This window comes from Planktothrix paucivesiculata PCC 9631, from assembly GCF_900009265.2.
In the GTDB taxonomy this organism is placed as follows: domain Bacteria; phylum Cyanobacteriota; class Cyanobacteriia; order Cyanobacteriales; family Microcoleaceae; genus Planktothrix; species Planktothrix paucivesiculata.
In genome coordinates, this window is the sequence record NZ_LR735015.1 from 57,672 (window position 1) to 244,297 (window position 186,626).

154 protein-coding genes, 1 tRNA gene and 10 pseudogenes are annotated in these 186,626 nt (G+C 40.6%); 86 read left to right on the plus strand and 79 right to left on the minus strand.

Translation table 11 applies throughout. The annotated features are described in order from the left end of the window. Positions 1-11 precede the first annotated feature (11 nt). From PL9631_RS11970 to PL9631_RS12005, 8 genes are all read left to right on the plus strand, one after another. Positions 12-920, plus strand: a complete 909-nt coding sequence (locus PL9631_RS11970) for a J domain-containing protein (RefSeq protein ID WP_083620606.1) — start codon at positions 12-14, stop codon at positions 918-920. 57 nt (positions 921-977) lie between these two features. Then, positions 978-1,700 (plus strand): M50 family metallopeptidase, encoded by a 723-nt coding sequence (locus PL9631_RS11975; protein WP_083620607.1) that lies wholly within the window; start codon positions 978-980, stop codon positions 1,698-1,700. Positions 1,701-1,809: 109 nt separating this feature from the next. Beyond that, positions 1,810-3,042, plus strand: a complete 1,233-nt coding sequence (locus PL9631_RS11980; protein ID WP_083620609.1) for an ATP phosphoribosyltransferase regulatory subunit — start codon at positions 1,810-1,812, stop codon at positions 3,040-3,042. A gap of 108 nt (positions 3,043-3,150) precedes the next feature. Continuing rightward, positions 3,151-3,378, plus strand: a complete 228-nt coding sequence (locus PL9631_RS11985) for an indolepyruvate ferredoxin oxidoreductase subunit alpha (protein WP_083620611.1) — start codon at positions 3,151-3,153, stop codon at positions 3,376-3,378. A gap of 241 nt (positions 3,379-3,619) precedes the next feature. After that, positions 3,620-4,564, plus strand: a complete 945-nt coding sequence (locus tag PL9631_RS11990; protein ID WP_083620612.1) for an AAA family ATPase — start codon at positions 3,620-3,622, stop codon at positions 4,562-4,564. A 236-nt stretch (positions 4,565-4,800) separates the two neighbouring features. Then, entirely contained in the window at positions 4,801-5,448 is a 648-nt protein-coding gene (locus PL9631_RS11995) for a PAP/fibrillin family protein (RefSeq protein ID WP_197046351.1), read from the plus strand. A gap of 61 nt (positions 5,449-5,509) precedes the next feature. Further along, the gene (locus tag PL9631_RS12000) at positions 5,510-6,862 is read left to right on the plus strand and encodes a DUF58 domain-containing protein (protein WP_083620614.1); all 1,353 of its coding nucleotides are present in this window, start codon (positions 5,510-5,512) and stop codon (positions 6,860-6,862) included. Then, positions 6,859-8,850 (plus strand): transglutaminase-like domain-containing protein, encoded by a 1,992-nt coding sequence (locus tag PL9631_RS12005; protein ID WP_083620615.1) that lies wholly within the window; start codon positions 6,859-6,861, stop codon positions 8,848-8,850. Before PL9631_RS12000 ends, PL9631_RS12005 begins: the two co-directional genes overlap by 4 nt. A 180-nt stretch (positions 8,851-9,030) precedes the next feature. Here PL9631_RS12005 and PL9631_RS12010 read toward each other — a convergent pair whose 3' ends face one another. Both PL9631_RS12010 and PL9631_RS12015 read right to left on the minus strand, forming a co-directional pair. Beyond that, positions 9,031-9,423 carry a transposase family protein gene (locus tag PL9631_RS12010; RefSeq protein ID WP_083620617.1) on the minus strand — a complete coding sequence of 131 codons (393 nt, stop codon included), beginning with the start codon at positions 9,421-9,423 and terminating at the stop codon, positions 9,031-9,033. Positions 9,424-9,452: 29 nt separating this feature from the next. Then, entirely contained in the window at positions 9,453-10,535 is a 1,083-nt protein-coding gene (locus PL9631_RS12015; RefSeq protein WP_083616166.1) for an IS630 family transposase, read from the minus strand. 157 nt (positions 10,536-10,692) lie between these two features. Between PL9631_RS12015 and ribBA the strand changes: the two genes are divergently transcribed. The 4 genes from ribBA (at position 10,693) to PL9631_RS12035 (ending at position 17,414) form a co-directional block, all read left to right on the plus strand. Continuing rightward, a complete protein-coding gene (gene ribBA / locus PL9631_RS12020; RefSeq protein ID WP_231516713.1) occupies positions 10,693-12,408 on the plus strand; it encodes a bifunctional 3,4-dihydroxy-2-butanone-4-phosphate synthase/GTP cyclohydrolase II in 1,716 nt (571 codons plus the stop codon). Between the two features lie 238 nt (positions 12,409-12,646). Continuing rightward, positions 12,647-14,395 carry a helicase HerA domain-containing protein gene (locus PL9631_RS12025; RefSeq protein ID WP_083620620.1) on the plus strand — a complete coding sequence of 583 codons (1,749 nt, stop codon included), beginning with the start codon at positions 12,647-12,649 and terminating at the stop codon, positions 14,393-14,395. A gap of 126 nt (positions 14,396-14,521) precedes the next feature. Continuing rightward, positions 14,522-15,973 carry a Vgb family protein gene (locus tag PL9631_RS12030; RefSeq protein WP_083620621.1) on the plus strand — a complete coding sequence of 484 codons (1,452 nt, stop codon included), beginning with the start codon at positions 14,522-14,524 and terminating at the stop codon, positions 15,971-15,973. A gap of 442 nt (positions 15,974-16,415) precedes the next feature. Next, entirely contained in the window at positions 16,416-17,414 is a 999-nt protein-coding gene (locus PL9631_RS12035) for an RNA polymerase sigma factor, RpoD/SigA family (RefSeq protein WP_083620623.1), read from the plus strand. Positions 17,415-17,609: 195 nt separating this feature from the next. On the opposite strand, the gene PL9631_RS12040 is transcribed toward PL9631_RS12035, so the two are convergent. Next, positions 17,610-17,843, minus strand: coding sequence for a 2Fe-2S iron-sulfur cluster-binding protein (locus PL9631_RS12040; RefSeq protein ID WP_083620624.1), 234 nt, complete (start codon positions 17,841-17,843; stop codon positions 17,610-17,612). Between the two features lie 39 nt (positions 17,844-17,882). Then, on the minus strand, positions 17,883-19,349 hold the full coding sequence (gene cobQ / locus PL9631_RS12045) for a cobyric acid synthase CobQ (protein ID WP_083620626.1): 1,467 nt from the start codon (positions 19,347-19,349) through the stop codon (positions 17,883-17,885). Positions 19,350-19,472: 123 nt separating this feature from the next. On the opposite strand from cobQ, the gene upp reads away from it, so the two are divergent. Together upp and PL9631_RS12055 are read left to right on the plus strand one after the other, a co-directional pair. Continuing rightward, positions 19,473-20,129, plus strand: a complete 657-nt coding sequence (gene upp, locus PL9631_RS12050; RefSeq protein WP_083620903.1) for a uracil phosphoribosyltransferase — start codon at positions 19,473-19,475, stop codon at positions 20,127-20,129. A gap of 350 nt (positions 20,130-20,479) precedes the next feature. Further along, on the plus strand, positions 20,480-21,898 hold the full coding sequence (locus tag PL9631_RS12055) for an energy transducer TonB (RefSeq protein ID WP_083620627.1): 1,419 nt from the start codon (positions 20,480-20,482) through the stop codon (positions 21,896-21,898). Positions 21,899-21,984: 86 nt separating this feature from the next. Here the strand turns inward: PL9631_RS12055 and PL9631_RS12060 are convergent, their stop codons facing one another. Further along, on the minus strand, positions 21,985-22,881 hold the full coding sequence (locus PL9631_RS12060; protein ID WP_083620629.1) for a hypothetical protein: 897 nt from the start codon (positions 22,879-22,881) through the stop codon (positions 21,985-21,987). A 154-nt stretch (positions 22,882-23,035) separates the two neighbouring features. Between PL9631_RS12060 and PL9631_RS12065 the strand changes: the two genes are divergently transcribed. Then, entirely contained in the window at positions 23,036-23,290 is a 255-nt protein-coding gene (locus PL9631_RS12065) for a hypothetical protein (RefSeq protein ID WP_083620630.1), read from the plus strand. A gap of 37 nt (positions 23,291-23,327) precedes the next feature. Here the strand turns inward: PL9631_RS12065 and PL9631_RS12070 are convergent, their stop codons facing one another. Beyond that, a complete protein-coding gene (locus tag PL9631_RS12070; RefSeq protein ID WP_083616166.1) occupies positions 23,328-24,410 on the minus strand; it encodes an IS630 family transposase in 1,083 nt (360 codons plus the stop codon). A gap of 137 nt (positions 24,411-24,547) precedes the next feature. On the opposite strand from PL9631_RS12070, the pseudogene PL9631_RS27380 reads away from it, so the two are divergent. The 4 genes and pseudogenes from PL9631_RS27380 to PL9631_RS12085 form a co-directional block, all read left to right on the plus strand. Then, positions 24,548-24,631 (plus strand): annotated as a pseudogene (locus PL9631_RS27380) (hypothetical protein); the annotation flags it as partial. Positions 24,632-25,336: 705 nt separating this feature from the next. Then, positions 25,337-26,335, plus strand: a pseudogene (gene rpoD / locus PL9631_RS12075) (RNA polymerase sigma factor RpoD); the annotation flags it as partial. A 357-nt stretch (positions 26,336-26,692) separates the two neighbouring features. Next, complete coding sequence (locus PL9631_RS12080; RefSeq protein WP_083620904.1) at positions 26,693-26,983, plus strand: nucleotidyltransferase family protein; 291 nt, start codon at positions 26,693-26,695, stop codon at positions 26,981-26,983. Next, positions 26,980-27,318: a HepT-like ribonuclease domain-containing protein gene (locus PL9631_RS12085; RefSeq protein WP_083620632.1), complete on the plus strand. Its 339-nt coding sequence runs from the start codon at positions 26,980-26,982 to the stop codon at positions 27,316-27,318. The genes PL9631_RS12080 and PL9631_RS12085 overlap by 4 nt, the downstream gene beginning before the upstream one ends. Before the next feature lie 50 nt (positions 27,319-27,368). Here PL9631_RS12085 and PL9631_RS12090 read toward each other — a convergent pair whose 3' ends face one another. After that, entirely contained in the window at positions 27,369-29,393 is a 2,025-nt protein-coding gene (locus PL9631_RS12090; protein ID WP_083620633.1) for a serine/threonine-protein kinase, read from the minus strand. A gap of 233 nt (positions 29,394-29,626) precedes the next feature. Between PL9631_RS12090 and PL9631_RS12095 the strand changes: the two genes are divergently transcribed. Then, a complete protein-coding gene (locus PL9631_RS12095; RefSeq protein WP_083620635.1) occupies positions 29,627-30,124 on the plus strand; it encodes a Uma2 family endonuclease in 498 nt (165 codons plus the stop codon). Positions 30,125-30,145: 21 nt separating this feature from the next. On the opposite strand, the pseudogene PL9631_RS12100 reads toward PL9631_RS12095, so the two are convergent. After that, a pseudogene (locus PL9631_RS12100) lies at positions 30,146-31,196 on the minus strand (transposase). 115 nt (positions 31,197-31,311) lie between these two features. On the opposite strand from PL9631_RS12100, the pseudogene PL9631_RS12105 reads away from it, so the two are divergent. Continuing rightward, positions 31,312-31,497, plus strand: a pseudogene (locus PL9631_RS12105) (Uma2 family endonuclease); the annotation flags it as partial. 52 nt (positions 31,498-31,549) lie between these two features. On the opposite strand, the gene PL9631_RS12110 reads toward PL9631_RS12105, so the two are convergent. The 4 genes from PL9631_RS12110 to bioB all read right to left on the minus strand — a co-directional run bounded on the left by PL9631_RS12110 (position 31,550) and on the right by bioB (position 36,233). Then, positions 31,550-33,820, minus strand: a complete 2,271-nt coding sequence (locus PL9631_RS12110) for a transglycosylase domain-containing protein (RefSeq protein WP_083620636.1) — start codon at positions 33,818-33,820, stop codon at positions 31,550-31,552. Between the two features lie 49 nt (positions 33,821-33,869). After that, positions 33,870-34,340 carry a signal peptidase II gene (gene lspA, locus PL9631_RS12115; protein ID WP_083620638.1) on the minus strand — a complete coding sequence of 157 codons (471 nt, stop codon included), beginning with the start codon at positions 34,338-34,340 and terminating at the stop codon, positions 33,870-33,872. Between the two features lie 167 nt (positions 34,341-34,507). Continuing rightward, positions 34,508-35,092: a biotin transporter BioY gene (locus tag PL9631_RS12120; RefSeq protein WP_197046352.1), complete on the minus strand. Its 585-nt coding sequence runs from the start codon at positions 35,090-35,092 to the stop codon at positions 34,508-34,510. 19 nt (positions 35,093-35,111) lie between these two features. Then, on the minus strand, positions 35,112-36,233 hold the full coding sequence (gene bioB, locus PL9631_RS12125; protein ID WP_083620641.1) for a biotin synthase BioB: 1,122 nt from the start codon (positions 36,231-36,233) through the stop codon (positions 35,112-35,114). A 432-nt stretch (positions 36,234-36,665) separates the two neighbouring features. Here bioB and pstS point away from each other — a divergent pair, with 432 nt between their 5' ends. The 4 genes from pstS (at position 36,666) to pstB (ending at position 40,992) form a co-directional block, all read left to right on the plus strand. Beyond that, positions 36,666-37,847 (plus strand): phosphate ABC transporter substrate-binding protein PstS, encoded by a 1,182-nt coding sequence (pstS, locus tag PL9631_RS12130; RefSeq protein ID WP_083620644.1) that lies wholly within the window; start codon positions 36,666-36,668, stop codon positions 37,845-37,847. A 243-nt stretch (positions 37,848-38,090) separates the two neighbouring features. After that, complete coding sequence (pstC, locus tag PL9631_RS12135) at positions 38,091-39,047, plus strand: phosphate ABC transporter permease subunit PstC (RefSeq protein WP_083620645.1); 957 nt, start codon at positions 38,091-38,093, stop codon at positions 39,045-39,047. Between the two features lie 70 nt (positions 39,048-39,117). Continuing rightward, a complete protein-coding gene (pstA, locus tag PL9631_RS12140) occupies positions 39,118-40,017 on the plus strand; it encodes a phosphate ABC transporter permease PstA (RefSeq protein ID WP_083620647.1) in 900 nt (299 codons plus the stop codon). Between the two features lie 156 nt (positions 40,018-40,173). Beyond that, positions 40,174-40,992 (plus strand): phosphate ABC transporter ATP-binding protein PstB, encoded by an 819-nt coding sequence (gene pstB, locus PL9631_RS12145; protein ID WP_083620648.1) that lies wholly within the window; start codon positions 40,174-40,176, stop codon positions 40,990-40,992. A 45-nt stretch (positions 40,993-41,037) separates the two neighbouring features. Here pstB and PL9631_RS12150 read toward each other — a convergent pair whose 3' ends face one another. Continuing rightward, on the minus strand, positions 41,038-41,205 hold the full coding sequence (locus tag PL9631_RS12150) for an NblA/ycf18 family protein (protein ID WP_083620650.1): 168 nt from the start codon (positions 41,203-41,205) through the stop codon (positions 41,038-41,040). A 223-nt stretch (positions 41,206-41,428) separates the two neighbouring features. On the opposite strand from PL9631_RS12150, the gene PL9631_RS12155 reads away from it, so the two are divergent. Next, on the plus strand, positions 41,429-42,016 hold the full coding sequence (locus PL9631_RS12155) for a phycobiliprotein lyase (RefSeq protein ID WP_083620651.1): 588 nt from the start codon (positions 41,429-41,431) through the stop codon (positions 42,014-42,016). Positions 42,017-42,050: 34 nt separating this feature from the next. Here PL9631_RS12155 and PL9631_RS12160 read toward each other — a convergent pair whose 3' ends face one another. Next, on the minus strand, positions 42,051-43,295 hold the full coding sequence (locus PL9631_RS12160) for an anaerobic sulfatase maturase (protein WP_083620653.1): 1,245 nt from the start codon (positions 43,293-43,295) through the stop codon (positions 42,051-42,053). Positions 43,296-43,462: 167 nt separating this feature from the next. Beyond that, complete coding sequence (locus tag PL9631_RS12165; protein WP_083620654.1) at positions 43,463-45,832, minus strand: arylsulfatase; 2,370 nt, start codon at positions 45,830-45,832, stop codon at positions 43,463-43,465. Between the two features lie 234 nt (positions 45,833-46,066). On the opposite strand from PL9631_RS12165, the gene PL9631_RS12170 reads away from it, so the two are divergent. The 3 genes from PL9631_RS12170 (at position 46,067) to PL9631_RS12180 (ending at position 48,773) form a co-directional block, all read left to right on the plus strand. After that, on the plus strand, positions 46,067-46,504 hold the full coding sequence (locus PL9631_RS12170) for a YidH family protein (protein WP_083620656.1): 438 nt from the start codon (positions 46,067-46,069) through the stop codon (positions 46,502-46,504). Positions 46,505-46,543: 39 nt separating this feature from the next. Further along, complete coding sequence (locus PL9631_RS12175) at positions 46,544-48,043, plus strand: outer membrane protein (protein ID WP_083620658.1); 1,500 nt, start codon at positions 46,544-46,546, stop codon at positions 48,041-48,043. A 211-nt stretch (positions 48,044-48,254) separates the two neighbouring features. Beyond that, on the plus strand, positions 48,255-48,773 hold the full coding sequence (locus PL9631_RS12180; RefSeq protein WP_197046353.1) for a cupin domain-containing protein: 519 nt from the start codon (positions 48,255-48,257) through the stop codon (positions 48,771-48,773). 89 nt (positions 48,774-48,862) lie between these two features. On the opposite strand, the gene argS is transcribed toward PL9631_RS12180, so the two are convergent. The 3 genes from argS to ychF all read right to left on the minus strand — a co-directional run bounded on the left by argS (position 48,863) and on the right by ychF (position 52,451). Next, on the minus strand, positions 48,863-50,620 hold the full coding sequence (gene argS / locus PL9631_RS12185) for an arginine--tRNA ligase (RefSeq protein ID WP_083620661.1): 1,758 nt from the start codon (positions 50,618-50,620) through the stop codon (positions 48,863-48,865). Positions 50,621-50,831: 211 nt separating this feature from the next. After that, positions 50,832-51,194, minus strand: coding sequence for a phage holin family protein (locus tag PL9631_RS12190; RefSeq protein ID WP_083620906.1), 363 nt, complete (start codon positions 51,192-51,194; stop codon positions 50,832-50,834). A gap of 165 nt (positions 51,195-51,359) precedes the next feature. Further along, positions 51,360-52,451, minus strand: coding sequence for a redox-regulated ATPase YchF (gene ychF / locus PL9631_RS12195; protein ID WP_083620663.1), 1,092 nt, complete (start codon positions 52,449-52,451; stop codon positions 51,360-51,362). 179 nt (positions 52,452-52,630) lie between these two features. Between ychF and PL9631_RS26140 the strand changes: the two genes are divergently transcribed. After that, the gene (locus tag PL9631_RS26140; protein WP_197046354.1) at positions 52,631-53,704 is read left to right on the plus strand and encodes a DNA cytosine methyltransferase; all 1,074 of its coding nucleotides are present in this window, start codon (positions 52,631-52,633) and stop codon (positions 53,702-53,704) included. Continuing rightward, positions 53,701-54,810: a hypothetical protein gene (locus PL9631_RS26145; RefSeq protein WP_197046355.1), complete on the plus strand. Its 1,110-nt coding sequence runs from the start codon at positions 53,701-53,703 to the stop codon at positions 54,808-54,810. Before PL9631_RS26140 ends, PL9631_RS26145 begins: the two co-directional genes overlap by 4 nt. 130 nt (positions 54,811-54,940) lie before the next feature. Here PL9631_RS26145 and PL9631_RS12205 read toward each other — a convergent pair whose 3' ends face one another. The 3 genes from PL9631_RS12205 to PL9631_RS12215 are packed head-to-tail and all read right to left on the minus strand — an operon-like array spanning position 54,941 to position 57,252. Continuing rightward, a complete protein-coding gene (locus PL9631_RS12205) occupies positions 54,941-55,678 on the minus strand; it encodes an energy-coupling factor ABC transporter ATP-binding protein (RefSeq protein WP_083620664.1) in 738 nt (245 codons plus the stop codon). Continuing rightward, complete coding sequence (locus tag PL9631_RS12210; RefSeq protein WP_083620666.1) at positions 55,665-56,321, minus strand: energy-coupling factor transporter transmembrane component T family protein; 657 nt, start codon at positions 56,319-56,321, stop codon at positions 55,665-55,667. The genes PL9631_RS12205 and PL9631_RS12210 overlap by 14 nt, the downstream gene beginning before the upstream one ends. Positions 56,322-56,328: 7 nt before the next feature. Further along, positions 56,329-57,252 (minus strand): energy-coupling factor ABC transporter permease, encoded by a 924-nt coding sequence (locus tag PL9631_RS12215; RefSeq protein WP_083620667.1) that lies wholly within the window; start codon positions 57,250-57,252, stop codon positions 56,329-56,331. Between the two features lie 204 nt (positions 57,253-57,456). Here PL9631_RS12215 and PL9631_RS12220 point away from each other — a divergent pair, with 204 nt between their 5' ends. From PL9631_RS12220 to PL9631_RS12230, 3 genes are all read left to right on the plus strand, one after another. After that, positions 57,457-58,929 (plus strand): aminotransferase class I/II-fold pyridoxal phosphate-dependent enzyme, encoded by a 1,473-nt coding sequence (locus tag PL9631_RS12220; protein ID WP_083620669.1) that lies wholly within the window; start codon positions 57,457-57,459, stop codon positions 58,927-58,929. Positions 58,930-59,009: 80 nt separating this feature from the next. Further along, complete coding sequence (gene cbiT, locus PL9631_RS12225; RefSeq protein ID WP_083620670.1) at positions 59,010-59,609, plus strand: precorrin-6Y C5,15-methyltransferase subunit CbiT; 600 nt, start codon at positions 59,010-59,012, stop codon at positions 59,607-59,609. Between the two features lie 59 nt (positions 59,610-59,668). Further along, the gene (locus PL9631_RS12230; protein WP_083620672.1) at positions 59,669-60,559 is read left to right on the plus strand and encodes a phosphatidate cytidylyltransferase; all 891 of its coding nucleotides are present in this window, start codon (positions 59,669-59,671) and stop codon (positions 60,557-60,559) included. 274 nt (positions 60,560-60,833) lie between these two features. Here PL9631_RS12230 and PL9631_RS12235 read toward each other — a convergent pair whose 3' ends face one another. From PL9631_RS12235 to PL9631_RS12265, 7 genes are all read right to left on the minus strand, one after another. Further along, positions 60,834-60,983 (minus strand): PIN domain-containing protein, encoded by a 150-nt coding sequence (locus PL9631_RS12235; protein WP_156090545.1) that lies wholly within the window; start codon positions 60,981-60,983, stop codon positions 60,834-60,836. A gap of 78 nt (positions 60,984-61,061) precedes the next feature. Then, complete coding sequence (locus PL9631_RS12240) at positions 61,062-61,298, minus strand: type II toxin-antitoxin system Phd/YefM family antitoxin (protein ID WP_083620673.1); 237 nt, start codon at positions 61,296-61,298, stop codon at positions 61,062-61,064. A gap of 32 nt (positions 61,299-61,330) precedes the next feature. Then, positions 61,331-62,740 (minus strand): cytochrome c biogenesis protein, encoded by a 1,410-nt coding sequence (locus tag PL9631_RS12245; RefSeq protein ID WP_083620675.1) that lies wholly within the window; start codon positions 62,738-62,740, stop codon positions 61,331-61,333. A gap of 15 nt (positions 62,741-62,755) precedes the next feature. Continuing rightward, the gene (locus PL9631_RS12250; protein WP_083620677.1) at positions 62,756-63,493 is read right to left on the minus strand and encodes a cytochrome c biogenesis protein CcdA; all 738 of its coding nucleotides are present in this window, start codon (positions 63,491-63,493) and stop codon (positions 62,756-62,758) included. Positions 63,494-63,550: 57 nt separating this feature from the next. Then, the gene (locus tag PL9631_RS12255; protein WP_083620678.1) at positions 63,551-64,234 is read right to left on the minus strand and encodes a pentapeptide repeat-containing protein; all 684 of its coding nucleotides are present in this window, start codon (positions 64,232-64,234) and stop codon (positions 63,551-63,553) included. Between the two features lie 213 nt (positions 64,235-64,447). After that, entirely contained in the window at positions 64,448-65,683 is a 1,236-nt protein-coding gene (locus PL9631_RS12260) for a ribulose bisphosphate carboxylase small subunit (protein ID WP_083620679.1), read from the minus strand. A 159-nt stretch (positions 65,684-65,842) separates the two neighbouring features. Beyond that, entirely contained in the window at positions 65,843-66,037 is a 195-nt protein-coding gene (locus PL9631_RS12265) for a hypothetical protein (protein ID WP_156090547.1), read from the minus strand. Between the two features lie 115 nt (positions 66,038-66,152). On the opposite strand from PL9631_RS12265, the gene PL9631_RS12270 reads away from it, so the two are divergent. From PL9631_RS12270 to PL9631_RS12280, 3 genes are all read left to right on the plus strand, one after another. Further along, the gene (locus PL9631_RS12270; protein ID WP_083620681.1) at positions 66,153-66,872 is read left to right on the plus strand and encodes a pyridoxine 5'-phosphate synthase; all 720 of its coding nucleotides are present in this window, start codon (positions 66,153-66,155) and stop codon (positions 66,870-66,872) included. Positions 66,873-66,912: 40 nt separating this feature from the next. After that, positions 66,913-67,242, plus strand: a complete 330-nt coding sequence (locus PL9631_RS12275; protein WP_083620682.1) for an MgPME-cyclase complex family protein — start codon at positions 66,913-66,915, stop codon at positions 67,240-67,242. 74 nt (positions 67,243-67,316) lie between these two features. Beyond that, on the plus strand, positions 67,317-68,009 hold the full coding sequence (locus PL9631_RS12280; protein WP_083620684.1) for a hypothetical protein: 693 nt from the start codon (positions 67,317-67,319) through the stop codon (positions 68,007-68,009). 86 nt (positions 68,010-68,095) lie between these two features. Here the strand turns inward: PL9631_RS12280 and PL9631_RS12285 are convergent, their stop codons facing one another. The 3 genes from PL9631_RS12285 to folD all read right to left on the minus strand — a co-directional run bounded on the left by PL9631_RS12285 (position 68,096) and on the right by folD (position 70,565). Then, positions 68,096-68,578, minus strand: coding sequence for a divergent PAP2 family protein (locus tag PL9631_RS12285; RefSeq protein WP_083620686.1), 483 nt, complete (start codon positions 68,576-68,578; stop codon positions 68,096-68,098). Between the two features lie 19 nt (positions 68,579-68,597). After that, on the minus strand, positions 68,598-69,524 hold the full coding sequence (crtE, locus tag PL9631_RS12290) for a geranylgeranyl diphosphate synthase CrtE (RefSeq protein WP_083620688.1): 927 nt from the start codon (positions 69,522-69,524) through the stop codon (positions 68,598-68,600). Between the two features lie 177 nt (positions 69,525-69,701). After that, positions 69,702-70,565, minus strand: coding sequence for a bifunctional methylenetetrahydrofolate dehydrogenase/methenyltetrahydrofolate cyclohydrolase FolD (gene folD / locus PL9631_RS12295; protein ID WP_083620689.1), 864 nt, complete (start codon positions 70,563-70,565; stop codon positions 69,702-69,704). 42 nt (positions 70,566-70,607) lie between these two features. Here folD and PL9631_RS12300 point away from each other — a divergent pair, with 42 nt between their 5' ends. Beyond that, on the plus strand, positions 70,608-71,024 hold the full coding sequence (locus tag PL9631_RS12300) for a hypothetical protein (protein WP_083620691.1): 417 nt from the start codon (positions 70,608-70,610) through the stop codon (positions 71,022-71,024). A 42-nt stretch (positions 71,025-71,066) separates the two neighbouring features. After that, the gene (locus PL9631_RS12305) at positions 71,067-71,489 is read left to right on the plus strand and encodes an NUDIX hydrolase (RefSeq protein WP_083620693.1); all 423 of its coding nucleotides are present in this window, start codon (positions 71,067-71,069) and stop codon (positions 71,487-71,489) included. Here the strand turns inward: PL9631_RS12305 and PL9631_RS12310 are convergent. From PL9631_RS12310 to PL9631_RS12325, 4 genes are all read right to left on the minus strand, one after another. Next, positions 71,486-72,208, minus strand: a complete 723-nt coding sequence (locus PL9631_RS12310; protein WP_083620694.1) for a M23 family metallopeptidase — start codon at positions 72,206-72,208, stop codon at positions 71,486-71,488. The two genes, PL9631_RS12305 and PL9631_RS12310, sit on opposite strands and share 4 nt — an antisense overlap. Positions 72,209-72,222: 14 nt before the next feature. Continuing rightward, positions 72,223-73,794, minus strand: coding sequence for an NAD(P)H-hydrate dehydratase (locus PL9631_RS12315; protein WP_083620696.1), 1,572 nt, complete (start codon positions 73,792-73,794; stop codon positions 72,223-72,225). A gap of 53 nt (positions 73,795-73,847) precedes the next feature. Next, positions 73,848-75,896, minus strand: a complete 2,049-nt coding sequence (gene ligA, locus PL9631_RS12320; RefSeq protein ID WP_083620697.1) for an NAD-dependent DNA ligase LigA — start codon at positions 75,894-75,896, stop codon at positions 73,848-73,850. Positions 75,897-75,977: 81 nt separating this feature from the next. Further along, positions 75,978-76,940, minus strand: a complete 963-nt coding sequence (locus PL9631_RS12325) for an Npun_R2479 family HD domain-containing metalloprotein (protein WP_083620699.1) — start codon at positions 76,938-76,940, stop codon at positions 75,978-75,980. Between the two features lie 141 nt (positions 76,941-77,081). Between PL9631_RS12325 and PL9631_RS12330 the strand changes: the two genes are divergently transcribed. From PL9631_RS12330 to yidD, 3 genes are read left to right on the plus strand one after another with little or no spacing between them, the layout of a single operon-like run. Next, complete coding sequence (locus tag PL9631_RS12330; RefSeq protein WP_083620700.1) at positions 77,082-77,927, plus strand: calcium-binding protein; 846 nt, start codon at positions 77,082-77,084, stop codon at positions 77,925-77,927. Between the two features lie 47 nt (positions 77,928-77,974). Then, positions 77,975-78,868, plus strand: a complete 894-nt coding sequence (gene truB / locus PL9631_RS12335) for a tRNA pseudouridine(55) synthase TruB (protein ID WP_083620701.1) — start codon at positions 77,975-77,977, stop codon at positions 78,866-78,868. Between the two features lie 10 nt (positions 78,869-78,878). Continuing rightward, entirely contained in the window at positions 78,879-79,106 is a 228-nt protein-coding gene (gene yidD / locus PL9631_RS12340; RefSeq protein ID WP_407947581.1) for a membrane protein insertion efficiency factor YidD, read from the plus strand. A 60-nt stretch (positions 79,107-79,166) separates the two neighbouring features. Here yidD and PL9631_RS12345 read toward each other — a convergent pair whose 3' ends face one another. After that, positions 79,167-80,069, minus strand: a complete 903-nt coding sequence (locus PL9631_RS12345; protein WP_083620703.1) for a calcium-binding protein — start codon at positions 80,067-80,069, stop codon at positions 79,167-79,169. A 713-nt stretch (positions 80,070-80,782) separates the two neighbouring features. Between PL9631_RS12345 and PL9631_RS12350 the strand changes: the two genes are divergently transcribed. Continuing rightward, positions 80,783-81,850: a DUF1565 domain-containing protein gene (locus PL9631_RS12350; RefSeq protein WP_197046356.1), complete on the plus strand. Its 1,068-nt coding sequence runs from the start codon at positions 80,783-80,785 to the stop codon at positions 81,848-81,850. Positions 81,851-82,115: 265 nt separating this feature from the next. On the opposite strand, the gene PL9631_RS12355 is transcribed toward PL9631_RS12350, so the two are convergent. The 3 genes and pseudogenes from PL9631_RS12355 to PL9631_RS27535 all read right to left on the minus strand — a co-directional run. Beyond that, positions 82,116-82,412 (minus strand): DUF3493 domain-containing protein, encoded by a 297-nt coding sequence (locus tag PL9631_RS12355; protein ID WP_083620704.1) that lies wholly within the window; start codon positions 82,410-82,412, stop codon positions 82,116-82,118. 269 nt (positions 82,413-82,681) lie between these two features. Next, positions 82,682-83,110 (minus strand): annotated as a pseudogene (locus PL9631_RS12360) (ISAs1 family transposase); the annotation flags it as partial. Next, a pseudogene (locus PL9631_RS27535) lies at positions 83,111-83,245 on the minus strand (transposase family protein); the annotation flags it as partial. 233 nt (positions 83,246-83,478) lie between these two features. Here PL9631_RS27535 and thrS point away from each other — a divergent pair. Both thrS and PL9631_RS12375 read left to right on the plus strand, forming a co-directional pair. After that, the gene (gene thrS / locus PL9631_RS12365) at positions 83,479-85,323 is read left to right on the plus strand and encodes a threonine--tRNA ligase (protein ID WP_083620707.1); all 1,845 of its coding nucleotides are present in this window, start codon (positions 83,479-83,481) and stop codon (positions 85,321-85,323) included. Between the two features lie 830 nt (positions 85,324-86,153). Further along, a complete protein-coding gene (locus PL9631_RS12375) occupies positions 86,154-86,456 on the plus strand; it encodes a type II toxin-antitoxin system RelE/ParE family toxin (RefSeq protein WP_083620710.1) in 303 nt (100 codons plus the stop codon). A gap of 41 nt (positions 86,457-86,497) precedes the next feature. On the opposite strand, the gene PL9631_RS12380 is transcribed toward PL9631_RS12375, so the two are convergent. The 4 genes from PL9631_RS12380 to PL9631_RS12395 form a co-directional block, all read right to left on the minus strand. Beyond that, positions 86,498-87,136, minus strand: a complete 639-nt coding sequence (locus PL9631_RS12380) for a Uma2 family endonuclease (protein ID WP_083620712.1) — start codon at positions 87,134-87,136, stop codon at positions 86,498-86,500. Positions 87,137-87,313: 177 nt separating this feature from the next. Further along, positions 87,314-88,249, minus strand: a complete 936-nt coding sequence (locus PL9631_RS12385) for an NAD-dependent epimerase/dehydratase family protein (RefSeq protein WP_083620713.1) — start codon at positions 88,247-88,249, stop codon at positions 87,314-87,316. A gap of 238 nt (positions 88,250-88,487) precedes the next feature. Then, the gene (hemE, locus tag PL9631_RS12390; protein WP_083620715.1) at positions 88,488-89,552 is read right to left on the minus strand and encodes a uroporphyrinogen decarboxylase; all 1,065 of its coding nucleotides are present in this window, start codon (positions 89,550-89,552) and stop codon (positions 88,488-88,490) included. Between the two features lie 155 nt (positions 89,553-89,707). Next, complete coding sequence (locus PL9631_RS12395; protein WP_083620716.1) at positions 89,708-91,861, minus strand: pentapeptide repeat-containing protein; 2,154 nt, start codon at positions 91,859-91,861, stop codon at positions 89,708-89,710. 645 nt (positions 91,862-92,506) lie between these two features. On the opposite strand from PL9631_RS12395, the gene glgA reads away from it, so the two are divergent. After that, complete coding sequence (gene glgA, locus PL9631_RS12400; protein WP_083620717.1) at positions 92,507-93,982, plus strand: glycogen synthase GlgA; 1,476 nt, start codon at positions 92,507-92,509, stop codon at positions 93,980-93,982. A gap of 100 nt (positions 93,983-94,082) precedes the next feature. Here glgA and PL9631_RS26740 read toward each other — a convergent pair whose 3' ends face one another. The 4 genes from PL9631_RS26740 to PL9631_RS12420 form a co-directional block, all read right to left on the minus strand. Continuing rightward, positions 94,083-95,501 (minus strand): leucine-rich repeat domain-containing protein, encoded by a 1,419-nt coding sequence (locus PL9631_RS26740; RefSeq protein ID WP_231516715.1) that lies wholly within the window; start codon positions 95,499-95,501, stop codon positions 94,083-94,085. A 266-nt stretch (positions 95,502-95,767) separates the two neighbouring features. Continuing rightward, positions 95,768-96,070, minus strand: a complete 303-nt coding sequence (locus PL9631_RS12410) for a hypothetical protein (protein WP_083620719.1) — start codon at positions 96,068-96,070, stop codon at positions 95,768-95,770. A 224-nt stretch (positions 96,071-96,294) separates the two neighbouring features. Beyond that, positions 96,295-96,552, minus strand: coding sequence for a chlororespiratory reduction protein 7 (locus PL9631_RS12415; protein ID WP_083620721.1), 258 nt, complete (start codon positions 96,550-96,552; stop codon positions 96,295-96,297). 93 nt (positions 96,553-96,645) lie between these two features. Continuing rightward, a complete protein-coding gene (locus PL9631_RS12420) occupies positions 96,646-97,266 on the minus strand; it encodes a Uma2 family endonuclease (RefSeq protein WP_083620722.1) in 621 nt (206 codons plus the stop codon). A gap of 216 nt (positions 97,267-97,482) precedes the next feature. Between PL9631_RS12420 and sir the strand changes: the two genes are divergently transcribed. Together sir and PL9631_RS12430 are read left to right on the plus strand one after the other, a co-directional pair. Next, positions 97,483-99,483: a sulfite reductase, ferredoxin dependent gene (gene sir, locus PL9631_RS12425; RefSeq protein WP_083620724.1), complete on the plus strand. Its 2,001-nt coding sequence runs from the start codon at positions 97,483-97,485 to the stop codon at positions 99,481-99,483. Between the two features lie 63 nt (positions 99,484-99,546). Continuing rightward, on the plus strand, positions 99,547-100,290 hold the full coding sequence (locus PL9631_RS12430; protein WP_083620725.1) for a 16S rRNA (uracil(1498)-N(3))-methyltransferase: 744 nt from the start codon (positions 99,547-99,549) through the stop codon (positions 100,288-100,290). 98 nt (positions 100,291-100,388) lie between these two features. On the opposite strand, the gene PL9631_RS12435 is transcribed toward PL9631_RS12430, so the two are convergent. Both PL9631_RS12435 and PL9631_RS12440 read right to left on the minus strand, forming a co-directional pair. Continuing rightward, positions 100,389-100,460, minus strand: a tRNA-Thr gene (locus PL9631_RS12435). A 62-nt stretch (positions 100,461-100,522) separates the two neighbouring features. Next, complete coding sequence (locus PL9631_RS12440) at positions 100,523-100,903, minus strand: c-type cytochrome (protein ID WP_083620727.1); 381 nt, start codon at positions 100,901-100,903, stop codon at positions 100,523-100,525. Positions 100,904-101,063: 160 nt separating this feature from the next. Between PL9631_RS12440 and petG the strand changes: the two genes are divergently transcribed. Next, a complete protein-coding gene (petG, locus tag PL9631_RS12445; protein WP_083620729.1) occupies positions 101,064-101,180 on the plus strand; it encodes a cytochrome b6-f complex subunit V in 117 nt (38 codons plus the stop codon). A gap of 941 nt (positions 101,181-102,121) precedes the next feature. Here petG and PL9631_RS12450 read toward each other — a convergent pair. Continuing rightward, positions 102,122-103,945, minus strand: a complete 1,824-nt coding sequence (locus tag PL9631_RS12450; RefSeq protein ID WP_083620731.1) for a response regulator — start codon at positions 103,943-103,945, stop codon at positions 102,122-102,124. Between the two features lie 208 nt (positions 103,946-104,153). Between PL9631_RS12450 and panB the strand changes: the two genes are divergently transcribed. After that, positions 104,154-104,939 (plus strand): 3-methyl-2-oxobutanoate hydroxymethyltransferase, encoded by a 786-nt coding sequence (gene panB, locus PL9631_RS12455; protein ID WP_083620732.1) that lies wholly within the window; start codon positions 104,154-104,156, stop codon positions 104,937-104,939. A gap of 52 nt (positions 104,940-104,991) precedes the next feature. On the opposite strand, the gene PL9631_RS12460 is transcribed toward panB, so the two are convergent. Together PL9631_RS12460 and PL9631_RS12465 are read right to left on the minus strand one after the other, a co-directional pair. Beyond that, a complete protein-coding gene (locus PL9631_RS12460) occupies positions 104,992-105,240 on the minus strand; it encodes a hypothetical protein (protein WP_083620734.1) in 249 nt (82 codons plus the stop codon). Positions 105,241-105,321: 81 nt separating this feature from the next. Then, positions 105,322-105,900 carry a gamma carbonic anhydrase family protein gene (locus PL9631_RS12465; RefSeq protein ID WP_231516716.1) on the minus strand — a complete coding sequence of 193 codons (579 nt, stop codon included), beginning with the start codon at positions 105,898-105,900 and terminating at the stop codon, positions 105,322-105,324. A 73-nt stretch (positions 105,901-105,973) separates the two neighbouring features. Between PL9631_RS12465 and PL9631_RS12470 the strand changes: the two genes are divergently transcribed. The 9 genes from PL9631_RS12470 (at position 105,974) to PL9631_RS12510 (ending at position 112,457) form a co-directional block, all read left to right on the plus strand. Beyond that, entirely contained in the window at positions 105,974-106,483 is a 510-nt protein-coding gene (locus PL9631_RS12470; protein WP_197046357.1) for a TIGR02652 family protein, read from the plus strand. 11 nt (positions 106,484-106,494) lie between these two features. Beyond that, positions 106,495-106,926 (plus strand): VOC family protein, encoded by a 432-nt coding sequence (locus PL9631_RS12475; protein WP_083620737.1) that lies wholly within the window; start codon positions 106,495-106,497, stop codon positions 106,924-106,926. Positions 106,927-107,099: 173 nt separating this feature from the next. Then, a complete protein-coding gene (locus PL9631_RS12480; RefSeq protein WP_083620738.1) occupies positions 107,100-108,077 on the plus strand; it encodes a sodium-dependent bicarbonate transport family permease in 978 nt (325 codons plus the stop codon). Positions 108,078-108,080: 3 nt separating this feature from the next. Further along, on the plus strand, positions 108,081-108,374 hold the full coding sequence (locus tag PL9631_RS12485) for a P-II family nitrogen regulator (RefSeq protein WP_083620740.1): 294 nt from the start codon (positions 108,081-108,083) through the stop codon (positions 108,372-108,374). A gap of 90 nt (positions 108,375-108,464) precedes the next feature. Next, positions 108,465-109,139, plus strand: coding sequence for a carbonic anhydrase (locus PL9631_RS12490; protein WP_083620741.1), 675 nt, complete (start codon positions 108,465-108,467; stop codon positions 109,137-109,139). Between the two features lie 225 nt (positions 109,140-109,364). Continuing rightward, positions 109,365-110,273, plus strand: coding sequence for a polysaccharide deacetylase family protein (locus PL9631_RS12495; protein ID WP_083620743.1), 909 nt, complete (start codon positions 109,365-109,367; stop codon positions 110,271-110,273). Positions 110,274-110,341: 68 nt separating this feature from the next. Continuing rightward, positions 110,342-110,986: a bifunctional 4-hydroxy-2-oxoglutarate aldolase/2-dehydro-3-deoxy-phosphogluconate aldolase gene (locus tag PL9631_RS12500; protein WP_083620912.1), complete on the plus strand. Its 645-nt coding sequence runs from the start codon at positions 110,342-110,344 to the stop codon at positions 110,984-110,986. A 212-nt stretch (positions 110,987-111,198) separates the two neighbouring features. Then, positions 111,199-111,768, plus strand: a complete 570-nt coding sequence (locus tag PL9631_RS12505) for a L,D-transpeptidase (protein ID WP_083620913.1) — start codon at positions 111,199-111,201, stop codon at positions 111,766-111,768. Between the two features lie 2 nt (positions 111,769-111,770). Next, positions 111,771-112,457, plus strand: a complete 687-nt coding sequence (locus PL9631_RS12510) for a metallophosphoesterase family protein (RefSeq protein WP_083620744.1) — start codon at positions 111,771-111,773, stop codon at positions 112,455-112,457. Here PL9631_RS12510 and PL9631_RS12515 read toward each other — a convergent pair. Next, positions 112,454-112,741 (minus strand): hypothetical protein, encoded by a 288-nt coding sequence (locus PL9631_RS12515; RefSeq protein WP_083620746.1) that lies wholly within the window; start codon positions 112,739-112,741, stop codon positions 112,454-112,456. The genes PL9631_RS12510 and PL9631_RS12515 overlap by 4 nt on opposite strands. A gap of 407 nt (positions 112,742-113,148) precedes the next feature. On the opposite strand from PL9631_RS12515, the gene PL9631_RS12520 reads away from it, so the two are divergent. Further along, positions 113,149-114,234, plus strand: a complete 1,086-nt coding sequence (locus PL9631_RS12520; RefSeq protein ID WP_083620748.1) for a metallophosphoesterase family protein — start codon at positions 113,149-113,151, stop codon at positions 114,232-114,234. Between the two features lie 76 nt (positions 114,235-114,310). After that, a complete protein-coding gene (locus tag PL9631_RS12525; RefSeq protein WP_083620750.1) occupies positions 114,311-115,324 on the plus strand; it encodes a DMT family transporter in 1,014 nt (337 codons plus the stop codon). 166 nt (positions 115,325-115,490) lie between these two features. Here the strand turns inward: PL9631_RS12525 and PL9631_RS12530 are convergent, their stop codons facing one another. Both PL9631_RS12530 and PL9631_RS12535 read right to left on the minus strand, forming a co-directional pair. Beyond that, positions 115,491-116,090, minus strand: a complete 600-nt coding sequence (locus PL9631_RS12530) for a hypothetical protein (RefSeq protein WP_156090553.1) — start codon at positions 116,088-116,090, stop codon at positions 115,491-115,493. Between the two features lie 40 nt (positions 116,091-116,130). After that, positions 116,131-117,387 carry an FIST signal transduction protein gene (locus PL9631_RS12535; protein ID WP_083620914.1) on the minus strand — a complete coding sequence of 419 codons (1,257 nt, stop codon included), beginning with the start codon at positions 117,385-117,387 and terminating at the stop codon, positions 116,131-116,133. Positions 117,388-117,827: 440 nt separating this feature from the next. On the opposite strand from PL9631_RS12535, the gene PL9631_RS12540 reads away from it, so the two are divergent. From PL9631_RS12540 to PL9631_RS12560, 5 genes are all read left to right on the plus strand, one after another. Then, the gene (locus PL9631_RS12540; protein ID WP_083620753.1) at positions 117,828-118,049 is read left to right on the plus strand and encodes a Calvin cycle protein CP12; all 222 of its coding nucleotides are present in this window, start codon (positions 117,828-117,830) and stop codon (positions 118,047-118,049) included. A 107-nt stretch (positions 118,050-118,156) separates the two neighbouring features. After that, entirely contained in the window at positions 118,157-118,777 is a 621-nt protein-coding gene (locus PL9631_RS12545; RefSeq protein WP_083620755.1) for a DUF3177 family protein, read from the plus strand. 253 nt (positions 118,778-119,030) lie between these two features. Beyond that, positions 119,031-119,570, plus strand: coding sequence for a cytochrome b6-f complex iron-sulfur subunit (gene petC, locus PL9631_RS12550; RefSeq protein ID WP_083620756.1), 540 nt, complete (start codon positions 119,031-119,033; stop codon positions 119,568-119,570). Positions 119,571-119,699: 129 nt separating this feature from the next. Then, positions 119,700-120,656, plus strand: coding sequence for a cytochrome f (gene petA / locus PL9631_RS12555; RefSeq protein ID WP_407947583.1), 957 nt, complete (start codon positions 119,700-119,702; stop codon positions 120,654-120,656). Between the two features lie 210 nt (positions 120,657-120,866). Beyond that, positions 120,867-121,712 carry an alpha/beta fold hydrolase gene (locus PL9631_RS12560; protein WP_083620759.1) on the plus strand — a complete coding sequence of 282 codons (846 nt, stop codon included), beginning with the start codon at positions 120,867-120,869 and terminating at the stop codon, positions 121,710-121,712. Positions 121,713-121,945: 233 nt separating this feature from the next. On the opposite strand, the gene PL9631_RS12565 is transcribed toward PL9631_RS12560, so the two are convergent. Beyond that, positions 121,946-122,530, minus strand: coding sequence for a DUF1997 domain-containing protein (locus PL9631_RS12565; RefSeq protein ID WP_083620761.1), 585 nt, complete (start codon positions 122,528-122,530; stop codon positions 121,946-121,948). 215 nt (positions 122,531-122,745) lie between these two features. Between PL9631_RS12565 and pheA the strand changes: the two genes are divergently transcribed. Both pheA and PL9631_RS12575 read left to right on the plus strand, forming a co-directional pair. Further along, positions 122,746-123,588 carry a prephenate dehydratase gene (gene pheA, locus PL9631_RS12570; RefSeq protein WP_083620762.1) on the plus strand — a complete coding sequence of 281 codons (843 nt, stop codon included), beginning with the start codon at positions 122,746-122,748 and terminating at the stop codon, positions 123,586-123,588. 89 nt (positions 123,589-123,677) lie between these two features. Next, entirely contained in the window at positions 123,678-125,066 is a 1,389-nt protein-coding gene (locus PL9631_RS12575; RefSeq protein ID WP_083620916.1) for a hypothetical protein, read from the plus strand. A gap of 146 nt (positions 125,067-125,212) precedes the next feature. Here the strand turns inward: PL9631_RS12575 and PL9631_RS12580 are convergent, their stop codons facing one another. The 3 genes from PL9631_RS12580 to PL9631_RS12590 form a co-directional block, all read right to left on the minus strand. Continuing rightward, entirely contained in the window at positions 125,213-126,253 is a 1,041-nt protein-coding gene (locus PL9631_RS12580; RefSeq protein WP_156090555.1) for a hypothetical protein, read from the minus strand. 444 nt (positions 126,254-126,697) lie between these two features. Beyond that, a complete protein-coding gene (locus PL9631_RS12585) occupies positions 126,698-127,711 on the minus strand; it encodes a S66 peptidase family protein (RefSeq protein ID WP_197046358.1) in 1,014 nt (337 codons plus the stop codon). A gap of 9 nt (positions 127,712-127,720) precedes the next feature. Beyond that, positions 127,721-128,461 carry an HAD family hydrolase gene (locus tag PL9631_RS12590; protein WP_083620767.1) on the minus strand — a complete coding sequence of 247 codons (741 nt, stop codon included), beginning with the start codon at positions 128,459-128,461 and terminating at the stop codon, positions 127,721-127,723. Between the two features lie 114 nt (positions 128,462-128,575). Here PL9631_RS12590 and PL9631_RS12595 point away from each other — a divergent pair, with 114 nt between their 5' ends. Then, entirely contained in the window at positions 128,576-129,343 is a 768-nt protein-coding gene (locus PL9631_RS12595; protein WP_083620768.1) for a class I SAM-dependent methyltransferase, read from the plus strand. Between the two features lie 39 nt (positions 129,344-129,382). Here PL9631_RS12595 and PL9631_RS12600 read toward each other — a convergent pair whose 3' ends face one another. Next, on the minus strand, positions 129,383-131,212 hold the full coding sequence (locus PL9631_RS12600; RefSeq protein WP_083620770.1) for a CBS domain-containing protein: 1,830 nt from the start codon (positions 131,210-131,212) through the stop codon (positions 129,383-129,385). Positions 131,213-131,315: 103 nt separating this feature from the next. Here PL9631_RS12600 and PL9631_RS12605 point away from each other — a divergent pair, with 103 nt between their 5' ends. The 3 genes from PL9631_RS12605 to PL9631_RS12615 all read left to right on the plus strand — a co-directional run bounded on the left by PL9631_RS12605 (position 131,316) and on the right by PL9631_RS12615 (position 134,150). Beyond that, complete coding sequence (locus tag PL9631_RS12605) at positions 131,316-131,969, plus strand: methyltransferase domain-containing protein (protein WP_197046365.1); 654 nt, start codon at positions 131,316-131,318, stop codon at positions 131,967-131,969. Between the two features lie 69 nt (positions 131,970-132,038). Then, a complete protein-coding gene (locus tag PL9631_RS12610) occupies positions 132,039-132,722 on the plus strand; it encodes a HEAT repeat domain-containing protein (RefSeq protein WP_083620771.1) in 684 nt (227 codons plus the stop codon). Positions 132,723-132,845: 123 nt separating this feature from the next. Further along, positions 132,846-134,150: an LCP family protein gene (locus tag PL9631_RS12615; RefSeq protein WP_083620773.1), complete on the plus strand. Its 1,305-nt coding sequence runs from the start codon at positions 132,846-132,848 to the stop codon at positions 134,148-134,150. Between the two features lie 52 nt (positions 134,151-134,202). On the opposite strand, the gene egtD is transcribed toward PL9631_RS12615, so the two are convergent. Then, a complete protein-coding gene (gene egtD, locus PL9631_RS12620) occupies positions 134,203-135,231 on the minus strand; it encodes an L-histidine N(alpha)-methyltransferase (protein WP_083620775.1) in 1,029 nt (342 codons plus the stop codon). Between the two features lie 126 nt (positions 135,232-135,357). On the opposite strand from egtD, the gene gatB reads away from it, so the two are divergent. Continuing rightward, a complete protein-coding gene (gatB, locus tag PL9631_RS12625; protein ID WP_083620777.1) occupies positions 135,358-136,842 on the plus strand; it encodes an Asp-tRNA(Asn)/Glu-tRNA(Gln) amidotransferase subunit GatB in 1,485 nt (494 codons plus the stop codon). Between the two features lie 308 nt (positions 136,843-137,150). Here gatB and PL9631_RS12630 read toward each other — a convergent pair whose 3' ends face one another. Beyond that, positions 137,151-137,402 carry a hypothetical protein gene (locus PL9631_RS12630; RefSeq protein WP_083620779.1) on the minus strand — a complete coding sequence of 84 codons (252 nt, stop codon included), beginning with the start codon at positions 137,400-137,402 and terminating at the stop codon, positions 137,151-137,153. A 161-nt stretch (positions 137,403-137,563) separates the two neighbouring features. Between PL9631_RS12630 and PL9631_RS12635 the strand changes: the two genes are divergently transcribed. Together PL9631_RS12635 and PL9631_RS12640 are read left to right on the plus strand one after the other, a co-directional pair. Further along, positions 137,564-138,085: a hypothetical protein gene (locus tag PL9631_RS12635; RefSeq protein ID WP_083620780.1), complete on the plus strand. Its 522-nt coding sequence runs from the start codon at positions 137,564-137,566 to the stop codon at positions 138,083-138,085. Between the two features lie 140 nt (positions 138,086-138,225). Further along, positions 138,226-138,984: a CorA family divalent cation transporter gene (locus PL9631_RS12640; RefSeq protein WP_083620782.1), complete on the plus strand. Its 759-nt coding sequence runs from the start codon at positions 138,226-138,228 to the stop codon at positions 138,982-138,984. Between the two features lie 164 nt (positions 138,985-139,148). Here the strand turns inward: PL9631_RS12640 and PL9631_RS12645 are convergent, their stop codons facing one another. Then, positions 139,149-139,493: a phospholipid-binding protein gene (locus PL9631_RS12645; RefSeq protein ID WP_083620783.1), complete on the minus strand. Its 345-nt coding sequence runs from the start codon at positions 139,491-139,493 to the stop codon at positions 139,149-139,151. A gap of 41 nt (positions 139,494-139,534) precedes the next feature. After that, a complete protein-coding gene (locus PL9631_RS12650; protein WP_083620785.1) occupies positions 139,535-140,986 on the minus strand; it encodes a serine/threonine protein kinase in 1,452 nt (483 codons plus the stop codon). Positions 140,987-141,195: 209 nt separating this feature from the next. Between PL9631_RS12650 and PL9631_RS12655 the strand changes: the two genes are divergently transcribed. From PL9631_RS12655 to PL9631_RS12665, 3 genes are all read left to right on the plus strand, one after another. Beyond that, positions 141,196-143,928 carry a class I SAM-dependent DNA methyltransferase gene (locus PL9631_RS12655; RefSeq protein ID WP_083620786.1) on the plus strand — a complete coding sequence of 911 codons (2,733 nt, stop codon included), beginning with the start codon at positions 141,196-141,198 and terminating at the stop codon, positions 143,926-143,928. 141 nt (positions 143,929-144,069) lie between these two features. Continuing rightward, positions 144,070-145,464, plus strand: a complete 1,395-nt coding sequence (argH, locus tag PL9631_RS12660) for an argininosuccinate lyase (protein WP_083620788.1) — start codon at positions 144,070-144,072, stop codon at positions 145,462-145,464. A 288-nt stretch (positions 145,465-145,752) separates the two neighbouring features. Further along, positions 145,753-146,490 carry a response regulator transcription factor gene (locus tag PL9631_RS12665; protein WP_083620789.1) on the plus strand — a complete coding sequence of 246 codons (738 nt, stop codon included), beginning with the start codon at positions 145,753-145,755 and terminating at the stop codon, positions 146,488-146,490. 436 nt (positions 146,491-146,926) lie between these two features. Here the strand turns inward: PL9631_RS12665 and PL9631_RS12670 are convergent, their stop codons facing one another. Both PL9631_RS12670 and PL9631_RS12675 read right to left on the minus strand, forming a co-directional pair. After that, positions 146,927-147,691 carry a PHP domain-containing protein gene (locus PL9631_RS12670; RefSeq protein ID WP_407947582.1) on the minus strand — a complete coding sequence of 255 codons (765 nt, stop codon included), beginning with the start codon at positions 147,689-147,691 and terminating at the stop codon, positions 146,927-146,929. A gap of 352 nt (positions 147,692-148,043) precedes the next feature. Further along, positions 148,044-149,225, minus strand: a complete 1,182-nt coding sequence (locus PL9631_RS12675) for a HetZ-related protein (protein WP_083620791.1) — start codon at positions 149,223-149,225, stop codon at positions 148,044-148,046. Between the two features lie 575 nt (positions 149,226-149,800). On the opposite strand from PL9631_RS12675, the gene PL9631_RS12680 reads away from it, so the two are divergent. Further along, the gene (locus PL9631_RS12680; protein ID WP_083620792.1) at positions 149,801-151,060 is read left to right on the plus strand and encodes a GTP cyclohydrolase II; all 1,260 of its coding nucleotides are present in this window, start codon (positions 149,801-149,803) and stop codon (positions 151,058-151,060) included. A 244-nt stretch (positions 151,061-151,304) separates the two neighbouring features. Then, positions 151,305-152,537, plus strand: coding sequence for a URC4/urg3 family protein (locus tag PL9631_RS12685; RefSeq protein ID WP_083620921.1), 1,233 nt, complete (start codon positions 151,305-151,307; stop codon positions 152,535-152,537). A gap of 171 nt (positions 152,538-152,708) precedes the next feature. Here PL9631_RS12685 and PL9631_RS12690 read toward each other — a convergent pair whose 3' ends face one another. Both PL9631_RS12690 and PL9631_RS12695 read right to left on the minus strand, forming a co-directional pair. Continuing rightward, the gene (locus tag PL9631_RS12690; RefSeq protein WP_083620794.1) at positions 152,709-154,340 is read right to left on the minus strand and encodes an MSCRAMM family protein; all 1,632 of its coding nucleotides are present in this window, start codon (positions 154,338-154,340) and stop codon (positions 152,709-152,711) included. 472 nt (positions 154,341-154,812) lie between these two features. Continuing rightward, positions 154,813-155,805, minus strand: a complete 993-nt coding sequence (locus PL9631_RS12695) for a ribose-phosphate pyrophosphokinase (RefSeq protein ID WP_083620795.1) — start codon at positions 155,803-155,805, stop codon at positions 154,813-154,815. A 186-nt stretch (positions 155,806-155,991) separates the two neighbouring features. Between PL9631_RS12695 and PL9631_RS12700 the strand changes: the two genes are divergently transcribed. Further along, positions 155,992-157,974, plus strand: coding sequence for a serine/threonine-protein kinase (locus tag PL9631_RS12700; RefSeq protein ID WP_083620797.1), 1,983 nt, complete (start codon positions 155,992-155,994; stop codon positions 157,972-157,974). Here the strand turns inward: PL9631_RS12700 and PL9631_RS12705 are convergent. The 6 genes from PL9631_RS12705 to PL9631_RS12730 form a co-directional block, all read right to left on the minus strand. After that, on the minus strand, positions 157,951-160,431 hold the full coding sequence (locus tag PL9631_RS12705) for a response regulator (protein WP_083620798.1): 2,481 nt from the start codon (positions 160,429-160,431) through the stop codon (positions 157,951-157,953). The two genes, PL9631_RS12700 and PL9631_RS12705, sit on opposite strands and share 24 nt — an antisense overlap. A 38-nt stretch (positions 160,432-160,469) precedes the next feature. Beyond that, the gene (locus PL9631_RS12710) at positions 160,470-160,688 is read right to left on the minus strand and encodes a hypothetical protein (protein WP_083620799.1); all 219 of its coding nucleotides are present in this window, start codon (positions 160,686-160,688) and stop codon (positions 160,470-160,472) included. Positions 160,689-161,286: 598 nt separating this feature from the next. Beyond that, on the minus strand, positions 161,287-161,688 hold the full coding sequence (locus PL9631_RS12715) for a response regulator (RefSeq protein ID WP_231516717.1): 402 nt from the start codon (positions 161,686-161,688) through the stop codon (positions 161,287-161,289). A gap of 250 nt (positions 161,689-161,938) precedes the next feature. Next, positions 161,939-162,313, minus strand: coding sequence for a response regulator (locus PL9631_RS12720; protein ID WP_083620801.1), 375 nt, complete (start codon positions 162,311-162,313; stop codon positions 161,939-161,941). 56 nt (positions 162,314-162,369) lie between these two features. After that, entirely contained in the window at positions 162,370-165,975 is a 3,606-nt protein-coding gene (locus PL9631_RS12725) for a PAS domain S-box protein (protein ID WP_083620803.1), read from the minus strand. A 162-nt stretch (positions 165,976-166,137) separates the two neighbouring features. After that, a complete protein-coding gene (locus PL9631_RS12730) occupies positions 166,138-170,145 on the minus strand; it encodes a PAS domain S-box protein (protein WP_083620805.1) in 4,008 nt (1,335 codons plus the stop codon). 166 nt (positions 170,146-170,311) lie between these two features. Here PL9631_RS12730 and bioD point away from each other — a divergent pair, with 166 nt between their 5' ends. Further along, positions 170,312-170,995, plus strand: a complete 684-nt coding sequence (gene bioD, locus PL9631_RS12735) for a dethiobiotin synthase (protein WP_083620806.1) — start codon at positions 170,312-170,314, stop codon at positions 170,993-170,995. 219 nt (positions 170,996-171,214) lie between these two features. Further along, positions 171,215-172,435 carry a M20 family metallopeptidase gene (locus tag PL9631_RS12740; RefSeq protein WP_083620808.1) on the plus strand — a complete coding sequence of 407 codons (1,221 nt, stop codon included), beginning with the start codon at positions 171,215-171,217 and terminating at the stop codon, positions 172,433-172,435. A 98-nt stretch (positions 172,436-172,533) separates the two neighbouring features. Here the strand turns inward: PL9631_RS12740 and PL9631_RS12745 are convergent, their stop codons facing one another. Next, entirely contained in the window at positions 172,534-173,049 is a 516-nt protein-coding gene (locus PL9631_RS12745; protein WP_083620810.1) for a hypothetical protein, read from the minus strand. Between the two features lie 57 nt (positions 173,050-173,106). After that, on the minus strand, positions 173,107-173,733 hold the full coding sequence (gene pyrE, locus PL9631_RS12750; protein ID WP_083620814.1) for an orotate phosphoribosyltransferase: 627 nt from the start codon (positions 173,731-173,733) through the stop codon (positions 173,107-173,109). 153 nt (positions 173,734-173,886) lie between these two features. On the opposite strand from pyrE, the gene PL9631_RS12755 reads away from it, so the two are divergent. Further along, positions 173,887-182,859 carry a CHAT domain-containing protein gene (locus tag PL9631_RS12755; RefSeq protein WP_083620816.1) on the plus strand — a complete coding sequence of 2,991 codons (8,973 nt, stop codon included), beginning with the start codon at positions 173,887-173,889 and terminating at the stop codon, positions 182,857-182,859. A gap of 232 nt (positions 182,860-183,091) precedes the next feature. Here PL9631_RS12755 and PL9631_RS12760 read toward each other — a convergent pair. Together PL9631_RS12760 and PL9631_RS12765 are read right to left on the minus strand one after the other, a co-directional pair. Beyond that, positions 183,092-184,142, minus strand: a pseudogene (locus PL9631_RS12760) (transposase). Positions 184,143-184,215: 73 nt separating this feature from the next. Beyond that, a pseudogene (locus PL9631_RS12765) lies at positions 184,216-185,134 on the minus strand (transposase); the annotation flags it as partial. Positions 185,135-185,212: 78 nt separating this feature from the next. Here PL9631_RS12765 and PL9631_RS12770 point away from each other — a divergent pair. Beyond that, positions 185,213-185,859 (plus strand): annotated as a pseudogene (locus PL9631_RS12770) (transposase); the annotation flags it as partial. Here the strand turns inward: PL9631_RS12770 and PL9631_RS12775 are convergent. Then, a pseudogene (locus PL9631_RS12775) lies at positions 185,838-186,107 on the minus strand (transposase); the annotation flags it as partial. The pseudogenes PL9631_RS12770 and PL9631_RS12775 overlap by 22 nt on opposite strands. A gap of 174 nt (positions 186,108-186,281) precedes the next feature. Here PL9631_RS12775 and PL9631_RS12780 point away from each other — a divergent pair. Next, positions 186,282-186,626 (plus strand): helix-turn-helix domain-containing protein (locus PL9631_RS12780; RefSeq protein WP_197046359.1); only part of this gene is annotated, 345 nt, incomplete at its 3' end.

Here is a 186,626-nt window from a genome sequence, read left to right on the forward strand (position 1 = left end):
AGCAAAACAGTATGTTTGAAATTAAACAAGGGTTATTTCAGTTTGAATTTATGGATAATCACGGGATTTTAGGGGTTTCCCTAGAAGCCGAATTTGACGATATCCGCAAACGCTATATGCAGATCGCCCGTCGTTTGCATCCTGATACCTGTCCCTTTGAAAACCCCCAAGATCGGGAGTTAGCCAAGCAATTATTAGCTAAATTAGTCAGTCCGGCCTATAATCAGTTTTCTAAGGAAGCAGAACGTAAAGAATATACACTGCTATTAAAAACCATTGGCGATCGCATTGTTAAAGAACAACATAACCTAAAACCCCAAACCGAATCCGCTCAAAAACTTCTGCAAGCCTCCGATTATCAAAATGCCTATGAAAGTGCGATTAAAGCGTTAGCAAAACATCAATATGAATCCCCGGAAAAGGTCTTAGAAATTACCGGGCAAATCAGTGAGTTAAACCTGGTTTATTTACTTCGTAAAAATCAAAAAGGTGCCGCCCCCCCATCTGTCAATGTTCCCGAAATTACTCCCACCCCCCATTCAGCCATACCTAAAAAAGATTCCTTTGTCGAACAAGCCTGTCACCGTGCCGAACAGTTGATTGCGAGTCAAAACTATGCCCAAGCCGCTTCAGAATTAAAAGATGCTATTAAACGGCAACCTGATAATAGTCATTGTCATGGTTTATTAGGGTTAGTTTATGTCAAACAAAATCAACCTAAACTAGCTACTCCCCATATTAATCGGGCCTTACAAATTGATCCCAAACAACCCCAAGCCCTGGAAGCGAAAAAAGAACTGGAAAAACCTCCAGCCTCCGCCGGGACAAAATCTAAAACCGGTCAACAAACTGCTAAAAAATCCGATAAATCCTCCGGTGGGGGGTTATTTGGTGGGCTATTTGGCGGCAAGAAAAAATAGAAATTATCGCCAGCAGGGGCATCAAATCAAAAGGTATTAAAGCTGTTTAATGAAATCATGTCTAAACTCACGGGTTTATCATCTTCTAAAATAGGATTAACTTGGTTAATTGTGGCAGCTATTGTCACCATTATTTTATGGCAATTTCCTTGGGGAAGTTATATTTTATATCCCTTCTCTATTTTAGCAACTTGGTTCCATGAAATGGGACATGGATTAACCGCAATTCTGTTAGGGGGCAATTTTTATAAACTATTAATGTTTCCCGATGGTTCAGGAATAGCCTACAATTCCGTGTCTTTTGGAGGTCGAATTGGAAAGGCATTAGTGGCCATGGGTGGCCCTATGGGGCCAGCTTTGGCGGGGGGACTGTTAATTTTATCCAGTCGTCGCTATAAAACCGCCCGTTGGTGTTTAATCGGTTTGGGTTCGTTGATGTTACTTTCGGTATTATTGTGGATACGGACTTGGTTTGGGGCGGTGGCGATGGCTCTGTGGGGACTATTTGTTTTATTAATCGCTTTTCAAACTCCCCAAGGAATTCAGGCTTGGATGGTACAATTTTTAGGTGTACAAGCGATTGTGAGTACCTATCATCAAAAAGAATATTTATTTGGGCAAAGTTCAGTCAATATTAATGGTCAACAGTTAGTTTCCGATACCGGAAAAATAGCCGAATATTTATTTCTTCCCTACTGGTTTTGGGCAACATTGATTATTATTATTTCTACTTTAATTTTTTGGGTGAGTTTGAATATCGCCTATGGCTCCAATGATTAAAAATACAGTTTTAACTCATTCTTAGTCCGTGGGTAACAGAATACGGTATGGTAAGGAAAGTTACAAATTGATTGGTTTGTAACTCTATGTTAATTCTTAATTCTCCAGTATGGTTTATCAACCCCCATCGGGTGCGCGGGATTTACTGCCCCTTGATGTTGCTCAAAAAATTTGGATTGAACGGCGCTTACAACAGGTGTTTCACCGTTGGGGCTATCATCGAATTATCACCTCCACCCTAGAACGGTTGGACACCCTCATGGCGGGAGGGGCGGTACAACCCTCAACCGTGATTCAATTGCAAGATGCTGAAAATCAGGGTCTAGGACTGCGCCCCGAATTAACCGCATCCATTGCCAGAGCCATTGTCACCCGGATGGGAAAACTACCATCATGGCCCCAACGCCTCTATTACAACGCCAATGTTTTTCGCAAAGGCAAAGCCCTGGATCACGGACAACAGTTAGAATTTTATCAAGCCGGGGTAGAACTCCTGGGTGCGGGGGGGTTACGGGCTGATTCGGAAATTCTGTTATTGTTGCGGGACTGTCTGCAAAATTTGGGCTTGGGTAATGCCGATTTAATAATAGGAGAAGCGGGTTTAACTCAATCGTTATTATCACCTTTTCCAACTAAAGAACGGGAAAAAGTCAGAACCGCGATCGCTAATTTAGATAGAATTGGTTTAGAATCCCTATCCCTTTCCTCCGAACTGCGAGAGCGAGCCTTATTTTTATTTGATTTACGCGGTCGTCCCGAAACCGTATTATCCCAAGTTTCTCAACTTGATTTAGATCCCTCCCAACGGCAAGCAGTTAATAATCTCAAATCCTTGATGGAATTATTACAAAACTGTTGGGAAAATTCCGAAATCAAACCCTCAATTACCCTGGATTTAAGTTTAGTTCAAACCTTTGATTATTATACCGGAATTGTGTTTATTGCCGTGAGTGATACCGCATCTGGAGCCAGGGTATTAGGACAGGGCGGACGTTATGACCAACTCCTAGGGCTATACCATCCCCAGGGACAAACTGAACCCGGAATAGGATTTTCTTTAAATATTGAAAGCCTGCATCAAGTGTTATTAGGACGGGGTGAACTCCCCCATCAAACCCCTGCCAGTGATTGGTTAGTGGTCGCCCAAACCTCTGAAGCCGATGCAGCCGCCTTTGCCTATGCCAGTCAGTTAAGGTGCTCTAGTGAGTTAGTCCGGGTGGAAGTGGAGTTAGGGCGTCGGGAAACCTCCGAAGATATCCGCGACTATGCCCGCCGTCGAGGCATTGATCAAATTGCTTGGGTTAATATTAACGGCGACCCAACAATTGAAAAAATAATCTAAGTTTAGAGTAGGAAAAGGGGGAAATTTTCTAATTCAGTTTTCTCCCTAGCAAATCCGCCAATTTTTAACCCGAATTACATCTTATTTTCCAGGAGGAGAAAACTAACCATGCCCCATAGTATTGTCACTAATATTTGTGAAGGTGTCGCCGATTGTGTGGTGGCTTGTCCGGTTGCCTGTATTCATGAAGGGCCGGAAAAAAATATCAAAGGAACAGATTGGTATTGGATTGATTTTTCCACCTGTATTGACTGCGGAATTTGTCTACAAGTTTGTCCCGTAGAAGGGGCAATTGTACCAGAAGAACGCCCGGAATTACAGAAAACTCCCCAATAAAAAGGGAATCGGGAATTACGAATTACGAATTACGAATTACGAATGGGTAATACTTCGACTTCGCTCAGTAATGGGTAATGGGTAATAAGCTTCTGTAGCATAGTGTAAACAAAAGATATAAAATCTTTAATACACAAGCTAAAATTGCAATAATAGAAACACAAATTCCTAAAACCCCAAAACCCTGTTACTGAGCGAAGTCGAAGTATTACCCATTCCCTGAAAAACCTGATGATTTAATATGGAACATAATATATCGGGTCAAGAGATTTATCAAAGAATTAATAATAATATTCAGCAGGTAATGAAAGGGCAATCCCTAGGGATTAGAAAGCTATTAGCTGCCTTTTTTAGTGGGGGTCATGTTCTACTTGAGGATTATCCCGGGACAGGAAAAACAACCCTGGCTAAAGCCCTTGCCGCTTCCATAGAGGCTAGTTTTAAACGCATTCAATTCACCCCGGATCTTTTACCTTCAGATATTTTAGGGGTTTCTATTTTTGACCAGCATGAGCGCGGCTTTCATTTCCATGAAGGGCCGATTTTTGCTAATATTGTTTTAGCCGATGAAATTAATCGCGCCTCTCCTCGAACTCAATCCGCTATGTTAGAAGCCATGGCAGAATCTCAAGTTAGTATTGATGGAAATTTGAGAAAACTCAAGGATTTATTTTTCGTAATTGCCACTCAAAATCCCGTGGAATCTCGGGGCACCTATCCCCTTCCTGAAGCCCAAATGGATCGATTTGCCCTACAATTTAGTTTGGGTTATATTCTCCCTGAAGATGAAGTAAATTTACTCTCAGATCAAATTAATCAAAATCCGATTGATACCCTAAAATCCTGTGTTTCCTTGCCAGAAATTTTTGCTTTAAAACAACAGGTAAAACAAATTAGAATTAGTGCGGAAATCAAGCGGTATATTGTAGATTTAATTAATGCCACTCGCACCGCAGCCGATGTACAATTAGGAGCTAGTCCCAGGGCTTCTATTGCCTTAATGAAAATAGCCCAAGCCTTAGCTTTATTTGATGGCTATGAATTTGTTACCCCCGAACATATTCAGGAATTAGCGATTCCAGTTATTGCCCATCGTTTAGTCTTAGAACCCCGTTCAAGATTTACAGGGAGAACCGCCCCAGTTATTGTAGAAGAAATTATTAAATCTGTTCCTGTTCCTGCTTAAATCTATTAGAAACCGGGTTTTTGCATAAATTTTATTTGGGTTGCTCAAATTTTAAGAAAAACTTGGTTTCTGAGATTTTTGAATAATAGTAGGGGTAATTCATGAATTACCCCTACATCTAGGGTTACATCCCCAAATTTGCGTAAGTCCTGTTTTATTTTAGATTGCTCAAATTTAAGGAAAAACTCGGTTTCTGGAAGGGTATAATCAATAATAGTCAAATCAATTAAATCACCATGGAAATGTTATTAACGCAAACCGACTTAAAACAAGAATTAATTACTAAGATTCAGTCGATTCAATCCCAACTGGGCGGAATAGAAGGAACTCCCGTCACTAACGTTAAAATAAAACCCGATCTCGCTCAAGAAATCGAAGCCATGGTGATTCAATTAGAAGCGAAAAACCCCAACTATCGACCCTTACTGTTTAAACCCTTATTATTAGATGGAGCTTGGTTGCTGCTCTATTCTACAGCCCGAGAAATTCGTAATTTAGCCTCACTTCCTTTAGGGTTAAAAGTTGGGAAAATCTATCAAATTATTGATGTTGCTTCCGGCAGTTTTTTGAATCAAGCCTTTGTTAAACATCCATTAGGATTAATTTCTGGGTATGTAAAAGTAACGGCTAATTTTGAAATTGTTCGTGATGATAATAACTTACCCAATAACCGCCTAAATGTTTATTTTCAACAACGTTATTTAGCAATTTCTAATATTGTAGGGGTCAAAACTCCCCAACTAGAACCCGCCCGGGTTGTCCCGGCAAAAAATCCCGTTGGACGTATTCCCAGTTTAGATATTACTTACCTTGATGAAACTTTTCGTATCGGTCGAGGGGGAGATGGGAGTTTATTTGTTTTGATTAAAAGTGAATTACCATAATCGCAGCAGGTAGACGCTCACACTAGCAAACCCAGATGTTAAATAACTCAATTAAGGAGAAATGAAAAGGTTATTTTATCGCCTATTTTATTTCAGTTATGCCGTTAAAGAATCTCGCAGAAAACGATTTACTACCCGTGGGTTAATCGTTCTTTCGGGTGTTGTAGTTACGGCTTTTTTGGGATTAGATACTAACCAAAGTTTGACTTATCAAATATTTACCTTTCTAGTCTCTCTCCTGGTGGTTTCTCGGATTTCGGGTCTAGGGTTTCGGTTCCGTTTTAATGCCACTCGAACTCTACCCCGATTTGCCACGGTAGGTATCCCTTTTAAATCTCGTATTACTATTCATAATAACACCAATAAAACTCAAATAGGATTGCAAATTGTTGAAAATTTTGCCGATCCTCGCCCGACTCTACAAGAGTTTATGGAAACTCCCGAACCCTCAGAAAAACAGCGAAATCCTATTGATCAAATATTAGGTTATTATCGCTGGTTATGGTTAATTAATCAAAAACAATATGCCCTAGAAAAACCCCAGGATTTGCCTTCCCTGCCTCCTCGACGTTCAACGGAAACTGAGATGAATATTATACCCCGTCGTCGAGGGATTTTGCAATTCACCTGTTTGACCGTTTCCTGTGCTGATCCTTTCGGTCTTGTTAACGCCAGAAAGACAATTTCTTTACCCCAATCTTTATTAATTCTTCCTCCATTTTATCATGTTCCGCCGATTAAACTTCCCGGGTCTAAACAATATCAATCCGGTGGTGTTAGTCTGGCTTATTCCGTGGGAGATTCGGAAGAATTTAGGGCTTTACGAGATTACCGTCCGGGGGATTCTTTAAGAAAAATTCATTGGAAAAGTTGGGCAAAATTAGGGAAACCCGTTGTGAAGGAGGAACAGGATGAATTTTTTGTCCGCCATGCTTTAATTTTAGATACTTTTCACCCTTTAAAGTATAGTGAATGTTTGGAAGAAGCGATCGCCATTGCTGCTTCAGTTGCCTATGAAATTCAAACTCAAGAATCTCTTTTAGATTTAATGTTTGTCGGTCATGAAGCCTATTGTTTTACCTTTGGTCGAGGGTTAAGTCATACGGACAAAATGTTAGAAATTTTAGCCTCGGTTGTCTGTTGTCAGGATAAAACCTTTGATTCTATTATTCCGATTATCATAGATAGGGTTTCTCTCATTAGTGGGTGTATCTGTATTTTTATTGATTGGGATGAACACCGCAAAACCCTAATTAATTATCTCAATAGTATGGGGATTCATACTTTAGTTTTAGTGGTGACAGATGAGCAAAATTCTGAACAACCGCTTAATTTAGAATCTCTCAATAATAATTTTACGACTTTTTATCCATTACATTTAGGCAAAATTCAAGAGGAGTTAATGCAATTATGAAAACCCCAGCTTTGCTGTTAGGTGCAACGTTAATTTTTTGGGGATGGCAAACGGGGCTATTAATTTTTGCCTTACCTATGGCTTTAATTCTTGAAGGTTATCGCTGGATTCAGTGGCGATGGGATGTATCTTCAGAGGATATTAAAAATATAGAGATTTTTTGTTTAATTGTGGTGGTTTTAGTTACCATTCTTTTAATTATAAGTAATCGCTCAATTCAATTTATTTATACGCTTTTACAATGGCTTCCCATACTTTTTTTCCCTTTGGTTGTGACTCAAACCTATTCTGTTAGCGATCCCATTAATATTCATAAACTCTCTTTCTTGTTAAATGCTTTCTCCTCATCAAAAAACTCTGAAGGTTTTTATCTGAATTTAACCTATCCCTATTTTATCCTCTGTCTGATCTCCACCAGTGCGGCGAATCTTCAGGATTTATCATTTTATGTAGGGATGTTTATACTGGTAGCAATTCCCCTCTTTTCTGGTCGATCTAAACGATTTTCTCCCCTAATTTGGGCAGGGTTAATGATAGGAGTAGGAACTTTAGGTATGATTGGATTTATCGGACTCCACCGCCTGCATTTAACCTTTGAACAAGCGGTGATCGAACAATTAAGCGGGCTATCCTCCCAAGATGCTGATCCCTTTCAAAGAAGGACAGCCATGGGTGATATCGGAGTTTTAAAACGTTCTAATAATATATTCTTTAGAGTAGCTACTGAGGATAAAAAAAACACACCAATTCTTCTAAGACAATCTACCTATAATAAATATAATCTATCGACTTGGTTAGTAACTAATTCTCAATTTCAGCCTATTCAACCCGCTCAAAATCTAACCACTTGGCTATTAACGAAACCCCATATAAACTATTCTCAAATCACAATTTCTGGACAGCTACAGGATGGAAAAGGATTGTTAAAGCTGCCGAATGGAGCATTTCAAGTTAATCAATTACCTGTTTTAAGTTTAGAAAAAAATCAATATGGGACAGTTAAAATAGAAGGTAAACCCGATTTAATCTCCTATCAGATCCTATTCAATTCTAGTATTAATCTTGATAGTTATCCCACGGAAGCGGACTTACAAATTCCCAATGCAGAAAAATCAGCTATTGCTCAAATTGTCAAGGAATTAGATTTAAAAGGAAAACCTCCTCAAGAGATTTTGAAGCGAGTTAAAGATTTTTTTGATAATAATTTTAATTATTCTTTGCAACTATTAGGAACAGACCTAGAAACCACACCACTTTCTACTTTTTTACTCAAAAATCGGTCGGGACACTGTGAATATTTTGCCACAGCCACAACACTTTTATTGCGGGAAGTTGGAATTCCAGCCCGTTATGCGATCGGGTTTTCCGTGAGTGAATTTAGCCCATTAGAGAATCAATTTATTGTTCGAGGTCGGGATAGTCACGCCTGGACTTTAGTGTATTTAGATGGGGTTTGGCAAAATTTTGATACCACTCCGGCGGGATGGTCAGCTTTTGAAGATGCTGCTGCACCTAAATGGGAATTGATAACTGATATCTGGTCTTTTTTGGGGTTTCAATTGACTCTATTTTTGCAATCTATCCCCAGCAAAAATCTGTTAAAATATGGGGGGTTATTAATGATTCCGGTGTTGTTAATTGTTGGGTTTCAAGCTAAAAAACGAGTGCATCGTTTCAAGTCTAAAAAAATCAGATCACAACCTATTTTACCCAATCCAAAACCGGGTACAGATTCAGAATTTTATAGAATTGAGAAATCCCTGAATGATTTAGGTTTTTTTCGTCATCCCTCCGAGTCTTTAAAATCTTGGATGAAACGATTAAAACGGGAGTCACCTCAAAACCCGTTAATGAATGATTTATCCTCTATGGTTGAACTTCATTATCGTTATCGTTTTGACCCTGAAGGTATTAATCAAGCGGAAAAACAAAAATTAAACAAGATGATCGAATCTTGGTTAAATATTTATCAAAAACTCGATCAATGACGTTCTAAAATAATGGTTTATTTCAATAGACATCTCCGAAAATCCTCAAATGCCCTCTATCGCTACTTTTTGAGCCTCTAGCACTCCTGTGCCGGGTTCTCCTAAAGTAACGGATTCATAGGCTTTTTCAGTTACATTAATAATAATTAATGAATTTTATTTCTGATATTCAATCATTTTTCAAAAGTATTCTGGGCAATTCTTAGATGATAATACAATCGCTCCTATTCGCCATCTTATTAGTCCACATACTGTCAAGATTACTGCTTCATAATTTTGGCTCTTTAACCGAAATCTTTCGGAAGCAACTCGATAAATTTTTATCAGTCTTATTAAATGTTCGACTACAATCCTTTGTTTGGCTTTTAACCGATTTTCTTCTCGATGTTCAAGGGATATTTCTTGATTCCTCGGTTTCTTATGTGGTGTATTAATTGCTGTTTCCCCTACATAAGCTTTATCCCCCCTGTATTTTTGATGATTCCCCAATTCCTCCCTTCTTTCTCTCCACAATTTCAGATCGCTTGTTGCTCCGGTATAACCCACAGCTACATCCACTAAGTAGGTGGTCATAAATAAAGTCAATAATAGAAAAAGATTGTTTAGGATAATTCTTGAGAGTTACTCAGGGAATTAAATCGCAAGCGATCGCAGGTACAATCATTTCTTTCGTTTCTATCTTCAATGGCTTGAATCACAGCTTGGCTCAAATCATATTCATCTTCAAACATTCTTCCCGCCAGTTCATGAGTTTTTAATTGATGCCATTCTGGTTCGATTTCATTCAATTCAGGGCTATAAGCAGACAGGAAGAAAAATTCTAATTTTTTGTCTTGCCACTCCCTTTCTTTTTCTTGTATTTTTTGACTTTTATGGACACTGTAGTTATCTTGAATCAGTACGGTAATTTGTCGAGTATTTTGAAAATGCTTTTCAGCTTTTTCCGCTTGCCAATCTATAAATTTTATGTAATTCTCACTTGTAATTCCTGACAAACTTAAACCGTACTCAAAACTTTTTCCTTTTTCTAATACTCCAATTACATTCAATCTTTTTCCTCGCTTTTTCGTCTGGTTTATTTGTTTCTGCTTCCCCTTTTTTACATAGGTGTAACTCACAGGACTCCATAAACAAAAACCTGCCTCATCTAAATATTTTAATCTGACCAAACCCTCTTCTTCATAACGCTTTAACGTCTCCAAATCTCTTTTCTTGCTCGCTGTTTTTTCGGGATTCTGTTTTTTCTTTAAACTGGCTTTTGTTCTTTTCCAGCGCCAGTCTTTTTTTTTTAAGATTTTTCTAATTCTTTCTGCGCTTAGTGCGATCGCTCTCTCTCGCAGAAGTTTTTCCGACAGTTGACGGCTATTATAAGTTCTTTCATCTGACTCTATACAAGTTTCTAAATATTCTATATCTTCTTCTTTCCACCTCCGTTTTCTTCCCGAACGAGGAGCATCAAATAATCCTTCTTTTTCTTGATTTATCCATCGAGTTATTGTTTTTCTTACCATGGCTTCTGAACACCTTAAAGTCTGGGCTATTTTTGAGACCATCCATCCTCCATCACTAAACATTAATATATCTATTCTCTGCCTTGTTCTTTTCGGAACTTTCTCTTGCTGATACAGAGTTAGTAGCTCTTGTTTTTCTTCTTCTGTTAGTTGAATTCTTAACCTCAGTGGCATGACTATTCCTCTGATATTTCTTCATTTCTTATTTTAACTCTATTTATGACCACCTACTTAATTCGTAATTCGTAATTCGTAATTCGTAATTCATATCGATCAACGGCGTTACAATTAGTTAATAAGCGTTGATGAGAAAACGATTTTGAACGAGTCCGTGCTACTGACAAACCCCTACCCATTCGACACGATAGAAACCGCCTTAGCCGATCTCAAAGCCGGCCGCTGTATTGTGGTCGTGGACGATGAACACCGCGAAAACGAAGGCGACTTGATTTGTGCGGCCCAGTTTGCCACCCCCGATATGATAAACTTCATGGCGGTGTACGCCCGGGGATTAATTTGTTTGGCCCTGACTGGAGAACGTCTCGATCAGTTAGACTTGCCCCTGATGGTCACAAAAAACACCGACGCCAACCAAACCGCCTTCACCGTTAGTATTGATGCGTCCCCTCAAATGGGCGTTTCCACGGGAATTTCCGCCGATGACCGCGCCCGCACGATTCAAATTGCCATTAACCCCGCCAGTCATCCCGAAGATTTACGGCGTCCGGGCCATATTTTCCCCCTGCGGGCTAAGGATGGAGGGGTATTAAAACGGGCGGGACATACGGAGGCGGCCGTTGATTTATCTCGGTTAGCAGGGTTGTATCCCGGGGGGGTGATTTGTGAAATTCAAAATCCCGATGGCTCAATGGCGCGACTTCCCGAACTCATTGAATATGCTAAAGTTCACGATTTAAAATTAATTACGATCGCCGATTTAATTAGTTATCGCCTCAAACATGACCGTTTTGTGTATCGGGAAACCGTGGCTCAATTGCCCACCCAATTCGGGGATTTTAAAATTTATGCCTATCGTAATTCCTTAGATAATACGGAACATATTGCTTTAGTTAAAGGTGATCCCGAACAGTTTAAAGAAATGCCCGTGATGGTGCGGGTTCACTCGGAATGTTTAACCGGAGATTCCTTTGGTTCGATGCGGTGTGACTGTCGAATGCAGTTACAAACCGCGATGAAAATGATTGATTATGTTGGGTCAGGAGTAATTATTTATCTGCGACAGGAAGGGCGCGGAATTGGATTAATTAATAAGATTAAAGCCTATTCTTTGCAGGATATTGGATTCGATACCGTTGAAGCCAATGAAAGATTAGGGTTTGCTCCTGACCTAAGGGATTATGGCATAGGGGCGCAAATGCTGAATGATTTAGGGGTGCGTCAAATCCGTTTAATTACTAATAATCCGCGTAAAATTGCCGGGTTAAAAGGCTATGGAATTGAAATTGTGGATCGGGTTCCGTTAATTATTGAAGCCACGGATCATAATACGGCTTATTTGGCGACAAAAGCCGAAAAATTAGGTCATTTATTATTACAAACCTACTTAATGACGGTCGCTATTAATTGGGATGAATCTCAACCTTTAGTTGAAAATCCAGAAGCAGAATATATGGAGTCAAAACGAAATAAAACTTCAATTCTCAGCAGTTATGAACGGTTAGAAAAGTTGAGATTTTTAGCCAAAACCAATGATTTATTATTACAAGAAGAAGCTCGACCCGTAGCAACGGCTCTATTTGATCAAGCGCCATTAATTGTTAATTTAGGCTTTGATCAAGCCGGAGTCGCCGATCCCCATTGGTATCAACAACTAGATCATCCCTACCTCAAAGCCGTTACCCAAATTTTAGATCAAATTACCCAATGGCCCCATCTCCAAAAACTACAATTTATTGTTTCTTCCGGGGTTGATCCCCTGACCAATTTGCAGGTACAACTCCATCGGGAACAATTTCCCTTAACTCAACTCCCTTCCTCTATTTGTCAACAGTTACAACCCCAAACCATTTATATTTTTTCCTCCTAAATAAACCGTAGTGAGGGCTTTAGCCCTCTCACCCCCATAACTTTGAGAATCAATTTAGCGTTTCTCCCAATCAATAACTTGACGCAAAACAACAAACAGTAGATATTATTGAAAGGGAAATTGTAAGTTGCAATTAATTTTATGGCAAAATGTTGAAGCATGAACAATACAACAACCCGCTATAAACCCCGAATGCGTGGCGATAGTTCCCCATTGCTCACCTCAAAAAAATTCCCCTATGACCATTGAAAAACCCCTGGGTTCTGTCATTCAAGGTTCCTTAACAAAAGGTTTGGAAGTTCGCTTACATCCCGATGTGTCTGTAGAAGAAATGCGGGTGGGAAAATTTTTAGTCGTGCGGGGAAAGCGATCGCATTTTTTCTGTTTATTAACTGATGTCTCTTTAGGAACCTCCAGTCAGCGAATTATTGCTAACCCTCCTCACCCCGATGATGATTTTTTACAAGCAATTCTAGCCGGAAATAGTACCTACGGAACCGTCGAACTGAGTCCGATGTTGATGTTGAGTCGGGAAGTTTCCGAACGAGAAGAAGAAATGATTCGGTCTGTCGCCCAACAGCAGCAAAAAGTGAGTAAAAATAATGGAAAATCTGCGATCGCTTCCTTTCAAACCCAAACTAATAGCCCTGATATTGAACTCTTACCCGTAAAAACTATTCCCGTGCATTTTTCCCAGGTTTATGAAGCCAGTGAACGGGATTTTAGAATTATTTTTGGTTGGGAAGATGACCCCACCCGGCGCAATTTTGCGATCGGCAAACCCCTAGATATGGACGTGCCCATTTGTTTAGATTTAGATCGGTTTGTAGAACGGAGTAACGGAGTTTTCGGGAAATCAGGAACCGGAAAATCCTTTTTAACTCGGTTATTACTATCGGGAATTATTAAGAAAAAAGCCGCCGTTAATTTAATCTTTGATATGCACTCCGAATATGGCTGGGAAGCGGTATCAGAGGGCAAACAATTTAGTACCGTTAAAGGCTTAAGACAACTATTCCCTGGTCAAGTAGAAGTATATACCCTTGATCCTGAATCTAGCCGACGGCGAGGGATTAAAGATGCCCAGGAATTATATCTAAGCTATGCTCAAATTGAAGTAGAAGATATTATGTTAGTGCAACGGGAATTAAATCTTTCCGAAGCAAGTATTGATAATGCTAATATTCTCCGTAGTGAATTTGGCTCCTCTTGGATTTCTCAATTGTTATCTATGACTAATGAAGAAATTCAACTATTTTGCGATGAACGTCGCGGACATAAAGGCTCAATTATGGCGCTCCAACGGAAATTACTACGGATGGATAATTTAAAATATATGCGTCCCAATTGTCCGTTTAATTATGTAGATCGAATATTACAATCTTTGGACGCGGGAAAAAATGTGGTTGTGGAGTTTGGATCGCAGTCGGATATGCTATCCTATATGTTAGTTACTAATATGATCACTCGCCGGATTCACCACGCTTATGTGAAAAAATCCGAGAATTTTTTAGCCTCTAAAAATCCCGTAGACCGTCCGACTCAATTGGTAATTACGATTGAAGAAGCTCACCGTTTTTTAGATCCTGCTATTGTGCGTTCTACTATTTTTGGAACTATTGCCCGGGAGATGCGAAAATATTTTGTCACCCTCTTAATTGTTGATCAACGTCCCTCTGGTATTGATGCAGAAGTCATGTCTCAAGTGGGCACTCGAATTACCGCTTTATTAAATGATGATAAAGATATTGATGCAATTTTTACCGGGGTTTCTGGGGGGCAAAGTTTGCGGTCGGTGTTATCGAAATTAGATTCTAAACAACAAGCATTAGTCTTAGGTCATGCTGTCCCGATGCCCGTTGTAGTTCGCACCCGTCCCTATGATGAAACATTTTATCGGGAAGTTGGGGAAACTGACTGGACACAACAATCCGATGAAAAAGTATTAAAAGCCGCGGCTTTAGCTAAGGATGATTTAGGGTTTTAAAATTTGTCACCCTAAAATTAAGAAATTTTTAATATTTATTATTTGAAAATCAAACCCTATAGTGTTAATATCTAAAAATCTTAATTGATATTTTCTCTGTTGGCAATATTACTACAAAGATTAATCATGGTAGAAACATCCCCGATAACTAATTCGCTTCCCGTAGTTGAACCTAACCTGATAAAATCTGATTTCTTTTTAAAGGATTATTTAATTGATCATCAAGGATTAAATCGGTTAAATATTAATGTTATTTATACTGATCAAAGCAATAATTCTCCTAATCTTTCCCCTGTCCTGATTCAACAAATTGATCAGACTTTAATTCAATATCCGAATGAAAGTGATTCTTGGCGAATTCTAAATCAGAATCTAACTCAACAAATTCTAAAGCAAAATCCTAATTTATCGGAAATTACGATTAATTTAGAAGTATTACCGATTACCAATCCCGGTTATAGCTTTATTAGTAATATAACCCAAAGTCAACCCCAATTTATTCCCGATATTCAAAGTTTTTTAGTCACTAATAGTGATGGCAATAATATTGTGCGTTATGATGGGACAACGGGCAATTATTTAGGGGAATTGATTGCGGCTGGAAGTGGCGGATTATTCAAACCGGATACCGCAATTATTGGGCCCGATGGGAATGGGGATTTTATTAATGATATTTATGTCACCAGTGGAGATAAACCCGCAAGTTCGTCAGAATTAGGGGCATCGGCGGTTTTCAGATATGATGGGATCACCGGAACTTTTATCGATAAATTTATTGGAGATAATCCCAATACAACAATTGATGAAACCGCAGGTTTATTTCGTCCCTATGGGGCTATATTTGGCCCCGATGGCTATTTTTATGTCGCCAGTTTCTTAACAGATCAAATTCTTCGCTATGACGGACAAACCGGGCAGTTTTTAGATGTATTTGCCTTTGGAAATCAACAACCTGGGGGATTAAATGGCCCCAATGGATTATTATTTACACCCGATGGTAATTTATATGTTACGACTCAAGGCAGTGTGGCGGTGAATGGAGAACCGGATTTTAGCCAGGGTTTGCCTAGTCAAATTTTACGTTATAATCCGGCGGGACAGGGAAGTGTTTTTGCTACACCCGAAGCCGCTAGTGATGGGGCGGGTTTTGTGAGTTTATTAGGGTTAGCTTTAAATCCTAATAATGGCAGTTTAGCGGTTAGTGACTTCGCCGGAGGAATCAAAAATTATGATTTATTAACGGGTGAATTATTAAATAGCATTTCCACAAATTATTTAGGGACTTCCCCCAGTAGTAACTTTTTGGGTGGGTTAACATTTGGCAATGATGGTAATGTTTATACCGTCGGTTTTGATACCCGAGAAGGGGCTAATAATATCGGAGCAATTTTAGCTTATAATCCCCTAACTGGTGTTCCTCTTCCTAATCCTAATAACCCCAATTCTAATATCTTTGTCGGCCCAGATTCCCGCTTAAATCAACCCATTGGGATTACTTCTTATACGCCGCCTCTAGTCGGTGATACTCGATTTACCGAAACTTTCTCCGTAATCAGTCCTAATCTGGCTGTAGTCTAACTGATTGACTGTCAAAAGTTCGGTTAAGGGGTGTGGGAAAACCTATACACCCTGTAACCGATACCGGAAAGTTCGGTTATTACTCAATTACTACAGTTGTATTATCAAAGCAATCAGGGCATGATGAAATTATGTTAATAAAAGCGGCTAGGACAGGAGGTTATGCCATGAAGCACTTGACTTTTAACCCTAGTTATATGTCATAATCTTTTAAGGACGTTTATTAGCCCTAGGCCATGGAGAGCAACCCTCTATTTAATCGCAACGAAAAATAAAGATACGACAGAATTCGTCTTTATGGAGATAAACAAAATTAGGAATCCTTCCCAGAACCAAAGTGAGGGGGAGACTTTGTAGTCGATTCCTGTGGAACCTCCTGTAGAGAGATGACAAAAATTTGCTACCCCTGTAAATTCTGTTTTTAGGAGTGTAATTCATAATCATGCCAACTGTCAATACTACAGATAAAGAGCAAGTGGCTTCCAGAAGCACTCGACCGGTAACTACCGACACAGTTCGTACCTATTTGCATGAAATTGGGCGCGTTCCTTTACTTACCCGAGAACAGGAGATTACCTACGGTAAGCAGGTACAGACCATGATGCAACAGTTGGAAGTGAAAAACACTCTCGCAGAACAACTGGGTCGAGAACCGAGTCAGCAAGAGTGGTCTGAGGCGGTGGAAATGAGCCAAGAGGAACTTCAAACCATCTTGAAGCAAGGACGTCGGGCTAAGGGAAAAATGATCGAAGCCAATTTGCGTTTAGTCGTCTCCATTGCTAAGAAATACCAAAAACGCAACATGGAATTTTTGGATTTAATCCAAGAAGGAACCCTAGGTTTAGAACGGGGCGTGGAAAAATTCGACCCCATGCGGGGATATAAATTCTCGACCTATGCTTATTGGTGGATTCGTCAAGCGATTACCCGTGCCATTGCCCAAACTTCTCGCACGATTCGTTTGCCCATCCATATTACCGAAAAACTGAACAAAATTAAAAAAGTTCAACGGGAGTTAGTCCAAAAATTAGGACGCAACGCCACTCCCGGGGAGATTGCCCAAGCGTTAGAGTTAGACCCGGCTCAAATTCGGGATTATCTGTTGGCGTCTCGTCATCCCGTGTCTTTGGATTTGCGGGTGGGGGATAATCAAGATACCGAATTGCAAGATCTCCTTGAGGATCATAATACCTCCGCCGATGCTTTTGTGACTCAAGAGTTATTGCGTCAGGACTTGAAAAATTTACTGGCGGACTTAACCGCCCAACAACGGGAAGTAATTACCCTGCGTTACGGGTTGGAAGATGGTAAGGAGATGTCCCTGTCTAAAGTAGGGGTGCAAATGAGCATCAGTCGTGAACGGGTTCGTCAACTGGAAAACCAAGCCCTAAACCACCTGCGGCGTCGTAAGGCTCAAGTTCGGGAATATTTGGCGAGTTAGTCGCTAGTTGAAAAAATATCTGTAGGGGTTGGGTTTCCCAATCCCTATTTTTTTGAGATAGCAGGGAACAGGGAACAGGGAACAGGGAACAGGGAGCAGGGGAGGCAGGGGGAGCAGGGGGAGCAGGGGAGGTAATGCTATAAACGCAAAACCCATTCGTAATTCGTAATTCGTAATTCGTAATTCCCTAATATCCTACCAAGTCGGATCACTATAAATATTAATGGTCATTTCACTTTTCCCAGGGGGAACAGCAGAAATACAAGCACAGATAAAATTATCTTTGTCTATTTCCACTTCACAAGCATGACAAGACCCCATTAAACACCCGGTAGGAATGACGACCCCAGCGCGTTTTGCCACATCTAATAAAGGTTCGCCCGGTTGAGCTTCAATCGTTACTTCGTCGGGCATAAAATGGATTTTCATAGTTAATTTTTACCGCTAAAAATCAGATTTTTTTTGAGCTTAACCTAGAATACAATTCAGATCTAAATGAGATTCTATCGTATCTGCTAATACATCTAATAACAGTTCTCGCTGTTCTCGATAATTGGCAATTCCCGTGGGTAAGGCATTTAAACCCCTAGATTTTCGCAGATGATTTAGCCAAGTTCGTCTCCAAGGGCCGTTATCAAAAACACCATGTAAATAATGCCCCCAAATGGATTTTTGACTATTAACATATCCTAAATTTTGATCATCAAATAAAGGAAAAATATCATTAGCATCCAGAAGTTGGGTGCGTCCTTGATGAATTTCATAGCCTTCGACGGGTAGATTTTCCTGGGGATAATGAGAATTTACCAACCGTTGGCGGGAGGTTTTTTGGTTGGAAATTACTGTTTTTAGGGCTAGTAATCCTAATCCCTGATGATCTCCTTGTTTTCCCTCTATTCCATAGGGGTCGGAAACCACTTTTCCTAACATTTGATAGCCGCCACAGATGCCCATGACTTGACCCCCCGCCTCAATATAATTTTTAATTTGATCTGCCATTCCCGATTCTTTTAATACTTGCAAATCTGATATAGTTGTTTTAGACCCAGGCAAAATAACAGCATCGGGATGTCCTAAATATTCCGAAGGGTTAATATACTTAACTGTCACCGTTGGTTCGGAGTCTAAAGGATCAAAATCGGTGAAATTAGAAATGCGAGGAAAACGGATTACGGCAATAGTTAATTCTGTTTGAGGAGAACCCGAAGGTCGATCTAATAAGCTTAAAGAATCCTCGGCGGGAAAGGGATGATCAATCCAAGGAATTACGGCAACAACGGGAATCTTAGTATATTCTTCTAACCATTCTATTCCCGATTCTAATAGCGATCGCTGTCCCCTAAATTTATTAATCACAATACCCCGAATTAAAGCCCGTTCATCGGGTTCTAATAATTGTAAGGTTCCCACCACATGGGCAAAAGCGCCACCCCGATCAATATCAACTACTAATAAAGTTTTAGCATTCAAGTGTTTAGCCACCCGCATATTAGTTAAATCTCGATGTTTAAGATTAATTTCCGCCGGACTTCCCGCCCCTTCACAAACTAAAACATCAAATTCTTGGGTTAAATATTCTAAACATTCAGTAATGGCTTCCCAACCCCGATCAAAATATTGTTCATAATAATCACTAGCTTTGACCACCCCAACTGGTTTCCCTTTAAAAATCACCTGAGAGGTCATATTTCCTTGGGGTTTCAATAAAATTGGGTTCATCGTCACCGAAGGAGTAACCCCCGCCGCCCAAGCCTGCACCGCTTGAGCATAACCCATTTCCGATCCCGCCGGAGAAACATAGGAATTGAGGGCCATATTTTGCCCCTTAAACGGGGCCACTTTCACCCCGCGACGATGTAAAATCCGACAAATGGCCGTCACCATCATCGATTTTCCGGCGTGGGAAGTGGTTCCCACAATCATAATTGCTTTCATAAGTAATCAATCTGAAGACAGAATAATATTTTAATCGGTTAGGGTGGGGTGGGGTTAGAAACCTTTAACTTGACCCTGGCACTGGTATGGGATGATAGTTGAGAAATGAAGAACGGTTTTGATATGGCTCCTCAACTGCGTATTTATGTCCCGCCCCATCCTCTGATTAAACATTGGTTAGGGGTAGCGCGAGATCAAGCGACTCCTCCAGGTTTGTTTCGGACGGCAATGACGGAGTTAGGGCGTTGGTTAACTTATGAAGCGGCGAGGGACTGGTTACCAACCCTAGAAACAACGGTACAAACTCCCTTAACCGAATGTAATGCCACGTTTGTTAATCCTGAAGTTCCCCTGATTGTAATTCCAATATTACGGGCGGGTTTAGGATTGATGGAAGGAATTCAAAGTGTTATCCCCCTATCTTCGGTCTATCATTTAGGTATGGTACGCAACGAAGAAACTTTAGAAGTTAGTTGTTACTTAAATAAATTACCCGCCGAATTTGACCCCCAAACTCGGGTAATCATTAGTGAACCCATGTTAGCAACCGGGGGAACTATGATGGCAGTGATGGCTGAACTCACCCAACGCCGTCTTGACCCGGCTTTAATCAGAATTATTTCTATTGTCGCCGCACCCCCGGCGTTACAAAAGTTAAGTCAAGCCTATCCTAGTTTACAAGTATATACGGCGATTATCGATCCCGAAGTCAATGAACAGGGCTTTATTATACCTGGATTGGGAGATGCGGGCGATCGCACCTTTGGCACTTTTGATTAATATTGCTATTTACTGAGCCAATTAATTGAGTCTCGCAAGATTAAACTCTCGGGATTTTTTTATGTTTGGTGGCACAAATTTTATAAAATCTCCGTCCTGAAGTTGTAGTATAGTTGCAAATCGGGAATGGGTTATTTCTAGGGTGGCGATCGCCCGCCCAACAGATAACCAGCAGTTAGAGGCGGATGTGGTGTTGATTAGTGGATATAGTCGAAGGGGCGACGCGACCTGATTCAGTCATCTATAATGAATGGGGTTAGCGATCGCCCCCCTTTGCGTTTATTCTGTTTGTCGATTCTAATTGTTAAAATCAAACCCTGAGCGATTCCCGTTTAAAATTAAAGTTTATTATGACGGCTTCTACAACATCCTTTATTGAATTTTTACCCCCGACCGTTCGCCAGCCCGTTGTCCTGTGTGTCTTGGCATCTTTAGGGCTGCATGGGGTATTTGCGGCCAATATTCAATATATGAGTTTCTATTCCCAATCGGTTAAACTCCCGCCAACGGTGCAAATCGTGGAACTTTCCCCGGAACAAATTAATGGGGTTTATCCGGCCCCCCCGTCTAAGCTCTCCTTCACCCCCTTAGACTCTCTCTCCCCCTCCTTATCTATTCTTCCAGTCCCCGGCATCGATAATATTTTGCCTCCCCCTGCACCGGAGGACTTCATATCCGGCGCATCTCTCCCCGTCTGGCCGACGAATATTCCCCTACCGCCCGCGAGTAATTCCCCAGGTTTACCTACCTATCGTTTACCCCCCGTCGTCTCCCCAGGGTCTAATTCCGATCCTCTCAATTCCGGTAATATCGGGTTTTTGCCTAACTCTAGTCCCTCTTTATCCTTTATTCCCGGGCCTCCTTTGGGCTTTGATAACTCTAATGTTCCTCCGGGTGAAGTTCCTGGGCAGCCCAAACCACAGGGAAATCTGCCCCCGGCCGATGAGTTAGCCCTCAGACAACAGTTAATTCGGGAATTGGGTCAGGATGTGGATTGTCCACCGATGTTTAATAATGGCAATTGCACCCCTTCAATGTTCAATCCGAATAATAATCCCGACACTCCCGCTAATCCTACCCCTCCTGAAAATAATCCCCCAGTTGCACCCACTCCCCCGAAAGGTTCAATTCTGGCCGGACTCCAGAAGGGTTTGCAACAGGACACAACAGCCCAACCCCAACAACCCGAAACCCGTGAAGGTGTGATCAGTGAACAACAAACGGCGATGTTACAGGGAGGAAGTGCTTATTTAAACTGGGTGAATCGTTTATTGCCCAACTATCCCAACTTAGAAACCGCCTCTCCGATGGTGGCAAACCGTTTCTATCCAGCCGCAGCTTGTGAACAAAAGTTAACCGGGAAGGCTTTAATTGGGGTTGTGGCGGGGGAAGGGGGAGAAGTTATTCAAAAGCCAGAAACCTTATTAGGGACAGGTTATCCCGTTCTGGATGATGCCGCGGTTGCCGCGGTTGCGGAAATGACCTTTGACCCGAGTAGTTCACCGAAAGCCTATCAAATTCAATTTCAGTTTGATAGTCAGGAAAACTGCAAGACCGTTGATAACCCAAGTCCAGAACCCGCAAATCCTGCCGGGGCGACTTCTCCACCCCCAGCACAACCCATCCCCCCAGCTTCGGAAACCCCAGCACCGACTAATCCTGTGGAACAAAAACCGCCGGAGTCCACGGAATCCACCGCCCCAACTTCAGAAACCCCAGAATCTGCCGCGCCCCCAGAAGCCCCGATGTCGGAAACCCCAGACCCTTAGCCGGAAGTTCAGAGGAAATAGGCAATGGGCAATCAATTAGAACCCTTTTTGTAGAGTAGTTAGGGCAGTTGATTTAACTCTTTCGATCAGGTGTTGCCAATTGCCTGTTCCATGTTGCCTGTGATATCAAATAGGCGATCGGCGTGACAAAAGATTTCCCAGGCGCGAATTCCCATAAACCCAATCCCGGCAACCGCTAAGGGTATGGCAGCAGCACCTAAAAGCGTGGCAATGGGGGGAAATATCATACAAATTGTTAACAGAATTCCGGTCATTACACCCCCGGTAATTCCAGCAGTAGCGGTGGCAGTAGCTACTTTTTCAACTAATTCAGACTGGGTAATTTTGCCTTCAACGTACAATAAAGAGTTTTCTAAAATAGAAAATACTAACTCAATAACTGCTGCAACAATCGCACCTTTAAGAGTTGCCCCAACGATTTCGGCAACGGCTGTTTTCAAAGCGGCGCCTGCTAAAACCTTCTTCGCCGCGGCTAATTCTTGGGGGTTCATGTCCACCCCACCACGAGCCCGATTCACCGTAGAATATTCAAAAATCCCGTTAATGGCTTCGCTTCCGCCGCCATTAACGTGGGCTTTGATGTGACTCCAATCCTTATCCTGACAGAAGTTACGAATGGCTTCTGGCCCTTGGGCGCTAATTTGGGCGGGTATGGATTCAAACACCTTGGCGGCTTCTTGAACACTTCGCATTCCATCACGCACACCCGCCCGAGCGAATTTTAATTGTAACCCTGTAGGTAGGTTTTCAAACCGGATATTATGGGCGACTTTAAAGGCTTCTTGAGTCACAACGACCCCAGCACCAACCATGGAACCGGGGGCGGATTCTACCCATGTCGTGACCGTCTTGGCACTGTCCTGAACATTGGCAGCTATTTGGTTAGCGAAATTTTGGGTATCGTTAACCGTTTCTTGAACCTTGGCAGATAGAAATTCGAGGGGATTAGGGTTAATTTCCATATTGATCCGGTTTGCCTGGTTAATTATTTAATTATTCTCACTATAGCAGAACTGAAGCCGTTGATAAAGTGTGATAATTTTTCTTAATTAAACCTTTGTTATTTAATGCGGTTATGAGTTTAAAATTGATAAATAACCTGTAATAGTTAAGACCATGACCGCACCCTCTGAACGGCCAGCTATTGAGAATCTTCGGGGTAAATTCACCAGTCCAGACCTTCAACAACGACTTACAGCCCTTTCAGACTGTCTAAAATTTGATCAAGGTTTAGATTTACTCGCGCAACAGGCATTAACCAACCCTTCAGAACAGGTTAAACAATCTGCTTATTGGGTGCTGTATGGTGATAATCCTTATTTAACTGAAAATGTTAATTTGCGATCGCCTAATATTATACAAGATAAGTAGGTGGTCATAAATAAAGTCAATAATAGAAAAAGATTGTTTAGGATAATTCTTGAGAGTTACTCAGGGAATTAAATCGCAAGCGATCGCAGGTACAATCATTTCTTTCGTTTCTATCTTCAATGGCTTGAATCACAGCTTGGCTCAAATCATATTCATCTTCAAACATTCTTCCCGCCAGTTCATGAGTTTTTAATTGATGCCATTCTGGTTCGATTTCATTCAATTCAGGGCTATAAGCAGACAGGAAGAAAAATTCTAATTTTTTGTCTTGCCACTCCCTTTCTTTTTCTTGTATTTTTTGACTTTTATGGACACTGTAGTTATCTTGAATCAGTACGGTAATTTGTCGAGTATTTTGAAAATGCTTTTCAGCTTTTTCCGCTTGCCAATCTATAAATTTTATGTAATTCTCACTTGTAATTCCTGACAAACTTAAACCGTACTCAAAACTTTTTCCTTTTTCTAATACTCCAATTACATTCAATCTTTTTCCTCGCTTTTTCGTCTGGTTTATTTGTTTCTGCTTCCCCTTTTTTACATAGGTGTAACTCACAGGACTCCATAAACAAAAACCTGCCTCATCTAAATATTTTAATCTGACCAAACCCTCTTCTTCATAACGCTTTAACGTCTCCAAATCTCTTTTCTTGCTCGCTGTTTTTTCGGGATTCTGTTTTTTCTTTAAACTGGCTTTTGTTCTTTTCCAGCGCCAGTCTTTTTTTTTTAAGATTTTTCTAATTCTTTCTGCGCTTAGTGCGATCGCTCTCTCTCGCAGAAGTTTTTCCGACAGTTGACGGCTATTATAAGTTCTTTCATCTGACTCTATACAAGTTTCTAAATATTCTATATCTTCTTCTTTCCACCTCCGTTTTCTTCCCGAACGAGGAGCATCAAATAATCCTTCTTTTTCTTGATTTATCCATCGAGTTATTGTTTTTCTTACCATGGCTTCTGAACACCTTAAAGTCTGGGCTATTTTTGAGACCATCCATCCTCCATCACTAAACATTAATATATCTATTCTCTGCCTTGTTCTTTTCGGAACTTTCTCTTGCTGATACAGAGTTAGTAGCTCTTGTTTTTCTTCTTCTGTTAGTTGAATTCTTAACCTCAGTGGCATGACTATTCCTCTGATATTTCTTCATTTCTTATTTTAACTCTATTTATGACCACCTACTTAATATTCAAGTCGTAGGAACCAATAATGGCAGTATTTATATTCAAAACCTTAATCAATACCCTAATCCATCTCGTAGAATCACAGGTCATACTGGATTTATTAGTTCTATTGCTGTTAGTGCTAATGGCAAACTATTTGTTAGTGGGAGTCGGGATTGGATCAAAATTTGGGATTTGCAAACAGGAGAACCTTTATATCTCCTAGAAGGTGAGTATCCTAAGCTAAAATCATTACAAATTAACCCTAATTATAGAGAGCTATATTGTGGTCAATCTCAACAATTTAATGTTAAAGGTTTTGATCAATATAATCAACCTATTCCCATCGGACAAGTCACTTGGACGGCTACAGGGGGAACAATTAATCAGAATGGTTATTTTATTCCATTAGAGGATGCTGATGGAAGTTATGAAGTTTATGCTAAAGCTATCCCAGAGAATATTAGCGATTTAGCTGAGTTTAAAGTTATTCCTGTTCCCAAGATAAAAGATGTTTATGTTTCATCTGATTTTAGCAATAGAAATCCGGTTAAACCTTATTTCATAGATGAAGTGATTAAAACGGTCGGTGAAACAATAGAAAAATTAGATCATTCCAAAAATAATCCTAACCCCGAACCAACTCCACGTCCAGCACCATGTCCAACACCGAGTCCAACACCATGTCCAACCCCAAGTCCAACCCAAACTCCGACTCCAACTCCGACTCCAACACTAACTCCCGAACCCAAGGAAAACCCTGAAAGCTATTCTAAAATGGCAATAGGAGTATTCACTCGTTGGCATATTCGATCTTATATCTTCCGAGATTTGGATGAATTTAAATTACTGTATGGTCATTTGTATGGTTATTACCAGATGCCATTTGGTAAATGGGTTAGATCCCGGCGTCGAACTCAGACCAAGAAAAAACACTATACAGAAGATTCGATTCGTCTTTATCTGCAAGAAATTAGTCGAATTCGTTTATTACGCGCGGATGAAGAAATTGAACTCGCTCGTAAAATTGCCGACTTACTTGAACTAGAGCGAATTCGGGAAAAATTGATGGAACATTACGACCGCGAACCCAATGAGCAAGAATGGGCAACCGCCGTTGAAATGAGGCTACCAGAGTTCCGCCGCCGTCTTTATATAGGCCGTCGGGCTAAAGATAAGATGGTACAGTCTAACCTGAGACTGGTGGTTTCCATTGCCAAAAAATATATGAATCGAGGTCTATCTTTCCAAGACTTGATTCAAGAAGGCAGTTTAGGATTAATTAGAGCCGCCGAGAAATTTGATCACGAAAAAGGTTACAAATTTTCAACTTATGCGACCTGGTGGATTCGTCAGGCAATTACTAGAGCTATTGCTGATCAATCTCGGACAATTAGACTACCAGTTCACCTGTATGAAACCATTTCTCGGATTAAAAAGACCATCAAGTTACTGTCTCAAGAAATGGGTCGCAAACCCATGGAAGTAGAAATCGCAACTCGCATGGAAATGACCATCGAGAAGTTACGGTTTATTGCGAAATCGGCTCAACTTCCAATTTCTTTAGAAACACAGATTGGAAAAGAGGAAGATTCTCGCCTAGGAGATTTTATTGAATCCGATGGCGAAACTCCTGAAGATCAAGTGTCTATGAATCTATTACGAGAAGACTTAGAATATGTATTAGATACCCTCAGTCCCCGTGAACGAGATGTCTTACGTTTACGTTATGGGTTAGATGATGGTCGGATGAAGACATTAGAAGAAATTGGTCAGATTTTTAATGTCACCCGTGAACGGATTCGTCAAATAGAGGAGAAAGCTCTCAGAAAGTTACGTCATCCTAACCGTAATAGTATCTTGAAAGAATATCTATTGTTATTTTAGGATCTAAAGCAGTGCGAGCGTTCTTCCTCGTTACACCCCAAAATCCACCAATTAATTGTTTTAATATCAGGACTTACGCACCCAACCAAAGAAACCGGGTTTTTTCCTAAAATATTCGTTTTGACCCACATATTCTCTAAAAAACCCGGTTTCTCGATCCTCATGCGTAAGTCCTAAATATTATTGTATTTGCGATCGCATATTCTTATATTAATATCAATTTTAGTAAGATGGTGCGTGTTAATTTGATTGGGGTTGCGATCGCTCCTATTTAAAATAGTGTAATACTTGAAAAATTATCAAATTTATGATACAATAACCCATATAGTTTTTAACTCATTAATTCCTAATAAACTCATGAACCTTGATGACCTGCTGAAAAGTTATCGTCAAGAAATTTTAAGGATTGCGGCTCAATATGGAGCCTATAATATCCGAATTTTTGGATCTGTGGCTAGAAATGAAGCAGATTCCAATAGTGATGTAGATTTTTTAGTTGAGCTTGAACCTGGAAGAAGTCTTTTTGATTTAGGTGGACTTCTGATGGACTTACAAAATTTATTAGGGTGTCCAGTTGATGTTGTTACAGAAAAAGGTTTAAAAAAACGAATTCGTGAACAAGTATTAAAAGAGGCAATTTCCTTATGAGAAGCGATTCCGAAAAATTAAAGGATATTTTGGAAGCTATTATTCGGATTGAAAAATATTCTGTTCAAGGTAAGACCTGTTTTGAAGAAGATGAATTAATTCAAACTTGGTTTGTGCAAAATTTACAAATTATCGGCGAAGCATCTCGCGCACTTTCAGGAGATTTTAGAGAACAATATTCAGAAATGCCTTGGTCACAAATGATTGGAATGAGAAACATCTTAGTTCACAATTATTTTGAGATCGATACAGAAATTGTTTGGTCTGTTATTGAACGAAATTTACCCGAATTAAAAGCTCAAATAGAAACTATTTTAAGAAGAATAGATAATTAAATTAATACGATCATTAATATAGATTTTAACCTCACCTCTAAGAATCAATGTTATTGTTTCCACAACTTCACCGTCCGGTCATAACTTCCCGTGGCTAACCATTGACCATCGCCACTAAACGCCACCGTAAAAACATCACTATCATGGGCTTTAATGGTTTCTAATAATATCCCTTTTTGTACATCCCAAATATCAATTATTCCCTGTCCTCCTCCACTCACTAAAAACCGATGATCTGGGCTAAAAACAATATTAAATATCTCTTGATCATCGGCTCTTAATGTTCTTAATAATACCCATTTTTCCTGTTGATTTTGCCATATTCTAATCATGCCGTTTTTAGACGCCGAAGCCAACAATTGACCGTTTAAACTAAACGCCACACTTCGCACCCAGTCCCCATGACCTGTTAAGGTTTGGACTTCCTTTGCTGTGTTCAAATCCCAAATTTTTACCGTTTGATCTCGACTCCCACTGGCTAACTTTTGACTATCCAAACTAAACGCCACACTATAAACTCGATCCTGATGACCTGTTAAAGTAAACCCCCGTTTTCCCTTATTCATATTCCAAATTTCAATATTTTTATCTCGACTTCCACTGGCTAAAAATTGACCATTGGGACTAAACGCCACCCCTTCCACCCCGTCTTGATGACCCGTGAGGGTATACCACCTTTTACCCTTGGTCATATCCCAAATTTCAATGGTTTGATCCCGACTCCCACTCGCCAAAGTCTTGCTATCAGGACTAAAAGCAATGGTCGTGATCCAATTGCTATGACCAACTAAGGTATACCACCGTTTCCCCGAGTCCAGCCGCCAAATTTCAATCGTCTGATCCTGACTCCCACTCGCCAAGGTCTGGCCATCGGGACTGAAAGCCACTCCGGTAATGGCGTTGCGATGACCACTGAGGGTATGGACACACTTCCAAGAGGGCGGGTGCAAGGGTTGAACACGCTGCTGTTGGGGGGGTGTCAGTTGTTGGATCGTGCGGGGGGGTAAGGTCTGGGAGGGGGCCGGGGCGGGAGTTCTAACGGTTTGGGGTGCGGGAGTTGGGGGGGATGGGGTTTGTAAATGGCGGGCGATCGCTACGGGTATGCCACTCGGATGTAGATCTTTTAGGACTTTTAAGGCAGAATCATAACGTTGACTGGGTAATACGGCTAACATTTTATCTAATATTTTTCCTAATTCCGAACTCACATAATTTTGTTTTAAATAATCTCGCCAAATCCATCGATCCTCATGAATATCATATAAATCAAAAGGGGAAATGTGCGTCATTAAATAAATACAAGTTACCCCCAAACTATAGATATCACTGCTATAAATTGCCTGTCCTCGGGTTTGTTCCGGGGCGACATATTCGGGACTCCCAATTACTGTTCCCATGATTGGAACTTGACTATCGGTAACGACCTTTGCGGCTCCAAAATCGACTAATACTAACTGACCTTGAGGTTGAGAACCCGCAGGAGTATTTGGAGGCGAAGATTCTCCCCGCAATTGTTGTAAAAATTCAGGACGAACTAAGGGCAATTGTGCCGATAAAGATCCCTCTCTCAGAATAATATTCGCGGGCTTAATATCTCGGTGAATTACCCGATGATGATGAATAAATTGTAAAACTGGTAATAAATCATCTAAGACTTGACGAATTTGGGCTTCATTAAAAATCCCGTGATCCAAAATTTCCGCTTCTAAGTTCGGCCCATTAATAAATTCTTGGACTAAATATTGATGATTCTCTTGTTCAAAATGGGCTAATAATTCAGGAATTTGAGGGTGTTTTCCCAACTCATCTAATCTTTCTGCTTCTCGATGAAATAACTCAATGGCTTTTTGAGAATTTCCCTGCATTTGGGGGCGAAATTGTTTAATCACACAAGCCGGACGGGAGGGTTTATCTTCATCTACGGCTAAAAATGTTTTACCAAACCCCCCATGACCAATCACTTTAACGGCGCGATACCGTTCTCTTAATAACAATTTTGCCCCACAGGTTAAACAGAATTTAGCCTCTGGGGTGTTCTGGGGTTGAGGACAATGGGGATTTAGGCAATAACTCATTATGATATAACTCAAACCAGCCTAAGTTTATTTTACCCTAAGATAACCGGAAGAAACCGTTTTTCTGAGAAACCTGGTTTCTATAAATTGTTATACTATAAAAAAATAATTCGTTGTTGCGCTTTAGCGCTCCTAATCTTAGCTATAAACAGCAACGACAAAATGCGCTGAAGTGCAACAACAAGATGCGCTTCAGCGCAACAACGAACTGTCTTATTAGTGTTATTTTATTTATGACTATTTACTTGGAATCGGAAACGGAAGTTAAATTAATCACCTTAGAGGAATTTTTGGACTGGGTTCCCGATGGTTACGGACGGTATGAATTACATCAAGGAGTTATTAAAGAAATGCAGCCTACAGGAACTCATGAACAAGTCGCTGGAGAAATTGCTGCTGAGTTGACCTTAGAAATTCGGCGTTTACAATTACCTTACTTTATTCCTCGACAATGTATTATCAAACCCATTGATTCTGATAATTCAGGTTATATTCCAGATGTGACTATTATTGATAAAAATGCCCTAGAAAATGAACCAATATGGAAAAAGCGCTCAACTATTACTCAAGGAGAAAGTTTACCTTTAGTGGTAGAAGTAGTTAGTACCAATTGGCAAGATGATTATTTAATGAAATTATCAGAATATGAAAGATTAGGAATTAAAGAATATTGGATTATTGATTATTTAGGGCTTGCTGAAAAAGTAACAGAAAAGGAAACGAATGATTAACTAGCTAATGAAGTCAGAAGGTCAGATAAGTTTTTTTCGAGGTAATGAGTTAAGAGATAACTTGTCATAATCAATGACTTGAAAAAAGTAATGGAATAAAAAAATTGACCCCAAAATCTGTCTAAGAATCACAGAGAGATTCATGACTAAAAAAGTAATAGCAATTGCCGTTTCGGAAGTATGAGCTAGTTTATTCATAATCCGATTCAGGCTAAATCTTCTTTTTCCTTGGCCAAATTTGCCTTCAATAGAATTCCGAATCTTTTCATCTTCTGACGCCTGCTTCTTAGTAGCTTTACTAATATTTACTGGAGGTCTACCTAACGGGGGGCCACTCATTCTAATCCCCTTTTCTTTACACCAAGCTCGGTTGTCTCTAGTTCGGTAAATTTTATCTACATGGACTGACTCAGGATAATGTCCCGTATATTCTTTAAAAGCCTCTATTTGTGCTTTTAAATCACATGATTCGTTAAAATTATCCCAACTAATCCGGTCAAGAAATACATATTCATCCAGACAACTAGCAGACAATTTGGCTCCAAATTCTACTGACGTTCCGGCTTTTCCTCGGACAATTGGACGAATATGGGGTTGGCTTAAACTTACGATTCTGTCGGAAATACTTTGTTTGTTATGATCATACATCCATTGCTGTTGACGATAAACTTCTGATACCACTAATAAACTCTTATATTGTCTGTCATTCAATTCATCCAGCCTCCCTCTATTGGCGATTATTTGGTCTATATGTCCTAAGTTTCGTTTAATATATTGCATCGGACAACCCAATAAAATACTGCAAGTAGGGATTTTCTTTGATTTGTTCTACTGTCTCTCTATCACTTATCCCTAATTTTTCTTTAATGATTAAGGCTCCCAATGCCATTCTAAATGTTTTGGCTGGTGCTCCCATAACAGATGAGAATAATTCTGCGTATTCCGCTTCAAATTCTGCCCACGGTATCCATTGGGCCATGATTACCCACCGATTCTCTTCTGAGAGTTTTCCCTCAAATGGCAGTTTGAACTCTTCGGGTGGTGTCCTTGGTTGCTCGTCTTTACGGTACATTTTCACCGACTCATGCAAGGTTTTTGCGTTATTTTACACCCATCCCTTGCACCTGATTCATTTTTTCTTGTCTTCACCTCCCCTCTGTTCTGGCTTTTCGCCTTTTTTCAGCAAGCCCTATTTAGGGTTAGGAGGTCGGCGATATATTGGAAATCCCAAACAGCCCACTATTTCAGTTTATCAAATGATCGATGGGGAATATATGGTAAATTTATTTAGAGAAAATGATAGAATAGAATCGGCCATATTCCCTGAATTAAATTTAACCCCAACACAAATTTTTCAAGGGGCTGAATTATAATTTTAAAAATCCCCCTAATCGTAATTCGTAATTCGTAATTCGTAATTCGTAATTATCTTGCAATCTGACTCATATAATCCCGCCATAATTTAGCCGCATTCGCACTACTTCCATTGGTAGGAGAATTATCATCATTCCCTAACCAAACCCCCGTGGTTAATTTTGAATCGGGAAGATAACCAATAAACCACAAATCAACATTATCATTTGTTGTTCCAGTTTTACCCGCTTCTCCTAATCCGATATAGGCACTTCTAGCCGTTCCCCGACGAACTGCTCCTTGCAATAAAGTTGTCATTGTTTCGGCCACAGAAGCCGATAAAACTGAAGGAATTGTGGGATTATCTCGATCATAAGCATAAATCACCCGACAAGTATTAATATCATTAAAATCCGTACAATCACTACTATCTAAAATTCGTTTAATTGCATGGGGGGAATGATGTAAACCATTATTAGCAACGGTGTTATAAGCTCCCGTAATTTCTAATAGATTCACCTCACTTTGACCTAGGACTAAACCCGGAACTGGATCAAGTTTTGAATTAATTCCTAGGAGTTTTGCCATGTCAATAACTCGATCTAATCCAACATCTTGAGCAATTCTCAGGGCGATCACATTCTCTGATAAGGCTAACCCTCTATACATATCTAAATCACCCCCACTGCGTTCACACCCTTGATAACTTTGTCCTTTCCAAGTTAAGGGTTCACAGGAATAGATTTGACCCGGAGGAATACCTTGGGCTAGTGCTGCTAAATAGGTAAATAATTTAAACGTTGATCCCGGTTGACGTTGAGCTTGGGTAACACGATTAAACTGACTTTCTTTATAATCTGCACCCCCCGCCATTGCCAAAATTTCCCCGGTATTAGAATCTAATGTTACTAGACCCCCTTGAGAAAATCCATCAGTTGCGCCCGTGGTCTGAATCGAACTTTTTAGGGAAGATTCTGCAATCGTTTGCATCGAAGGATTTAATGCTGTTTCTACGATAAAATTGCCTTCCCGTGCTAATTGTTCCCCTAATAACTGCTGTAATTCAGCAAAAATATAATCATAAAAATACGGGGCAATGGTACTTTCTAAAAACTCTTTAGCTTTGGGATTAATTTCAATCCGAGAACGACGAGCGCGATCGGCTTCATCTTCACTAACCATGCCCAGTTCTAACATCCGACTAATCACGCGATCGCGATACTCTACCGCTAACTGATAATTTTGAATCGGATTAAAACTATTGGGCGCGGGTAAAATTCCCACCAGGGTTGCTGCTTCTGAAAGAGTTAAATCCTGGGCTGATTTGTCAAAATAGAATTGAGCGGCATCCTCAAATCCATATAAATTAATCCCTAAATAAACCCGATTCAAATAGGTTTTTAGGAGCTTATTTTTACCATAAACCGTTTCTAATTTTAGCGCTACAACCGCTTCCCTAAATTTCCTCCCCGCCGAATCTTCTGTCCCGACATAATCCCGATATAAACTCCGGGCCAACTGTTGAGAAAGGGTACTGCCTCCTTCTCGAATTTCCCCATCCCGCACATTAGTTAATAAAGCGCGTAATGTGCCAAAGGGATCAATTCCCAAATGCCAATAAAACCGAGCATCCTCAGAAGCGACCACGGCTTTGGGTAAATAGGGGCCAAAATCCGATAACTGATCCGCTTCTAAATGGGCGATCGTATTAGCTTCTCGCAGGGGACGGCCATCGGCGGCGTGAATAATCACTGGCCCGGTTACGGTTTTTGGCAGGGGATCAACTTCAAATTTTTGCGACTCAAACAGCACCACAAGACCCACGGCGGCCGTTAAACCACAGATTCCATAAAACCCATAACGCAGGGTTTGAAGATACCAAGGGGGCGGATCACGATATTCGACCCGGGCAACGGAGGCCAATTCAGGTGGCCCCAAGGTGAAACTATCCCCATGGCGCAACGGCAGTTCTTTAACCCGTTGCCGTCCCCAATATAAGCCATTCGTGGAGTTTTCATCCTGAATCAGAAACCCGGTGCTACTCGGGAATAAGCCCGTTTTTTTGGGAGATCGGACGATACTGATATGGGTTTGGCTAACCAGGGGGTTACGAACGACAATATCGCAGGTTCGCGAAGATCGCCCGACCACATAGTGATCCCCTAATAGGGGATAAACTTCAGCTTTGTTAGTATCAGCCTGATGTACTATCAGTTCTGGGACTTTGGCATTGGGTTTGAGGATCAGTCGGGAAAAATTAACTTTGGCGTGAAGGGTCTGGACAACCTGTGTGATTGTGTTCAGGAGCGTTTGAGGTTTCTGAGGGGGCAAGGGGGTGGACATTTTCAGCACTCAGACTTGCGTGGGTCTGTATCTATTGTACCGTTTCGTTTCAGGACTCAGGTTTTAATTGGGTAAACATTGCCATAATTAAACACCAGATTCCAATATTAATCGAGATATCTGCCAAATTGAACACGGGAAAATTAATCAGTTGAAAATCTAGGAAATCCACGACATGACCAGAAACAAACCGGTCAATTCCATTCCCTAAAGCACCTCCTAAGATTAAACCATATCCTACCTGTTCCCAACGCTGGAGACGAGGGCCAAACAAAGCCATTGCCATTAATCCTAGACTCACCAATAATGATAGCCAACGTAACCATAAAATGCCGCCATTACTAAATAAACTAAATGCTGCTCCCGTATTTGTAACATAGGTTAGGTGAAACACATCAGGCCAAAGAGGTAAAGTTTCTCCTAGTTCAAAATTTTGTACCACCCAGAATTTAGTCAGATGATCCACAATTAAACTAACCAGAGCAACTATCCAGAAATTAGAATTTTTCTTAAATCGCATAAATCAGTCATCAGTTAACAGTCATCAGTCATCAGTCATCAGTTGTAGGGGCGGGTTCTTTTATATCTTTGTTAATTACCTAAATCTTGATAAACCCACCCTTACCAGTTATAAGTAGGCCAGACGTGCCAATAGCCCACGGCATCGCTGCGCTCGGGCGCGTCTCTTTAATAAAATAGTAATCCTCTTAAAAGATAAGATAAAACAGCTACCGCACAACTAACCGCTAATTGGCCAGGGAAAGGTTGAATAGAATATTTATTAATCGCATCTCCAAGAATAATTCCTTGAGTAGCAACTCCATTAAAAACGTGACTTAAACTTAAATAAATTAACCCTACAGTGTGAACAGTCAGTAATCCACATAAACAACTAAAGGCTAATAATTCTAATTTAGGTAAAGCTTTAAATGCTAAAAATCCACAGAGCCAGCCGCCGGGAATAAACCCTAATAAATATCCAAAGGTGGGCTGTTTTAAATAGTCTATTCCCCCTCCCTCTGAAAAAACGGGTAATATAGTTAATCCCAAAGCCAGATAAGCAATTTGGGACATGGCCGCGGCATTTTTCCCCCCCAAACAAGCAACTAACAAAACCGCCCCAATTTGATAGGTTACACCTAAAGAGTGAACTTCAACATTGTCTTGTTGCCAAAGCCAAGAGGGATCGGTGACAAAGGCTTCTAAAAAAGTGCCACCAATCGTTAATAAAACACCAATAATTGCCCAGAAAAACTCAGAGGTCGCTGTCACAATAGAGAAATATTAACCACTAGGAAAAATGAGGAACCTGAGCTTCACCCCCTTCGAGTCCCAAGGATTTTAACATCGCATGATCCTGTTCGGGAGCTTGACCAAAAGTGGTTAAATAATTGCCAATTAACATGGCATTAATTCCCGATTTTAGGCCCAAACCTTGCAGTTCTCCCATGATCGCTTCCCGTCCTCCAGCATAGCGGATAATTTGAGTCGGAAGAATTAACCGGAAAATTGCGATCGCTTTTAAGGCTTCATAGGGATCAAGTTTAGATTGTTCTGACAAAGGCGTTCCCGATCGCGGGTTTAATAAATTAATAGGGACGGACTCCACCTCTAATTCAGCTAAGGAGAAGGCCAAATCGATCCGATCTTCCCAGGTTTCTCCCATCCCAATAATCCCCCCAGTGCAGGCTTGAATTCCCGCCGCTTTCAGGTTTTTAACGGTTTGTACCCGATCTTCCCAGGTATGGGTAGTTACGACTTGGGGATAAAAGGCTTTTGAGGCTTCTAAATTATGGTTATAGCGGGTAACTCCCGCCTCAGCTAAAGCCTGGGCTTGTTCTAAGGTTAATTCCCCTAAAGCACAACAGGGTTTAACGTTGGTTTCTTGAATAATTCGTTTAACCGTGGCTAAAACCTGTTCAAATTCCGAGGATTTCGGACTATTATATTTAATCCCTCGTCCCTGAGAAACTAAACAAAATCTGTCGGCTCCGGCGGCTTCTGCGGATGCGGCATGGTCTAAAATTTCATCACTAGACTTTAATCCATAGACCGGAGAGGCTTCCCCCGGATGATGGACAGATTGGGAACAAAAACCACAGTTTTCTGAACAATTCCCCGATTTAATATTAACAATACTACAGAGATCAACGGTATTACCACAGCAAGATTGACGAACTTGATCGGCGGCTTGACACAGTAATAAAATTTGTTCTTGATCTTCAATCTGGCTTAGAGCTAAAGCTGCTTCTCGACTAATGCGATCGCCAGATATAATTCTTTCAACTAATTCATTCAGCCAGATTTGTAAGTCTTCTTGGGTTTCCCAATTCTGAGGAACTTCCAATGGGGAATCACTCACCGAAGACAAACTACTATTAAGCGCGGGTCGTACTGGAACTACATTGATCATGCCAGAATTGCTAGTTATCTAAAATTGTTGACGATTAACAGTTATAGCGGGTAATTACGAATTACGAATTACGAATTACGAATTACGAATTACGAATTACGAATTACGAATTACGAATTACGAATTACGAATGGGTTTTGGGTAATGAGTAATAGGGTTTTGGGTTTTGGGTAATAAGTTATGGGTTTTGGGTAATAAGTTATGGGTTTTGGGTAATAAGTTATGGGTTTTGGGTAATAAGTTATGGGTTTATAGCATTACCTCCCCTGCTCCCCCTGCCTCCCCTGCCTGCCCTGCTCCCCCTGCTCCCCTACCTCCTGGGTTATTGTACCATCAAGGGTATCGGGACAATCCTTAACCTCTCTTTAACCTTAACTTGTTACAGAGACGCTATTCTCTACGGTATCAACCCTAACAAAATATTGATTTTTTATGCTGTTTCGTCTGAATTCAATTAGTCCTTCTAGTCGTTTTGTAGCTAGATTTTCAGCCTTAGCCTTAACTTTGAGTTTAGCGGCTTGTGGCGGCAGTAATACCACGACAACTACAACAACTACAACTCCGAATCAAACAACGGGTACAGAAGGAGCAGCAACCACAACTCCTAATACCGCCTCCGGTGCAGCCCAATTAATTAGTTTAGAACAACCTGTTGCATTAATTGGTGCGGGGGCCTCATTCCCGGCTCCTTTATATCAACGCTGGGCTAGTGATATTAGTGCAGCAACCAAAAATCTACAAATTGATTATCAATCCGTTGGTAGTGGTGCTGGGGTAGAACGTTTTGTACAAGGGTTAGTTCAATTTGGCGCCAGTGATGTTGCCATGACCGATGAAGAAATTGCTAAAGTACCCAACGGCGTTTTACTATTACCCATGACCGCCGGAAGTATAGTTTTAGCTTATAATATCCCCGATGTAGCAGAAGTCAAATTATCTCAACAAAACCTAATTGATATCTTTTTAGGTAAAATTGCTAATTGGAATGATCCAGCCCTAGCCACAGATAATCCGGGTGTGACTTTCCCTGACTTACCGATTCAAGTAATTTATCGTTCCGATGGTAGCGGAACAACCGGAGTTTTTACAAAAAATTTAGCCGCGATGAGTGAAGAATGGAATAGTGCCGTGGGAGAAGGTAAAACCGTTCAATGGCCCGTAGGTATTGGCGGTAAGGGTAACGAGGGGGTTACGGCTCAAATCAGTCAAACGCCGGGTTCTATTGGTTATATTGAATATGGGTTTGCCAAAAGTGCTAACTTAAAAATGGCCTCCTTGCAAAATAAAGCGGGAAATTTTATTCAACCCAATGATCAATCCGCCGCAAAAACCCTCGAATTCGTAGAATTACCCGAAAATTTACGCGCTTTTATTACTAATCCAGAAGGAGCCGAATCCTATCCAATTGTTAGCTACTCTTGGATTATGGCTTATCAAAAGTACGATAAACCAGAAATGGCTAAATCCGTGGAAGCCATGATTCAATATGGATTAACTGAAGGTCAAAAAGTCAGTGCCCAACTGGGTTATGTTCCCCTACCTCCGGCGGTGGTCAAGAAAGTAGCGGCAAAAGCTGATCAAATCAGCCCAGACTTTACAATTAAAGTTGAGTGAGCGGGTAAATTCGTTCACCGGATGAACCCGACTTAGTTAATACTCAACTTGACAGTTGTAAGTTATAAATAGACGGTAAGGATGGCATTTGAGGGCTTTAAACCTGTTCAGGTTAGACTTGAAACTGCCTCCTTGCCCCAATTGGGTCTAGGGTTTTGATATTTTCACAAATGATAATCAAGGTTATTTATTTTAACCTTTAGTTTTGATTTATTTCAATTAATAGTGTAGAATATTCAATGTATGGCTATACCAAATCAGAATGTAACAGGAATTCCTCAATCTCGTTCCCCTATAGAAAAAAAACTGGATCAAGGGTTTGTTTGGCTAACACAAATTTTTGCTTGGGGAATTGTTGTCGTCTTATTATTACTGGGTTTTCCCATTGCTGAACAAGCCATTCCCGCCATTCAACAGTTTGGATTAGGGTTTTTATTTGGGAGTGATTGGAACCCCGTTACTAATCAATATGGCGCGTTTCCCATGATTGCTGGGACGTTGATGAGTTCATTAATTGCCCTATTATTTGCAGTACCTTTAGGTGTGGGAACAGCAATTTTCCTCAGTGAAGATTTTATTCCTCTCTCGGTTCGCACCGCCTTAACCTTTCTGGTGGAATTGTTAGCGGCAATTCCTAGTGTGGTTTATGGTCTTTGGGGAATTTTTGTCTTAATTCCTTTTTTAAGACCCTTTGGGATGTTCATGTATAAAAATTTCGGCTGGATTCCTTTATTTAGTACCCCTGGTGGGGGGCCAGGATTATTCCCAGCCGGGGTAATTTTAGCAATTATGACTCTGCCTATTATTACGGCAATTTCTAGGGATTCCTTAGCTAGTTTACCTCCTGATTTACGTCAAGCTTCTTTGGGGTTAGGCGCAACCCGTTGGGTCACTATATTTAGAGTTTTAATTCCGGCTGCTTTTTCTGGAATTGTCGGCGGAATTATGTTAGGACTGGGGCGGGCTATGGGAGAAACCATGGCAGCTACAATGATTATTGGTAACTCTAATAATCTGAGACCTTCCATATTTGCCCCGGCAAATACCATTGCTTCTTTGATGGCAAATCAATTTCCAGAAGCTTCGGGTTTACAGGTTTCAGCTTTGATGTATGCGGGATTAGTTTTGTTCGCCCTGACTCTATTAGTGAATATTGCGGCGGAATGGATTGTTAATCAAGTTAAAGCGAAATATCAATAATCTGAATCAGTAGTCACTGATCCTATTTTCAAAATCTGATCGGCCTAAAAAAAATTAGTGTTTTTTCTGTATGTCAAATCTAGCCAAAAATCCGAACTATCCTGAAAATCAAGAATTCAGTTTAATTCGCAACCCTAGAAGTTCCCGGGATATTTTTGAATTTTTAATGACGGGTATTGCTACAGCTTGTATTGTGATTACCTTGATCCCGCTTGTTGCGGTTTTGTCTTATATTTTTATCAAGGGGTCTGCCCGTCTAAATTTAGATTTATTTACTAAACTTCCCCCGGCTGCGGGGCAAACCACGGGAGGCATTGCCAGCGCGATTCTAGGCACTATTCAAGTGGTTTCAATTGCGACTTTGATTGCGGTTCCCTTTGGGATTTTAGCAGCTATTTTCCTCTCGGAATTTGGGGGAAATGGTCAAGTTGTCCGTTGGATTCGGTTTATCACTAACGTTTTAAGTGGTGTTCCCTCTATTATTGCCGGGGTGTTTGCTTATAGTTTTATTGTGTTGAAAATGGGGTCATTTTCAGTCCTGGCCGGGTCAATTGCTCTCTCGGTTTTGATGTTACCCACGATTATTCGCACCGCCGATGAAGCCTTACAAATTGTTCCCCAGGAAATTCGCTGGGCTTCGGTGGGGGTGGGTGCTTCTAATTATCAAACCGTCTTGCAAGTGGTGCTTCCAGCTTGCTTACCTGCGATTTTAACCGGAGTCACCTTAGCTGTCGCCCGGGCTGCCGGAGAAACTGCACCTCTATTATTTACAGTGGTTTATACTAATAACTGGCCGGGAGGAATATTTTCTCAAACTCTCCCATCTTTAGCCTATTTAGTTTTTGAATTTGCCAGGGGATTTGATCAAGTTTTACAAGAGTTTGCCTGGGCTGCGTCCTTGGTAATTGTGGCTTTGGTTTTATTCACTAGCATCATTGCTCGTTTTGCGACTCGGCAAAAACAGTTTTAAGTCTGAGCTTTCAACCTGTGAATTTTTTTGTTTCGGAGTTGTTTGTTTTTTTCTGACGCTGTTCTAATAATCATCAAAATAGAGGAGTAATTAAATGAAATACTCTACCTTGATGTTGATTTTTTCGATATTGTATACCTTCAGGAGTTAATTTTTATGTCCGGTGCTAATGACTATCATTCTACCCAGATGGAAACGGTAATCCAAACCGAAAATATTGATATCTATTACGGGGATTTTAAGGCGGTTCGGGGGGTTTGTTTGGAAATTCCTAAAAATAGAGTTACGGCTTTTATTGGGCCTTCTGGTTGCGGGAAAAGTACAATTCTACGCTGTTTTAATCGTCTGAATGATTTAGTTACAGGATTCAAACTAAAAGGGAATATTTTCTATCATAATCAAAATCTATATGCACCTAATGTTGATCCCGTAGAAGTTCGTCGCCGCATCGGGATGGTTTTTCAAAAACCTAACCCTTTTCCTAAGTCGATTTATGATAATATTGCCTACGGGGTACGGGTCAATAAATTAGCTAAAAATAAAGCCGAATTAGATGAAATTGTCGAGAAATCCCTGCGTCAAGCTGTATTATGGGATGAGGTAAAAGATAAACTGGGTCAAAGCGGTTTTGCCCTTTCTGGAGGTCAACAACAACGGCTTTGTATTGCGCGGGCGATCGCAATTAATCCTGATGTAGTATTAATGGATGAACCCTGTGCTTCCCTTGACCCGATTTCTACTTTATCGGTAGAAGAATTACTCCACGAACTCAAACAAAAGTACACCATTATTATTGTCACCCACAATATGCAACAAGCAACACGGGTTGCAGACATGACGGCATTTTTTAATGCTAAAGCGATTGAAGGGGGTAAACGTTTTGGTTATTTGGTGGAGTATGATGACACCCAAAGTATTTTCCAAAACCCCAAAGAAGAATCCACTCAACAATATGTGAGTGGTCGGTTTGGATAAATCAGATTACAAATAGAGACGCGCCGTGGCACGTCTCTACAATGATTAAGGGTTTTTAATCCATTGACGCAGGAGATTATCTTTAACCATACTTTGGCGTAATAGTTCGAGTAGATAGTCTTGGGCTTGTTCTAAATTTAAGTTTTTGACTTGTTCCCGTAGAATTTGTAATTTGAATTGTTGTTCCAGGCTGAGGTTTGCAGGCGTTTCCATGTTCACTCCTCCTACTAAGTTGTACAAATCACAAGGGATTTGGACTGACTAAGTTTATCTATATCACACTGAATGTAAAGTATCGTAACAAGTCCTTGACAATCTGTCCACAATGCACATTTTTAAACTAATCTCTGTTACAGAAATTAAAAATGGACTCAGAATCGACTTATCATAGAGGTCAAACCCATAAATCATAGTCAGTCAAGGAATTTTAAGCGTGATGGATGCAATAGAATTTTTTCGGAAAAGTGCTGGAACTTGGCGATCGCAACGGACAACCCACCATTTAGCCTTCAGACAAGCTGAAAAAGGCTTTTCAGATATTCAAGTCACCAGCTTAGATGCAGACGACCCCAGAGTGATCGAAATTTGTCAGATGCACAATGTTGACCCCACTTTATCCGCCGGGGGGGCCTACGTCACCTGGGCCGGGGAAATGGCCTGGGATAAGGACGATGAAAACCATAAGGGAGAAACGGTGTTTGCCATTGTTCCCGACCCGGAAAATCCCCGTAAAGGTCAAATGTTGCGAGAACGGGGTTATGCGGAAATTATGCCCGTGGCGGGTCAATTTGAGATGGATGAGGACGATGCTTTAATTTTAATTACCGAATATGAAACCATGAGTGCGATTGAGCGTTTCTGGTTTATGGGTTCGGATATTCGGATGCGAACCAGTGCGGTTAAGCGGTTTGGTGGGTTCAATACCTCCACCTTTTGTACGGAAATTCGGGTTAACCACGATGGGGAAACGGTGTTGGAATCTCCCTCAGAGGAAAGTCAATTTTATTCGGCTTTCGGTTGGTAATTTCTGTGTTGGGTGGGTGCGATCTGTTACCCACCTAATTCTTACCAAATCCAACAGGTTTTTGCTGCCGTTTTTGTTTCGCCAACAGTTGCATCACTTCATCAGCATAACGACCTTGACGTAATAATTCTGCCATCATCGTCATCGGTTGATTAATATGGGTAAAAAAGGCTTTATATCCCGCACACAAATAATTTAAACCAGCTTCTCCATCTGGGGTTTCCATAAACCGGTTTTTAGGACAACCTCCATGACAGGCAAAACGTACATCACAGGTGCGACAATAGTTCGGCAAAGAATCAAATTTAGCCTGACCAAACTGGCGTTGTTGTTCAGAAGCAATTAACTCTATCATCGGTGTTTCCTGAATATTACCCAATTTATAGTCAGGTTCCACAAAGTGATCACAGGAATAAAGATCCCCATTATGCTCCAACGCTAACGCCGTTCCACAGGTTTTAGAAAAGATACAAATCCCCGGTTGAGTACCCACCCAATTTGCCAGCGCCGCGTCAAAATGTTGAATAAAGATTTTACCCACATCTCGCCGTATCCACTGATCAAAAATACCGATTAAAAACTGTCCAAATTGTTCTGGTTTAACGGAGCGTTCTGTTACTTGATTTCCCGATTGAATCAACGTGGAACCGTCCGCATTGACCCGTTCAATAATCGGAATAAACTGAATAAATTCCGCCCCTAAATCATCTCGAAAAAAGCGATAAACCTCTACAGGATGATCGCCATTAACGGCATTAACAGTACAGAGAATATTAAAATCAACTTGATGTTTTTTGAGGATTTTCCAACCCTGCATCACCTGTTCAAAACTACCCCGTCCCCGCTTATCAACCCGATAGACATCATGCAACGGTTGGGGGCCATCAACGCTGAGTCCAATTAAGAAATTATGCTGTTTAAAAAATCGTCCCCAGTGATCATCGAGTTTTGTACCATTGGTTTGCAAGGTATGAATAATCTGCTGTCCGGGTTTCTTGTATTTTTCTACTAATTCTAGCGATCGCTCAAAGAACTCTAACCCCATCAATGTCGGTTCACCCCCCTGCCAAGCAACCGTCACCTCCGGGGTTTGATGTGATTCTAATAATTGCTGAATATAACTCTCCAACACCCCATCGGTCATGTGGAATTTGCTACCCGGATACAGTTGCTCTTTTGCCAGGAAAAAGCAATACTGACAATCCAAATTACAAATCGCTCCCGTGGGTTTTGCCAGGAGATGAAAAGCAGGAGGCGCGTTTTTAGGGAGTGTCAGCATAGTAATGTTTGCTACAGATCATTAATCAGAATCGGGTGGGTAATTCGTAATTCCCAATTCGTAATTCCCAATTCGTAATTCCCAATTCGTAATTCGTAATTCGTAATTCGTAATTCCTAATTCGTAATTCCTAATTCGTAATTCCTAATTCCTAATTCGTAAAAGGGCTACTGCCGTGCCATTGCCACTCTCAGACGTTCTTCAGGAGAGATTAAGTGGTCGTGGTCATCCTTGCCTACATCCAGTTGCACCCAGTGAATTTTACCCGTGAACTTACTGCTATGGGTGGTGTAATCAGGACTGACAGGAGTACCCGATTCGTAACCGATGTCGGTGGTTTCATCTGCCGAGAAAATCATCGCCTGGGTTGCCTCAACTCGTCCGCTACCCGCAAGCTGACCATCATAGTAGAGGGTGACGTTGCCGCCTTTACCTAAACCACCGCCATCGTAGGCAAACTCCATCCGTACTTGGTGTTTCCCTTCTGGAATCGGGGCTGTAGCTTCGGTGGGAAATTCATGGATGCCGAGTACATTGTAGGTAAACTTGAGTTTGCCCTCCTTGGCGTAGACGCTCCAGCCCCCGAACTTGCCTCCCTGAGCGATGATCACGCCATTGGCGGGTTTGTCTTTGACCTCGATCTCGGCGGTGATGGAGAATGACTTATTTTTAATATTGATCACGCTGTTTTCTGACAAACGACCCATGCCAGCAAAAAAGATTTGCGAGTCACCTTTCACCAGGGAGGGACGCCCCGCCGTCGTTGGATCAATCCGTTCAGTCTGCCGATCATCGAGTGGCAAAACGTTGTACTTGACAGCCTCGATCAAAAACTGACGCTGCAATTCAAACAATTTCTGTGGCATTTCTTGAGAGAGATCATGGGCTTGTGTCCAGTCTTTACTGCCGTCGTACAATTCCCAGATGTCTTCGTCAAAAGGTACCATCTTTTGCCCCACCATAACCCAGGGGGTACGGTGTTTTGTAATCGCACTCCAGCCTTTGTAGTAGATGCCTCGGTTGCCAAACATCTCAAAATACTGCACATCATGGCGTTCAGGAGCCTGAGCATCGTTGAAACTGTAGGCCATACTCGTCCCCTCATAAGGGCTTTGCAGCACGCCGTTAACCATTGTGGGTTCAGGAATCCCTGCGATTTCCAGCACCGTTGGAGCCAAATCAATGACATGAGTGAACTGGTTACGGATGCCACCCTTCTCCTCAATGGCTTTGGGATAGTGGATAATCGTCCCGTTGCGAGTGCCACCCCAGTGAGAGGCGACCTGTTTCGTCCACTGATAGGGGGTATCCATTGCCCAAGCCCAACCCACGCCAAAATGGTTGTACGAGTCAGGGGAGCCGAAGTCATCGAGTTTCGACAGCATGAATTCAGGGGTTTCCAAGGCAGCCATGCCGTTGAAGTTCGCCATTTCGTTGAAGGCGCCGTGAATTGTTCCCTCAGCAGAAGCACCATTATCGCCAACAATCACATAGACGAGGGTATCATCCAGAATCTCCAAATCCTCTAAACTCTGGATAAGTCGCCCAACGTGATAGTCGGTATGTTCCAAAAACGCGGCATACACCTCCATTTGGCGTTCCAGCACGGGTTTGAGTTGGGAGTCTATGTCATCCCAGGCGGGAATCTCTGCATGACGGGGTGTTAGCTCGGCATCGGGGGAAATTACCCCCAGTTCCTTCTGTTTGGCAAAGGTAATTTCTCGTTGCTGATCCCAGCCGTGGGCAAATTTGCCTTTGTACTTCTCGATCCATTCCTTGGGGACATGGTGGGGAGCATGGGTCGCACCGGGGGCAAAGTACATAAAGAAGGGTTTATCGGGCATCAGGGCTTTCTGCTGACTCACCCAGGTGATCGCTTTATCTGCCAGGTCTTCGGTCAGGTGGTAACCTTCTTCCGGGGTGGCCGGAGGTTCAATGGGAGTTGTGCCTTCGTACAACGCTGGATCCCACTGATTGTTTTCGCCCCCAATGAAGCCGTAGAAATACTCAAACCCACCTCCACCCGTAGGCCAAGCGTCAAAGGGCCCCATCGGCGAGGTTTGCCAAACCGGAACTTCATGACACTTGCCAAACATTGAGGTTGAGTAACCATTCAATTTCAGGGTCAAGGCTAGGGGTGCTTTGGTGTTGGGACGCACGGAGCATTGACCCGGGGCAGCCGTAGCGGTTTCGGTAATATTGCCCATACCGACGGAGTGATGGTTGCGTCCGGTGAGTAATGCTTGACGGGTGGGAGCGCAAAGGGCGGTGGTGTGAAAGCGGTTGTATTTAAGGCCCTGGGATGCTAGTTTCTCGAAGGCGGGGGTATTACAGGGGCCACCGAAGGCACTAGAAGCACCAAAACCGACGTCATCGAGCAGCACAATTAGTACGTTGGGTGCGCCTGCTGGTGGACGTAAATCCCGGATGGGGGGATAGTGGGTATCGGGATTTTTGGCGTCGTAGGTGGTGAGTCCGAAGTGAGTTTGATCGGGAATGGGTAAAATTTGGCGTTGAATTGAATCACTGGATGTCATAATGAGTTGATTTTCCTAAATTTTTTTAAATATATCTAACGAGTCTGTTAGCCTCAAACCTAACTTAGACAACAACAGTCAGAAATTGAGATATTTTTACATTTCTTTATAAATAGAAATTGATATCTGACTAATGATTAAGCTAAATCTTATCTTTAAAATGCCTCTTTTATGCTAATTCTTCATTACAGGATGATATAATCGTTTACCCCCCCAAAAAAAATCTCAGCCGTTATGAATCAATCACCTAACAACTCAGAAACACATAAACAGCTTTCTACCAATGAATTAGCCGAAGATCGTACCGAACTAGCTAAATATCGCAGTCGCGCCGCCGCCGATCGCACGTTAATGGCGTGGATACGCACTTCTTTGTCGTTAATTGGTTTTGGCTTTGGTATTCCTACTATCGTCAGAACTATTGAACAAACTCACCTGAGTCCTAAGCTTGACCCTGTTCGATTTTCTGTTATTGTGGGACTGTCTTTTATTGGTACAGGAATGCTAGGAATGGCTTTAGGGCTGAGGGAACATCGTCGGTTACTCCAACAAATAGAAAGTGAGCGTTATACCTATGAAAGTTCTTACAGTACCGAAATTATTGGGGTGGCTTTACTTGTCATTGGATTAGTAAGTTTTATTGGGGTAATTGTTAAATCCCTCAATTTTTAGTAGATTTTAAAAAACCTTTAAACTCGGACAAACTACCAGATGAAATCAGCTTTAACTTCCTGTTTCAGTTTATTAACTTTTCTAGTTGTTACTCCCACTTGGGCGAGTTCCGTTAATCTGGATTCTGATCAAAAGCTATCCTCGGTTTTTTCAGAAGATCAGCATCAGTTTTTGATTGATTCCGATTTGCATTTTTCCGTTGATCAATCGTCGGTTGAGTTAAACCCCGTTCCTGTTGAAAAAATTGCGATCGCTGCTTTTTCACCTTCACAACAATTCACTGCACAGAATGCGGAAGATTTTAAACTCTCTCACATGAATTCAAACTTTTTAAATTCTAGCATTAATGCAGCAGATTTGCAACTAGATCAACTGAGAGAAAATCATGAGATTTTATCAAAAAATCCTATTCCAAATGTGTCTAATTTAGAAGAAAATACACTCAGTCAAAATCCCATCAATCTTGAGCAAATTGTTAATGAAGCCTTGGCTGAAGACTCCCAGAGTTCAACTCCTAAAGGTGAACAACCTCAGTCCAGTAACGGATGGAGATTTGAAGTTGAACCAATGCTATTTGTTCCTTTTAATATTGATGGTTATGCCATTGTTGGAGAAGGAGCGAGCGTTAATCGAGTTGTTTTAGTAGACTTAATTACGGCTGAAATTACCAATCGCATCTTAAATAAATTACCCCAAGATTTAATTGAACAAGCTGTTGATCGTGTTTTGGAAAGGTTGCCTTTTGATCGGAGTAATACTCGATTAGAAGATCGCATTGCTCAGGAGGTGCGAGAACGTTTACAACAACGGGGACAAGACCTAACAGAACGCTTAGAAACTCAAATTCGGGAAGGAGTACAAACAATTGTAGATCGAGTTCCTCCGGGTCAAGTTCCCGTTGAAGTTGATTTTAATTTTGGCTTAGGAAAAATTCTGGAGTTCGATAAAATTTTAGAGTTAGGAACTCGTTTAGAAGCCTGGAATGGGGATATCGGATTAATCTTTCAGGGAGTCTATACGGAATTGGGTTTAACGGAGAAGGGTTCAGAAATTGATATTGATTTTAATACCGAATTATTAATAGCAGAAGTATCACTTGCATGGCATTTAGGAACCCTTCCCTTAAGGGCTGTTAAAGATCCTTCAAAACCCAGTCCTGTCTATCCTTCTCTTGATTTTGAAGTGTATGGTGGAACTCGTTTTGGCTATCTCAATACTGATTTTAGTTTTGATCCTGGCCCAGATATTAACTATCGACCGGATTGGTTTGATCCGTCCTTCGGGGCACAAATTAAACTCAATTTAGCTGATAATTTAGCGATTACAACACGGGGGGGAACTGCAATTACAGGAGGAAGTGAAGCACTTGCAAATTGGGATCTACTCATCGGTTTAGATTGGCAAGTTTCTCGTGATTTAACCTTATCAGCCGGCTATCGTTTATATCAATTAAAAGTTGAAAAAGAAGGAGACTTTGGAACCTCAACGGTTAAAATGACTTCACAAGGAATGCGTTTAGGATTAGGTTGGTCTTTTTAGTTTCACGACAAATTTACGAACTTTTAACCACAGTATATATAGCAATCCTATTTGAGTTGTATCCAAAATCTGGGTTCAAAAGGGAACAGAGAACAGAGATAATACTTCTGGCTGTTTCATATCAGTTATAAATTATTACAACCTATTTGGGATTGCTATAGCTGTCGTAAATTTGATGTAAAATCTTTCTATTCTCTGTTCGGTTTAATTGATGATGACTGTAGAAGAATTAATTGAAAAATATCAGCTTATTCCTCACCCAGAAGGAGGATATTTTCGAGAAACCTATCGTTCAGAGGGGGTAATTCCTCACAGTGCTTTACCTAGTAATTTTAAGGGCGATCGCAACTATTGTACAGGAATTTATTTTCTATTACCCCAGGGAACAAAATCACATTTACATCGAATTCAATCCGATGAAATGTGGCATTTTTATTTAGGCGGTTCCATGACTCTGCTCTTAATGCACGAAGACTATGGGGTACAAAATATTATTCTTGGGTCTAATATTTTAGCGGGAGAAAAAGTCCAGTTTGTGGTTCCGGCGGGATGGTGGTTTGGGGGTTATCCTAATTCTGAAAGTTCCTATAGTTTTGTCGGTTGTACTGTTGCACCCGGGTTTGATTTTGCCGACTTTGAATTAGCAAATCGCGACGAATTACTCCAAAAGTTTCCAGGATCTACGGATATTATTTTAACATTAACACCTGAACCGGAATCAGTATTTTAGCAGGGAACAGGGAACAGGAGAAGCAGGGAATGTAAACTAATTCTATTACCCATTCGTAATTCGTAATTCGTAATTCGTAATTTACTATATTACATTCGTTCTAAGACAGAAATTCCTAACAAAGATAACCCTAATTTTAAGGTTTTTGCGGTTAAATCACATAATGCTAAACGGGAAGTCCGTTGAGGTTCTTCGGCTTTGACAACGGCACATTGTTCATAAAATTGATTGAATTTTTGGCTTAATTCAAATAAATATTGACATAAACGGTTCGGTAATAAATCTTGAGCAACTTCCTCTAAAATTGCCTGCAATTGTAACAGATGTTTGGCTAAAACCAGTTCTTCCTCTGCTTCTAAAACCAGTTGAATATCCGTTTCTAACTTTTGCCAATCAATATTTCCTTTGCGACTAATGCCTTGAATTCTGACATAGGCATAGAGCATATACGGAGCCGTATTTCCTTGTAATGATAACATTTTATCAAAACTAAAAATATAATCACTGGTGCGATTTTGGCTTAAATCTGCGTATTTAACCGCACTCAAACCAACGACTTCCGCCACATGATCAATAAACTCTTGATTTTCCGTGCGTCCTTCTACTTTGATCCGGGTTTCTAAATCCTTTTTAGCATCACTGACCGCCTCATCTAATAACTCCCTTAAACGCACGGTTTCTCCAGAACGAGTTTTTAATTTTTTGCCATCATCTCCTTTAACAATTCCAAAAGCAACATGAACTAATTCGACATTTTCTGGTATCCAACCTGCCCGTTTTGCTACTTGCCAAACCTGCATAAAATGGTTGGTTTGTCCAGCATCAGTAACATAAATAATTCGAGTCGCTTTCTCGGTTTCAATCCGATGTCTTAACGCCGCTAAATCCGTTGTGGCATAATTATAACCGCCATCGGTTTTCTGTACAATTAAGGGTAAAGGTTCTCCCTCTTTATTCGTAAAACCTTCTAAAAAGACACATTTTGCTCCTTGATTTTCGACTAATAATCCAATTTTGTCTAATTCTTGAACAATTTGGGGTAAAAATTGATTATAAAAAGATTCTCCTCTTTCGGTTAATTTAATCCCTAAATCATCATAAATTAACTGAAATTCTCGCCGAGATTGTTCACACAATAATTGCCACGCCCGACGGCTATCTTCTGCGCCCGCTTGTAGTCGTACAACTTCCTGGCGAGAGGTTTCTTTGAAGGTTTCATCTTGATCAAATCTAACTTTAGCTTGACGATAAAACTCTACTAAATCCCCTAAATCTAAGGCATCTGCTGTAGTTAACGCATCGGGAGAAACTTCTCTTAAATAGGTAATTAACATTCCAAATTGAGTTCCCCAGTCGCCAACATGGTTGAGACGTAAAACCTCATGTCCTTGAAATTCTAAAACCCTGGCAATACTATCTCCAATAATTGTAGAACGGAGATGTCCGACGTGCATTTCTTTGGCAATATTCGGACTAGAAAAATCTACAATCATTTTTTGGTTAGGGTTGACTTTGGGAATACTTAAACGTTCATCCCCTAACATTTTTTGTAACTGTATTTGTAAATAGTCGGTTTTTAAACGTAAATTAATAAAACCAGGGCCAGCAATTTCAGGGGTTTCGCAAATTTCATCGAGGCTTAAATGGTCTATAATTTGAGTGGCGATCGCTCTAGGATTACTTTTTAAGGGTTTAGTTAAAGACATCGCCAAATTACATTGATAATCACCAAATTTCGGATTAGTTGACGCCACCACCATCGGATCAATTGTGGCAAAATCTTGACCAAATGCGGCGACTAATGCTTGATTAAATTTAATCTTGAGAAGTTCTACTGTAGATGTCATGATTAACGCTTTCGGTTTAAGGCTTAATTTAAGGATATCCTTGCCTATTGTACCTTAAAGAGAGTTGATTCTATCAAAAAACTAGAGTTTGAGGAATTTTTCAGCTTCAGCCCTCCTTAAACTAAAACTACAGACTTAATCACTATAAGGCTGATGAAAGGTGCATTCCTGGTAAATATATTCGTTGTTCTCTGGTTAGCTTAAATTAGAACTATCTGATACCGACTTGTGCTAAAATCTGAAACAGAATTGAATTAATAAAACTCAGGGCTAAAGCTCCAATTATAGCACTCCAAACTCCCCAACGTAAACGAAATCCTTCCACCAGTTTAGCGGCTAAAGCAAACATCGCCACGTTGAGAACAAATGAAACAAAAGAGCTCGCCAAAATTAAAGTTGCTGGCGCCATAATTAATGCTAAAATCGGACGGATTAAAGCATTAACAATTCCAAAAACCGCCGCCGAAATTAAGGCTTTTTTGAAATCATTAATTTCAACTCCAGTAAATGGACTCAGTAAAGCAATCAAATATAAGCTGACAGCTGTTACTAACCAAGCGATTAACAAACTCATTAAATCCATTTCCAGAAACTCCAATACTTTTGCTATGTAAGGTTCGATTCTAACCCTAATTCATCAAAGTTTGAAGATAAAATCATAAAATCTTTATTTTTCCTTAATAAAATTTAAGAAAATCCACCCCGCACCTGCTATCAGTACGGGGTTAACCTTCAAAAATTAAACATTAAATCGGAATAACAGTACATCTCCTTCTTGGACAATATACTCTTTTCCTTCACTGCGAACTAATCCTTTTTCCTTGGCGGCACCCATAGAACCAGTCGCTACTAAATCCTGATAAGCTACGGTTTCCGCTCGAATAAATCCCCGTTCAAAATCAGAGTGAATAACTCCAGCGGCTTGGGGCGCGGACATTCCGGCTTTAATTGTCCAAGCGCGGGTTTCTTTCGGGCCAGTGGTTAAATAAGTGCGTAATCCTAATAATTCATAAGTGGCTCTAATTAAGGATTTTAAACCGCCTTCTTCTACTCCTAAAGAGGCTAAAAAATCCGTTCGTTCTGCTTCGGATAAATCAACTAATTCCGCTTCTACCTGTGCCGAAATAACGACCACTTGAGCATTATCTACTTTAGCAACTTCTCGAACTTTTTGCACCTGTTCGTTTCCGGTTGCCAAATCATCTTCTGAGACATTTGTTGCATAAATAACGGGTTTTTGCGTGACTAAACCTAAGCCTTTTACTGCCTCTAATTCTTCTTCGGTTAATACAGCTTGGCGGGCGGGTTTTCCTTCATTTAATAAAACCGCAATTTTTTCTAACCCTGTCACTTCGATTTGTGCTTCTTTACTGGTTCTCGCCTGTTTACGGGCGCGGTCAATTCGTCGTTCAACTTGAGATAAATCCGACAAAGCTAATTCTAAATTAATAATATCAATATCTCGCAAAGGATCAACCGAACCGGCAACGTGAATAATATCATCATTTTCAAAGCAGCGAACCACATGAACAATGGCATCTACTTCTCGAATATGGGATAAAAATTGATTCCCTAACCCTTCTCCTTGACTCGCTCCTTTGACTAACCCGGCAATGTCTACAAATTCAATTCGAGTGGCGATAATTTGTTCAGACTTGGAGATTTTTGCTAATACATTTAACCGTTCATCGGGAACTGCAACAACGCCAACATTCGGTTCAATAGTGCAAAAGGGAAAGTTCGCCGCCGTCGCCTTGGCATTGGCAACTAAAGCGTTAAATAATGTCGATTTACCAACGTTGGGGAGTCCAACAATTCCGGCTCTTAGCATGGGTTCGATGTTTAAGTTAAACGTTCAATAGAATACTTGATTTATTATTATAAACCTTTTAGGGACAAATTTAACAAATTTATACTTGAGCCGAATTGAAACCATATTAGGATACAATCAATGTGGTGTAAGCCTCCTCGCTTGCTAGTTATAAATCAACAAGCATATTGTGGTTAAATATGGATAATTCTCTTAAAATTGCAGATTTATTTTCTGGAATCGGTGGGTTAAGATTGGCTTTTGAAAGTGCTGATTATCAATGTGTTTATTCTTGCGAAAAAGATCCCGCTTGTCAATCAGTCTATTTTAATAATTTTGGAGAACAACCGGAGGACGACATTACTAAAATTGATTATAATAATCTTCCTAAATTTGATGTTTTAACGGCTGGGTTTCCTTGTCAACCCTTTAGCATTTGTGGAAAACGCCAAGGGTTTGAGGATACTAGAGGAACCCTATTTTTTCATATTTGTGAAATTATAGCAATCCATCATCCCAGGGTTGTTGTCTTGGAAAATGTTAAACATTTGCTACATCATGATCAGGGAAAAACTCTCCAGACTATTTTATATTCTTTAGAAGATTTAGGCTATGCTGTTGATTATAAATTATTGAATGCTAAAGACTTTGGACTTCCGCAAAATCGAGAGCGAGTAATTATTGTAGCTTGCAAAGATAAAAAATTTTATTTCTCAAAATTGCAGAGGGTTTATCCTATTCCTAAATTAAGAGATTTTTTAGATCACAAGGGAAAATTTGAATACTTAAACCCGGAAGAATATACACTTATCGAGGGTTACAAACAGCAGTTATCGGGTCTGATTTTTGTGGGATATCGTAATAAGAATATCTGGAAAAAAGGCATTAGACCCAACACAGAACATTTATCTAGGGTACATCACCAACCAAATCGAATTTACTCCATTGATGGAGTCCATCCCACCATTCCATCCCAAGAAACATCGGGACGTTTCTTTATTTATATTCCCGAAGAAAATCGAGTTCGTAAGTTAACTATCCAAGAATGTTATAGAATTATGGGGTTTCCTGAACCTTTTAAACTGCATCCCAATTTGGGAGAATGTTATAAACAAATTGGGAATTCTGTTTGTATTCCTCTATTCCAAGAACTTGCCATACAGATTAGAGAGCAAATTTTTTGTGCTTTTGATCATCAGTATTTATCTGGATGGACAGTCAAACAATCCATTAAAGAACCTATTCAACTTAAAATACCAGGACTTTTTGAATGAATATCAATTACAAAGAAAAACTGTTAGAAATCTACAACAACGCTATCTCAACTATTGATATTGAAAATGAAATTACTGAACAGGATAAAAACTATATTTTAGAAATAGGCTCTAAGTGTAAGAGTCAGAAAGGAGTTTATACAGTTCTTGTTACATTACTGATCTATAAGATTTTGAACCCTCAACAAGATATTAGATATCATCAATCTAATATGCCTAGTGGTTTTTCTGGTCGAGGTATAGATACACAATATATTACACCAACCCTAAAACAATTAGGTCTTCCTGCAATGGCTGAAAGTGGTTGGTTAACCCGTTCTCTTGAACAGCCTTATCCTTATACCTTAAACTATGAGGGGAAAATCAATGATAAGAATGTTAAAAAAGCGTTTTTATCTATTATTGATTATGTTCAAAACAACCCCGAAAAAGCAGAAATTTGTTTACGGTTATTGATGAATAAGGTTATAGAAGTTGCCAAAGCAAATCAAATTAACATTGTTAAATTATCTAATCCTGATAAGATTGATATTAAGACTCTGATCAATTGTCTGGATCAACATTTTAACTTTGACTATGAAACTCGTGGAGGTTCTAAACTTCCTGTCATTGCTTTCTATGCAATTTACAGTTGTTTAGTTACTGAAATTGAGAGATATAAATCCTGTACTCTCAAAATTTTGGCAAGCCATACGGCATCTGATCGAACATCTCAAAGTGCCGGAGATATTGAACTATTTGATGAGGCAGGTAATTTGTTTGAAGCAATAGAAATCAAACATGGGAAAGAAATTGATCTTCAAATAATTCATATAGCTAAAGAAAAGATTATTAAATATAATCCTCAAAGATATTTTATATTTGCATCCAAAGATATTAAAGAATCAGAATCTAATCTGATTGAGATAGAAATTAAAAAAACAGCAGAAGCTCATGGTTGTCAGATTATTTTAAATGGGATTATTCCTACTCTCAAATATTATTTGAGACTAATTATGTCTTTAGAAAAATTTATTGATGAGTATTCAAAGCTTATTGAGTTAGATCAGGAAATTCAGACAATTCATAAAACTAAATGGAATGAAATTTTATCCAGATTTAATTAAAAATACTCAATTTTAGAATTTGAAAATGATATTATATAAATCTCAAGCAACTCTATGAATATCGCATTTTTGTGCCACCAATAATTATTTTATAGATTATATTCAAGATATTTAATTCAAGATTTATCTCTTACCAATTAGGAGGTAAACCGTGTAATTCTAACATTTCTTCATCTTGTAATAATTCCTGAGTTGGACGCTCTACGACAATTTTTCCCTGAGCTAAAATTAAGCATCTATCGGTGGTTTTTTTAATCCAATTGAGATCATGGGAAGCAATTAATATGACTTCTAAGGGTAACTCAGCTAATATTTGGGCTAATTTTTTACGCCAAGCGGGATCTAAACCATTTGTGGGTTCATCTAAGATTAAAATACTGGGTTCTAAGACTAAAATTGATGCTAATGCAGCTAGGCGTTTTTGTCCTCCTGATAATTCATGGGAGGAGCGATTTTCATAATGGATTAACCCGAATTGAGATAAAACCAATCTTGCTTTTTCTTTTGCTTCTACCAGAGGCATTCCATAGTTACGCAAACCAAACATCACATCTTCTAAAATAGTTGGCATAAATAATTGATCATCAGGATTTTGAAAAGCAAATCCTACCTGAAGACGAATCTCAGAAAGATTTTTAGGTTCTAAACTAATACCATTAATGAAAATTTGACCGGATTTGGGTAATTTTAAACCTATTAAGTTTTCTAATAAAGTGCTTTTACCCGCACCTGTAGCCCCCATTAAAGCCACCCTTTCACCGGAATTTATGGTAAAAGAAATATTTTGCAAGATCGGCTCTTGTCGGGCATATCCAAATATTAAATCTTGGACAATTAGGGTTTTTTCAGAATAATTAATTTTTGACATAGGAAAAAAATGTTAATAAACTAGCGATAGTGCCAACAATAATTAGGGCAAAATTATCTCTGGGTGTTGATAGAGATTCTACGGGTAATTTACCTTGATAACCTCGCAAAATCATGGCATTATAAACCCGTTCAGCCCGATCTAGACTTCGCAAATAAAGAGAACCAATCATAGCAGCACTTGTATAACGCAACCAACCGGAATAACCGGATAAACCGCGCAATTTTGCAGCTTGTTGCATTTGACGAACTTCTGAGATTAATATTTCTAAATATTGCCCAGTTAATAAGATAATTTCTTTAAAAGTTGCGGGAATGGGTAAACCTTTTAATGCAATTCCTAAACTATGGGGTGGTAATGTAATGAGAAAACTATTCATTATTAGTAAACATAGTAGGGAACGACTTACCATAAAACTGGCTTTTTCATATCCCATGGGTAAGGCTAATAATGAAAGTAAGATTAATTCCGCCCCTAATAGTTTTGAGATAATTTTTAGGGGCGGTTTTAAAAGAATTACCCAAAAGAATGCGATCGCTCCATAGGAGCCTAATGCCCACCATACAGATGTTTTGAGTAAGGCAATTCCGATTACCAGGATCAGAGAAACCCGTAATTTAAACGGGATAGAAAATTGAATCATTGTTGAATTATAACTGATTTGGTTTACCAATTTGGAGAATCCCAAAAGCAATACCAAAACAAATTACACTTCCGAGAATTCCAGAAATGCTAGTGCCAATTTCCCCTAATCCTTTGATAGTATAAGCAGCGAAAGGTGTGGGAATACTAAACCGCACATTTTCGGCTAATTCAGCAAAACCATGAATTTCTGCAACCTTTTCTAAACCATCGGGCCAAGCTGATGCAAATAAAGATAATACTCCGGCAATTAATAACGTACCAATTACTGGAATTAACCATTTATTTAATTGGGGTTGATCTCCGGGTAATAAATCTGGTCGGACTGTAATTAAATAAGTTAGAATTCCGGCGGTAATTAATCCTTCACCAATTCCAATTAAACTATGAACTCCGATCATTGCTGGTAAAATTATCGCCGCCTTAGCTGTCCCTGATAAAATTAAATTGATGGAACAAGTGATCGCCGCGGCAATAACACTAATTCCCCCAGCAATACCCGCAGCTAAGGGTAAGCGCAAACGAGAACCTCCTAATAATTGTTGGAGGATTTGTGTTAAGACCCAACCGACCCAAACTCCCACGATTGCCATGTTAAAAATATTGGCTCCTAAAGCGGTAATTCCACCATCAGCAAATAAAAAAGCTTGAATAAATAAAACCGTCGCAATGGATACAGAAGCTGCCCAAGGATTTCCTAAAATTACCGCCGCTAAAGTTCCTCCTAAAAGGTGTCCACTGGTGCCACCAGCTACGGGAAAATTAATCATTTGGGCGGCAAAAATAAACGCGGTTGTTAATCCCATAACTGGCGCGTATCGTAACCCTACATTCTCGCGGGTACGCCCCAGACAAACTGCTAAAAATCCGGTGCTGGTAAGACTGGTAACAGTTGCTACTACGGGGGAAATAAATCCATCGGGAATGTGCATAAATTAAGCCCTAATCCTTGAATTGCTGTATGAATGAATTTATCAACATTAATAGTAAATACCTTTTTTCCATAATTTGCAATCCCCTATAGGGGTATAATCTGGAATAAATTGAGTCAATATATTATAATATAGCCATATTTAGAGTTGAATTTTAGATTGTTAGTATTTGCGCTCAAGCGCAACAACGGAGTTTTTTATTTAATGTTAGATCAATCTCAAACGCCATTATTGACGGCTTTAAAAAATTGTGCCAATCAACCCGATGTACCCTTTTATACTCCCGGTCATAAACGAGGACAAGGGATTTCACCTTTATTAATAAAACTATTAGGAACTCAACTTTTTAAAGCCGACTTACCCGAATTACCTGAACTTGATAATTTATTTAATCCAGAAGGTGTAATAGCAGAAGCTCAAGATCTAGCGGCTGAAACTTTTGGAGCGGAAAAAACTTGGTTTTTAGTTAATGGGTCAACCTGTGGAATTATTGCTGCTATTTTAGCTATTTGTGGAACTGGAGATAAAATTTTAGTTCCCAGAAATGCTCATCAATCTGTGATTTCAGGGTTGATTTTATCGGGTGCGATCGCAATTTTTATCCAACCAGAATATAATCCAACTTGGGATTTATCCTACAGTATTACCCCAGAAACCGTTACTCAAACCTTACAACAACATCCCGATGCCAAAGCCGTATTAATAGTATATCCTACTTATCAAGGAATTTGTGGAAATATCGTCGAAATTGCTAAAATTACCCATCAATATAATATTCCTTTAATTGTTGATGAAGCCCATGCAGCACATTTTAATTTTCATCCAAATTTACCGATTTCTGCCCTCAAAGCCGGAGCAGATTTAACAATACAATCGATCCATAAAGTATTAGGTTCTCTGACTCAATCTTCCCTGCTTCATGTTCAGGGAAATCGAATTGACCGAGATCGTTTATCCCAAACCTTACAATTTGTTCAATCTACCAGTCCTAATTATATTTTATTAGCCTCATTAGATGCCGCCCGTCAACAAATGGCAACCCAAGGCTATGATTTAATCGATCAAACCCTATCCTTAGCCAAAATAGCCAGAACACAAATTAGTAAAATTCCAGGTTTAGCTAGTTTTGGAACTCCCGACTTTGAACCGACATCAGGATGTGTTAACCTAGATATTACTCGGTTAACCATTCAAGTATCAAACTTAGGAATAAGCGGGTATGAAGCAGATGAAATTCTCCGTCAACAATTCCATGTGACCGCAGAACTTCCCAGTCTTCATCACCTAACATTTATTATTAGTTTGGGGAACACCCAAACCGATATTCACCAACTGATTAATGCCTTAAAAACCCTTGCCGTCCAACATCAAGCTGCTTTGATCTCCCGTTCCCGCCGGAATTTCTTCTCTACCCCCCATTTTTTGCCCTCTACACCCCCTTATTCCTGTCGAGATGCTTTTTTTGCCCAAACAGAAAAACGTCCCCTTCAAGACTGCCTAGGGTTGGTGAGTGCGGAAATTATTTGTCCTTACCCCCCCGGTATTCCCATATTAATGCCCGGTGAAATTGTTACCTCTGATGCTCTAAAATTTTTGCAACAAGTGATAGCTTTGGGTGGGAAAATAACAGGATGTAGTGATCCGAACCTGCAACAGCTTAAAATTGTTAAAGGTTAAACAGAAAAATCGACAACGATTGACTTAATTCTTAACCTAATCAATAAACCTTGAAATTTCACCCCTAATTAATCTTAAAAATGTCCAAACTTTGGCCTTATGTTACCCCAGGGATTCCCGATGATTTATTTGAACGGTTGCCCGGTATCCCTTTAAGTAAGCGAGAAGTCCGGTTATTATTAGTCTCTTTAATGCGATTGCAAGCCGACTCAATTGTATGGGATATTGGGGCTGGAACCGGGACAATTCCAGTAGAAACAGGTCTATTATGTCCGCAAGGTCGAATTATTGCCATTGAAAGGGATGAAGATGTGGTGAATTTAATTCGAGTCAATTGTGAACGATTTGAACTCCAAAATGTTGAGGTGATTGAAGGAAGTGCCCCCGAATGTTTACAGAGTATTTCCCATCGGCCACACCGGGTTTGTTTAGAAGGTGGAAAACCCCTTAAAGCCATTCTGCACGAAGTTTGGAAATACTTACAACCGCAAGGAAGAATTGTAGCCACAGCCTCGAATTTAGAAAGTCTTTATGCCATTTCTGAGGGGTTTGCTGAGTTACAAGTTCGCAATGTGGAAGTGGTGCAATCTGCCATTAACCGATTAGAAAAACGGGGAAATCATCAAACCTTTGAATCCGTTAATCCCATGTTTATTTTAAGTGGTGAAAAAATAGATTAAATTTAAAATACGCTATAGATAACTGCCCCAGCCCGTCTTAACTCCTGACTTCTAATATTATGCCTTCTTTGTCTCGGATTATCAGTGGAATTATTGGAATTATTTTAGCCTTGGGAATGCTCATTTTTGGAGGCTGGTATTTTACCTTGGGTTTCGGTGTAATTGTTTATTTAGGTCAATTAGAATATTTTCAATTGGTTCGGGCTAAAGGCATTGAACCTGCGACTAAAACCACTTTATTTGTGAGTCAAGCCCTACTTTTAACCGCCGCATTTTCTCCGACTTTAGTGGATGCAATGTTTGCCCTAGCGGGAACATTAGTTTGTTTTTATTTATTATTTAGACCTAAATTATCAACTATTTCTGATATTAGTGCTTCAATTTTAGGATTATTTTATGGAGGCTACTTACCCAGTTATTGGGTACGGTTAAGAGTTGGACTAGAACCCCATACTTTGGTTGAGAAAGCCTTTGCCAGCCCGATTCCTTTTAATGAAAATTGGTTAGAAAATTGGTCAATTTCCAATTTATCCCCAGGATTAACCGCTACTTTATTAGCTTTTATGTGTATTTGGGCTGCGGATATTGGTGCCTATATTTTTGGTAAAACCTTTGGTCGAACTCGCCTCTCCGATATCAGTCCGAAAAAAACCGTTGAAGGGGCAATATTTGGGTTTTTAGGTAGTATTATCGTCGCCATATTGGGGTCTTGGTATTTACAATGGCCGGGGTTTCCTTGGGCGGGTTTAATCCTAGGATTATTAATTGGAATTGCCAGTTTATTAGGCGATTTAACTGAATCTTTAATGAAAAGAGATGCAGGAGTTAAAGATTCCGGTCAACTAATTCCCGGTCACGGTGGAATTTTAGATCGAGCAGATAGTTATGTTTTTACCGCTCCTTTAGTCTATTATTTTATCACCTTATTTTTACCGTTATTGTCAATCTAATATTCCATCCTTCCACTTATCTGAGCTCGTTATCAGACAGGTTGATGATTTCGGCGATCGCGCTTTTTTCAACAACAAATTGCATCAGGGGCGGTTTCCGTAACAATATTCAATTCTTAGCAATAATCTTGCTAAACCCTTCCCTTTTTTTAAACCGATCGCGCTAAAGTCTTAAAATTTGGACTGGAACTCCTAAGGAATGAAAAATAAATAACTTGCACAATTAAACCCTAGAAACCTTGATCTACCGTAAACTATTGCTCAATTAGTCACCTTATTGGTTTTTCATTCCTAATACCTTGGCACTCGCAGCTAAACCTTCATCTGCTGTTATTAAAGAAATTTCATAAGAAAATGTGATCGCTAAATGTAAAGCATCCAAAGTTCGTAAAGGAATATCAAATCTACTGATCCAATCGTTCATTGCTTAATAAATCGTCTATTATTTCGCTGAGTGCTTCCGGCCAGTAAAAAGCAGCTAACACGCTCGTATCTAAATAAATCAATACCGTTCTCCTTCTCTGGCTTGAATAATTGTCACCCTCAAAGGTTCACCTGTCAAGAGTACAGAGTCTCGAAATCTTTTTCTTTGCAATACCCATTCTTGTCTTGTTTTTGGTGGAACAAGTCTGGCAACTTCTCTACTTCCATCAACTAAGATAATTTCTTCACCTTGAGCTACTCTTTCTAAGAGAGCTTTCAAGTGATCTCCTAGGTTTTCAATACTAATTTTTAACATTATGCTCTCCAAAGCGTCATATAAGCTATCAGTTAACTCTGAGGATTTTCTGATAAATTCCCTAACGAAATTGTATTATTTTGATCCAGGTTATCTAAATCATCTAAAATGGCGACAATTTCCCGCTCAAAAGTAACTTTAGCTCGATTGGTTTTCCCTCCAATATAAAGGCGATCGCCTTCGTTTAATGCCCAGATTTGAGAATGAGACACATAACTCATCATCACACTAATCATTAATAATCCAAACCCTAAATAAACAATTGGAATCCCCGGATCAGCTTTTATTTGTAATCCCGTACTCCCGATAATTTCATCAATAAATACCGTAACTCCATCTACTTCCGTAGACATTCCCTCGCGTACCGTCGAAACTAATTCTCCTTTGCCATTATAAACTAATACATTTCCTTTTAAGTCCCTAGCTAAGACAGAAACCCCGGCACTAAAATCGGGTTTAATTGGAATCCAAGTTCCCCAAATTCTACCCTTTCCTTGAGTTTCTAATTGTGCCATCGGTAAACGAAAGACCGGACTTTTATTCACCCGTACCCGTAACGCTCCAATCCCCCAATCTGCTTGATAAAAAGTAACACCTTGATAGCGTAAAGGTTCGTTAACATGAATGGTTTTGCGATCGACTTCTTCCCCCTGTTGATTTAATACCGATAAATCGGAATAAAATTGATCAATTCTACCTTCTGCATCATAATCAATCCAAAATCGATTAACTTTAACTGACCAATCTTTGGGAATTTGAGATTGAGAAAATTGTCCGGCATCTAATATATTTTTAACTTGAAAAGTATTCCCCCCCGGAACCAATTCTTGAGCCATAAATCCAGTTATAGAACCGATAATAGATCCGGCTAAAATAATTAACATACTAGCATGAACAATAATCGGCCCTATTCTGCCAATCAGTCCCCGTCTAGCATAGAGTTTATTTCCTTCTTGAAAAACTAAATAATTGCGTTTTTTTAATAAAGGTTCTAAAGCTATTAATGAACCTGTAGTTAATTCAGCACTTAAAGCGATGTTTTGAAATTGTTTCGGTTGATCGTAATATGTCCAGCGACGGGCGGATTTTAAAGTAGGTAATTGGCGGGTAAAGGTACAAGCAGTTAAGCTACTACCAAATAATACTAAAAGTGATAAAAACCACCAAGTTCGATAAACATGATCAAGTCCAATAAAAACAATAACTTTCCAGGTTAAAAAGCCAAATAAAGCCGGATGTTCCGGGTAATTAGATTGATAATATTCCAGGGATTGTCCCTGTTCCAGAATGGTTCCAGAAATACTAAAAACAGCAATAATTAATAACAATAAAATGGCTAGTCGTAAATCTGCCAAAAGGGGCAAAATCTCTTTCCTAATCATTTTTTGTAGGGTTGTTTCTCCAGCCATGATTTTTTGAAATATTGAAAGCTCTGTATCCATTTTTATTCCCTTAAATTAAGCAATAGGTAAAAATCTAAATAATAAAGAAAATACACCAAATCCCACTAATAAAACGCCACTACTAGGGGTAATCCAACTTGACCATTTTCGCAGTGCTAGTAACTTTTTAATCGTGGCGGTAAAGGTTCCAGCTAATACTAATGGGGTGACATAACCCACCGCATAGGCTAATAATAAAACTCCGCCTAAAATTATATCTCCTGTGGTGGAAACCCAGGCTAATAAGGTTGCTAAAACCGGGGTGCTACAGGGAGAAGCCACTAACCCAAAGGTTAACCCTAATAAATAGGATTTCAAGCTATGGGGAAACCCTTTAGGTATCCATCCTATGGTATCAAAGGCGGGCAATTGTAATGGTAGAGCTTCTAATAAATTTAACCCCATTAAAATTGCAATTAAACTCACAATAATTGGTAAACCCAAGCCAATTTTACCATATACTTGTCCGACAAAAGACGCTAAAATTCCCAACCCGGCTAAGGTGGTAGCCAGTCCCAATGCAAACCAGACTGATTGAATCGCGGCTTGGAGTCGATTTTCGGTTTCATAACCCCCAATATAACCAATTGTAATCGGTAACATCGATAGCATACAAGGGGTTAAACTGGTCAATAAACCCGCAACAAAAATAACACCAATACTAACAAAACTTAGGTGAGTCAGTTGGGTTTGAACCAGATAATTTGCCAGTTGTGCTAGTTCATACAATTTGATTTGTAGGGTTTCCAGCATGAAATTAAATCAACAATTTGTTTACTTTAAGATTATAACCTATTTTGTCTTTAATGATTATTCATGAATTGAACCGTCGGGCATGACAGCACCTTGTAAAATTACAGTTTCTAAGTGAACTCCTTCGAGGTTTGCGCCTTGTAAATTAGCATTACTCAGATTAGTAAATTGAGTTGCATCTCTAAATAATAAACTATTCACATCTGCAAAACTTAAATTACTGTTTTCCAAGTTGGCATATTGTAAATTTGTGCCTCGTAAACTTGTCTGGCTTAAATTAGCTTGACTTAAATTTGTTCCCCATAGTCTTGCTCCTAATAATTTGGCTTTTTCTAAATTAGCATAGCTGAGATTAGCTAAGGTTAAATTCACTTCTAACAAGTTTGATTGAGTCAAATTCGCATAAGATAATTGAGCATTGCTGAGATTTGCTCTTAATAAAATAGCGTTTTCTAAGTTGGCTTGCCTTAAATCTGCTCCCGATAAGTTAGCATATTTTAAGTTAGCTCCTTTTAAATTTGCTTGCCTTAAATCTGCTCCCGATAAGTTGGTATTTGATAAATCTAATTCTTGTAAATTTGCTCCTTCTAAGTTACAATGTTTCCAGATAAATGAATGACAATCTTTAGTTTCAATCAATTGTTTGATCGTTTTTGGATTAGCTGCATTAACAGGAAATGTCCAGCTAAAAATTAAACTTATAATTAACCCAATTTTAATCACGAAAGTAATCCCTTTCATGGCATAACTCAGATTGTGATGGTATAGAACGCAACAGTAGAGAAAGACTTCACCGTAAGGTTTACTGGATCATTCTTTCTCAAATACTGTTAGACGCGACTGCTATAGTTTATCTCAAAATGGGTTCCTAGAGGGTTAAACAAGGCAAGCTACTTTATATTAATTCTAAATCCCCCCTTTTTTTAGATCAGGGGGCAAGTTTAAACTGAAGACTTATGGTTTCTGAATGATCATTTCAATTACTCGCCTTTTAGCAATGGGATCAATTCCTAACAGGCGAATATAATCCTGGGGATGTTGAGTCAAACAAGTTTCAATTCCTTGAATAATATTGGCTTTTGATTCACTACCATTTAACCCGCAGCTATTCCAAGATCCGGTTTTAAATCGACGTTTATCGGCAGATTCTAAGCCGATACGATAGCCACTAGATAAAATATAATCAATTTGTTCTAGGACTTCAATAGGTAATTTATTACTCTCGGAATTGGGTGCAATGGGGTTCTGAAAACTAATTGTATTTTCGGAATTTACAGGGATTGGGGATGCTCCAAATTGACTATTAAATGTCCGAAACTGATTATATTCTTCTACTAATCGCATATCTTGAATGCGTTTTTGTTCTCCTACCATCAGTTGACCCATTTCAATTAAATGGGATAATTTAAAATTGGGGTTCTGAAATTCGGGAGGTTTTTCCGCACTATTAACAATCCGTTTAGAAATACTTTCTACTCCCAATTTATGAATAAAATCACGAATTTGTTCGTCATAAATCCGCGATCGCACTGCACTAAAAAAGTCGAGGGATTGTTCAGGAAAAGTATCAACTAATTGGGTAATATCCTGTTGGGATAGTTCCCCCGTCGGGAAAATTCCGCGTAACACGCCAATGCGTTCTTCCCTAGTCGGTTCCCAATAAAATTTTTCCATCCTTCCATCTCGAATTAAAGGCGCATATAGGGTGGAAAAATCATTTCCTGTAACAATAATTGGAATCCGATTTAAGGGCGTTGCATCATAACTTCCGGGTAATTGTACATTAGTTGGATTATCCGCTATATTCATTAATGTAGCGTTGACTAATTGAGTATTAACGGTATATTGAGTTCCCGAGTCAAACCGTCCCGCACCCGCATCTAAATCATTAATAAATAAGGCACACATTTGCCCCCGAACCTTCACTTGTTCCGAGGCTTCCCGATACCGTAATCTAATTAACCGCGCCGGATCTCCTGCATCGGGACTTTCTAATTCTCCACCGGAGATCATCACGGGTTCAAAACCCATTTTCTCAAATAATAATTCGCATTGAAAGGTTTTTCCCTCTCCTTTGCGTCCGTGAATTCCTAAGATCAAAGGAACTCTAACACCTGGCAATTGTAAAAAATTTTTGGTGATATGAACAGCTAGTTTATCGAGAAAACGAGGCGAAACATAATAAGACATATTCAAAATTACACAAGAGTTAAAATTTGATTCCTAAATTTAATTATACAATTAAAGGAACCCAAAATTAACACTAATCAGTTCACTACCCATTACCCATTACCCATTACCCATTACCCATTACCCATTACCCATTACCCATTACCCATTACCCATTCCCTATTGCCTATCTAACCAATCTAACAAGCGTTTTGAAACTTTCAATTGATTGTTGAGAATTTCATCCGATGCTACAACCACACCTAAAATGATGACTAAAGAAATAATATCCATAAGTGCGCCCTCATGCGGATTGATTAGAAAGTGTACTTTTGTTACAATATTAGCATAAACTGTACCGTCTAGTTTTGTCAACTCACGAGTTACAAAATAATTTCAATTATACTACTTTTTCCCTGGGACTCGACTTGACCGCAGTGGAATTATTTGTCAAGGTGAAGGACGGTATAGATACAAGGAGGGACAGCAATTGCCGACACTAGGAGTCAATATTGACCATATAGCCACGATTCGCCAAGCCCGTCGCACCGTTGAACCCGATCCCGTAGCGGGGGCTGTGCTTGCCGAATTAGCGGGGGCTGATGGCATTACAGTACATTTGCGCGAAGATCGACGCCATATTCAAGACCGGGATGTGCGCCTATTGCGCCAAACGGTAAGAACCCATCTGAATTTAGAAATGGCCGCGACGGATGAAATGGTGGCGATCGCATTAGACATCAAACCCGACTATATAACCCTAGTTCCCGAACGTCGGGAAGAAATTACCACCGAAGGGGGGTTAGATATCGCTGGCCAAATTCCTCGGATGACCGATGTAGTAACCAGCCTACAGGAAGCCGGAATTCCAGTGAGTTTGTTTATCAATGCCAACACCGAACAAATTACCGCCTCGGCTCAAGTGGGGGCTAAATTCATCGAACTGCATACGGGATGCTATGCAGAAGCCAAAGGGGAAGACCAGGCTAGGGAACTAGGGATTTTAGCCCAGGGCTGTCAACGGGCCTTAGAAGCTGGATTGCGGGTCAATGCCGGACATGGGTTAACGTACTGGAATGTTTATCCCGTTGCCGCCCTAGAAGGGATGGAAGAACTCAACATTGGTCATACAATAATAAGTCGGGCAGTTCTCGTCGGTTTAGAGCGAGCCGTCCGAGAAATGAAACAAGCGATTCTTGGGCAACTTTAACCCAAAAATCGTCCCATGATAGAATTTACAACGATTAACCATGCAGACTTATTACTACGTTTTAGGCAGTCACAAGTTTTTACTTGAGGAAGAACCCTTAGAAGAAGTGTTGCGCGAACGGCAACGCAACTATCGGGAACAGGAAAAGGAAATCGATTTTTGGTTGGTGCAGCAACCTGCTTTTTTAGAAGCGCCAGAAATGGCTGATATTAAAGCCAAATGCCCTCAACCGGCGGTGGCGATTATTTCCACGAATAAACAAGTGGTTGTCTGGTTGAAATTGCGTTTAGAGTATGTACTTACGGGAGAATTTCAAGCCCCAACGGCCAGTATTCCCGATGCTTTAAAGTCTTTAGCAACGGCGGTTTGAAAATCGAGATCCAATAGTTGACCCTGATCAGTACAATAAAAGCTGTTGCTTAATTGTTGTCAACTGCGGTGTTTATGCGTCAAAGTGGTGTCAAAAGGTTATCTGTCATCTTGGTTTCAGGTCTGCTCACGGCCACCAGTTGGGGTTTAGCAGTCCGAACCAGTTTAGCCCAGGAAACGTGTGCCGCACCAAAGCCTGGAGAATATTTGTTATTGATTGTCAGTAACACTTCCGAGGAACAAAAATTGGTGCAGCGCACGTTACCCAATGACATCAAGAGTGAGGTTTGTCGCTATTTGACGAATTTAGTCACCCGGGTAGGAGGATTTACTGATCCTTTAATTGCAGAGGATTGGGCCACTTATCTACAGGATAAGGTTAAGTTACCTGCTTATGTGGTGAAACAGGAGGTCACGGCCATACCCCGTCCGAGTCCGAATTCTGGTCTTGGCCCGACCCCGATTGTGCGAGAAACCCCACCCCTACCGCAGAAACAACCAACATCTAATCCTCAAGCCTTGGGGTCAGGTTATGCGGTTTTAGTGGATTATTTGAATCAGCCGGAATTAGCTGCACAATTACGAACCCTAATTGGTGAAAATCTAGGTTTAGTTTCCTATGGTCAGCGACGTTATTTATTAGTAGAATATACGACGGATTCTGAACGAGCAACAGCAACTTTAAAGAAGTTAAGTAGTCGTGGCTTTTGGTCAATGTTAGTTGATAGTAACCGTGTGACAGTTATTAGTCCTACGGTTAAACCTTAGCTTTAGGAGGGAACAGGGAACACCGGAACACCGGAACAGTAAAGATAAAGAGTGATAATGCCTATAAAAGTTACATGACAACGTTTCTATAGAGACGCTGGCAGGAAATGTAGGGGCCAATTTATCTCGGCAATCGCTGCGATCGCAATCCCCAACCCTAAACCCACAATCACTTGAAAGGGGGTATGACCTAATAATTCAATTAATCTTTCTTCGCTTAATTGTTTATGTTCTTCAAAGACTTCATCAATAATTTGATTTAAAATGCGGGCTTGTTTTCCGGCCGCTTGTCGAACTCCGGCGGCATCGTACATCACAATAAACGCAAAAACAACAGCAATGGCAAAATCAGGACTTCCCCACCCCATGGTTTTGCCCACTCCCGTTGCTAAAGCCCCCACAAAAGCCGAATGGGAACTGGGCATTCCTCCGGTTGTCACCAACACCCGCAGATTAATTTTGCCATGTTGGACTAGCTCCACCGCTAATTTAGAAAGTTGAGCCAGAATACAGGCTAACAGGGCAACCCATAACACTTGGTTATTGAGGATTTGAGAAAAGTCTTGCATATAATATAGATAAATAGCTTTAGTGAGTGCGATTAGTGATAAAATCTGCGATCGCTAACAGAGGAATAGCCCGGTCTCCATAGTGAGATAATTCAGCTTTTGCCGCTTCAATTAAGTTTTGGGCCTGACGTCGGGATTCCTCTATACCCCATAAACTGGGATAGGTGACTTTTTTGGCCGTTAAATCCTTACCTGCGGTTTTTCCTAACTCCTCCTGGGTTGCCGTAATATCGAGAATATCATCCACAATCTGAAACGCCAAACCAATATTACGGGCATAGCGAGATAACCCGGCAATTTCCGTTTCCTTCGCCCCTCCTAAAATCGCCCCACAGACCACACAGGCCTCTAATAATGCCCCAGTTTTATGGGTATGAATAAAAGTTAGGGTTTCTTCGGAAACATCCGTAAGTCCTTCCGAATCTAAATCCACCACCTGGCCCCCTACTAAGCCAGCGGCCCCCACCGCCCGACCTAAACGGGCAATTACCTGTAAAACTTGATTTGCGGGAACATCAGGGGTTTGGGTGGCCACAAATTCAAAGGCATAACTCAATAAACCATCCCCGGCTAAAATTGCAATATCCTCTCCATAAACCTTATGATTGGTCAGTTTTCCCCGACGATAATCATCATTATCCATGGCCGGGAGGTCATCGTGAATTAAGGACATGGTGTGAATCATTTCCAGGGCGCAAGCGGTAGCCATGGCCATTTCTATAGTCCCACCAACTAACTCACAGGTCGCCAAACACAAAATCGGTCGCAAACGCTTCCCTCCCGCCAGCAGAGAATAGCGCATTGACTCATAGATTTTTTCAGGGTAGATTAGGGGGAGAGACTCATCTAAAGCCCGTTCTACTAGGGTCTGTCGTTGGTTCATATAGGCAGATAAGTCAAACTGAGGGTTTTCCAACGGTGAGTTAATTTCGCTGACCAATACCATGACGAGTGCTTGTTGATAATAGGGGTAATGTTAACAAAAGTGGACTCCTGGGGACTTGATTTTTCCCTTCATCGCAGGAGCCAGATTTTAACTTCAGTATTTTACCAAAGAAATGGCTGTAAAACCCCGTCCTGACTTAGATTTTCTCTCAACTGATAACGGGTGACTGTTGACTCATTACTGCACTTTTTCCAAATAACTCCAAAAGGTGTTTTGCAATAACATCGCCACGGTCATCGGGCCAATACCGCCAGGAACTGGGGTAATATATTGGGCGATGGGTTGAACACTCTCGAAATCCACATCCCCGACTAGGCGAGATTTGCCATTATTATCAGTAATTTTATTAATTCCGACATCAATCACAATAGCGCCAGGTTTAACAAAATCCGCCGTAATCATTTGCGGACGTCCGATAGCGGCCACCACAATATCCGCATCCCGGCTAACTTTAGCTAAATCGTGGGTTTTAGAATGGGCAATAGTTACGGTACAATCAGCTTCTAATAACATTAAAGCCATCGGTTTTCCGACTAAAATACTGCGACCCAAAACAACGGCGTGTTTTCCTTTTAGGTCAATATTATATTCCTCAAATAGTCGCATCACTCCGGCGGGCGTACAACTTCTTAACCCCTTTTCCCCCCTAGCTAACCGTCCTAAATTTTCCGGGTGCAAACCATCAGCATCTTTCTTTGGATCAATTTCATATAGTAACCCAACGGAGTCCAAATTAGCAGGAAGGGGTAACTGAACTAAAATTCCATCCACTTGTTCATTTTGGTTCAGTTCATGGATAATACTGGTAAGTTTTTCTTGGCTAGTTTCTGCGGGGAAATGTTGACCAAAAGATGTAATTCCCACCTTAGCACAGGCCTGTTCTTTATTACGCACATATACCGCACTGGCCGGATTCTCCCCCACCATAATCACCGCCAAACCGGGCGGACGTCCAACTTTAGCTTGCCATATTTCTACCTGCTCTTGTAGTTGGGCTTGAATCTTTTTGGCTGTAGATTTACCGTCTAATAGATTATCCATAATTCGCTCTCTCTTTTGTCAATTAATATATTCAGTGACTCCATGACCTTTTCATTTTCACAGAAGTTCACCAAAACCTGGCAAATTAGTATTGTATTACTATTTGTGACCGGATTAGTCGGTTGTCAAAGTATTTCTCAATCTGAAAGTTGGATTAATTTTAATACCGCTAAAATTGAACTGCTACAACAAAAACAGAAAATAGGTGCTAAAGTTTATCTCAGAGGTAAAGTCAAAAGTCATGCACCCTTTTTAGGGGCAGGCGCTTATCAACTTCAAGATGATACGGGTTCAATTTGGGTATTTACCACTCAGCCTTTACCACCCCTCGGACAAGAACTATTAATTCAAGGTAAAGTAGAATATAAAAGCCTTTTAATTAAAGAGATGAAAGGAAAAGATATTGGAGATGTTTATCTCAAAGAAATTAAACGGGAACAGGGAACAGGTAATGGGTAATACTTCGACTTCGCTCAGTAACAGGGTAATGGGTAACAAATTATGATTGAAGTTGCTATAGCAATTCTTTATCGAGATGGAAAGTTTTTATTGCAGTTACGAGATAATAACCCAAATATTGTTCATCCTGGGGTTTGGGGATTATTTGGGGGACATTTAGAACCCGGAGAAACCCCAGAAACTGCCTTTAAACGGGAATTACTCGAAGAAATTAGTTATAATATTCCTGAGTTTTTCCACTTCAATTCCTATGCAGATTCCCTAGTCAATCGGATTGTTTTTTATGCTCCTTTAACAGTTAATTTGAGTCAATTAGTCTTAAATGAAGGCTGGGATATGGGATTATTAACACCCGAGGATATTCAAACTGGAGAATGTTATTCTGAAAAAGCAGGAATGGTCAGATTAATAGGGACTCTGCATAGAAAGATTTTATTAGATTTTATGGCTCAAAAGTTAGTTTAAGCCACAATAGGAACACTACCATCATCGGGTAAAATAGAACGGGGATTAACCTTTTCACCATCGGGGTTATGAACTTCAAAGTGCAAATGAATAGAATATCCTCCCCCATCAATTTCTAACCCTTCATAACCGAAACCCGAACCGCCCCGCACCCCGATAAATTGACCTTTGGTAACGGTTTGACCCACTTTAACCCGAATAGATTGTAAATGAAAATAAACGTGTTGCCAACCATTAGAACGTTTAATATAAATTGCCCGACCTTCTGCACCACTGGGATCATTTTTAATATAATCAACTACTCCATCACTCGCCGCATAACATTCATCGGGAGTATATCCCCCAATATCAACACCTGCATGAAGTCTCCCCCTCGCATAACCAAATTCAGCCCTTGAACCCATACTGGTTCCCGTCATTGGCCATATCCATTCGGCGTTAGATGCTGCAAAAGAAGCCGAAGAAACGGAACGAGAGGCGGTTAATTCTTCATCAGTTTCTAATAGTTTAACTTGATGAGCCAGAACAAACCAACTTGTCATATTCTTGGGTTTAGGAGAGATAAAATTAACTCGTAAATGGTTATCTTCTGCCTCAGAATAACTTTCTATTTCAAATATTGTATCACAATAAACCGAGATTTTTTCATTATAAGCAACTGCTTCGGCTGCAACTGGATGGAGCTTAAAAATTGTATGTTCCAAAACTTGTAATTTCATGGTTATCTCCTGATTTAATTTATGGTTTTTAGGGACTGTGTTAAAGCTAGAATTAAATATTGGGTTAATGTATAGGCATCAACCCCTAATTCCGTGCGTTCTCTTGCTGCTAAAATCCCGGCTTGGGAATGCCACCAAACCGCAGTATTAACTATTAATTCTATAGGTTTTTTCGCGAGAATCACAGGGGGTAAAAGCCCTCCTAATAATCCCGTTAAAACGTCCCCACTTCCCCCTCGACCCAAAGCCGGGGTACTATCAGGATTAATCCAAACTTGATTCGCGGTAGCAACACAGGTTCTAGCCCCTTTCAAAACAATAATAGCACCGGTCAATTCGGCGGCTTGTTTGGCTAATTTTATTTGATTTTTTTCTAATGCTATTAATTCAGGAAATAACCGTTTAAATTCTCCTAAATGGGGGGTAATAATTGTTGGGAATTTACGAGAAGATAGGGTAAAAACTGGATTCAACTGAGCTAAAATATTTAAAGCATCAGCATCTAAAATAATTGCACAATTTGCTGTGAATATCCTTTCCATAATAGCTTGAGCTTCTAAGGTCAATCCAGGGCCACAAACAATCGTTTGATAGCGACTTAAATCCAGATTTTCTGGAAGTTCAAGAATTGCTCCATTTTCAGTTTCAGGACAGCCAATAATTAGGGCTTCTGGTAATTGCAAACTTAACAAGGGTTTAATGGAATTAGGAACAGCAATAGAAACCATTCCCACACCACTAGCTCTGGCTCCTAATCCAGCTAAAATAGCGGCTCCTGTATATTGTTTGGAACCTGCTATAATCAATAAATGACCGTTTTTATATTTATGATGATTAGCCGGACGGGGCAAGGGTAAACTATTAATTGCAGTGTTCTGAGTGATGCGATTTAAGATAGGAGATTCTCCGATAATAGCATTAATATCCATCAAAGGAATATCAAAATCAATCAGTTCTGCTCTACCAATATAATCTAATCCGGTATCTTGTAAAAAAGCTGGTTTCCATAGTCCTAAACAGAGGGTAATATTAGCTCTAATTGCTGTTCCTAATATTTCTCCTGTATCGGTATGAATTCCCGAAGATAAATCAATACTAATCACAAATTTATTCCAATGATTTATAATATTAATATCTTCAGCAATTTCTCCAGTAATTTCCCGTTCTAGCCCAAATCCAAATAACCCATCAATTAGAACATCACACTGCTCTAATTCTTTGATATTAGAACTCAAATTAATACCTAAACTCTGAACATATTTATAATGGGTTTGGGTGAGTTCTTTTCGCTTTAAAAACGGACTATAAATTACAATATTATAGCCCATAAAATATAGTTCCCTAGCCACAACTAACCCATCACCACCATTATGTCCTGGCCCTACTAATATCCCAATTTTATGCTCAGGGGTGATTGATTTTTCTAAGAATAAATTTTTTATCCTTTGGGTAATTTTCCCGGCAACTTTTTCCATTAAAGCCGCCACAGGTATGCCCGCAGAAAAGATCCGTTCTTCGATATTTCGCATCTGTTCTGCGGTTACAACAATTTGTTCAATTTGTTTAGATCTAATTTGAGGATTCATAAAATTAATCATCTTAACTATCTTAAATAATATTTAAAACCCCAAAAAGATAACTAAAGATCAGACAGTAAAGCCTGTAATTCTGCTTCTGATAATAGGGTAATACCTAAATCTTGAGCTTTTTTTAGTTTAGATCCGGCTTCTTCTCCTACAACAACATAATCCGTTTTTTTACTGACTGAATCGGTAACTTTTCCCCCTGCATTTTGAATTAGTTTTTTAGCTTCTTCCCGTTTTAATGTAGGTAATGTGCCAGTAATAACAAAGGTTTTATTAATTAAGGGTTTAGACTTATTACTCTGATTATAGTCTATTTTATCTAAATTAGCAAGCTGTAATTCGGCGGTTTTTAATCGTTCTATTAAGCGTTGATTTGCCGGAAGATTAAACCATTGATCAACAGAATAGGCAATTTCTGGCCCGATGCCATAAACTCCTTCAATATCGGCGGCGGATGCTTGGATTAATTGCTCAACACTCTTAAATTTTTGGGTAATTAATTCGGCGTTCACGCTGCCCACATGACGAATTCCTAAGCCATACAATACCCGCGCCCAAGGTTGGTTTTTAGAAGTGGCGATCGCGTTGACAATTTTAGTCGCTGACTTTTCCCCCATCCGCTCTAAAGTCATTAATTGTTCAACCGTCAAATCATATAAATCCGCAACAGAATTAACTAATTTATGATTAACAAACTGTTGAACTAATTTATCCCCAATTCCATTAATATCTAAGGCATCCCTAGAACACCAATGAATCAAAGATCCTTGTAAAATTGCCGGACAAGAATCATTAATACATCGCGTTACCGCCTCTCCCAAGGGCTGCACAACCCCTTGACCGCATTCAGGACAATGGGTTGGCATTTCAAACTTTTTAGCGTCCTGGGGGCGCAATTCTAATAATACTTTAACGACTTCAGGAATAATTTCCCCGGCTTTGCGTACAATCACCGTATCACCGATGTGTAAATCTAACTCAGTAAGGCGATCTCGGTTATGTAATGTGGCCCTTTGCACCGTAGTTCCGGCCAGTAAAATCGGGTTAAGTTCCGCAACCGGGGTTAAAGCTCCAGTTCTTCCTACTTGTACGGTAACAGATTTTACCTGGGTTGGCATTTCTTCTGCGGGATATTTATAAGCGATCGCCCATCGAGGAAATTTCTGAGTAAATCCTAATTTTTCCTGTAGGGATAAAGGATTAATTTTAATCACCACTCCATCGGTCATATAGGGTAAATTTTGGCGTTTTTCCTGCCAATATTCACAGTATTGAATGACTTGATCTAAATTAGAACAAACTTGACGATTAGGATTGACTTTAAACCCCATTTTTTGCAATAATTCCAAATTATCCCATTGGGTTTGAGCAGCAACAATTTCTAAATCATTCTGTTCTGGAATTTGTAACGTATAGGCAAAAAAATCCAGTTTCCGTTCAGCTACAATTTTAGAGTCTAATTGTCTTAAAGTTCCAGCAGCAGCATTTCTAGGATTAGCAAATAATGATCCTCTTTCTTTTTGTCTTTCTTGATTAATAATTTCAAAAATTTTTAAGGATAAAAAGGCTTCTCCTCGAACTTCAACTAAAGCCGGGGGATTTTCTAATTCTAATTTTAAGGGAATTGAACGAATTGTTTTGACATTTTGAGTAATTTCTTCCCCGGTTATCCCATCTCCTCGCGTTGCACCTCGGACTAATATTCCATTTTCATAAGTTAATGCTAAAGCCGATCCATCTATTTTGAGTTCACAAACATAAGTCGGCAATTCCGATGAATTTATAGCTATTTTTAGACCTCGATCTTGCCAAGTTTCTAACTCATTAAAACTAAAAGCATTGTCTAAACTATACAATGGAATATTATGTTTAACCGATTGAAATTGAGTCGCGGGTTTTTCTCCTACTCTTTGAGTCGGGCTATCCGTTGTAATCAGTTGGGGATATTGTTGCTCTAAATCTTGCAATTCTCGATAGAATTGATCATAAACCGAATCCGCCATTGTCGGTGAATCTAAGACATAATATTCATAACTGGCTTTTTGCAATAACCGTCTTAATTCTTGAACTCGGGTTTGAATTTCTGAGGTAATTTCTATCATGGTCAGTTGCTATATTTTTGATTAAAAAGGAAGGTCAATTGATTAACCTTCCTTGATATGAATAGGGATTTTTTTGATCCCTTACAGGTTGAGATTTGTTAATTCACTAAACACCAACTCTTTTTCATCTGTTGTGATACTATTCTTATTAGTTTGTGTAGGACTACTCCCATTCAGTTCAGGCGGAAATTGATTAATTCCTTGTAAAATTCGGGATTCATTTTCCACTTGAAACACATTGGCGTAGAGGTTGGCAACAATCTGTTTTCCTTCTTGGGTTAATTCCAAATATTTCAGCGCGGCTGGAATATAAGGAAACACACCATTCCAGTAAAATTTAGCATAATTTCGACGTAAATCTCCGGGGGTTTTATAGCCTAAAACCTTGTTAGTTCCTACTTCTTCAAACTCATAAAATAGGGAACTAATTTTTTTCAAATACCGGGGATCACTAAGTTGACCAATCAAATCCGCCGCCCTTGCTAGTCCTGAATAATTATGTCGATCTTGATGGGTTTCATCGGCCGGAACTGGGAAACGAGTTAACTCAATATTCCGTTTAATTTGTTCCGCATCAATTAAATTATGCCCGCCAAATCGTTCGTCAATTACTAATTTTCCCCGATCAACATGATAAGCTGTTAAACTAGCCGATGTTGCCCCCACTGAAATCGGCACAATCCCATCTCCAATTCCCGTGGCAAATAGACCGACAGACTCCTGATCTTGCCTACAAACACCCTTCACATAGCCAATATCATGACACAGTAAAGAAATAATAAAATGTAACCAGTCTTGAGGAGTTACCCCCCCTTCGCGAATATGTTTTCCGCGTAAAATTTCCTGTCCCACTAACGTCACTAACATGGTATGCTCAACGTTGTGGTAAAGAGCATCACAATTGGCAATATTTTCCAATGCCATTGTTCCAGCCCAAGCGATAATTTCGGGGTAGTCTGGTTTAAACCCTCCGTAAGTCCGACGATATCCCCCTTGTAATTGTTGAACAAAGACATCAATTAGAATGGCTGTGGCATTAATCATAACTTATTAGTTAAATAAAGTGCTACAAACTAGATAATCAGTTATCTAGTCCTGGGTTTCAAGGCTTAACCTAATTATATTCGATTAATCCATTGTCCAGGCATGGGCAAAATTTCAGATCAACCTAATTTTTAACCTATTATGACATCTGCATTTGATCCCGATTTAATTTTTTTGTTACTCGATAACACCCTACCCGGTGACACCCTACCCGGTGACACTCTACCTGGCGACACTATAACCGATGGTAACACAACTGTTCCTGGGGACACCGGGGGAACCGGTAATACAATTCCCCAAATTACCGATACTCTGGGTGCTAGTCTAGGGGGAACTGCTGGGGCAGATATTATGCAAGGGAATATCGGTCGTGATAGTTTGTATGGTCGGGGGGGAGGAGACACAATTTTTGGAGACGACGGCGAAGATTTCATTGATGGGGAAGTCGGAAATGATTATATTAATGGCAATCAAAATCGGGATTCTATTCTCGGTAGTGATGGAGATGATACCCTATTTGGAGGCAAGGGCGCAGATACTTTAGAGGGTGGCAATGGCAAAGATTTATTATTCGGAAATAATGATAATGATGTATTAACTGGAGGGGATGATAGTAATAATACTTTGTATGGTGGAGCCGGAGATGATTGTCTAGTGGGGGGAAATAAAGATGATTTTTTATCCGGCGATCGCGGTCAGGATATTTTAATCGGGGCTGACGGGAGAGATACTTTCTTTATTTCTGTTAATTCTGGTAGTGGAAATCGGGCTTTAACTGATGTTATTGATGACTATAATCAAAATGATGATGTAATTTTGCTACCCAATGACTTAGCCTTTAGTCAATTACAATTTGAGACGGATAGTTTGAATGGAGTTAACGGTTTATTTATTCGGACAGATGATCGAGATAACCCCACTTACGTAGCATTTATTCCTGATTTTACAGGCAATTTAAGATCGGGAAATTTTAAATCTCTCCCTTAATCAATTATTAAATAAAATCACCCTTTTAGATAGGAAAATCAATCCTCATGTACGGGTTTCTCAACCTCAATAAATCTGCGGGATTTACCTCCCATGACTGTGTGGCGCGAGTTCGCCGAATCTTAAAATTAAAACGGGTCGGACACGCTGGAACCCTTGACCCAGCAGCCACTGGAGTATTACCCATGGCTCTGGGAAAAGCTACTCGCCTGTTACAATTTCTCCCCTCTCATAAAGCCTATCACGCTAAAATTAGATTCGGGATCACGACCACCACCGATGACTTAGAAGGCGAAACCTTAACAACTCAATCTGTACCCCATTTACAACTAGAAAATATTCAAGCTATCTTACCCCAATTTATCGGTAAAATTGAACAAGTTCCTCCTATTTATAGTGCAATTCATGTTCAAGGAAAACGATTATATGATTTAGCTAGAAAAGGCGAAATTATTGAGGTTCCTAGTCGAACAGTCGAAGTTTTTGATCTGAAAATTCTGAACTGGTATCCGGGGGAATTTCCCGAATTAGAAATTGCGATCGCCTGTGGTTCAGGAACCTATATTCGCTCCATTGCTCGGGATTTAGGAGCTATACTTAATACGGGAGCTACCTTAGCCAATTTAATCAGAACAGAAAGTAGTGGTTTTGGTTTAGAAAATAGTCTAACCTTAGAAACCTTAGAAACCCAAGTTCAGGAGCAAACTTTTTCTCCTCTATCTCCTACAATTGCTTTAAATCACTTAACAACAATTATCCTAACTGCTGAATCAACAAAACGTTGGTGTCAAGGACAATCTATTATTATAGAAAATCAAATAATAGAAGATCATCCCGTAAGTGTTTATGATCAAAATCACCAACTCTTAGGAATAGGAAAATTAATCAAAACTTCCAATCAAATTCTCCTGACTCCCCAAATTGTTCTAGCTGAAAATTAACCGATTGAATATGATTAAGAACCTATTTATTATTCTAATTAAAGGCTACAGACTTTTAATTTCTCCCCTGTTTCCCCCCGCTTGTCGCTTCCATCCCACCTGTTCCCAATATGCCATTGAAGCCCTAGAAACCTTTGGCATTGTCCAAGGAAGTTGGTTAGCCCTCAAACGAATTTTACGCTGCCATCCCTACCATCCCGGAGGCTATGATCCCATTCCTCCCAAACCCGAAGATTAGGTACAAATAAAAAAGGGGTAGACTAGCTACCCCCAATTCTGAATGACTACAAGTTAAGACTTAGAATATTTCAAAGTCACTGGCTTGCAGGTTAGGATTATTGGTAAATGTAGCCACTTCTTGGGCAGCACCACCGGTCAGGAAGTATAACTTGCCATTGGCAGAGTCATAAACCAGTCCAGTTGTACTCGGAGGTGTGGCAGGATTGAAGTTAGCAATCACTTGGAATTCACTGGTTTCTACACTGACACCTAGAGCAGAGAACACATCAGAAGATAGGGCAACTCTGTCAATTCCCGGTGCGAAATCAACAACCACATCAGCATTAGCACTGCCTACTTGTGTAAAGGCAAAGGTATCGTTTCCAGCATTACCGCTTAAGTTGTCATTGCCTTTGTCTCCAGTAATGAAGTCATTACCGTCTCCACCCGCAATGACGTCATTTCCTTGGCCACCATAAATGGTATCGTTTCCGTCACCACCATAAAGGGCATCATTGCCTTGTTCACCCCAGATGACATCATTGCCCGTGCCACCATCGATGACATCGTTGCCATCACCACCGGCTAGAATGTCATTACCAGCGCCACCGGAAATGTTATCGTTTCCGGCATCACCATTTATGGAATCATCCCCATCACCACCATAGAGGTTGTCGTCTCCTTGACCTCCGTAGATTAGGTCATTGCCACCTAGACCATAGATAACATCATTGCCTACGTTACCGTAAAGCTCCTCATTTCCGCTTCCACCATAGATCTGGTCGGGGCCGCCAAAACCGTAAATGACAACATTGGTTGCGGCTCCGGCGGAAAGAATATCACCTTGTTCTCCACCTGCAATTAGGGTAGTGTTAGCTGTACCTGCAATACTATTAGCTTTACCTTCTACACCAACTAAAGCAACTCCCCCAAACGGGCTTGATACCTCTATGACGCCTTCGGATGTTATTACCTGAGACATTTAAGTTCTCCTCACTTGAGTTAAATAATGTTAGCGTTTTGATCGTTCTGGGATTCTACAATAGGAACTTAGTTACTGGTAGCTTTAGGGATAATTAAACTTCAACTTACCAGGGATTCCAGTCGGCTAATGAATACCACGTTTAGTTTATCCTAAAGAGAACAAACAATCCAGTGCATCTTAACAGAAAAAAGGACAATGTTGGGAATTGAACAAAGTCCCTGTCTAGTAGATACAAACAACAGTTTGACACCACTAACTAGAACCCAATGGAGTGAAGCCAAGCACCCGTCAGTAATGAGTAAAAAAATATCGTATCAGCTTAACAGAAGTGTCAAGAAAATAGCAAGAGATTGATAAATTTTCGTCTTGGCCTTCAATATCGAGAAAAGGAATAGGCCTTGATCTCACATCCATTCCCAGGTTTGGGTTCAAAAAAAACTAACTATCGCTTGATGTGAAACGATTGACCTCCTGATGGGCACAAACCAGTCCCAAGTGACCAGGGTTTCTTGACATACCCTGTTTAGAACGGCTCTGCTGAGACTGACTTAGCACCGGATTCAAAGCGGACGTAAGGACAATCTGGCTTCATTGACTGACCAGAATCTTGAGAAGTTCCCAACAGAATCATGATTTTATTTGGTGAAAACCGAATTGATTGATCTGGATCAGCTAAAATGCTTGGAGTTAAACGAATCCCAGCGATATCTATGTCAAATCAACAGGAGCCCATGCAACGATTGACTTTGCCCTACCCGAATCGATCCCTTAGCCCCAGTCCTCAAGGGTTAAGGGCATGGGTAACACTGATTTTAGGACTGGGACTGATATCAGGAATAGGAAGTCCCGTTTTGGCTAATATCCCCAGGATTCCACCCAACCCCCTGTTGCTGTCGCAAAATGTGGCTCAAGCTTCAATCATCTATATTGATCCCAACACGGGAGATGATGGCGAAACCTCGACAGGAAGCCAAACTAGCCCCTATCGTTCGATTACCTATGCACTGCAAAAGGTTCCACCGGGTACGGTGATTAAACTTAACCCAGGTACTTACAGCCAGGAAACCGGAGAAGTGTTTCCCCTATCCCTGAAAGATGGAGTGACATTGCAAGGAGATGAGACGACCAATGGACAAGATACGATGATTATGGGTGGGGGAAATTTCGTTAGTCCTACTTTTGCACGACAAAATGCCACGATTAAAACTCAAGGTGACAGTCAAATTATCGGGGTTACAGTTACCAATCCTAATACTAGAGGAACGGGTTTATGGATAGAATCTTCCAGTCCTGTGGTGACTGGCTGTACATTTATTGATAGTAAACGAGATGGGATTTTTATTACTTCCGAAAGTAATCCGAAAATCCAGAATAATATATTTGTTCAAAATGCCGGAAATGGCATTTCAATTGCCCGTTCAGGAGCCGGAGAAATTCGGAATAATGTTTTCCAAAATACTGGATTTGGGATCTCAGTCAATGATGAAGCTTCCCCTACAATTATCGAAAATAAAATTATCGAAAATCGAGATGGAATTGTAATTTCTCACCAAGCTAAACCCATATTACGAAATAATTTAATTGAAAATAATGAACGAGATGGAGTGGTTGCTATCTCCCAAGCTCAACCGGATTTAGGCACGGTTGACAGTCCCGGACAAAATATTATTCGGAGTAATGGTCGTCATGATGTCTATAACGCCACCCGGGGTTATACCCTGATGGTGGTGGGAAATGAAATTGATCAAACCCGCATCTCCGGTGCGGTAGAGTTCTGAAAACAAAAAGCCAGCTTCCAACTTAGGGAAGCTGACCTTCATCTTTTTATATGTAGATTTGTTATGTTTAGGGTCTTTATAAAAGCTGACCCCATTTGAGCGATTAAATCGGATTTATGGTTAGGATCTTTATAAAAGCTGACCCCATTTGATTCACTATATATAATCATGCCAGGGATCAAGGAAAAACCTGGATTTCTTAATGTTTTTTTTATTTTCTTTTGTTTGCGTCTTGTGTAGGTAGATTGAGAAATATATAGTTATGTTACTTTGGGCTAGATGGACGGCGACTGCCTCGCTGTTCCCAACGAAACAAGCCCACCATTAGGGCCACGACTCCCACCTGTAGAGCTAAGTTGGGTAAGGCCGAGGCAACATTCCGCCCTGCCAATAGTTGGGCTAAGAATACCACCGCACCAATAAAACCCGAAGCCCCCAAACCAATATAGATAAACTGTCGTAAACCCCGATAAGGAGCGAGTGCTTCCGCCTTCAGACGGGTATATTGTTCGGGACTGATTTGGGAATTGTATTCAGAAGGATCAGATTTAGGTGTTTTCATATTAGTTATAGCGCTAGGAAACAGGGAACAGGGCAGGGCTGTTTCATGTTTGAAAATTATAGCCTACTTTTGGGCCATAATTCTCAAACATGATAGCTATTTTCCGAATAATTAATATTTCATATAATTGCTATATTAATATTAATTATAGGAGATATCATCTAAGCAACATAAATATTCTTATTCCCTATGGAGTAAGACTTACATTCCCGATTTTTATCTATTTTTCCTAAATTAATTGCTCTATTTTTTAATTTTTAACTATCGGATTAAGAGATAGCCACTAATTTCTCCCAATGATTTCCTAACCACCTTCTTCCCTCTGTTATTGACCAAAATCCTAAACCTCTGAAAATATTCAATCCTAGGGTGTTGAGCAGTGCCCAATTAGTCGCCGCTTGTACTTGATGAATTTTCATACTATCCTCTTTAAATAACACATCTTTTACCCAATGAACTTGATTCTCAATCCCCCAATGCCCTTTAAATTTTTGGGAAAAAAATTCCGCCTTTTCCCAGATACTACTTATATAATAAACCGTTTCTCTATAAGGCTTTTTTCCTCTGTATCCCCACCTTTCTACCTGAATTATACTTTGAATATGTTCCCAAGGGCTTTCAATTTTTATCGATTTTTTAAACACTGATACCCGACGAGTTATTTCTCGTCCATGACCCCGCTCTTTTTGAGTATCTATCTCTCGATATCCTTGATGCCCTGACATCACCCCTAAAACTACTACTAATAGCACTTCCCATAAACTATACCTTTTTCCCTGACTTTTTCGGAAATCCTTGACTTCTTTTAAATTTTCTATTAAACTTGTTAGCATCTTTATTTTAGAAAAAAATGGCGATCACTCCCCATTTTATCAGGTGGCGATCGCTCTTTCTTTAGTCTTTTTCACCCGACTTTGAAACAGCCCTGGGGGTAGGGGAGATGAGGAAATAATTGATAGTGTCAAACCCATAGTTAACAGCCTATAGGTCTGTTTTTCATATTTGTTTCCTCTGTTCTGTACAATTGGATTAACAAACTTTTATTTTACTGTTGTAACTTTAATCAATGTCTATATCAGAATTAGAGGGTTTGCAAGAACCCTTAGAAAATAAAAAAGTCCATTTGCCTAAAACCAGTGAATCCGAGAGTTTAAAGCGGATTCGACATACTGCGTCCCATGTTATGGCGATGGCTGTTCAGAAACTGTTTCCCAAGGCACAAGTCACCATTGGCCCTTGGATTGAAAATGGGTTTTATTATGATTTTGATAGTCCTGAACCCTTTACCGAGAAGGATTTAAAATCCATTCAAAAGGAAATGGTTAAGATTATCAAACGCAAACTCCCCGTAATTCGGGAAGAAGTTAGTCGGGAAGAAGCCCAAGAGCGTATCCAGAAACTGGGAGAACCCTATAAACTAGAAATCCTAGCGGGGTTACAGGAACCCATTACCCTGTATCATCTAGGCGAGCAATGGTGGGATTTGTGTGCGGGGCCCCACGTTGAGAACACGGTTGATATTGACCCTAACGCCATTGAACTCGAAAGTGTGGCCGGAGCCTACTGGCGCGGGGATGAAACCAAAGCCCAACTGCAACGGATTTATGGAACCGCTTGGGAAACCCCCGAACAATTGGCCGAACATAAACGCCGCAAGCAAGAAGCCATCAGACGTGACCATCGCCGTTTGGGCAAGGAGTTGGGACTGTTTATCTTCTCCGATTTAGTTGGGCCAGGATTGCCCCTGTGGACACCTAAAGGAACCCTATTAAGAAGTACCTTAGAAGACTTTCTGAAACAAGAACAGGTGAAGCGGGGCTATTTGGGCGTCACTACTCCCCATATTGGCCGGGTAGATTTATTTAAAACCTCGGGACATTGGCAAAAATATCAAGAAGATATGTTTCCAATGATGGCGGACGATGAGGAAGCCAAAACCAACGAGCAGGGGTTCGTCCTAAAACCCATGAACTGTCCGTTTCATATCCAAATCTATAAAAGTGAGTTACGTTCCTATCGGGAACTTCCCATGCGTTTAGCAGAATTTGGGACAGTTTATCGGTATGAACAATCAGGAGAATTAGGGGGTTTAACCCGGGTTCGAGGCTTTACCGTTGATGATTCCCATTTATTTGTCACCCCTGAACAATTAGATGATGAATTTCTCAAAGTTGTGGATTTAATTCTCTTTGTCTTTAAGAGTTTACAACTAACCAACTATAAAGCCAGACTGAGTTTCCGTGACCCCAGTTTAGATAAATATATTGGGTCGGATGAAGTTTGGAATAAGTCAGAAGGAGCGATTCGTCGGGCGGTAGAAACCCTAGGAATGAACTACTTTGAAGGAATTGGGGAAGCCGCTTTCTATGGCCCGAAATTAGACTTTATTTTCCAAGACGCCTTAGAGCGGGAATGGCAATTGGGAACAGTTCAGGTGGATTATAATTTACCCGAACGCTTCGATTTAGAGTATGTCGCTGAAGATGGAACCCGTCAACGTCCGGTAATGATTCATCGTGCCCCCTTTGGCTCCTTGGAACGATTAGTGGGAATATTAATAGAGGAATATGTGGGGGATTTCCCCATCTGGTTAGCACCCGTACAATTCCGACTATTACCCGTCAGCCAAGAATTTCTTCCCTTTGCTCAAGAAATTGCCCTCAGAATGCGCTCTGCTGGAATTCGGGCGGAGGCGGATGCCAGTAGCGAGCGTTTAGGGAAATTAATTAGAAATGCTGAGAAAGATAAAATTCCGGTGATGGCCGTGGTTGGAGCTAAGGAAATAGAAGCCAATTGCTTGAATATCAGAACTCGGGCGGATGGAGAGTTAGGGGAAATTCCGGTTGAAACTGTAATTCAACAACTGCAACAGGCTATTTCTAGTTACGGGAATTTTGCCAAGACGGTTTGACACTCCCGGTGCCTAAAGGCGTGGGGATTCTTGGTTCAGCGAAACCACTTAATCAAAGTACCTTGCAGTGCTTTAACCAGAGGTGGGATTCTCCCCAAGCGTAGATTCGGGTATGCCCTACCCTATTCGCATTCCTGCGAGTTCTTTTTTAACTTGAAACAAATTTATTTCAAAGAAAACTGGTTGTTGAGCTTCCCACGAATCTTTTACCCACTGCTGGAGGAAAACTAGAACTGTGCAGTAGAACCCTATAGATTCAATTGTCAAGGTTCAGCGTTTTGCCGTTAGGCATACTAGGTTTTTATACAGGTTGCTTACCTTTTCCTGTCACCGAAAATGGTAGCACAATCAGACGTTAACGAGCAACCTAATATAAAGCTGTCCTAGAACGACGGGGTTTTAAACCCATTTTTTCGATAAATTCAGGCTTACACCTGGACAGAACCATCTGATACTATAATGATCTGTCATAACTATAGACTGGATTTGAAACAATGACTGAAGCATTCGATTTCCCGGGGACATTTTCCCCGGGGACATACAATTTATCTTTGATGATGACGACCTTATTCACCGATAAAGTCGGCGTTAACAGTGTGTTTCGGGTGCTTCAGTTATTGAAAACTATAATAACTATAAAAAAAAACCAAAAAGATTATGAGTTCAACCAAAAAGGAAGTAGAATCTTTGTTGACTAACCTACCTGATGATTGTTCACTGGAGGATGTGCAGTACCATCTCTATGTAATCGAAAAAGTCCGTCATGGACTTAAGATTCACGAAACGACCAGGAATCTAATACAAGAGGAAGCAGAAGGTTTATTAAGTAAATGGGTTATCAAGTAGTTTGGTCGCCTCAAGCCATAGATGATATTGATGCAATTGCCGCTTACATTGCACGAGATTCAATTTCTTATGCGGCGGCGGTTGTCCAGAGAATCATTGAGGTTACGCGCAACTTGAGCAAGGCTCCTGAAGCGGGAATGATTGTTCAAGAATTTGGCGATGAAAACATCCGGGAACAATTTGCTTACACCTATCGAGTCATTTATCAAATCCGAGAAGACACTGTTACCATTGCTTCTGTCATTCATGGGAAAGCCCTATTAAACATGGAATTGAGTCAACAGTAAATTTTTATTTCATCCCCGTAGAGACGCGCCATGGCAAGTCTCTACAAGTTTTTTAGGGTTTGACGGAACGATTTTACAGCAACTAAAGGATTAGGATGTTGTACATATTCCGCTAATATTGTTAAATTTATATTGGGGAGAATTTCACTATTATTAATTAATTCATAGCCTGATGTTTGCTGAAATTGTTTGACATTTTCAGACCGGAAATGATAGACAAGAAACCGATTATTTTGCCAAAACCAAACCTCACCCACTCCCAATCTTTGATAAACTTCTAAACGATTAATTCCCCCACTGGTAATCACAACTTCAATCGCTAAATCAGGAATTTCCTTATTACTTCCAATACAATAACTTTCATCGGGTTCCGTGCCCCCGCGTTGTTCCGGGTTTCGCAATGTCATCGAACCTGTGGGATAATATTCCGTGTCCGTTTCCAAACAATAAATCAGTAACAAATCTCCAATTAGAGTTTTAATCCTTTCATGGTTGCGACTGGGTGACATAACTTCTAAAATTCCATCCAAATAGGTTAAGCGAAATTCCAAACTATCCCCCAATTGAGTTAATAGGGTTTCATAATATTCCCAACTTACCTTATCTGTAATATAACGAACTTCTGAACCTTGCAGGTTTTCATCAGGATTAAGTAAAGTTTCCAGTTTACTCGCCAACATAGTTAATTCTCCTATTTAAAAAAATTAAATCAAAAACCCGTTGTTGCGCTTAAGCGCATCTTGAAAGACTTTTAGCCCCCTGGTCCCTATCATAAGTTAACTTAGCCAATAGCCTGCGGCATCGCTGCGCTCGGGCACGTCTCTGCGTTAAAACCCGTTAAATAATCTGAGTCATCTTTATTTTAAAACATCCGTAAAAGTTGAACAATAGGTAGATAAATTATAAACCCCAGGATAAATCGGATTTTGATAACTAAAATGGCGATAATCTAAGCAAAAACGATCCCAATCTGCCATTTGAATCCTAAATAACCAGATAAAAAAGTTAGCCAAACCCGGAGATAAATTAAAACGAAAATAAATCCGTTTCTGATAATATTCACAAGCCATTTCTATCGCTTGATTTAACGTAATTGCCGGATTTCCTAAGACAAATTGTTCCGTTTCTTGAGAAATTGGAGGATGATTAACTAAATAATACACCACCTGAGCAATATCGGCAGCATGGATAAAATGGAAACTTGCATCCGCTTGAAACCAACGAATTAAACCCATCCATTTCACCACATCAGAAATCCCCCCCGACAAATGAGAATAGGGTTTATTTTGTTCTCCTCCTAAAACCAAAGTCGGAAATAATACCCTTAAAGGCGGTAAACTAGGAGCTATTTTTAATAATTCCTGTAAACATTCATATTTAGTTCTAATATAATCCGTGCCAATTTCTCCCGCTTCGGGTAATAAATTATTATTTCTATCTAAAATACTAGCGGTTGAAAAATATAGAATTTGTTCACAAACTTGAGGATTTAATAGTTTTACTAATTCTAAATTTGCCTTAACATTAATCTCTAATACCTCTTGATATCCTCCCCAAGCGGTCGCAATTAAAATCACCGTATTAATTGTAGGTAATAAATCTTTGAATTTATTAATTTCTCTTAAATCCCCTTCAATAATATGAATACCCGGGCGACTCTGATAATCAAATCCTAATTTTTTGGGATTTCTAACGAGTAGAAATAACTCATCCTCGGTATTCTGAATCAGTTTTTCTACCAAATAATGACCAATACAACCACTCGCACCAGTAACAAAAATTCGCTTTTTCATATTATTAATAATTACTTTCCTTACTGGGGATACAGAGTATTCAAGATTGACTTGAACCCGCCCCTACAAATGCTATAAATCTTGAATATATCCTCTTTGTGTCTTCGTGCCTTTGTGTTTTTTTTGGAAAATTAACAATACCAAAAACTTCCGATATTGGATTTATTTCTAGGGTAGGAAAACCCCACCCTAGATGCGCTGAAGCGCAACAACGGCGCAACAACGGCGCAACAACCAATTAAGGATTAACCTTTAATAATTGATCCGCTTGTTTTGCTGTTTCAAAGAAATAGGCAACGTTTTCTTCTGGAGTATTTTGGAGAACACCATGCCCTAAATTGAGAATATGACCTTGATTTCCGGCTTTTCTAATGGTGTCTAAAATCCGATCTCGGATATTTTCTTTAGACCCGAATAAAATACAGGGATCAAGATTTCCTTGAACTCCAATATTGTGACCCAGACGTTGACGCGCATCAGCCATATCAACCATCCAGTCCACACTGACAAAATCAAATCCGGTTTTAGCCATCCGTTCTAATAATCCCGAACCGCCACTAATATAAAGAATTAAAGGCGTATCAGGGTGGGTTTGTTTTACTTGATCAATCACCCGTTTTTGATAGGGAAGGGCAAAAACTTCGTAATCTTGGGGGCTTAATTGACCCGCCCAAGAATCAAACATTTGAATTACTTGGGCGCCAGAATCAATTTGATACCGGACATAAACAGCGATCGCATCGGCAATTTTTTCTAAGAATTTATGCAGAATTAAAGGCTCAGAAAATGCCATTTTTTTAATAATTGCATAATCCTTAGAACTTTTTCCTTCAACCGCATAGGCGGCTAACGTCCAAGGAGCACCAACAAACCCTAATACCGCGGCTTTATTTCCCACTTCTCGACGCAAAGTTTGCAGGATTTCTCGAATGAAAGGAAGTTTTTCTTCCGGTTCAATCGGATGTAGTTTTTCAATTTGTTCTAAACTACGAATGGGAGGATTAATAATCGGCCCTTTGCTTTCGATAATATCAAAATCAATCCCAATTCCGGGTAAAGGCGTTAGAATATCAGAAAACAAAATCACCCCATCGGGTTGAAAAGCTCGGAAAGGTTGCAGAGAAATTTCAACAGCGATATCCGTTTTTTCAGAGCGGTCACGGAAGGAAGGATATTTTTCTCGCAGATCACGATAGGCTTTCATATAGCGACCCGCCTGGCGCATCATCCAGACAGGGGGACGATCTAGTTTTTCACCACGAGTAGCGCGCAACAAATAAGGAATTTCGGTCGATTCGGTCATCTTAACGTTACTAAAAGTTTAAAAAAGTTTTTAGGTCAATCCTTAGCTTACCACTGAAAGGGGTTGGCTGTTAGCTGTTGACGGGTACAGGCGGGGAAACCCCTGCTCCCCCTGCTTCCCCTGCTTCCCCTGCTTCCCCTGCTTCCCCTGCTCCCCTATTTCTTACCCTCGGCGGGGGGACAGTCGGGGTGAATGCCTCCTTGAGAGCAAATATATTTAATTTGGTTAGAATCCAAATTAATGGCGTTACTAAAATCCACCTTTTTTAAACGGCTAGATTGAGCAGTTTCTTCGGATTTAGCAATAAATTGATCGGGTTTATTCTGTTCAGCAGTAACAAAAATTGCTCCTTTAAAATTAGTTCCGTCTAATTTTGCTCCTTGAAAATTAACTAAACTTAAATTAGCATTCTTGAAATTTCCATCTTGCAATCGGGCATTTTTAAAGTTTGAACCCGTAAGTTTAGCGGAGGTAAAATCAGCCCCTTGTGCATTTGTTCCTGAGAAATTTACCGCCGAAATATCAGCATTTTTAAAGTTAGTTTGTCTTAAATCTCCTCCTTCAAAATTTGCCCCGGGGGCTTTTGCTTCAGTAAAACGAGCCTTTTTTAAATTGGCTTTAGACAAATCAGCACTGGCTAATTCCGCCCCCGTGAATTTAGCATCGGTGAGGTTAGCCTGTTGTAAATTGGAACCTAATAATTGAGCATTGCTGAAATTTGCTCCGGTTAAATCTGCCTTTGAGAAATTGGCTTTATTCAGATTTGCCTTTAAAAAATTAGTGTATTTTGATAGGGTATTACTGAAGAAAGCCCCGGTTAAATCCGCTCCGGTTAAATCCGCCCCACTTAAATCGGAAATCCAATCATCAAAGGTTTCTAATCGTCCATCTTCCCCCGCCGTAGCAAACCGACTATTTTTTAAATTAGCTTTAGTGAGGTTAGTATTTCTAAAGCTAATTCCCGATAAATCCGTTTGTTCTAAAACCAAAGTAAACTGCACGGGTGGGGTTAAGTTTTGCCCTAAATCAATCCGACTTAAATCGTCATTATGAATAAAGCCTCCATAGACTTTCAGAATTTTGGCGATCGCTCTTTGAGTCGCCTGTAGTCGTCGCCCTGCTAATTGTTTTTCTTGGTTTTCTGCCCCAAATTTCATCGAATCTAAATCATTTTTGAGGGCTTGATTTAATCGTCTTAAATGGGGTAAAGATTCTGGCCCGGTACTAACTAAAGCCTGTTGAGTGACATCAATTAAGACGGGGTTTTCTTCCTGAGCTAATACATCTACTAATAGGGGAATTGCCCGGGGATCTTTAATCGCTCCTAACGCTAAAATTGCCCCGCGTTTTTGAGCTACATCCGTGGAAGCATTGGGGGATAATTTATTCACTAAAGCCAGAAAAACCTGATTATCCTGTTGTTGAAATTCCCGACGGTTGGCTTGATTTTGAATATAAATTTGCGTGCCGACAAAGGTTCCTAAGACCGCCGCCAGACTGGCACTGCTAACTATAACTAGGGTTAAACCGGGATGTTGACGCATCCATGCCCATAAATTAAAGTCGAGTTTTGAGGTTTCTCCAGAAACTACTAAGCTATGAACGGCATCATCTCCACTCACCCAATCGTAGTTGGTAAAGGGGTTAAATACTAAGACCCTAGGAACATCCTGTACCAAAGTTCCCGCTAATAAATCATGTCCAGTCCGACCTTGAAATCGTTTAGCAATTAGGGCATCTCCGAGTAAAGTTGCACCGGATAAAACCCCTAAAATTAATAGATTAGGATAGGCTCCCGTCACTTGCCAAAGGCCGTAGGCAATGCCCAGGGGAATACCCCAACGGCCGATAAATTCTCGACGAAACGCCCGTCCCCAGCCTGGAGCCGAACCCTTGGGACTGATGACCAGGACTCCAAACCAGAGTTTGGGCAAGGTTTGGCCCCGTTTGGCTAACAGATAGAATTGCCATCCTCCCACCACCAGGGGCAGAAGTAGGGCACCTGACCACAATAGATTGGTTAATGGGGCGACTTGGGGACTGCGATCGCGTACAGGAATACCCAAGGTAGCGGCAACGGTTTCGGATGTCACCCGCACCACTGGATTGAGCGGGACAGGTTGGGGACTACGGTTGGAGAGAGCGCCCAGGGTAAAAGGAATTAACCCACTCGCCGCCACTAAGGAGACTTCCGCCACAAAAGCGCCCCATCGACGCACCCAAAAGGGTAAGGGTTTTGAGGTGACATCTGGCCATGATGAAGGAGATTGAGATTGATTGATGTCTCTATCTACAGTAGGGCTTGCCATAGTTCAAAATTTCCGAGTAGGTCGTTAAGATGCAAAAAATAAAAATCCTTTGTTCGAGTTTATAGCTTAACGCAGAAGGTTTCACAACTAAATTGGGACTGACCTCCGCCGGAGTTGGGCTCTGGCTAGTAGATGACTCTAAAGAGGCATGAAGTCTAATCATGTATAATTAAATCTTTAAGTCAGTGGGCGAGAAAATCAACAAGTATGTAACGAAATTGAGGTAAATATAGCAATCCTAAATAGGTTATAACATTTTAATACTGACATGAAACAGCCAGAAGTATTACCCCAGATCCGGCGTTCCCTGTTCCTTTTATTATTAATAAATGATGGAAAAACGTATTAGACACTGCCAGTTTTCATAAAACGAAAATTTATGCCAAAATTCAGATCAGACAGATGTTAGCCTAGACGAGATCAAAGATGCTATTAGCAAGACTTAGCTAATTTGTACTAATTTTAGGACACAATCTAAGTGTGACAAGATTGTATTTTATCAATAAATACTCCAACTAACGCGACAAATCCTGATCCGAATTAATCAAACCCGCAAAAAAATCACTCCTTTAGGGGTTTACTAATTTAGCCAACATGATTACTATGGGGAAGACAAAACATCACGGTTTGGAGTGAGGAAACAGGATGTACATCGTACAAATTGCCTCTGAATGCGCCCCAGTCATCAAAGCGGGAGGCTTAGGCGATGTTGTGTACGGACTCAGTAGGGAGCTAGAACTGCGGGGTCATACCATTGAAATTATTTTGCCCAAGTACGACTGCATGAGGTATGACCAAATTTGGGGACTTCATGAAGCCTATCAAGATTTATATGTTCCCTGGTTTGATGGTGCAATTCATTGTACTGTCTTTTGTGGCTGGGTTCACGGATGCCTATGCTTTTTTATTGAACCTCACTCCGAAGATAATTTCTTCAACCGAGGTTGCTATTATGGTTGCGTAGACGACCATTTGAGATTTGCCTTTTTTAGTAAGGCCGCATTAGAGTTTTTACTTAGAACTGATAAACGTCCCGATATTCTCCATTGTCATGATTGGCAAACGGGTTTAGCTCCTGTGATGTTGTATGAAATGTACAAATATCATGGTATGGAAAATATTCGGGTTTGCTATACCATTCATAACTTTAAACATCAGGGAATCGCCGGGACAAATATCCTTTGGGCAACGGGATTAAACCGAGAATCCTACTATTTTGAATATGACCGTTTACGCGATAATTTTAACCCCTTTGGATTAAATTCTATGAAAGGGGGAATTGTCTACTCTAACTTTGTTACAACCGTATCTCCTAACCATGCCTGGGAAGCCCATTATGGAGAATTTGGTTATGGTTTAGGACATACTTTAGAACTGCATCAACATAAATTTGGTGGCATATTAAACGGGATTGATTATGCCGTTTGGAATCCTGAAATTGATTCATTTATTCCCTATCAATATGGCCCGGAAGATTTAGCAGGAAAGGAAAAGAATAAAAAAGCTCTACGGGAAAAATTGTGGTTAAGTCATGATGATAAACCTCTTGTTTGTTATATTGGTCGTTTAGATGATCAAAAAGGGGTACATCTGGTTCATCATGCTATTTATTATGCCCTGCATCGACAAGCTCAATTTGTATTATTAGGTTCAGCAACGGAACCCACTATTAATTCTTGGTTTTGGCATGAAAAGAACTTTTTAAATAATAACCCCGATTGTCATTTAGAACTTGGGTTTAATGAGGAATTATCCCATTTAATTTATGCGGCGGCGGATATTATTGTGGTTCCGAGTAATTATGAACCCTGCGGATTAACTCAAATGATCGGTTTAAAATATGGCGCGGTTCCAGTTGTTCGGGCCGTGGGAGGATTAGTTAATACGGTTTTTGATCGGGATTATGACGAATATCACGAACCGGAAGAACGCAATGGTTATGTTTTTAACTATACGGATTTTCCAGCCCTAGAATCCGCCATGGATCGAGCTATTGGCTTGTATAATTACTATCCTGATGAATTTGAAAAATTGAGAATTCAAGGTATGAATTATGACTATTCTTGGAACCAACCGGGAACAGATTATTTAGCCATTTACGAATTCATTAGACATAAGTAATTGAGTTGCTACGGATTTAAACCTGGGTTTGTGGAAAGCAGTGCCAGCGTCCTCGCTGGCTGGTGTTCATATCGCTGTGCGATCGCACGTTTCAGCAGTTTTAGGTTTCTGCGGTAAAAGCTTCGGGGTCAATGTCCCAGTTTACCCAAGAAATGGCGGCATGGGCAGAAGTGAGGTCAGGAGGAACCCGCAAAACGTGAATATGATTTGTACTCGGACAAGTCATTTTCAACAGATGAATTGGTTCAATATCCACCTTAGCATCAATTTTAAGTAAGGTATATTCGCGCCAAGAGTCAAGTTCAATGGCTTGGAGTTCCTTACAGATGCGCTCATAGCCCATTTTTTGGATCAACAGTCGGCGAATTTCCGAATTTTTTTCCGTCAATAGCCACTCAGCTTTTCGCTGACTGGGGTGAGTCCAATATTGCCGAGGAAATCCCTTCATCCCAAATACAGAAACTTCCAAGTTTTGATTAGGATGATTAGCAAGTGCTGAGAAATCCTGAATCGGATTGTCCCTTAGATCAATATACTTCAAGTCTTTTAATTGTCCAATTTCCGGTGGTAGTTCTGTCAGAGAATTACGACATAAATCAAGTGTTTGTAGACTTTGCAACTGACCGATTTCCGGTGGTAGTTCTGTCAGACGATTACCCTGTAAATAAAGTGTTTGTAGACTGTGCAACTGAACGATTTCTGGTGGTAGTTCTGTCAGACGATTACCCTGTAAATAAAGTGTTCGTAGACTTTGCAACTGACCAATTTCCGGTGGTAGTTCTGTCAGAGAATTATCGCGTAAATCAAGTGTTTGTAGACTGTGCAACTGACCGATTTCCGGTGGTAGTTCTGTCAGAAAATTATGCTGTAAATTAAGTGTTTGTAGACTGTGCAACTGACCAATTTCCGGTGGTAGTGCTTTCAGATAACTACGCTCTAAATCAAGTGTTTGTAGACTGTGCCACTGAACGATTTCCGGTGGTAGTTCTCTCAGAGAATTACCGTATAAATTAAGTGTTTGTAGACTGTGCCACTGAACGATTTCCGGTGGTAGTTCTCTCAGAGAATTACCGTATAAATTAAGTGTTTGTAGACTGTGCCACTGAACGATTTCCGGTGGTAGTTCTGTCAGAGAATTACCGTATAAATTAAGTGTTTGTAGATTGTGCAACTGACCAATTTCCGGTGGTAGTGCTGTCAGAGAATTATACTCTAAATTAAGTGTTTGTAGATTGTGCAACTGACCAATTTCCGGTGGTAGTGCTGTCAGAGAATTATACTCTAAATTAAGTGTTTGTAGACTGTGCAACTGACCAATTTCCGGTGGTAGTTCTGTCAGAGAATTACGCTCTAAATTAAGTGTTTGTAGACTGTGCAACTGACCAATTTCCGGTGGTAGTTCTGTCAGAGAATTACGCTCTAAATTAAGTTCTTCCAGGTATGTATGCTGTTGAAAAAAGTCAGATAGAGGTTCTTTAAGCCCTCCGTTCGATAAATCTGGCGATAAATTTAGTTTCATGGGATTCTCCAGTTGTTCAAATTTGTTTAGGAGAGTGATCGCCATCAAACCCACCAAAAGGAAGTTGTGGGATGATTGCCAAATCAGCAATTTTTAGGTTTTTACTGCAAAAGCTTCCGGGTCAACATCCCAGTTCACCCAGCAAATGGCTTCACGGGCAGAAGTGACGTCAGGAGGAACGCGCCAGACATGAAAACGCAGGCTGCATCACTCGTTGCAGCACTCGCCACCCGTCGCGCGATATCTGTGGAGTCTAGGACAATAGATTAATCAGCAACAGGGTGCCATCCTGTGGGTTCATACTCCCGTTGAATCCGCACAACCCAATCCCCCTGGGGAATTTGCAGCGCATGATGTTCTTCGTGGCTGAGGGTAGCAAACTCAGACAAGACACGCAGATACAGCGTCCCATCCCGTTTATAGAGTTCTGCTTGTCCGTTTGAAATTTGGTGTTTGTGTCCGGTGGCTTCACCGAGGGCAAGCACCAGATGGTCTTGCTTATAATGATCATATTGAACTTCTGCTGTGCGGGGAATTAAAAGAACATCACCTTGTCGCATGGGTTGCATTGCACTTCTCCTGTATAGCCGTTGTTATTTCCCAGTCTAATCGCTGTGAATAGTGGAGTTAGGGAGGGTCAAAATCGATTTACACTTTAGCCCAGATGGTTTGTACGGGCTATTTGGGATTCTGAGGCGATGACCCTGGGGCTAATTTTCTTGCGCGATCGCACGTTTCAGCAGTTTTAGGTTTCTGCGGCAAAAACTTCCGGGTCAGGGTCAGGGAGTAACGGTTATTTCTCTAACCGCACCGCATACCATTGCAGATATTGACCCGCACCCACATCTAGGTCACAGCTTGTATCAAGCAGACACTTAGCTTGTTCTTCAATGGTAGCAAAGCGCTGTAAATCTCTGGGTAAGTTGTCTTGACATTGGGATAAAACGGATTTGAGCTTTTCGAGGAGTTCTGCAACCGTCATAAACTGTTCGGGTTGATGGGTTTCTAACAGCAGAAAGGTATCCTCATCGTACATTAGCGCATCTGGCATAGTGATTTTCTCGCAAAATATTAATATAAGTGGCGGCTTCTATTTTAACAACTGCTTGTATCAACCATAAGGATGAGTGGAAATTAGAACAAACTAAACTACACCCGCTTGAAAAATCTGGTTTGCTGTCAGGTTCAAATCTGGAAAAGTTTGCGACACAATGCGATCATTCTCTCGAAACTTGACGATTTGATATTCACCGTCAACCAAGTTACAGATAGAAATTGTCGGTTGTTTGGGATTTCCAATAAAATTGCGTCCGCCCAAAGCAGCATAATCGATAATCCAATATTCCGGTATACCCATCTCCTCATAATCGGCATATTTCAAATAGTAATCATCTCGCCAATTGGTTGATACAACCTCAATTAACAAAGGGATCGATGCACCTAAACTGAGGGTAGATTGTTTTTGCCATAATGTTTCGTTCGCCAGATTTGCGCGATCAAGTACCAAGATATCAGGGAAATAACCACAATCTTTTTCAGGAGGTCTAACTATCACTTGGCGGGGGATACCATAGGGTAATCCCAGACGATCTATTTGAACAGAAATTTTGATGCCAAGAAAACTGATAACTTCCTCGTGTTCGCCTACTGGTTGCGCCATCTCAACAATATCTCCATTATGCAGTTCGTAGCGTACCGCCGAATTTTCTGGCAGCCACTCCACAAATTCCTCGAAGTTTACGAGTTTGGGTAAAGTTTGAGTCATAGGTTTTGAGAATTACCGATAATATAAATTATATCTCTAAGTTCTATTGCGTGAGTGGTATGATTTGTGGTTAGTCCCATGTTAAAATTAAATTTAATACCGATAATTCCGACCGAATTACAGGGGTTTGAAAAAAATCGGGTATAACAGTGGGTTGATGGCGGCCCAAACGCTTAACCCGTAGAGATTTTTTATTGAAATAGGTATCACACGCTCATGACTCTATCCACAACGCCTCCCAAGGTCAATAAACCCTCAAAAGTAGAAGGGCTCAAAGAACACAGCAACAGCTTGCGAGAACCCCTCGCTACAGAACTTTTAAATGATTTGAACTACTTCTCTGAAGATGCGATTCAAATTCTCAAATTTCATGGCTCCTATCAACAGGATAACCGGGATAACCGGGTAAAAGGACAGGAAAAAGACTATGGAATGATGCTGCGAACCCGCAGTCCTGGGGGTTTTATTCCGCCTCAATTGTATTTAACGATTGATCAGTTATCCGATGAATATGGCAACCATACCATTCGGGCTACTACTCGTCAAGGATTCCAATTACACGGAATTTTAAAGAAAAATCTTAAAACGGTTTTGGCTTCTATTGTTAATAGTATGGGCTCAACTTTAGGAGCTTGTGGAGATATTAACCGCAATGTCATGGCACCGACCGCACCTTATAAAAATCGTGCTGATTATCAATATGCCCGGACTTATGCTAATAATATTGCCGATCTGTTAACTCCCCAAACTGGAGCCTATTATGAAATTTGGTTAGACGGGGAAAAAGTAATTACCGCCGAAGAAAATCCCGAGGTAAAAGCCGCTCGAATTCGGAATACTAATGGCACGAATTATACCGACTCCGAAGAACCGATCTATGGCACTTATTATCTGCCCCGGAAGTTCAAATGTGCGGTAACAGTTCCGGGGGATAATTCCATTGATTTGTATACTCAAGATTTGAGTTTAGTGGTAATTACAAATGCGGCCGGAGAGTTAGAAGGATTTAATATTTTAGCCGGCGGTGGTTTAGGACGGACTCATAATAAAGAAGAAACCTTTGCTCGCATTGCCGATGAAATTGGCTATGTAGATAAAGAAGATATTTATGATGCGGTAAAAGCCATTGTTGCGACTCAACGGGATTATGGCGATCGCAGCAACCGACGTCACGCCAGAATGAAATATTTAATTCATGATTGGGGCGTGGATCAATTCCGTAAAAAAGCCGAAGAATATCTGGGCAAAGCCTTTAAACCGTTTAAATCTTTACCCCCTTGGAATTATCAAGATTATTTAGGATGGCATGAACAAGGAGACGGTCAATGTTTCCTAGGAATTTCGATTGAAAATGGTCGGATTAAAGATGAAGGAAACTTCCGCCTAAAAACCGTTTTACGCAAAATTGTAGAACAGTTTGAAATCCCGATGTTAGTCACCGGAAGCCAAAATGTGATTCTGTATGAAATTTCCCCAGAAGTTCAACCCAAAATTCAAACCCTGCTCAAAGAGCACGGAATCAAAACTGAAACCGAAATTGATCCCCTAGAACGCTATGCCATGGCTTGTCCGGCGTTCCCGACCTGTGGATTAGCGATCGCAGAATCAGAACGGGTCATCCCTAGTGTATTGGGACGGATTCGGGTATTGTTGGACAATGTGGGTTTGCAACCTGAGCATTTTGTCATTCGGATGACCGGATGCCCCAATGGTTGCGCCAGACCCTACATGGCGGAGTTAGGCTTTGTTGGGAGCGCCCCCGATACCTACCAGATTTGGCTAGGGGGTTCTCCGAATCAGACACGATTAGCTCAAGCCTTCGTAGATCGCTTATCGATTCACGATCTTGAAACTTTTCTGACTCCGATTTTAGTTTATTTTAAACAGGATCGGAAAGTTGGGGAGAGTTTTGGAGATTTTTGTGATCGTGTCGGCTTTGACCAGCTTCGCAAGTTTATGACCTCTTACTCAACGACTGCCTCAATGAATATTGAAACTCAAGAAGCACCCGTTTTTACAGGTAGCCAGACCCTACCAGAGATGATCGATTCTGATTCTGATATCCCGGTTGATCCGAGCAAAATTCGGCATCGGGTCAGTGTGCGCGATTCTGTTTATAATCAGTTGAAAGCTGAATCTAAACGTTTGGGAAAACCCGTGGTTGAGTTAGCCACCCAAGCGATTGAAGAATATTTGGAAAAACTGAAAGTAGAATAGTCCGGTTGAACTGAGATGGTTTTGGGTTAGAGTATCTAACCAGAACTTTAATCGGTTTTATTCATGGTTCAACTTCAACGCCTGGCGATCGCCCCGGAACAACTTCAAAACGAACACCTATCTTTAACGGCTGAACAACAGCATTATTTAGGTCGGGTGTTACGGTTGAAACAGGGCGATCGCTTTATTATTATTCAGGGTCAATGGTGGATCGCAGAATTATTAGTGAATTTACCTGCACCCTCTCCCCAGGCTAAATTAATTGAAAAGGTGTCAATCCAAACCGAATTACCGATTGAAGTTATATTAATAGTTGCCCTACCAAAAGCCGATGGATTTGAGGAAATTGTGCGCTGTTGTACAGAGTTGGGGGTGACACAATTTATTCCTGTTATTAGTAAAAGAACCGTATTAAAACCCAGTCCGCAAAAGGTAGAACGGTGGCGAAAAATTGCCAGAGAAGCCGCCGAACAATCGGAACGTCTGATCATTCCTAATATTTTCGATCCGGTTTCATTTCAACTCGGATTAGAAAAAAACGATCATTCTTGTTATCAATATATTGGTGAAGGTCGGGGAAATTATCCCTCTTTAACCCAAGAATTAATCCCCCTAGAAGCAGAAAAAAGACTCAATAAAATTATCCTAGCAACGGGGCCAGAAGGGGGATGGACGGAGGAAGAAATTCAGGATGCGATCGCCATCGGATTTCAGCCCATTTCCCTGGGAAAACGCATCCTAAGAGCCGTGACAGCCCCCATTGTCGCCGTCTCTCAAATTGTCGGAATCATTGAAAAAACAGACTAAGCCCTTCAAGATTTAAAGGGTATAAATATTACAGAATTAGTGTAATATTGATGCCAGGGGAAAACGTCACTGTCACGCCGCATCACGGGTGAAAAAAAAGCTGGTGACAAGATTTGAACTTGCGACCGGCTGATTACAAATCAGCTGCTCTACCACTGAGCTACACCAGCAACGTTTCTGATTATAGCAAAAGTTAGTAATTTTAATCAAGACTTTTTTAGATTTTTTTGGGTTAGAGAGTTTCCAAATAATTCAACAGGTCGGCCATTTCCTGGGGGGTGGGTTGAAATTTGGGCATGGGCGGGGTATTCCCACCGGTGACTTGCTGAATAATGCCGACTTCTGATTTCCGTTGGGAAACATCCTCAAGACTCGGCCCCACTTGACTATCGGTTTGCCAAGCATGACACCCGGCACAGTTATAAAGAAAAATTTCCTGCCCTCGGACAAAATCACCTTTGATGGATAGAACACTTTCTACATAAGGATCATAAACCTGTAGCTTAGGAAGGACAAAAATCCAACCCAGGATCAAAACCATCAACGCCAGGGTGGTGATAGCGGCTCGTTTGATCAGGACATCAATTTCTGCAATCGCAAGCTGGTTATCCAAGGTGTTTCTAATAATTTGAGACTGATCTACAAGAATCTTTACATTCTACCTAGTTTATAGTGTTGTCCGGTCAAGAGCAAGGGCTCCCAACAGTGAAGCGTCAACGGTTAAGGGTATGATTAAAGATTAATTGCTCAAATTAACACCAAGGAGTTATCCAGTGGTAGAACCATTATTATCGGGAATTGTTCTGGGTTTAATTGTCGTCACCCTAGCCGGGTTATTTGTTGCGGCTTACCAACAATATCGTCGGGGAAACCAACTTAATATCGACTAGATATCCAGCAAACCCAAACCCACCCTAGGTTAAGCCTTCTGGGTTTAACCTGGGGTGGGTTGATTGTATGAAAGGAATCGGCAATGGGCAATGTTAAGAGAAATTCCGCAAATTGCAGCGTTGCGACAAAATTGTTCCTACCTAAAACAACAGTACCCGAACTTCATTTCCCTAGTGATTTCCCCTCCTATGTTGGATTATGTAGAGTTGCTACTTAGGTCGAATGCCTAGTTGCATTGCTCCCTTGACCACGATTGGGGGAAGTGTAAGGATTAATGATGGGTACTGTTGTTCGTATTCCACAAGACAGATTGTATTGACCTTAAACAGAGTAACTAACCTCCTAGTTAAGCTGAGGAACTTCCTCATTTATAATCCGTAAGTTTGGAGTTGTATACTTGTTAATAACGAAGCTACATTGCTCCCATTTGGTTCACTAGAGGAAATATCAGCAACTAAAGAAAGAGTCACTGCCGAAGATGACAGACGTTAGATGAAACAGTTTAGTTAACCTCCTAATTTCACTTAACCTGGACGTTCAAGAAAACGTGTTTCGGGCCTCCTTTAATAGAGATTTTACCGTTTGAACATCGTTTGCTGATCTGTCGGAGAAGCTCTTTTTGGCTTCTGTATATACAATAAACATTCCCCTTGTGAATTGCAAGTGAAATCCATTAAAGTTAATCCTTTGATCAATCAACACTCTCGCAATTGTAAACTTAAGTAACAAAGATTCTCAGATTAAATTGTCATCTAATCTTGATACACAGGGGATAACACCTGCTAAGACTGTTAGGGAATAGGGAGGGGGAGGCAGGGGAGGTAAACTCTTTCTATTACCCATTACCCATTACCCATTACCCATTACCCATTACCCATTACCCATTCGTAATTCGTAATTCGTAATTCGTAATTCGTAATTCGTAATTCGTAATTCCCCATCACACAGGTTGCAGACGGCGAAAAACTTGAGTAATTAGGGTTTCTGGCGCTATGGTTTTGCTCAGGTAATCTGAAGCACCCACGGCAAAGGCTTGCAGAATAGAGGTTTCATCCGTATGTAGAGAAAAAAAGATAATCGGGAGATGACACCATCTTTGATCAGTTCGCACCGCTTGACATAGATCTGAGCCAGTGAAACCCGAGATTTCCCAATCTAAAATCAAGAGATCGGGACGACAATCAAGTAACATCTCCCAAAATTGTTCTGAGTTTTGTAGGGTAGTGACATTTAAACCCTCGGCTTCTAACAAGCCCGAAATATAGGTTAAAAGCTCAGGATCATTATCGACAATTAAAACGCGATTTCCTTTCCCTGACCGAGACTGGGATAATACCTCAGTGATCGCTTTGAGGATTTCATAAGCAGGTAAAGGCTTGTGTAAAAACCTCTTAACTCCTAAACGGGCGACGGTGACGCGATCGCTTAAACTTTGCCTTCCCGTTAGAGTAATCACTGGAATTTGAGGAGTCCTATGGCTGAGTTCTTCTAATAGGGTTAAACCATCTTCTTGAGGACTGGGAAAGGTTAAATCCAGTAGAATAATATTAGGTGGGTTTTGGAAAATCATTTTGCGAGCAACCGGGAGATCCGTGGCCATTTCAATTCTTAATCCCCAGGCGATCGCTTCTACCCTAATTCTTTCGGCTAACATTAAGTCATCATCGACAATTAGAATTAAGGGAGAATAAGCTACAGGTTCGGAAGACAGGGGCGTTAATAGGGTTTCGCGACTAGCTTCGAGACTTAGACTAACGACTAAATCCGAAATCAACTGAGCTTGGTTAAGCTCTATTTTGGGGGATTCCAGTAAATATTCCAGTTCTCTGGCTACTTGCGAACCTTCCCGTAGTCCAAAAATCCCTAGAGATCCCGCCAATTTATGGGCTTCGTTTCTGGCTTGTTGCTGAAGTTCGGCGGTGAGTTTTCTTTGGAGTAGGGCTGGGGCGACCTGTTCTAAAATCTGAATTTGGACTTTCACCTTGTCTTTAAAATTCTCCCAAATCCTAGAGGTAATCTGGGTGATTTCTTGTCGAGAGGTACTAGGGGAGGTTGGAGGTTTGGACTCAATGGGATTAGAGGAAGATGGACTAACCGGCGATCGCAAACGATAGCCCAAACCATGTACCGTTTCAATCGGGTCTGCACTGCCAGCAGCTTTGAGTTTTTGTCGCAAACATTTAATATGGGTACTAACGGTTTCTTCCCCTGGAGATTCGGCGAAATCCCAGAGGCGATCTAAAATCGCCCTCCGACTAAAAATTCGCTTAGGATTGAGTAAAAATAATTCAAGTAAACAATATTCTTTTGATGTCAGATGTATTAATCTCTCTCCAGATTTGACCTCGTTATTAATCGGATCAAAACTGAGATTTTCCCAGGTCATAACCGCCGTAGAAACAGATTTTCCCCGACGTAATAAAGCCCGGACTCTTGCCATTAATTCGTTAATATCAAAGGGTTTAACGACGTAATCATCGGCTCCTGCATCTAATCCCATTACCCGGTCGGTGCTACTATCCCTAGCTGTTAAGAGTAAAATGGGATTTTGATATCCCTTACTCCGTAACTGCTTACAAACACTGATTCCGTCTAGTTTAGGAATACCAATATCTAATAGAATTAAGTCATAGATAAAGGTTTCGGCCATTTCTAAGGTTGTCAGTCCATCGGTGACGGTATTTACGGTGTATTGATGGGCGAGTAAAATTTCCGATAAGGTGGTACTGGTGAGTGGGTCATCTTCGACTAATAAAATTTTCATAACAATCCCCCCTATAGTTTTTTTTCACGGCTACGGTTGGGGGAAGAACTTCTCCCTCCAAGAGCCGATTATTGATATGGTCTGAGCTTTATCCGGCGGAAGATGTGGCAGGTTCAGAGGAGTTGAGATTGAAGCAGATCAACTCCTCTTTCATTCTAAACTCAAGTGGCGTGCTATTCAATCTGATCAAATTATCTAAAATTATTAAATGCCAGTTACAACCCAAGAATTAAGTCAATGGAAACAGCAAGGGCGACGCATTACCGTATTAACAGCTTATGAATATGCGATCGCTCAATTGATCGATCAAGCCGGAATTGATATTATTTTAGTTGGGGATTCTCTGGCGATGGTCGGGTTAGGCTACGATACCACTTTACCCTTAACCTTAGATGAAATAATTCATCATGCCAAAGCGGTGCGAAGGGGAGTAAAACAGGCATTATTAGTAGTTGATTTACCGTTTTTAACCTATCAAGAAAGTCCCCAACAAGCGATTCATTCCGCCGGACGGATTCTCAAAGAAACGGGTGCTCAAGGGGTGAAACTCGAGGGCGGATATCCTCTGATGGCAGAAACCGTAGGTCAGTTAGTCCAAGTAGGGATTCCGGTGATGGGTCATGTGGGACTCACCCCCCAATCGGTGCATCAATTTGGTGGGTATCGTAAACAGGGAAAAACATCCGATCAGGCTGAACGAATTATTGCAGAAGCGATCGCCTTAGAGCAAGCTGGAGCTTTCAGTGTAGTCTTAGAACATATTCCCTCGGATTTAGCTGAAGATATCACCCAAAAATTAGGGATTCCGACCATTGGTATCGGGGCGGGGGGGGGCTGCGATGGCCAGGTCTTAGTGACCTCTGATATTTTGGGGTTATCGGCATGGCAACCTCCCTTTGCCAAAACCTACACTAATCTACAACAAACTATTACCCAGGCTGTGCAGGAGTTTTGTATCGAAGTTAGGGAGGGAAAATTTCCCCCGGGGAATTAATCTTAAAGGAAGAGATAAAATAGTCTCTAAAATATCTCTCCCCTAGCTTTAATTAACCTTCTCCGCCTTCTCCGCCTTCGTCATCTTTGTCATTCTCATTATCGTTGTCATTATCATTTTTATCATCTTCGTTATCGTCTGAAGATGGGGAAGGCGCGGGATTTGCTGGAGCTTGAGGTGCAGGTGCAGTCACAGGGGTTTCTCCGGGTTTGACACCTTCTTCTTGATTGCCTCCACCACAGGCTCCTAAAGTTGTGGCTAAACCAACGGCGAGAAATAACTGAATAGTCTTGGATTGCATTGGGACACTCTTGAAATTACAGTAACAAAATTTTATAATACCCTTAAAATCAATCTTGACATCCTAATATCACAGGATTTTTCAGCCCTCGGGAATCGTTAGGAACCCTAGGTCTGTTCCTTTTCCGCCATGAACTAGGGCTAATTTTTCATAGCGTCTGGCGTGTTCGATTAAATCCGCCGCCTCCTCGGGAGAAACATCTCTTAGGCGTTTAGCAGGAACACCCACAACTAGAGAAAACGGAGGCACATCTTTTGTGACCACCGAACCCGCCCCAATAATACTTCCGGTTCCCACCCGTACCCCATCTAAGATAACAGCCCCAATTCCAATCAAACTTCCCCGTTCAATATGGGCCCCATGAATCACCGCCCGATGACCTACGGTTACAGAATCTTCTAAGAAGGTGACTTTCCCCGGATCGCCGTGTAAAATAGCACCATCCTGAATATTGGTTTTTTCCCCAATTACAATTCGTTCCACATCGCCCCTGACAACGGCTCCATACCAAATACTCGCCCCCGCCCCGATTTCCACAAACCCCATCACAACTGCATTGGGAGCAACAAAAGCCGCCGGGGAGAGGTCTACATTTGGCCAATAAGGTTGGGAAAGGGGCAAAGATTGCTCAGACATGGGCATAATATTTCTTTCTATCATCTCGTCTCTAAAAGTTTAGTTGAGAAGTAAAATTTCTTTAGCCATCATACAAGCCTTGGTCTAAAATCATTCCATGATGAATTCTGCCTTGCAGTATCCTATTTTTGGCCCGGAAATTAGTTGTCCCCATTGCCGTCAGCCCATTGCCGCCCTCACGCTGACGGATACCTATTTGTGTCCGCGTCATGGTGCGTTTGAATCTGACCCCAATACGAGGGAGTTGGTTCACTTGCAGTCTGGTCGTCATTGGCGTGAATGGCAAGGGGAATGGTATCGACAACATACCCATCCAGACGGGATTCGATTTGAGATTCATGAAGCCTTAGACCGACTCTATACTCAAGGCTACCGGGCGACCCGTGTGATTATCGCTAAACGCTATCAAGATTTAATCAGTAGCTATTTGGAAGGGGGCACTCCCTGGCGGAATGGAACGGAGGGGACAGAACCCAAATTATACGGTTTACCCGTGGAATTTAGCCCCGATGCGGAGGATGAACCCTGTTGGAATGTGATTAATTTTGATTTGCAAAAAGAACAGGGATCTCCTGTGCGCTATCCCTATTTTCGATTGTTTGAATAGGGGGAATTATCATGCACCATGCCTCAATTCGCACGGCTAATATTCATCGAGCGATCGCTTTTTATGAAACCCTAGGATTTACTGTGTGTGAACGCTTTACCACGGGGTACACCTTAGCCTGTTGGATGGAAGGTTTAAACGGACGGATCGAATTAATTGAAATTCCGCAACCGAAACCGGCTCCTGATGCTTTTGCAGATGAACATTATGTGGGTTATTATCATCTTTCTTTTGATTTAACCCTTGAGGTTGACGATCTGACAAGTTGGCTCAATCATTTAAACCATCAGTTTAATACGAGGGTTAAAGAACAGCCTGATTTATTTCAACCCTTGACGGTTTTATTAAAACCCATGCAACAAATGATTGGAGAGCGGGTTTATGAAGTGATGTTTATTGCGGATGCCGATGGTTTACCCTTAGAATTTATTCGCATTTTGTAGGGTTTTCTATGCAGTGTCTAATGGTATGCCACATTTAGTTTATATTTGCCTGGCGACTCCTTAAAGATGGACAAGGGGACTCGGCTAGGGAGATTCTTAATATAAAATATTGCTGTATTGTCCCCAAAATTGATTAAGATTTTTGGCATCACCTGTTACTAAACCCCTCATTTATGGATGGAAGCCTGATTTTATTTAACATCCTCAACCCTCCGATACTGTTTTTTTTCCTGGGGATGTTAGCTGTTTTTTGCAAATCGGATTTGGAAATCCCCCAACCCTTGCCAAAACTATTTTCCCTATACCTCCTATTAGCAATTGGATTTAAAGGGGGTTATGAGTTAGCACAAAGCGGGATGAATACCCAAATTGCCTTAACGCTGATCGCCTCCATTGTCATGGCCTTGGTGGTTCCCGTCTATAGCTTTTTTATTTTACGCCTAAAATTAGATGCTTATAATGCCGCCGCCATTGCCGCAACCTATGGTTCCATTAGTGCGGTGACATTTATTACCGCCAGTTCCTTCCTAGAAAAATTAGAGATTAGCTATGGGGGACACATGGTGGCGTCTCTGGCTTTAATGGAATCTCCAGCCATTATTATTGGGATCATTTTGGTGCGGGTTTTTGCTCCGGCTCAAGATGGTGAAACCGAACCCTTTTCTTGGGGAAAAGTTCTGCATGAATCGTTTTTAAATGGTTCTGTTTTTCTATTAGTTGGAAGTTTAATCATCGGACTATTAACAGGGGAAAAAGGCTGGGAAAAATTGGAACCTTTTACTCAGGGTATCTTCTACGGGGCTTTAACCTTTTTCCTCTTGGATATGGGGTTAGTGGCGGCGAAACGAATTCGTGAACTGAAAAAAACCGGATCATTTTTGATTGGTTTTTCTATCTTTGTTCCGATTGGGAATGCTATTTTGGGGATTATAATTGGGAAGGTCTTAGGGTTTGGTCAAGGGAATACCCTACTGTTTGCAATTTTGTCTGCAAGTGCTTCCTATATTGCAGTTCCAGCCGCGATCCGAATGACGATTCCCGAGGCTAATCCTAGTCTTTACGTTTCGATGGCGCTGGCTGTGACTTTTCCGTTCAATATTATTGTGGGAATTCCTTTGTACTTACAAATCATTAAATATATTGGAGCCTAGATCATGCAAGCCGTTAAAAAAGTTGAAATCATCATTAGTAGTTTGGAAATTAATAAGGTTTTATCTATTTTAGAACAATGTGAGGTGAAGGGATATACCGTCATGAAAAATACATTAGGAAAAGGCGATCGCGGCTTTTCTAATGATGATTTTGGAGAAGTTTTTAGCAACTCCTATATTATGGCAGTTTGCACCACGGAACAACAATTAGAACAGGTTATTTCTAGCATTACTCCTCTGCTCAAACGGGTGGGAGGTGTGTGTTTAGTTAATGATGCCACTTGGATTCACCACTAGAATTTTGAATTTAGTATGCAGGATATCAGAAAGGTTGAGATCATGATTGATATGTTTCATAAGTGAATTAGTTTCACCAGGATAAATTCTATGCCCATCAGAACAATTATTAAGGGTCTAAATGATTTTCAACAGAATTATTTTAAGGCCAACCAAGACTTGTTTGAAAGGCTGTCCCACGGTCAAAGTCCTGAGATTCTATTTATCACTTGTTGTGACTCGCGGATTGATCCCAACTTGCTGACTCAAAGCAAACCTGGGGAACTCTTTATTATTCGGAATTTTGGGAATACCATTCCCCCCTATGGAGCTTTGAATAGTAGTGAAGCCGCCGGAATTGAATATGCGGTGCAATCCTTAAATGTCAAGGAAATTATTATTTGTGGACATTCTCTGTGTGGGAGTATCAAAGGATTATTAAAACTGCAAAGTTTGTCTGATGAAATGCCTTTAGTCTATAATTGGTTAGACCATTATGGGGAATCGATTCGCCGAATTATTCGAGAAAATTATCAAGGCTATTCTGAAGAAGAAGTCCTAAAAATTGCCACCCAAACAAATGTTTTAAATCAAGTGGCTAACTTAGAAACCTATCCGGTAATTCGTTCTCGACTTCACGCCGGAAAGCTTTGTCTACACGCCTGGGTTTATGAACTGGAAACCGGACAGATTTTAGCCTATGATGTCAGTAAAAATCAGTTTGTAACCCTGCTTCAAGAACCTTTCCCAGTTCCTGACCCCTTATCAATGATGTATCCAGTTTAAGTATTTAGATATCGATCAATAATTATATCCCCGTCAAGCATAAATTTGAACGGGGGATTTTGGTTTGATACAAAAAATCCGATCATCGTTAGGACTTACGCAAAGAAACCGGATTTCTCGCTAGATATCTAAGAAGAAACCAGATTTCTGACCTCGCGTGCGTAAGTCATGATCGTTTAAAATAGATTATGATGTTTTTTAGTAAAAAGGACAATATATTGAAGTATGAATATCCCAATTATTCAGCAAAAATGGTGGAAAAAAAATCGAATCGTGCTGAGTTTCCTAATGGCCTTACTTTGTGTGATTCTATTGAGTGTTCCCGCCTGGGGTAATACCCGGAGAACTCCTACCATCAGAATCCCAATTTTTGGGTTACATGATATTATAGACACAACTAATATTAATCAAAGTTCTAAAAATCGATCCCAATTTGATAGTGATTATTCTAAACAAGATTTATATACGTTTCTAAATTATTTGGCTAAAAACAACTATTGGTTTTTAACCTCTCAAGATTTATTTATCTATTTTATTCAGAAATCCCAGCCTATTCCTGCTGAAAGAGTCGGGCAAAAACCGGTTATGATCAGCTTTGATGATGGCTACCACGGCGTTCATGAAAATGTTTTACCCATTTTGAAAGATTTAGAAAAAAACTATAATCAAAAATTTAAAATTGTTTGGTTTGTGAATCCTGGTTTAATGGGCGTTAAGTTAAAAGACTTTTTACCCCATGCGACTTGTGAAGAACTCCGCGATGGTTATAAACGGGGCTATTATGATATTCAATCCCATGGTCAAACCCATCAACAATTAACTCTAATTAAAGGCAAAGATTTAAAATTTGAACTCGAACAAGCAAAACTAGACTTGAGAACCTGTATGGAAGATTTAGATAGAAATAAATGGGTATCGGCTCATTTTGCCTATCCTTTTGGAAAAGTCAACCGTCGGGTAGAAAAATCCCTCTCGCCCTATTATTTAACCGGATATATCTATGATGGAAATATGGCGCGAATTAATCGCTATACTAATAAATATCGCATCTCTCGGATTACAGTTAATCGCTATAGTTCCCCAAGAAGTTTAATTAGAATTGCTAAACGAGCTACAACCTTGAAAAAATCCTAGGGTTGGAGAGAAAAAGCCATAAAAATGTGATAATATTAATCAATTTTAAGAATATTATCATCAATAAAGTGAATTCCGAACTCTGGTTATCTTGGTTAAAAAAATATCGAGCGATCGCCGTGATTCGCTCTAGTCAAAAGCAACTGGGAAAACAAATGGCACAGGCGACGGCCGCCGGGGGCATGGGGTTAATTGAAATTACCTGGAATAGTGATCAAGCCCCGGAATTAATTGCAGAATTACGATCTGAATTGCCGGGATGTTTGATCGGTACTGGAACATTATTTACAATTGAAGATGTACAAAAAGCGATCGGATCGGGTGCTCAATTCCTATTTTCTCCCCATACTAACCCGGCGATGATTCAGGTGGCAAACAAAGCGGAAATTCCCATAATTCCGGGGGCATTATCCCCCACAGAAATCATCACCGCTTGGCAAGCCGGGGCTAGTTGTGTTAAGGTGTTTCCGATTTCATCGGTTGGGGGTGTAGATTATATTAGGAGTATTAAAGGGCCCCTGGGAGATATCCCCTTGATTCCCACGGGAGGGGTGAATTTAAACAATGCCGTTGCCTTTATTCAAGCCGGAGCGATCGCGGTGGGACTCGCCGGAGATTTATTTCCCCCTGATTTAATTGTAGAACAAAATTGGGTAGCGATCGCTCAAAAAACCCAAACCCTTCTGCAACAGTTATCCGAAATTTCTGCTTGAAGGTGTGAAGAAATAGGCAAGAACAGAATATAATCTAAGATATCCTAGAATTCAAGCTGATTAATACATCTACTAACCCTCGCTTTTACCGATGCCCCGTAATCACAATCCTAGCCTTTAATCTGAACAGAACTTACCCGTTATTCGTATCAATGGTAAGGTTAATTCATGAATTACCTAAGCCCTATTTAACTCAAACCCAAGGAGTAGATATGAAAACTCTTAACCCCTTAATTAAATCCCTCTCTGGTTTTAGGTTTGATCTGGTTAAACCAACCCGTTTTCCTCGAACAAAATTAAGTTTTTTGGGAATAATAGCCAGCGCGACGGTGTTAACCTTAATTACCGGATTTTCTCCTGAAAACAGGGCGATCGCCAATGAACAACACAACCTGATTGCACGCAATATGATAGAATTGCAGCAATCTTCTGAACGTTGGATTTTAATAGATTTATCTCGACAAAGGTTAATCGCTTGGGAAGGAAATCAGCCCGTGTATGCAGTGATTGTTTCTACTGGAAAAGCGGACACTCCCACCCGCACCGGAGTCTTTAAAGTCTATACCAAATATGAAACTACCCGCATGACTGGCCCGGATTATGATGTCCCCGATGTTCCCTACACAATGTACTACGACGGCGGCATGGCCATTCATGGAGCCTACTGGCATAATTTATTTGGCACACCCGTTTCCCATGGTTGCACGAATGTGGCGGTTGATCATGCCAAATGGTTATTTGAGTGGGCATCGGTGGGAACCCCCGTTATTGTCCATAAGTAACTATGCGAATTCTTGCCATTGGTGATATTCATGGCTGCTCTATGGCTTGGGATACTCTCCTATTTATGATTAAGCCTCAAACCGATGATTTAATCATTACCCTAGGGGACTATGTGGATCGAGGGCCAGATTCTAATGGGGTATTAGAAAGATTAATTACCCTGCACAAAACCGGACAGTTAGTCGCCTTGCGGGGAAACCACGAAATTCTGATGTTAGAAGCGCGGAACTCTCCTGAACAGTTTGAGGCTTGGTTTAAATGGGGAGGTGAGCAAACCTTGGCTTCCTATCCGACTATCGGAAAAAAACCTAAGTTAGAAACCATTCCCGCCCACCATTGGGAATTTATGGAAAACCTGTGTGTGAACTATTGGGAGACAGAACACCATTTTTTTGTTCACGGGAATGTTGACCGCCATCTTCCCTTAAATCAACAATCCCCAGAACAATTATTTGGGGCAAAATTTCACTATGTGAAACCCCATATTTCAGGAAAAACTATGGTTTGTGGTCATACCCGTCAAACCAGTGGTGAACCTGTTAATTTAGGCTATGCCATTTGTATTGATACTTGGGTTTATGGACAGGGTTGGTTAACAGGTTTAGACGTTAATAGCGGTCAAATTTGGCAAGCCAATCAAATCGGTGATTTTCGGACAGGTTGGATTGATCAATTCAAACCGATTTAATCGGATGAACAGCGTTCGGTGATTCCCCGCACAGAATCCATCAGACTGCTGTATTCCGAAGGATTGAGTACCCCTGCACTATAAAACTGAGCCAGACAGCTATTAATCGCATTAAACGCTGACTTGCGTTCTAACCAAGATTTTCCTTCCTGGAGTGCTTCTTCTGCCGAGGCATAGTCTTCCTCGGAGGTCAAATATTCGCCATAGGGGAGAATAATTTGCCATTTCCAGCGATGGCGAAGACTGAGGGTGGAGATTAACAAGCCGTAATAGTCTTTGTGCATCGATAATACTGCTGAAAATCCTTAACAATTATTTAACTATTGTATTACATTTCTTAAAGAATTGCAAGTTTTGTTAGAGTTATATTAAGAAATGAGTACATATACGGATTATATATCCCTAAAAATCCGTTGCTTCTGTATTAAAAAGTACAAACACCCGCCTTTTTTAGCCGATTAAATTTTATCTGTGAAAATAAAAACATCCGACCGTTTCAGGAGAGGATAATGAAGTAATGTTAAAATTATTAATCTTATTTAAAAAACGAGATTAATTTCGCTATATTCTTTTAGTAAATAGATCAAAGTTCATCCTATTTATTAAAATGATGGACGCTTCATTGTACCCCAATTTTGTCAATTATTGCGTCGAGTCATAATTTTTTGTTTGCCCTTTTGCTGATTTATTTATGAACTTAAGTTTTAAATTTGCCATTGTCAGTGATTTGCATATTGCCCTACCTGAAACAATATGGGATCATCCCCACCGCTTCCATTTAGTTGAAGTGAGTATCCCGGCTTTAGAATTAGCATTAGACCATTTAGGGCAATTAGATTTAGATTTTCTGCTCTTACCTGGCGACTTAACTCAACATGGAGAACGGGAAAATCATCAATGGTTAAGTCAACGATTAAGCCAACTTCCCTATCCAGTTTATGTGATTCCTGGAAATCATGATCTGCCCGTATTAGAAAGCCAGAAAAATGTTATAGGTTTTAAAGAATTTCCCCAATATTATCGAGATTTTGGCTATGAAAACCATCAGGGTTTAGATTACACCCAGGAAATTTTACCCGGGTTACAATTAATTGGGTTAAACTCCCATCATTTTGATGTTCATGGCAATCAAATAGGCTGTTTAGAAGAACAACAGTTAGAGTGGTTAGAAGGGGTATTATCCCAAATAAAAAATAAATTGATTTTTGTAATGATTCATCATAATGTGATTGAACATTTACCCGGACAGGCGACCAATCCTTTGGGAAAAAGATATATGTTAGAAAACGCTCCTCGTTTTTTACAGATATTAAAACAGGCGGGGGTGCAGCTAGTCTTTACCGGACATTTGCACGTTCAAGATATTGCCCAATGGCAAGGAATTTATGATATTACTACGGGATCATTAGTCAGTTATCCCCATCCCTATCGCGTGATTTCTGTTAATACAAATGCTCAGGGAAAACCGGTTTTAAAAATAGAATCTCATCGGATTACCGCCGTTGAAGATTGGCCAGATTTACCCGTAAAATCAAGGGAATGGATGGGGGAACACTCTTTTCCTTTTATGATGAAACTGTTAACCAATCCCCCGTTAAAATTAACTCCTCAAGAAGCGGAAAAATTAGTTCCCCATCTGCGTTATTTTTGGGCGGATATTGCCAATGGTGATGCTCAATTCAATTTTGAAGTATTTCCACCATCTGTTCGTCGTTACTTTGAAAGATTTAGTGCAACGGATCAAATTGATAATTTTGCTGAGTTAGTGTTATCTTAAGCATTGACTTTCCTTGGTAATAAAACCCTGTATACCTTTATTTATCCCCAGTCCTAGATCCCCCATTATTAGGAAGATGAATAGAAATTTAATCACGGGTCGGGGTTATTTAGCCCTCGCTATTATTATTTTTGCTGCTTCTAATGCAATTATTAGCAAACTGACGGATATCGGTGGACAACATTTAATTAATGGGAGAAATCCTATTGCTTTTTGTAATGTTTTATTTGTGGGAAATGTTTGTGCTTTATTCGCTTTATTACTGATTTATGGGAGACAATGGACGGTTAACAACATCAAAAAACTTTCAGGATCTGATTGGTTGGGTCTGTTAACGGTTGCTATTTTATCCAGTGCGATCGCCCCAGCTTTAATTTTTTCAGCCTTGGAACAAACCACCGTTAATAATGTGGTTTTAATTGGGAGAATTGAACCCGCTTTAGCGTTAGCTTTGTCAATTTTTATTCTCAAGGAAAAAGTCAATTTCGGAGTAATTCTGGGTGCAATAATTTCCTTTGTGGGAGTAGCTTTAACGATTATACTTCAACCTCCTGAATCTGAAATGATAGAAATGGGAAGCAGTTTAATGATCGGTATTCCTGAATTAATGATTCTGGGAGGCGCGATCGCCTTGGCTTTTTCTAGTATTATTAGTAAAATTAAACTGCAAAAAATCCCTTTAGGAATTTTTACGATTTTTCGTACACTTACGGGAACAACTATTTTTTTTATAGTCGCTATGCACATATTTGGATCACAACATTTTATGGATGTTTTTTCTCCTTTTTTATGGCAATGGATGTTAGTTTATGGAATTATAATTGTCGTAGGAGGTCAAATCTGTTGGTTTCAGGGAATTAAAAATACGACAGCTTCAGATGTTTCTTTAATAAGTTCTTTTAGCCCATTAGCAGGAATTTTGGCTGCTTACTTTATATTAGGAGAAACCCCAACAAATGCTCAATATATTGGCGGAATTGTTATTATTTTGGGAATTATTTTAACCCAAATTGCCTTAATCAAAAAGCCCCCTCAAGCTCAATCTAATCTTTTAGAACAAGAAATAAAAACAGGATTCAAAGGAGTCTAAAACCCAAACCCCCAGGGTAAACTCTTTTCTTACCCATTACCCTGTTACTGGGCGAAGTCGAAGTATTACCCATTCGTAATTCGTAATTCGTAATTCGTAATTCGTAATTCGTAATTCGTAATTCGTAATTCGTAATTCGTAATTCGTAATTCCCTGTTCCCTACAATTAAAGATCAAAATAATCCTCCAAATCATTGCTTTTTTCCAAAAGTTTTTCTAGGGTATCAAATTGAAACCAGAAAACTAAATTTCTATCTCGGAAAATTTCAATTGTTCCGATTAAAGCAACGGAATACTTAGGAGATAAATTTCCTAATAATAGACTTCTCAAATCTCCTTCTTTATACTTAGGAATCATATAGGTGATCCCATATTCGCAGAGGGTACTAATTACTCCCATCATACCATTATAGAAAATATTTCCCACTTCACTAAAAATGGCTTTCTCAAAAGCCCCTTTATCTAATTTTCGTCGATCTTCACTTTCAATCAAATCAATTAATATACTCGCAGTTTGTTTAGGAAAGACTAATTGAGTATTTCCTTGAAACTGCCCGGAAAAGACCATTTCTACTGCCTTTAAATCCCTCGCACCCACCTGTTTTTCTAACTGCATGGGTAACTGTTGGGGGGAGAATAAATCTACAGACAGTAACTTTAACTTGATCGGCGATCGGGAGATCGTTTCTAACATAATATCTGCCCGATCAATGCCGACTTTAAATAATTTTGTCAAAACCGAAAGCGGTGGTAAGTTTTCCTGCATAAACTTCAAATACTTAGTTTTTACCAAGATTGAATTAAGACTAATAATTTCTTTGCCTACAAATCCCAAAAACCGAGGTATAACCATGTAAAAACGTGGAATTTCCCACCGGGCCAATTTCACCATTGCAGAAAAAGCCACTCAAGGGAAGATTAAAATACCGTCGGAACAGTGTGGAATCAAAGTTAGGTTCCCCATAAAGCCCTTCTCCTCGTCCTAAACAGGAAAACATCAATGCTCCGGCATTTGTTAGCCCTTGGGGAAAAGAAGAGGCCTGTCGTTGATAACGTTCGATTAATAGTTCTAAATCTTCTGCGGAAGTGCGAGAATCTCTGAGGTGAAATTGAATTCGTTGTCCGGGACGAACGCGATCGCCAATGGCCACGGCTCCAGCCCGCGGATCAACCCCAATTAAATTCCGAATTAAAAAATCCCCCGGTTCCAGTGTCTGTTTAAATTCATCCCGCACGACCCCAACAAATAACGAATGTTGAGCCAGTTGTCGATCTTCTTCGCTTAACTGCCGGACTAAATCTTGTAATGCTTCTAAGGGGGATAGGCGCACGGAAACCGAAGAAGTGGTTTCGAGTGAGGAATCTTCCGATGGAGTTTCCACTTCCAAGACAATATTGCGTTCAGCTTGGGTAACGCGGTAGGGATTACCAATGGGACGACAACCCTGGGCAACAATGGTTTCAATCAAAATATTGCCGCACAAAGCCAGGCCTACAATTTCTTCCGAGTGTCGCTGGGAACCGGAAAATACCCCTGTCCCCCCTCCCATGGCCCCCGTGCTGGCCAGTCCTCCCACTTTTACCGAACCCGGGTAGGCATAATCTAGGCCTTGCAAAAAATCATTAATTTGACCGAAGTAGGGATCAACGAGGACAATAAATTGAGGCTGATCTTCGGGTTTGACTCCAATTAGATCCACCCACTGATCTGGAGAACTATCCAAATCCGGCAAATCGTCGGCGGATAAATGAAACGGGTGAATTTCCACATCGGGTAAATGGGCTAAGGTGAGACTTATGGCCGGTTCTGCCTCGATTTCCTCAGCCTGGTAATCGGAATTCATGCCAATCACACCGCCGGCCCCACAACCGATCAGGGTGGGAAGGTGCAACTGTTCTTGGAGCAAGGGCATCAGTCGCGAATATTCACTGCTAAAGGCAGAGGAAATAAAGACTAAGCCTAGGTCTGGAGAAGCTCGTAAGCCATCTTGAGCGATTTCTACAACTTCTTTCACCGCCGCCTCTAAGGAAGGACGTTGAGATAAAGCATTGACCCAGCGCATGGGTTTGGTTGTCGATTCCGCCATCTTCGCCCTCCCTCAATAGTCACCTCTCTTGTGTTAAGATAGCAGATTGTGTAGGAATACAGCAGATGCAATGTTTTGTGAATGTTGCTATCTGGAGTTAACTCAAGTGTTTAAAGCCAGGGAAGTTTTGCTTCAGGGCATTAACCCTGCTCCTGAGCTTGATCGCCCCTAAGCCCCACATCTTAACGGATAGGGCAGGGTTCGTTGAATTTCTGTCAGATCTGTGCTAGAAGTAGATGGTCTTTGCATCACAAAACCCTTGGGCGAAAACCGAGCTAAGTGGGAAGTGTAGCAAAAAAGTTATGGGTACAGCGAACCTCATCCTTGCCACAAGAACAAAGTGAGTAATTCTTACTAAATGTTCTACAGTAGGATTGGAACCTGTACTTAGTAGATTTAGATTAAAGTAAAAGTTTATGAACAATATCAACGAACTGATCGAGAAAGAACTAGACGAAGCCCGTACAGTCTGTGATGTCACTGGTGCAAATTCTAAGGAATGTGCAGCGGCTTGGGATGCGGTGGAAGAATTACAAGCTGAAGCTTCACACCAAAAACAAGAAAAACCCAAAAGCTCTTTTGAAGTCTATTGCAGCGATAACCCTGATGCGGCAGAATGTCGGCTTTATGAAGACTAATCCGTTGTTTTTGGGGTCTTCTAGTCTTTGTTAATTATCGGCAACTGAGAGTTAACTTGGGTTAACCCAGTTGCTTAATTTTTATTTATTGGATTTGATCATTTAGGATGTTCAATTGTTTACTCGCCGTCGAATCTCCTGGGTTACAATCGTTGGTCTGGACGGACTATAGACTGGCGATTCTGTTTGCACTGATTATTCCCTTTGTCATCTTTGTGGCGGCTTTTATTCAGAGAGCGGAAGCGATTCAACGGTTAATGGCAACTTATTGGCGCGTGGCAAGTTTGTTGATCATTAGCTTATATTTAATGATTGCTGCTCTGCCCATTAGTTTTCTGACCTTGCTGATGGCACAGATTTTAATTCCGATTTCCCTGTGGTTTTGGGTAGATCTGAATGAGGAAGTTTCAGAAATGCCTAATTCGGGTTTGAAGTTACTCTTTACGTCTTGGCGTTGGGCGGTGACGATTTATAATCTTTTGGGTGCGATCGCTTTAATTCCTTTTCTACATTGTGCTTTTTCTAAAGGTCAAAAAGAGTTAATCGCCGATGCCAGTTGTCGGATCTGGCTCGATCCTCCTTGGTTATATAAACAAACTTTTAGTCCTAATTTAACCCCTCAATTTTTAGGCTTTTTCGCTTTAGTCGGTTTAGCTGTTTATATCCTTTATTTGGGTTATTTTGTATTCTTTAAATTGGGAAAACAGGGACGTTCGGCGATGGGATAAAAGCGTGAATGGGTGAATTTACCCAAAATTTGGGTTGAGATCCCCATCCTTCCCCGACGGCTTTTTAACTTGATTGAGTCTAACCGCCAACACCCGATAAACATGGGTGCAAATAATGTGATAATGCTTATTGAACGAAGATCGGGCTTGCCGTTATTCCATCGTGTGAGTCAGATTTTCCACTAAATTCAGTAGATGAACGGCTTCTTTGCCCAGTATTAAGTAACAATCACACAGACAAGCTGCGTCAGTTATGACTCAAATTTCAGTAACCTCCGATGCTCCGAGTATGGGGCGTCGTCAATTCATGAATTTACTGACCTTCGGTACAGTTACAGGCGTTGCTGTCGGGGCGCTGTATCCGGTGATCAAATATTTTCTGCCCCCCTCTAGTGGTGCGGCTGGCGGTGGTGTAACGGCTAAAGATGCTCTGGGTAACGATGTTATCGTCAGTGAATTTTTATCCAGCCATAAACCCGGCGACCGGGTTTTAGCCCAAGGTTTAAAAGGCGACCCTACCTATATGGTGATTGAATCCGATTCTTCCTTAGCGGAATATGGAATCAATGCGGTTTGTACCCACTTAGGGTGCGTTGTCCCTTGGAATGCCAGCGAAAATAAATTTATGTGTCCCTGTCACGGCTCTCAATATAACGCCGAGGGCAAAGTGGTTCGTGGGCCAGCACCGTTATCCTTACCCTTGGTTCACGCCACGGTTAATGATGACAAATTGAGCTTTACAACTTGGACAGAAACCGATTTCCGCTCGGGTGAAAATCCCTGGTGGTCTTAATAAATTTTAAATTCTAGGATTTTGGATTTTAGATCAAGATCTGAAATCTGAACTCTGTGATCATTGATTCTGTTGACTTTGACCAGAAATAGAACATTAGTAATGCAACCAATTGATCAATTAGTGAAAATGCCTCGTTTGCGGGCTTGGAAAATCCTTTGGGTTGCCGTAGCAACGGTTGCTTTCTTCCTAACCAGTGATTTTGCCCTACCCCAGTCGGCGGCAGCTTATCCATTTTGGGCGCAAGAAACGGCTCCCTTAACTCCCCGAGAAGCGACAGGAAGGATTGTTTGTGCCAACTGTCACTTAGCGGCAAAACCTACGGAAATTGAAGTTCCCCATTCGGTTTTACCAGATACTGTTTTTAAAGCGGTTGTTAAAATCCCCTACGATACCAATATTCAGCAAGTCACGGCCGATGGTAGCAAAGGTGGTTTAAACGTCGGTGCGGTGTTAATGCTGCCCGAAGGCTTTAAAATTGCTCCTGAAGATCGGATTCCTGAGGAATGGAAGGAAGAAATTGGTGATCTGTACTTCCAACCCTATCGGGAAGATCAAGAAAATGTGGTTATTGTCGGGCCATTACCCGGAGAAGAACATCAAGAAATTATCTTCCCTGTCTTGTCTCCTAACCCCGAAACGGATAAATCCGTTCACTATGGTAAATTTGCTATTCATGTCGGTGGAAACCGAGGTCGCGGTCAAGTCTATCCGGCCGGAAACTCTAGCAATAATACCGTTTATAAAGCCTCTGCTGCTGGAACCGTTACCCAGGTAACAACGGACGCAGAATCAGGTGCTCAAGTGACCATTCAAAAGGCTGACGGTCAAACCGTTGTCGATGAAATTCCCCTTGGCCCTTCTGTAATTGTTTCTGAAGGTCAAACCGTTGCAGTCGGTGATCTGTTAACCGATAACCCCAACGTGGGCGGTTTTGGTCAGCATGATACTGAAATTGTTCTGCAAAGTTCTACTCGTGTTACTGGCTTAATTGCTTTTATCGCTTTGGTGATGTTAGCTCAAGTCATGCTGGTAATGAAGAAGAAACAAATTGAGAAAGTTCAAGCGGCTGAAATGAATTTCTAACTTTTTAGTCATTTTGATGATTTCAACCCTTGTAGAGACGTTAATTTTAGCGTCTCTACAACTGTTTTTAAATGGGGAATAGTAAATTACGAATTACGAATTACGAATGGTTAATAGAAGGAGTTTACCCCCCCTGCCTCCCATTCTCCCCCTGTTCCCTGTTCCCTGTTCCCTGTTCCCTGTTCCCTATTCCCTATTCCCTACCATATTATGTCAATTACTAAAAACGAGATTAAAGTTGGGTCTTTAGATTGGTTTTATCGGGAAACAAATCCCGAAACAAATGATAAAATTCCGGTGATATTTTTGCATGGATTAGTGTCTCAGAGTTATAGTTGGTTAGTGATTTTAGATGAATTAGAAAAACAGGGATATAAAGCGATCGCACCGGACTGGATAGGTTCTGGATATTCAGGAAAACCGGATAAACGGGATTTTGCCTATACTCCCGATGCCTTTATTCAAGGGTTAGGGGGATTTTTAGAACAATTAAAAATAGAAAAATTTTATTTAGTTGTTCAAGGATTTTTAGGTTCGGTTGGATTACAATATGCCCTGCGTTATCCTGAACAAATTGAAAAACTAATTATTCTGAATACCCCTATTTCCACATCAGCTAAACTCCCTTGGAAATTACAACAAATGGCGTTACCTTTTGTGGGAGATATGATCACTCAAGATCCATTATTAGTGGATAGAACTTTAGAAGGAGGCAGTAAATATGTGATTGAGGATAAAGTTTTAGAAGTTTATCGCAGTCCGTTTTTAAAAGCCTCTGCTGCGGGGCGATCGCTCTTAGCAACCTTAAAAAATTTACGCTTAAAAGAAGCGATGACGGAAATAGAATCAGGGTTCAAAAATTGGGATCGCCCAACTCAAATTATTTGGGGATTAATTGATCCTTGGTTGAATTTTGCCGATGTAGAAACCTTTGCCAAAGGGATATCTGATATTGAAATTGTCACCTTAGAAAAAGCTGGACATTATCCCCAAGAACATTGGCCCCAAGAAATTAGTGAAGCCTTAATCTTATTTCTGCGAAAAACAGTAGTATAGCAGGCAAGAGGGAACAGCTATCCCTCTTTTATTACTCCAGGGAAAGTAAAAACTAGGAAACCAGAAAAGTGGGGAAAGTATCCATAAATTGGATTAATTCATAATGGGGAATTAGATTGGGAAAAAATAACTCTAATAATTCCCCAAAAAACGTCTAAATTAACTCTTTAAATAATCGATTATGTTCAATAATCCGTTCTGAATTTTCAGTGATTTTAATTCCGATTTAATCCTTAACATTCAGCATTTGAAACCTGAATAATAGATTGCGGTTGGGGAACTAAAGCCCCTAATTGTTCAGCAGACCAATGGGCATAATCTGATAATAAATTATGAACTAATCGGTGTTTAACGGTCATTAATACACTTTTTAATAATCCGTTTCCTGTTGTTTCTAAAATCGCTTGGGGCGTTAACCATAAGGGCGGGGGAAGTTCGACTTTAACTTGTAAATCAGCTTGACCTTTTAAATGGGTAATTCCTTGCAATTCAACCGGATATAATTTTCCGACTAAATTTAGTGCAAACCGTTGATTAATATATTCAATTCCGCGAATTTCACACCCGACGGATTTTAAGTTGAGAGTACCATCGGACTGTATCCACAGTTTCAAGTCTACCGTTGGTTGTAAACTAAACATCATAAACTGCAAAGGACGCATTTTTAAGCGGTAAATATCCTCTGTTAAGGCATCTAAACGAGTGGGATCAACTAACGCCTTTACCAAGCGTTTCGGTTGACGCAGATAATGGTGAATTAAAGTTGGCTCTGGTATGGCCATTTCAACGGTTTGGGAGGCTTGAAAGTGGGTATACATGGAAAATTATAAAAATTTACTAATTTCAATCTATCTTAATAAAATTTAAGAATTTTTCAACCTATTTTCATCAATCAAGAGTCAGGATCAAGAATAATGACCTGTACTTCCTGAAAAATAGGGAGTCTTTTGATCATAAGGGTAACGTTGATGAGAATAATATAAATAATTGTAACGTCCCTTGCTATCCATTTATTCTTTACGGAACTAAAATTATGACTGTTTCTATTGCCCATCTTGGCCCATCGGGGACTTATGCAGAAGCCGCTGCCTTGGCCTATGCTCAATATCTCACTCGAAAAACCGGGGAAGAAACCATGTTATGCCCCTGTTCAAGTATTAGTCAAACTTTATGGACAGTGGCGAAAGGAGATGCCAATATTGGGGTAGTTCCTGTTGAAAATTCCATTGAAGGCAGTGTTACGATGACCCTCGATACATTATGGCAAATTGGCTGTCTTCAAATTCAACAGGCGTTAATTCTTCCGATCGCCCATGCGTTGATTTCTCAAGCAGAAAATTTTGCTAATATTCAAGTAGTTTATTCCCATCCCCAGGCCCTAGCTCAGTGTCAGGGATGGTTAGAAAAACATCTTTCTGATGTGCCATTAATTGCTAAAAATTCAACTACAGAAGCCTTACAATCCGTTAGAGATGAAACTCATTCAGCCGCGATCGCCTCTTTAAGAGCAGCAGAATTATATCAATTACCTGTTCTTGCCCATCCTATTAATGATTATCCCGATAATTGTACCCGATTTTGGGTGGTTAGTCTGCAACCTTCAGGATCGGGAAAATATACTTCTTTAGGCTTTAGTGTTCCGGCAAATGTTCCGGGAGCATTAGCAAAACCTTTAGCAATTTTTGCCGATAGGGGGATTAATTTAAGTCGGATTGAATCCCGTCCTAGTAAGCGCTCCTTGGGAGATTATTTGTTTTTTATGGATTTGGAAGCCGATAGTCATGAACCCTCGGTACAATTAGCTCTAGCGGAATTAAAAACCTTTACCGAAACCCTCAAAGTTTTTGGCAGTTACACCCTATTAAATATCGATTAATTTTGATTCGGAAAATGGATCATCAGGCTTGTAGGATGGGTAAGAACTACTCGGGCTTTTTACCCAATCTACTAATTTTTAAATATTCTATGGATATTTTTTTTGGCAGTATTCCCAGTATTCCTGATTTGACCCATCCTAATGAATTAATAGAATTGGGGTCAATAGTAATTAAAACCCTGACTCAATTGGCTATTTTTTTAATCGCCATCGGTGTGATATTATCCCTAATTAATTGGTCAGTGAAAAGACCAGGGTATTCCATTTCTATTCCTACTATTAAAACCGCCTTAGAACAATATCTTAAATGGATGCAAACCTTACCCCATTTAATTCTAATTGTTCTGGTAATTACCAGTGGATTTTTTTTCTGTTCTACCTTAGCTAATCGCTATCATAATTGGGAACAACAACGCATTACTCAAATTGCCACCACCGTCGCGGGAGAACGCTTAGAACAAACAGCGCCTAAAATTCGGTATGAAATTGAAGAAGCTTTTACCGATTATCGATATGTTGATGGAAATACCGTTGAAGTTAAAAGTACCCGCATTGTACCCCGTTGGATGACCTTAGCGGGATCACAAATTCAGGTTAAAATTAATCAAACTACGAGTCCCGATACCAAGCAATGGATTTATAGTATTGACTTTGCGGGAGAATATCAAGTTAAAAATCAACTCAAAGGTGTCTCGGATTTTTTCTTTGAAGTTCCCCCACCCTATGGTTATTTATTATTACAGGATTTCCAAGTTGAACAAAATGGAAAACCCCTAGTTCAAGTCAACCCTGGAGATTATGGATTTCCCTTTAAATTATCCCCGGGAGAAACTACAAATTTCAAAGTTATCTATCAAGCTCAAGGTGCTCCCCGTTGGGTTTATCAACCGGGTGATCAATTATTATCCAATTTTAGCTTAAATGTTTTAGCTAATTTTCCCGATGCCGAATTTGCCGGGGCAGTGCCAACAGTTACAAAAGAAGGTAAAGAAAATCGACAACTTTCTTGGATTTATGAAGGCAATATTTCCGTGAGAAATCCTTTAGGCATATTTACCGCCACCGACCCCATTCGTAATACAGGTGTTATCCCGCGATTATTACTATTAGCTCCAGCGATCTTTTTATGGTGGATAATTTTATTGTATCTGTCTTTACCCCTAACTTTTCGAGATGTTGCCATTGTCGCGGGACTATTTTTTGCCTGTTTATTAACCCTAACCTATGGTAGTCGTTTGATTGATGCTAAACTAGCTTGGATGCTTATTTCTCCGGTCTTGTTATTAGCAGTTTGGGGATTAGGGAAAAACCGTCAAGGATCTTGGGTAGCAATTATTTGTACAATTTCTGGGGGAATATTACCTATATTTGGGTTATTAGTTCCCTATAGTGGGATTACGTTAAGTTTAGCTGGGTTGTTATCAGGAATTTGGTTAGCATTTCAACATTGGTATGAACTAGGCCAGCGTAAAATTTAACTGTAAATAAGAAACCGGGTTTTTTGCCATGGTCTATAGGTTGAAATCACAATTTGATTTTTAAAAAACCCGGTTTCTGTGATTTTTCGCCATGGTCTATAGGTTTAAATCAAAAATTAATTCTTCAAAAAACCGGGTTTCTGTGATTATACAGTTTGCACAACCTGATCAGAAAATATTTCCGCTAATACGTGAAGATAGGGAGAAAAGACGGCAAAATTTTGAGGAAGTAACCGATTTTCCAATGCTTCTGACATGGCATCTAACATATCCTGAATTAATTTCCAACTGATGTGCAGCCGAGGATATAAAATCACACACATGGGGAATAATTCTCGTTGGATGGGACGTAAACTATTCTCTAAGACACACCAACATAGGTAAATTTCAAATAACTCAATATCACGGGTAGTAGAGTATTGCAGGATATGATTTTTGACGTTCCCGCTAACACTGCAATACCCAGGATTTAAGTCATGTACTTTGTGGTAAACTTGGTTAGCAATAGTTGTGAAGATGGGGAGTAATTGTTGAACAGCAATTAAAGCAGGAGAATCCGATAAATGTTTTCCAGCTAAATCATTAACTTCCCCTAGGGGAGAATATAAATAATCCTCTAAAGTTTTGAAGTAAAGAAAGAAAACAGTTCTTTCTTTCATCGACATCCACTCCAGCAACATTCTGCCCATATAGTGGAATTGCAACTGGACTAAAACCAACATTAAGGGTTCAGTTTCTGAATATTTTCGACGCAGTTTGACTGCCTCTCTCCCCAGAGATACGGATAGACGAAAAGGGTATTCATATTGAGCGAAAACTTCCAAGGCTTGATGATACAAATTAGAGACATCTTGAATCAGCGTGTCTGTTTCCTCTAACCGTAGTTTATTTACAGGATAACGATTCCATTCAATCCCTAAAAGGGTTCCTACTTTATTCCAAGCCAGTGTTCCTAATAGGCTTAGATTTTTCGTTAACTCTGCAACTGTCCGAGAACGATCCTCATCAAACTCAGTAACATCAACTTCATGATTTTCCAAGAAAAAATGATTGGAAGTCCGAGGGCTATGAGCAGCAGCTTTAGCATAGTATTTCTGCGCCCATTGCACCGCCATTCTTGTCATTTCCGCTCTATTAACGGAACTAGGTAAGGAGGTCTGTTGTTGTTGAGATTGGGAGGACATCATAAAAGTTCGGTTCCTTGGTAGCGAGGTTCATTAGAGGATTTAGGAATAGATTAGCAAAAGCAGAATTGCGAGAATTGTAATTAACTAAATTCTACGGTTTACAGTCTGGCTTAAGTGTAGTCAACTTAACCCAAAATGTCTGCCCATTTTTATAAAGACTTTCTATACTTTGTTGAAAGATTTTAAATATATTAAATTTTTACCACAAACCTGGTATTTTAAGATACAAAACTCAATCCTATGATTGAGAAAGTTTAACGCCTGTTTAAGAAACTTGTAGTTTTTTGATCAAAAGTGTTGAAAATTCTGATCAAAAAGCGAACAGGGAATACCGAAGCCGAGGGCAGAAAATCCAATAACTTTATATTTGTAGTGACAACGGAATATTCTCGATTTTAATTTTAGCCGAATACGTGTAATAATTAATACATTTTTGATTTTATATTATCGTGAAATTACAGCATTTTCTAGCATTATAATCGTTCCTTGTTCAGTATCAATTTTTACTTCTATTCCTAAAGGAATAGTAAACTGATCTCGAATATGACCGATCATCGAACCATACCAAGCCGGAATTTCTAACGGTTGAATTAGATCGGTTAATACTTGCCATAAGGTTAAAGAAGGTTCATTTCCCTCCCCTTTAGTGCAAGCGGTACATTGACTAAAAATGAACCCGGAAATTTGATCTAAAATTCCGGCTAATTTTAAATGGGTTAACATTCGATCAACTCGGTAAATATCCTCGCCAATATCTTCTACAAATAGGATTGTATTCTGCCAGTTGGGTAAATATTTAGAACCGACTAAAGCCGATAAAACCGATAGATTTCCTCCGATTAACCGCCCTTGGGCTTGACCTGGATAAATAGTTTCAACCCGAACATCGGCAGAATTTTGAAAGGTTATGGCTTGTCCTTCAAATAGGATTTTTTTCAGCCAACTTACCGAATAGGCATTCCAGAGGGAAGTTCCTAATAATCCATGAAACGTAACTAATCCGGTTTGACTTTGTAATCCTAATAATAAGGCGGTTATATCACTATAACCCAGAAAAATTTTAGGGTTTTTACGAATTAAATCATAATCTAATAAGGGTAAAATTCGACCGCTTCCCCAACCGCCACCCGTAGCAATAATGCCCTTAATATTAGGGTCAGCAAACATTTGATTAATGTCTGATGCCCGTTGTTGATCGGTTCCGGCTAAATAGCCATATTCACTCATAACATGGGGGGCAACTTTAACCGCTAGTTCCTGTTGTCCTAATTGCAGTTGAATCCACTTTAAATGTTCTTTTAAAATCGGGCTGGCGGGAGTTACTAACCCCACCGTATCTCCTGGTTTTAAAGCGTTAGGTTTCAGTAACCTTTGAACTGATGAAGATTGAGCAAAAATAGGAAACTGAGTAGCCATTCCGGTTAAGGTTAACCCGGTTAAAAAATTACGACGATTCATAATCAGTTATTAGTAATCTGAATTGAGAATGTGAGCAATTAATTCTTCAACCCCCGATCCCCGACTATTTTTTGTGACCCAATTAACCCTTTTTTTGACTTCAGGTAAAGCGTTAGCAACGGCTACCGAATAACCACATTGTTCTAAAAAATCACAATCATTTTCCGCATCCCCAACCCCTACAATTTTGTCTGGGGATAGGTTTATGAATTCAGAAAGAGCCTTCAACCCCGACGCTTTATTAATCCCTTCGGGTAGGAGCATCACGGCTCCTTTATTAGCAATAATTTTAAGATTAACTCCTAACTCTTGAATAGTTTTTTTTGTGATTTCCAAATAGGCTTCCCAAGTGGCAATAATCACTCGTCCAACCCCTAATGTTTCTAAGGCTTGGGTTTGAACAATTTGGGAAAATTCCTCTGGAATACCTGAGTTTTGTGATTGTTGTTGTTTTTGGTAAATGCGATCGCGCAAGCAGCTTATAAACGCTTCCGAAGGGCGCTCCGCTAATATTTTTTCTACCTGAGTCGAGGGTTGATATAAAACCGCCCCATTTTCTGCAATCACCCAATCAAACATAAGAATTATAGGAGCATGATCAATTAAGTTATCCAATTGTCTTCCAGTAATTAAGATTAACTTTCTTCCCGACTCCCGCCAGAGTTCTAAAGATTTTGAGGTAGACTCCTGGACGATTCCATCCGTTGCTAAGGTTCCATCAAAATCCGTTGCTAAAGCTAAATATTTCATGGTTTTAAAAAATAAATATGACCTTGTATTCTTCCACAAGGTTTATTATAATCTTTAATATAACAGCTAGAAGTATTATTTCTGTGCCCTGTTCCCAGATTTGGATTAAATAATATGACTCAAAAACAATGGTACGAATCCCTGTTCGAGAATTACGGACAAAAATATGATTCCGAGAATTTTACACAAGGGACAATGGGTGAGTGCGATTTCATAGAAAAAGAACTTGGATTTAATAAGTCCTTAAAAATATTAGATGTGGGCTGTGGTACAGGAAGACATACAATTGAACTGACAAAGCGGGGATATTCTGTTACTGGAATTGATTTATCCGAATCCCAGCTTAAAAGGGCAAAGGATAAAACAAAAAGTGAAAATTTGATCATTGATTTTCAGCAGCAGGATGCCAGAAATTTGACATTCAATAATGAATTTGATGTAGCGATAATGCTTTGCGAAGGAGGATTTTCGCTCATGGAAACTGATGAAATGAACTTTGAAATCCTGAAAAATGTCACCCGCTCGTTAAAGACCAATGCTAAACTTATATTCACAACTTTAAGTGGATTGTTCCCATTATATCATTCACTAGAGCAATTCTATGAATCAAAAACGGAAGCCGGAAATTCTACCTGCAAAAGCAATAGTTTTGACTTGATGACATTCCGAGAGCATAACATAACGGAATTTGAAGATGACCTGGGAAACAAGAAATCTCTTGTCTGTAATGAAAGGTGTTATGTGCCGAGCGAAATTACCTGGTTACTTAAATCTCTTGGTTACAGCAGGATAGATATTTATGGTGCCAAGCTGGGTGCATTTTCCAGAAATGACAGATTAACAACGGTCGATTTTGAGATGCTTGTTATTGCTGAAAAATAATTTTGTAACTTGTCCCTACTCGCTCAATCAGAACTGAACTTAACAGGGAAATTCAATCGTAAAAGTGGTAAAATTTTGGATACTTTTAACTTGAACTGTTCCGCCTAATTGTGCAACTAACTTTTGCACTAATGCTAACCCTAACCCTGTTCCCCCTTGCTTCCAGGGGTCTGCATTCGGAACTCGATAGAACTTTTCAAAAATTCGGGGAAGTTCTTCTTCGGGAATTTCGGCTTGGTTGCGAATCACAATTTGTAAGGTATCGGAAATTGGGGGAGAAGTCAGAGGAATATCTTGTTTGTTTTTTTTGCGTTTATTTTTAGATTCTGACGTTAATTCTTGCCAGTTAGACAAACCCTGATAATGAATTCCTAGGAAAATTTCGCCCCCATTGGGTGTATATTTACAGGCATTATTTAACAGTTCAGCGAGAACTCGTTCTAAACTATTACAATTAGTTTTTATGGCTTTTAGATAAGGATAATAGGCGACATTTAATATCTGATTTCGCTGTTGAGTTCGAGAATAAAAAGGATTAATAATATTAGGTAACCATTCTAATAAATCTAAATTTTCCAGGGGAATAGGTGCGGCGGAAGATTCCAAACGTTGTAAATCTAATAAATCATTAATTAAATTAGTTTCTCGCATACATTCAGATTCTAATATTTCTAAATATTTTTTACCTCGTTCTGAATCGGGGACAATTTTTAACATATGAATTGCCATTTTCATATTAGCTAGAGGTGTGCGGAGTTCATGGGAAACCGTACTCAAAAAATCATCCTTGAGAATATTTAACTGTTGCAGTTCTTCCACCTTAGAAGTGCGTTCTTGAACTTGTCTTTCTAGTTCAGCATTCCGGCTTTTTAACAATTCTAATTTTTCCGTTTGCAATTGATGAACTGATTGTTGGAGTTGTTTAACCACCCGATACATTTCCGTCGGGTCAAGCATTCTTAATAAACTAACCTGTGTAATAATTCCTAATAACTCCCCTTCATCGCCACAAACAATTAGTCGTTGTACCTGTTGTTTTTGCATTTCTTGATGCGCCATCCACAGAGAATCATTAATTTTCAAAGAAAACGACAGATTTCTCATTACCGTTGTTGCATAAGTCGCCGTTAAATCTAATTCTAAAAATTGCGCCTCCACAATATCCTGTTCCGTAACTAATCCAATGGGGGTTAATTTTTTCTGAGTTCCAGCTTGAAAAATAACCACATAACTCGCTTGATGGGCGGTCATCATTTGCGCTAAACTTAATACGGATGTTGTGACTGGAGCCGTAATTACTTGGGTGATCATTTCATCTCCAACTCGTCGTAATCTTAAAATATTAGCGGGTTGTAAAACCTGACGAATTCTTTCTGGGGTAATCACTCCCACTAATTGACCTCGAATATCTAAAACGGGTAAATGTAAAATTTGATATTGCCGAAATAGGGATAAAGCTGTAAAAATATCTTGATCATCCGATTCTGTTAAACTAATAGAAATTGGAGACATGATTTCAGCGACTCGGATTTTATTAAGATTTTTTTTGATGACAGGATCTAAAATTTCTGTTGCCATTAACTGAACAATATCTCGTTCCGTGATTATTCCTACAACCGAAGCCATCTGAGGTTGTTCATCGGGAAGTATCGGAGTAATTTCTTCCGAGTCTTGATTAATAACTAAAACACAGCTTGCCCGAGATTCTTCTATTAAAGAACTACCGGGGTTTAAAAGACAATGATTTTGAGATTGACCTAGTATTTTGATCACATCTGCTAAACAAGTTTCTGGTGTTACAATAAATGGATTCCGATCAATGGCTTGTTCTAAAGCAGATGAATAACGCACAGACTGGTAAAATTCCATAACAATACTCTAAAAAGGTTCGTAGGAAGATGCACGAGATTTTTAACATTAAAAAATCAGCAAGTCTATAATTAGTTTAACTTAATTCAACAATAGGATGGTTATGATTGTATCCGTTAATGAAGGAAATTTTTGGGAAGAACGCTATCAACAGGGAACTACAGGCTGGGACTTAGGAGAACCTGCCTCGCCATTTGTTAGGTTTTTGCAATCTTCTGAGGCTCCACCCCCGGGAAAAACGGCGGTTTTAGGCTGTGGAAGGGGCTATGATGCCCTATTATTTGCTAGTTATGGGTTTGAGGTGATTGGGTTTGATTTTGCTACTTCTGCGATTAAAGACGCATTAAACCATCAACAATTATTAATTAATCAATCGTCAATTCTCAAGGGATCGGGAGAATATTTACCGACTTCAGCAAAATTTTTAAAACAGGATATTTTTGACTTACCCCAGGAGTTTTTAGGACAGTTTGATTATGTGATTGAACATACTTGTTTTTGTGCGATTTCCCCAGATCGACGCCCTAATTATGTCAATTTAGTTGAGTCAATTCTGAAACCCCAGGGGCAATTATTCGGATTATTTTTTACCCACTCCCGTGCCGGAGGGCCACCTTTTGGCATCACCCCGGCGGAGATTCGACAGTATTTTCAAGGGAAATTTCAGATTGTTTCCCTGCATCCGGTGACTGAATCAACCCCTAGCCGTCAAGGAGAAGAACATTGGGGACATTTTATGGTGCATCAAAAACTCTAGCCATTAATTCTGCAAATTTTTTCTAACCTGGCTATAATAAGTAAAGATTTAGTTAAACCTGATTTACAAATGAGTCAACCGTTGAATTTAGAAAATATTGCCCATCAGCTAGATAGCAAAAACTTACGCGATCGCTTATTAGGATTAGCTTCTTTGAGAAATGTTACTCCAGAGGATGCTGTTCCTTTAATTAAAAAAGTGCTAAATGATGAAAGTTTACAAGTCCGTTCTATGGCAATTTTTGCCCTGGGAATTAAACCTACGGAAGAATGCTATTTTCTGTTAGTGAAACTATTAGAAAATGACCCGGATTATGGGGTGAGAGCCGATGCAGCCGGAGCCCTGGGATATCTGGGAGATATTCGAGCATTTGAACCTTTAGTTAGAGCTTTTTATGAGGATACAGATTGGCTAGTTAGATTTAGTGCGGCGGTCTCCCTGGGAAACCTCAAAGATATTAGGGCTCGGGATGTTTTATTGGCTGCATTAGAAAGTGATGAAGTGATTTTACATCAAGCTGCAATTGCTGCGATCGGAGAAATTAAAGATGTGGAATCCGTTGATAAAATTCTGCGATTTGCTCAGGCGGAAGATTGGTTAGTGCGGCAACGTTTAGCAGAAGCTCTGGGCAATTTGGTTACACCTAAAAGCCTTTCTGCATTAAATTATTTAGCCAAAGATAGTCATTCTCAAGTCTCTGAATCCGCTAAGATTTCCATTGAGCGGCTACGGGAAGCGGGATTGCAAGTTTAAAGATTTGATTAACAGGGAATGGAGAATATCAAAGATGATGCAATTGTCTTGACAAATTAACCCAACTGTTAGACGATAGGATTCTAGTTTCTAGGTTTAAATAAAAGCTATCCTTAAATCAGCATGACTTCTCCATTCCCTTCTCGCAAAAAGCCTAAGATTCTGCAACTATTCTTTTTTAGTTTTATTATTTTATTCTTAGCTAGTACCTCGGCAATTTTGGGCGCGGTGACGGCTTTATTAACTCCTGAAAAATTTGATTTTACCGAACCAGAATCTAATATTTTAGATGGACTCTGGCAACATCGGTTTAAATATAGTTTATCTCGTCCCGTTAATATTTTAGTCCTGGGAATTGATGGAAGTCCAAATAGTTCCTCCTCGTCCCCCGATCTATTTAAAGGTCGCAGTGATACGGTTTTATTTGTAAATTTTCAACCCCAAGATAAATCAGTTAGTTTATTATCTATTCCCCGGGATACTCAAGTTGAAATTCCGGGTTATGGTACGGGAAAAATTAATGAAGCTAACTATTGGGGTGGGCCTAAATTAGCAAAAGAAGTGGTTCAAAATATTTTAAATAAAGTTCAAATTAACCGTTATATTCGAGTTAGTAGTGGCGCATTTCGAGAATTGGTTGATTTTTTGGGAGGAGTAGAAGTTTATATTCCCCAACCGATGTCCTATCAGGATAAAACCCAAAAATTAAATATTGATTTGGCTGCTGGTTGGCAAACAATTAATGGTGAACAGGCCGATCAATTTGTCAGGTTTCGCGGAGATGGTTATGGCGATTTAGGCCGGGTACAGCGTCAACAAGCCTTAATGGAAGCGATTTTAGTGCGGCTGAAAGATCCGACGGTTTTACCTCGTGTTCCTGAAATTATTCGGATTATGCAAAAATATATTGATACTAATTTAAGTTTTGAAGAAATTTTAACCTTAGTTAATTTTGGATTGAATCTGGAACCTCAGAACTTTAAAATGGTGATGTTACCCGGTCGTTCTAGTTCGGAGGAATATTCTAATAGTAGTTATTGGTTAATAGATGAGCGGGGACGCGATCGGGTTATGTATCAATATTTTAGATTAGATTCTACTGGATTTATTTTAAAAAGTGCCTACGAACCTTCTGCTTATGAAACTTTATCTAAGGATTTAAAAATTGCGATTCAAAATACTTCTAGTAATCCGAAAGCAGTGGATAAAATGTTAGATTTTTTATCCAATCAAGGGTTTAATCAAGTTTATTTAGTCCCGAGTGAATCTAATCAACAACTGAAAACCCAAATTATTGTTCAAGGAGGAGATTTAGGGGCGGCTAAACTCATGCAAAAAACCCTGGGTTTAGGTGAGCTTAAATCTTCGGCAACGGGTGATATGGGGTCGGATTTAACCATTAGGGTCGGGGAAGATTGGCTCAAATAAAATTACTCAAGGAAGACTTTAAGATTCAATGCTTCCTTGAGGTCACTGAATCTTAAACCACCTTTAATTGATACAAAATCAAACCAAACCATTGATTTTCGTCTGTCCAAGTCTTGACAGAAACTAAGCCTAAATCCTCTAATTCCGCTTGGATTTTTTCCAGTTCAAACTTGCGAGAAATTTCCGTATGAATGGTTTCTTCGGCGGCAAATTCAATGGCTAAATTGAGCTTTTTAAGTTCAACAGTTTGCGATCGCAAGCTTTTTAAGTGCATTTCAATTTGATGGTCGGTCTGATTATAAAATGCTAAATGTTCAAAGTTCTGTAAATCAAAATTCCCTTCAAACAGATGGTTTAAATGTTGCAACATATTCAGGTTAAATGCTGCTGTCACCCCCTGGTTATCATCATAAGCAGGTTCTAAAATTGATGGGGATTTGTGTAAATCAACCCCCAATAAAAAATAATCCCCCGGTTGCAAAGCCTCCACAATATGGGAAAAGAAAACATGGCATTCTTCCGGTTTTAAATTGCCCAAGGTACTGCCAATAAACCCAATCATTCGGGCAGGGAGGGGAGAAGGATTTAGATGTTTTAAAGCCGTTTCATAGGTACTCACAATTCCATGAATATGTAGCGTTGGGTAATTTTCCAACAGATTATAAGCACTTTGCTCTAAAATTCCACCACTAATATCAATGGGTAAATAATGCAACGGATGATCTAAATCTCGATAAGCGTCTAATAGAATCCGAGTTTTTGTAGAACTCCCACTTCCCAATTCTACAATTTCACAGGAGCCAGTTAAATGAGCAATTTCTGAAGCATAATTTTGTAAAATTTTTGTTTCTGTACGGGTTAAATAATATTCGGGTAAATCACAAATTTTTTCAAACAATAATGATCCTTGATCATCATAGAAATATTTAGGCGGTAAGGTTTTTGGGCTTTGGGTTAACCCCTGAATCACATCCTCTCCGGCAGCAAGGGGACATTTTTCTCGAAAGGTGTCAATCTTTAACCGAGGGTTAACCCCCGTACACTTATTAGGTGATAAGACGGGAGAATTAGGAATTACCATGATCAAACATACAAACTCAGCTTAAGATTAGTATTTTACAGTATTTTGTCTCGATAAAATATTACAATCTCTCGAAAATTGCTATAATATAGGGAATAGTTGTTAAAAAAATTCTGATGGATGTCTATGACTGCTACTGCACCTGTTAAAACAGAATACGAAGCGATTATTGGGTTAGAAACCCATTGTCAATTGAACACCGAAACCAAAATTTTCTCCAATTCCTCGACGAAATTTGGGGCCGATCCTAATATGAATATTGACCCGATTTGTATGGGATTACCCGGTGTCCTACCTGTCTTAAATGAAAAAGTCTTAGAATATGCGGTAAAAGCCGGGTTAGCCTTGAATTGTGAAATTGCCCCTTACAGTAAATTTGATCGCAAACAATATTTTTATCCTGATTTGCCCAAAAATTATCAAATTTCTCAATATGATTTACCCATTGCCATCAAGGGTCATTTAGAAATAGAAATTGTCGATGAAGATGGCAGTGCAACTCGCAAAACTATTGGGATAACTCGCTTACATATTGAAGAAGATGCGGGAAAATTAGTCCATGGTGGAAGCGATCGCCTTTCCGGTTCTACCTATTCAATGGTTGATTATAATCGGGCGGGTATTGCTTTAGCTGAAATTGTCTCTGAACCTGATATTCGTTCGGGACAAGAAGCCGCCGAATATGCCCAAGAATTGCGTCGCATCGTGCGTTATTTGGGCGTGAGTGATGGCAATATGCAAGAGGGTTCACTGCGATGTGATGTAAATATTTCCGTGCGTCCAGTGGGACAAAAAGAGTTCGGAACTAAAGTCGAAATCAAAAACATGAACTCTTTTAGTGCCATTCAACGGGCGATTGATCATGAAATCGAACGGCAAATTAACGCCATTGAAACCGGGGAAGAAATTGTTCAAGAAACTCGGTTATGGGAAGAAGGAAGTCAACGTACAATTAGTATGCGGAAAAAAGAAGGATCAAGCGATTATCGCTATTTTCCTGAACCCGATCTTCCACCGATTCAAGTATCTGCTGAACAACTCAAAACCTGGAAATCTCAACTCCCCGAACTTCCCGCAGAAAAACGCCATCGCTATGAATCAGAAATAGGATTATCCCCCTACGATACCCGCGTATTAACGGATGATCACCCGGTTTCTGAATATTTTGAAGCCACAATTGCCGCCGGGGCTAATATTAAACAAGCGGTAAATTGGATTATGGGGGATATCACAGCCCATCTGAAAAATGAAAAATGTAGTGTTACTGAAATCGCCCTAAAACCTGAAGGATTAGCGGAATTAATTGCTTTAATTGAAGCGGGAACTATTAGCGGTAAAATTGCTAAGGATTTATTACCGGAATTGTTAACTCAAGGTGGATCTCCTAAAGTTTTAGTGGAAGCTAAAGGGTTAATTCAATTATCCGATCCTACAGCTTTAGCAGAAATTATTGATCAAGTTTTGATTGAAAATCCCAAGGAATTAGAACAATATCACGCCGGAAAAACTAAACTCCAAGGATTTTTTGTCGGTCAAATCATGAAAAAAACTGGGGGGCGGGCTGACCCTAAACTCACTAATCAACTATTAGGAGAAAAACTCAAAAAATAAGGACTTTATAAATTACCTAAGATTAAAAGGAGGTTAAAACCAATGCAAAAGTATGAACGTGATCGCTTTTATTGGCGAATGGGTTTTGTTTTGATTTTTTCCCTTTTAGCTTGGGGAATATTCCTGATAATTCCTTAGTTTTTTAGATGTTTCTCTGGTTCCAATGCAGAGCATTGGAACGCTAGTTTTGAGGCTTCGCCTCCTATTATTTGAAGCAGAGTCTCCATTAATAGTATTTCTAGGTATAACCTAGAAACCAGATCAAGGTTGGGGTTTAGAGATGCTCAAACCCAACCTTAATTTCACGATTAATCAGATTTTGGACTAAAAAATAATTGATTAATTTTACCAATTGCCCAACTCAAAATTGCTCCCCCCATTAAAATCCCAATGGCCGGAGTAAAGACAGGTTCCCAAAGTTTATACCATAAATCCAACCCCAGATTAACTTTAAAAGAATGGCCTAAAACCGCAACCACTAACCAAAAAAAACTGAATAATACAAAAAAAACATTAGCCACTAAAACTAGATTTAACCATTTAATCAATTGTTCTTTCATCGTTTAAACTCAACTAAAAATTATATCAATCCATTTTCTTGAGACTATTTTAAGCGTTAGAGGGATTTTTTTGCAAATATTAACTCAAAATTTGTAGACAAACTTAACCTAATCTTTGTTACAATAGATCCTAGCAGTTATAGTAGGCAGTTTTTGTTAATATGGTTCGCTACACCCTAGCTCAAAGTCCCGAAATCGTTCTTACCGTCCGTGGCAAAGATTCATCTCAAGCCCGGGAGAAAGCGATGGACAAACTGATGGAATTGATGGATACGGGAAAACTGCCAACGGAATTGGAAGAAGGCTTTAGTCCCCAACAGTTTATCGAAGTCAAAGAACCCGATGATAGTCCCTTAGAAGAAGAAGATGCAATTTCCGAAGCGGTGCAAATTCTGAGTAATTTGGCTTCTTTGAAATTGAAAATGATGGAATCAAGGGAAGAAGCCTTAAAAGTGCGAGAAGCAATTGATATTTTGTTCACAGATCAACCTGTGACTGTGGAAGAAATAACCGAGTTAAAAGATGGATTTAAGGTGTTAAAAAATTTCGCGGTTTCTAATCTTAGATATCGAGAAGCTAGGGGCAAAGCTGAAGAAGCTAGAGCCGTTTTAGATGAAGCATTAAAGTCTTCTGAACCCGAACCAAAACCCGAACATCCTCACGGAAAAAAAGACAAAAAATAACCAGTTGTAGGGGCGGGTTCATCACGATTCCCGGTAATTAACAAAAGTCTAAAAGAACCTGCCCTTACCAGTTATTAATCCAAAACCCTGTTACTGAGCGAAGTCGAAGTATTACCCATTACCCATTACCGATTACTCTCATGAAATTACCCCTGACCTGGAATCTTCCCGTCACAATTTCCGATCGCTTGGGTCAAAAAAGTTTTGGTAAACAACGGGCTATCGTAGCGGAAGATAATCTATTATTAGTATTACACAAAGCTCCAGAAACAGGCGATCGCGATCGAGATGCCGTATTATTTTGGCGAAAACCCGATGGTCGTTGGGAATGTAGTAAAGGCGGTGTGGCACTGCAACAATTAACCAATCATATTAAAGAGTATAATTCAGCCGAAGAAGAATTAAATCAATTCTATAAAATTGCTAAAACAGCCGAAGATTATTTTACACTCTTAGAAGCGATTACCCCCCTACAGTTAGCAATAGAAAACCTGCACGCTACCTTACAAACCGCCAGAGAAGCCATACCTCAAGATCGAGATCTAATTGATTTAAGAGATGGGGCTTATGAAATTGAACGTACCTTAGATATTCTTTATATTAACACAAAAAATGCTCTGGATTTCAAAGTCGCCAAAGAAGCAGAATCCTCAACTAAAGCAGCCAATCGTCTTAATACTTTAGCCTCAATTTTCTTTCCGCTAACGGCGATTTCCTGCGTATTTGGCATGAATTTAACCAGTGGTCTTGAATCCCAATCTGTCCTAATATTTTGGATCATTTTTTTAGCGGGAATCTGGTTAGGATTAATAGTTAGACAATGGGTGCTTACCGGAACAATTTCTAAATTAAGTTTTAGCAAATTAGCAATAGATTTAAAACGAGGATTGTCAGATTAGACAGATTTATAGATTTATGCTGTTTAGATGATATCTCCTATAATTAATATTAATATAGCAATTATATAAAATATTAATTATTCGGAAAATAGCTATCATGTTTGAGAATTATGACCCAAAAGTAGGCGATAATTTTCAAACATGAAACAGCCCTGCCAACTCCCCTACTCAATCGTCACCTGGGAACTATCAACAGTCAGAGTTCCGGCTTGAAATTCGGCAATATTGATGGCTTTTTCCAGAAAACCTTGACTGGGGACTTTTCCCTTGAGAACCACAGTTGCACCTTTTTGGGACACCCACAGGGAACCAATATCGTTAAGTTCGGGGTCTTCATCAAAGGCTAAAGTCACCCGTTTAGCTAACCCGCTTTCATCATATTCTCCCGCAATTCCAATTCTTTCGGGGGGAAGGGAAGCACTGGCCGCCGCCTGTTGTACAGCATCATTGGGAGGTTTGATGGGAGTATCACCCGTAATTTCGCCAAAAATACGTTCAAACCATGCCATAAAATTACATATCCTAAGTTGATTAATAATAATATTTTAGTTTAATGGAGATTTGTTTGAGAAGCAAGCCATTTCTGCAATTCTTGTTTTAACCCTTTTAATTCTTCTTCGGGTAATTGATGCCCAAAACGATAGGTTTTGCGACGGGATAAAAAGAAAATATTGGGTTCTTGGGTGACAATTTCTAAGCTGGGATAAAAATTACCCTGATTATCGGGGGTTCTAATTAAGTTAATTTGTTGAATTTGGGAGATTTCTCCTTGTTTGCGAAAGGGTAAATAAGATAACCAAAAAATTTCAAAGGTTTTATTATTAAAATTTAGTCGAACTTTTTCAAAGGGTTTATAATCAATAATAGCTTTGTAAATTAATCCGATTATCCCCACGGGAATACCTAACAAAATTAAATAGAATAGAATAACTAACCCTAAGTCAAACTGTTCCCAGATAGCTGGATTTAGAATAGTATAAAGTTGGTAGGTGCTTAAACAAGCGATCGCACCTAATCCCAATCCTTTAATTATAATCGAACCCGGAACAATTTCCCAACCCTTTTTAACTAAATTGATCTGATTTAATAAAAATTTCTGGACTGGAGAAATATATTGTAGGGAAAATTGAGACGGAATATCAACTTTTAACTGGTCAGAAGATTGGGACAACTTTAAACGAGGTTCTGAGGTTTTTTTGAAAAGCTGTTTTGGTTGGTAATTTAACGCATATAAAGCCATTTGAGCAGTTGCAAAACGAGATTCTACTGCGGGTTCTATTAAGGTTTCTAACCAACTTTTAAACGCCGGATCTAGGATATCCCCGTTGAACTTCATTTTAAACTTTTCTTGAGGTAATTCCGCCGGAGGAACACCCGTTAACAGATGAATTAATGTGGCTCCTAAACTATATAAATCGGAAGATTGAACGGCTAAACCGCCAAATTGTTCAATGGGAGTATAACCAAAAGTTCCCACAACGGTAAAACTTGATCCGGGGGTTCTGGGTTGAATTTGTACCGAACCTAAATCAATTAAATAGATATGATGATCTTCTCCCCAAATCAAATTACTCGGTTTAATATCCCGATGTAAAATAGGGGGATGAAGTTGATGTAAATAATTAAGATTTTCTAAAACTTCAAATCCGATCCAGTAGAGTTGTTGTTGAGTAAATAGATGATGATTGTCTAACTTTTTTTTGAGAGAATCACCCGGAATATATTCAGTAACTAAAGCAAACCAAATATTTTGATCATCTAGGGAAAAATAATCTCGATATTTGACTAAACGGGGATGATTTAATTGTTTTAAAATTTGGGCTTCTCGCTCTAATAATTTCAAATCTTCCCATTGCATTGAACCTCCCAAGGCTAATAATTTAACAACGGCTTTATCTTTCAGTAATAAATCATCCGCTAACCAAGTTTGGCGAATAGGATTTTCATTAATTTGGCGTTTTAGGCGAAACCGATGGTTAAGTAAAGTTCCCGCAGTTAGCATTATTTCTAAAATATAAAATAGAGGTTAATATAATAGTATAGCTAAAAATTGTTTTGTGTTGTTTGGGGTGGCGATCGCAGTCTATAATAATAGAGGTAAAAGTGATCTAAAATTAATGGCGACTTGAAAACAACTGATTCAACCCAAAAAACAACTATAATCATCATTATAGATGCAAAACAGCTTATTATCCATACATAAATAGAAGAATGACAAATACACTCACTAATATTAACACCTTTATTGACTACGCCAAAAGTTTGAAGGGAGACGAAAAAGGAGAGGCGCAAGTTTTTTGCGATCGCCTATTTCAAGCATTCGGTCATCAAGGCTATAAAGAAGCTGGAGCCGAACTAGAATATCGGGTAAAAGCCAAAGGAAAAACCACCAAATTTGCTGATTTATTGTGGCGACCTCGGTTATTATTAGAGATGAAAAAACGGGGCGAAAAACTAGAAAAACACTATCAACAAGCGTTTGAATATTGGTTGGAATTAGTCCCCCAACGTCCTAAATATGTGGTGCTTTGCAATTTTGATGAATTTTGGATTTATGATTTTGATCTTCAGCTTAGGGAACCCGTAGATCGGGTGAGTTTGGAAGAATTACCCGATCGCTTTACCGCCTTTAACTTTCTATTTCCTGAAAACCGACAGCCTTTATTTAATAATAATAAAATTGATGTAACTCGCAATGCAGCTAATAAAGTAGCTCAAGTTTTTAATCGCTTAGTAGAGCGAGGAGAAAAAGTAGAAACGGCTCAACGGTTTATTCTTCAATGTGTAGTGGCTTTGTTTGCTGAAGATATTGATTTACTTCCGAGAGGTTTATTCACTGAATTTTTAACCAATTGCCAAACTAATCGATTTAGTTCTTATGATTTGATTGGGGGTTTATTTCGACAAATGGGAAGCGATCGCCCGGCTCCTAAAGATAGTCACTATCATAATGTATCCTATTTTAATGGGGGAATTTTCTCAATTGTTGAACCCATACACCTGACCCGAAGCGAAATTGACCTATTATTAGAAGCAGCAACCGAACGCTGGTCAAAAGTGGAGCCTGCGATTTTTGGCGGGTTATTTGAGTCGAGTATGGGTAAAGAAGAACGTCATGCTTTAGGCGCTCACTACACCAGCGAGGCAGATATTCAAAAAGTAGTATTACCCACGATTATCCGCCCTTGGCGAGAACGAATTGAAGCTGCAAATACCTTAAAAGACTTATTGGCACTGCGGCAAGAATTAATTAATTTTAAAGTGCTTGATCCAGCCTGTGGGAGTGGTAATTTTCTCTATGTTGCTTATCGGGAACTCAAGCGAATAGAGGCACAATTGCTGACTAAGATTCATGAAAATTTTACCCGTGCTGCTAATACAATTGGTACGATGTCCTTAGTAAAAACTAGCCAATTTTACGGTATTGATATTAAACCCTTTGCGGTGGAATTAGCCAAAGTAACCTTAATGCTGGCTAAAAAATTAGCCCTAGATGAAGAAAATCAGTCCCTGAATGTGGTGCAGATGAACTTAGCATTAGATATGGATAAAGCCTTACCTCTTGATAATTTAGATAAAAATATTCGCTGTGATGATGCTTTATTTTGTGAGTGGGAACCCGTTAATATAATTATTGGTAATCCTCCATTTTTGGGTGGCAAACATATTCGTTTAGTTTTAGGTGATCAATATGTTGATCGCATTTTTGCCAAATTTCCTGATGTAAAAGATGTGGATTTTTGCACTTATTGGTTTCGCCTTACCCATAATCATTTGGGGGAAAATTGCCGTGCTGGTTTAGTAGCAACTAATTCTATTTCTCAGGGAAAAAGTCGTAAAGTTTCCTTAGATTATATTACCCAAAATGGCGGCTATATTTATGATGTTATCTCTACACAACCTTGGTCTGGTGAAGCTAATGTACATATCAGTATTATTAATTGGCTGAAAACTTCTGAAAATCAAGCATTAACTTACCGGATAGATCATAAAATTGTCTCTAACATTAATTCTGCTTTGAAAGCCGAGGTTGATGTTTCTCAAGCCGTGCGACTGAAGGCAAATCTTAACTTGTGTTTTCAAGGTGTGATTCCCGTTGGTAAAGGATTTCTTATAACAGAAAAAGAAGTACAACAATGGATTAAAATCGATTCAATAAATCAAACAGTTCTCAAACTATTTTCGATGGGAGCAAACTTAGCAAAAAATCCTCACGGTAAACCTGATCGATGGATTATTGATTTTAATGATATGACTTTAGAAGATGCTAGTGAATACCAACTTCCTTTCAACCATGTTAAAACCCATGTAAAACCAGAAAGAGATAAAAACAGAAGACAGACCACAAAGTTGAATTGGTGGAAATATGGTGAAAAACGTCCCGCAATGCGAAAAGTTCTTGCTTCTTTACCTTATTGTTTCGCTGTCCCCCGAGTATCGAAATGGGCAATTTTTATTCCATTCTTATCGAACTATTTAGCAGGTGATAAATCAGTTGTTGTGGCTTCTGATGATTTTTATGTTCTTGGTATTCTAACTTCTGGCACTCATCGTATCTGGATGCACGCACAAAAATCCACACTTGGAACAACTATTGCCTACACTCACAATACTTGTTTTGAAACCTTCCCTTTTCCTCAAAATTGCCCCGAAAAAACTAAAACTGAAATTCGAGTAGCAATGCAGACTATCCATGATTATCGCACCGAACAAATGGAGCGCAAACAGTGGGGAATTACCCAACTATATAACCAGTTTTTTAATGAATCTGCTAGTCAACTCGCTAAACTTCATGCCCAATTAGATCAACTTGTTTGTCAAGCCTACGGCATCAAAACCAACGATGATCCCCTAAAGTTTCTATTAGAATTAAATTTAGAAGTCGCAAATCGGGAATCTCAAGGTTTGCCAGTTGTGGCTCCTGGTTTGCCACCTAGTGTTTAAGGGGAGCAGTTTTGACCCGATATCATTCCCCAGAGTCAACAGCCCCGGCGTCCCCCCTTGTGTTCATGATGAACTTTTTGGGGTTCCCATAAGACGCTTGACTATGTAGTGTTGAGAACAGAATCAAAAAAAGCCAAATTTATGACCACAACAAACTCGAAAACTTGGAGCCAACGGTTTGAGAAATCTCTGCATCCTGCGATCGCAGAATTTAACGCCAGTATTAGTTTTGATATCCAACTGATAGAATATGATTTGACCGGATCAGTTGCCCATGCTAAAATGTTAGCAAAAACTGGCATTATTAGTCACGATGAAGCCGAAAAAATGGTTTCCGGTTTAGAACAAATTCGTCAAGAATATCGGGAGGGAAATTTTAATCCGGGTGTTGATGCTGAAGATATTCATTTTGCCGTTGAACGTCGCTTAACGGAGTTAGTGGGAGATGTCGGTAAAAAACTCCATACAGCGAGATCTCGCAATGATCAAGTGGGAACCGATACCCGTTTATATTTACGAGATCAAATTCAACAAATTCGCCAACAATTAGTTGATTTTCAAACGGTATTATTAGATTTAGCTGAAACTAATGTGGAAACTTTAATTCCGGGTTATACCCATCTGCAACGAGCGCAACCTATTAGTTTAGCCCATCATTTATTAGCCTATACGGAAATGTTAAACCGAGATTGGGAACGGTTAGGAGATGTTTATAAACGGGTTGATATTTGTCCGTTAGGAAGTGGAGCTTTAGCCGGCACAACTTTTCCCATTGATCGCCATTATAGCGCGGAATTATTGGGGTTTGGTCGGGTTTATGCTAATAGTTTAGATGGAGTCAGTGATCGAGATTGGGCTATTGAATTTTTGAGCGCGGCGAGTTTAATTATGGTACATTTAAGCCGCCTGGCGGAAGAAATTACCCTCTGGGCTTCTCAGGAATTTAGTTTTGTGACTTTGACCGATAGCTGTTCCACGGGTTCGAGTATTATGCCTCAAAAGAAAAACCCCGATATTCCTGAATTAGTGCGGGGAAAAACCGGGCGGGTTTTTGGTCATTTACAAGGGTTATTAGTGGTGATGAAGGGATTACCTTTAGCCTATAATAAAGACTTACAAGAGGACAAAGAAGCGTTATTTGATGCGGTTAAAACTGTTAAAGGTAGTTTAGAATGTATGACCATTTTAATTGCCGAAGGCATAGAATTTCGCTCTAGTCGTTTAGCCGAAGCGGTGGCGGAAGATTTCTCGAATGCAACGGATGTGGCTGATTATTTAGCCGCCCGAGGAATTCCCTTCCGAGAAGCCTATGGTTTAGTGGGAAAAGTAGTGAGAACTTGTTTAGAAGCTGGGAAATTACTCAAGGATTTAACCCTAGAAGAATGGCAACAATTACATCCTAAATTTGAAGCGGATATTTATGCCGCGATCGCTCCTCGTCAAGTGGTTTCGGCTCGAAATAGTTATGGGGGAACAGGGTTTGATCAGGTGAAACAAGCCCTACAAAATGCACGTCAACGGTTGAATAATTGTTAGGAATTACGAATTACGAATTACGAATTACGAATTACGGATGGGTAATTGGTAATGGGTGATAGAGTTTAAATCCATAATAGTTAATCAGTCCTAGGCCGATTGCTCTATTCTGGATCAGACTCCCAAGGAGCGATCGCTCTTTGCAAAAAACAAGCGATCGCTCTCCAATTCACAAGATAATAGTTTTGTCAAGTTCTGCTAAAACTGTAAAAACCGTCCTTTTAACCGATATAATTCAATCAAGAATTTCGCTAAAGTGAGAAAAAAGGTTAAATTTAGGTCAATATAATGTCTAGTCCGATTAATCCTCCCGAATCTGAAGTGGTAGTTCCTCAAGTTCCTGCTAGATTGTTATTAGTAGATGATGAACCCGGATTGCGAGAAGCCATACAAGCCTATTTAGAAGATAGTAATTTTAGTGTGGATACCGCCAGTAATGCCAAACAAGGGTGGGAAATCCTACAGCAAAGTTTACCCGATTTAGTGATTACTGATATTATGATGCCGGAAGTGGACGGCTATCAATTTTTGAAACAAATGCGGGAAGACCCCCGTTTTAAAGCCTTACCCGTTATTTTTCTCACCGCAAAAGGCATGAAAAGCGATCGCATCCAAGGCTATCAAGCCGGGTGTGATGCCTATTTATCTAAACCCTTTGATCCCGAAGAATTGGTAGTAATTGTTAAAAATTTATTAGCCAGACAAGCAGCCCTTAGAAATAGCAGTAGCGAGGGAAATCCCGATATTGCCACTTTAGCGGGTCAAATTGCCCGCATTGAAAATATGTTAAAAGGCAAAAGTGGAATTCATCAAACCCCACCCCCGATTAAAATTGATTTAACCCCCCGAGAACAGAGTGTTTTAGATTTAGTCGCCAAAGGATTAATGAATAAAGAAATAGCCCGGGATTTAGAAACCAGTGTTCGGAATGTGGAAAAATATGTTAGTCGTCTGTTTACAAAAACCGGAACTAATAGTCGAACAGAATTAGTCCGTTATGCCCTAGAACACGGTTTAACTCAATAAAGAATCTTGAAGAAAAGTTACATAAACTTAAAATTTAGCCAGATTTTGACTCAAGACTAATGGGAGTCTGTTAACTTAAAGGAAGTAGATCTTAATCATTTATTTATTATGATGAAAGTTTCTCAACCTCCCAACAAACCAAAACAACAATCCATCGGGATGATTGTTCTGTTCTTTATTTTGATGATGGGAATTTTAGCAATGATGATTCTCAAAGGCGGAGTCTAACAACAATCTATTTTTGATGGGCAGAAATACTGGGTTATTGATCCGGCTGCGATTATCTCCAGCCTTTCTGCTGTCGGATTTTATCGGCTTGAGGAATAGGGTTAGTCAGAAAAATGACCCAACCCTAATGGGGATGGGAAGGAGAAATCCTTCCTCTTTTGCTGTTTGGGGAATTGGTATGATCACGGCTTCGCTTAACTCCCAAACTTCAAAGTCGCAGTAGCAAATCACGACCATGGGTATCCGTACCGCAGGTGTTTAGTAAACCATAGCCATCTGCTAACTGTTTGACTTCGTTGGTAATTTTAGCGGTGGATAACCAAGGATTAGTATGACGATAGGCATAATAGACCTCAATACCATCAATCCCTAAATGAGCCGCTTCGGTAATTAATTCGGGCACCGGATGACGATAACGGGCTGGATGGGCTAAAACCGCTAATCCTCCCGCCTGTTGAATCGCATTAATCACATTTTTAGCAGCATAGGCATCGGTTCCCAAGGTGGTGTAACCTTGCAGATAGGGTTGCAAACCCCTGGAATCGGGATCGAAAGCATAACCGAGAATATGAACATCCACAGCCAATAACCGGGCATTAATTTCTACTCCCGTCCATAACCGAGGTGCTTGATTCACCCGTTTAGGATACTTATGTTTCCAGTGGTCTAACCACTTTTGCGCTTCTTTGTACCCTTGGGTACTATGATGATCGGTAATGGTCAGTCCTTTTAAACCAATTTCAATCGCCTGTTCCATCACTTCATAGGGTTCTAGTTGCCCATCTGAACGTCGAGTATGGAGGTGAAAGTTATAGGACTTGGGGCAGCTTCTAGCATTCAAGGTTTGAAAGACCTGTTGCAGTGAAGACCGATCTTGAGCGGGCGGCATCAATAAGGGTGATTCCACAAATCCCGCTTGGATGTGAAACCACCCCGACAACGATTCAGAATCTGAGGTTAGATTAACACTCATACCGTCTTAATCTTAATAAACTGTTACTATAATCTACTGTATCGAATTTATTGGGCAGTTGCTACAAGATACGGTTAAGATTGACCAATTTTAGATTTAAAATTCTTATATAAGGGAATTAGGAATTAGGAATTAGGAATTAGGAATTACGAATTACGAATTACGAATTAGGAATTACGAATGGGTTTTGGGTGATATTCAGCCAGCGAGGACGCACTGCTACGCAGGGCTAACGCCAACGCACTGCTTCTTCTCCCCCTGCCTCCCCTGCTCCCCCTGCTTCCCCTGCCTCCCCTTCCCCTGCTCCCCTGCTCCCCCTGCTTCCCCTGCTCCCCCTGCTGTCGGCGCTCCATTATACTAAGGCCTCGCTGTTGCGGTAGTTGAAAGCCAGGTCGAGGAGTTTTGCCCAGCGTTTTTGAACTTGTTTGGGGGTGCATTTGAGGATAGAGGCGATCGCTTTATCGCTTTCTTCTTGGTTTTTAAGGTGTAATAACTGTTGGTCATCGGCGGATAATTGGGCTTGGAAGGCTTGCCATTGTTCGCTGGTCATGCCCAATTTTTGGTTAATATCGGCCCCTAACCATTCATGGACGAGTTTCCAGTTGTTAGACCGGGCAAATTTTTCAACGTGGTATTTAAACCGTTGTTGCAGATAGTCCCGTTCACGGGCGGTTAACCCCAGAGCTTTATCAATATCACAGGCTTGCAGATCTTGCATTTTGAGTTTTAAATATTTAACACAATCGGTTTGTCCTTGGGATTCTAAATATTGAATTAGTTCATTAATCACGCGATCGCGCAATACACTTTCCGCCGGATCAACGGTTTCAGAAACCATTTTTTCCCGAATTTGCTGCATCGCCGAGGTTCGACTTTGGGCTTCAGATTCTTCGGTTTTGCCTCCTTCAACCGCTAATTCAATATCCATAGAAGTTTCAGGGGGTTGACCTTTAGCAAACCCTTGGGCACGTAACACAATTAACCGTTGACGGTTGCGACCGGGTAAACCGATCTGACGTTTGGCATACTGTTCGGTAAAGGCCATATATTCCGCCAATTCTAAACGGGTATGGGGGGTATAATTGGCTTCCATTTGGTGTTCCCGACGAAAAGCCCGCAGAGACTCAACATAAAATCCTTGTAAAAAATCTTCAATTAAGTTGTAACGGGCTTGGAAACTCAACTGAGACTCAAAGGAAGCCACGTGGCGGTAGACCATCGCCGCCAGGTGGGAATGGAGTTCTACCCGACCTTGACGGGAACCGAGTTTGTAATATTCTAAGCACTTTTGCAACCGATGACGGGCTAGACTTAACTGCCAGGTTTGCACATCGCCGGAGGTTTGAATCCGGTTGCTTTTTTCACAAATGCGCTCTACTTCTAGGGCCATCCGTAGTGTTACTGTCCGACCACTGGCGGGAAGGGTTTTAACGATTGTTTGCAATTCTTGTAATAAGAGTTGAGCTAGGGCTTGGGGATTAATAGAATTAATAGTAACTTCAGAATCTTGAATCGAGATATCTTGTGCAAACATGATGGGTTTCCTTGGGTAAAGCACTGTGTACAGAAGGCGAGAGTTAAAGGCGGTTTGGTATTTCCTGATTCAACTCTCTACACTTTGAATAGTAGAAGCACCCCCTTTGGAGTAGTGAGATCAATGTTCCACTCTCTGATGTAACTAATTAGATACCTGGGTTTATTCTCTACATCGTGCCCTAGTGCATCACCCTGAAAGCCTTATTTAATAAGTATTACAACCCTATTTTATTTTTCCAGATCACAGCCGATTTTTCCCGGGTTGCCGATACTATCAATAGACCGGTTCCATAACTGGCTACTATGTACCTCAAGGAGTCAATGTATTTCGTTCAAGCCCAGACTCTATCTAATACAGGACTTACGCACCCAACCAAAGAAACCGGGTTTTTTTACGAAAATACTGCGTTGTTACCCACTTATGTTCTAAAAAACCCGGTTTCTCGGGCCCCATGCGTAAGTCCTATAATAATGAATTTAGGGATTTGCGCCCTTTGATTTTCGGTCATTGGCATCCCAAAAGACCCCCCATCGGTCAATAATAGGGATATCCGAATATCATGGGACACAACAATGGCCAACCCAAAGCGAGATCCAAAACTCAGGCATATTGTTTTGACATCTCACCCCACCTCCTACGGGACTAAACCCATTCCCATTGACTGGGGAAACGCCGATCCTGGCCAACGGAGCCCCCTGATCGGCACCTTGACCGATCCGAGCCATCGCAACGTTATTGGCACACATTCGGGCTCCTACGCCATTTATCGGGCTTTAGCCGTTGTTCAGGGAAGCCTGAAAACCGATCACCGTGCTGACTTAACTAACACATCCCCCTTTGTCAAAATTGGCCCCTACCCCAGTTGGGCTGATCCGGGTAAAATTGTCGCCCTTGATCCTTTTGGGGCAGTAATTGGGGAAGCATTTACCGAATATTTGGAAAAAGGCTATGATATTCGCCCCACTATTGCGATTACCAAAGCCCATATTAATATGCCCGAATTATATGAGGCTGCCACCAAGGGACGGTTAACAATTGATGGTAAAATCATGAAAGAAAATGGCGATTTAGTAGTAACAAAAGCTGCTATTGAACCCGTTTGGTATTTGCCAGGAATTGCCCAGCGTTTGAAAGTGACAGAAAGTGATTTACGTCAGGCATTATTTGAACAAACTGGCGGAATGTTTCCTGAGTTAATTACCCGTCCTGATTTACAAGTATTTTTACCTCCGATTGGCGGAGTTACGGTTTATATTGTGGGAGATATGGCGGCGATTAGTGATCCCGATCGTCCGGTGGCGGTTAGAGTCCATGATGAGTGTAATGGATCGGATGTTTTTGGGTCGGATATTTGTACCTGTCGCCCCTATTTAGTCCATGGAATTGAAGAATGTATTAAAACAGCCCAGGAAGGCGGTGCAGGGGTGATTGTATATTATCGAAAAGAGGGCCGAGCGTTGGGAGAAGTCACGAAATTTTTAGTTTATAATGCCCGTAAACGTCAAACCGGAGGCGATCGCGCCGATGCCTATTTTGAACGGACAGAATGTGTGGCTGGAGTTCAAGATATGCGACTTCAAGAGTTGATGCCGGATGTCTTACACTGGTTAGGAATTACTCGGATTGACCGTTTAGTTTCGATGAGTAATATGAAATATGATGCCATTATAAATTCTGGGATTGAAGTTGTCAAACGGATTGCTATTCCTGATGATTTGATTCCGGCGGATGCTCAAGTGGAAATAGAAGCAAAAAAAGCGGCTGGGTATTATACGGAAGGGGAAGTTTTAGACCCGGAAAGTTTACTTGAGATCAAAGGTCGAGATTATTAACCCGTTGTTGCGCTTAAGCGCACAAAATCCTAAGTTAATGGGAATGGGGAATGGGGAATGGGGAATTACGAATTACGAATTACGAATTACGAATGGGGAATACTTGTATTTTATCCTTTAATGTTTGCTACAAACACTTGATCGGGTAGCTAATCACTTTTTTCTATCCTCTATTCCCTATTTTCTTTCCCCCTATTCCCTGTTCCCTGTTCCCTGTTCCCTTGCCATGGAATATAAGATTAAAATGCAGAATCAAGAAAATGCGATTGCCTATTTTCGTTCTCCTGAAGCTATTCGAGAACGGTGTAATTTTATCTTTAATTTAGCTTTATCTAATCAGTTAAAACTTTTTCGCTATTATCCAGAAAAGTTAGAATTTGTTGCTAATTTTGTTTTAGATAATATTCATCAAAACTACCCGGATTTGAATGTTCCTTTCCATTCTCGATGGCGACATTTTGAGGTTGGGAATATTCCTCGGATGCAAAACTTACAAAAACAATTCAATGATTTATCCCCGATTGAACAAACCCAAGCTAAACTTGATTTAGCTATTATAAGTGTATTACTCGATGCTGGGGCGGGGGAAAAATGGCATTATCAAGAATCAGAAACAGGGTTGATTTGGCGACGTTCTGAAGGGTTAGCGATCGCCAGTTATGAAATGTTTAGTCAGGGTTTATTTTCCAGTGATCCTGCATCTCCGTTACAAGCTGATGCTCAGGGATTAATTAATTTAACAGAATCCCAATTAATAGCCGGATTTCAAGTTAATAAAAATAATCCTTTGACGGGAATTAAAGGCAGATTAGAACTTTTAAAAAAACTCGGAGAAACTTTATATCATTATCCGCACTTATTTGGAGAAAATAATCCTAGACCCGGGAAATTAGTAGATTATTTTTTAACTCAAACCCAAAATAATCAACTCAGTGCTGTGATTATTTTAACCGCTATTTTAGAAGGATTAGGAGATATATGGCCGGGACGATTAACCATAAATCAAGTTAATTTAGGGGATGTTTGGTATTATCCTGGATTAGAAATCTTAGACTTAGAATATCCCTTTGTTCCTTTCCATAAATTATCTCAATGGTTAACCTATTCTTTACTGGAACCTTTACAGGATTTAGGATTAGAAATTATTGATTTAGATCAATTAACTGGATTAGCAGAATATCGCAATGGGGGATTAATTTTAGATTTGGGATTATTAGAATTAAAAGATATTAATTTATCCGAACAACAACACAAACCCGATGCTAGTGTGATTATAGAATGGCGATCGCTGACGATTATTATACTCGATAAAATTGCTGAAATTATTCGCCAAAAATTAAACCTTACCCCCCAGGAATTTCCCTTGGTTAAAGTCCTACAAGGTGGCACCTGGAATGCGGGACGAGAAATTGCTAAACAACGGCGTTTTGATGGTTCTCCGCCCCTGAAGTTAGACAGTGATGGAACCGTATTTTAATTTAACTATGCCTTGAGCAATTAGTTTTTATGGCTAAAATTGATTAATAAAAAAGTAGAAATGCGCCCATAGTCTGACAGCATTGTGGCAGGCTTGGCACATCTCTACAGAAGTCAAAAAGTCAGAATTAAGAAAAGAATTTAATTCCTAATTCTTAATTCTTAATTTCGATTAAGCGGCTAAAGGGGGAACGGTTTGAACCCATCCAGGTTGTTGAACTTCGCGCAACACATAATTACCCGGAGCAATGTTAGCAAAAACGTAGCTACCATTGGCATTGGTTACGGTTGTCGGTTCTGTGGGTTCAAGAATACCGTTATTATTGGCATCAATATAAATTGTCCACCCCTGTAAAGGGGTTTCACCCGCATCAAACAAACTGTTGGCGTTGGTATCATTGAACTTGATGCCACTCACGGAACCGAATTGACGGTTACCAAAGTTGATGGCTGCATTTGTGCCACCAGTAATGCCAACGGGGCCAGGATTTGGTGTGGTTTGTGTCCATCCCGGTTGCTGAACTTCCCGCAGGGTATAATTTCCTACCGGAACGTTCGCAAAGGTATAGCGACCACCCGCGCCTGTAACGGCAGTTGCTTCTGTGGCGTCAAGCGTGCCATTGCCGTTGGCATCAATAAAAATCGTCCACCCGGGTAGGGGGGTTTCACCCGCATCGAACAGGGCATTGGCGTTCGTGTCACTGAACTTTAAACCGGTGATCGTGCCAAATTGGTTATTTCCGAAGTTAATTCCGGTGACATTAGCACCACCTGTTAAGCTGATCGTGCCAGGGTTAGGGGTTGTTTGCACCCATCCAGGTTGCTGTACTTCCAGAACGTTATAGTTACCCGGAGGAATATTCGCGAAAGCATAACCGCCGGTGGCATTGGTTACGGTGGTGGGTTCTGTGGGTTCAATGATTCCGTTACCATTGGCATCAATAAAAATCGTCCAGCCCGCTAAACCTGGTTCTCCGGTATCGACACTGGCATTACTATTCAGGTCATTAAATTTGATCCCACTAATGGAACCAAACTGACGGTTTCCAAAGTTGATAATGGCATTGGTTCCACCACTGACGCCAATCGCACCCGGATTTGGTGTGGTTTGTGTCCATCCTGGTTGCTGAACTTCGCGCAGGGTATAATTTCCGGCGGGAACATTAGCGAAGGTATAACGACCATCGGGGCCGGTTAAGGTCGAGCCTTCTCCGGTGTCGAGAATCCCATTATTGTTACCATCGACAAAAATTGTCCAACCCTGTAACGCGACTTCTCCGGCATCAAATAGGGCGTTACCGTTATTATCATTAAATTTGATTCCGGTAATCGTGCCAAATTGGTTATTGCCGAAGTTAATTCCGGTGATATCTACACCTCCAGTTACGCCCACAGGGCCGGGGTTAGGGGTGCTTTGTACCCATCCGGCTTGCTGGACTTCTCTGATGGTATAGTTGCCTGGAGTTAAGTTGGTGAAAGCATATCCACCATTAGCATTTGTAACTGTGGTGGGTTCTGTGGCTTCTAGGGTTCCATTATTGTTAGCATCAATAAAGATTGTCCATCCGGCTAAACTGGGTTCTCCAGGGGTCAGCAAGGCATCTCGATTGAGATCATTAAATTTAATTCCACTAATGGAACCTAATTGAGTATTACCAAAGTTAATTCCGTTAAGGTTTTGTCCTGCATTCACCGAAATGGGAGCAGGGTTTTGGAGACCTACCCTAGTCATGGGATCAGCAGCACTGTCTGCGAAGATCGCAGAAGTCGAGCTAGAGGGAAATAAATCAAAAGAATCAGCCATAAAATCAATTGTCCTTTTATGATGGGGAATTGACGACCCTTTCTGGTTGTTCTAACGATCACCCAGAATCTGGGTATCATGCTACCCTATATTTTGTTTTTCATCTAGTTAAAAATTCAAATAATTTATAAAACTCAATTCAGACAGCCAGATAACGGCTGTGATTTATCGGCTAATCAAAGAGTTAAAATTTATGAATCCAACCTAATCTACAGAATTCTAACCAAGAAAGAAAGTCCCATCGGATGTGTTTATAATTTTTGACTCAATTAACCTTAAAATTTCTGCTTGTCTACTCATAAATAACAAAGCTGTTTAGTATTTAAAGTACCTACTTTTGAGGCTAAAACTCCTGACTGGCTTAGATACCCTAAAAGACTTTGATCCTTAACCGCTTATCGGTCTGCTCCTTATAGAAACAGACGCGCCCTTGCACGTCTAGCCCACTGATAACCGATAACTGATGAATGATTTAACGGAACATACTGCTCACGGAGCTATCTTCATGAATTCGCCAAATCGTTTCACCGACTAAATTGGCAACGGACAAAACCTTTAACTGATCAAACTGTTTCTCGGGTACGATCGGAATCGTATTAGTCACAATCACTTCTTCCAGTAGCCCACCCGATAGGCGTTCAACGGCGGGGGGAGAGAACACCGCATGGGTGGCGCAGGCGTAAACTTGACGCGCCCCTTCTCGACGCAATAAACGGGCTCCCTCAGAAATTGTACCCGCCGTATCAATCATGTCATCGACTAAAACGGCGGTTTTACCCTTAACATCACCAATCACATTCAGAACTTCGGCGACATTATGGGCTTGACGGCGTTTATCAATAATCGCTAAAGGGGCATCATTGAGTTTTTTAGCAAAGGCTCTAGCCCGGGCGACTCCACCGACATCGGGGGAAACAACTACCAGATCGGGTAATTGTTTGCTGATCAGGTAATCCAAAATTACCGGAGAACCGTAGACATGATCAACGGGAATATCAAAATACCCTTGAATCTGGGCCGAGTGTAAATCCATGGCCAGAATCCGACTAGCACCCGCTTCAGTAATCAGGTTAGCCACTAATTTTGCGGTGATTGACTCGCGACCTGCGGTTTTGCGATCGGCTCTAGCATATCCGTAATAGGGGATAACGGCTGTAATTTGGCGGGCAGAAGCCCGTTTACAGGCATCGATCATGATCAATAACTCCATCAGGTTGTCATTGACCGGATAGCAGCAGGGTTGGATCAAATAAACATCACAGCCTCGAATAGATTCTTGAATCTGGATGTAAATTTCTCCATCGGCGAATCGCTTACGAACCATTGGCCCTAAGTCAATTCCTAAATAACGGCTTACCTCTTGGGAAAGAGGAATATTTGCCGAGCCTGAAAATAGTCGTAACCGACCATGATCAGCAACCAATGGCTCAGAGTAAGGAAGGGGTAATATAGCAGAACGGATCACAGCGAACCCTCACAGTTCATTCACAGTTCATTTGTCAAAATTTTATCATGAATTTATCAGTAATCGGTAATCCATAATGGGTAGTTAGTAATCAGTTTTAACCGTTAGGACTGTGCCTAAGCCCTATAATATAAGGGATTAATTTTTTTATTAGTGGTTTTTCCCCCTACTCGCCGCCATTGAAGCATGACTCAAACTGCTATTCCCGTTGGAACAATTCTACAAAACCGTTACCGCTTGATTAGCATTTTAGGTCAGGGGGGTTTTGGTCGTACCTATTTAGCCGAGGATCAGGGACGGTTTAACGAGCGCTGCGCCCTGAAAGAATTTATTCCTGTCCAAACTGGAACCTACGCCCTGGAAAAGTCCCAAGAACTTTTCCGCCGGGAAGCGCAAATTCTCTACCAAATTCGTCATGCTCAAATTCCCCAATTTGGGGCGGTTTTTGAAGAAAACCAACGGTTATTTTTAGTTCAAGATTATGTAGAGGGCAAAACCTACCATGCCCTATTAATGGAGCGAAAAAATGCCTCTGCGGGTTTACCTAAAACCTTTACAGAGTCAGAAATTGTTTTATTTCTCAGGCAAATGTTGCCGGTTTTAGCTCATATTCATAATTTAGGAATTATCCATCGAGATATTTCTCCAGATAATATTATTTTACGTCATCAAGATCAACTCCCAATCTTAATTGATTTTGGGGTAGTGATTGAATTAGCTACCCGGATTAATACCCCTGATTTAACCTTACCTCCGGCGACTCGGGTGGGTAAATTAGGTTATGCACCTTTTGAACAAATTCAAACCGGACAGGCTTTTCCTAGTAGTGATTTATATGCTTTAGCAGTGACGGCAATTGTTTTATTAACGGGTCAGGAACCTCAATATTTATTAGATCAAACGACTTTATCTTGGAATTGGCAACCCTATACTCAGGTTAGTTCTAATTTCGCTCAAATTATCGATAAAATGTTAAGTCGGCAACCGAGCGATCGCTATCAATCGGCCCCAGAAGTTGAACAAGCCCTACAAACCCTGAATCTACCGTTAAACATTCCCCCGACCCAACCCCATCAACCCCGTCCGACATCCACTCCCCAACCCGCGAACCCTGATTTTTCTCAACTGCCCACCCTGGCGGTCGGACGGCCGTTAGTGACTCAACCCAGGCAACAGCAAGCTCAGAATTCTCCGGTAAACCCCCCTTTGCCCTCTGCCCCAACCCCTGACCCTGATTTTTTGGGATCTCAACCCATCTGGGAAAAACCGGCAACCTTGATTGTGGTGGGGATTATCGTGGCTTGTTTAGCCGCCTGGGGGTCTTGGGCTTTGGTTAAGGGATTACTCAGGGCCAATGATCCGTCCCCGGATGATCCTGCTGCACAGGTGAATCCACCCATCGCCAGTCCGTCTATTCCCTTACCAGGACTGCCGCCACCGACTTTAACCCCGCCCCCGAATTTACCATCTGCGCCACCTACGCCCGTTGCCCTTGTACCAGCCTCCTCGACAGAACGCCTGAATTTAGCCGTGGGGGATGCCCAGGTGCTTGAGGGAAATCTCCAAGCGAGTCAAGTAATTAATTATGTGGTTTCTGCTGAAGCGGGACAACAGTTTTATGCGTCTGTGAGTGGGGAGGGAGTGTTACTCACCCTGATTGGCCCCGATCAACAGCCGATTAATCAAGAGGGGGCGGTGTCTTTATGGCAGGGAACTCTGCCAATAACCGGAGATTATACGGTGATTCTCAAGCCCATTCCCGGACTACCGAAAACTGACTATAAGTTAGAGTTAACCTTGATTAATTCCCTTCCCCCGATTATTCCCCCAGAACCGGAACCCGAACCCCTTCCCACTGCTGAACCAGAACCGATACCTCAACCAACTTTTGCACCAGAACCGATACCCCAACCAACTTTTGCACCAGAACCGATACCTCAACCCACCTTTGCACCCGCACCACAACCTACACCGGAACCCACGCCCGAACCTACACCCGAACCTACACCCGAACCTACACCCGAACCTACACCCGAACCTACCCCACAACCTACCCCACAACCTACCCCACAACCCACACCCGAACCTACCCCGGAACCTGTTTTAGAACCAAGTCCCGCCCCGGAACCTGAGAAGGAAGGAACCCTAGAACCGAGTCCGGTTCAGTGAAACTGAATCTAAACCTACCTGACCCGATACCAATACTCGATTTCGTCCCATTGCCTTAGCTTGGTATAGGGCGGCATCGGCTGCTACATAAAGTTCTTGCAATTTAGCACCATTCTGAGAATATTCAACGACTCCCGCGCTAAAAGTAACCCGAAATGTCTGATGATTCGCACCAGTAAACTCATGCTGACACCAGGTTTCCAAGAAGTCATTCAGTCGCTTTGCCCCCTGCTCTCGGGTTATACCATATAGACCTAAAACAAATTCCTCGCCGCCCCAACGAGCTACGATATCTTTACCCCTAAAAAACTGCTTTAAGTATCTTCCAAACAAAGAAAGAACTCTATCTCCTATCTCATGACCGTGTTGGTTGATGTGCTTAAAGTGGTCTAAGTCCAGAATCATAAAACATAAAGGCTGATTTTGGCACTCTGCCAGATGTAGTAATTGCTCTAGTTCTAAGATAGATTTGCGCCGGGTTGCCGTCCCAGTTAGTTCATCAATGTCGGCAAATCGGTGTAGAATTCGGGTTCGTTCCAGACGGTTTAGGATACGAGCCATCAGTTCCGGCCCAACAATCGGTTTCTGGACGTAATCATCTGCACCGACCGCAAACACCTGATGTACAATTTCAGGATCTTTATGACCGGAGAGAAACAGCACAGGTAAATCACTCCAGCGCGGATCACTGCGAACAACCTGACAGAGTTCAATGCCACTAAAACCAGGCATCTCTATATCTAAAATCAGCAGGTCAGGTACAATGGCCGCCAGGGTTTGCCAAAATTCCTGGGGGTCTGCCAAGGTTTTGACCTGAAAGCCCCAAGGTGTCAACAGATTATATAAAGCTGCCAGTATGTACAGATCGTCATCTACAATTAGGATTTTGGCTTCTGGCTTCTGGCTGCGGTTGAGTTCCTGAGTCGCCACTTTAACAATTGCTTCCGCGCTAACGGGTTTCTCTAAAAAGATATTTCCGCCCAAACGCGCTACTTCCACCCGATCTTTTAATTCATTTTTGGCTGTCAGGATTAATACGGGAATGTTGGGAGCTTTTTGTGCCAGTTCCGCCAGTAGGGTCAGCCCGCTCTCCTGGGTGTGGGAAAAGGTGGGGTCTAAAACAATAATATCAGGTAAATGAGACGAAATTGATCTTCTTGCCGTTGTCGGGTCTGTTACTACTTCCACCTGAAAACCCCAAGCCCTCCCTTCCAGTTTGATCTGTTCAGTCAACAGGACATCATCATCGACAACCAGCAACCGACCTGACCTCATCTTGAAATTGGGAGTCGTTGCTTCCGTAGATGGTTTGTCTTCCACAGTTTGCTTGAGACGGATCACCAATTCTTCAAGCTGCCGGGCCTGATTTTTACCCAAAGGCTCTGAGTTTAGCAACTGTTCGATCTGTCGCGCCACCTCTGAACCTTTGGGTACGCCCAAGGAACCTAGTGAGCCAATCAAACGATGAGTTTCTGCCTGAACAGAGGCTCGCAGTTCCTGATCCAGAGTTCCGGTAGTGAGTTGGGCGATCGCTTGCTCGAATAGCACCATCCGCGCTTCCCAACTCTGTTTAAATTGACCCCATACCTGTTGCAAGACTTCCTGCAATGAGGCTTGAGCTTCCCGCTTGTCGGCGGTCGCGACGGAAATTGGATCTGATAATGTCTCTATGGGTTCCATCTCCTGTTCAAACCTCCTTGGAAAAGGGCAATCTTCCCGAGTTTCTGTATCCAATTCTTTTTCCATTCCTCTTACCAAGGCGAGAGAGGGATCATTTTTTTCGGTTGGTACTTTCAGCCGATAGCCAAATCCGTAGACAGTATCAATTAAATTTGTACTGATTCCGGCTGCTTTGAGCTTCTGGCGCAAACCCTTGATGTGGGTGGAAACTGCATTTTCTTGCGGAAATTCATCACTAAGCCAGATGTGGTCTAGGATGGCACTCCGGCTGAAGATCCGCCAGGGATTTCGCAGGAAAAGCTCTAATATGCCGTACTCTTTCGGGGTCAGGTGTACAAGATTTCCTTGATAAGTCACTTGGCAAGCATCTGGGTGAAGTTGAAGATCTTCCCAGGTCAACACCGTTTTTAAGGTAGAATTGCCGCGTCGCAGTAGGGCCTGAATCCGAGCAATTAATTCTGATAGTTCGTAGGGCTTGGTCACATAATCATCGGCTCCAGCCTCTAAACCCCTAACCCGGTCGATAATGCTTTCCTTTGCACTTAACAGTAAAATCGGTATTTGTAAGCCCAGCGATCGCAATTGGCGACAAAGACTAATTCCATCCAGACTAGGAAGCATAATATCCGACACGATTAGATCGTAGTGAATGGCTTGAACCAGTTCCAAAGCCATGCTACCATCCGCCGTTGTCTCAACTGTATAGTGATGGGTCGTGAGTTCTTGTGCGAGGATATTGGCAGTCGTCTGATCATCTTCTACTATTAGAATTTTCATGAACTGACTCCTTTTTTTACCTCAATGAGTCTCAAAGTTTACAATTGATTGAAAACTAAAGCTTTTTGTTTAGCAGTATTAACTTTAATCAAGCTACTGTAAACACTCAGGTGAGGGGCTGTTTCTGATGATTTACCTAAAAGACTATCATAATCGGGCATTTCTTGATAACAATGTCGGCAAAACCAGTAAACTCCTTTGGAACGAATGTGCCGAACTAAAGTATCAGAACAACAAGGGCAATTAGGAATTGGCATTTTATAATCTTTTCACTCCTTAAAATAGAGAATCGGAATTTTTATAGGGTGTTTTTATGTAAAAGAACTATAACAATCCTAAATAGGTGCTATAGGAAATTCCTATACTTTAAAGATTACGATAGAAAGTTGAGGAAACTTTGAGGGTAATGGGGAAGGGGTAATGGGTAATACTTCGACAGGACTTACGCAGTTAAGCTATATGTAGCGTACTAATGTGTTAGCGATGCCGACAGGCTGGGGTACTGCCATCGCGCTCGTAACTCAAACGAGATCGCTTTAACAGGACAACCTCTTAAAGTCCCCCAATTTTGGGGGATTTAGGGGGCAAATATTGCTGCTTGAGAAATCGTCTCTAAAACTGCTGATCAATCCTTCATAACCTGATCATTCTAAACACTATACATTTCAAGCCATCTAGCCCCCTAGCCCCCAACATTGGGGGGAAAATAAATAATTAGGACTTTTTAGGGCGATTGCTATAATCATTGGTATGTGATCGCCTACTTTTGACACGCTATATACAGCCTGCTTGCGTAAGTCCTGTTCGACTTCGCTCAGTAACAGGGTAATTCGTAATTCGTAATTCGTAATTACTTTAAGTTTCCAGGTTCCAGCCGAGAGCGTTGGCGATTTGGGGAACTAGAGTCATAGAATTAAAAGGTTTAGCGATCGCACCCTTGACTCCTAACGCCTGAAACCGTTGTGGTTCAGTCAAACTCTGTCTGGCGGTTAAAAATACCACCGGGATAGACTGAGTGACGGAATTAGTTTGTAGCTTTTGCAATAGAACCAAACCATCCATTTCTGGCATCATTACATCTAATAGGATGGCGTCAGGTTGCTCAGAAACTGCTTTAGATAAACCTTCTTGACCTGAAGCTGCCAATAACACATTCCAACCGCCGAGTGATTCCAGACAGGCTTTCACCACTTGCCGGATGTGAAATTCATCATCAATAAATAAAATTCGTTTAGTATTAATATCTATCATATTCATATTTGCTATAGCCCATCAGCCGAGATCCATCAGGCTCAACTCATTTCAGCCTAGTGAAATCATTACAGCATAAATATAAAACAACAAATTGAGGAAATTCGGGGGTTAAGAGATCCAGCGATTGAAATCGTGGCTACACAAACGAAGTCCGCCTGCGAGGACTATTAACCTCGGTTTAAAACCCGCGCAGGGGGGTTTTGTTGATTTAACCTCGGTTTCAACCGATGGATCACCGAAAGAGATTATATTCCTACCACCCCAGGGTGGAGGCTACTTGCTCCGCCAATGTCAAAGGGTCAAAGGGTTTAGAAATCACACCAGCAACACCGATTTTCGCAAATTGGTCTAAATCAGTGGACTGTACCTTAGCAGTGAACAAAATCACAGGAATTGCTTGAGTCACTAAATCTTTTTGCAAAACACCAAACAGCGTGATTCCGTCCATGTCGGGCATCATTACATCTAGTAAAATGGCATCTAGCTGTTGAGTTTGGGCGATCGCAAGTCCTTCTTTAGCCGATATAGCAGTTAATGTTTCCCAACCGCCTAAGTGTTGCAGACAAGCTTGAATCACGGTACAGAGATTGATTTCGTCATCAATTACCAGAATGCGTTTTTCTGGCATCATAAGTAGTTTTAATGATCAGGTATATAACTAAAATAGCATTTATAGCAGCACGGCTAATCGAGGAGTTTTGGCAAGGTGAAATAGAAGCTACTGCCCTCTCCGACAATGCTTTCCACCCACAGTTTGCCACCGTGCTGTTGGACGATGCTTTTAGAAATAGCTAAACCCAAACCCGTCCCACCTTTTTGGCGGGAATCGGAAGCATCGACCTGTTGAAATCTTCCAAAGATAGTTTCTAACTGATCGGCTGGAATACCCCGTCCTTGGTCTTTGACTTGAAATAAAATCTGGTCAGCTTGGTCTTGGATACTCAGGGTAACCGTAGTCTCCGGGGGCGAAAATTTAATCGCATTACTAACTAGATTAACTAAAGTTTGAATAATCCGATCGCGATCTACGAAAACTTGAACAGAATTTTGTTCAACCGATAGCTGTATCTGACTTTCTGCGGCTAAGGATTGCACGGTTTCAACAGATTGTTGTAAGAGTGTGACCCCATCGTACCATTGCTTGACTAAATTGACCTTCTGTGCATCTAGGCGCTCTAAATCCAGAATGTCATTGACTAAACGCACTAAGCGTTCGGTATCGTGAATGGCAATGTCTAACATTTGTTGGGCTGTTTCCGGCTTGTTTTTGAAGACCCCCGCAGCCAGTAACCCCAGAGAGCCGCGAATTGAAGATAGGGGCGTTCGCAATTCGTGACTGACAATCGAGATAAACTCACTTTTCATGGTTTCAATAGCCCGACTGTCAGTAACGTCCTCTACTGTTCCGACATAACCGATTAATTCATCTGTAATTGAGAAAATCGGTGCTGACCGCACTTGACCAAAACGAATAGTTCCATCTTCACGGACATAACGAATTTCACGCGAAAATTCCTGCCCTTGGGACACCGCTTCTGACCATTGGGCTGTGACCGGCTCTAGGTCTTCGGGATGAATAAACTGTGACCAACCTTCTCCCAAAGCCTGATCAAACGTGCAGCCACAAATTTCCTGATAGTGTGGATTCGTATAAATACAATACCCCTGAATATCGGTCATAAAAATGCCTATGGGTGAACACTCGCTCAGAGAACGGAATTTAGCTTCGCTGCGGCGGAGGGCTTCTTCTGTTCGTTGGCGAACATCTTCGAGGTGCTTGGCTATGGTGATATCTTGGTGAATCGCCACCAGAACATCGCCGTAGTCGGGATGGTCGAATACAGAAGCCGTCGCACTACACCAAAAGGGAGTCCCATCTTTCTTGACATTATGAACTTCATAGGTATATTCACCGCCTTGTAAAACAGCAGACCGAATGGCTTGATTGACGTCTTCGGCCGTTACCCCAGCGCTGGCATAATTCACAATGGAAACGTGCTGCCCGTCGAGTTCACCGGAGTCATAACCAAACATCTGCTCAAATTTAGAATTGGCATAGACAATGACTCCATTACTCGCTCTAACTAAGCAAATTCCTTCCGCCATGTTTTGGGTGATGACGGCCTGAAGCTCCAGTATTTGTTCTGCCTGTTTGAGTGGGGTCAGGTCACGCAAGCTAACAATTACACCGGAAATGTTTTCGCTGACATCGCGGTTAGGTGCATAAGTAACGCTCAAAAATTGCCGGACTAAATTGGGATAATCAAACCACCTTTCATACTGAATTGTCTCGCCAGCCAAACAGCGATCTAACCGAGGCTGAATGAAGTTATCGAACAATTGATCACCCAGGATATTTCTAACGGAATTTCCGATAACTTCGGGGGCGGATTTGTTGCACCAAGACAGATAACTTTGATTAGCAATTTGATAAATATAGTGACGATTCATCAGGGCAATACCATCTTTTGTATTGGATATAATTCGCTTATATTTTTGGAGAGCTTCTTCAACAAGTTTGCGATCGCTAATATCAAACATCGTGGAGCGACTCATGATATAGTTTCCCGATTCATCTTTAATCGCGGTCGAATTTAAGCTCATCCATCGAGTTGTACCATCTTTGTTGACGATCTCAAATTCCAGATTATTAATCCAACCCTGGGCTTTAAACTGGGGAAAGTTATCCCGAAAAACCTGTTGACTTTCAGGAGTCAAGAAATCTAAAAAGGGCTTGTAAAAAATTTCCTCGGGGCTATATCCTAACCAATTGAGTTCCGTGTCATTAATTCGGATGACATTCCCAAAACCATCTAGGGAGTGATAACCACAGGGAGCTTTATTGTAGAGGTCTTCAATTTCATCGGCCGATGACCGCAGGTGCTCGTTCATCTTAGCCAGTTCTGCGGTTCGGTCTGCCACCCGTTGCTCAAGGGAGGCATTCAGTTCCTGTAAAGCTATCTCAACCTGTTTGCGCTGGCTCACATCGACAGCAAAAATGATAATCCCACCAATTTCATCTTTAGTGGTATACCAGGGGTGAATTTCCCACCACATCCATTGCTGCGTCCCATCTGAGCGCACAAACAAATCTTCATGACATTTCTCTACCGCCCCCGCTAAACAGCGTTGATGAATTTGTCGCCATCGTTCGGGAATTTCAGGAAAGATCTCGTAGTGGGAGCGATTAATCAAAGATTCAATTGATTCCAGGCTATATTCATCTACCCAGTGCTGACTTGCCATCAGATAGCGCATATCCCGGTCAAACATCGCAATACCAGTAGGGGCATACTGAACAAATAACCGTAGGATAGCTTCCCTTTGTTGTAAGGCGACTTGGGCTTGCTTGCGCTCTGCCAGTTCACTCTGTGCTGCTTCTAACAGGGCAGCTTGCTGAAGGGCGACGCTGACTTGGATAGCTAATTGCTGCAAAAATTGGATTTCTGAATCTTGCCACTGGCGCGGTGCTTCACAATGATGGGCCGCGAGTAACCCCCACAATTGATCGCCTTTCATGATCGGAACCACTAAATTTGCCCTGACTTGTAATTGGGCGAGGAATTCAATATGACAGGGACTAATACCGGAATTATAGATATCCGATTTGGCTGTAACTAAACCTTGGATAAAGGGTTTAACGTATTCTTCACCAATACAAGGGTCGTAAATCTGAAGGGGTAAAATCGGCATCCATTCCTGGGCCACCGACTCAACGACAATGGTTCCTCCCCAAGCCGGGGTAAACTTAAATATAATCACGCGATCGGTTTTCAGATAGTCCCGCACCTCATCCACAGTCGTTTGCAGAATATCTGGTAAATTTAGTGATTGTCGAATGCGCTGGCTTATTTCCATCACCAAGCGTTGTTGCTCAAATTTCTGTTGCAGCAATTCTTGTGTTTGTTGGCGTTGCTCAAGATTTTCCTGAGCTAATTTTTGGCTCAATTGCTGAATCTTTTGTTTGCTATCTCGAAAATTGCTGGTCAGTAGGTTAATTAAACAGGAAACCAGAAAGAAAAGGCTAAGTTGAAATACATCCTCTGGTCGCTCGAACCCAAATTGGTATCGGGGAGGAATAAACCAGTAATTGATGGCCGCGGTGGAAAGAACAACGACAACGATTCCCGGCCGCGCGCCGCCATACCAGGCAGTCAAAATGATCGCGATATAGAAAAACGCGCCAATGGTGCGGAGCATAACGGGTTCTAACCAGAGTGTTAGCAATACGGCGATCGCTGTCAAGCCGAGTGCAACTAAATAAGGTAAAAATCGCCGATAAAATTTCATATAGCAGGGAACAGGGAACAGGGAACAGGGAACACTTCGACAAGCTCAGTGCAAAGCAGGGAATAGGGAACACCGGAGGAAAAGACTTCACCGTCTAGCTTTGCTGCATCACTCTTTGTCCTAATAGGTCTGGCGACTGCTATAAGGCCATCTAGTAACCGACTAATCGAGAAGTTTTGGCAAGGTGAAATAGAAACTACTGCCCTCTCCCACAATGCTTTCTGCCCAGAGTTTGCCACCGTGCTGTTGGACGATGCTTTTAGAGATAGCTAAACCCAAACCCGTCCCACCTTTTTGGCGGGAATCGGAAGCATCGACCTGTTGAAATCGTCCAAAGATAGTTTCTAACTGATCGGCTGGAATACCCCGTCCTTGGTCTTTGACTTGAAATAAAATCTGGTCAGCTTGGTCTTGGATACTCAGAGTAACCGTAGTCCCTGGGGGCGAAAATTTAATTGCATTACTGACTAGATTAACTAGAGTTTGAATAATCCGATCCCGATCTACGAAAACTTGAACAGAAGTTGGTTCCACCGATAGCCAGATCTGACTTTCTTCGGCCAAAGATTGCATGGTTTCAACAGACTGTTCCATTAGTGTCACCAGATCCCACCATTGCTTGACTAAATTAACTTTCTGTGCATCTAGGCGTTCTAAATCCAGAATGTCATTGACTAAGCGTACTAAGCGTTCGGTATCGTGAACAGCAATGTCTAACATCCTTTGGGCAGATTCCGGCTTGTTTTTCAAGACCCCCGCGGCCAGTAACCCCAGGGAACCGCGAATTGAGGTCAGTGGCGTTCGCAGTTCGTGACTGACAATGGAGATAAACTCACTTTTCATAGTTTCAATAGCTCGACGTTCGGTGATATCCTCCACTGTTCCCACATAACCGATTAATTGGCTGCTAGTCCCAGACAGGGGGGATATTCGCATCTGAGCAAAACGAATGGTTCCCTCTGGATGGACATAGCGAACCTCCGCCGAGAATTCCTGTTGGGAGGATAGGGTTTGTGACCATTGCTCGATTAACCCCTCTCGATCTTCGCGGTGAACGAACTGTAACCAACCCTCTCCCAAGGCCTGGGCAAAGGTATAGCCACAGATAGCCTGACATCGGGGATTGGTATAAGTACAGCCCCCCTGGGCATCCATGCGGAAGATCCCGACGGGGGAGTTCTCACTTAAAGAGCGAAATTCGGCTTCACTTTGTTGTAATGCGATCGCGACTTGCTGACGTTCCTTGAGTTCGTCCTCAAGTTGTTGGTGGAGTTCTGATTGCTGAATGGCGATCGCCATCTGATTTGCTAGTTGCTGAATCAATTCGATTTCCCAAGGTTGCCACTCTCTGGGCTTTGAACATTGATGGGTAATCAACAATCCCCAAAGGGTATTTTGTTCGATAATCGGGACGACCAGTTCGGCTCTAACTTGAATTTCTGATAGAAATTCCACCATACAGGGAACTAAGTTTGGGTCGCTGAGGCGGTCAGTTAGGGTGTAGACCTTTCCCTGAACATAGATCTGACGGCAGTGTTCGGGGAATGCTTCTTCCGATAGGGTAATGTTGGCAATCTCTGGCCATTCCGGTGCAATGGCTTCGGCGATCACCGTTCCGGTATGGTCGGGCCAAATTCGATAAACCACCACTCGGTCAGCTACGAGCAACTGTTGGACTTGATTAACGCTGGTGTTCAGGATTTCTGTCAGGTTTAGGGAGATACGGATTTGTTGGGCAACTTCTACCATTAACCGTTCTCGTTCCATTTGCTGTTGTAAGACAGCTTGGGAGCTTAGGAGTGCCTGAGTTCGTTGTTGCACTCGAGTTTCTAATTCCTGATTCAGTTGCCTTAAAGCGGCTTCAGCTTGTTTGCGTTCTGTAATATCTCGCTGCACTGCTACCCAATTGGTATACGAGCCTTTTTCATCGGCAACGGGTACAATACTGAGTTCTACCCAGAAAGGGGAGCCATCTTTACGATAATTGATCAGGTCAACCTGGACGGGTTGCCAGTTTTGCAGGGCTGTTTGAATTCGAGCTAAAACTGTCTGGTCTGTTTTTTCCCCTTGTAAAATTCGTGGGGTTTTACCTAAAACTTCTTCTGGGGTGTAGCTCGTCATGCGGGTAAAGGCAGGATTGACGTAAATAATCCGAGGGCCGGGTTCGCTAATCAGATCGGCTTCGGTAATCACGACGGAATCATTAGTGGAGATGACAACGGATTCTAACAGGCGGAGTTGGGCTTCTCTGGCTTTGCGATCGCTAATTTCCACCACAGTCCCCAGCATCCGCAGGGCCTGACCATCAGGATCATATAAAAATTTGCCCTTTGCCTCAATCCAATGGATACTACCATCAGCCCAAACCACTCGGAATTCATGCTGATAATCCTGCCTTTCCAGGCGTGCTTGCTCTACGGCTAAGACAATTCCTGCTCGGTCTTCTGGATAAACACAAGATTCAAAGGCTTGAAAAGTGCCATCAAAGGTTCCCGATTTCAACCCAAATAACTGTTCATGACCGCTTGACCAAATAATCTGATTCGTCAGCAAATCCCAATCCCAAATTCCCATTTTGACTGCTGATAAAGCTAAGGTTAATTGTTGATTGATTTTGGAGATTTGAGCGGCTTTGCGTAACACAATCCCGACAATCGCACTTCTCAGTTCTAAAGCTATATCAATTTCACATTGCTGCCAAGGTAAGGACTTAAATCTAACTGTTTCTTGCCACAAATCAAAGGATTTACGCGGGGTTAGACGCTGATTTCCATTCTGTTCAATTTCAACGGGCTTATTCGGATCACCTGCCCAATTTACCGTTTGAATAACTTCAGGACGAAACCATAAAACATAATGTTTTTGTATATTATCTATAGGTAGCACCATCACCCCACTGCCAACTTGTTTAAATTTCTCGGCGGCTGGATACAATTTAGGTAAAGAATCTGTACAAAAAATATCTTGATTAATTGTTTTTGTTAACCAATTTATTAATTCTTGAATATCTGCTAATTTAGGTGTTTGACCAATGAGGGTTAAATTTTCATCAGTAAAAATGGCTGCCCCTTGAGCACTTACTAAGTCTAATAAATTAGTTTTCTCCTTGAGTAAACCGTCTACAAAATCATCTTCCTTGGAAAAAATTTCGACAAATTGAGACTGAATTGAGTTTAATTTTATCCGGTAATCCAAGGTTTCATTGTCTTCTTTAGAAGTCAGTTCTAAAGCCATGACTTTCCCTAAAAGTTCGCAAGCAGTACGGATTTGATAGGGAATATATTTCGGTGACTGATGATGACAAGCAATTAATCCCCAGAGTTGTTGATTCCGAATTAACGAAATTGTCATCGTAGCTCCAACGCCCATATCCATAGTTTTGAGATACTCAATATGTATGGGAGAAACACTTCTTAAAACACTAAAACTGAGATCAATGGGCTGGTTTGTAACTGGATTATTAACGGGAATTAGTTCTACAGGTTGGTAATTTATATCAGGAATTAACCTAAGTAAATTCAGCTTATATAATTGCCTGGCTTGCTGGGGAATGTCTGAAGCTGGATAGTGTAAACCCTGATAAGGAATCAATTCTTCTAATTTATTTTCAGCAATGATCGTCCCCGCGTCTTCAGGATCAAATTGATAGATCATCACTCGGTCAAATCCTGTCAGTTTCCGCACTTGTTCGGCAATCACCTGACAGAGTTCCTGCAAAGTGAAGGTTTTTTGAATTTTGGCAATCGGTGTTTGAACTAAATGATATAGACTCAAAAAATCACTAAATTCTTTTGAGGTGACAGGTTCTAATTCCAGAATTAGCAATCCATCAGAACGATGAAGAATAGCATCAAAGAGCAGTTTTCTTTTGGGAGTATTAATAGATAATTTGAGCGGATTAATTGTTCCGAGTCCTTCAGCTAATTTTTGCTGAATTTGCTCAATTAGTCGGGATTTGAGAATTTTCTTTAGTTTCTTTCCTAAGATTTCTTGAGGGTGAATACCGAGAATCTGAAAAGTATTATTGCTAACTTGTAAGATTTCTAGCTGCGGTTCTTGTAAAACAAAAAGTATTCCGTGACTCTGAATCAATCCGGGGATGTGAATTGGTTCTCGATCACAGTTAGTTAGATCTACTGTTTGTGGGAATGGAGGATTTGTTTTATTCATGTTCTGATTCTGGCTTAGGAAATTAGCGATCGCAACTTGCTGAATTTCTACCTACACTAGCGGTAGATTTTTATAGAATAAATTTTATTGTTCTAATATAACAGGTTTTATGGCAAAATTATAAGTGTGTAATATTTTATTTGTTGAGTGGTTACTGGAGAGAATTATGAACAAGACTTTATTGATTGCTGGAACTGATACTAATGTTGGCAAAACCGTATTAACAACGGCGTTAATTTCCTATTGGCAAACCTATTATTCATCTCGAACTTTAGGGGTATTTAAACCGATTCAAACGGGCCAGGGCGATCGGGAGTTATATACTCAACTTTTTACTTTAAATCAGTCGATTGCAGAAATTAATCCCTTACATTTTGCCGCCCCTCTTGCTCCTCCAATTGCCGCCGAACTGGAGAGAAAAATAGTCGATTTAAAGTTAGTTTGGTCACAGTTATGTCAGTTACAAAAAAGTCGGGATTTTGTATTAATAGAAGGGTTAGGAGGTTTGGGTTCTCCGGTGACTGATGAATTGATTGTTGCTGATTTAGCACGGGATTGGCATTTACCTACTATTTTAGTGGTTCCGGTTCGTTTAGGTGCGATCGCCCAAGCGGTTGCTAATGTGGCTTTAGCTCGACAAACCGGGGTATTGTTAAAAGGATTAGTCTTAAATTGTGTCGAACCCTGTTCAGAACAGGATATTGAAAATTGGACTCCTACCCATTTAATAGAATCTTTAACCCAAATCCCAATTTTAGGAATTTTACCCTATCTTGATACACCAACGGATCGAGAAAAACTGACTCAAATCGCTTCAGATTTAGATTTAGAAACTATTTTTAATGAATGATTAGGGAATAGGCAATAGGCAATAGGCAATAGGAAATACTTCGACTTCGCTCAGTAACAAGGGAATAGGCAATAGGGAATAGGATTGCTATAATTTATTTTGATCATAAATAACTTTAAAAAAAGCCTGCCTAATTCCTGAGCAAGTAGGAATCCTTTGTCGAGAACTGTTATAATCAGTTTTAATCCTTAATAAATTTTTCAGATTTTCTGCATACCGATGGTTTCTACAATTCCCTGCTTAAATTCCGTTAATCTCTCCCAACTGCGACTAGATATCCGTAACTTACAACCGCAGTTAATCGAATGGCGTCGCCATTTACATCAGTATCCTGAATTGGGATTTAAGGAAACCTTAACGGCGGAATTTGTAGCGGAAAAACTGAAAAAATGGGGAATTGAGCATGAAACCGGAATTGCTAAAACCGGAATTGTGGCTATTATTGATAGTGGAAAACCCGGGCCAGTTTTAGCGATTCGCGCCGATTTAGATGCCTTACCAATTCAAGAGGAAAATGATGTTTCTTATAAATCCCAACATCAGGGAATAATGCACGCCTGCGGCCATGATGGTCATACGGCGATTGCATTAGGAACAGCCTATTATTTAGCCCATCATCGCCATAGTTTTCAAGGGTTAGTTAAAATTATCTTTCAACCCGCCGAAGAAGGGCCGGGAGGGGCGAAACCGATGATTGAAGCGGGAGTTTTAAAGAACCCGAATGTGGATGCTTTAATTGGGTTACACCTATGGAATAATTTACCCTTGGGAACTGTGGGAGTCCGTAGCGGGGCGTTAATGGCGGCGGTAGAAAAATTTCAATGTACAATTTACGGGAAAGGGGGACATGGGGCGATTCCCCATCAAACTATTGATTCAATTGTTGTTGCTTCCCATATTGTTTTAGCTTTACAAACAATTGTTTCTCGGAATGTTAATCCCTTAGATGCAGCCGTTGTTAGTGTGGGTTGCCTTCAGGCCGGAAAAACTGATAATGTGATTGCGGATAGTGCGAAAATGTTGGGGACAGTGCGCTATTTTAATCCTATATATAAAGGATTTTTTGGCAGTCGGATTGAACAAATTATTGCGGGAGTTTGTCAAAGTCAGGGGGCGAGTTATGAACTTAATTATGCCTCTTTATATCCGACCGTGTTTAATGATAAACGGATAACGGAGTTGGTACAAAGTGTGGCGGAAACTTTAGTGGAAACTCCGGCCGGAGTTGTACCAGAATGCCAAACCATGGCGGCGGAAGATATTGCCTATTTTCTCCAAGAAGTTCCGGGTTGTTATTTCTTTTTGGGTTCGGCAAATGCGGATAAAAATTTGGCTTTTCCCCATCATCATCCCCGGTTTGATTTTGATGAAACTGTCTTAGCTATGGGTGTAGAAATGTTTGTGCGTTGTGTGGAAAAATTCTGTATTTCAAAACTCTGATAACTGATGACTGATGACTGATAACTGGTACAGACGCGCTATTGCACGTCTCTGGTACAGACGCGCCATGGCACGTCTCTACGGATGACTGATTATTTTTATTTGCAAAACTCAAATTTAGCAATATCTTTGGGTAAGGATGGAGCATAGGGAACTTGAACTCCTTTCGGCGCTAAAATACCAATTCCATAAACACATCCGTCCTTTGTGGTACAACTCGTCATATTCAGATTGAGTTCATAAATATTAGCAGCCGGGGGTTTGAATGGCATCACGGATAATGTATCTTTTTCCGATTGTAAAACCTTCCCATCCAGGGTTTTAATACTTAAATTCACATCGGTACAATTTTCGTCACAATAGCCCACAAATAAATATTCTATCGCCGGGTCAAGTCTAATAGTTAAAGGAGCATTCGCCTTCGCTGGCCCCTTACGGACAATCGGCCAAAATGCCAACTCAAAACCGTCTCTCCCCGCATCTTTAACGACTTCTTGGAGTTTACAAACCACCGTTTTTTCCTCTGCGGTGAGTTCCCTAGCAACCGCAGTCCCCAGGAACACGGTACCCAACAGAAGCGCAAATCCAGGCCCGATTAAATGTTTGCTGTTCATCGATAATTTTTGGGAAGGGATGGTACGTCGCAAAATTGAAAATATTCACAGACGATATCACATTTTGGCAGAATTGCTACTAGCATTATGGGCTTTTAAGTCATCTATCGTAAATAGACTCTGAAATTCTAAGCCTTCCTGCTGATAGAGTTCGCCGCCGCCCTGTTGTCGGTCAACTAAAGCAATAATATGATGGGCTTGATATCCCGCATCCTGTAGGCGTTTGACCGCTTTCATCGCCGACTGTCCCGTCGTCACCACATCTTCTAAAACCACCACCTGGGAGCCCGGGGGTAAACTTGGCCCCTCAATATAGACCTGGGTTCCATGTCCTTTGGCTTCCTTACGAACAATTAAGGCAAAAACCGGCCGATTTTCATAGGCAGAAACCACACTCACCGCCGAGACCATCGGGTCAGCCCCCAGGGTTAATCCGGCCACCGCTTGGGTATCTTCGGGTAACATTGCTAATAATAAACGGCCAATGGCTAAGGCGCCGTGGGGGTGCAAAGTGACTTGTTTACCATTAATATAGTAGGAACTCTGTTGACCGGAAGAAAGTACAAAATCCCCTTCTTTATAGGCAAGTTGACAAAATAAATCCAGTAGCCAATGCCGCAAAGTTGTTAAATCCGTTGTGGCGACGCACTGATTCAGAATTACCGGATGTTGATGTTGATCCATTGATGATTAGAAGGGTTTGAGTGCATTTTCTGAGTTTACTATAAAACTTGATAAATTTTATAAAGATTTATGATTTATTATCAAGATTAAGAGTTGCGGTTTAGCACAAATCAGCCTAGGATAGAGACAAGTTTCTCTGGATAGGGTGAAAATATGAATCGGAAACAAACGCGCCTCCCCAAGTTGCAAGATTTTCCACAAATTCCGGTTCTATCCACTCCCGGGGTTGTGGTTCCATCGGTACTGTTGATTTGTCTATTTCCCACCTCAATCACTGCACAAACCATTATTCCGGCACAGGATGGCACTGGAACCCAAGTCACGCCGCAGGGAAATCAGTTTAATATTAATGGCGGCAGTTTATCAGGAAATGGAGCAAATTTATTCCATAGTTTTGAAAAGTTAGGACTTTCTCAAGGTCAGATTCTGAACTTTATTTCTAATCCCAATATTCAGAATATCTTAGGACGAGTTACCGGAGGAGAAGCCTCTTTTATTAATGGGTTAATTCAAGTTACGGGCGGAAATTCTAACCTATTTTTAATCAATCCGGCGGGAATTGTTTTTGGGGAAAGTGCCAGTTTAAATATTCCGGCTTCTTTTACCGCGACTACTGCAAATAGTCTGGGATTTGGCAATCAAAATTGGTTCCAAGCTATCGGGGAAAATCAATGGCAAACCTTAGTGGGAACTCCTCGGGATTTTGTGTTTAATGCCGAAAATCCTGGGAGTTTAGTTAATTTAGGAAATCTCACGGTTTCCCCTGGGCAGAATATAACCTTATTAGCAGGAACGGTTTTAAATACTGGAACAATTTCTGCCCCTGCCGGAAATATTACCATTGCGTCGGTAACGGGGGAAAATTTAGTTAGACTTTCCCAAGAAGGACACCTATTAAATTTAGAATTAACCTCAGATATTCCTCAAAATAATTCCACCTTTACCGCCCTATCCTTACCAGAATTACTCACCGGAGGCAATTCAATCAGTGCGAGTCAAGTTAAGGTGAATGAACAGGGACAGGTTGTTTTAACTGCTTCGGGAATTACAGTTCCCACCACACCGGGAACTACAATTTTATCAGGAACAATTGATGTAAGTTCCCCGACCCAACTTGGGGGAAACTTAGCCCTAACTGGAGAAAAGATTGGCTTAATTAATAGTACCTTAAATGCCTCGGGATTAACCGGAGGAGGAACGGTTTTAATCGGGGGGAACTATAAAGGATTAGGGGATTTTCCCAACGCTCAAAAAACCTTTATTAGTTCCGATTCTTTTATTAATGCTAATGCTTTAGAGACGGGAAATGGCGGACAAGTTATTGTTTGGTCTGAAGATTTAACTCAAGTTTATGGTTTGATTGAAGTGCGGGGGGGGATACAAAGTGGAAACGGGGGATTTGTGGAAACCAGTAGTCGCGGTATTTTAGATATTAACACCGCCCCCGATATTTCAGCGCCCGCCGGGTTAGGAGGAACGTGGTTACTTGACCCGAATAATATTGATATTGTTGATGATACGCAGGGAAATACAAATATTAATGAAAATCCTTTACCCACGGGTGAATTATTATTTAACACCAGCGATGATAATGCTAGATTAAGTGTTTTTGTCTTAAAGTCGGCGCTGAGTGAAGGCAATGTTGTTGTAGAAACCGGAGATGTGGGAACTAATTCCCAAGATGGGAATATTACCTTTCAAACTTCCTTAGATTTTAATGAAATTAGGGGAGAAAGAAGTTTAACCTTAAATGCGGCAGGTAATATTATTCTGGATGGACAAACAATTAGCGATAGTATCCCGAATGATAGTGATAAATTAAACCTCAATTTTAAGGCGGATTTTGACAATAATAATAGTGGGTCGGTTTTTATTCGTAATGCAAATATTGATACAAACCGAGGATCTTTTACCGCAACGGGTCGAGGAAATCAGCTTTTTCGTTCTGGGATTTGGATTGATAATAGTCAAATTAATACTTTAGGCGGAAACATCACCCTAGATGGAATTGGTGTTGATAATCAACCTTTTAATCATGGGATTTTGCTGACTAATAGTAGCTTAAATTCGGCGAATGGTAATATTAATTTAACCGGAACCAGTGGAACAGAAACCGATACAAATGTAGGGGTTTGGTTAGACCAATCTACGATTAATTCAGGCACAGGAACCATTGATATTATTGGTAATAGCCAAGGACTTGAAACCAATAATATTGGAATTCTAATTAATAATAATTCTACCTTACAAAGCACAACAGGGAATATTAACTTAACCGGAAATAGCGAAAATGGATTAAATAGTTTTGGGGTGAATTTGAACCAAGGCAATATTTTAACCGTTGATGGCGCCATTCAAATCGCCGGAACTCCCGCCGGAACAGATGGTAGTGTGGGGGTTTATATTAGTGAAAGTAATATTACTTCTACGGGGACAGGAATTATTGATATAAATGGAAATAATAACGCCACGGGAAATAATAATGATGGTCTTTCTATCTTGAATGGTGCGCTTATTTCTACCACCGGAACAGGAAATATTACTTTATCGGGGGTGAGTGGTGAGGGTAATATTAGCGAGGGAATTTATATTGCCAATGGACAGGTACAAACCACCAATGGCAATATTTTAATTAATGGTTTGGGACGGGGTTTAACTTCAAGTCCAGGGATTTTTATTGGGGATGGAGGCGAAATTGTTTCTACCGGAACTGGTAATATTAGTTTAGATGGACTCAGTAGTGCTACGGGGAATAGTGGTCATGGAATTGCCCTTTTTGGCGGCGCAAATATTAGTGCGACAGCAACGGGAAATATTACTTTAGTCGGTAGTAGTAGCCAGACTCCCGATAGTCATGGGATTTTGATTTTAGATAACCCTAGAATTGAGGTTTTTAATGGAAATATTAATTTAACTGGGGTGAGTTCATCTTCTTTGGGTGGACAGGGTATTTTATTAGGAAATAGTATAATTGAATCGTCAGGAACAGGCGGCATTAATTTAACTGGAACTGGCAATGGTAGCGGGGGCGATAATAATGGGATTCTTTTAATTAATAACACAGAAATCAATAGTTTAGCGAGTGGGGATATTAATATTCAAGGTCGCAGTGGGACAGTTGCCCAGAGTCGGGCGGTGGGAATATTTGGAGAGAGTCAAATTCAAAGTAATACGGGGTCAATTTTAATCGATGGTGTGAATAATGGCGAAAATACAAATAGTGTAATTATTGGAGAAAATACCCCCATTACTACCACAGGTTCAGGCAGTATCACCATATCAGGAAATCGAGATTTATTAATTAATTCCCTGACAAATGCTGGGGGTGAAATTAATCTCCAAAGTAGTGAAGGAAATATTAATAGTAGTTTTGGAACCCTTGATAGTAGTTCTATTGAGGGAAGTGGGGGAAATATTGCGATTGATGCGGCGGGTAATATTAGAGTTGCGGGAATTAATGCCCGTGGAAACACTCAAGGCGGAAGTGTTAGTTTAACTTCTGCTAATAATATAGTTACGGTAACTGATAATATTAATACTTCCGCAACCACAGGTCAGGGAAATACAATTACGGTTTCTGCCCCCCTACAAATTGCCCAACCAACTATTACTTTTAATACTACTGGAATTACAGGCAGTGGGGATATTATTTTTAATAATACAATTAATGGTATTACCCCCGGAAGTAATACGTTAATTCTGCAAGCAGGCAATATCAATTTTAATGATAGTGTAGGTAATCTTATTCGCCTAAATGGTTTAACCCTAACGGGAAATAATATTAATAGTATAGCACCGATGAATCTGGCAAACTCTGGATTAACAATTAATGCCAGTGGGGAGGTAACTCTAGCAAATATTTTAACCACCGACAACGGCATTATTAATATTTTGGCGACAGGAAATATTACCACTCAGGATATGAATACCGCCGGGGGAAATATCACCCTGGAAAGTAGTAATAATATTGATACTACTGCCGGAATATTAAATAGTCTTTCTACCGCCACAACCGGGGGCGAAGTTAATCTAACTGCTACTAATACCATCAATACCGGAACCATAATTACCGGGGGTGAAACTATTAATTTAACGAGTAGCAATGGGGAAATTAATACCCAAGCTGGCATTTTAGATAGTAGTTCTTCTGATAATGATGGAGGCAACCAAACCCTCAACGCTTCGGGAACGATTACTTTAGGAGGAATTAACACCAGTACCACCTCTAATTCTAGCAATAGTCAGGCAGGAACCCTAGATATTTCTTCAGGAAATAATACGATTAATTTAACTGGAGATATTAATACCTCAGCCACCCAAGGTCAGGGCAATGATGTTAATTTGAATGCCAATGTTATTCTACCTGAATCCCAGGTTACAATCACAACCAGGGGAAATAATAGCGGTGGGAATGTTACCTTTAATGGAACAATTAATGGGGGTATTGAAAGTAATGCGGGGAGTAATAGTTTAACCATAGAAACTGGAACGGGAGATGCAACTTTTAATCAAACCATCGGGGATAATGTTCCTCTACAAACCTTAACCATTAATAGTGGAAATGTGGTTAGTCAGTCTGCGGTAACGGTGGAAAATGGGGGAATTAATATTAATGCAACTCAAGATATTAATTTTTCTGATACCATAACTGCTAATAATAGTCCTATTGATTTTAATGCTAATGGAGATATTACAACATCGGATATTATTAGTAATGGGTCAAGAATTTCTCTAGTGAGTAATACCGGAAATATTAATACCGAATCGAGTATTCTTAATAGTAGTTCGACCACTGAAGACGGGGGAGAAATTAACCTGAATGCAGCCCAAAATTTAACCCTGGGCGCAGTGAATACCCGTACAGAATCTAATTTAGGAACCAGTCAAGCGGGAACTCTAACCCTGGCCGGAAATACGATTAATTTAACCGATAATATTGATACTTCTGCTACTATTGGTTCAGGGAATAATATTACCTTTAATTCTCCGGTTATTTTAGATACCAATACTGTTACCTTAACGACATCGGGAACCGCCGGAAGTGGAGATATTACCTTTAATAATACCGTTGATAGTAATAGTTCAGGGAGTGCTAATTTAACCCTGCAAACTGGGACAGGAACGGTTAATATCAATCAAGCCATTGGAGACACAAATCCCCTAAATACTTTAAATATAACCAGTGGAGAGGTTAATAGTAATGGGGGAATTAATGTTACAGGAGAAGGAGTTAATATCAATAGCAGTGGAACAGTTAATTTAACCCAACCTATTACGGCTACAAATACCGCCACAATTAATATTAATGCTGAAAATAATATTACCACCGCCAACCTAAGCACCCAAGGTCAACCGATTATATTAAATAGCAATACGGGAAATATTGATAGTAGTGGCGGAATTATTAATAGTAGTTCCTCTAATAGCAATGGCGGTGATATTACGATGACAACTCCTGCTACTATTACCCTAGGGGAAATCAATACCAGCACCCAAACTAACCAAGCGGGAACTCTAACGGTGACGGGAGAAAAGATTACCTTAAACGGAACTATTAATACCTCGGGAAATACCGGGACGGGTAGCAATTTAACGTTTAATAACCCCGTTGAATTAAATCAACCTGTCACCCTAAATACTTCGGGAACCTTGGGAAGCGGAAATATTACGTTTAATAATACTATTAATAGTATTCCCGTCAATAATAATGGTTTAACTATACAAGCGGGAAATGGCAATATTCAATTTAATAATTCGGTCAACCTGGGGGGGTTAGAAATTAATGCCCAAACCGTTAATAGTAATTCTCCGATTACCCTGGATACGGGAAATTTGCGGATTAATTCTAGTGATACTGTCACCCTTCCCCAAGATGTTATCACCACTAATGGAAGTAACGTTGAAATTAATGCCACGAATAATATTGTCACCGGAAATATCACCACCAATGGTCAACCGATAACCCTCAATAGTTCTACCGGAAATGTTACAATAAATCCCGGTATTCTCAATACCAGTTCCTCTGAGAATGGGGGAAATATTACTATTAGTACCCCCCAAACCCTCAATTTAGGAGAAGTTAATACCAGTGCAATTGCTGGTACAGCAGGAACCCTAAATTTAAACACGGGAAATAATCCAATTATTTTAAATAGCGATATTAATACTTCTAGTAATAATGGAACTGGAAGTCAACAACAATATAATAGTCCTGTACAACTAGCATCTCCTGATATTACCCTAACTTCATCAGGAACTAATAATAGTGGGAATATTATTTTTAATAATTCTATCAATGGGAATAGTAACTTAACCCTGAATGCGGGGAGTGGGAATATTACTTTTTCCACTGTGGGTGATAGTAACCCCCTATCTAGTTTGCAAGTCAATACTACCGGACTCACGACCCTACAAGGCAATTTAACTACAAATAATAACCTTGATTTTAGTAATGCTTTAGGAGGAACTCAACTCGAAAATTCAATTACGATTAATACTGCCGGAAATAATGGTAATATCCTGTTTAATAATAGTCCGATAACAGGTTCCACAACCCTCACCCTCAACGCCGGAAGCGGAACAATTTCCCTAAATACCGTTGGCAATAATAATAACCCCATAGGCGGATTAATTTTCCAACAGGCAAACGCCCTTAACCTGTTTGGCGATATCTATACCAGCACCGGACTTAACTTTTTATCCGTAAATACCGTTAATATTTCTGGAAATTTAGTTACATTAGACACCAGTATCGGTAACGGAGCGATTGATTTTATCGGTTCAATTCTTGGAGGACAGGGACAATTAACAATTAACGCAGGCAATAGTAATGTTAATTTAGATACCTTTACGACCGAATCTCCCCTGAATGGTTTAGGAATTACGGCTGGAACAGTTCAAGCTAACGCCCCCATTACCCTAGGGTCAGGAGGACTGAATATTAATGCCAGTAATATTGTTAATTTTAATGCTAATACCCTCAGTATTGGTACGGTTGCAGTTACGGCAACTAATGATATTACTATCCGTGATATTACGACATCCGCAGGTATTACCCTCAACAGCAGCAACGGAAATATTACGGTTAACTCCCTCAATAGTTCATCCCCTAACGCTAACGGTGGGGAGATTTCCCTAAGTAGCCCCAGGGGAAATATTACTACCAATACCTTAAATAGTTCATCCCCCAGTGGTCGGGGTGGAACTATCTCCTTAGAAGCCATAACCGGAAATGTTACAACCGGGAATATACTGACATCCGGTTTAACGGGTGGGAACCTTACGGTCAATGCCCAAACCAGCATTACCACCGGACAAATTGATACCCAAGGCCAAACCCAAGGCGGTGACGTTTTCCTCGACCCGATTAATGATGTTCAGGTAGAATTTATTAACGCCGAATCTGCCAACGGTCGTGGGGGCAACGTTTTTGTCGAATCCACCCAAGGCTACTTCCGTGCTACTAATTCCTTCCCCACCGGATTTTCCCCCACGGGAACGGCCAGTATCTCCACAGCAGGACGTCTGGGTGGGGGTTCAATTACCCTGCGTCACGCCGGAGGGCCACTGAATCCCCCCGTTACTGCCTTTGAAATCGGAGGTAATTTAACGGTGAATGGAACTGCCGCAGCCATTACCACCGGGGATTTTAGCATTCTTCCCCCCCAAGGTTTTGAAGGTTCATTTACATCAGGAAATATTGCCATAGAAACCGATGACGGGCCTAATATTATTCCCCCTATTCCTGGTGGAAATCAACCCTTGATTGAGACAGAAGTGATCTTGCAAAAAAATCTATTAATTCCTCCTAATAACCAAGAACAAGAACCGAAACAAACTTCTCCTGAAGTGATCATTAATTATAATAATAGTTTTCTGTCCCAGGAGCTTTTGTCAACAGTAGATATGGCTTTTAGCTCTGATAATTTAGATTCTACCTTTTTAGCATTAGAACAGTTAAAAACCCAAGAATTTCAACAACATTTAGGAGTTCAAGGAACCCCATTAAGCCGTTCAGAAGTTCAACAGCTTTTAAAAGAACTGGAGATGAAAACCCGACAGGTTTATGCCATTGTTTATGTTGTGTCTAGGGAGGATCAATTAGAATTAATTGTGGTTCCTTCCTCCGGTCAACCCCTACGACATAGTATTGCAGAAGCCACACAGGAAAAATTATTCCCCGTCGTCCGAGAATTACAAAGCGAAATTACTAACCCCAGAAAACGTGATAGTGTTAGTTATCAAGCTCCGGCTGCACAACTCCATCAATGGATAATTCAACCGATAGAAGATGATTTGAAACGCTTGGGAGTTTCGACTATTTTATTCTCCCTTGACCCGGGTTTACGGAGTTTACCCCTGGCGGTTTTATGGGATGGTCAACAATTTTTAGTCGAAAAATATGGGATTAGTTTAATTCCGAGTACCAGCTTAATTGACTTTCGGTATCAACCCATTGGTCAAGCCGAAGTCTTAGCCATGGGCGCTAGTCAATTTCAACAACAAAACCCTTTACCTGCGGTTCCAATTGAGTTAGAAAATATTATTGAAATTTGGCCGGGTGAAAAATTCTTAAACGAGCGTTTCACCCTGGATAATCTGAAATCCCAACGGCGGAGATTTGATTTTAAAGTGATTCATTTAGCTACCCACGCTGATTTTAAAACCGGATCTCCGAGTAATTCCTATATCCAATTATGGAATGAAAAGTTACCCTTAACGGAACTTCCTAACTTGGGTTGGGATAATCCCACGGTAGAATTATTAACTTTAAGTGCTTGTCGAACAGCATTAGGAGATCGACGTTCAGAATTAGGATTTGCGGGGTTAGCGGTGCAAGCGGGAGTTAAATCGGCTTTAGCAAGTTTATGGTATGTTAGTGATCAGGGAACTTTAGGATTAATGAGTGAGTTTTATGAATATTTGAAGCAAGCACCGATTAAAGCCATCGGTTTACAAGAGGCACAAATTGCCATGATTCAAGGAAAAACTCGCATCGAAAATCAGCAATTAATCACCACTTTTGGTGCTATTCCTCTCCCGCCAGATCTCACAGAATCCAATATTACCACCCTATCCCATCCCTATTATTGGTCAGGATTTACGATGATTGGAAGCCCTTGGTAATCAGTTGTCAGTTATCAGTTATAGGGGCGGTTTTATTCAGATTGAGGTGATTAACAAAAATCTAAAATAACCCGCCCATATTAACATTAACCCTCAATTTTCAAAGTTAAAACAACAGTAATGGGGTCAGTTTGATCTGGTTTCCAGGTTAGGAGCGATCGCCGAATTAGGGCTTGCTGAAAAAGTAACAGAAAAGGAAACGAATGATTAACTAGCTAATGAAGTCAGAAGGTCAGATAAGTTTTTTTCGAGGTAATGAGTTAAGAGATAACTTGTCATAATCAATGACTTGAAAAAAGTAATGGAATAAAAAAATTGACCCCAAAATCTGTCTAAGAATCACAGAGAGATTCATGACTAAAAAAGTAATAGCAATTGCCGTTTCGGAAGTATGAGCTAGTTTATTCATAATCCGATTCAGGCTAAATCTTCTTTTTCCTTGGCCAAATTTGCCTTCAATAGAATTCCGAATCTTTTCATCTTCTGACGCCTGCTTCTTAGTAGCTTTACTAATATTTACTGGAGGTCTACCTAACGGGGGGCCACTCATTCTAATCCCCTTTTCTTTACACCAAGCTCGGTTGTCTCTAGTTCGGTAAATTTTATCTACATGGACTGACTCAGGATAATGTCCCGTATATTCTTTAAAAGCCTCTATTTGTGCTTTTAAATCACATGATTCGTTAAAATTATCCCAACTAATCCGGTCAAGAAATACATATTCATCCAGACAACTAGCAGACAATTTGGCTCCAAATTCTACTGACGTTCCGGCTTTTCCTCGGACAATTGGACGAATATGGGGTTGGCTTAAACTTACGATTCTGTCGGAAATACTTTGTTTGTTATGATCATACATCCATTGCTGTTGACGATAAACTTCTGATACCACTAATAAACTCTTATATTGTCTGTCATTCAATTCATCCAGCCTCCCTCTATTGGCGATTATTTGGTCTATATGTCCTAAGTTTCGTTTAATATATTGCATCGGACAACCCAATAAAATACTGCAAGTAGGGATTTTCTTTGATTTGTTCTACTGTCTCTCTATCACTTATCCCTAATTTTTCTTTAATGATTAAGGCTCCCAATGCCATTCTAAATGTTTTGGCTGGTGCTCCCATAACAGATGAGAATAATTCTGCGTATTCCGCTTCAAATTCTGCCCACGGTATCCATTGGGCCATGATTACCCACCGATTCTCTTCTGAGAGTTTTCCCTCAAATGGCAGTTTGAACTCTTCGGGTGGTGTCCTTGGTTGCTCGTCTTTACGGTACATTTTCACCGACTCATGCAAGGTTTTTGCGTTATTTTACACCCATCCCTTGCACCTGATTCATTTTTTCTTGTCTTCACCTCCCCTCTGTTCTGGCTTTTCGCCTTTTTTCAGCAAGCCCTAAGTAGTTAACAGATAACTTGTCATAATCTATTCCCTGAAAAAAGTAATTGAATAAAAAAATTGACCCCAAAATCTGTCTAAGAATCACAGAGAGATTCATGACTAAAAAAGTAATAGCAATTGCCGTTTCGGAAGTATGAGCTAGTTTATTCATAATCCGATTCAGGCTAAATCTTCTTTTTCCTTGGCCAAATTTGCCTTCAATAGAATTCCGAATCTTTTCATCTTCTGACGCCTGCTTCTTAGTAGCTTTACTAATATTTACTGGAGGTCTACCTAACGGGGGGCCACTCATTCTAATCCCCTTTTCTTTACACCAAGCTCGGTTGTCTCTAGTTCGGTAAATTTTATCTACATGGACTGACTCAGGATAATGTCCCGTATATTCTTTAAAAGCCTCTATTTGTGCTTTTAAATCACATGATTCGTTAAAATTATCCCAACTAATCCGGTCAAGAAATACATATTCATCCAGACAACTAGCAGACAATTTGGCTCCAAATTCTACTGACGTTCCGGCTTTTCCTCGGACAATTGGACGAATATGGGGTTGGCTTAAACTTACGATTCTGTCGGAAATACTTTGTTTGTTATGATCATACATCCATTGCTGTTGACGATAAACTTCTGATACCACTAATAAACTCTTATATTGTCTGTCATTCAATTCATCCAGCCTCCCTCTATTGGCGATTATTTGGTCTATATGTCCTAAGTTTCGTTTAATATATTGCATCGGACAACCCAATAAAATACTGCAAGTAGGGATTTTCTTTGATTTGTTCTACTGTCTCTCTATCACTTATCCCTAATTTTTCTTTAATGATTAAGGCTCCCAATGCCATTCTAAATGTTTTGGCTGGTGCTCNCCTCTTAACCCTCTTTTGTCAGTCTCCGAGTATAATGAATAGAAGAATCAAAAGATCAAACTCTACAAAGTAGGTGTGGCAATGGATGTAGAAATACAAATCCTGAAGCATTTGGCAAGAGAGGCTCAGCCAACAGTTGCCATCATAGATGAATATTGTGCCGAGTATAAAGACTTATTTCAAGAAGTCAGAAACTATGAATGCTTCAAATATTTACACTTAGGAATAATTTCACCGATCAAAAGAAAATCCTTACCGGAAATTGCTAAAGTGGTCAGGGTGAAATCTGCCCAGTCATTACATCATTTTCTAGCTAATTCCGAATGGTCAGTGAATAAATTAAGAAGCCTAAGATTAAATAAAATCAAAAAAGTATTAGGTGGAAAAGCAATTACCGTAGTAGTAGATGAAACAGGAGATCGGAAAAAAGGGAAGAAGACAGATTATGTAGCTAGACAATATTTAGGAAGTATAGGAAAAGTAGATCGGGGCATATTACTAATTTTAAGGATATTGAAAGATGGTGGGAAATAATTTTTTGTGTTTACACAATGATTAGTCTAAATTCCCCAGCTTTTTTATCCTTAAATCAATCTTGTCAACGGCAAACTGATGTACAGGAAAGCAATTCTGTTAAGTTTTCCAATCATCAACAATGGAATCAGAAAAGTGGATGGAAGAATGCTCTAAATAATCTGCNCATCCGATTGAGGCTAAATCTTCTTTTTCCTTGACCAAATTTGCCCTCAATAGAATTCCGAATTTTTTCATCTTCTAACGCCTGCTTCTTAGTAGCTTAACTAATATTTACTGGGGGTCTAGCTAACGGGGGGCCACTGATTCTAATCCCCTTTTCTTTACACCAAGCTCGGTTGTCTCTAGTTCGGTAAATTTTATCTACATGGACTGACTCGGGATAATGCCCGGTATATTCTTTAAAAGCCTCTATTTGTGCTTTTAAATCACAGGATCTGTCATTCAATCCATCCAGCTTCCCTCTATTAGAACTCTTGCAAAATAATTTTATGGTATTATGGTGAGTTTTGCTCAATTTCATAAAATCCCAGAGACTAACCATTCTTCACAAACTTTTGCTAAAAACTCCATAAAATGGTAAAAATTGAAAGTGAATTAAGACAATAACTCGGCGATGAACACTCAATTTTATCTAAATTTGAAACCTCCTGAATTTAAACGGAGATTTGGTGTCAAGATTCAAACCTTTCAAGCAATGGTTAATGCCATAGAGCAGTTCAGGTTAGAACATCCTAAAGATAGGAGAGGACGTCACACCCGCCTGACTCTCCAAGAGCAAGTTTTAGTAGCCTTGGAGTATTGGCGAGAATACAGAACATATTTTCATATTGGGACAAATTGGGGAGTATCAGAATCAACTATTTGCCGAATTGTTGCTAATATTGAATCAACTTTAATGAAAACAGGAAAGTTTCGGATTCCGGGAAAGAAAGCATTAATTCAAGATTCTGGCTACCCC

Bases quoted from the DNA above. Each gene is read 5' to 3' on its own strand.
- PL9631_RS11970 (WP_083620606.1), top strand. From the start codon at position 12: ATGTTTGAAATTAAACAAGGGTTATTTCAGTTTGAATTTATGGATAAT.
- PL9631_RS11975 (WP_083620607.1), top strand. From the start codon at position 978: ATGTCTAAACTCACGGGTTTATCATCTTCTAAAATAGGATTAACTTGG.
- PL9631_RS11980 (WP_083620609.1), top strand. From the start codon at position 1,810: ATGGTTTATCAACCCCCATCGGGTGCGCGGGATTTACTGCCCCTTGAT.
- PL9631_RS11985 (WP_083620611.1), top strand. From the start codon at position 3,151: ATGCCCCATAGTATTGTCACTAATATTTGTGAAGGTGTCGCCGATTGT.
- PL9631_RS11990 (WP_083620612.1), top strand. From the start codon at position 3,620: ATGGAACATAATATATCGGGTCAAGAGATTTATCAAAGAATTAATAAT.
- PL9631_RS11995 (WP_197046351.1), top strand. From the start codon at position 4,801: ATGGAAATGTTATTAACGCAAACCGACTTAAAACAAGAATTAATTACT.
- PL9631_RS12000 (WP_083620614.1), top strand. From the start codon at position 5,510: ATGAAAAGGTTATTTTATCGCCTATTTTATTTCAGTTATGCCGTTAAA.
- PL9631_RS12005 (WP_083620615.1), top strand. From the start codon at position 6,859: ATGAAAACCCCAGCTTTGCTGTTAGGTGCAACGTTAATTTTTTGGGGA.
- PL9631_RS12010 (WP_083620617.1), bottom strand. From the start codon at position 9,423: ATGACCACCTACTTAGTGGATGTAGCTGTGGGTTATACCGGAGCAACA.
- PL9631_RS12015 (WP_083616166.1), bottom strand. From the start codon at position 10,535: ATGCCACTGAGGTTAAGAATTCAACTAACAGAAGAAGAAAAACAAGAG.
- PL9631_RS12025 (WP_083620620.1), top strand. From the start codon at position 12,647: ATGACCATTGAAAAACCCCTGGGTTCTGTCATTCAAGGTTCCTTAACA.
- PL9631_RS12030 (WP_083620621.1), top strand. From the start codon at position 14,522: ATGGTAGAAACATCCCCGATAACTAATTCGCTTCCCGTAGTTGAACCT.
- PL9631_RS12035 (WP_083620623.1), top strand. From the start codon at position 16,416: ATGCCAACTGTCAATACTACAGATAAAGAGCAAGTGGCTTCCAGAAGC.
- PL9631_RS12040 (WP_083620624.1), bottom strand. From the start codon at position 17,843: ATGAAAATCCATTTTATGCCCGACGAAGTAACGATTGAAGCTCAACCG.
- cobQ (WP_083620626.1), bottom strand. From the start codon at position 19,349: ATGAAAGCAATTATGATTGTGGGAACCACTTCCCACGCCGGAAAATCG.
- upp (WP_083620903.1), top strand. From the start codon at position 19,473: ATGGCTCCTCAACTGCGTATTTATGTCCCGCCCCATCCTCTGATTAAA.
- PL9631_RS12055 (WP_083620627.1), top strand. From the start codon at position 20,480: ATGACGGCTTCTACAACATCCTTTATTGAATTTTTACCCCCGACCGTT.
- PL9631_RS12060 (WP_083620629.1), bottom strand. From the start codon at position 22,881: ATGGAAATTAACCCTAATCCCCTCGAATTTCTATCTGCCAAGGTTCAA.
- PL9631_RS12065 (WP_083620630.1), top strand. From the start codon at position 23,036: ATGACCGCACCCTCTGAACGGCCAGCTATTGAGAATCTTCGGGGTAAA.
- PL9631_RS12070 (WP_083616166.1), bottom strand. From the start codon at position 24,410: ATGCCACTGAGGTTAAGAATTCAACTAACAGAAGAAGAAAAACAAGAG.
- PL9631_RS12080 (WP_083620904.1), top strand. From the start codon at position 26,693: ATGAACCTTGATGACCTGCTGAAAAGTTATCGTCAAGAAATTTTAAGG.
- PL9631_RS12085 (WP_083620632.1), top strand. From the start codon at position 26,980: ATGAGAAGCGATTCCGAAAAATTAAAGGATATTTTGGAAGCTATTATT.
- PL9631_RS12090 (WP_083620633.1), bottom strand. From the start codon at position 29,393: ATGAGTTATTGCCTAAATCCCCATTGTCCTCAACCCCAGAACACCCCA.
- PL9631_RS12095 (WP_083620635.1), top strand. From the start codon at position 29,627: ATGACTATTTACTTGGAATCGGAAACGGAAGTTAAATTAATCACCTTA.
- PL9631_RS12110 (WP_083620636.1), bottom strand. From the start codon at position 33,820: ATGTCCACCCCCTTGCCCCCTCAGAAACCTCAAACGCTCCTGAACACA.
- lspA (WP_083620638.1), bottom strand. From the start codon at position 34,340: ATGCGATTTAAGAAAAATTCTAATTTCTGGATAGTTGCTCTGGTTAGT.
- bioB (WP_083620641.1), bottom strand. From the start codon at position 36,233: ATGATCAATGTAGTTCCAGTACGACCCGCGCTTAATAGTAGTTTGTCT.
- pstS (WP_083620644.1), top strand. From the start codon at position 36,666: ATGCTGTTTCGTCTGAATTCAATTAGTCCTTCTAGTCGTTTTGTAGCT.
- pstC (WP_083620645.1), top strand. From the start codon at position 38,091: ATGGCTATACCAAATCAGAATGTAACAGGAATTCCTCAATCTCGTTCC.
- pstA (WP_083620647.1), top strand. From the start codon at position 39,118: ATGTCAAATCTAGCCAAAAATCCGAACTATCCTGAAAATCAAGAATTC.
- pstB (WP_083620648.1), top strand. From the start codon at position 40,174: ATGTCCGGTGCTAATGACTATCATTCTACCCAGATGGAAACGGTAATC.
- PL9631_RS12150 (WP_083620650.1), bottom strand. From the start codon at position 41,205: ATGGAAACGCCTGCAAACCTCAGCCTGGAACAACAATTCAAATTACAA.
- PL9631_RS12155 (WP_083620651.1), top strand. From the start codon at position 41,429: ATGGATGCAATAGAATTTTTTCGGAAAAGTGCTGGAACTTGGCGATCG.
- PL9631_RS12160 (WP_083620653.1), bottom strand. From the start codon at position 43,295: ATGCTGACACTCCCTAAAAACGCGCCTCCTGCTTTTCATCTCCTGGCA.
- PL9631_RS12165 (WP_083620654.1), bottom strand. From the start codon at position 45,832: ATGACATCCAGTGATTCAATTCAACGCCAAATTTTACCCATTCCCGAT.
- PL9631_RS12170 (WP_083620656.1), top strand. From the start codon at position 46,067: ATGAATCAATCACCTAACAACTCAGAAACACATAAACAGCTTTCTACC.
- PL9631_RS12175 (WP_083620658.1), top strand. From the start codon at position 46,544: ATGAAATCAGCTTTAACTTCCTGTTTCAGTTTATTAACTTTTCTAGTT.
- PL9631_RS12180 (WP_197046353.1), top strand. From the start codon at position 48,255: ATGATGACTGTAGAAGAATTAATTGAAAAATATCAGCTTATTCCTCAC.
- argS (WP_083620661.1), bottom strand. From the start codon at position 50,620: ATGACATCTACAGTAGAACTTCTCAAGATTAAATTTAATCAAGCATTA.
- PL9631_RS12190 (WP_083620906.1), bottom strand. From the start codon at position 51,194: ATGAGTTTGTTAATCGCTTGGTTAGTAACAGCTGTCAGCTTATATTTG.
- ychF (WP_083620663.1), bottom strand. From the start codon at position 52,451: ATGCTAAGAGCCGGAATTGTTGGACTCCCCAACGTTGGTAAATCGACA.
- PL9631_RS26140 (WP_197046354.1), top strand. From the start codon at position 52,631: ATGGATAATTCTCTTAAAATTGCAGATTTATTTTCTGGAATCGGTGGG.
- PL9631_RS26145 (WP_197046355.1), top strand. From the start codon at position 53,701: ATGAATATCAATTACAAAGAAAAACTGTTAGAAATCTACAACAACGCT.
- PL9631_RS12205 (WP_083620664.1), bottom strand. From the start codon at position 55,678: ATGTCAAAAATTAATTATTCTGAAAAAACCCTAATTGTCCAAGATTTA.
- PL9631_RS12210 (WP_083620666.1), bottom strand. From the start codon at position 56,321: ATGATTCAATTTTCTATCCCGTTTAAATTACGGGTTTCTCTGATCCTG.
- PL9631_RS12215 (WP_083620667.1), bottom strand. From the start codon at position 57,252: ATGCACATTCCCGATGGATTTATTTCCCCCGTAGTAGCAACTGTTACC.
- PL9631_RS12220 (WP_083620669.1), top strand. From the start codon at position 57,457: ATGTTAGATCAATCTCAAACGCCATTATTGACGGCTTTAAAAAATTGT.
- cbiT (WP_083620670.1), top strand. From the start codon at position 59,010: ATGTCCAAACTTTGGCCTTATGTTACCCCAGGGATTCCCGATGATTTA.
- PL9631_RS12230 (WP_083620672.1), top strand. From the start codon at position 59,669: ATGCCTTCTTTGTCTCGGATTATCAGTGGAATTATTGGAATTATTTTA.
- PL9631_RS12235 (WP_156090545.1), bottom strand. From the start codon at position 60,983: ATGAACGATTGGATCAGTAGATTTGATATTCCTTTACGAACTTTGGAT.
- PL9631_RS12240 (WP_083620673.1), bottom strand. From the start codon at position 61,298: ATGTTAAAAATTAGTATTGAAAACCTAGGAGATCACTTGAAAGCTCTC.
- PL9631_RS12245 (WP_083620675.1), bottom strand. From the start codon at position 62,740: ATGGATACAGAGCTTTCAATATTTCAAAAAATCATGGCTGGAGAAACA.
- PL9631_RS12250 (WP_083620677.1), bottom strand. From the start codon at position 63,493: ATGCTGGAAACCCTACAAATCAAATTGTATGAACTAGCACAACTGGCA.
- PL9631_RS12255 (WP_083620678.1), bottom strand. From the start codon at position 64,234: ATGAAAGGGATTACTTTCGTGATTAAAATTGGGTTAATTATAAGTTTA.
- PL9631_RS12260 (WP_083620679.1), bottom strand. From the start codon at position 65,683: ATGTCTTATTATGTTTCGCCTCGTTTTCTCGATAAACTAGCTGTTCAT.
- PL9631_RS12275 (WP_083620682.1), top strand. From the start codon at position 66,913: ATGCAGACTTATTACTACGTTTTAGGCAGTCACAAGTTTTTACTTGAG.
- PL9631_RS12280 (WP_083620684.1), top strand. From the start codon at position 67,317: ATGCGTCAAAGTGGTGTCAAAAGGTTATCTGTCATCTTGGTTTCAGGT.
- PL9631_RS12285 (WP_083620686.1), bottom strand. From the start codon at position 68,578: ATGCAAGACTTTTCTCAAATCCTCAATAACCAAGTGTTATGGGTTGCC.
- crtE (WP_083620688.1), bottom strand. From the start codon at position 69,524: ATGGTATTGGTCAGCGAAATTAACTCACCGTTGGAAAACCCTCAGTTT.
- folD (WP_083620689.1), bottom strand. From the start codon at position 70,565: ATGGATAATCTATTAGACGGTAAATCTACAGCCAAAAAGATTCAAGCC.
- PL9631_RS12300 (WP_083620691.1), top strand. From the start codon at position 70,608: ATGACCTTTTCATTTTCACAGAAGTTCACCAAAACCTGGCAAATTAGT.
- PL9631_RS12305 (WP_083620693.1), top strand. From the start codon at position 71,067: ATGATTGAAGTTGCTATAGCAATTCTTTATCGAGATGGAAAGTTTTTA.
- PL9631_RS12310 (WP_083620694.1), bottom strand. From the start codon at position 72,208: ATGAAATTACAAGTTTTGGAACATACAATTTTTAAGCTCCATCCAGTT.
- PL9631_RS12315 (WP_083620696.1), bottom strand. From the start codon at position 73,794: ATGAATCCTCAAATTAGATCTAAACAAATTGAACAAATTGTTGTAACC.
- ligA (WP_083620697.1), bottom strand. From the start codon at position 75,896: ATGATAGAAATTACCTCAGAAATTCAAACCCGAGTTCAAGAATTAAGA.
- PL9631_RS12325 (WP_083620699.1), bottom strand. From the start codon at position 76,940: ATGATTAATGCCACAGCCATTCTAATTGATGTCTTTGTTCAACAATTA.
- PL9631_RS12330 (WP_083620700.1), top strand. From the start codon at position 77,082: ATGACATCTGCATTTGATCCCGATTTAATTTTTTTGTTACTCGATAAC.
- truB (WP_083620701.1), top strand. From the start codon at position 77,975: ATGTACGGGTTTCTCAACCTCAATAAATCTGCGGGATTTACCTCCCAT.
- yidD (WP_407947581.1), top strand. From the start codon at position 78,879: ATGATTAAGAACCTATTTATTATTCTAATTAAAGGCTACAGACTTTTA.
- PL9631_RS12345 (WP_083620703.1), bottom strand. From the start codon at position 80,069: ATGTCTCAGGTAATAACATCCGAAGGCGTCATAGAGGTATCAAGCCCG.
- PL9631_RS12350 (WP_197046356.1), top strand. From the start codon at position 80,783: ATGTCAAATCAACAGGAGCCCATGCAACGATTGACTTTGCCCTACCCG.
- PL9631_RS12355 (WP_083620704.1), bottom strand. From the start codon at position 82,412: ATGAAAACACCTAAATCTGATCCTTCTGAATACAATTCCCAAATCAGT.
- thrS (WP_083620707.1), top strand. From the start codon at position 83,479: ATGTCTATATCAGAATTAGAGGGTTTGCAAGAACCCTTAGAAAATAAA.
- PL9631_RS12375 (WP_083620710.1), top strand. From the start codon at position 86,154: ATGGGTTATCAAGTAGTTTGGTCGCCTCAAGCCATAGATGATATTGAT.
- PL9631_RS12380 (WP_083620712.1), bottom strand. From the start codon at position 87,136: ATGTTGGCGAGTAAACTGGAAACTTTACTTAATCCTGATGAAAACCTG.
- PL9631_RS12385 (WP_083620713.1), bottom strand. From the start codon at position 88,249: ATGAAAAAGCGAATTTTTGTTACTGGTGCGAGTGGTTGTATTGGTCAT.
- hemE (WP_083620715.1), bottom strand. From the start codon at position 89,552: ATGACCGAATCGACCGAAATTCCTTATTTGTTGCGCGCTACTCGTGGT.
- PL9631_RS12395 (WP_083620716.1), bottom strand. From the start codon at position 91,861: ATGGCAAGCCCTACTGTAGATAGAGACATCAATCAATCTCAATCTCCT.
- glgA (WP_083620717.1), top strand. From the start codon at position 92,507: ATGTACATCGTACAAATTGCCTCTGAATGCGCCCCAGTCATCAAAGCG.
- PL9631_RS26740 (WP_231516715.1), bottom strand. From the start codon at position 95,501: ATGAAACTAAATTTATCGCCAGATTTATCGAACGGAGGGCTTAAAGAA.
- PL9631_RS12410 (WP_083620719.1), bottom strand. From the start codon at position 96,070: ATGCAACCCATGCGACAAGGTGATGTTCTTTTAATTCCCCGCACAGCA.
- PL9631_RS12415 (WP_083620721.1), bottom strand. From the start codon at position 96,552: ATGCCAGATGCGCTAATGTACGATGAGGATACCTTTCTGCTGTTAGAA.
- PL9631_RS12420 (WP_083620722.1), bottom strand. From the start codon at position 97,266: ATGACTCAAACTTTACCCAAACTCGTAAACTTCGAGGAATTTGTGGAG.
- sir (WP_083620724.1), top strand. From the start codon at position 97,483: ATGACTCTATCCACAACGCCTCCCAAGGTCAATAAACCCTCAAAAGTA.
- PL9631_RS12430 (WP_083620725.1), top strand. From the start codon at position 99,547: ATGGTTCAACTTCAACGCCTGGCGATCGCCCCGGAACAACTTCAAAAC.
- PL9631_RS12450 (WP_083620731.1), bottom strand. From the start codon at position 103,945: ATGAAAATTTTATTAGTCGAAGATGACCCACTCACCAGTACCACCTTA.
- panB (WP_083620732.1), top strand. From the start codon at position 104,154: ATGCCAGTTACAACCCAAGAATTAAGTCAATGGAAACAGCAAGGGCGA.
- PL9631_RS12460 (WP_083620734.1), bottom strand. From the start codon at position 105,240: ATGCAATCCAAGACTATTCAGTTATTTCTCGCCGTTGGTTTAGCCACA.
- PL9631_RS12465 (WP_231516716.1), bottom strand. From the start codon at position 105,900: ATGATAGAAAGAAATATTATGCCCATGTCTGAGCAATCTTTGCCCCTT.
- PL9631_RS12470 (WP_197046357.1), top strand. From the start codon at position 105,974: ATGATGAATTCTGCCTTGCAGTATCCTATTTTTGGCCCGGAAATTAGT.
- PL9631_RS12475 (WP_083620737.1), top strand. From the start codon at position 106,495: ATGCACCATGCCTCAATTCGCACGGCTAATATTCATCGAGCGATCGCT.
- PL9631_RS12480 (WP_083620738.1), top strand. From the start codon at position 107,100: ATGGATGGAAGCCTGATTTTATTTAACATCCTCAACCCTCCGATACTG.
- PL9631_RS12485 (WP_083620740.1), top strand. From the start codon at position 108,081: ATGCAAGCCGTTAAAAAAGTTGAAATCATCATTAGTAGTTTGGAAATT.
- PL9631_RS12490 (WP_083620741.1), top strand. From the start codon at position 108,465: ATGCCCATCAGAACAATTATTAAGGGTCTAAATGATTTTCAACAGAAT.
- PL9631_RS12495 (WP_083620743.1), top strand. From the start codon at position 109,365: ATGAATATCCCAATTATTCAGCAAAAATGGTGGAAAAAAAATCGAATC.
- PL9631_RS12505 (WP_083620913.1), top strand. From the start codon at position 111,199: ATGAAAACTCTTAACCCCTTAATTAAATCCCTCTCTGGTTTTAGGTTT.
- PL9631_RS12510 (WP_083620744.1), top strand. From the start codon at position 111,771: ATGCGAATTCTTGCCATTGGTGATATTCATGGCTGCTCTATGGCTTGG.
- PL9631_RS12515 (WP_083620746.1), bottom strand. From the start codon at position 112,741: ATGCACAAAGACTATTACGGCTTGTTAATCTCCACCCTCAGTCTTCGC.
- PL9631_RS12520 (WP_083620748.1), top strand. From the start codon at position 113,149: ATGAACTTAAGTTTTAAATTTGCCATTGTCAGTGATTTGCATATTGCC.
- PL9631_RS12525 (WP_083620750.1), top strand. From the start codon at position 114,311: ATGAATAGAAATTTAATCACGGGTCGGGGTTATTTAGCCCTCGCTATT.
- PL9631_RS12530 (WP_156090553.1), bottom strand. From the start codon at position 116,090: ATGCAGGAAAACTTACCACCGCTTTCGGTTTTGACAAAATTATTTAAA.
- PL9631_RS12535 (WP_083620914.1), bottom strand. From the start codon at position 117,387: ATGCGCTGGGTCAATGCTTTATCTCAACGTCCTTCCTTAGAGGCGGCG.
- PL9631_RS12540 (WP_083620753.1), top strand. From the start codon at position 117,828: ATGAACAATATCAACGAACTGATCGAGAAAGAACTAGACGAAGCCCGT.
- PL9631_RS12545 (WP_083620755.1), top strand. From the start codon at position 118,157: ATGTTCAATTGTTTACTCGCCGTCGAATCTCCTGGGTTACAATCGTTG.
- petC (WP_083620756.1), top strand. From the start codon at position 119,031: ATGACTCAAATTTCAGTAACCTCCGATGCTCCGAGTATGGGGCGTCGT.
- petA (WP_407947583.1), top strand. From the start codon at position 119,700: ATGCCTCGTTTGCGGGCTTGGAAAATCCTTTGGGTTGCCGTAGCAACG.
- PL9631_RS12560 (WP_083620759.1), top strand. From the start codon at position 120,867: ATGTCAATTACTAAAAACGAGATTAAAGTTGGGTCTTTAGATTGGTTT.
- PL9631_RS12565 (WP_083620761.1), bottom strand. From the start codon at position 122,530: ATGTATACCCACTTTCAAGCCTCCCAAACCGTTGAAATGGCCATACCA.
- pheA (WP_083620762.1), top strand. From the start codon at position 122,746: ATGACTGTTTCTATTGCCCATCTTGGCCCATCGGGGACTTATGCAGAA.
- PL9631_RS12575 (WP_083620916.1), top strand. From the start codon at position 123,678: ATGGATATTTTTTTTGGCAGTATTCCCAGTATTCCTGATTTGACCCAT.
- PL9631_RS12580 (WP_156090555.1), bottom strand. From the start codon at position 126,253: ATGATGTCCTCCCAATCTCAACAACAACAGACCTCCTTACCTAGTTCC.
- PL9631_RS12585 (WP_197046358.1), bottom strand. From the start codon at position 127,711: ATGAATCGTCGTAATTTTTTAACCGGGTTAACCTTAACCGGAATGGCT.
- PL9631_RS12590 (WP_083620767.1), bottom strand. From the start codon at position 128,461: ATGAAATATTTAGCTTTAGCAACGGATTTTGATGGAACCTTAGCAACG.
- PL9631_RS12595 (WP_083620768.1), top strand. From the start codon at position 128,576: ATGACTCAAAAACAATGGTACGAATCCCTGTTCGAGAATTACGGACAA.
- PL9631_RS12600 (WP_083620770.1), bottom strand. From the start codon at position 131,212: ATGGAATTTTACCAGTCTGTGCGTTATTCATCTGCTTTAGAACAAGCC.
- PL9631_RS12605 (WP_197046365.1), top strand. From the start codon at position 131,316: ATGATTGTATCCGTTAATGAAGGAAATTTTTGGGAAGAACGCTATCAA.
- PL9631_RS12610 (WP_083620771.1), top strand. From the start codon at position 132,039: ATGAGTCAACCGTTGAATTTAGAAAATATTGCCCATCAGCTAGATAGC.
- PL9631_RS12615 (WP_083620773.1), top strand. From the start codon at position 132,846: ATGACTTCTCCATTCCCTTCTCGCAAAAAGCCTAAGATTCTGCAACTA.
- egtD (WP_083620775.1), bottom strand. From the start codon at position 135,231: ATGGTAATTCCTAATTCTCCCGTCTTATCACCTAATAAGTGTACGGGG.
- gatB (WP_083620777.1), top strand. From the start codon at position 135,358: ATGACTGCTACTGCACCTGTTAAAACAGAATACGAAGCGATTATTGGG.
- PL9631_RS12630 (WP_083620779.1), bottom strand. From the start codon at position 137,402: ATGAAAGAACAATTGATTAAATGGTTAAATCTAGTTTTAGTGGCTAAT.
- PL9631_RS12635 (WP_083620780.1), top strand. From the start codon at position 137,564: ATGGTTCGCTACACCCTAGCTCAAAGTCCCGAAATCGTTCTTACCGTC.
- PL9631_RS12640 (WP_083620782.1), top strand. From the start codon at position 138,226: ATGAAATTACCCCTGACCTGGAATCTTCCCGTCACAATTTCCGATCGC.
- PL9631_RS12645 (WP_083620783.1), bottom strand. From the start codon at position 139,493: ATGGCATGGTTTGAACGTATTTTTGGCGAAATTACGGGTGATACTCCC.
- PL9631_RS12650 (WP_083620785.1), bottom strand. From the start codon at position 140,986: ATGCTAACTGCGGGAACTTTACTTAACCATCGGTTTCGCCTAAAACGC.
- PL9631_RS12655 (WP_083620786.1), top strand. From the start codon at position 141,196: ATGACAAATACACTCACTAATATTAACACCTTTATTGACTACGCCAAA.
- argH (WP_083620788.1), top strand. From the start codon at position 144,070: ATGACCACAACAAACTCGAAAACTTGGAGCCAACGGTTTGAGAAATCT.
- PL9631_RS12665 (WP_083620789.1), top strand. From the start codon at position 145,753: ATGTCTAGTCCGATTAATCCTCCCGAATCTGAAGTGGTAGTTCCTCAA.
- PL9631_RS12670 (WP_407947582.1), bottom strand. From the start codon at position 147,691: ATGAGTGTTAATCTAACCTCAGATTCTGAATCGTTGTCGGGGTGGTTT.
- PL9631_RS12675 (WP_083620791.1), bottom strand. From the start codon at position 149,225: ATGTTTGCACAAGATATCTCGATTCAAGATTCTGAAGTTACTATTAAT.
- PL9631_RS12680 (WP_083620792.1), top strand. From the start codon at position 149,801: ATGGCCAACCCAAAGCGAGATCCAAAACTCAGGCATATTGTTTTGACA.
- PL9631_RS12685 (WP_083620921.1), top strand. From the start codon at position 151,305: ATGCAGAATCAAGAAAATGCGATTGCCTATTTTCGTTCTCCTGAAGCT.
- PL9631_RS12690 (WP_083620794.1), bottom strand. From the start codon at position 154,340: ATGGCTGATTCTTTTGATTTATTTCCCTCTAGCTCGACTTCTGCGATC.
- PL9631_RS12700 (WP_083620797.1), top strand. From the start codon at position 155,992: ATGACTCAAACTGCTATTCCCGTTGGAACAATTCTACAAAACCGTTAC.
- PL9631_RS12705 (WP_083620798.1), bottom strand. From the start codon at position 160,431: ATGAAAATTCTAATAGTAGAAGATGATCAGACGACTGCCAATATCCTC.
- PL9631_RS12710 (WP_083620799.1), bottom strand. From the start codon at position 160,688: ATGCCAATTCCTAATTGCCCTTGTTGTTCTGATACTTTAGTTCGGCAC.
- PL9631_RS12715 (WP_231516717.1), bottom strand. From the start codon at position 161,688: ATGAATATGATAGATATTAATACTAAACGAATTTTATTTATTGATGAT.
- PL9631_RS12720 (WP_083620801.1), bottom strand. From the start codon at position 162,313: ATGCCAGAAAAACGCATTCTGGTAATTGATGACGAAATCAATCTCTGT.
- PL9631_RS12725 (WP_083620803.1), bottom strand. From the start codon at position 165,975: ATGAAATTTTATCGGCGATTTTTACCTTATTTAGTTGCACTCGGCTTG.
- PL9631_RS12730 (WP_083620805.1), bottom strand. From the start codon at position 170,145: ATGAATAAAACAAATCCTCCATTCCCACAAACAGTAGATCTAACTAAC.
- bioD (WP_083620806.1), top strand. From the start codon at position 170,312: ATGAACAAGACTTTATTGATTGCTGGAACTGATACTAATGTTGGCAAA.
- PL9631_RS12740 (WP_083620808.1), top strand. From the start codon at position 171,215: ATGGTTTCTACAATTCCCTGCTTAAATTCCGTTAATCTCTCCCAACTG.
- PL9631_RS12745 (WP_083620810.1), bottom strand. From the start codon at position 173,049: ATGAACAGCAAACATTTAATCGGGCCTGGATTTGCGCTTCTGTTGGGT.
- pyrE (WP_083620814.1), bottom strand. From the start codon at position 173,733: ATGGATCAACATCAACATCCGGTAATTCTGAATCAGTGCGTCGCCACA.
- PL9631_RS12755 (WP_083620816.1), top strand. From the start codon at position 173,887: ATGAATCGGAAACAAACGCGCCTCCCCAAGTTGCAAGATTTTCCACAA.